Genomic DNA, 181,645 nt, shown 5'->3' with positions numbered 1-181,645 from the left:
GGTGGGTGGGGGGCGGGCGGGTGCCGGCGCGCACTGCGCGGCAGTACGCGCTGGACGTGGCCTGCGCACGGTGCTGGGCGGTGAGCGGATGGTGGTGCTCGCTTGTCCGCGCACGCTCCGGTCGGGTGCGCCGGTTGTGGTGAGCGGGGGTGCTGACGGTCGCGCGGATCGGCGCGTCGGTCGGCGCCGCAGACGCGCACCGTGCAGCAGTACGCGCAAGTCCGTGGCCTGCGCGCAGTGCTGGAAGCTGCGCGGCCAGCGGTCGCGGCGGATCCGAGCACCGTTCGGACACCCGCGCCAACATGTCTCACAACGATGCTGGCAAAGAACGTGGACCGCGCGCGGCTGACCAGAATTCGCGCGGATCGCGCATGGGAACCGCCGGGCCGCTGACCGCGTCCAAGTTCGAGTGCGATGGATTCGAGGTGGGGTGGCCGTGGCTGCGCTCGTGTTCTGCGGCGCCTGCTCCCCCGGCGTCTCGGGCGAACCCGTCGCGGAGCTGTGGGATCCGTGCACCATTCCGAGTGACGCTCTCAGGAAGGCCGGGGTCGATCCCACGATCAGAGGAAACGATTACTTAGGCGTCGTGCGGCCTGACTGGAAGTTGTGCGCATTTCGCCAAGATTGGTTCTATCTGACACTGCAAACAACCACGCAAACCGAGCAAGACGTTTCCCTCGGTGCCGGCTGGTCCCTACATGGAGACAGAACGATAGCCGGTAGGACCTTCGCTCAGTACTCGAGTGCGGATGCCGTGGCTGACGACGCCTGCAACATGGTCACCAGCTACTCCGACGGACTCCTGCTACTCACCGTTGACACGGCCGCAGATGACGAACCCGGCCGCGATACATGCGCTCGCCTTGAACAACTCACTGAAATCCTGCTACCCGCTCTCCCGAGATAGGTCTACGTCGCCGTGAACGAACTGAATGCACTCTCGATCACCCCGGATGCCGCATCACGTTGTGCGGACGCATGCACACGGTTCAGCGCAGATCTGGCCGACGTGCTTAATCTCGTCGACCGTATGCCCCAGGTGACGCGGTTCGGCACCCTCCCCTCCGGCCTGGCGCTGGCGCGCAAGTACTCCGAGCTCGCGGTGGGTGGGCCGGGGTCTTTGTCGACCTTGCTTCAGGCGCACATCGCGATCGCGTCGTCGCTCGCCGACACCTTCACCGAGATGGGTCGGAACTACGAGTCCACCGACAGCGAAGCGGCACAGAGCATCACGCCGAAGTAGCCGTCACTTCAGCGCATCGAGATCCGTCTTCAACAGCATCACGTTGTAGTCGGACCAGCGCGAGGCAGTGAAGTACAGGTCACGCCCACTCGACTTCGGGTGGATGTACGGGGCGTAGACGCCGCCGATGGTCTCCGCCCGCCCGAGCAGAGTTGTCATCGGGCTCCACGGTCCCTGCGGATCCGTGGCGGTGCGGGCGACGATGGAGCCCTGGTTCTCATCGCCGTAGAGCATCACGTACTTCTTCAGGTACGCGTTCCACGAGACGCTGAGCTCGCTGACCGGTTCGTCGACGACCTTCTTCGCATCGGCGACATCGGTCGACCACGGGCGCGCGACATCACCGGTGGAATACTCGTACTTCGTCAGATCGAGGATGTCCGCCGGTTGCACACGGGCGAGAAAGGCTGCACCGAAACGGCCGTTGGGCGTTCCGAACTGGTACAGCCAGCCGTCGGGACCCTTGGCGTATGCGTTCATCTGGAATCGGCCGTTGGCCTCGTTGACCTGAGCGACACCGGGAATCGTGACGCCCTTGTTGACGCGAATGGTCATCGGGTCCGTCGTCCAGCTCTGCCCGTTGTCCCTCGACGTCGCGATGGCCGAGAAGTTGGTGACCCACCGGCCGGGCGCTCCCCAACTCTGCACGGACATGTAGTTCAGGTACTGCACACCGTCGATGGCGATGGCAGCCGTCGGGATGGTGGTCACCTCGATCTCCGGCAACCGCAGCGTCGGGACGATCTGCTCGGCGTACCGAGGCGTCGCCGGCAGGACGACGGAGCCGGACGCGCTGTCGCCGGGAACGGCGTCGGGAACGGTGATGCCGTCGGAGAGGTTGTCGTCGCTGGACCGCAGCAGCAGGTTGTTGCGCCACTGCTGCCCGTTCACCGAGCAGTTGCCGAAGGAGTCACCGAACGCCATGAGCGTCTGGCCTGCGCCGTTGTCCCAGCTGATGCCGAGATCGGTACCCGAGATGCCGAAACGGTCGTACGTGTTGTTGGCGCTGAGAGGTCCGGTCACCCACCCCACGGACTGTGTGTTCCCACTGCGGATCGGGGCGAGCGGCTGCTGAGTCCCGCGCGGGTTGCTGCCCCCGCCGCCACTCGATCCGCTGCTACCGAAGAAGCCGCCCAGCAGAGACGAGCCGGGGCCACCGAGACCACCGCACGGTTCCGCGGACGCGACCGGTGCCGACAGCACACCCAGACCGCTGGCCACCAACGTCAGCGCGGCCCCCACCGCGATCTGCCGACTTCGTGCTCGCATACTCCGACCCCCACCGATCGACTGTGTGACTCACGTGACTCATGTGACTGATGTGGTGAGTGTTACCGAAAAGTGGGCATGCCGCAACAAATGCATGTGTCGGTACTTGACAAATGAGAATTACACGGTGGGTATTTCAGCCGCACAATGAGGGCGGCCGGTGCGCCCCCGACGGACGCACCGGCCACGAGGCCCACGTCGGTCCGCGGACTCCACTCCAGTGTGCCCCTCTGACCGGACGGTATGCCGAGTCCTGAGTCACAAGCGTTTCGCGTGCACGCTGTCGAGCACCAGAAGAGCCGCACCCTGCACGACGACGGCGGCACCGTGCCCGGAGGACTGCTGCGGCGTCACCCTCCCGCCGAAGGTGGGCCGGTGGTACAGGAGATGTGCACCCAGGGCGACATAGACGACGTCGAGTCCGGTGTTGATCCACAAGGTCTTCCGCAGCTTGTCGGCCGCAACCTCGGTGGACCGGGCCGCCCCGATCCCGGCGATGGCGACATCGATGGCACCCCAGCCCGCGGTCTGGATGCCGAAAGCACGGACCGCGGGAGAGCCGCCGCCCAACGCTGCGGCGGCACCGACCGCGACACTGCCGCCGCCCCACCAGAGAAGCCGTCGACCGAGATCCTTCGCGACACTGTGTGCTGACGTCATGGACACCAGTGTGCCCACTCGAGCGGTCAGACGATGCCGGTCTCGTGCAGGGTGCGCACCTCGTCGTCGCTGAGACCGAGCTCAGCGAGCACGGTGTCGGTGTCCGCGCCGTGCGGACGTCCGGTGTGGCGGATGCTGCCAGGGCTCTCCCCCATGCGCCACATGACGTTCTGCATGCGCACCGGCCCGAGAGCGTCGTCCTCGACCGTGGTCACCATCTCGATGGCGTTGACCTGCGGATCGTCGAGCAGCTCGCTCGGCTTGTAGACGGGGGCGACCGCCGCGCCGGCCTCCTCGAAGGCCGCGATCACCTCGTCGCGCGTGCGCTCGGCGATCCACCCACCGACGTATCCGTCGAGCAGGTCGGCGTGGGCCGCGCGCTGACGACCCGTCGCGAACCACGGCTCGTCGAGAACCTCCGGGTGACCGACGAGGCGGAGAACGCGTTCGGCGATGGAGTTGGCACTGGTGGAGATGGCCAGCCAGTGCTCGTCCTTGGTCCGATAGAGATTGCGGGGCGCGTTGTTGCTCGACCGGTTACCGGTGCGCTCCTGGTCGATGCCCAACTGGTCGGCGTAGATGATGCCGGGCCCGACCGCCGTCATGATGGGGCTCAGCAGATCGAGATCGATCTGCTGGCCTTTACCGGTCTTCGTCCGGTGCAGCAGGGCCATCGAGACCGCCGACGATCCCGCGATACCGGCCAGCGAATCCGCCAGACCGAAGGCGGGAAGCGTCGGCGGTCCGTCGGCCGAGCCGGTGAGGTGAGCGAACCCGCTCATCGACTCGACCAGAGTGCCGAACGCCGGCCTCGTCGAGTAGGGACCGGTCTGGCCGAAACCGGTGACACGCAACAGAATCAGACCCGGATTGATCTCGGACAGCACGTCGTAACCGAGGCCCCACTTCTCGAGGGTGCCCGGCCGGAAGTTCTCCACCACCACGTCGGCGTCCGCGACGAGCTTGCGGAAGACGTCGGCCCCCTCGGGCTTGCCGAGGTTCAGCGTCATGCCGCGCTTGTTGCGGCTGACCATCGTCCACCACAACGGGTGCCCGTCCTTGTCCAGGCCGTGACCGCGCATCCCGTCGGGCTTGGTGGGGTGCTCGATCTTGACGACGTCGGCACCGAAGTCGCCGAGGATCTGGGCGACCAGCGGACCGGCGAGGATCGTGGACGCGTCGAGAACGCGAATTCCCTCCAGGGGCCCGGTCACTTGTAGGGCCTGTGCAGGTAGCGGCCGGTGGGCTCCCCCGCGACAGCGCCGTTGTCGAGTACGCGGTGGCCACGCACGAACGTGTCGGTGACCTTCGCGCCGAGTTCGAAGCCCTCGAAGGGGGTGTACTCCTGCGTGGACTCCGAATCCTCGGGACGCACCGTCCACGTGTGATCGGGATCGACCAGTGCCAGGTCGGCGTCCATACCGACGGCGATCTCGCCCTTGCCCGGAAGTCCGTAGCGACGAGCGGGATTGAGCGACGTCAGCTCCGCGATGCGGCGCCAGCTGAGTCCACGCTTGCGGCCCTCGCTGACCAGTCCCGGCAGCAGGTACTCGGCGCCGCCGAATCCCGACTTGGCCGCGAAGATGTCGCCGCGGTCCTCGGCGAACTTCTTCTCGTCCTTGCAGCACGCGTGATCGCTGACCACCCAGTCGATGTCGCCGCCGAGCAGGTGCTCCCACAGGGCCTCGACGTCGTCGCGCGGGCGCAGCGGCGGGTTGACCTTGCCGCCCAGTCCGTAGGCGGTGTCGATGTCGGCGAGCAGGTGACCGATGGTCACCTCGCGACGGAAGTTGACGTGCGGGAACGCCTTCGCCATCCGCATGGCGGCAGTGAGGGCCTTGCGGGAGGAGAGGTGCAGCAGGTTGATGTTGGGCAGCTGCGTCTCGTCGGCGAGGAACGACGCGATGGTGACCGCGAGCCCCTCGGAGTGCGGCGGACGCGAGGCGCTGTACGCCGCGAGGCCGGTGAGCGTTCCCTCCTCCTCGACGAGCTTGGTGTAGGCGCTCATGATCTCGGCGGTCTCGCAGTGCAGCGAGAGCGAGATGTGATCGGCCTTGTCACCGAGCTGCTCCCGTGCGGCCTGGATGCCGCGCATGACGAACTCGAAGTGTGCGAGGTCGTAGCGCTCGCCCTCCGGCGTCATGAGGAATTCGCTCTGGTCGGTCGAGCGCCCGTGCAGCCCGTGGCTGCCGTAGAACATGAAGATCTTGAACGACGTCACACCGTGATCGGTGATGAGCGAGGGGATCTCGGCGATGTGCTCCTTCGACATCGGCGCGAGGTGGTACGCGTAGTCGACGAACGGCTTGCCCTCGGTGGCCTCGAGCACCGTCGGGAACACGTCGGCGTACGAACCACCGGTGTTCATGTAGTACTGACCGGTGCGCATGTAGGACAACGAGGTGGTGACACCGCCCTGCACGCAGGCCCTGGACTCGGTGTAGGCGTCCTCACCCAGCGGGTTGTAGATGCCCCAGTGTTGGTGCGCGTCCACCACTCCGGGGAACGCGACCTTGCCGGCGGCGTCGACGACGGTGTCGGCGCTCGACGGATCGATCCCCGCCTCGATGCGGGTGAACTTCCCGTCCTCGATCAGCAGGTCGAGGAATTCGCCGTCCTCGGGATGATCGGCGCCCGGACGTACGACTCGGGCATTGGTGATCAGAAGCTTCGTCATGACAATCCTTCTCTAGTGATGAGTACCGGCCACGACATCTGCGGCCAGATAAGCGAGTCCGAGTGCGGGCAGCAATCCGTTGCCGGCGAGGTACCCCGCGGCGCCGTGGCCCGAGATGCCCATCGCGGCGCCGCCGGAGGCGAACAGTCCCTCGATCGCGGTGCCGTCGAGTCGCAGGACCCGAGCGTTCCCGTCGACCACGAGACCGCCCTGGGTGTGGAACAGCGCGGGGACGATGCGGATCGCGGCGTACGGCCCGGTGAGCTCGTGCTCGAACGAGGTGCGCCCGTGCGGGTCCGACTCCTCACCCCGCGCGTACCTCTCGACGGCCGCGAGTTCGTCGACGACGGCATCGGCGGGGAGCCCCAGCGCGTCGGCCAGCTCGGCCGGCGTGTCCGCCCACACGACGGCGCCCGAATCGACCGTCTGACGAAAGTCGGTGAAGGACAGGCACTTGTCGTGGATGTCGCGGTCGATGACGATGACGCCCTCGGACTCCGGGCGGGCCGCGAGATGGGCGGCGTACTCGGAGTAGCCCGTCGTCTCGTCACCGAAGCGTCGTCCCGTGAGGTCGAGGACGACGCCCCCGTGCATGACGGTGGCCCACCCGACCAGAGTCGACGCCTTCTTCGACAGCGCCGCATGCCCCTGGTACGCATCGAGATACGCGGTCGCGGCGCCGAGACGGTCACCGATGGTGAGCGCGTCTCCGCGGGAATGCTCGCTGCCGTGGTAGCGAGCCTGCGCGATCTCGGGGACGTGGGTGGCGACCCGCTCGTGGTCGCCGCCGTACCCGTTGGTGGCCAACAGCACCGCGTCGGTGGGAATCGTCTCGGTCGACCCGTCCGGGAGCGTGATCACCGCGGCGGTGACGCGACCGTCGTCGACGCGGACGTCGGTCAGCCGGGCCGGTGCCAGAACGTCGATGCGCGGCTCCGCCGTCACCGCGCGCACCAGGTGCTCGAGCAACACGCTTCCGTGCCGACCCTCGACGGTGTGGCAGCGCAGTGCCGAGTGACCGGGGTAGGCGAAATCGGTGACCAGCGACAACGGCACCTCGAGGTGATCCGCCATCCATTCGACGAGTGGCGCGCTCACGCGGGCGAGGGCTCCGGCGAGCTCTGCGTCGGCCGTGCCCTTCGTCTTGCGGAGCACGTCCTCGACGAACGTCTCCGGGGAGTCCTCGATGCCCGCCTCACGCTGCCAGCGGGACCCCGCGCCGGGGATCATGGCCGTCGACATCGCGGTGTTGTTGCCGCGCTTGAAGTGGTCGCTGGCCTCGACGACCAGCACGTCGAGTCCGTGCTCGGCGGCACGCAGCGCGGCGATCAGTCCGCCGCCGGCGCCGGCGACGATCAGATCGGGTCCGTCCGCGCTCACGATGCCGGCTCCAGCTCGTCGCGCAGTGCGAGCAGGCGCAGGGCGGTGGCCGTGGGATCCACGACCAGCGGTGAGGTTCGCGGCCCGGTGAGATCGACCGCCGAGCACGCGTTGATGGCCACCGAACACGTCAGCGCACGAGCGTGGACGGTGACCGCGTCGGCCCAGGCCCGCGAATCCGCGATGTCGTCGAACGACAGGTCCATGACGACGGTCGGCTCGGCGGGGATGCCGTAACCCGCCACGCGGCGGTCGAGTTCGGCAGCGATGGCGGCATTGCGGGCGAGGGCGCCGAGGCGGTGGCCCTGCGAGGCGTAGAACGACGCGGTGAGTCGCGTCAGTCCGTACAGGGGACGCTCGAAGGAGTCCGCCTCCTCCGCACACGGATCGAGCACGCAGTCGGGCAGGTATCCGTCGAACTCGTCCGGATCGGACGCGCGGAAGGCGGCGGCCAGCGCCACTTCGGACGCTCGGACGTCGGCCTCTGTGTCCAGCGCGCGCGGAGCATCGGGACCGATGTTGCGCAGGACGACGGACACGCCCACCGGGCTCAGTGCGTCGTACCGCTCCTGACGTCGCCGGAACTCGGCGAAGTCGACATGGATGGGGGTGTATGCGAGCAATCGCACGGGGAAACTCCTGACGAGAGGTGCGGCATCAGATGCCGAGGTACGCAGCCTTGACGCGATCGTCGTGGGCGAGCTCGGCTCCCGTACCGGTGAGCACGATGGATCCGCTCTCGATGACGTAGGCGCGGTCGGAGATCGCGAGTGCCTGTGCGGCGTTCTGCTCGACGATCAGCACGGTCACCCCGGTCTCGCGGATCCGCACGATGGCCTCGAGGACTTCGGCGGCGAGCTTCGGCGCCAGGCCGACGGACGGTTCGTCGAGCGTGAGCACACGCGGCTTCGACATCATGGCGCGGCCGATGGCCAGCATCTGCTGCTGACCGCCGGACATGGTGTCCGCGCGCTGGGTCCGCCGCTCGGCGAGAATGGGGAACAGATCGAAGACGCGGTCGAGCGACTCCTTCGTGGACCCGCGCTTCTGGGTGTACGCGCCCATCTCCAGGTTCTCGGAGACCGGCAGCGAACCGAAGAGTGCGCGGTCCTGGGCGACGTGCACCAGTCCCGACCGGACGATGCGATCGGCGCGGTTGCCACTGATGTCGCTGCCGTCCAACATGATGCGGCCCTTGCTGGGCGTGACCAGACCCGACAGGGCGCGCAGCGTCGTGGTCTTGCCGGCGCCGTTGGCTCCGATGAGAGAGACGATCTCGTCCTTCTCCAGATGCATCGTGACACCGTGCAGGATCTCCAGTCGCCGGTAGCCGGCGTGCAGATCGTCGATCTCGAGCATCATGCGGTCTCCTCACCCAGATAGGCCTCGACGACGCGGTGGTCCTCGATGACGGTGCGCGGATCCCCCGCTGTGAGGACCGCGCCCTCGTGCATGACGACCAGACGCTCGGACAACGCCATGACCGCGGCCATGATGTGTTCGACGAACAGGACCGTCTGCCCGCCGCTGTGCAGGGAGCGCAGCAGCTCGATCATCGGCGCACGTTCCGCCGGAACGAGTCCGGCGAGCACCTCGTCGAGCAGGACCACCCGCGGTTCCATGGCAAGAGCGCGGGCCAGCTCCAGGCGCTTGAGTCCGGCCGTCGACATCGTCGACACCGTCCCGCCCACCTGGTCGGAGAGCTGCACCCGGTCGAGCACCTCGAGAGCGTGCCGACGCGCGTCCTTCCGCGACTTACGCTTGGACAGTGCGGCGATGGTGACGTTCTCGAGAACGGACATCGACTCGAACGGCCGCATCAACTGGAACGTACGCACCAGACCTGCGCGGGCGATGCGGTCCGCGGGCCACCCCGTGATGTCGGTACCGTCGAAGATCACGCGACCCGACGTCGGCGGCTGCTCGCCGGCCAACAGCGAGAACAGAGTGGTCTTGCCGGCGCCGTTGGGGCCGATGATGCCGAGAAACTGCTCGTCCGGGACGTCGATGCTGACGTCGCGCACCGCGTGGATGCCCGAGAACGACTTGCTGAGATTCTCGATACTGAGGACGCTCACTTGCGCCACCTCTCGCGAATCGTGCCGAAGATCCCCTTGGGCAGGAAGATCACGATCAGGATGAGAATCACCGAGTAGACCGCCACGTCGAGTCCGATGGATCCCTGGAGGAACTCGAGGAACGCAGGCGGGTTGCGCAGCAGCTCGTTGATGAGTTCCGACAGCGGCCCGATGACCGCGGCGCCGAGCACCGGCCCCCAGATGGTTCCGATGCCGCCGATGACGGCCGGGACGATGGCCTCGACGGACACCGCGGATCCGAATGCCTGCTCGGGGCCCACGAAGAAGTAGTACTGCACGTAGTACACGCCGGCCACGGCCGTGAGGGCGCAGCTCGCCGCGACCGCGATGAGCCGGTACTTCATCGTGTCGATGCCGAGAGAGGCTGCCGCGGTGGCGTCGTCGCGGATCGCCTGCACGTACTGCCCCGGCCGGGACCGGACGTAGAAGATGGTGCCCAGCACCGCGAGCGCCAGGATCACCAACGGGATCCACAGGTAGGTGGCACTGCCCTTCTCGAACTGCAGCATCCACCACGAATCACGCGGCAGGATCGGCACGTTGAAGCCCTCGGTCTTGTTGAAGACCTCGAGATTCTGCACGAGCAGCAGGAACATCTGTGCGAAGGCGAACGTCGCCAGGGCGAAGTACGACCCGGCCAGCCGGTAGCGCAAGCACAGGTAGGCGATGGTGGTGCCCACCGCGGCGGACACCACGGCGCCGACGAGCATGGAGATCCACGGCGAGATGCCGTGCTCCACCAGCAGATACGCACCGGTGTACGCGCCGATGCCGAAGAACGCCGCGTGACCGAAGCTGAACATGCCGCCGAAGCCGCTCATGAGGTTCCAGCCGACGGCCATGATCGCGAAGATCAATGTCCGGACCGCGACCGTCTGCGCCTGCTCGCCGAGCACGAGCGGGAACGCGGCGACGACCACGAATCCGATGACGAGCGTGAGCAACTGGCGTCGCAGCCAGGAGTCCTTCAGCCGCGTGTCGGACGCGGAGTCCGTCGAGACATCCGTCGTGGTGGTCATCGGCGTCCTCCGTACAGACCTTCGGGCTTGAGAAAGAGCACCATGACGAACACGGCGAAGACGAGGATCAGCGATCCGGTACCGGGGAGGTACAGGGCGCCGACCGTCTGGACCAGACCGATGACGATGCCGCCGACCATGGCTCCGACGACACTGCCGAGACCGCCCAGCACCACGATGACGAAGGCGAGAATCGTGAACTGCTCGCCCACCGACGGGGTGAGAGACGTGAACGGTGTCATCAGTCCGCCGGCGACGGCCACGCAAGCCGCGCCGATACCGAACGTCAGCGCGTAGACGCGGCCGATGTCGACTCCGACGAGCTTGGCGCCCTCCGAGTTCGACGCCACCGCGCGGATCGACAACCCGAGGCGCGTGCGTTCGAGCACCGACTTGAGCGCGATCGCCACGACCGCGGCACCGACGAACGCGAGCACCCGAGGCCAGGCCGCGACGGTGCCGAGGATCGAGATCGATCCGTCCACGGGCGCCTCCACCGACTTGGGCCGACCACCGAAGACCATGAGGAGCACGTTGATGATGAGCAACGACAACCCGAGTGTCACCAGTAGCGGACCCTCGTGGCTCCCGCCGATGGTGAGCTTGGTGAGCAGGGTGGCCTGCACGATCATGCCGAACACGAACATCACGGGGACTGCGAGAAGCGTTGCCACGTAGACGGGCAACCCCGCCGTAGACAGCGCGTACACGATGTACATCGCCAGGGTGAGCATCGCGCCCTGGGCGAAGTTCACGATGCCGAGCACACCGAAGATGAGTGTCAGGCCGACCGAGATCAGCGCGTAGACCCCGCCGAGCAGCAGACCGGACACGATGGCCTGGCCGACCAGACCCTGGTCCTTGCCGCCGACGAAGAAGATGACGGCGAGGATCACCACGAGCGCTCCCCCGACGGCGACGCCGGGATTCACGGCGCGCCGGGTCTTCTCCGTGGCCGCGCTCTCGGCGACGACCGTCACCGGCCCGCTCCCGCGGGGAACTCGATGGCCTCGGTGGCGAACTCGTCCGGGAAGACCTGGGTGACCTGGCCGTCGCGCACCTGCATCACGATGACCGTCGCGTTGGAGTTCTGACCGGTCTCGTCGAACTGGATGGGACCGGAGAAGGCGAGCAGCGGGTCGTCGATGGTGACCCCGGAGATGGCCTCGCGCAACGCTTCCGGATCTGCGTCGGCGCCGTCCTCGAGTCCGGCCGCGATGACCTCGACGGCCTGGTACGACAGCATCGCCGCCGTCTCCATCGGACGGCCGTACTTCTCCTCGAAGCGCGAGCGGATGTCGTTGACTCGATCGCTGGTGGCATCGAAGTGGTAGTTGGCGGACAGCACACCCTCACCGGCGGTGCCGGCGGCAGCCGGGAAGGAACTGTCGTCGAAGGCGCCGTTGGCGATGCCGTAGACACCCTTGACGTCGACATTCAACTGCTCGACGGCCTTCGCGATCAGCAGACCGTCCGGGTAGTAGCCCGTCGCGACGATGACGTCGGGGTTGGAGACCGCGGCCTCGCGCACCTGCGTCGTGGCGTCGGAGAAGTTGGTGGCCGGGTACGTGATCTCCTGCACCGAGGAGATGCCCTGGTTCGCGGCCTCCTTCTCGAAGGCGTCGAACACGCTGTCACCGAACGAGCCCTCGATGTGCAGGTACGACACGCGATCGATCGGCTGGCCGGTCTGCTCCTCGATGGCCGCGAGCGCCTTGGCGCCGTCGGTACCCATGCTGGAGGCATTCGGCTGGATACGGAATGCGTACTGGTACCCCTGGTCGAGGATCTTGTCGTCGACCGCGACGTCGATGACCAGCGGCACCCGCGAGCGCTCGGCGACCGACGCGACGTTCTGCGTCACGTCGCTCTGATAGGTGCCCACCAGTGCGACCGCGCCGTCGTCGATCAGACGCTGCGCCTCACTCTGGCCGACCTCCGCCTTGCCCTGGCTGTCACCGGTGACGAGTTCCAGTGGACGCCCCTCGAGCGAGGAGATGCCGCCGGCACCGTTGATGTCCTCGACGGCCAGTGCGGCACCGTCGTTCATCAGTCCACCGACACCGGCCAGCGCACCGGTGGTGGGGTGCACGGATCCGATCTTGATGGGACCCGAACCGTCCGATCCGGACGAGGATCCACACGCAGCCGTGCCCAGAAGGGCCACTGCGGCGAGCACGCCTACGACTTTTCTCATGATTGGATCTGCCTTCCGCGCCGATCGAGGCGCCGAGTCTCGGGAAACCGTGTGACCGAAGGACACGGCCTGTGTTCCGCTCAGCGCACCACTTAGTGGGTGGCTATTCCCTGCAGTACTGAGTATTACACGCATCACTGGGTCAGAACAGGCTCTTTGATGACTTTCTTGTTACGGGTATGGTTCGCTCAGCGGAACGCGCCGAAGCCGCGCACGTACTCAGCGAATGTGGAAGGTTGGCCCCATGGCCGCAACTACCAGCTCGACCGGCACCGACTCCGCGTCGACGGGAACCGAATCGGCGGATCGGGTGGCCGACGTCCTGCTGTCCTTCGCGCAGTCCGACCGGGCACTGGGTGTCACGGAGCTCGCGCGCCGCCTGGACCTGAGCAAGGCTGTGGTGCACCGGATCCTGCAGTCCCTGGCATCGCGCTCGATCGTGCAGCCGGTGGCGGGCGAGTCCACCTACTCCCTCGGCCCGGCGGCCATCGGACTCGGCACGAAGGCATGGAGCCAGCTCGACGTCCGTTCCATCGCCGCTCCCATCCTGCGCCGACTACGTGCGCAGACCCTCGAGACGGCGACGTTGTCCGTCCTGGTGGGGCATCGGCGGGTCTACCTGGACCAGTACGAGAGCCCGCAGGAGGTGAAGATGGTGGTGGAGATCGGCCCGCAGTACCCGCTGCACTCCGGCGCCTCGAGCCGCGCCATCCTCGCGTTCCTTCCGCCGCACTACGCGCACGAGGCCTTCGAGGAGCTGCGGGGCAGCACTCCGGACGCCGACGAGACGACGTTCCTGGCCCGGCTCCAGGAGATCAGGGACACCGGCTACGGGACCTCCATCAACGAGCGCAACACCGGCGCCGCCTCCATCGCCGCCCCGTTCTTCGACGCGGCCGGCCACGTGCTCGGCTCGGTCAGCTCCTCCGGACCGGCCTTCCGCTACTCCTCCACCGCCGACGACGATCACGTGGCGCACGCCGGTCAGGTGCTGGCCGCCGCGCGCGCGATCACGCAGAGCCTCGAAGCGCGGGCCGCCCGATGACCCGCCGCATGCCGCGCTCGTTCCTCTACGTGCCGGCCGTGAAGCCCGCCTTGTTCGACAAGGCCGTCTCGGGACCGGCCGACGCCGTCATCCTCGACCTCGAGGACGCGGTCCCACTCGCGCAGAAGGACACGGCGAGAACCGATGTCGCGCAGTGGCTGGACCGTCCGCGCGACGGTGGAGCGCAGGTGTGGGTTCGTGTGACACCCGAGTTCCTCGCCGAGGACCTCGCCGCGGCGGCGCGCCCCGGCGTCACCGGGATCATCGTGGCCAAGTGCGGGGCGGCCTCCCTCGCGGAGGCGGACGAGCGACTCGGAGACGCGGACATCGCGATGGTGGGTCTGGTGGAGACCGCGGCCGCCCTGCGCGGCCTGACCGATCTGGCGAGCAGTTCCCGACTGGTGACCGTCGGCATCGGCGAGGTGGACCTGCTGGCCGATCTGCGGATCACCCGCGCGGCGGACACCGAGCACGTGGTCGACGCCATCCGCGCGGACATCGTGATCGGCTGCGCAGCAGCGGGTCTGGAGGCACCGATCGCACCGACCTCCACCGAGTTCCGCGACCTCGACGCATTCGTCACCACTACCGCGCACTTCGTGCACATGGGCTTCCGCTCCCGCACCGCGGTGCATCCCGGTCAGGTGCCCGTGATCAACGATGCCCTGACACCGGCGGCGGACGACGTGCGCCGGGCCGAGCGCCTCGTCGACCTGTTCGACCGGGCGGCCGGCGGGCCCACGGTCGACGACGACGGACGCTTCGTCGACGAAGCCGTGGTCCGCGGCGCCCGGGAGATCCTGGCCCGGGTCCGACTCTAATTCCCCAGAGTACGAATCGAATCGAACAGCACGCCCGGGTCCTCGAGGTCGGCGAGGCCGGCGCACTGCGCTGCGAAGGCGTCGGCTGCCTGCACGCTCAGCAGGCCGTCGACGTTGGCCGTGAACTTCGCTCGAACGTCCTCGAACGACAACGGCCGCTCCGGTCCGCCGCGCGTGGTCAACACCTCTTCGACGACGGTGGTGCCGTCGCTGAGATGCGCCGTGAGAACGGCCGGGAACTGGTGCGGGAAGATGGCGTCGCACTGTGCGTCCGGGACGACGTCGACGCGTGCCATGATGTCGCGACGCTCCGTCGACGTGGCCTTCTCGTCGGTGTAGTCGTCCAGTACCGCACCGAGTCCACCGCCACCGAGCATGCCCACCGCCACCGCGTAGGGTCCGCTGAACTGAGCCATGTACCCGGTCTGCGGGGTGCGCTTGACCTCGATGGGTTCGCCGATGGTCCGGAGGTTGGCAGCGGGGACACCGAGGACGAACCGCTCGACGTCCGCGGGCGTGATGCCCCGATTCCGCAACGCCGCCGCCGCATCGAGAGCCGCGTGCGTGAAGTGGTTGGCCGGGTAGGGCTTCACGAAGAGACCCGGCGCGGCCCAGGTGCTGCCCAGGCCGTCGGTGATCTCGGCGGCGCGTCCGCTCTGGTGCAGCCACGCCTGAAAGAATCCGAACCTGCCCTCGAGCACCGTCGGCGGTCCGGTGATGCCGTGCCGAGCGAGACCGGCCGCGGACACGCCGGAGTGCGCCGCCCACCCGCAGTGCATGCGCTTGACCGTGCCACCGGTGCGGTTCGCCTCGATGATGCCGGCCGCCATCGACGCCGCGATACCGAGCGTGTCGACGATGCCGTCGGCCGAGGCGCCGCCGATCACCGCGGCAGCGGCCGCACCGCCCATGGCTCCACAGATGGACGTGGCGTGCTGCCCGTTCTCGAAGAACACCGAGTTCTTCGTCTTCGGATCGAAACCCGCCATGCCGAGGCGGACACACACCTCGAGGCCGATCGCAATGCCGCGCACAAGGTCCCGGCCGGAGGCACCGTGCTGCTGCGCCGCGGCGAGTGCGGCCGGTACCACCGACGCGCTGGGGTGCAGTACCGAGGGCAGGTGGGTGTCGTCGAAGTCGAGGGAGTGCGCGAGCACCCCGTTGACGAAGGCCGCGAGGGTAGGCGGGAGGTTCTCCTTCACGCCGACGGCCGAGGCGACGGCCCGGCCGCCCTGCTCCCGCGCCCACGCGGTGGCCATCGCACTGGTGTCGAGTTCCGTGGCCGCGATCGCGATCCCGAGCGTGTCGAGGACGCGGAGCCCGATGCTGTCGACCACGTCGACAGGCAGATCGTCGAACGAGTGCTCCACCGCGAACTCCGCCAGCGTGCGGGCGAGTGTGGACTCGGTCATGCCGACACCACCGCAAGGGGGCGCACCGGCGATCCCGTGGCGCCGAAGATGTTGAGCGGCACCAGGACGAAGGTGAACTCGTACGTCCGGGTGCGTGCGAGCTCCTCGAGATCGAGGGCCTCGATGATGTAGATGCCGCTCTCCACCAGCAGGACTCGGTGAGCGGGGAGCAGCGCGTGGCCACCGCCCGGCGCGAGGCGTTCGAAGGCGATGGTGTCGGCGCCCGCGGCGTGCACCTCTCGGGACGCGAGCCACTGCGCGCCGGGCTCGCCGACGCCGGGAACCCCGGACGGACCACCGACATAGGGCTGACCCTCGTCGAACAACTGCGCCCACCCACTGCGGATCAGCACGACGTCGCCGGCCGACACCTCGACACCCTGGGCGGCGCAGGCGGACTCGAGGTCGTCGACCGTGATCTCGTCGCCGCCCTCGAGTCGCTCGGTTCCGCGCACGGCCGGAATGTCGAGCAGGATGCCGCGGCGGATCATCGGCGCGATCGTGTGCACACCGAGCTCGACGTACTTGCCACCGACACCGGCCTCGGCCGCGTCGACACCGCCATGCATCTTCCCCTCGTGGGAGACGTGGGCGAGCGCGTCGATATGGGTGCCGACATGCGTTCCGGTGGTGATCATGTCGTTCGCGGCGCTGCCGCCGTCCGACCGGGTCATGTCACCGTGCCGACGCGGAAGCGTGTGCCAGAACTGCGGGTGATTCGGCGACTGCGGCATACCGACCCGCAGCTGGCGTCCGAGATCGACCGTGCGTACACCGGCCGTGACGGCCTCGAGAAGTCTGTCCGACATGGCTCGATTCTCTCCTCTGGACTGGGGTTCACGGCGAGCTGTGTTCCGCTGAGCGGATCGTCACCGAAGACACCGCGATGCCTGACTGTTGTCGATGCCGACCCTAGCAGCCCTGATCACGTCCGACAGATGTATTGACCAGCACGAGCGTCAGTCCTAGCGTTGCCGCATGACCGACTCGGCAACGTTCCTTCCAGCGGAACAGGTGCGACTACGCATCGACGATCTGGCGCGGTTCTGCGTGGACCTACCCGCAACCGGTACCGCGTACGAGAGTCGGATCCGCACCGTGCTGCTCGACCTTCTGGGTGTCACCCTGGCGGGAGCGCGGACACCGGAACTGACCGCGCTTCTCACGCGGTGGCGAACCGAACCGGGCACGACGGCCACCGTCGGTCGCGGCGCCCGCACCGGCGTGGAGACGGCGGCCTACCTGGACGCGATCGCCTCGTGCTGCCTCGAACTGGACGAGGGCAACAAGTACGCGGCGGGTCACCCTGCCGCCCATGTGCTTCCGGCCGCCGTCGCAGCGGCCCGCCTCGGCGCACAGCCGGTGTCGGGCGACCGGTTCGTCGCCGCCGTGGTGGCCGGTTACGAGGTGGCCACCCGCTTCGGTGCCGCATTGACCCGCGACCCGAAGTGGCACACCCACGGACACTGGGGAGCGACCGGCGCCGCCGCCGCCGCTGCCGTCGTGTGGGATCTCGACGCCGAGCGCACGGCGGCCGCGATCGACGCCTCGACCGCGCTCGTGCACGTCGCACCGTGGGCCGTGGTGCTCGCGGGCAACTTCGGCCGGAATCTGTGGATCGGCGGCGCCGTCCGTGCGGGACTCGACGCCGCGCGGTTGTCCTCGGCAGGACTGGTGCACAACAGCGGCGCGGCGGCGACGACTCTGGGGGACATCGTCGGCACTCTCGATGCCGACAAGCTCGCACCCGCGCCGGACGGCACGTTCGCCCTCGATCAGGGGTACGCGAAGCGCCATGCCAGCTGCTCGTACACCCACGCCGCCGTCGACATCGTGCAGGCTCTGCGCACGAACCTGGATATCGCCGACATCGCGAGCGTGCGCGTCCGCACCCACGCGCTGGCGGAACCCCTGTTCGGTCGGCACCCCTCGACGCGGCTCGGTGCGATGTTCTCGCTGCCGTTCGTCGTGTCCGCCGCGGTGGTGGCCGGAAGCATCGACGTGGAGACCCTGACGCCCGGCAGCGCGACCTTCCGTGCGGCGCAGGAGTTCAGCGCACGGGTGGACGTCGAGTCGTCGCCCGCGCTCACGGCGCTGCTGCCCGACCGACGCGCCGCGGAGGTCGACATCGTTCTCGTCTCCGGCGAGACCGTGTCGGCCGGTTCACCGGATCCGGTGGGAGACGTCGACCATTTCCCGTTGGATCACGCGCAGATAGTGGAGAAGATCGAACGGCTCGTCGGCGCGGAGGATGCCGGGCGGATCGATCGCGTGGTCACCGATGTCCTGCATTCTTCGGACGTGGTCCGAACTCTGACCGCACTGCCCTGAGCAGCGCGTTCCGACGGAAACCGACCACCCTGTAACGTGACGCGCGCCCCGCGCGACGTGTGGTGTGACCCGTTGCTGCCATTCACCTGAGGACCTGCATGACCGCGTATCCGCCGCCGTTCCAGCCGCCCCACATCGAGGCCCGCAAGAAGGGCAACAAGGGCAAGATCACGGCCGCTGTCGCCGCCTTCGTGGGCCTGTCCGTCGTCGGACTGGGGCTGATGCAGGAACCCGAACCCGTCGCCGCGAGCGCGGAGACCACCCTCACCACCACGTCGGCCGCACCGACCACCACTCCCCGCGCGACGACCACCACCCCGCGGCCGACCACCACGACGTCGACGACCACTGCCGTCACGACCACTCCCGAGACCGTCACCGTGTACGCACCGCCGCCCACCACGACGGTGCCGTACGTCGAGACCCCGTACGTCGAAGTGCCGGACGTCGACGTGCCGGACGTCGACCGCGCCTACGTCCCGGCGCCCGTGCCGTTCGTCGCGCCGGTACCCGCACCGGCTCCGTACGTCGCGCCGGCCGTCGTTCCCGAGTCGTCCGGATCGACGTACTACACGAACTGCACCGCGGCTCGGAACGCCGGCGCGGCGCCCGTCCGCGTGGGCGACCCCGGCTACGGCTCGCACCTGGACCGCGACGGAGACGGCGTCGGGTGTGAGTGAGCTCAGCGCACGCTCTTGAGAACGGTCACCGCCGGCTTGGCCACCCCGTTCGAGCGGTAGACCCCGAAGTAGTTCTCCTTGTCGGGGTTCACCGCGGTCATCGCGGCGCGGTCTGTGGTCTCGTAGAAGAAGATCGGCCCGGCCCACGAGTAGGACAGGCGGTTGTCGACGGCCTGTCGGTAGGCCGTCGCCTGTACCTGCTCGCTGACGCTCGGGTCGCCCGCAGTGGCGGCGCCGGCCTCGGTCATGACGATGAGCTTCCCGGCGTCGCCGTTCTCGGTCATGATCGTGCGCGCGCTCTTCTGGTAGATCGTGCCGTCGGGATTGGTGAAGTCGACGCTCATCTGCGACCACGCGTTCCAGTCGGCAGTGTCGTTCGGCAACGCGGGCGCGGTGTACGGGTGCCAGCCGACGGCGTCGAAGTACGGTCCGGCGCCGAGGTCGTACATCTGATCGAGGTAGGTGATCGGTGAGACGGCGTGCCCTTCCGGGCTCTGACCCGTGGTGCCGTAGGGGGACAGTCCGGCGGCCACGATGCTGATGGTGCTGGTGGTGGCGGCCTTCATCTTCGGGTAGGCCGCCTTCAGCAGATCGACGTAACCCTGCACGTTCGGCTTGCCCGTCACCGGGTCGGCCCAGAACATCCACAGGTTCGGCTCGTTCCACACCTCGAACGACCGAACCCCCTGCGGCGCATACCTGCTCACGACCTTGGCGGCGAACGTCGCGTAGTCGTCCGGGTTCGTGGGCGGTGTGCTGCCGTCGCTGGTGGTCCGAGCCCACGGCGGTGTCTTCTGGATGAGCAGCAGGACGTTGAGGGACTTCGCTTTGGCCGCCGCCACAGCACCGTCCGGACCCGACCAGTTGTAGGCGGTCGGCCCACCGTCCTGGACGTACCACCAGTCGATCTCGATGCGGACCCACTTGGCGCCCGTACCCGCGACCCGGGTCGCCTGTGCCTGCTGGGCGCTCGAGCTGCTCCGGAAGTCGATGCCGTTGAGCCCGATGCCCTGGCGTCCGACATACGGACTCGCCGCCGACGCGGTCGGCACCGACAGGGTGGCGATCACCGTCGCCACCACCAACAGAATCTGCGCAACGCGTCTACCGACCTGCATGACCGACTCCCCGACCGATTCGGCTACCGCGACACGCGGAAGCTCTCGGTGTCAGAAGTACCATCAGTCACACCAGTCACACAGGTAACACGCCGAACGCCGGTTCGATCACCTCAGCGCGCGCTTGAGCAGCTTGCCGCTCTGGTTACGCGGCAATTCGTCCATGAACCGCACCTGTTTGGGAATCTTGAACGGTGCGATGCGACCCGAGACGTGGGCGATGATCTCCTCGGCGGTCACCGCACGACCGTCCTTCACCGTCACCACCGCCGTGATCGCCTCGATCCACTTCTCGTCCGGAACGCCGATCACCGCGACCTCGGCCACCGCCGGATGGGTGTAGATCGCGTCCTCGACCTCCCGCGACGCCACCAGGATGCCGCCGGTGTTGATGACGTCCTTGATGCGGTCCACCACCGTCACGAATCCCTCCGCGTCCCGGGTCACCAGATCACCGGAGTGGAACCATCCGTCGCGGAAGGCCTCGGCCGTGGCGTCCGGGTTCTCCCAGTACCCGTCGCACAACTGCGGTGAGCGGTAGAGGATTTCGCCGGGTTCACCGTCCGCCACGTCCTCACCTTCGGCGTTCACCACCCGCGTCTCGACGAAGAAGACGGCGCGCCCGCACGAGGCGGGCCGTGCATCGTGCTCCTCCGGCTGCAACACCGTCGCCAACGGACCGATCTCCGACTGTCCGAAACAGTTGAAGAACCGAAGGTCCGGATACCGCGCCCGCAGCCGCTCCAGCACCGTGACCGGCATGATCGATGCCCCGTACTGCGCCTTGGTCAGGGACGACAGATCGCGGGTCTCGAGATCCGGGTGTCCCGCCAGAGGGACCCAGACCGTCGGCGCCAGGAACAGCGAACCGATGCGGTCGGCCTCGACGCGGCGCAGGATCTCCGCGACGTCCGGCTTCGCCATCAGGCGCACCGTCGCGCCGACCGACAGGTACGGCAGGGCGAACACGTGCATGCCGGCCGAGTGGTACAGCGGCATCGCGACGAGCGGGGCGTCGTCGGCGGTGAACGCCAGTGCCAGGACGGACGAGACGTACTCGCTCACCAGCGCACCGTGAGACATCATCGCGCCCTTGGGCTTCGACGTCGTTCCCGAGGTGTACAGCAACTGGGCGAGATCGGTGGTCAGCACCGTGGGCAGCGCGACCGACACGTCGGGAAGGTCGAGAAGCTCCTGCAGAGAGAGCACGACGTCGAGATCGAGACCCGTCCGCACGGCGTCGACCGCCGGCGCCAGAGCGTCGTCGACCAGCAGCGCGCGAGCACCGGACTGGCCGACCAGGTAGGTCAATTCGTCCTCGACGAGGGCGTAGTTGATCGGCACGTGCACCAGCCCGGCACGGCAGCAGGCGAGGAACCCGACGATGTAGGAGTCGGAGTTGGTGCCGTAGGCCGCGACCCGCTCTCCCGGTGCGAGCCCCGTCGACACCAGGTACCGAGCGACGCGGGACACCACCGCGTCCAGTTCCGCATAGGTGTGCGTTCGACCGTCGAACTCCAGGGCTGCCCGGTCCGGGTACCGACGCGCCGACCTCGTCAGGACTGCGTCGACCGTGCTCGCGCGAACATCAGCTGTCATACCTCGGACACTAGAGAAGGCCGGGGGCCTCCGGTGCCCGTTCGAGACGAGCGCGAAGGAGCGACCACTCGGAGGCGGTGACCACGGACGGATTCGACTGCTGGGGCGACCGGAGCATCTCGAGTCGGTCCAGCCCGGCCGTCCCGGCGCACTCCGCGGCCGTCACGGGCTCGCCGAGAATGGTGATCTCGGTGGGAACGTGCAGGCGCGCATCGTCGGGATCGTGCATGTCGACAGCGGGGCCGAGCACGGTCCCCACGCCCCAGAATCCCCGCGCGGGGTGCACGCCGGATCGGTTGCTCACCCACAGCAGGATGGGCTGACCGGCCGCCATGAGGCGCGAACGGTAGTTGGGCGCCACGCACCAGTCACCGCCCGCGTGCCCGTCGGCGAGCAACGAGGCGACGTCGGTCCTGCGGGGATTCACCGTGATGACCCACGCCCCGAGAGTCCGGGCCGTCACCTTCTCCATGCGCGCGTCCTCCCTGATTCCTGTGAGACTCCAGTAACATTCTGCTCGGAAATGGGTATAAGTCAGCGACTGACCCACCAACCGAGGACACGTGATGCCAGCACATCGGCGACCGACTCGCACCGGACGACGGATCGCGGTGATCGGCGCCGCGGTGACCGTGCTCGCCGGCGCAGCCACCACGACGATGGTGCTGTCCGACAGTGCCCCCGCCACGGCCAGTGCCTCGGACGCCCCCGCACCCGCCGCGCCGGTCACCGCAGTCGACGCGCCCGTCGTCCTCGACACCCCGGCGGTGCAGATCGCTCCCCTCGCCCAGCAGGCCGCCGAGGAACCGTTCGACGCCTTCGCCGAGATCATGCAGATGGCCGGCTACCCGACCGACCCGGACACCGCCGCCTTCATGGACACCTCGGTCACCTCGATCTGCCGAGACCTCGCCGTCGGACGCACCGGAGTCGACATCCTCGCCGACACCGCCGACCGGACGCGAGTGCGCGGATGGTCGGACGAGCAGTCGGACGGACTCGTCTACATCGGCGTCGCCTCCACGTGCTCCGCGTACTCGCACCTGCTCCCCTGACACTGGAGATTCACCGACCGGCCTCCGGCCTTCCCGCAGTCCACCGACCGGCCTCCGGCCTTCCCGCAGTCCACCGACCGGCCTCCGGCCTTCCCGCACGTCAGCGCCGGAGTTGCCGTGCGCCGTCCCAGCCGGGCGGCGGCGGTGCCGTCGAACTCCACGGATGCCCGCGGTCGATCCACAGCCGGCGCCAGGACTCGGGCGTCACCCCCAGGTCGTCGTCGGTGACACCGAACTCGTAGCCGCACGACGGGCAGATCTCGTACGACGGGCCCGCCTCCGACCACGGCGGGTCCGCGAGACCGGGGTAGTGGCAGACCGGGCAGAGGTGAGTGGTCATTCCGGAACTCCTGGTTGGCGGTCCCAGTACGACGCACCGGATCCGGGCTTGAAGTATGTCTTGGTGGTGCCGTCCGGCGTATAGGACGCGAACGTGTTGGTCTCCGGGTCGTACATCCGCACGGTGCCGTCCGGGCCGACCTTGACCTGATGCGAGCCCTCCGTGCGGAACCGCGCCGCGAGGTCGGCGTACTCGTCGGCCGACCGTGCACCCACGTCGGCGCCGTGGCGCGCGAAGTGGTCGTCGAGCGCACGAGTGGACGACCACCCTGCCGGCGGCGGACCGGCAGCACGCTCCGCCGCACTGACGTCGTCCAGGCCGACGGGCACACGAGTGGTCAGATCCTCCACGTCGTCGGCAGCTCGTCGCACCGTCGCCATCGACGTCTCGGTGCGCCGCATCCGAGCGAACGCGTGCAGCGCCGCGATGACCGCGCGCACTCTCGAGGCGGTACGTGCGAAACGACCGGCCGTGATCGCCGCTCCCGCCGCGGCCAACAGTCCCGCGGACACGAAGGCCAACCCGATACCGACCGCGACGGCCGCCGCCTCCTCCACTGCGAACTGCTCGATCAGGTCGCGGATGTCGCGGCGCGTCTTCTCGAGCTGCTCGGCGTAGTCGTGACACGCGGCGGCCAGCCCCGAGCACGCACCCGCCACCGCTTCCACTGCCTCGGACAGTCGACGGAGGTCCCGCACCATCGCGTCCCGCTCCGGCACGTCCACGGCACCCAGATCGGCCGCGGCACCGAGCACCTCGGACCGTGCGTCGAGCATCGCCTGCCCCAGCACGATCCACGCGTTCGACGCGTCCCGCAGTGCGTCGGTGTCGCCGTTGGGGCACGGCACGCCGACCGCGTCGGCCAGCTCCACCGCACCCTGGAGCCCCGGGCCGAGGTCACCCACCGCGCTGGGGTACTCGAGCTGCCGCGCGGCGGACGGTGCCCGTCCTGCCGGCGGCGGGGTACTCGGAACCACTGCGATCGACTCCGCCGCAACGTGATTCGCACCCGCCTGATCGACGAGCCGCGCCAGCACCGACGTCGCCGAGAACGTCGTGGCGAGTGCGCGGGAGAGATCGACGACGGATCCGTCGTACGCCCGGCCCCACTGCTCACCCGCGGCGTCGCTTCCCGCCATCGCGGCCCACGCGCGCGACGCACCGTGGTGGACGTTCACCGCACTCGCCATGATCTCGTCCGCGCGATACACCGACCGAGCCGCCTCGGCGTAGACCTCGGGTGACACGTCGAGAACGACCGGGGGCGCCATCAGTCGCGCCCGAACATGCGGCTGTTCGACTGGAGGGCTGCGGTGTACGACGAGTGTGCCCGGCGCGCAGTGTCTCTCATGGTCTCGACACCGACCGCCATCTCGCGAGCCCCAGCCGACCATGCGCTCTGCGCGGCGCGATGAGCCTCTGCCGCCGTGCCCTCCCACGGCAGGGCGGACACCCGCACCGACACGTCGTCGAGTGCGACCCGCGTGGCCTCGGCCAACCGCGTCAGCCTCACGACCACGGCATCCAGTTCGGCCAGGTCGACTCGGTAGCCCGTCACACCGCACCCGCGATCGCGGCCGCGGACGTGTCGTCTTGTCCCGCATAGGCAATGGCTGCGATCTCGAGTCGACCCGCTGAGTCCTCGAGCGCCGCGACCACCGACCGGGCGCCGTGATGAACGGTGCCCCACCCGTCGACGAACGCCGTCGCCGCCAGGCCCTGCCACGAGGCGGACACCGCGGCGACGACCGAAGCGGCCTCCGCGACCTCCCGCTCGAGATCCAGCGACACCCTGCCCAACGCCCTGGCCGCGTCCACCATGGTCGCCGCGTCGACAGCCGTGTGTTCCATGCCGTGCTCCCCCCCGCCCGGCGCCGGCGACCGGTCGTCGGCGGCGTGTGCAGGCATGGACGGGCAGGACTCACGTTCGGTTCCCGCGGAACCGGTCAGCAGTGTCCGGACACACGAATGCGGCGCCTGCCCCGTGCAGACGCCGCATTCGGATGGTGGTCACTGTGCTCCGTGGTGACGGTGCACGGTGATCAGATCAACGCTGCCCCCTCGTTCGAACGAACAGTCCGCAGCATTGACCCGGATATCTCTCGGTGATCAGCGGTCGAGCTTGTGCTTCACCGTCTCGGCCAGATCCTGACCGAAGCTCTGCGCGACCGACAATCGCTTCTGGGCGACCCGGCGCGGGGCGTTGCGCCGACGGCGCACCACGACGACAGCAACGATCGCACCGACGACGGCGGCGATGACGGGGGCGCTCACTGCGGAGGCCTTTTTCACGTCGGACGAGTTCGCGTCGAAGCTGCGTACCTGCTGGGCGACATTGTCCGCGGCGTGCTTGGCACGATCGGCGACCTCGCCGGCCTTGTCCTGCGCCTTGGCAGCCACCTCGTTCGCCTTGTCGGCTGCCTTCTCCGCGACGTCCCCGGCCTTGTCGGCCACCTCGTTCGCCTTGCCGGCAGCCTTGTCCGCGACCTCGTCGGCCTTGTCGGAAGCCTTGTTCGCCGCGTTCTCCGCCTTGTCTGCGACGTCCCCGGCCTTGTCCTTCACGGCACCCGCGGCGTCGTCGACAGCCTGACCGGCCTTGTCGGCGGCCTGCTTGCCGTCCGCCTTGGTCTGCTGGGCTGCACCCTCGGTACGCAGCGAATCGTCGCCCGTGACCTCTCCGGCCTTCTTCTTCGCGGCGCCTGCGGCCTCGTCGACCTTGTTCTGAGCCTTCTCGATGAAGTCGGCCATGATGCACTCCTTTCGACGCTGCCCCTACCGGGCGCGCTCGTGTTCGTATGAAGGTGAGTCGTACAGAGAACGGAGAAGCGCGCGCCGACGACACATGATCTGGGTCACAGCCCGCGTCGACCTGACGGGACGACCGGACCGGTGACCGCATTAAGGTCGGCGCATGGGATCCAACCGACCGGGCAACCGCGGGCAGAAGCGCGCCGCCAAGACCGCGGCGCGGAGACGCCGACAGACCTCGGGGCCGACGGCGTCCACGACAGAACGGGTGCTCGCTCGCTTCGTGACGTGGATGGCCGCTCAGGAGGGCGCGGGAGACGTCGAGCCGACGCGTCGCGTCGTCGAGTCGCTCCTGGGTGAACTCACCCGGGTCCACGAGGGATTCACCCCCACGGCCTGGACCCCGGACGACGCCCACCTCGTTCTCGACGCCGCCGAATCCGTCCTCGCGCAGAACACCGAGGCGAGCGAGGACGCCGCGCTCCACCTCGTGTTCAGCGCCCTGTCCTATCTGACGTTCCTCGACGACGAGGACATCTGGAGCGGCAGCGACGCCGACTACGAGCACTGCATGGAGGACCTCACCGATTTCGTCGACGGCGTCCCCGACACGCTGACGCCCGAGGACATCACCCTGCCCGAGGTGACTGCGGACGCGGAGTCGGCGGCACTGGCCGAGCTCGCGATCGTCCGCGACGTCGACGCCCTGCTCGCCTGGTCGAGCACCGGTCGGCCGATCGACGCGAAGGAGGTGGCCGCCGCGCTGGGGCTCACCGTGCCCGCGTCGACGTTCCAGATGCCCGCCGACGTGCCCGAACTCGCCCACGCCTGGACCACCGCCGTGTCGTCCGGCGTCGTCGAGATCTCGGACGCCGGCGCCGCTCCCGGACCACTCGCGGCGAACGTCCGGGCGCGCGAGGCGGACGCTCTGCGCACCGTCGTCGCGGCGCACGTCACGGCGCAGTTGTCCGCCGACGACGAGATCGACGTCTCCGCCTCGGTGGCCGACAGCTTCGTCGCCCAGGCGGTGCTGGCCGCCATGACGCCTGACCCGCCCGAGGGCAATCTGGACGAGAACTACGACGACCTCGAGGGCGAGGACAAGCGGACGGCGGAGTTGGTGACCGCGAAGCTCCGAGCGTTCATCGACCAGGGACTGCTCGTCGGCGGAGAGGTGTTGCTGGTGCCACCCGAGCTCCGGCACGCAGTACTCGACGGCGTGGGACGCGCGGACATCTTCGGCACCGTTGCCGCCGAGACCTCCGCCGAGGACTGACACCGCGGCGTAGCGTGCGCGGCGTGGCCCTGATTCATCGCGCGACCATCGTTCCCACCAAGATCGACCTGCTGCGGCAGTGGGTTCCGCTGCAGCCGTGGGCGGCAGGCATCGACGTCGGCACGCTCGAGGTCGTCGACGCCTACCGCTTCGACGATCCCGACGGCGAGGTGGGACTGGAGTCGCACCTGCTCCGCGCCGCCGACGGGACGATCCTGCACGTGCCTCTCACGTACCGATCGGCACCGCTACCCGGCGCCGAGACGGCGCTGATCACCACCATGGAGCACAGCGTGCTCGGGACCCGCCACGTTCACGACGCGGCGCACGATCCAGTGTATCTGGCGACGCTGCTGCGGACCGTTCTCACGGGCGGAACTCAGGCGGCGTTCGAGTACTCCGAGCCCGGGCCCGAGCGCGAAGTCACCGCACTCGTCCACGGAACCGGACAGGCCGGCGCCGACGTTCCCGACGTCCACGCGCCGTCGGTCGACTCCCGCGGCACCGACACCGTCGTCGACGTCGGCACCGCCGTGCTCACCCTGCATCGCGTCCCGCTGGACGACCCGGCTGATCGCGACGCCCTGGTCGGCACGTGGGCCGGACGGGCTCACCCTGCCGTTCTCGCGACGGCCGTCCTGCATGGAACCGCGCACGGCGGGTAGGCCACTGCCGACGAGCGGGGCCGCCCGGTCGGGAGAGGACCGCACATGCCGTACGAGGATCACGACCTGGAGCTCGACCTGCGCTGGTGGGCCGCGGCGAACTATCTGACCGTCGCGCAGATCTACCTGCAGGACAACACGTTGCTCCGGGAACCGCTACGGACGGAGCACATCAAGCCCCGGCTTCTCGGGCACTGGGGCACGAGCCCCGGCCTGTCGATGATCTACACGATTCTCAACCGGCACATCCGCCGCACCGACACCGACTGGCTCTACGTCACCGGTCCCGGCCACGGCGGTCCCGCACTCGTCGCGTCGACGTATCTGGAGGGCACGTACAGCGAGATCTATCCGAAGGTCTCCCGCGACGTCGAGGGACTGCGAGTGCTGTGCCGCCAGTTCTCCTCGCCCGGCGGCATTCCGAGCCATGTCAGCGTGCCCACACCCGGCAGCATCCACGAGGGCGGCGAACTGGGCTACGCACTCGTGCACGCCGCGGGTGCCGCCTTCGACCGCCCGGACCTCACGGTCGCCTGCGTCATCGGAGACGGTGAGGCGGAGACCGGGCCGCTGTCGGCGTCGTGGAAGCTTCCGGCCTTCCTGAACCCGCGTCGCGACGGCGCGGTGCTCCCGATCCTGCACCTCAACGGTGCGAAGATCGCGGGGCCGACGGTCCTCGGCCGGACCTCCGACGAGGATGTCGCACAGTATCTCTCGGGGCAGGGCTGGGCACCCGTCGTCGTCGAGGGCGACGATCCGCACCAGGTGTTCCGCGATCTGGAACAGGCGATCAGGAACGCACACGAGACGATCCGCGAGGCACAGCGCGCCGCCCGCTCCGGGTCCGGTGATCGCGTGCGCTGGCCGGCGATCGTGCTGCGCACACCCAAGGGATGGACCGGTCCGCACGAGGTGGACGGGGTTCTCGTGGAGGGAACGAACAGGGCGCACCAGGTTCCGCTGTCCGGAGTGCGCGACAATCCCGCGCACCTCCGACTCCTGCAGGACTGGTTGTCGTCCTATCGGCCCGAGACACTGTTCGACGAGAACGGCACCCTGGTCGAGGAGCTGGCCGACCTCGCCCCGTCGGGTGACAAGCGCATGGGATCGACGCCCTACGCCAACGGCGGACGACTCCTCACACCGTTGACCATTCCGACCCTCGACACGTACGCCCTGGACATACCCGCACCCGGCACCACGTTCCACGGGACGACGAAGGTGCTCGGCGAGCTGCTCCGAGACATTTACTCGCGCAACACCACCGAGGACGGCGGCGGATCCTTCCGGCTCTTCTGTCCCGACGAGACGGCCAGTAACCGTCTCGACGCCGTGTTCGACGTGACCGACCGCTGCTGGCAACTGCCCACCACCGAGTGGGACACGGCGCTGTCTGCGGACGGACGGGTGATGGAGGTGCTCAGCGAGCACCTGTGCCAAGGATGGCTGGAGGGGTACCTGCTCGCGGGCGGGCACGGACTGTTCGCGAGCTACGAGGCGTTCGCGATGGTCAGCGTCTCGATGATGATCCAGCACGTCAAGTGGCTCCAGCACGCCCGCGACCTGCGGTGGCGCGAACCCGTCGCGTCGCTCAACATCCTGTTGACCAGCACGTGCTGGCGCAACGACCACAACGGCTTCAGCCACCAGGGCCCCGGCATGATCGACGCCGCCATCCCGCTGTCCCCCGAGGTGGTGCGCGTGTGGCTGCCCCCGGACGCCAACACACTGCTGTCCATCTCCGACCACTGCCTGCGCAGCCGGGACCACGTGAACCTGATCGTCGTGGACAAGCAGGAGCACCTGCAGTACCTCACGCTGGACGAGGCACACGAACACTGCGCCCGGGGAGCGTCGATCTGGGAGTGGGCGGGCACCGAGGCGAGCACCGCCGGTCGGCCCGAGGTCCCGGACAGTCCCGACATCGTGCTCGCGAGCGCCGGTGACGTTCCGACACAGGAGATCCTCGCCGCAGCCGAACTGCTCCGCGAATGGGTTCCGTATCTTCGGGTGCGGGTGGTGAACGTCGTCGATCTGATGGCGTTGATGCCGGTGCGCGACCACCCGCACGGCATGCCCGAGGAGACGTTCGTGGACCTCTTCACGGCGGACACCGACGTGATCTTCGGCTTCCACGGCTACTCGCGCGCGGTGCACGAACTCCTGCACGGACGCACCGGTGCCTCCCGATTCCACGTGCACGGCTTCCGCGAGCAGGGAACGACCACCACGCCGTTCGACATGGTGGTCGTCAACGAGATGAGCCGATACCACCTCGTCCTCGACGCGCTGCGACGTGCGCGACGCGTGCCCGAACACAGTGCCGATCTGGCCGATCACTGTCGGAACCAGTTGGAGCGTCACCGGTCCTACGTCGTCGAGCATCTCGAGGACATGCCCGAGGTGAAGGACTGGACGTGGGCGTCGGCAGAGCGTCACTGACCCGCGGCGGGGGCGTGTCGACGCCCCCGCCACCGTCATCCCGCCGACCGGGTCATCCGGCCGGCTGGGTGTCCGGAATCCCGCTCTCCGGTGGGGTCGCCTCCTCACCGGTGTACTCCTCGACGGCCGAGTCGCCGATGTCCGTGACCAAGACCGGGGTCAGGTTCTCCGGCTTGCCGTTCGTGATCTTGTAGACGCTGGCACCGGAGATGCCGAGGTGACTGTCCTCGGAGTAGCGGAACGGGGCGAGCTGAGGGCCGGGCAGGTCCTTGCCCTGCGACTGCAGCGCCGACACGATCGCCTCCCTGGTCGGGTTCTCGCCCGCGGCCTGCAGCGCCTGCACGAAGGCGTAGGCGTGGCTCATGCCGTAGATGCGGTAGTTGGTCAGCTCCTCACCGGTTCCGTTGGCGGCCCACACCTTCTGCCACAACTGCGTCCACGGGTTGTCCGGCGAGTCGATGCCGGGGATGTACTCGAGGGAGATCATGTTCTCGAGCGACGAGGCGCCGTCGGTCACCGCGCCCTGGGAGAAGCGTCCGAGCAGCGACCCCACGAGGTCCACGTCGGAACCGATGGAGCTGTAGAACCATTCGGGCGTGTAGTTCAGTCGGCGGGAGACCAGTTGGCTCAGTGCCGTGTACGACGGGACGTTGAAGCCCAGGATTAGATCGGCACCCGCCGCCTGGAGGGACGCGATCTGCGGGGCGACGTCGGTGTTGCCGGACGTGTAGCGGGCGACGCCGACGATCTGATCCTCGAGGTACTGGCGCACCGCGGCCTCGCTGTCGCGGCCGAGGTCGTCGTCCTGCAGGAACAGGCCCACCTTGGCGTCCGGCCGGTTCTTCCGCACCCAGTCGCCGATGATCTTGCCCTCGACCTGGTAGTCGGGCTGCCACCCGAAGGTGTTGGGGTACTTGGCCGGATCGTTGCCCCACATGATCGCGCCCGAGGACACGAACAGATCGGGGACGCCCTCCTCGTTGAGGAAGTCGATGACCGCGCTGTGTGTCGCGGTGCCCAGACCGCCGACCATCGCGAACACCTCGTCCTGCAGGACCAGCTCGTTGACCACCTGCGTGGTGGTGGTCGGGTCGTACGCGTCGTCACGCACGAGGTACTCGATCTGCCGACCGTTCACCCCGCCGGCGGCGTTGACGTAGTCGAAGTAGGCCTTGGCGCCCGTGGGGATCTCGCTGTACCCGGGAGCGGCGACTCCCGTCAGGGGATAGTGCGCACCGATCTTCACCGAGGTGTCGGTGATCCCGACGGTCGAGCCCTCCGTGGACTCCTCCGACTCTTCACGGCCACCCGCGCCGCACGAGGCCACCAGTACGACGGCCGCAGCGAGAGCGGTGCCCCGCTGCGCCCATGTTCGGATCCTGTTCATCGAACTCCTTCTCTCTTCAGACGACGCTGTACGAGACGACCGCGGACCGTGCCGACCAGTCCGAGTGGCGCGAAGAGGATCACGACCACGGTGAAGATGCCGGTGACCAGAGGCGCGAGTTCCGCGGCCTGCAGGCTGCTCAACCCGGCGTCGAGGCCCAGGTTGGTCACCACCGGCGGGATGTAGGTGAGGAGCGCGGCACCGATGAGAGCGCCTTTCAGCGAACCGAGTCCGCCGATGACCACAGCGGAGAGCAGGGTCAGGGACAACACCAGCGTGAACCCGCTCGGCGCGGCGATGCGGGAGGCCATCGCCATGATCGCCCCGGCGGCACCGGCACACGCGGCACTGACCACGAAGGCCAGCACCCGTGCCCGCCCGAGGTCGATCCCCGCGATCTCGGCCGACACCTCGTCGTCACGCACGGCGCGCCAACGCCGTCCGACGCGACTCGACGACACGTTGGCCAGCAGGAAGAACACCAGCACGAGCAGGAACCACCCGACGTAGGCCACGAACTTCGTGGACGTCAGCTCGTTTCCGGTGACGAAGAAGGCGATGTCGTCGAGCGCGGACGGCACGTCGGGACTGGGCACGATGAGACCCTGCTCGCCCCCGAGGTACTCCGAGAAGTACAGCGCGAGACCAGGGACGGCGACGGCGAGCGCCAACGTCGCGCCGGCCAGGTAGGGCCCGTGCAATCGCGCCGCGGCGACCCCGACGACGACCCCGACCAGACCGGCCACGACAGTGGCCGCGATCAGGACCAGGGGCACCGACCAGCCGGACTCGTTCGCCCGCAACATCAGTGCCGCGGTGTACGCGCCGACCGCCATGAACGCTCCGTGCCCGAGGGAGAGCTGACCGTTGAGTCCGGTGAGCACGGTCAGCCCGGCCGCGGCGATCGCGAGATACGCCACCGATGTCAGCTGGCTCTGCCGGAACGTGCTGACGCTCTCCAGCACGAGAATCACCACGACGAGGGCCAGCAGAGCGCCGAGCAGGTGCCGCCGCACCGGAGTCGACACCACGCGGGCGACGCGCGAGCGTGCGGGTGAGGGGGTGGGCCTGTCGGTCGTCGTCACGGTCATGTCAGACCCTCCTCGCTGCCGCGGCAGCGAACAATCCGTTGGGACGCAACAACAACACCGCGATGAGGATGACCAGCGCCGCGAAGGACACGAGGTCCTGCCCGATGTAGCCACTGACCGCACTCAGCCCGACACCCATCAGCAGTCCGCCCACCACGGCGCCCACCGGGCTGTCGAGACCGCCGAGCACGGCGGCCACGAATCCGAACACCACGACGGAGTCCATGTAACCGGGGTGCACCAGCGACCCGCCGGCGATGAGCAGACCCGCGACCGACCCGACCACCGCGGCCAACGCCCATCCCAGCGTGAGCATGCGGCCCACGCGCACTCCCAGCAGGCGCGACACCTCCTGGCTGAAAGCACTGGCGCGCATCGTGAGTCCGAGATCGGTGAACCGGAACAGCGCGACCAGCGCGGCGAGCACCACCAGCACCGCGACGACCTTGTAGATGTCGTTGCCCGTCAGCGCCACGTCCACGGACCCGATGCGCCGACCGTCGAGACCGAACGGAGCGGGAAAGGACCGGAACTGGTTGCCGAACACCAGTGCCGCCACCGCGTGGATCACGATGAAGAGACCGAGAGTGAGGATCACCGGATTGATGTGCGACGCGCTGTCGACGTACCGGATGATCAGTCGCTCGATCAGCGCGCCGAGCACGAGGCCGGAGACGAGCGCGGCGGCGAAGCCGACCCAGTAGGAGTAGCCGGCATCGACCACGACGAGCGCCACGTAGGTGGTGATCATCGCCATCGGCGCCTGCGCGAAGTTCACGATGCGCGTCGAGCGCCAGATCAGCACGAGTGCCAGAGCGAATGCGGCATAGACCATCCCGTTGGTCACTCCGTTGATGACGATGGTGAGCAGTTGTTGCACTCTGTCGTCCTTTCGTGAGGGTGGTCAGAAGCCGAGGTAGGCGTGGCGGAGTTCCTCGTCGCCGACGAGGTCGGCCGCCGGACCCTCCCGCGCCACCGTCCCCAGGGACAGCACGACGGCGTGTTCGGCGATGGACAGCGCGCTGCGGGCGTTCTGCTCGACCAGCACGACGGTGAGGCCGTCCGAGTCGACCGAGTCACGCAGCGTCTGGAAGATCTGCGCCACCACGCGGGGAGCGAGCCCGAGCGACGGTTCGTCGAGCAGCAGGATCGTGGGGGTCGCCATGAGGGCGCGCCCGATCACCAGCATCTGTCGCTCACCGCCCGACAGCGTGTGCGCGGTCGACGCCCGACGCTCCGCGAGAGCCGGAAACATGGACAGCACGCGGTCGATCCCCACCGCGGCCGCGGACCTGTTGCGGCCCAACGCCCCCAGCCGCAGGTTCTCCTCCACGGTGAGTTCGACGATGACCCCGCGGCCCTCGGGCACGTGCGACAGTCCACGCCGTGACATCGACTCCGGGCTCGCTCCGACGAGGTCGACCTCGCCCATCCGGATGTGGCCGGCCACCGGCGGGTGCAGCGCCGAGATCGTCCGGAGCAGGGTCGTCTTGCCGGCACCGTTGGCCCCGAGCACCGCGGTGACCGCGCCGCGGGGCACCCGCAGCGACACCGAGTCGAGCGCGGTGACGGCGCCGTACCGCACCGTCAGATCGGACACTGTCAGGGCGTCGCGGGTCGCCTCGTCCCGCACGACGTCACGCGTCACGGTCCACCTCGTCCCCCAGGTAGGCGGCGAGCACAGCGGGATCCTCGCGCACCGTGTCGGGTGTCCCGCGCGCGATGACCTTCCCGAAGTCCAGGACCACCAACCGATCACAGACACTCATGACCAGATCCATGTGGTGCTCGACCAGGAGGATCGACATCCGCGAGGTGAGTCCGCGGACCAGCTCACCCAGCTCGTCCATCTCGGCGTTGGACAGACCCGACGCCGGCTCGTCGAGAAGCAGCAACGTCGGCTCCCCCACCAGCGCCCGCGCGAGCGCGACGCGTTTGCGCACCGCGTACGGCAGGCTGGGCGGGTACCGGTCGGCGTACTCGTCGATGCGGAGTTCGGACAACGTGGCCAGAGCCCGGTCGCGGATCGCGGCGGTGTCGGCCCCGCTCCGAGCGAGTCCGAGCAGCCCGGCGACGATCGAGGTCCGGGCGAGATGGTCCGCACCGACCATGACGTTCTCCACCACGGTCATCCGGTCGAACAGCCCGAGGCCCTGCAGTGTGCGGCTCATACCGAGCGCCGCCAGCGCGGTCGGCTTCAGCCGGCGTACCACCCGGCCGTTCCGGGTCACGGTGCCCGACTGCGGCGCGACGAGGCCGCACGCCACGTTGAACAGTGTCGTCTTGCCCGCCCCGTTGGGTCCGATGACTCCGACGACCTCGCCTCGTCGGACATCGAGTCCGACGTCCGACAGGGCGACGATGCCGCCGAACGACACGGTGACGGACGACAGCTCGAACACGGACTCGGTCATGGTCTCGATCGTTGACACAGTGGCCCACCTCACATCTCGGTGGCACTCACTATGGTCACTCCGCACAGTCGGCGATATGGTCTCCGCGCACGAAAAGGGTCATGCCGCGGGCACCAATTTCGGTCAAACCGCTCGAACCGTCGGGCGCTGTGCGCAAAAATGCGCGCATGGCGTCGCCGTCGATCGGCCGTGGATCGGGGCTGCATCCTGTCCGCGGACGGCTGTCGGCGGAGGAACGAGCCGCGATCCAACGCGCGTGGGCGACGCTGATCCCGGAGGCGGACGCCATCGCCGACTCCATCACGTTGGCCCTGTTCGAGCAGGACCCCGACTATCTCCAGGCCGGCTCCGACATCACGGCCGTGGTCCGTCGCAGCACGCGGGAACACATCCGTCTGGGGCTGCGCAAGCTCAGCGGCACGCAGCACGGTAGCGAGGACAACACCGAGGTGTGGCGGCGCACGGGTCGCGAACGCGCGCGCCAGGGCATCCCCATGGAACTCGTGCTCAAGGCGTACACCCTCGGTAGTCGAACGTTGTGGGAGGAACTCGTCAACGCTCGCGGCGCGAATCCCGGGCTGCTCGAGCCGCGACTGCTTCTCGTCGCCGGCCAACGGTTGTGGCACGCACTCGATGCGCAGAACACGATTCTCGTCGACTCGTACCGGCGTGAGACCGCACGGATGCAGCAGCGCGACGTCACGAAAATCCTCGCCGTTCTCGACGGCTTGCGCGACGGGCGCGGAGCCGATCCCGCGTTCGTCGTCGATGCGCGGAACACACTGGGGCTCACCGCACAGCATCGGATCGCGTGCGTGGTGGGCCCGCTGTCCGAGCGAGGTGACCCACCCCTGACCTCACCGGAGGACGCCGTCGACGGCGTGACATCACTGTCGCACTGGCACATTCGCGACGGGGTTCAGTTCGGCGTCGTGTGCCCGGCCAAGGCGGACCTCGGCTCGGTGGCGGAGGCTCTCGCCGCACGCGCGGTCGGACCGGTGGGCATCGCCGCGTCGACGGACGGACTCGTGACCTTCGCCGCCGCGTACCGAGCTGCCGCGCGCACGGCGGCCACCATCGGCGCCAGCGACACTCCCGCCGCGGTGGCCACGGACCGACTGCCCCACATCGTCATGTCTGCCGACGACGAGATCTCGGATCTGGTCGTGTCCCACGCACTCGGGTCGCTGAACGGACACCCGCCCGCGCAGCGGGAGGTACTGCTCCGAACTCTGGCGCACGTCCTCGCCACCGACGGTTCACCCACCAACGCCGCCAAACTGCTGTACTGCCACCGGAACACGGTGATCTATCGGCTTCATCAGGTCGAGGAACTGACCGGCCGATCCATCACCGCGCCGGACGACCGGCTCCTCCTCACCCTTGCCCTGGTCCGCTCCGGGCACTGGGCGGACGCGGTGGCCGGCGTCGGCGCCGCCACGACTGTCACACCAGAGAGCTCGACCGCAACGTCAGCACGGTGATCTCGCTCGGTGCGAAGACACGGAACGGTGGACCCCAGAACCCCGTGCCCCGGCTCGTGTAGAGCTGCGTGCGGGCGCCGTGTCTGCTGAGGCCGTGGACGACCGGTTGATCGAGTCGGACGAGCAATCCGAACGGCCAGATCTGCCCGCCGTGTGTGTGCCCGGAGACCTGCAGATCCACTCCCGCCGCCACTGCCGCGTCGATCTGCTTCGGCTGATGCGCCAGCAGGAAGATCGGCAGCGACGGTTCCGCGTCCGCCAGCGCGGCGGTCAGATCCGCGCCGTGACCCACCTCGCCCGACCCGCGCGCGGTCCTGTCGTCCACCCCGGCGACGACGAGCCTGTCACCACCGCGCATGACGGTGATGTGCCTGTTGTGCAACGAGTCCCAACCCAGTGACGTCATGTGGTCGAGCCACTCCTGGGCCTCGCCGAAGTACTCGTGGTTGCCCGTGACGTAGACGCGTGCTGACTTCGCGTGCACTCGTTCCAGGGGCGCCACCTGCTCGCGTCGACGCTCCACCGACCCGTCGGCGAGATCACCCACGTGACAGACGATGTCGGCGTCCTGGCGATTGATCTCCGCCACGACGTCGGAGGACCAGACGGACCGTTCGATCGGCCCGTAGTGCGTGTCCGTCACCAGGACGACGCGGAGCCCGTCGAGTCCGGCGCCGAGTCGATCGAGCGTCACCGTCACGTGCTTCGTGCGCGGCAGCCGCATCGCCTCGCGTCGTCCCCACACCGCCAACGCGACGATGACGGCCAGCACGGCGCCGGCGACGATGCGTGATCGCAGCGGATCGTCGACCCCGACGAGGCCGAGCCCGAGCCGTACGACGAGCCCGATGATCGACCACACGAACGCGATCCACACCAGTCCGAGCAGGGTGTCCCCGATGCGGGCCCATCGGTCGGAGTGTGCCCGGCCGTGCCCCTTCGCCATGCCGATCACGAGCGCGGCGGCAGCACCGACCGCGACCACCGTCGCGATGGTCCTCGCGGCGATCGGCCAGTCCGCGCCGGTGAACGCGAGAGTCCACAGCGGCGTCCCGAACAGGATCGCGAGAACGACTGTCACGACGGCGAGCCGGCCCACGGGCGGCCCGCCGGACGGAGTGCTCTCGCGAACCTCGCCCGGCACTGAGTGGTCCGACATGGTGCACGTTCCTTCGGTGTCGGGAGCGTCGGCGGTCTCTCGAGGAGCATCGCCGCGCGTGGGAGAGACGCGTCAACCGTACGCGGAACCGTGCGGCCGGTCCGCGCGTCGAATGTCACGGGGATCGTGGCACCGCGGTCGGGGAGGACACGAACATGGGGTTCGACATCACGGGGGTGATCGGTGCCGCGGGCGAGACGATCTCGGACGCGGCGTCGGAGATGGTCGACTTCGCGACGGGACACGACAGCGACGCGGCGGAGTCCGCGGCACGACTGACGGCGGAGTTCCACGCCGACGACGCCGTCCGGGTCGCCCGCGAGGCCGTCGACAGGTCCAGGGTGGGCGACACGGCGAGTGGCGCGAGCGTCGTGGTCCCGGAGGCGTTCGACGGCATGTCGCACCCCGAGATGTTCGCGTACACCACCGAACTCACGCCGGAGCTCCTCGATTCCGGTGCCGCGATGTGGCGCGAGGCCCACACCCGGGCGACCGCACTGGTGTGGACCCTGTGGAACGACCTCGGCGCCGTGCTCGGGACCGACTGGCAGGGCGCCGCGGCCGACTCCGCGCTCGCCGCGATCACGACGTACCGCACCGAGTCGCTGCGCACCCTCGACCTCATGGACATCGTCGCGGGCAAGCTCGAGCAGTCCCGCGACGGGTTCGCGCTCACCCGCGCCACCATGCCCGCCCCACAGTCGTTCACACCGTCGGACTGGGCGCGCACCGCGATGACGGCCGCGTTCCTCGGACCCGTCGGCGCCGCCGGGTCGATCACCGCGATGATGGCCGAGGAGGAGGAGCGGCGCGCCGAGGCCGTGGCGGTCATGAACGGCACCTACGTCCCCACCGCCGTCCGAGCCGATCACGGCGTGCCGGTGCTCACGCCGCCGGGAGATCCGGCGAGCGGGTCCGCGTCGGGTTCCTCGTCCTCGGCGGCCGGTGGCATGCGCGGAGGTGTCGACGCCGCATCGCTCGGTTCGACGGCACTCTCGTCGCTCGCGGCGACTCCCGCACCGACCACGGCGGCGTCGGTCGGCGACTCGACGCCCGTCGCAGGGCCACAGCCTGCGGCCGCCGCCCAGAACTCCGCGGGAGCAGGCACGAGCAGCACCCCGAACGGCGCAGCTCCGCCGCCGGGTGTCGCACCCGTGAGCACGGCACCGGTCGGCCCGTCGGGATCCCGGCCTGCCCTGACTTCACCCGCGGGCTTCGGGCGCGGCTCGACCCCCGCCGGGTACGGGACGGCAGGGCAGCGGTCATCGGCGGGATCCGGTGGGTCGGGCGCGCGGACACTCGGTCCGGGATCCTCGTCCGGGCGCGGCCCCTCGGGCGGTACCACCGGCCCCGTCCTGCAGAGCGCGACCTCAGCCGGCGCGGGCGGTTCCGGCGCGGGCACCCGCGCGGCGGCCTACGGACCGGGCGCGATGATGCCGGGGAGCCGCGCCGGTGGAGACCAGGACGGCGACCACACCACGGCGGGGTACCTCGTCACGGCGGACAACGGCGACCGCCTGGTCGGGGAGCTCCCACTCGTCGCTCCCCCGGTGATCGGGTGATCGTTCGAGCGGCTCCCACGGGGGTCGCCTCGTGGCACCTCACGTCACTCGAGTTCGCCGTACTCCTCGACCGGATCGGCCGCGATCGAGTGCCGTTCCCCTTCTCCTGGACCACGCGCGCCCGCACAGCCGCGGATCTGCGTGCGGAACGCGAGGCCGCCCGCCGCCGCCTCGGCGACCGATCGCTGCTGGCCGCCGCGTCCCTGCTCGGCGGACCCGGACTCCAGGTCACCGCCTGCGGGGTGGAGTCGGGCGATCGACGCGTCCGCATCCGAGCCGCAACCTCGTACTCCGCCTTCCCGCTCCATTCCGACCGGCCTCCGGCCTTCCCGCTCGCCGTCGTGGTGGTCCAGGACCCGGGACCGACCTCCGACACCGGCGGCACGGTCCACGTCCACGCCGTACCACCGGAGCGCATGACCCACACCCTCACGGCGGCGCTGCCCCACCGCCGCGCGGGACGGGTGACGCCGTCGTCCGTGTCCCGCGACGACGTGGTCCGCGCTCCGTCGTCCCACCTGCACGATTCGCGTGGCGACACCGACCGCGATCGCGTGATCCACATCCTCGACGGGCCACGGGAGGGGCTCGGTGAGATCGTCGTGGGACACGGCGGCGACGGCCCGCTCGAGGCGATCGCCGGCAGACGGTGGATCGACGCGCTCGGTGACGGGCGCTACCTGGTGCAGGCGACCGACGTGGTGGCGGTGCTGCCCGCCACGGCCCAGACCATCGCGGCGGCGCTCGACGACGAGATCCGACGGGCCGGTGCGGTACCACCGGTGACGGGTACACGCAGCTAGGGTTGGGCCATTGAACGCTGCGGCGCTGACGCGTGCGCGGCCGATCGAGAGGACTGGGCAGATGAGCGATCGCTACCCGCGCGACTCCGACAACCGCGACGTCGGCAACTACGGCTACGACGACCGCACCCGGGCCTACGGTCGGCAGGAGCCCTACGCCGAGCCCGGTGGTCAGCGCTACGCACCGCAGAAGCCCGCATCGCCCGGACTGAAGTTCGACGTCGGCCCGTTCATCGGCGGAGTCGTCGCCACCGCCATCACCACCTTCATCGCAGGATGGGTGGCCACGGCGATCGTCCAGGCCGTCTACAACCGAACCGGAACCAGCGTGTTCTGGATGTACGGACTGGAGGATCCCTGGATCGCCGGTGTGTACGGCGCCCTCGCCGCGATCCTCGCCGGAGCGTTCATGCTCCTGCTGTTCCAGGCGGTGCCGTCACCGAGCACGTTCTTCAGCTGGATCGCCGGACTGGTGGTCGTCGCGATCATCGTGCTGCCGTTCCTCGCCGCGGGAGCGATCACCGCTGCGTTCGGCTCCGCGATCGTCAACGGCCTGATGGGGTTCGTCATCGTGGCCCTGCTGTCCACCACCGCGGCGAAGACGTATCACGGTCGTCCCTGACAGCCCCCGTCGTGCGTGACGCTCAGGGAATCCAGTACCCCTGAGCTTTGACCGACCTGCGCGGAACGCGGTAGTCGGACTTCAGGATCGACGCGATCGAGCGCGTCGTGACCGTGTCGCACGCGACCCATGCGGCGTGGCGGGACGCGTCGAACGCTGCGGCCGAGACGGCCTCCACCATCGAGGCACCGCCGTCACGCCGTCGTACTCGATGGATCTGCGTGGCGCTCGTCGCCGCGAGCGGGAGCGCGTCGTCGCCGTCGTGCACGGTCTCGAGCCACAGGGTGACGGGAAGATCGTCGGGCAGCGCGGCCAGCAACGAGTTCACCGCGGGAAGTGCCGCGCTGTCTCCCGCGATGAGGTACCCGGCGGGAAGCGGGTCCGGTACCGCGTACTTCGAGCCCTGGAAGGTCGCCTCGAGGGTGTCGCCGGGGGCGGCGCGTCGCGCCCAGTGCGCGGCCGGACCGTCGTGCAGCGCGAACTCGAGGTCGAAGCGGTCGTTCTCGGGGTCCGGGTTCACGACCGTGTAGGCACGGTGGTGCAGCGAGGCACTGTCGTCATCGGTGGGAAACCACAGGCGCAACCACATCGTGGGATGCACGGGCTTACGCGTGAACAGTCCACCCGCGGAGACCGTCAACCGGCGGTAGTGCGGGGTGACGTCCTCCGCCGCGAGAACGGTGAGCAGTACGTCCGAGCCGCCCATCAGCTTGAGGACCGTGCCCTGCCAGCCCTTGGTCTGCTCGCTGGTCGCTGCGTCGGTCATGCAGCTGAGGGTAGCCTAACCCTGACCGACGCGGGGGAGCGCCAACTCCTCGAGGTACTCCGCGATGCCGTCGTCGTCGTTGCTGGCGACCACCCGATCGACGAGAGCCTGCACCTCGGGGATGGCATTGGACGGACAGATCGCGGTGCCGGCCCACGCGAGCATCTCCAGATCGTTGCGTGCGTCTCCGGCGGCCGCGACCTCGCGCCGAGCGATGCCGCGGCGCTCGCACAGCGCCGCCAGAGCGGTCGCCTTGGACACTCCGCGCGCGGCGATCTCCACGTAGGGCGCACCGGAATGGGTGACCGAGACATTGTCGACACCGCCGGCGAGCAACGCGCGGTAGAGATCCACGCTCGGCACGGTGGCGTGGCGGGCGACGATCTTCACCATGTCCTCCCGCAACCACGGGAAGGCCGGAGGCCGGTCGCTGTCGGACGGGAAATCACCACCCACGACAGTGTCCATGGTGGACGGGTCGCGGTGATGGTCGGAGAACACGCACAACGCGGCGTAGCCCGTCTCCGCGACGAACGAGGTGGGTCCGACCGCGGCGACCACGGTTCCCGGTACGAGGGCGCGCACCCGGTCGACCGCGGCCTGACCGATGGCGACGTCCATCCCCACCGTCTCGGTGATCACGGGTGTCCCGTCGGCGAGATCGATGAGGACGGCGCCGTTGGCGCACACCGCAATTCCGCGGAAACCGCTCTGCTCGGCGAACTCGTGCACGGAGTGCCGAGCACGGGCGGTGGCCCACACCACGTCGATCCCCGCGTCTCGCGCTGCCGCCATGGCGTCGGCGGTGCGCGCTGAGATGGTCCGGTCGGAGCGCAGCAGCGTCCCGTCGAGATCGGTGGCGAAGAGTCGAACGGTCACCGGGTCAGCCTCTCACCCGGTGACCGTTCCGACCGGGAGTCAACTCAGCGCGTCGGCGATGGGCGTCTCGCCCTGGTCGAACTCGATCATGCGGCCGGCGGTGGACGGGGTGTCGAGCACGGTGGCGATCACCGCGGCCACGTCGTCGCGACTGACCGAGGCGCCCGTCGCTCCCTGCTCCTTGGTGGTGATGGAGCCGGTGCCGGCATCGTCGGTGAGGCCGGACGGCGCGACGATGGTCCAGGACAGGTCGCTGTTCTTCAGGTGCTGATCGGCCTCGGCCTTCGCCTCGGCGTACGCGTAGAAGGAGTCGTCCGGGGAGATACCGTGATCCGGTCCGGCACCGAAGTACGACACCAGCACGAACCGCGGGACGCCCGACGCGGACGCCGCGTCGATGCAGCGGATGGCGGCGTCGCGGTCCACGGCGTACGTGCGGTCGGCATCGCCACCCCCGGCGCCGGCAGCGAAGACGACGGCGTCGTGGCCGGTCACGGTTCCGGCGATCTCCTGGGTGGTCTGCGCCTCGACGTCCGCGACGACGGCGGTGGCGCCGGTCTTCTCGATGTCGGCGGTCTGATCGGGATTGCGGATCAGCGAGGTGACCTGGTGCCCACTCTCGGTCAGTATCTTCGCGAGCTTCAGGGCGATCTTGCCGTGGCCGCCGACGACTGCGATGCGTGACATGAGTTCGGGGTGTCCCTTCTTCGAGCACGGGCGGCCGTACGACCGTCCACGGAGGGGGGTTCCCTGCTGTCGGCGCCCGACAAACATCGGACGCCGATCAGGGATACGGTCTGCCCGCCGCGGCGGGACCACGCACCTTTCCGACGAGCCCGGCGACCGCCAGGATGGTGACCACGTAGGGCAGCATCAACATGAACTCGCTGGGTACCGGCGAGCCGATGATGCCCAGCACGTTCTGCAGGTTGGACGCGAATCCGAACAGCAGGGCCGCCAACGTCGCACGGACGGGATCCCAGCGTCCGAAGATCACGGCGGCGAGGGCGATGTAGCCGGCACCGGCGGTCATCTCCTTGCCGAACGCACCGACCGACCCCAGGGTGAAGTACGCGCCGCCCATGCCGGCGATGGCGCCCGCGAGGCAGACGTTCCAGAAGCGGGTGCGGGCGACGTCGATACCCACGGAGTCAGCGGCGCGCGGATGCTCACCGACCGCGCGCAACCGCAGGCCCCACCGCGTGCGGAAGAGGCCGACGAACACGGCCGCCACAGCGATGTACATGACGTACTCGATGACCGTCTGCCGGAACAGCACCGGACCGATGATCGGGATCTGGGAGAGCAGCGGAATCTCGATGCGGGGGAAGCGCGGCGGCGTGTTCAGTGTCGCGGCACTGGGGACCAGCACCTTGGAGTACAGGAAGCTGGTGAGCCCGACGACGAGCACGTTGAGCACCACGCCGACGATGACCTGGTTGACGAAGTACCGGATGGAGAACACCGCGAGGACGCTGCCCACCAAGGCTCCTGCGACGAGTGCCGCGGCGAGACCGACGTACGGCGACCCGGTGAGCGTCGCGACCACCGCGCTGACGAACGCGCCGCCGAGGAGCTGGCCCTCGATGGCGATGTTGATGATGCCGACGCGCTCGGAGACGACGCCGCCGAGCGCACCGAAGATCAGCGGCGTGCTGAGGGCGACGGTTCCGAGGAGCAGCCCCGGCACGGGAATGGTCTCGCCCACCGCGGACCACGTGAGGAACAGCAGGACGAACGCGACGGCGAACACCGCGGTGACCGCCACCGGTGTGCGCTGCCCCGCCCGGGTGCGAACCGCACTGACCAACGTGAGGGCGGCGAGCAGGATCACGAGCGCGATGCACGTGGCGCGCGCGGGCAGCCCCACGTCCGGCAACCTGACGAAGTCGCTGTCACTGGCCAGGGAGAACGTGCTGGTGCCGCTGTCGCCCCGCAGCCCGAAGGCCAGCAGCGCGACGACGGTGACGACACCCAGGACGACGGGAAGCTTCCAGGAGGCGGCGGGACGGGACCCGGCGTCAGGAGGAGCCGTGGCGAGTGTGCTCATCAGCTCACCCCTTTCGCTCGAGGTTCGGGTAGTCGGAACACCGCTCGCACCAGGGGCGGCGCGGCGATGAACAGGACGATGACCGACTGGACGACGAGCACGATGTCGATGGGGATCGACTCCGCGGCCTGCATCGCGAAGCCGCCCGCCTTGAAGGCTCCGAACAGGATGCCGGCGGCGAACACACCCCACGGACGCGAGCGCCCCAGCAGTGCCACCGTGATGGCGTCGAATCCGATGCCGGCGTCGATGTCAGCGGAGAAACCCGTGGTGACGGTACCGAGTACCTGTGCGACACCGGCGAGCCCGACCAGAGCACCCGACAGGACCATCGCGTAGATGTACACGCGCTCGACCTTGATGCCGGCCACGCGGGCCGCGGAGGCGTTCTCCCCCACGACACGGAACCGGAAGCCGACGCTCGACCTCTCGAGCAACCACCACACAGCTGCGGTCACGGCGATGACGAGGACGAAGCCCCAGTGCAGCGAGTACTTCGATCCGAACAGCGACGGCAGGATCGCGTCGTCCATCATCGCGGGCGTCTTGGGGTTGTTGGAGCCGGGTGCCTGCAGCGCGCCGGGAGTGCGCAGCAGGTACGAGATCAGGTAGAACGCGACGTAGTTGAGCATGATCGTCACGATCACCTCGTGCGCGCCGGTCCGCGCTCGCAGCAGGCCGGCGATGCCGCCCCACAGCGCGCCGCCGACGACACCGGCCAGGATCGCGACGATGAGGTGCACGTAGGGCGGCAGGTCGAAGGTGAACCCGACGTAGCCGGCACACGCGGCGGCGATCAGCATCTGGCCGCGGCCGCCGATGTTGAACATGCCGACCCGGAACGCCAGCGCGACACCGAGACCCGCGGCGATCAGCGGGGTAGCGAAGGTGAGGGTCTCGGTGAGCGGACGGATACCGTCCGCGAACCGAGGCCGTCGGAAGTTGTAGACACTGCCCTGGAAGAGCGCCGAGTAGGCGCCCCAGACCGAGTCCCAGATCGCGGAGAGCATGTCCGTGGGGCGTGAGAAGAAGTAGCCCGCCGTCTCACGCACCTGCGGATCGGTGACGGCGATGAGAATCGCGCCGACGACGAACGCCATCAGGACCGACAGCAGGGACAGCAGCACACTGCCACTGGCGATCTTGCGCAGCACCGAATCGGACGTGGACGGCGGCGTCGCGGTGTCCGTCGCGGTCACGCGGCTCCCTCGGTGTTCGCGTCGGTGGAGTGGCCTCCGGCCATGAGCAGTCCCAACTCTTCTCGTGAGGCGTCGCCGGACACGATGCCGACGATGGTGCCTCGGTACATCACCGCGATGCGGTCGGCCAGCGCCGACACCTCGTCCAGCTCGGACGAGATCACGATGACGGGGGTGCCCGCGTCCCGCGTCGCGACGATGCGCTTGTGCACGAATTCGATGGATCCCACGTCGATTCCGCGCGTGGGTTGCGACGCGATGAGCAGACGCAGATCGCGCCCGAGTTCCCGTGCGAGCACGACCTTCTGCTGGTTACCGCCCGAGAGTCTGCCGACGGCCGTGTCGATGCTCGGCGTGCGGATGTCGAACTCCGACACCTTCTCCGACGCGAACGACCGGAGGAAGGACCGCACGATGCTGCCACGAGCGGAGAACGGCCCGCCGTGCGACCGGTCGAGCATGAGGTTCTCGGCGATGGTGAACTCGCCGACGAGTCCGTCCTCGGTGCGGTCCTCGGGAACGAAACCCACACCGGCGTCGAGAACGGACTTCACGTCGCGACCGACCAGCGAGGCACCGTCGAGCGTGATCTGACCGGTCATCGCCGGATGCAGACCCAGCAGTGCTTCGGCGAGCTCCGTCTGACCGTTGCCCTGCACGCCCGCGATCGCCAGGATCTCGCCGGCGCGCACCTCGAAGGACACGTCGTTCACCACCGGGCCGGCAGCACCCGGAACCGTCAGGTTCGACACGACCAGCGCGGCATCCCCCAGCTGCGCCGGGTCTTTGGCGACGCGCAACTGCACGTCGCGACCGACCATGAGGGACGCCAGTTCGCCGTCGGTGGCGGTCGGCTCGGCCTGGCCGACGACCTTCCCGAGGCGGACGACGGTGATGCGATCGGCGACCACGCGCACCTCACGCAGCTTGTGCGTGATGAAGACGATGGCCGTTCCCGCCTCGGCGAGCTGACGCATGATCGTCATCAGCTCGTCGGTCTCCTGCGGGGTGAGGACCGCCGTCGGCTCGTCGAAGACCAGGATGTCGGCCTCGCGGGAGAGCGCCTTGATGATCTCGACGCGCTGCTGCACGCCGACCGGGAGATCGCCCACTGTCGCGTCCGGATCCACGTCGAATCCGAAGCGGGCCGACACCTCCCGTACCAGCGCACGAGCCGCGTCGAGATCGAGGCGACCGCCGAACGTCGTCTTCTCGTTGCCCAGGATGATGTTCTCGGCGACGGTGAACACCGGGATCAACATGAAGTGCTGGTGCACCATGCCGATCCCGGCGGTCATCGCCTCGCCGGGGCCGGCGAAGGTGCGCCGCTCCCCGTCGATGAGGATCTCGCCCTCCTCCGCCCGGTACAGGCCGCTGAGGACGTTCATCAGCGTCGACTTCCCGGCACCGTTCTCACCGAGCAGGCAGTGGATCTCCCCCGCCTCGACGGTCAGATCGATGTGGTCGTTGGCGACCAGGGAACCGAAACGCTTGGTGATGCCCCGGAGTTCGAGCTTCGGCAGGTCGTGCCCGGGGCTGCTGTCGAGCGTGGACGCGGTGTCGTTCGACGCCATCGTCAGTTGGGCGACGAGGGCGACGTGACCGTGATCGATCCGTCGATGATGCCCGCGCGGATCGTGTCGAGTTCACCCTGCAGAGCCGGATCGACCTGCGACTCGAAATCGTGGAACGGCGCGATGCCGACACCGTCGTTCTCGAGCGTGCCGACGTACGGGGTGTTGTCGAAGGAGCCGTCGCCGACCGCCTTGACCACTTCCTCGGTACTGGTGGCGAGGCCCTTGGTCACCGACGTGAGCACCAGGTCGGAGACCGACGGGTCGGAGACGTACACGTCGGCGTCGGCGCCGATCAGCGCGATCGGACGGTTCGCGTCACGGATGGCCTGGGCAGCGGACTGGTAGATCGGACCACCGACCGGGAAGATGACGTCGGCGTTCTGGTCGATGAGGCCCTGCGCGGTGTTCTTCGCGACCTCGTTCGCCTCGAATCCACCTGTGAAGGAGCCGTTCTGGGCGTCGACGTCCCAACCGATGACGCGCACGTCGCGGTTCTTCTGCTCGTTGAAGTACTTCACACCGTCGGCGAAGCCGTCCATGAAGATGGTGACGGTGGGGAACTGCGATCCGCCGAAGGTACCGACAGTGTTGGTCTTGCTGTAGCTCGCTGCGGCGTAGCCGGCGAGGAACGCGGACTGCGCCGTGTCGTAGGTCAGCGGCTTGACGTTGTCCAGTTCGATGGACGAGTCGTCGACGATGGCGAAGTTGACGTCGGTGTTCTGCTCCGCGGCTTCCTTGGTTGCGTCCGCGAGCGCGAAACCGACCGTGACCACCAGTCCGCAGCCCTGATCGACGAGGTTGTTCAGGTTGGGCGTGTAGTCCGTCGGGGAGTTCGACTGCACCGTGATCGGCTCGGCGTTCAGTTCGCCGGCCGCGGTCTGCAGGCCCTCGTAGCTCAGCTGGTTGAAGGACTTGTCGTCGAAGCCGCCGGAGTCGGAGACCATGCACGGGGTGAAGTCACCCGAGTCGGATCCGCCGCTCGCGCTGTCTTCCGGCGCTGACCCACAGGCGGTGACCAGGGTGAACGCGCTCGCGACTGCGACGGTGGAGAGTGTTGCTCTGGAAAGGGTGTTCGGCACGGGTGTGCTCCGTTTCGCTCGTGGCTGTGATGGAACATTAACCCGAGCGTCGGACGAGCGCCGAGCGTCCGCCCGAAAACCTGTGTGCGACCCACCCCCGGACATGCCACTGGGGCCGGACACCTGTCGGTGTCCGGCCCCAGTGTGAAGTTTCGGTGGCTTACTCCGAAATCAGATCGCGCGAACGCCGCTCGCCTGAGGACCCTTGGCGCCCGAGGTGACCTCGAACTCGACGCGCTGGTTCTCTTCGAGGCTCTTGAAGCCGGTGCCCTGGATCTCGGAGAAGTGGACGAACACGTCAGGTCCATCTTCCTGAGCGATGAAGCCGAAGCCCTTTTCGGCGTTGAACCACTTGACGGTGCCCTGAGTCATGGTGTTGCTCCCTACAGCTGATACTTCGAGTTTCACACCGTGTGAAACCCGGGCCGGCACTGAACGTGACGAACTCCGAGTTTCCTCAGAAAGACGCACACGCTCGCAACTACAAGTTCCCAGCGAGCGTGCATGAACACGAACACACAAAAACTACGACCTGTCAGCTGCGATAAGGCTACAACACACCGGGGACCATGCGCCACCGGTACCGCGTGAGGTGACGCGAAGCACCGAGCGGGTATACCCGTCTCATGACCGACCCGACGACCTCCGTGGCCGACGCGCTCGTCGCGCTGCGTGACCGCGCGCCCCTCGTCCACGCCGTGACCAATTACGTCACAGCGGGTTTCACCGCGAACGTGCTCCTCGCCGCCGGTGCCAGTGCGGCCATGGTGGACAACGAGGACGAGGCGGCGCTGTTCGCCGGGGTGGCCGACGCGGTGCTGATCAACCTCGGCACGCCCCAGCCGCAGCTGCGTGAGGTGTACCTGGCCACCGCGGCGGCCGCCGCGGCTGCGGGCACCCCGTGGGTGCTGGACCCCATCGCTGCCGGTGGACTGCCGTGGCGCGGCGCACTCGCCCGCGACCTTCTCGAGCACCGACCCGCAGCCGTGCGGGGAAACGCTTCCGAGATCATCGGTCTCCACCGCCTGACCGGACTCGACACCGACGAGCGGAACGGGTCCGGACGCGGCGTGGACAGCTCGGACGATCCGGCGGACGCTGTCGACGCCGCACGTGGCCTGCTCGCCTACTCGACAGCGGTGTCCGCGAGTGGGGCGATCGACCACATCGCCCACGAGGGCGGACTCGCGACGGTGCACGGCGGCAGCGTCCTCATGACGAAGGTGACCGGAACCGGGTGTTCGCTCGGAGCTCTCGTCGCCGCGTACTGCGCCGCCGTCGACGACCACGGAGTCGCGACGATCGCGGCCCACACGCACGCGACGGTCGCCGCCGACATCGCGGCCGAGACCGCCACCGCGCCCGGCTCGTTCGCGGTCGCCTACCTGGACGCACTGCACGCCGTCACTCCCGACGACATCCTCCGGCGCGCGCACGTCGAGTGGCTGCCACGGTGACGTCACCGATCACCGACTACCTGGAGGCCGTGCTGCGCGACTGCCGGGACTCGGACGGCGGCGAGGTCCTCACGGGCAACCGCATCCTCTCGGAAGCCGACCCCGACGTGTTCTCGGTCGCCGTCGTCACCGTCGAGGGCACGGTCTACTGCGCCGGCGACGTGGACTCGTCCTTCTCGATCCAGTCCATCTCCAAGGCACTCACCTACGCCCTCGCGCTGGCCGACCGTGGGCTCGACGCCGTGCACCGCAAGATCGACGTCGAGCCGTCGGGCGACGCGTTCAACGAGATCTCGCTCGAACGCGACACCGGCCGCCCGCGCAACGCGCTCATCAATGCCGGCGCCATCGCGGCACACTCGTTGGTCGAGGGGCGTGACGTCGAGCATCGCGTCGACCGGATCCTCGCGCTGCACTCCGCGTTCGTCGGCCGCGACCTCTCGATCGACGACGACGTGTTCGACGCCGAGATGGAGTCGAGCGACCGGAACCTGGCGCTCGCCCACATGCTCGCCTCGGTGAAGGTCCTCGAGTGCGATGCACACGAGGTCGTCACCGGGTACGCCAGGCAGTGCAGCATCGACGTCACCACACCCGATCTCGCGATGCTCGCCGCGACGATGGCGAACGGCGGTGTCCATCCCGAGAGCGGCGAGCGGGTGGCGACGTCCGCCGTCGTGCGACAGGTGCTCTCGACCATGACCACGTGCGGGATGTACGACGGCACGGGCGACTGGATCGCGAACGTCGGCATTCCCGCGAAGAGCGGTGTGTCCGGCGCGATCATCGGGGTGCTGCCCGGTCAGCTCGGGATCGCCGTCCACTCCCCACGACTCGACGACCGGGGCAACAGCGTGCGCGGGGTCGAGGTGTTCGAGCGACTGTCGCGGGACATGGATCTGCACATGATGGACATCGCCCCGTCCGGTCACTCCGCGGTGCGCCGGGCCCGTGAGGAGGACGGCCGCACGGTGTACGAGCTGCAGGGCGACATCCGGTTCGCCGGCGCGGAGAACATCATGAGCCGCGTCCTGGCCGACCTTCGGGACGAGCCGACACGCATCGGCTTCGAGCTCGAGCCCGCCCGAGCGATCAACGGAGCTGCGGTGCGGCTGCTCGGTGAGCTGATCGAGCGACTGCGCGGCGACGGCAACGACGTCGAGGTGGACGACCCCAACGGGCTCATGTAGCGGGAAGGCCGGAGGCCGGCCGGGGTCGGAAAGCGGGAAGGCCGGAGGCCGGCCGGAATCAGACGAGCCGGAGTTCTCTCCGTGAGCTGAAGGTGCGGGGGTCGCCGGTGAGCGGATCGGTGAAGCTCAACCGGCGCGCGAGCAACTGCAGGGGTGTCGAGAAGTCGTCGGGCGCCACGGACGTGAACGTCGGGTAGTACGGGTCGCCGTGGATCGGGATGCCGAGCGAGGAGAGATGCAGGCGCAGCTGATGCGTCTTGCCCGTGCGAGGGAAGAGCCGGTAGCGCGCCGCGTCGCCCACCCTCTCGATGACCTCCACCCGTGTCTCGCTGTTCGGCTCACCCGGTTCCTCGTGCGCGGTCATGACGCCGTGTTCTTTGACGATCCGGCTCTCGACACTGCGCGGGAAGGTGAGGCCGGGGTCGAATCCGGCGACGGCCTCGTACTCCTTGTCCACGCTCCCGTCGACGAAGAGGTTTTGGTACGCCCGGCGGAATCGGGCTGCTCTGGTGAACATCAGGACTCCCGCGGTGGCGCGGTCGAGCCGATGGGCCGGCGTGATGTCCGGCTCGTCGAAGAGCCGCCGCAGCCGCACCGTCGCGGTCTCGGTGATGTGACGCCCGCGCGGGATGGTCGCGAGGAAGTGGGGCTTGTCGACGACGACGATCGCGTCGTCGACGTGCAGGATCTCCATCTCGAAGGGAACCGGCACCTCGGGCTCCGGGATCCGGTGGAAGTGCACGACGGCACCGGCGCGATAGGCCGTGTCCTCGCTGTACGGGCGGCCGCGCTCGTCGACCACCTCCCCCGCCGCCATCGTCGCCCGCCACGCGTCGCCGGGCAGCACGCTCTCCAGATATTCGAGCGTGGTCGCCGGATGCTCGCCGTGGGGCAACCGATGCCGCAGCGGTGCGAGGCCGTCCCGGAACGGCAACGGCACGGTCACGTGGGGACGCACTCGGTGCAGACCAGAGCCAACCCACGACCGTGGCCGTCGTCCGTGTCGAGGTACCGCGAGGTGGGAACACCGCAGCGTGAACAGGTTCCGATGACGGCCGGGTGGTCGGAGAACGCGACGGTGCCGCGCTGATCGAACACGTACAGCGACCCGGACCAGAGCCCGTCGTCCCCGTACCGCTCGCCGTACCGCACGATGCCGCCGTCCAGCTGGTAGACCTCCTCGAAGCCGCGCGAGCGCATCAAGGATGACAACACCTCACATCGCACGCCCCCGGTGCAGTAGGTGACGACGGGCTTCGACTTCAGATGGTCGAACACCCCGGAATCCAACTGCGCCAGGAACTCTCGCGTGTTCTCGACGTCCGGAACCACAGCGCCGTCGAAACGTCCGATCGCGGCCTCGAAGGCGTTGCGGCCGTCGAGGAAGACGACGTCGTCCCCCCGCTCGGCCACCAGGTCGTGCACCTCCTCGGGTGCGAGGTGCCGGCCACCTCCCACGACGCCGTCCGCGGTCACGTGGAGTTCGTCCGGTACTCCGAAGGTCACGATCTCTGGACGCACCCGGACGCTGAGCTTGGGGAAGTCGTCGCCGCGGCCGTCCGACCACTTGACGTCCGCGGCCGCGAACGGCGCGTACTCACGAGTGCCGCGGACGTACTTCTTGACCGCGCGGACGTCGCCGCCCACCGTCGCGTTGATGCCGTGCGGGGAGACGATGATCCGGCCGGTGAGCCCGTGTGCGGACGCCAGGGTGTGCTGCCACAGCCGGACCGCCTCGGGGTCCGGCAGCGGCGTGAACACGTAGAACAGCACGATCTTGGGCGTCGACACGGAGGAACAGTCTAGATTCCTCGAACCGGCCTGAAGTCACGGCAGTCAGGGAGCCAGGGGTTGGGCGGGAGCCACCGTCTGCGTGCCCGACCCGACGCGGAAACCCGCACCGAAGTAGGCCGTCGACGCGGGATCCTCCTTGGCGGTGACGTACCAGTGATCCATCTGCGCGCCCGACGGCGTCACCTCGAAGACACCGAACCCGTGGGTGTCGAGATCGACGTACTTGACGTGGTGGTTGAAGGCCTTGAACGCCTCCTCCGCGACCCGCCCGACCGTGTGCTCCGGGACCTTCAGGAAGTCGTCGATGTTCGCCGAGGTGACCGACGTGACCACCAGCTCGGTCGCCACCGTTCCCGCCGCCGGGTACGCCGCGGCGTCGACCGGGATGTCGCACGCCCACGAGGAGTGGATGTCGCCGGTGATGAACACGGTGTTGTCGACTCCCGCGGTACGGATCGCGTCGAGCAGCCTACGACGGTCGGCCGTGTACCCGTCCCACGGATCGGCGTTGTAGGACACGCCGGCGGCCGGCAGCCCCAGCAGCTGGGTCACACCTCGCGCCGCCTCGGGGTCCAGCGGCGGAATCAGAGTCGGCGTGATCATCACCGGGTTGCCGATGATGCGCCACTGCGTGGGCGACGACGTCAGACCTGCCGTCAGCCACGCCATCTGGTCGGCGCCGGTGATGGTGCGATCCGGCGAGTCCACCGCCGGGCCCTGGAACGGCAGCACCTGCTTCGAACGGTAGGTGCGGAGATCGAGCATCGACAGCTCCATCAGCGTCCCGAACCGCAGTCGGCGGTACAGGTGCCGGTTGTTCGCGGTTCCCGCAGCGCGCACGGGCATCCACTCGTAGTAGGCCTGAACCGAGTTGGCCTTGCGCGAGGCCCAGTCCCCCTCGGTGTCCGGCTGATGGTTCTCGGCGCCCGTGGCGTAGGCGTCGTTCGCCGACTCGTGGTCGTCCCACGTGCAGATCCACGGAACACCTCGGTGAGCGGCCTGGAGATCCGGATCGGACTTGTACTGGGCGTGCCGGATTCGGTAGTCGGCGAGGGAGACGATCTCGTGCACTGGATCGTGCACTCGCACGACGCCGTTCTTGCCCTCGAAGCCGCCGGTCTCGTACTCGTAGATGTAGTCGCCCAGATGGATGATCGCATCGAGATCCTGGCGGGCCGCGAGATGGCGATACGCGGAGAAGTACCCCGACTCCCAATTGGCGCACGACACGACGCCGAATCGCAGGCGCGCGACGTCGGCCTCGGCGGCAGGGGCAGTACGGGTGGTGGCCACCGTCGACGACTCGCCCGCCGCCGTGAAGCGGTAGTGATAGGTCGTCGCCGGGCTCAGACCGGTGACGTCGACCTTCACCGTGTGGTCGGTGTCTGCAGAGGTGACGACGCTGCCCGAGCGCACCACGTCGGTCAGCGCGGCGTTGCGCGCCAGCTCCCACGTGACGGTGGTGGCCGGTCCACGGCCGGACCCCGGCGTCGCGTCGGGGGTCGGCGTGACGCGGGTCCACAGCAGGATCGCATCCTCGAGTGGGTCGCCCGAGGCGACGCCGTGTCGGAAGACGGACGACGACTGCGCCGCCGCGGTCCGCGCGGTGAGGGTCGCCGCGGCGCCCACCCCTGCGGCGAGGGTGGTGGTCCGGAGGAAGCCGCGGCGGTTCAGAGAAGTCTCGTGCACGCCCGTGAGTCCATGCCATGGGGGCCGATCGGTCAAGTGAACGTTCGAGCGGCGCCCTCTCAGGAACAGGACCCCCCGGTCGAATCGTTGCCCCACACATGAAGGCAATCGTCTACACCGAGACCGGTGCACCCTCCGTCCTGACCGCAGTCGACCGCGACATCGTGGAGCCCGGCGTCGGCGAGGTGCGGGTGCGCCTCGTCGTCGCGGGGGTCAATCCCACCGACTGGAAGTCGCGGACGGGCGCGGGTCCGGGGCAGAAGCCCGCGTTCGACGAGGTGGTTCCGGGCCAGGACGGGGCCGGTGTCGTCGACGCGGTCGGCCCGGAGGTCGAGGGCATCGCCACCGGTGACCGGGTGTGGCTGCTGCTCGCCCAGCACGAGCGCCCCACCGGAACCGCCCAGGAGTTCACCGTCGTCCCGGCGGATCGCGTGGTCCGGCTGCCCGAGAACGCCGACTTCGACCTCGGCGCCTCGCTCGGCGTCCCGGCGGTGACCGCCCATCGCGCGCTCACCGTGTCCGAGGACGGACCGTCCCGTCTCCATCCGGGCGCACTGGACGGCAAGACCGTCCTGGTCGCCGGCGGTGCAGGTGCGGTCGGCCACGCCGCGATCCAACTGGCCCGCTGGGCCGGCGCCACCGTCATCACGACGGTGAGCGGCCCGGAGAAGGCAGGTCTGGCCACCGCAGCCCGTGCGCACCACATCGTCAACTACAAGTCCGGCGACGCTGTGGCTCGCATCCGCGAACTGGCTCCGCAAGGTGTGGACATCATCGTCGAAGTGGCTCCCGCCCAGAACGCGGAGCTCGATGCCGCCGTCGCCGCACCCCGCGCGTCGGTCGCGATCTACGCGAACAACGGCGGCGACGCGGTCTCCATCGACATCCGCCCGAGCATGGTCGGCAACATCCGGTACCAGTTCGTGCTGCTGTACACCGTGGGAACCGCCGCTCTCGAGGCCGCGAAGCACGACGTGACCGAGGCTGTTCGGGCCGGTGCACTTCCGGTCGGTGAGTCGCACGGGCTGCCGCTGCACCGCTTTTCTCTCGGTGCCACGGCCGACGCTCATGCCGCCGTCGAGTCCGGGGTGACCGGAAAGGTGCTCATCGACATCAGCGCCCCGTGATCCTTTCGTGTCAACGGTCGAGAGGCCATTGACAAATGGTGTGATCGCGGTCACCATTCCCGGATGATGGTGCGCCGCCTGGCCGGTCTCGCGTTCTTTCTGGCCGCGGTGGCCTTCGTCGGCTTCACCACCGCGGTGTACGCCCGGACATTCGAGTCCGTGGTGACGGTGGAACTGCGCACCGATTCGGTGGGAAACGCGCTGCCACCCGACGCCGACGTCAAGGTGCGGGGAGTCATCGTCGGCCAGGTGCGATCGTCGACCACGGAGAACGGTGTCGTGATCTCCCGCATCGCGCTCGAGGAGGACTCGGCACCGATGATTCCGGCGTCCGTGACGGCGCGTCTGTTGCCCAAGACGCTGTTCGGCGAGCGCTACGTCGCACTCCAGATTCCGCGGGGAGGGACGGGCACTCCCATCGCGGAAGGCGACGTCATCGAGCAGGACACGAGCGGCAACGCCATCGAGGTCGGCCAATTACTGGACAGCCTACTGCCCTTGCTCGACGCCATTCCCCCGGACAAGTTGGCCACCACTCTGGGCGCGCTGTCGCAGGCCCTCGACGGGCGGGGCGAGGCACTCGGTCGCACCCTCGACCGACTCGACGAGATCGTCACCGGCCTCAGCCGTGAACTGCCCGCGCTGCAGCAGGATCTCGTCGACTTCGCCGCCCTGACGGAGACCTACTCCACCGCGGCTCCGGATCTGCTCGACGCGCTCGACAACCTCACCGTCACGGGCAACACGCTCGTCGAGCGACGTCCCGCCGTCGACACGCTTCTGACGTCGGCGACCGCATCGTCCGGCAGCACCGCGGACCTGCTCGCGGCGAACGCCGAGTCGATCATCACCATCGCCGACGGCAGCAGAGAGACGTTGGAGTTGCTCGGCGAGTTCTCCCCCACGTTCGGGTGCATGCTGCCCAAGTTCGCGGGCCTGATCGGGGAGGCGAGACGCATTCTGGGAGTGGGTGATCCGTACCCCGGTGCGCGCGCCACCATCAATTTCGTCAACCCGCGCGGCGGCTACCTCCCCAACCAGGACGAACCGCGCCTCTTCGACGACAGGCCGGCCGCCTGCTATCAGGACGTCACCGCACCCGGACGGTTCTTTCCGCAGTACCCGGGCAGTGGACTCAACGACGGGTCGTACCAGGTGCCCTCACGCAATCCCGGCCCACAGGACATCGAGTACGCATCGCTCCCACAGCAGTCACCCGTTCCAGCCGACGCGTCGTACGCCGGATCGGACGCCGAGCGAGACACGCTGGCCGTCATCTACGGACAGGGCAGCGGCGTCGAGCCCACCGCGGTCCCGTCCTGGACGACGCTGATCGGCGCACCCGCACTCCGCGGCGCCGAGGTGGCGATCCGCTGACGGCAGCAGGTCAATTCCGTTCGATGACCGGCTCCGAGGACCACGGGAACTCGATCCACAGATCGGTCTCCCGCCACGAGAAGTCCGGCGTGATGATGGTGCGGGGCTTGGTGTAGACGACGGCGGACTTCACCTCTGCCGCATGCTCTTTCAGTAAGCCCACGACCAGCGCGAGAGTGCGCCCGGAGTCGGCGACGTCGTCCACGACGAGCAGCTTCTTCCCCACGAGTGCGTCGGTGTCGAGCAACGGCGCGAGCACCACCGGATCCGGCAGTGTCTCCTCGACGTCGGTGTAGAACTCGACATTGAGCGTGCCGGCGGCCTTCACACCCATCGCGTAGGCCAGAGCCCCGGCCGGGATGAGTCCGCCGCGTGCGATCGCGATGACGATGTCCGGCCGGAAGCCACTGTCCACGACGGTGCGTGTGAGCTCACGCGACGCCGTGCCGAACAGGTCCCACGTCAGTGTCTCGCGCATGGGGACTCACGTTACCCGCGCCGGTGCCTCCGGATCGGACGAGCGATCACGGCCACTCGATGGTCTCCGCGGCGGCGATGTCGTCGACGACCATGGTCACCACGGCCTCGATCGGTGATCCGATGCGGGCGAGGAGCACGTCCGTGACCGCCGCCGACGCACGGATCGCAGGCGCCGCGGCCAATCTCGCCACGACCACCTGGCCGTCGTCTCGACGGTCGTCGGGGTCCTGATTCTCGTCCTCGGCGCTCGACCCGCTCGTCCGACGCTCCGGTTCCGGATGGACCCCCAGGGTGCCGAGCACCACGGCCACGACGTCGGACGGATCCGACCCGGTGTCCTTTGCGACCGCCTCGCGGACGACGGCGCCCACGTCGTCACCGTCGAGGCCGTCGGGATGAGCAGCCTCGAGTAGCATCCGCAGGATCGCGGCGTAGACGTCCTCGACGCGAACACCGTTCTGCGAGGCCAGTTCCGACACAGCATCGTCGACCGCGTCTGCATCGGACTCTCGCAGCGCCGCGGAGAGTCGGACGATGCCGTCGGCGACATCGCGTGCGGACGCCGGCCAACGCAGCGGCCAGGTGGTGGTGGTCATCGTTCGGGTCCTCTCGTGCTGAGTGCCGTCACGATGTCACGGCCGTCCGACACGGGGCTCTCTCACCGCCGCTCGACGACTCCACGGATGAATGCCGCCTGGCCGATGTGCTGTAGATCGTCGGACACGACACTGACGAGGCGGACGGCCAGCGTGACCGGCGGATCCCAGTTCTCGTCGATCACCCGGTCGAGGTCTTCTGCCGTGAGGGTGTCGAGGTACTCGACGGTGCGCGCATGAACGGCATCGACGTACCCGGCGAGGAGCTCGGCGTCGACGTCGACCTTGCCCACGTCCTCCGTCGACTGCCCGTACCCGATGGCGTCGTCGTCGAACGGAAGTGCGAAGCGGGCGTTCCATCCGTCCGCGGTGTAGACCTGCTCGCTGCCCGCCACACCCGCGACGTGATCGTCCTGCACCCGCGCGAGATGCCACACCAGCCAGGCGATGGTGTTGGCCTCCGGATCGATGCGGTAGGTCAGCGCCTCCCGATCCAGGCCGTCGAGCGTCGTGTGCACGGTCTCCTTGATGCGGTCGTACGCGTCGATGAGCACGCCTCTGTGGTCCACCGGTGATCTCCTTCGTGTCGCTTCAAAGAAGTATGCCCGTGCCTCAGTGCCCGGAAACGGTGCCGATCGGCGGGATCCCGTCGATTCTGTCCACTTGTGGGCAGTCAGGCACGGCCGCGTCTCACAGGAGGGCAGAGATGTCAGCCGGAAGTGCCGACTCACTCACCGACGAGGACAAGAACGATCCGTTCGCCACCGCTACCTGGCGGGACCCGCCCTCACCGAGGACGTAGAGGTTGCCGTCGGACGACCAGACCACACCGGTTCCGTATCGCTCACTGATGGTGATGGGCTGCCGGTAGAGCACAGATCCCTCGGTGTCGGTGACTGTGAGTTCACCGCCCGACACGGAGGCTGTGTTGCCGCCGATCGACCTCGATGTTCCATTCGCAACGAACGCGCCGGCCGGTGGCGGTGGGGGCGTGGTTGTAGTGACCGGTGCGGTGGTGGTCGGAGCGGTGGTCGTCGGAGCGGTGGTGGTCGGAGCGGTGGTGGTCGCTGACATTGTCGGCGTGGAGTCGGTGGTCGACGTGGGTTCGGTGGTCGAACCAGGTGTCGTTGTCGGCGAGATGGTTGTGGTCGAGGTGGCAGTGGTTGTGGCCGCCTCGGTGGTCGAGGTGCTCGGCGCCTCCGTTGTCGCGGCCTCGGGGGGCGATACGAAGCGTGCAGCAGAGGCGGCGGAGGTTGTAGACCCACTGGTGACACAACTGGTGATCACGGTCGTCGACCTGACGGTGCGTGTCAACGACTGCGTCGACCTCCACTCCAAAAAGGTCGACTGCAGCGTGACTGTCCAGTTGGTCAACAGATTCAAGAGTGACAGCGGTGGGGTGGTCGAAGTAGTACTGGAGTCGAAAGTCTGCACGACCGGAGTGCCGGCTGTGGGGGTGTAGGTGAGGCGATGGCCGTAGTTGGGGTCCGATGCCACCCAACTCAGCCGCGCACTCAACCCGACCGTATTGCAGGTGAAACTGGTAGGGCGGGCAAGCGTCCCCGCTGCCACGGTGGCTCGTGCGTTGGCAGTGTCTGTCTGGGCCGCGAGGGTTCCGTCGGCACGGGAGAACCCTGGAACGACGCCACCCGCGACACACACAGCCAGTACGACGACTGCGATGCGATGGCGGCCGGAGGCCGCACTGTCACCGCCGCGGCGGGGCTCCGACGGTCGGATGATGAGGTAGAGCAGCGCCAGCGCCAGAAGACCACCGATCACCAACGCGAACGGCGTCTTCATCCACGCCACCCCGTAACCGAGGTACGGCACGCTCACGATCACCCTGGAGGCGTCGGCAACGGCATACGGCTGAACATCGGCTTCCGCGTTGGCGTCGCCTTTCAGCACGAGCGACGCAGAGTCACCGGCAATGGACTCGACCCCCTGTACGCGGTGCGTCACCCTGGCACCGTCGTCACGTACGACGCTCACCACGTCGCCGGGTCGGAGCGCTGATGCCGCAACGTCTCGGCCTACGGCAAGCGATCCGGTGGGAATGGCCGGAGCCATCGATCCCGACGTCACCACCAACGGAGTCAACGAGAGGGACATCGCGAGCACGGTGAACACCATGCACGCGACACCCAGCGCTGCACCGATACCGAGCAGGACATTCAGCGCTCGGCTGGTGTGACGGCGCGGCGGATCCAGTACGTCAGCCATTGAGTGCCGTCGCTGTCAGTACGAGATTGACCGAACCAGACAGGCCCTGATCGGTCGACGGCGATGTGGTTGGCAAGGTCACCTGCACGCAGAGAGTGTCGACAACTCCGGTGGCGACAGTCCGAGCCGAACTCAAGGTCACACCCGCACCTCCGCAGGTATTCGAGGTCGCATTGACGGTCGGCGCTCCATCGGTCACCACAGAAGTGAGTGACAACCCGGGTGTGACTGCGGAGATGACGCCGGTGTACGTGAAACCCAGAGTTCCACCGTTCTTGACTTTGACCGCGGCGGCTTTCGACTGTCCCGGCAGAAGTGTGCCCGTCGGAAGCGCAACGATGTACGGGCTGCCGGCCAAGCCCTGGTTCCCGTTGGTTGTGCCGTCGTCGAACTTGATGTCCACCGTGCCGGTGACGAAAGTTCCGGACGTGGTGCTGGCGGTTGTGGACCACGCAGCGAGAGTTCCCACCGAGCCGAGTCCCAGAACCATGCCGAGACTCAGCGCTGCCTTCAGCCGCACGCTGCCCAGCACCTGGCGAATGTTCACGTGGACTTCTTCTTGGATCGCTCTCGGGCAGCGGAGGCGAATTGCCATGCCGCGTAAGCGAAGAGCACACCCGCAGCGATACCGACGACCGCGGTGCGAGTGGATCCTGTCAGCCAATTGTTGACGTATCCGAGGTACGGGATGCTGTACCAGACCGAACCCCTGACCTGCGCGGGTTGCACCGGCGATTGGTCTGGCACGTCGTTTGCGTCACCACGGGCGATGTATCGACGTTCGCCGTCGTCGTCGAATGCGGTCCCGACCACACGATGGGTGACCACTTCGGGAAGACCTGACTGGAGCTGGTAAGTGATGACGGTTCCGATGCCGATGTCGTCGGTAGGTTTGACCACGACGAGCGTTCCCGGCGGGTAGGTAGGCACCATGGACGGTGTCAGAATCGTGTAAGGCTGCGCGCCCGCAATCTTCGGAATCAGTACCGCCACGAGCAGGATCGCCGTAGCCGCGAGTAGTGCGGTCCAGGACACGATGGTCTTGATCCACCACAGCGGACCGGTCGGCTGAGAGTCGCCGACGTCTTCAGCCTCCTCTGGTATCACGTGATGGGTCATGTCGACTGCACTTCGAACGAGAACCGATGTTGATACGTCGCCGACGGCGCACCGGTTACAGACTTGAGAACTGTGGTCACACACCACGTTGTCGTGGCGTTGACCGCCAACGCTTGCCACGGCGCGCCGAGCGCAGTGGTTGTCGCTACAGACGCCGTAAACGCCGGGAACGCGGACGGGCCCGATCCGCACGACGGGGAGACCGAGGCGGACAACGCCACCTCAACCGTCGCACCTGGAGTCGATACGGTGGGGCCTGCGGATTCGAGGCGGAAGCGAAGCGGAGAGGTACCACTGTTGGTGATGACCAACAGTGCACTGACCGATTGATCTACAGCTACAGGTGATTTCTGCAACGCCGCGAAGGTGAAGACGGAACCGGACGACCGGGTACCCGGCGAGAGGTCGAGAAATCCGGTGGTCACCGAGGAACTGGTGATCTGCTCCCGATCACTCCACAACGCTCCGGTCGCCTGCACCGACCCACCCACCAGCGCCGCGGCGGTGACAACCGCCGCGGCGCCGAGGACCACCTTCGACTTCACGAGGAGAAAGCTGCTGTCGATTACGGGCGGACCTGCTGGACGGTCACGTCGAAGTCCTCGAACGATGCCGTCGTGTTGATCCCGACCTGGTCGATCGCATCGAATGCGATGGACACGGTCACGTCGATGACCAGATTGTCGTCCGCATCGGTGATCGTCGTGACGGGAGTTGTGGTGCCCTCCCGGAAAGCATCGACGTCGACGGTGAAGTTCGCCGCGGTGGGCGCGACTCGCGTGATGTTGCGCGCTGCGAGGATGCCGGCGTCCGGGCCTTCGGTGAACACCGGCACGAAAGTGGGATCGAATTCCACGTCGGCACTCAGGTTGTCGCCGATGACAGTCACAGTCATCTCGGTGGTGTACTCGACGGTGTCGCCGGGCACCATGCGGAAGAGGCTGATGTCGGAAATGTCGACCGGCACACCCGGCACCGACACGTCCTGCCACGTCCCTGCCGCCGAACTGATGTCGAGCGTGCCGGTGTTGATAGCCCCTCCGTCGACCGACTCGGAGTCACTCCACAGAGCCAGACTGCCCGCTCCACCGAGAAGGAGAAGAGCTGCCGCACCTGCCGCCATCGCGCCCTTGGTTGCCTTGTTCATGTGACTGCTCCGTCGATCTCGTAAGTGCCCTCGGCGATGCCCGCTGTCGGGATGGTGCCCACTACCGAGATGTTCGGGCAGGCGTCGAACGGCAGTCGCAGATGCGATGCGCGCGCTCTGCCAATCATTCGCCATTTCTTGGTTCGCCGTTACGTGTTCCCCGATCACGTCGCGTTCCAGCGGTGCACTCGACGGCGAGAGGAGTTGTGAGCAGGTCGTTCGCGTAGCTTGTAAGGCACCAAGGCCGTTCGTAATAAATGGTCCCCACCTGCATCGACCGTCCACTTTGACCGATTTTCACATTGGTGCCATCGGCTCACAAGAATGGTTTTCATGCTTGATCTGCCCCGCGGCGGCCCAATTCATGCTTTAAACATACTTTGGTTTTGTTTCAGAAAACTTTCGATCGGGCACTCCACGGCCACCATCCACTCGCTCGAAGGACTCCCATGACCCATGACACGGCCACACCTCGGCAGCGTACCGAGCCCGCATCGTCGGGCCAGGTTCTCCTGGTCGTCGTCAGCGCGATCATCGCCGTCGTCGGTGGATTCCTGGGCTCGGGCGCCGTGGTCGGCACACCGATCGCCGAAGCAGCCGACGGCGCCCTCAGCGCGACCGCCACCCTGGTCGCACCGGCGGGGCCCGCATTCTCCATCTGGTCGGTCATCTACCTCGGACTGATCGCCTACGCGGTGTGGCAGGCTCTGCCCGCCCAGCGCCGGTCCGAGCGGCAACGAGCACTCCGCGTACCCATCGCCGTGACGATGCTGCTCAATGCCGCGTGGATCACCGTGGTGCAGTTCGGGCAGGTACTGCTGAGCGTCGTCGTGATCGTCGCGCTGCTCGCGAGCCTGGCGTTCGTGCTCGCGCGGCTGATCGCGGCTCCGCGGACCACCGCCGTCGACACGGTGATCACCGACGGGACGATGGGCCTCTACCTTGGATGGGTGGCTATCGCGACGGTCGCGAACGTCAGCGCCTGGCTCGCGTCGACGGGCGTCGAGTCGGCGGCCACCCTGTGGGCCGTTCTCGTTCTCGTCGTCGCGGCGCTCGTCGGACTGTTCCTGGCCACCGTCTCCGCCGGACGGATCGCGCCCGCACTGTCTCTCGTGTGGGGACTCGGGTGGGTCGCGCAGGGGCGCCTGTCCGGCGAGGTCCTGAACACTACCGTCGGGTGGACTGCCGCGACGGCGGCAGTCGTCGTTCTCGTGGGCACGGTCGCCGTGCGAGTGCGCTCCCGCTGACGTTCCGTGTTCCCGCGGCCGCTGCAACCACCACGGGAACATACAACGCCCGCGGGAACCGAGGCGTCACCCCTGTCGATACCGACAGTGCATCGCTGCAGTGCAATTTTAACTTGGACTTGTATGACACCGCGCCTTAGCGTCGTCTGTACATCCACGCACTGCGAGAAGGGCTGATGCACTGATGACTGCAACGGTGACGACGACCGCTCCTCTGACCGGGGAGCTGATCATCGCCGGGTCCACCGTCCCCGGCACCGGCACGACCGTCCACGGCATCGATCCGTCCACCGGCGCGGATCTCGAGCCCGCCTACCGGCACGGCACGATGGCCGACGTCGACGCGGCCTGCGCGGCGGCGGACGAGGCCTTCGACGCCTACCGCTCCACCACGTCCGAGGCGCGCGCCGACTTCCTCGACGCCATCGCCGACAACATCGAGGCGCTGGGCGAGACGCTCATCGAGCGCGCGGTGGCCGAGTCCGGCCTGCCCGTCGGTCGGATCACCGGTGAGGTCGGCCGCACCAGCGGACAGCTCCGCCTGTTCGCCTCGGTGCTCCGCGAGGGCAGCTGGAACGGTGCCCGCATCGACCCCGCACAGCCGGACCGCGCACCCCTTCCCCGCGCCGACATCCGCCAGCGCAAGGTCTCACTCGGACCGGTGGTCGTGTTCGGCGCCAGCAACTTCCCGCTCGCCTTCTCCGTCGGCGGCGGCGACACCGCATCGGCACTCGCCGCCGGATGCCCCGTCATCGTCAAGGCCCACGACGCCCACCCGGGTACGTCCGAGTACGTCGGCCGCGCGATCACCGAGGCCGCCGCGTCGACCGGCATGCCGGCAGGAGTGTTCTCGCTCGTCTACGGCGACGGCCGCACCATCGGCACCGCTCTGGTCACCGACCCGCGCGTCAAGGCCGTCGGCTTCACCGGATCCCGTTCCGGCGGCACCGCTCTGGTACGCGCCGCAGCCGGTCGACCGGAACCGATCCCGGTGTACGCCGAGATGAGCTCCATCAACCCGGTGTTCCTGTTCCCGCACGCCCTCGAGACGCGGGCCGCAGATCTGGGCCGCGCCTTCGTCGCCTCCCTGACGCTCGGCTCCGGACAGTTCTGCACCAATCCCGGCCTCGTCATCGCGCAGGACGGACCGGAACTCGACGCCTTCGTCGCGGCCGCTGCGGACGCCGTCGCGGCCAGCACCCCGACCACCATGCTGACGCCGAACATCGCCGACAGCTACGGCAAGGGTGTCGACGCGCTGAGCGTCGCCGCAGACGAGGTCGCCCGCGGCACCGTCACCGACGCACCCAACGCCGGCCGCGCGGCACTCTTCAGCACCGACGCCGCGACGTTCCTCGACCGAGACGTGTTGCAGGCCGAAGTGTTCGGCGCATCCGCGCTCGTCGTCCGCTGCACCTCGGCCGAGCAGGTCGCCGCCGTGGCCCGCGCTCTCGAAGGTCAGCTCACCGCGACGATCCACGCCGACGCCGCCGATCACGCCGACGCCGGACGCCTGCTCCGCGTCCTCGAGCTGAAGGCCGGACGCATCCTTTTCGACGGGTGGCCCACGGGCGTCGAGGTGGGCCACGCGATGGTCCACGGCGGCCCTTACCCGGCGACGTCCGACTCACGCTCGACATCGGTCGGCTCGCTCGCCATCGAGCGGTTCCTGCGCCCTGTCGCGTACCAGGACGTTCCCGCCGCGCTGCTCCCCAGCGCCATCGCCGACGGCAACCCCGACGGCATCTGGCGGCGTGTCGACGGCCAACTCTCCCGCGACTGATTCCACCCTCCCGCACCACACCGGCCGGCCTCCGGCCTTCCCGCACCACACCGGCCGGCCTCCGGCCTTCCCGCACCACCCCGGCCGGCCTCCGGCCTTCCCGCACCACCCCCCTCGTACACCAGGAGATCTCATGCTCGACGGCGTCCTCTTCTTCCCTGTCACCCCCTTCACCGACTCCGGCGAGGTGGACCACGCACTTCTCGCCGAGCACATCGCGAAGGGTGTCGACGCGGGCCCCGGCGGTGTCTTCATCGCCTGCGGCACCGGTGAGTTCCACGCTCTCGAGGCCGTCGAGTTCGGCGAGATCGTCGCCACCGCGGTGCGTACCGTCGCCGGCCGCGTCCCGGTCTACGCGGGCGCGGGTGGTTCGGTGGCCCAGGCGAAGATCTTCGCCCGATCCGCTCGTGACAACGGTGCCGACGGCATCCTGCTGCTCCCGCCCTACCTGGTGACCATGCCGCAGGCCGGCCTGGTCGAGTACACCCGTGAGGTCACCTCCGTCACCGACCTGCCGGTGATCGTCTACAACCGCGGCAACGCGCGCTACGACGAGGCGTCCGCCGTCGAGGTCGCCCACTTCCCCACCGTCGTCGGATTCAAGGACGGCACAGGCGATCTGGATCGCGTCTCGCGTATCGTACGCGCGGTCGAGGACTCCCTGGCGCCCACCGGCAAGGCGTTCCAGTTCTTCAACGGACTGCCCACGGCCGAGGTCTCGCAGCAGGCCTACCGCGCCATCGGCGTCACGCTCTACTCGTCGGCCACGTTCGCCTTCGCCCCGGAGCTGGCCCTGGCGTTCTACACCTCGCTCGAGAACGACGACGTCACGCTCACCGACGCCTTGCTGCGCGAGTTCTTCCACCCACTCGTGCGTCTGCGCGACTCGGTACCCGGTTACGCCGTCTCCCTGATCAAGGCGGGCGTCACCCTCGAAGGTGTTGCCGCCGGGCCCGTTCGGGCACCGCTGATCGACGCCGCCCCCGCGGACGTGGAGGCCCTCACCGCGATCATCGCAGCCGGCCGCGCCGTGCTCGCCGACTCCCTCGCAGCCGACTCGGTCACCAAGGAGGCCGTGCACTCGTGAGCGCCCGTATCACCTCCGTCACCGTCACCCCCGTCGCCTTCGCCGACCCGCCGCTGCTCAACACCGTCGGAGTCCATCAGCCGTTCGCTCTGCGCGCGATCGTGCAGATCCGGACCGACGACGGCGCCGTGGGTCTGGGCGAGACCTACGCCGACACCGCGCATCTCGTTCGCCTGAACGCTGCTGCCGAGGCCATGGTCGGGGTGGACGTCTTCGCACTCCACACGCTGCGCGCCGTCGTGGACGAGTGCCTGGGTGGCCTGACGGTGACGGGTGGTGACGGGGTGGCCGGCATGATCACGACGGCCAGCACCACCGATCGGGTGTTCTCGCCGTTCGAGGTGGCGTGCCTCGACATCCAGGGCAAGATCCTCGGGCGGCCCGTCTCCGATCTTCTCGGTGGCCTGGTGCGCACGGCCGTACCGTTCAGTGCCTATCTCTTCTACAAGTGGGCCGGGCACCCCGGCTCCGCGGACGACGAGTGGGGTGCCGCGCTCGATCCCGAGGGCATCGTCGCGCAGGCCCGACGGATGATCGACCGGTACGGCTTCGGCGCGATCAAGCTCAAGGGCGGGGTGTTCCCACCCGAGCAGGAGATCGCCGCGATGCACGCGCTGCGCGAGGCGTTTCCCGATCTCCCACTGCGGCTGGATCCCAACGCGGCGTGGACCGTCGACACGTCCCTCGAGGTCGCGTCGGCCCTGACCGGTGTCGTCGAGTATCTCGAGGACCCCACACCGGGCCTGGACGGAATGTCGGAGGTGGCCCGCAAGGCCGCCATGCCGCTGGCGACCAACATGTGTGTCGTGGCGTTCGATCATCTCGAGCCGTCGGTCCGACGCGACTCGGTCGGGGTCGTGCTGTCCGATCACCACTACTGGGGTGGACTGCAACGCTCACGGCTGCTCGCCGGCATCTGCGACACCTTCGGACTCGGCCTGTCGATGCACTCGAACTCCCATCTCGGCATCTCGCTCGCCGCGATGGTGCACCTCGCCGGCGCCACGCCGAATCTCACGTACGCCTGCGACACACACTGGCCGTGGAAGACCGAGGACGTCGTGGTCCCGGGCGTTCTGCGCATCGAGAACGGCGCCGTCGCGGTACCCACGGGACCGGGGCTGGGCGTCGAACTCGACGAGGACGCGCTGGCGAGACTGCACCAGCAGTACCTCGACTGCGGGATCAGGGACCGTGACGACACCGGCTACCGCCAGAGTCTCGAACCCGACTTCGTCAACTCCTCGCCGCGATGGTGACCGGCCGTTCACACGGTCGGCTATCTTGAGCCGATGTTCTCGCTCTCGCGCCTGACGTGCTTCATCGCCGTCGCGGAGGAGCTGCACTTCGGCCGAGCCGCAGAGCGGCTCCACATGACCCAGCCCCCGCTCAGCAGGCAGATCCAACAGCTCGAGAGTGAACTGGGCGTGCAGCTGATCGACCGGACGTCACGCTCGGTGACCCTCACGGCCGCCGGCGTGGCGTTCCTGCCCGACGCCCGCCGGATAGTCCGCTTGGCCGAGAGCGCCGCACTGACCGTCAAGCGTGTCCCCGCCGGTGATCTGGGCACCGTCGTCATCGGCTTCACCGCGGCGTCCGCGCACGCCGTCCTGCCTCGGCTGCTCTCGGACGTGCGCGCGGCTCTGCCGGACGTCGAACTGGTGCTGCGGGAGATGGTGTCGTCGATTCAGATCGACGCCCTGGCGAGCGGAGAACTTGATCTCGGTCTGGTCCGTCCCACCGTCACGCGACCGGGAATTCTGACGCGGCCCATCCACCGCGAGGCACTCGTCGCTGCGCTTCCCGAGGGGCACGAACTCCTCGACGTGGAGCGTCTGAGCGTGACGCACTTCGACGATCAACCCGTGATCATGTACTCGCCGGTGGATGCCCGCTACTTCCACGAGCTCCTCATCAGCACTTTCACCGTCGCCGGGGTCACGCCTCGATACGTGCAGTACGTGACGCAGGTGCACACCATGTTGATGCTCGTCAGCTCCGGCCTGGGCTGCGCACTGGTGCCGGCCTCGGCACGCACGATGCACACCGAGGGCGTCGTGTTCCGCGAGATCCGTTCCAGCACCGAGGAACCCGTGCGACTGAACGCCGCATGGCGTCACGACGCCGCCAACCCCGCCCTGCACCGTGTGCTGACGGACGTGAAGGCCGTGACCTCACTGCAGTGAGATCACGGCCGGCGGTTGCTGCGTCCGCGAACTAGTGCGCGACCTCGACCGGCGGCTTGACGGCCACGACCGGGCAGTGTGCGTCGAGCAGGACACGCTGAGACAGGCTGCCGAGCAACAGCTTTCCGACGGGTGAGCGGCGACGCACGCCGATGACGAGGAGCTCGACGTCCGGCTCGTAGGACATGTCGACGAGGTTGTCGGCGTGCGAGCGGCCGGGTACCGGCTCCGCCACCCGCGCCGCCACGCCGTCGGCGCCGGAGTCGGTGCGGGCAGCCATGATCAGCTCGTCGACCGCACTGCGATCACCGTCGACCACGACGGTGACGTCGGTACCGCGCATCTTGGCCTCGCGGAACGCGAACGGCAGTGCGTTGCGATCCTCGACGGTGTCCGCGTATCCCACGACGACGCTCATCGGGTCTCCTTCTGATCGGGCTGGAAGACCGGCGTCACGAGCGTGCCGTCGGCGAGGAACGAGTTCAGGTTCTCGAGGGTGAGTGCTTCCATCGCGGCGCGAGTCTGCACCGTGGCACTTCCGACGTGGGGAAGCAGCACCACGGTGTCGAGGGCGCGAAGCGCGTCCGGCACCTCGGGTTCGTGGGCGAAGACGTCGAGCCCGGCGCCGGCCAACCGTCCGCTCTGCAGCGCCTCGACGAGGGCGTCCTCGTCCACGACGCTGCCGCGAGCCACGTTGATCAGAAAGCCGTCCGGCCCCAGTGCGTCCAGCGTCTCCCTGTCGACGAGCTGCTGCGTCTCCGGTCCGCCGGCTGCGGCCACGACCAGAACGTCCACTGCCGCAGCGAGTTCCCGCGGAGACGAGTGGTACCGGTACGGACTCGACTCGACGACGTTGCGGTTGTGGTAGTCGATGGTGCAGCCGAAGGCCTCGAGGCGGTGCGCGATGGCGCCGCCGATGCGCCCGAGACCGAGGATGCCGACCCGAGATCCGCTGACCTGCCGCGCCAACGGCGGCATGGGCTTGGTGGTCCACTCGCCCGCGCGCACGTAGCGGTCGGCGGCGGAGAGGCCGCGGAGGGTGTCGATGAGCAGCCCGAGGGCGGTGTCGGCGACGGCGTCGGTGAGGACGTCCGGCGTGTTGCTGACACCGATCCCGCGGCGGCGGGCCTCCTCGGCATCGGTGCCGTCGTACCCGACTCCGAAGTGGACGATCGCGCGCAGCGCGGGCAGGCGGTCCATGAGGTCCGCCTTGACGCCGACACGGCCGGACGTCACGACGGCGACGATCTCGTCGGCGTGCCGGCCGAGCACTTCGTCGCGATCGTCGTCCGGCAGCACCAGCGCGCCGCCGGCCTCGAGTGTCTCCATGAGCGACGGCTTGAGTCCGCCGACCCGGAGAACGCGCGAAAATCGCTGCGCCTCATCGGGACTCGATGCCGATCCGTTCGAGCTCGGCGTTCCACCGTCGGTCATGCCGCCTCCTTCACCGTGCGACGGCCACCGGAAGCGACGGCCATCGTCTGCGGTGATCGTATGTCGGCCGACGAATACCGGTCCAACACGCAATTAGCATGGATCCATACTCTTCCGGTATTGATATCGTGTCTTCTCGTGACGCAGCAGGTCAGAGCCTCGGCAGTGTGATGCGGACCGCTCGACGCCGTCACGGCGAGCCCGAAATCGGCCCCGAACTGCGATTTCCCGGCCGATCGTCTGTTGACGGTCACTCCCCCCACTCCTACCGTGTGTCTACCGTCACAGGCGGTCCATCGGCTCCACTCGGCGTGCGTCGTCAGCCCCGACACCTCGCACCCGGTGAAGCCCCCTCAGCTTGGAGGAATCCATGAGATCCACCCGCGCCACATCCCTGGTGTCGGTGATCGCCGCGACCGCACTCCTCACCGGATGCACCGTCGCGAACTCGGACAGCGGAGACGCCGCGAGTCCCGACACCGTCCGGATCGTGCTGCCGCAGGAACCACCGACCCTGGAGCCGTGCGATGTCTCGCTGACGGCCATCGGCGTGGTCACGCGGTCCAACATCACCGAACCCATGATCGAGCGTGACCCCACCACGGGTGACCTCGAACCGAAGCTCGCCACGTCGTGGGAGCGCACGTCGGACACGGAGTGGACGATCCGCCTGCGCGACGACGTCACCTTCAGCGACGGCACACCGTTCGACGCCGAGGACGCCGCCGTGTCGGTCGATCGCGCCGTGAACTCCGATCTGGCCTGCAACGTCGAGGGATACGTCTTCGGCGACGACGACCTCACCGTCCGCGCCGTGGATCCGACGACGTTGACCGTCGCCTCGCCGACTCCCGATCCGATTCTGCCGCTTCGGCTCTCGTTCATCGAGATGGTCAAGAGCGAGGTCGGTAGCGCCGAGCGGACCCGCGAGCCGATCGGTACCGGCCCGTACCGCATCGACTCGTGGGACTACGGCCAGCGACTCTCCCTGGTGCGCAACGACACCTACTGGGGCGACGCACCGGAATTCACGCGGGCCGTCTACCAGTGGCGTACCGAGGGCAGCGTCCGCGCCGCCATGGTCACCAACGGCGAGGCGGACATCGCGACCGGCCTCGGCCCCGAGGACGGAGCCGGCGACCTCGGTGTCGCCTTCCCGAACAACGAGACCACCGCCTTGCGGATGCAGGCCACCACACCGCCACTCGACGATCAGCGCGTGCGCGAGGCGATCAACTACGCCATCAACCGCGCGGGCATCGTCAAGGCTCTGTTCCGCGGAATGGGAGCGCCCGCTGCGCAACTCATCGCGGACGGCGTCGTCGGCTACAACGACGAGCTCACCCCGTGGCCGTACGACATGGAGAAGGGCAAGGCCCTCATCGACGAGGCTCGCGCCGACGGTGTTCCCGTCGACACCGAGATCCGCCTCATCGGCCGCACCGGGCAGTTCCCCAAGATCAACGAGACCGTCGAGGTCATCCAGAACGCGCTGGCCGGCATCGGCCTGAACGTGAAGATCGAGATGAAGGACACGGCGGCCACCGCCGAGTTCCAGGAACGGCCGTTCCCGAACGTCGGGCCCTACCTGCTGGTGATCCAGCACGGCAATCAGGCCGGCGACGCCGCGTTCACGATGGATCAGTACATGCGCAGCGACGGCTTCCAGAGCTCCTACGGCACAACCGACTTCGACGAGGGAATCGACGAGGCCGAATCGCTGACCGACGAGGAGCGACAGACCGCGTTCGCCGATCTCTTCGCCCGTGAACCCGAGGAGATCACGCAGATGGCGTACATCGCGCACATGAACGGTGTGTTGGCCAAGGACCCGCGCATCGACTACACCCCCGATTCCGCCACCGTCGACGAGATGCGACTGGCCGAGATGACCCGGAGTTCCGATGCGACCGACTGATCACGACCCCGACCAGCAGCCCACCTCGACCGAGAGGCCGACCCGCCCCTCCTCCGGAAGGGAGTGACCGCCATGTTCGCCTTTCTGCGACGCCGCGTCTACACCAGCCTCGTCCCACTCCTGGTCGTCCTCATCGGCGTCTTCTTCCTCGCTCGTCTGACCGGTGATCCGACCAGCCTCTACCTTCCCGAGTCGGCGACACCCGCCCAGCGCGAGGCGTTCGCCGCCCAGAACGGCTTCGACCAGTCCGTGTGGACACAGATGGCCGACTACTTCGGCGGCGTGCTGCACCTCGACTTCGGTGAGTCGCTCCGGACGGGCGAAGCCGCGTCCACCATGGCGTTGCGCGCCTTTCCCGCCACCCTGCAGCTCGCGTTCGTCACGATGCTCCTCGCCGTGATCGGTTCGATCGTCATCGGCTGCTGGGCCGCGTACCGTCCCAACTCTCTCGCCGACCGGTTCTCGAGCCTGCTGTCCATGACGGCCGCGAGCATCCCCGACTTCTGGTTCGCCATCACCGGCGTCTGGATCTTCGCCGTGGTGCTCGGTGTCCTGCCGACCTCCGGCACCGGGGGCGCCGTCGCATGGGTGCTCCCCATCGCGACACTGCTCATCCGTCCGCTCGGCGTGCTCACCCAGGTGGTCCGCGGCGCGATGGTCTCCGCCCTCTCCGCCCCGTACGTCCGCCTCGCTCGCAGCAAGGGTGCCGGCGACCTGCGCGTCGTCACCCACCATGCGCTGCGCAACGCCGCGGCACCCGCGCTGACCGTCGCCGGCGACCTCACCGTCGGCCTGGTGAACGGCGCCGTCGTGGTCGAGGCCATCTTCGGGTGGCCCGGCATCGGCAAGTTGATGATCGACGCGATCCTGCAGCGCGACTTCGCCGTCCTCCAAGCAGCCGTCCTCCTGACGGCCGTGAGCATCTTCGTTCTGAACATCGTGATCGACGCGTGCTACGCGCTGCTCGACGCACGGGTTCGCGACAAGGCCAAGGTCTGAGAGGTACACCCATGACACTCGAAGCAAGCAAGGACAGCTCGGGCGTTCCGGTTCCCCCGGTGCTGCCGCCCACCCCGGACGCCGCGTCCGCGGCGCCCTCGCGCACGACCTCCATGCCGCTGTGGCGTCTGCTGCTGCGGGACCGCGTCGCCACCATCGCGGCGAGCATCCTGGTGCTCGTCTTCCTCACCGCGATCTTCGGTCCCATGCTGGTCGGCGACGCCGCCACCCGTCAGGACCTCGATCGATCCAACCTGGCGCCGTTCTCCCTCGGCACCGGCTTCATGAACATCCTCGGCACCGATCCGCTCGGCCGCAGCATGCTCGCGCGCCTGATCCTCGCCAGCCGGACCACGCTGTCGGTCGCGATCCCCGCAGTCATCCTGTCAGGCATCATCGGCTCGATCATCGGCATGTGGGCCGGTTACCACCGCGGCTGGCGCGAGACCGCCGCCATGCGCGTCGCCGACGTCATCATGAGCTTCCCGTCGTTGCTGATGGCCGTCGTCGTGCTGTACGTCTTCTCCCCCAGCGCCGCGAACATCGTGCTGATCCTGACCATCACCCGCATCCCGATCTACCTCCGCACGGCCCGCGCCGAGAGCGCGGAACTCCGATCGCGAGTCTTCGTCGACGCGGCCCGCACGTTCGGCGCCGGCAGCGGCGCGGTGATCCGTCGCCACGTGGTGCCGATCCTGCTGCCCACGTTGCTGACCGTCGCCACGCTCGACTTCTGCTTCGTCATGCTGGCCGAGTCGTCGCTCAGCTTCCTCGGCATCGGGATCCAGCCGCCCGACATCAGCTGGGGCCTCATGGTGTCCCAGGGCCGCACCTACCTGCAGAGCGCCTGGTGGCTGTCGTTCTTCCCCGGACTCGCGATCGTCATCACCACCGTGTCCGCGACCGTGCTGGCCGCGTGGGCCCGCATCGCCACCGACCCGGCGCAGCGCTGGCGCCTCACCCTCCCGCGTTCGAAGAGAAAGGCACGTCGATGAGTGCTCCCGCTCTCGCCCGCACCGCGCTCGAGGTCGACGGTCTGACCGTCGAGATCCGCACCCCGTCGGGCACCGTGCGTGCCGTCGACGGAGTGTCGTTCAGCGCGAAGCGCGGCCGCACACTCGCACTGCTGGGCGAATCCGGCTGCGGCAAGTCCATGACGGCCCAGGCCCTCGTCGGGTTGCTCGAGCCGATCGCCGACATCGTCGACGGCACCGTCATGCTCGGCGACACCGATCTGGTGACGGCGAACTCCAGGACTCGACGCCGCATCGCCGCCACCGAGCTCGCCATCGTCTTCCAGGACGCGCTGACGGCACTGAACCCCGTCTACACCGTGGGCACACAGTTGGCGGAACCGTTCCGCATCCACCGCGGCATGTCGGCGAAAGCTGCACGTGTCGAGGCGATCTCGCTGATGGAGCGGGTGGGCATCCCGGAGCCCGAGTCGCGCGCCGACTCCTACCCGCACCAGTTCTCGGGCGGTATGCGTCAGCGCCTGCTCATCGCGATGGCCGTCGCCCTGGGGCCCACCGTGCTGCTGGCGGACGAGCCCACCACCGCTCTCGACGTCACCGTGCAGGCGCAAATCATGTCGTTGCTGCGCGACCTGCGCACCGAGCACGACATGGCCGTCATCCTCATCACGCACGATCTGGCCCTCGTCGCCGAGGAAGCCGACGACGTCGCCGTGATGTACGCGGGGACCGTCGTCGAGACGGGACCCGTCGCCGAGGTGTTCGGCTCACCGCAGCATCCGTACACGAAGGGACTGCTCGACTCGGTCCCCGTCGCCACCGTGCGCGGCGAGCACCTCAAGTCCATCGGCGGCACCCCGCCGGATCTGCACTCCATCCCGCCGGGATGCGTGTACCAGGCCCGATGCCCCATCGCGCGCGCCGTCTGCGTCGCGCAGCGCCCCGAGCTCCGCAGTGTCGCCGGCACCAGCCGTGCGACCGCATGCCATTTCCCCGAGGAGGTGTCCGGTGTCCGTTACGACGACAGTGGCGAGTGAGGCCGCGGCCACGCAGGCCGCACCGTTGCTCCAGGTCCGTGGAGTCTCCAAGACGTTCGACGTCGCCGCCGGCAGCGGCGGCCACAAGAAACTGCGGGCACTCGACGGCATCGACCTCGAGCTGCGACGCGGCGAGACCCTCGGCCTCGTCGGTGAGTCCGGTTGCGGCAAGTCCACACTCGCGCGCACGCTGATGATGCTCGAACGACCCGACACGGGCACCGTGTCGTGGGACGGCGTCGACCCGTTCGGCCTCAAGGGCAAGGAACTGCTCGCGTGGCGTCGTCGGATCCAGATGGTCTTCCAGGACCCGTACGGATCGCTCAACTCGAGGATGTCGGCGGCGGAAATAATCTCGGAGCCGTGGCACACGCATCGCACGATGTACAAGACCAAGCGCGACCGCGCCGCCCGCGTCCGGGAGCTGCTGCACCTCGTCGGTCTGCGTCCCAGCGACGAGCACCGCTACCCGCAGGAGTTCTCAGGTGGTCAGCGCCAGCGTCTCGGCATCGCGCGGGCCCTGGCACTCGACCCGAGTGTCGTGGTGTGCGACGAGCCCGTCTCGGCTCTCGACCTGTCGGTCCAGGCGCAGGTGCTGAACCTGCTCTCGGATCTGCAGAAGGAGCTCGGCATCAGCTACGTCTTCATCTCGCACGACCTGTCGGTGGTGCGCCACGTCGCCGACCGGGTCGCCGTCATGTACCTCGGCCGGATCATCGAGACCGGTCCGACCGACGACGTCTTCGACCACCCCACGCACCCGTACACCGAGGCACTGATGTCGGCAGCCCCGACGCTGGATCCCTCGACCCGGCGTTCGCGCATCCTCCTGGAGGGGGAGGTACCGTCGCCTCTGAACCCGCCGTCGGGCTGCCGTTTCCGCACGCGCTGCGCGCACGCGACGGACGTCTGCGCCACGGGCATCCCCCCGTCGGTCGGGCGTCTCGGGAACCTGCACATCGCCGAGTGCCACCACCCGAGATCGGACGCCGTGGCCGTATGACCGTGCTCGCGTGACCGGCCTCGAATGGCTGGTCGTGGGCGTCGCGATCTTCACGGCGTCGTGTCTCCAGTCGTCGATCGGCTTCGGGATGGGGATGGTCGCGGCGCCCGTCCTGGCCATCATCGATCCGCGGATGGTGCCCGGCACGATCATCCTGCTCGCCACCGCGCTCACCGCGCTGGTGGTGGTGCGGGAGCGCACGAGCATCGACGTGCGCGGGGCCGGCTGGGCACTGGTGGGACGGGTGCCCGGCGTGATCGCCGGCGCCGCGCTGCTCGTCGTGCTGCCCGAGCGGGGAGTCTCCATCATGCTCGGCGCAGTGGTGCTGTTCGGCGTCGTGGCCACGGCGATCGGCTGGTCGCCGACACCGCGACGCGGATCGCTCATGACGGCGGGCGCCGCGTCCGGACTGCTCGGCACCGCCACCTCCATCGGCGGGCCACCCATGGCGCTGATCTGGAGCGGCAGCAGCGGCGCCGCGTTGCGCAGCACCATGAGCGGCTTCTTCCTGATCGGCTCCCTGATGTCGCTCGCCGCGCTGGGGGTCACCGGCTCCCTCGACGCGCACTCCCTGGCGACCGGCGCCCTGCTCCTGCCCGTCGTCGCGCTCGGGTACGTGGCCTCGCGCTGGGTGAACCGCGTACTCGACCGTCGTCGGCTGCGATGGGTGTCCATCGTCGTCTCGGCGGGTGGTGCGCTCGTGCTGCTGGTCGATGCGGTGGTGTGAGGTGTGCGGTTGCGGTGGGTGCAGCGCTGGCGCTTCCGGGAGCGCACACACCCTCTGGTGAGCGCACACCCGCTACAGCCGACTGGACGGGGTGTGCGCTTCATGGCAGATGTGCGCACTCGGCGCCGGCGCACTCGATCGATACTCACCCTGCATCGCTGCATCCACAAATGGTGTTGGACGGGAATGAATCACCCGCCCTAGGCTCGTAGACGTGAGCACCGTCACCGAGGTCCGAACCTCCCATGCCACGCCCGTCGTCACCGCGATGCGCGTCGTTCCCGTCGCCGGCCACGACAGCATGCTGCTGAATCTCAGCGGCGCCCATGCACCGTTCTTCACCCGGAACCTGGTCGTGCTGACCGACTCCGACGGGCGCACCGGTGTGGGCGAGGTGCCGGGTGGCGAGCCCATCCGCCGCTGCCTGGAGGACGCCCGCGTCCTCGTCGAGAACGCCTCGGTCGGCAACTACCACGCCGTGCTCAACGCGATGCGCCGCGCGTTCGCGGACCGCGACTCCGGCGGACGCGGCGCCCAGACCTTCGATCTGCGGATCGCCGTGCACGCCGTGACGGCCGTCGAGAGCGCACTGCTCGATCTGCTCGGCCAGCACCTGGGTGTGAGCGTCGCGGCCCTGCTCGGCGACGGCCGCCAGCGCGACCGAGTGCAGGCGCTCGGGTATCTCTTCTTCCTCGGCGACCGGAACAAGACGGATCTCGCGTACCGCGCACCCTCGGACGAGGGCAGTTCCGCCGACGCCTGGTCCCGTCTGCGCCACGAGGAGGCACTGACTCCCGACGCCGTGGTCGCACTCGCGGAAGCGGCACACGCCAGGTACGGCTTCCAGGACTTCAAGCTCAAGGGCGGTGTCCTCCCCGCAGCGCAGGAGGCCGACGCCGTGCGCGCACTCGCGGAACGCTTCCCCACGGCACGCATCACGCTGGATCCCAACGGCGGGTGGCTCCTGAAGGACGCGATCGAGACCTGCCGTGGTCTGCGCGACGTGCTCGCCTACGCGGAGGACCCGGTCGGACCCGAGGGCGGATTCTCCGGGCGCGAGGTGATGGCCGAGTTCAAGCGCGCGACCGGCCTGCCCACCGCCACCAACATGATCGCCACCGACTGGCGCGAGATGGGACACACCATTCGATCCGGCGCCGTCGACATCCCGCTCGCGGATCCCCATTTCTGGACGATGAACGGATCGGTCCGCGTCGCGCAGCTGTGCGACGCCTGGGGTCTGACGTGGGGATCGCACTCCAACAACCACTTCGACGTCTCGCTCGCCATGTTCACGCACGTCGCAGCTGCCGCTCCCGGTGAGATCACCGCCATCGACACGCACTGGATCTGGCAGGACGGGCAGCGCATCACGACGAATCCGTTCCCCATCGTGGACGGGTACCTCACCGTCCCCGACGTGCCGGGTCTCGGAGTGACCCTCGACATGGAGCGCGTCGAGGCCGCACACGAGCTGTACCAGCGCGAGGGCCTCGGGGCCCGCGACGATGCGGTCGGCATGCAGTACCTGGTGCCGAACTGGACCTTCGACAGCAAGCGCCCCTGCCTGCAGCGCGCATGAAGGTCGTCGTCGCGGACCGCAACCTACTCCCGCATCGGGACGCCGTCGAGGCGGGGATGCCGGACGGCACCGTCGTGTCGTGGCACGAACGCTTCGACGAGGACGCGCTCGTCGCCGACCTCGCCGATGCGGACGTCCATGTCGGGGGCCGGGTCACCGAGGCCATGGCGCAGGCGGGCCGGGGCCTGCGACTCGTCCAGGTCGCGGGAGCCGGCGTCGACAACGTCGCCCGTACGGCCCTTCCACCGACCACATTGCTGGCCAACACGTTCCACCACGAGGACTCCATCGCGGAGTACGTGCTCGCGTCTGCTGTGCTCTTGCGGCGTGGCTTCCTGACGCAGGATCACGCACTGCGACAGAGTGTCTGGTCGACCTCGGTGTACGACGACACGCTGCCCCAGCCGTCCGCGACGGCGGGCGCCCGCGTGGGCCTCGTCGGCTTCGGCCACATCGGGCAGCGCTCGTGGTCGCTGCTGCGCACCCTCGGCTGCCTCGGCGCCGCCGTGACCGGACGCGGAGCCGTCGACGTGGCCGCTCACGGCCTGGACTGGGCCGGCGATGCCACGGAACTTCCGCGGCTGATGGCGGAGTCGGACATCGTCGTCGTCTCGGCACCTCTCTCCGCGGCGACGACCGGCATGATCGGCGCGGACGAGCTCCGCGCGCTGGGGCCGGCGGGAGTCCTGATCAACGTCGGCCGCGGGCCGCTGGTGCAGGAGCGGCCGCTACACGACGCGCTGGCGACCGGCGAGCTCGGCGCCGCGGCCATCGACGTCTGGTACAGCTACCCCGGCCCGGACGGGCGAGGCGAGCCGAGTGCACTCCCGTTCGGAAGCCTGCCGAACGTGCTGATGACGCCGCACTCGTCCGGCATCACGCGCCGAACGTTCGAGGGCCGCTGCCGCGACATCGTCGCCAACATCCGGCATCTCGCCGACGGGACCCCGCTGATCAACCTGGTCGGCTGACCCCGAACACGACGAAGGCCGGTCACCACGCGGGCGACCGGCCTTCGTCGAGGCGGTGCTAGGAGACGCCGAGCATCTCGTGATCCTTCAGCGACGACGTGATCACCCGGAGGTGATCGTCGACCCCGCCGAGCGTGTGCTCGATGGCCGTGAGACGCGAGAAGTAATGTCCCACAGGGTATTCGTCCGTCACCCCGATTCCGCCGTGCAGCTGGATCGACTCCTGGCCGATCTGCCGGGCGGAGCGTCCGATCTGCAACTTCGCCCGCGACGCGACCGTGGGATCCGGAGATCCGTCGGCCAGCGACATCGTCGCGTAGAGCGCCATGCTGCGTGCCAGTTCGAGCTGCACGTACATGTCCGCAGCGCGGAACGTCAGTGCCTGGAACTTGGCGAGCGGCACACCGAACTGCTTGCGCTGCTTCAGGTACTCCGTGGTGAGTCGCAGCGACTCCTCCATCGCACCGAGCGCCTCGGCAGCGAGAGCCGCCTGCGCACGGACGTTGGACGCCACGATGGCGGCACTGGCGTCGCCGCCGTCACCGAGCGGTTCGCCCGCGACGTCCGACAGCTCGAGCGACGCGCCGCGCAGTCCGTCGTGGGTGCGGTAGGTCTTGCGCGTGAGTCCCTCGGCATCGGCCGCGACCAGGAACAGGCCCACGCCGCCGCCGGGCAGCGCCGCGCTGATCACGAAGTGATCGGCGCAGTCACCGTGCAGCACAGGGTTCTTCACACCCGAGAGTGCCCACGAGCCACCCGATCCGGCCGGCCTCCGGCCTTCACGCAGGTCCTCGGTGGCCGACGTCGACACCTCGGCCGCCGGCCAGCGGGTGCCCGGCTCGGAATGCGCGAACGCGAGAAGGGTCTGCCCCTCCGCGACGCCCGGCAGGATGCGCTGACGCTGATCGGTCGATCCGACCTCGGTGATGAGACCACCCGGAATCAGCACGCAGTCCAGCAGCGGCTCGGGTGCGAGGCGGCGACCGATCTCGGTCATGACCGCGAAGGTCTCGACCGGTCCGGCGTCCATGCCGCCGTCGTCCTCGGCGAAACTGAGGCCGAGCAGGCCCAGCTCGGCGAACTGCTTCCAGACCGATTCGGTCCAGCCGCGCTCGCTCTCCACCGCTGCCTTGCGCTTCTCGTTGTCGTAACTGCGGGCGAGCACGTCACGCACCGTGTCGCGCAGCAGCTTCTGTTCTTCGTCCAGTTCGAACTGCATGTCGTGCGCTCCTAGAGACCGAGAATGCCGGACGCGATGATGGTGCGCTGCACCTCGTTCGAGCCGCCGTAGATGGATGTCTTGCGGAAGTTCAGGTAGGTCGGGGTCGCACGCTGCGCCCAGACCGGTGTCGGCGAGTCCTCTCCGGCCGCGAACGGGAGCGAGTCCGGTCCCGCCACGTCGGTGAGGATCTCGGTGGCCAACTGCTGCAGCTCGCTGCCCCGGAGCTTGAGCACCGACGACGCCGGGTTCTCCTTGCCGGAGACGTAGCTGGAGACGATGCGCAGCTGGGTGAGCTCGAGTGCGAGCACCTGGTTCTCGAGCTCGGCGAACCGAGCGGCGAAGACCGGATCGTCGAGCAGCGTGCCGGTCCCGACCGTGGTCTCGGCCGCGAGCGCCTTGGCCTGCGCCAGCTTGGTCTTGGTGAAGCCGAGTCGCGTGATGCCGGTGCGCTCGTTGCTCAGCAGGAACTTGGCGTAGGTCCAGCCGGCGTTCTCCTCGCCGACGAGGTTCTCGACGGGGACGCGGACGTCCTCGAACCAGACCTCGTTGACCTCGTGGCCGCCGTCGATCAGCTTGATCGGGCGCACGGTGATGCCGGGGGTCTTCAGGTCGACCAGGATGAACGAGATACCGGCCTGCTTCTTCGGCGCGTCCGGGTTGGTGCGCGCCAGCACGAAGATCCAATCGGCGTACTGGCCGAGCGTGGTCCACGTCTTCTGACCGTTGATGACGTACTCGTCACCGTCGCGCAGAGCGACCGTGCGCAGCGACGCGAGGTCCGATCCCGCCTCGGGCTCGGAGAAGCCCTGGCACCACCAGATGTCGAGGTTCTGCGTGGGCGGGAGGAACTTCTGCTTCTGCTCCTCGCTGCCGAAGGTCGCGATGACGGGCCCCACCATCGAGATGTTGAAGGCCAGGGGCTCGGGCACCGAGGCGAGCTGCAGCTCGTCCAACCAGATGTGGTGCTGCATCGGGGTCCAGTCCTTGCCACCCCATTCGACGGGCCAGTGCGGGCTCGCCATGCCGTGCTTGTTCAGAATCTGCAGCGTCGTGATCATGTCCTCGCGCTCGAGTTCCTCGCCTGCCGCGTTGCGCTCGCGGATATCGGCAGGGATCTCGGTACGGAAGAAAGTTCGCATCTCGTCGCGGAACGCAGCTTCCTCATCGGTGAGTGCCAGGTTCATCTGTGACCTTTCGAAGTCCTTCGCTGATCTCTAGCACCGTACTCTCCGGTAACCAGGCTCGGACAGGGGTGCCGTCGACCGATATTCTGGGCCCGACCATGACCGATCACCTCGACTCCCGGGCGCGGAGCACCTCTGTCCGAGTGGCCCTCGTGCGCCACGGCGAGACCGACTGGAACGTCGAGGGGCGTCTGCAGGGCTCCTCCGACATCCCGCTCAACGACATCGGGCGCAGCCAGGCCCGGACAGCGGCCGCCGCGCTGGCCGACGACTCGTGGGACACCCTCGTCAGCTCGCCGCTCTCGCGGGCGTCGGAGACCGCCGACATCATCGGCCACGTCATCGGGCTCACCCGCTCGGCCGACCACGAGGACCTGATGGAACGTCGCTTCGGACGTGCCGAGGGCATGACCGGCTACGAGGCGTGGGCGTACTGGCCCGACGGTGACTACCCGGGCGCCGAGTCGCACGAGGCGCTCGCCGAGCGAGGGCGTCGTCGACTCGACCTGCTGGCCGACGAGAACCCCGGCAGGTCCCTCGTCGCCGTGGCCCACGGCGGCATCATCCGGGCCGTGCTGAGGTCCATCACCGGCCACCCTGCGCCGCGCATCGCGAACGCCGGCGTGAGCATCGTCGTCCGCGACGACGACGGCTGGTCGGTCCGCACCGTCAACTCGGTTCCCGTCCGCCACGGCCGACGGCTCCGCTGACGCGTCAGGAGAGGAACGTCTCCACGGGCGCGGGGCGGCCGTAGAGGTACCCCTGCGCGTACGTGCAGCCGAGTTCGGTGACGATGCGCTCCTGCTCCGTCGTCTCCACGCCCTCGGCGACGGTGCGCATGGTCAGCGCGGTGGCCATGGCCTCGATGGCCGTCACGATGGACACCGACGCGTCGTCGACCGGGACGCGGTCGATGAACGACTTGTCGATCTTGATGACGGTGATGGGCAGATCTCGTAGGCGACCGAGCGAGGAGTACCCCATCCCGAAGTCGTCGAGCACCAGCACGATGTCCTGCTCGGCGAGACGTGCGAGGACCCGATTGGCCACCACCGGATCGGCGATGAGGGCACTCTCGGTCACCTCGAGCCCGAGCACCGACCCGTCCAGACCGTGCGACGCCAGCAGGTCCGCGACGACGTCCGGGAGCCGCTCGTCACGCAGCTGCAGCACGGAGAGGTTCACCGACATCGACATGCGCGGCGCTCCCGCCGCCCGCAGTCGCACCAGATCGCCCAGAGCGGTGTCGAGTACCCAGGTCCCGATCTCGGAGATCATGTTGGTGGCCTCGGCGACCGGGATGAACTCGTCCGGCCCCACCCAGCGGCCGCGATGCTTCCACCGCACCAGGGCCTCGTAGACCAGCACGTCGTGGGTCCGCAGCGACACGATGGGTTGGTAGTGCACCGCCATCTCCCCGCGCGCGACCGCGCCGCGCAGCGCGCTGCCCAGCTCGACCGACCGGGTCGCCGCGGTGCGCAGGGACTCGTCGAAGAACGCGTAGGCCGCCGGCCCGCGGAACTTGGCGTCGTACATCGCCGTGTCGGCCTCGCGGACCAGATCGTCCGCGAGCCCGGCGGGACCGCAGGACGTCGCGATGCCGATGCTGACGCTCACGTACAGCGACGCCACACTCAACTCGAACGGTTCCGCGAACGCGGCCAGGAGCAGTTCCGCGAGTTCCTCGGCACGGGCCCGGTCACAGTGCGCCACCACCACGAACTCGTCGCCGGCGTACCGCACCACGTCCTCGTCGGCGGAGACCACGCGCCGGATGCGCTGCGCCGCCGCCTGGATGAGCTCGTCGCCCGCGCGGTGGCCGTACGAGTCGTTGACGACCTTGAAGTTGTCGAGGTCCGCGAACAGCACGGTGGTGGCCGACGCCGACGAGGACGGCCTCCGCGCAGCGCGTTCCAGGATCGACTCGAGCATGGACCGATCGGGGAGACCGGTGAGCGAATCGTGGGTGGCGTCGTGGCGGGCCTTGTCCTCGCTGCGCTGCACCCGGCTCAGCGCCCGCTCACCGCGGACGAACATTCCCACCAGGATCACGGCCAGAAAGGTCGAGCGGACCACCACGTCCGCGGTCCCCACCGCGTCGCCGACGAGCGGCAGCGCGGCGCAGGTGGCGACGAGCGCGACGGACACCGTCATCCGCTGCCGGGTGAGCGCGGCCGTCACACCTCCCGCGCGACCCACCCACGCCATCGACGGATGCAGCGACGCGGCGGCCAGCAGGACGAACGCGAGCAGATACATCGCGTCGAGGACGACCGCGGGCGGGGCGACCGAGCGGGCCGTCGCGATCGCGTAGCCGAGATCGCCGACGATGGTGACGAGCAGTGCGGCGACGAGGAGAACCAGGGACACGTTGAAGCGGCTCTTCGACAACAGCAGGAAGAACGCCATCGTGAACAGGCCGGCGTCGATCGCGGGGAACAGCCCGTTGAGCACCACGGACGGCACGTCCCGCGTGGTCGAGAGGACCGGAGCCACCAGCAGCACCCAGGAGACGAACGTCATGCCCAGCGTGACCAGGACCGCGTCGATGATGGTCGGGGTGGGCCGCGAGTTGCCCCCTCGCCGCGACCAGCCGACGATGCCGAGGACGAGCAGCAGGTAGCCGAGCAACACCAGTACCTCCGGCAGCAGCCGGATCGCCGAGGGCAGGTCCGCGCGCACGCTCCGCGCGGACAGGCCCACCAGGAAGGACGTCGCCGCGCCGAGCATGCACCGCCAGGCGTACGTGTCGGTCGGGCTGTTGCGCCGCAGGCCGACCAGGACCACGACCATGCAGCCGATGGCGCCCACCGCGAAGACGCCGGTCCGGATCGATGCGGGCACGATCAGGTAGACGGCCAGCACCACGGCGGCCACCGTGAACGACGCCGCCAGGTAGCGCCCCGGCGACCGGACAGGCCCACCGAGGCGCGATCGGTCCAGCGCCGCAGCGGTCACTCGTGGGGGAACGGGCGTCGACACCATCGACTCGTCCTCCTCGACCACCGCGCGTGAGCGTGTCCCCCGAACCACGACCTGTCCGACCACAATCTATCCGTCCACAACCTAGCTGAGCAGTGGAAAGACGAGCAGCGCCGAGGCAGCAGTCATGCCTGCGCGGACGGCGCCGACGTTGCCGGCAGTGCCCGAGATCGGATGCCGCCGCTCCCGCGCCGCGACACCGACGACGACGGTCCGTGCGAGGGCCAGGTGAGAGGTGGTTTCCGGTGCCGAACGGCCACTGTCGCGGCGGCCCGGGCGCCGTAACGACTCGATAACGAAGAGACCGATCGCCCCTCTCGATGCTGAGGTTCGGCCACTACTTCGGTAGGTCTGGGTGAGTGAGTACTTCCGAATCAGGTTCTGTCGACAACCCGACACCGGCGCTGAAGGACGCTCCGCCCGGGGTTCTCCGGCGCGCGATCGGCGCCTCGGCGATGGGCAACGCGACCGAGTGGTTCGACTACGGCGTGTACGCCTACACGGCCACGTACATCTCCCGCGCGTTCTTCCCGGACGACCTCGAGTCCGCCACCCTGCTGACGCTGGGCATCTTCGCGGTGTCCTTCCTCGTGCGGCCGCTCGGCGGCCTCGTCTGGGGACCACTGGGGGACCGTCTCGGCCGCAAGCACGTCCTCGCACTGACCATCATCCTGATGGGCACCGCGACCTTCCTCATCGGTGTCATCCCGAGTTACGCCTCGATCGGCTTCTGGGCACCGGTTCTGCTGGTGATCCTGCGCATGATCCAGGGCTTCTCCACCGGCGGTGAGTACGGCGGCGCAGCCACCTTCATGGCCGAGTACTCCCCCGACCGCAAGCGCGGCTTCTACGGCAGCTTCCTCGAGTTCGGCACACTCGGCGGCTTCTCCCTCGGCGCCCTCGTGGTGCTGGCCGTCGACCTGCTCTCCACCGACGCGTTCATGGACACGTGGGGCTGGCGCCTGCCGTTCTTCGTCGCCGGGCCGCTGGCGCTCATCGGGCTCTACATGCGGTCCAAGCTCGAGGACACCCCGGTGTTCCGTGAACTCGAGAACGAGGACGCGGTGGAGCACAAGACGTCCACCCAGTTCCGCGAACTGATCGCCACCTACTGGCGACCGATCCTCACGCTGATGGGCCTCGTCGTCGCGCTCAACGTCTGCAACTACACCCTGCTGAGCTACATGCCGACCTATCTGGAGAGCCGGATCGGCCTGTCGAGCACGTCGTCGCTGTTCCTCGTCGTCATCGGGCAGTTCGCCATGATGCTCGTCATTCCGTTCGCCGGAGCACTGTCGGACAAGGTGGGGCGCAAGCCACTGTGGCTCGTCTCGATGGTCGGACTGCTGATCTTCGCGATCCCGATGTACATGCTGATGACGGTCAACTTCGGCTGGGCCATCGTCGCGTTCACCGTGCTGGGCCTGCTCTACGTCCTGCAGCTCTCGACCATCTCGGCGACGTTCCCGGCCATGTTCCCGACGCACGTCCGGTTCGCCGGCTTCGCCATCGCCTACAACGTGTCGACCTCGTTGTTCGGCGGGACGGCGCCGGCGGCCAACGAGTGGCTCGTCGAACGGACCGGCAACGATCTCGTCCCGGCGTTCTACATGATGGGCGCCTGCGTCGTCGGCCTCATCGCGCTGTTCTTCGTCGCCGAGACGGCGGGCGCGTCGATCCGCGGCCGCGGGGTTCCGGGCGTCGACACCGACGCGCATCCCTCGGCGTTGCAGAAGAGCTGACGCATCGCACCCCCGCGAGAATCTCGCGGGGGTGCGCTGCTGTCAGTGCTTGCCGCGCGGCGGTCCGCCGTCGCGCTGCAGCTGAATGAGCACGCCGCTGATCCTGGTGCGGCGCAACGCTTCCAACGTCTCGTCCGCGAGATCCGCCGGGAGCTCGACCAGGCTGTGATCCGGCCGGATGCTGATGTGCCCGAAGTCGCTGCGCCGCAGCCCGCCCTCGTTGGCGATGGCACCGACGATGGCACCGGGCGCCACCTTGTGCCGCTTGCCGACGCTGATCCGGTACACCGCCAGATCCTGATCGCCCTTGCGAGACTTGCGCAACGGCGGTGCGTCCCGATCGTCGAACTTGCGCTCGGGGCGCTCGCGCTTCTCCCGCGGCGGGGGCGGCGGCTCGGGCGACATGAGAAACGCGTCGCCGTCCCGCGACTGCGTCGCCAGCGCCGCGGCGATGTCCGCGAGCGGCACGTCGTGCTCGCGCTCGTAGTCCTCGATGAGTCGACGGAACAGCCCGAGCGACGTCGAGGACAGCGACTGGGTGATGGAGTCGGCGAACTTGGCCACGCGCTGCGCGTTGACGTCGTCGACGCTCGGCAGCTGCATCTCGGTGATCGGCTGCCGCGTCGCCTTCTCGATGGCCTTGAGCAGATGACGCTCCCGCGGCGCGACGAACAGCAGCGCTTCGCCCGCGCGCCCGGCGCGACCGGTCCGCCCGATGCGGTGCACGTACGACTCGGTGTCGTGCGGGATGTCGTAGTTGACGACGTGCGAGATCCGCTCGACGTCGAGACCGCGGGCCGCGACATCGGTGGCGACGAGCACGTCGAGCGCACCGTTCTTGAGCTGACCGATGGTCCGCTCGCGCTGCGCCTGAACGATGTCACCGTTGATGGCGGCGGCCGAGTAGCCCCGCGCCCGCAACTTCTCGGCGAGCTCCTCCGTGGCCTGCTTGGTGCGGACGAAGATGATCATCGCCTCGAAGTCCTCGACCTCGAAGATCCGCGTCAAGGCGTCGAGCTTGCGCTGATGCGCCACCTGCACGTACCGCTGCGTGATGTTGGGGGCGGTGGACGTCTTCGTCTTCACCGTGATCTCGACCGGATCGTGCAGGTACTGCTGCGAGATCTTGCGGATCGCCGACGGCATGGTGGCCGAGAACAGCGCCACCTGCTTGTACTCGGGGGTGTCCGCGAGGATGCGCTCGACGTCCTCCTGGAATCCCATCTTCAGCATCTCGTCGGCCTCGTCGAGCACGAGATACTCGAGGTGCGACAGGTCCAGCGTGCCCTTCTCGAGGTGGTCGATGACGCGCCCGGGCGTGCCGACGACGATGTGGGCGCCGCGCCGCAGACCGGAGAGCTGGATGCCGTACGCCTGCCCGCCGTAGATGGGCAGGATGTGCAGGCCCTCGATGTGGGTGGCGTACTTGCCGAACGCCTCGGCCACCTGGATGGCCAGCTCGCGGGTGGGCGCGAGGACCAGCGCCTGCGGCACCCGGTTGGCGACGTCGAGGCGCGAGAGGATCGGCACGGCGAACGCGGCGGTCTTGCCGGTGCCGGTCTGCGCGAGGCCGACGACGTCGTTCCCGGCCATCAACGGCGGGATGGTGGCTGCCTGAATGGGCGACGGCGTCTCGTACCCGACGTCCGCGAGGGCCTTCAGCACACGCTCGTCGATACCGAGATCGACGAACGAGGGGGTGTCGGTGGACACCGTTTCCGACTCGGAAGTGCTCATGTGAACCAGAGTCTAGTCCAGCGACCACCTGCAGAACGACAACTGTTCGAACAGGACAAAGCGGATACGGCACTACGATCACCGCAGCATCGCTTCATGTGATCCAATACACAACAAACCTGCTGCTACTGGAAGGTACAGACACCGTGCACGAATACTCGGTACCCGCGTCCTACACGATCCCGGACGATGTCTCGATGGCCGACACCGTGTTCCGCTACGCGAGCGAGACCCCGGAGTGGGTGGCGTTCCAACGGCGAGTCGGCGGCTCGTGGAAGGACGTCACGGCGCGCACGTTCGCCGACGAGGTCGCGGGCGTGGCCAAGGGCCTCATGGCCTCCGGCATCGAGTTCGGTGACCGCGTCGCCATCATGGCCGGCACCCGCTACGAGTGGGTCGTGCTCGACTACGCGATCTGGACCGCCGGTGGCTGCACCGTGTCCATCTACGAGACGTCCGCAGCCGATCAGGCGCAGTGGATCCTCGAGGACTCCGCGACCAAGCTCTTCGTCGTCGAGACCTCCGAACACCTCACCCGCATGAAGGACGTCACCGACAGCGCCGCGGATCTCCGCGAGACGCTGAGCTTCGACGGCGGTGCGATCGACGAGCTCACCACCCGCGGCGCCTCCGTGTCCGACGACGATCTGCACGCCCGTCGTCAGCAGGTGTCCGCGTCGTCGGCCGCCACGCTCATCTACACCTCGGGGACCACCGGCCGCCCGAAGGGTGTCCAGCTCACGCACTCGAACTTCTACGCCGAGACGACGGCCACCCAGGTGGCGCTGCACGACCAGATGACCGAGGGCAAGCGCACCCTGCTGTTCCTCCCGATGGCGCACGTGTTCGCTCGCGCGGTGTCGTTCGGCGCCTTCGAGGCCAAGGTCACGGTGGCGCACACGTCCGACACCACGACGCTCGTCGAGCAGTTCGCCGAGTTCCAGCCCGACTTCATCCTCTCGGTCCCCCGCGTGTTCGAGAAGGTCTACAACTCGGCCAAGCAGAAGGCGCACGACGGCGGCAAGGGCAAGATCTTCGATCAGGCCGCGGACGTCGCGATCGAGTGGAGCATCGCGCAGGACAAGGGCGGCGCCGGCCTGGTGCTCAAGGCGAAGCACACCCTGTTCGACAAGCTGGTCTACTCGAAGCTCCGCGCCGCGCTCGGTGGACGGTGCACCAGTGCGCTGTCCGGCGGCGGCCCCCTCGGCGCTCGACTGGGCCACTTCTTCCGCGGCATCGGCGTTCCGGTGCGTGAAGGCTACGGACTCACCGAGACCAGCGCCGCCGTCACGGTCAACACCACCGACAAGCAGCGCATCGGTTCCGTCGGCCGCCCGCTCGCGGGACACGCCGTGAAGATCGCGGAGGACGGCGAGATCCTGGTGAAGGGTCCCGTCGTGTTCTCGGGGTACTGGCACAACGAGAAGGCCACCGAGGAATCGATCCGCGACGGCTGGTTCCACACCGGTGACCTCGGCTCGCTCGACGACGAGGGCTTCCTCTCGATCACCGGTCGCAAGAAGGAGATCATCGTGACGGCAGGTGGCAAGAACGTCGCGCCCGCCGGCCTCGAGGACTCCATCCGGTCGCACCCGCTGGTCAGCCAATGCCTCGTCGTGGGCGACGCCAAGCCGTTCATCGGGGCGCTCATCACGCTGGATCCCGAGGCTCTGCCCGGCTGGCTCGAGCGTCACGGTCTCGACAAGAGCACGTCCGCGAGTGATCTGACGACCAACGCCGACCTGATCGCCGAGATCGACAAGGCCGTCGACACGGCCAACTCGAAGGTCTCCAAGGCCGAGCAGATCAAGAAGTACACGATCCTGCCCGGTGACTTCACGATCGAGTCGGGAGAACTGACGCCGACCATGAAGCTCAAGCGCAACGTCATCCTGGAGTCGCACGCCACCGAGGTGGCCGACATCTACGGCGGCTGACACTCGTCCGACCCACCCGAGGCGCGCCCGTGAGAACTCCTCACGGGCGCGCCTCGCTCGTTGTGGCTCGTCAACACGCCCACCGGAGCAAGCCGACACTGCCATCGTGACGAATAGCAGTCATGACCACGACGACCACCGAACGCCAGACCTCGGGTGACTCCGCGCGTACGCGCGTCCACCCCTTCGCACGCATGCTCAGCGGAGTGGTCGCCGCCGGCGTCGTGCTCGGCGTGGGCGAGATCCTCTCGCTCCTCTTCAGCTCGGCGTCGTCACCGTTCTTCGCCGTCGGCTCCACCACCGTGGACCGCACGCCCGCGTTCGCCCGCGAGTTCGCGATCGACACCTTCGGCACCAACGACAAGGCCGCCCTGTTCGTCGGCATGTCCATCGGCATCGCGATCATCGCCGCCATCGCCGGCCTGCTCGAGCGCCCGTCCCGTCCCATCGGATCGGTGATCCTGCTGGTGCTCGGTGCCGTCGGCGTCTACGCGGTGCTGCAGCGGCCGACGTCCTCGCTCAGTGATGTCATCCCCACCGTGGTGGGCGTCGTCCTGGGCATCGCGGTCCTGCAAGCCCTCACGCGAGCGCTCGAGGTGCCGGCGGGCACGGTCGACGGGTTCATGCCGCGTCGCAAGTTCCTCGTCCTGTTCGGCGCTGCCGCCGCGGTGGCCGTCGCAGCCGGCACGGTCGGCCGGTACCTCGGCGATCGTGTCGCCGGCGTCGCCGAGGACATCAAGAACTTCCGCCTCCCCACGGTCGCGGCCGGCGAGAAAGCCGCCGCCATTCCGGCCGGTACCGACATCGGTGTCGAGGGCGCGACCACCTTCGTCACGCCGAACAACACCTTCTACCGCATCGACACCGCTCTGCAGGTCCCGCAGCTGACCACCGCCGAGTGGCAGCTCAAGATCCACGGCAAGGTCGACCGCGAGATGACGCTGAGCTGGGACGACCTCATGGCTCGCACTCCGATCGAGCGCGTCGTGACGCTGACGTGCGTGTCCAACGAGGTCGGCGGACCGCTCGCCGGCAACGCGACCTGGATCGGGTTCCCCATCAAGGACATCCTCGACGAGGTGGGTGTGCAGGCCGACGCGGACATGCTGCTGTCCACGAGCATCGACGGCATGACCATCGGTTCGCCGGTCGAGGCCCTCACCGACGGCCGCGACGCGATGCTCGCGGTGTCGATGAACGGCGAGCCGCTGCCCGTCGAGCACGGCTACCCGGTGCGTCAGGTCGTGCCCGGTCTGTACGGATTCGTCTCCGCCACCAAGTGGGTCGTCGACTGGGAACTCACGCGCTTCGACGAGGCGACGGCCTACTGGACCGACCGCGGCTGGGGCGACAAGGCACCGATCAAGACGGCGTCACGCATCGACGTGCCGGCCGCCTTCGCCCCCGTCGCACCCGGTCCCGTCCGTGTCGCAGGTACCGCCTGGGCGCAGCAGCGTGGCATCGAGCGCGTCGAGGTCCGTGTCGACAACGGACCGTGGCAGGAGGCGACGCTCGCCGAGCAGTACACGATCGACACCTGGCGCCAGTGGTTCTGGGACTGGGACGCCACTGCGGGCAACCACAACATCCAGGTCCGCGCGACGGATCAGGACGGGAACACGCAGGTCGAGGAGCGCACCCCGCCGATCCCCGGTGGTTCGACCGGGTGGCACACCCGCACCATCATCGTCAGCTGACGTCAGGCGTTCGCGAGGACGTGGTCCGCGGCCGCGTCGGTCACGGTGCGGTGGATCTTCTCGTGCAGCAGGTCGTGTCCGGCGTCGGCGTACTCGCGCAGGGTGATCGTCGGGATGCCGCGCACGAGGTCTCGGACGCCGTCGATCGGCACCATGCGGTCGTCCACACCGTGCAGTGCCAGGGTGGGCGACCGGGTCGCTGCCGTCAGATCCTCGCGGGAGATCGCGCGCGGCGGCATCGCCACCAGCACGACGGCGGGCGCGCCCCCGCCGGTCGCGAGCATCCGCACCGCGGTCGCGGACCCCAGCGAGTGGCCCATCACCGCAGGTCGGTGGCCGGCCTCGACCACGACGTCGAGGAGATGACGTGCGTTCTCCGCCAGCGCGTCGAGGTAGGCGGCGTCGTCGGCCGCCTCTCCTTCGGACAAGCCGTGGCCGATGTGGTCGAGGCCCCAGGTGGCGATGCCATGTGCTGACAGGGCAGCGCCGAACCGGTGGTACTGGCCGGTGTGCTGTCCCCGCCCGTGCAGGAACACGAGGGTCGCGGCAGGATCCTCGGTGGGTCCCCACTGGCGGTAGTGGGCTCGACCTCGGGGTCCTTCGAAGAACGGCATGTGGCCATTGTGGCTGATGTGACTCAATAGTCACCGGTTCGACACAGAACCGAACCCCACGGTTCCCTCCGCCGTGCGAGCATCGGACCATGAGGTTGGTTTTCGTCATCGTCGTCGCCGTCGTCGCGGCTCTTCTCGGGGCGCCCGCCGCCACCGCTGCGGAGCCTGCCCGAGTGGTCGGGGTGCGGCAGCTCTCGCCGACACACTCGGTCGTCGACGTCTACTCCCCCGCCATGAACCGCGTCGTGCCGAACGACGTGCTCCGCCCGGCTCGCGGCGGGTCGCTCCCCACGCTCTACCTTCTCAACGGCGCCCTGGGCAACGAGGACGGAGTCGGCTGGATCAACAACTCCGGCGCCCCGGCATTCTTCGCCGACAAGAACGTCACCGTCGTGCTCCCCATCGGTGGGCGTCTGAGTTTCTACACGGATTGGCTCGCCGACGATCCGATCCTCGGATCCAACAAATGGCAGACCTATCTGACGCAGGAACTGCCCGGCGTCATGGACCAGCACTTCGGCAGTACGCGCCGCAACGCGGTGGCAGGGGTGTCGATGAGCGGCGGTCCGGCACTCGATCTCGCCGTGCAGGCGCCCGGCCTCTACCGTGCCGCGGCATCCATCAGCGGGTGCCCCGCCTCGTCGAACCCGCTCGCCCAGGCCGCGATCTCGATCATGATCGGCGGCGCCCTGAACAACCCCTTCAACATGTGGGGCCCTCCCGGTGCCCCCGCATGGGCGCAGCACGACCCGTCCCTCCACGCCGACCGCCTCCGCGGAACGGCTGTCTACGCAGGATCCGCGAGCGGTGTTCCCGGCCCCGTCGACCGCATCCCGCCCGGCAGCATTCCCCCGTTCGGTGGAGCAGCCGTCGAAGCCATGGTGAACACGTGCACCGGCATCTTCGCCGACGCGGTGCGGAGGGCGGGCGTGCCTGCGACCATCTCTATGCGCGGCGAGGGCTCGCACAGCTGGGCACTGTTCGAGGACCAGCTGAAGGAAGCCTGGGGCACGACGATCGCACCTGCCCTCGGGACCCGCTGACCTGTCGGCCGGTCTCGTTAGGGTGGCGGCATGTTCGTCACCGGAGACACCCTCGTCCACAGCGCAGGCGACCTCGCGCTGGCGTCCCGGTGCGAGTACGCACTCCTGCGCACGCTCGACGCGAACCTCGGCCGCATCGAGACCGAGCAGGTCGACGACGCGATGTTCGCCCGGCTCGCGCGCCTCGGCAGTCAGCACGAGGCCCGCGAGCTGCTGAGACTGAAGCGCGAGCATCCGGACGGCGTCGTGACCATCGAACGGCCGGCCGAGAGCATCCCGTCCGCGCTGGCCGCCGCCGCACAGGCCACCCTCGCCGCGGCGCAGCAGCGCGTCCCCGTCATCTACCAGGGCACGTTCTTCGACGGCGAGTTCCTCGGCTTCAGCGACTTCCTGATCCACGACCCGTCGACCGACACCTATGCGGTGCACGACACCAAGCTGTCGCGCACCGAGCGCGTCCCGTCGGTCCTGCAGATCGCGGCGTACGCCGACGCGCTCGAGGCTGTCGGAGTTCCCACGTCCGCCACGGGCCACCTCGTCCTCGGTGACGGCACCGACCATCTCGTGCACCTGCCGGACGTCCTCCCCGTCTACCGCCGCGCACGGCGCGAGATGGTGGCCCTGCTGTCCGGCCACCTGACGCAACTGCTCCCGGCATCCTGGGCCGACCTCGACATTCGCGCCTGCTTCCGGTGCGAGCACTGCACCCCCGAGGTCGAGGCACAGCGCGACCTGTTGCTGGTCGCCGGGATGCGCGTCTCCCAGCGGTCCACGTTGCACGCCGCGGGGATCACGACCGTCGACGAGTTGGCCGCACACACCGGTTCCGTCGCGGACCTCTCGGAGCGGTCCCTCGGCACCCTGCGCGCGCAGGCCCTGGCCCAGGTTCAGCAGGAGCAGTCGGGGTCACCGGTGGTCGACGTGCACACCCCGAGTGCTCTCGGTGCACTGCCCGCTCCGGACGAGGGCGACATCTTCTTCGACTTCGAAGGCGACCCGCTGTACGCCGAACGCGGCTCCTCCGACTGGGGGCTCGAGTACCTCTTCGGCGTCATGGAGTCCGACGGCGCGTTCCGGCCGTTCTGGGCCCACGACCGGCACGAGGAGAGGGCCGCCTTCGTCGCCTTCGTCGAGTACGTGCGTGCACGCCGCGAGGCGTTCCCCGGCATGCACGTGTATCACTATGCGGCTTACGAGAAGTCGGCTCTGCTGCGTCTGGCCTCGCGGTACGGGGTGTACGAGAACGAGGTCGACGACCTTCTCCGGCAGCAGATCCTCGTCGACCTGTATCCCGTCGTGCGGTCCGCCCTGCGCATCGGCGCACCGAGCTACAGCATCAAGAAGCTCGAACCGCTGTACATGACCGATCACCGCGGCGACGTGGCAGACGCCGTCGCTTCCATCACCGAGTACGCGCGGTGGTGCGATCTGCGCGACCGTGGCGACCTCGACGAGGCGGCCGGCGTCCTCGCCGAGATCGCCGACTACAACGAGTACGACTGCCGCTCCACACTGGAACTGCGCGACTGGTTGCTCGGTCACGCCGAACGCGCGGGTGTGGTGCCCCGCGGTCCGCTCGACGCGGCCGAACCGGTCGACGAGGACCGGGACGCGGTGCCAGACGCCCTGTGGGAGTTCGCCGGTGAATCGGTCTCACGCACGACCGACCAGCAGGCGATCGCCCTGCTCGCGGCCGCTGTCGGCTACCACCAGCGCGAAGAGAAGCCCTACTGGTGGGCGCACTTCGACCGACTGTCCTCGCCGATGGACGAGTGGGCCGACACCCGCGACGTGTTCATGGTCGAGGAGGTGGAGTCCATGACCGAGTGGGCGACACCGCCCGGCAAGCGGGTCCAGCGGCGCACGAGCGTGGTGCGCGGTGAGTTCGGGCCCGGCAGTGGGCGCGTGGGGTCGAAGGTGACCGTGCTCTACGCGCCCCCTGCTCCGGACTGGATCGCGCCCGACAGACGCGCGAACCCGCAGTATCGCTGGACGATGCCCGGAACGATCGTCGAGGTGTCCGAGGACGGCGCCCACCTCACGCTCGAGGAGTCGCTGTCCAAGGGCGCCGAACCCCACGATGTCGCACCGGTCGCCACGACGCCCGATGCCTTCGTCAACACGACCACGCTGCGGGAGGCCATCGCCGCCACCGCGGCGGAGGCAGCGGATCGCCTTCCCGAGGTCCGCGCCTCGGCCGTGGTCGACCTCCTGCGTCGTGATCCTCCCCGGACCCGGTCCGGCGCACCGCTCGCCGAGGTCGTCGACGAGCAGGTCGCTGCGGCCATCACCGCGTCGCTCCTCGATCTCGACGATTCCTACATCGCGGTCCAAGGGCCGCCGGGAACGGGGAAGACCTACACCGGATCGCGAGTGATCGCCGCACTCGCACGCGATCACGGCTGGCGCATCGGGGTGGTCGGCCAGTCGCACTCGGTGATCGAGAACCTTCTCGACGGTGTCGTCGCCGCCGGGCTCGATCCCGAGAGCGTCGCCAAGAAGGGGTCGTCCGACAGCACGCACTCGTGGCTCGGCGTGGACTCGTACTCCGGGTACCTGGCCACACACACCGGCGGATGCGTCGTCGGTGCGACGGCCTGGCCGTTCACCAACCGCAAGGAGTTCACGGAGCAGGAGCTGGACCTGCTGGTCGTCGACGAGGCGGGCCAGTTCTCGCTGGCCAACACCATTGCGGTGGCGCGGGTGGCACGCAACCTCCTGCTGCTCGGCGATCCGCAGCAGCTGCCGCAGGTGAGCCAGGGCAGCCACCCCGAACCGGTGGACACCTCTGCTCTGGGCTGGCTCGCGGACGGCTCCGACACGCTCCCGGCCGACCTCGGGTACTTCCTGGCCACCACTCGCCGCATGCACCCCGAGCTGTGTTCCGTGGTGTCCGACCTGTCCTACGACGGACGGCTCCGCTCGCACGACACAGTGCTGGGACGGCACCTGGACGGCGTCGACCCGGGAGTGCACACAGTTCTCGTCGACCACGAGGGCAACGCGACGTCCTCGCGAGAGGAAGCGGTCGAGATCGTCCGACTGGCACGGTCACTGGTGGGATCGGCCTGGACGTGTGACGGGGAGACACGGCCGCTCGGCGCCTCGGACCTGCTCGTGGTGGCGGCCTACAACGCCCAGGTCGCCACCGTGCGCGCGGCGCTCGACGATGCCGGACTGCACGAGGCCTCGTGCGGCACCGTCGACAAGTTCCAGGGCCGGGAGGCCGCCGTCGTGATCGTGTCCATGGCCGCGTCGGCCCCCGAGGACGTGCCGCGCGGCATGCAGTTCCTGTTGTCGCGCAACCGCATCAACGTCGCCTTGTCGCGGGGGCAGTGGGCCGCGTACGTCGTGCGCTCACCCGCGCTGACGCACTATCTGCCCTCGACACCGGCGGAGCTGTCGTTGGTCGGCGCCTTCATGCGGGTGAGCCCCGACGAGTGATGCCGGTCAGCCGAAGGCCCGACCCTCACCGCGGTAGGTGGGCAGTGTCGTGCGGGAACCGTCCGCGGACACGAGGTGCGCCTCGGCGAAGCGCTCGCACACCTCACCGGCCTTGGTGTGCCGGAACCACAGCCGATCCCCCACCGCCGCACCGGATCCCGCCACCGGCGTCTGGACCTCCCCGGCCCCCTCGGTGCGGATCAACGCCCCGCGTCCGATCAGTGACGGCACGCGAGAGGCCCCCGTCGGTCCCGAGGCGATGTACCCACCCGAGAACGCTGTCGCGATGGTCCGCGTCGGCGTGCGGACGACGGGGAGCGCGAAGAACAGCGCCGGTCGTGCAGTGAACGCGTCGTAGCGATCGAACAGCGTCGGCGCGAACAAGCCGGATCCCGCCGTCACCTCGGTCACCGCCGGATCCGCAGCCGACACCTCGATCGACCCGGTGCCGCCACTGTTCACGATCTCGAGCACGCCCACCTCGTCCTGCACGGCATCGACCACGGCGCGTCGCCGGAAGGCCAACTCGGACGCCGACTTCCGCTTCATCCACCGCACTGCTCGTCCGGAATCGGGCAGCCCCGCGATCTGCGCCTCGTAGAACATGACGCCGACGACGGACGCGCCGCGCCGGACCGCCTCCCGCGCCAGCGCGGCTACCTCGGCCGGACGACGTAGCGGCGACCGACGAACGCCGATGTGTGCGGGTCCGATGCGGAGCGACGCGTCGACGTCGAGACACACCCGCACCGGAGCTGCCCACGGACCGGCGGCGTCGATCACGTCGAGGTGTGCTCGCGAGTCGATCATGAGAGTGATGCGGCGGCACGCGTCGGCGTCCGCGGCCAGGGTGGCGAGCGCCTGTCGATCCACGGTCGGATAGCCGACGAGGATGTCCGGTACCTCGCTCAGCCACAAGGCCTCTCGCAGCGAGTAGGCCATGACGCCCGCGAACCCCCGCGCGACCAGCGCACGCTCGAGGACACCGCGGATACGGACGGATTTCGACGCGAGACGGATGGGAGTACCGCCGGCCCGTCGCACCAGGTCCGCGAGGTTGGCCGCGAGCGACTCCTGGTCGATCGCGAGCAGCGGCGGGTCGAGCTCTGCCGTCGCGGCACCGAGCCGATCGAGCACGGTCACGACGGCACCGCCTTCGCCGCGATGCGCGCGGCCAGGTCGTCGAGTTCCGCGATGACGGCGAGAGTGTCCTGGTCGACGAGCCACCGGAGAACCACCCCGTCGATGGTCGCCAGTGCGGAACGCGTCAACGACGCCATCGGTTCCGTCCACCGCATCCGTGATGCCTCGGCCGCCGCCTCGAGGAAGCTCTCCGTCTCGGTGTCCATGACGCGGTACTGCAACGTGCCGATGCCGGGTCCGGCTCCCGCGGAGCGCACCGAGTAGGCGGTGATCTCGTAGGTGAGCAGCTGCCGGTCGGCCGTGCTCTCGATGACCGACCAGAGTGCGGCCACGCCGCGGTGCAGTATCTCGCGCAGCGCACGGGGGCCGGCGCAGTCCCGCCGACCGTCGGCGGCGGCAGCGTGCAGGGCCGTGCCGACGGCGGCGCCGAGCTCCTGGACCAACGCCTCGCCCATGGCCGTGACGAGCGCTTCCTTGTTCTCGAAGCAGTAGTGGACGACGCCGAGCGAGACCTCGGCGTGTTCGGCGACGGCGCGCACGGTGACGGCGGCGATCCCGGCCTCCGCTGCCACGGTGAGCCCGGCCTCGATCAGCTGCGAACGCCGGAGATCGGCGGGGAGGCGCACGGTCATGGTCGAAGTCTAGGGGGTTGACCTGGACGGTTGTCCAGTACTTGTATCCATCCATGACCGAATGGACGAACTGGGCGGGAAACCAGCGCGCACGGCCCGCGTCGATCGTGAGACCGCACAGCGCCGACGAGATCCGAGACGTCGTCGTGCGCGCGCAGGGCCGGGTCCACGCGGTCGGAGCAGGCCATTCGTTCACCGGCGCCGCGCTGACGGACGGCGTCCTGGTGGCGCTCGACCATCTGACGGGCATCGAGGGTGTGGCCGCGGGACCGGACGGCACCACCGACGTCACCGTGCGCGCCGGAACGCGGCTGCACACCCTGAACGATCTCCTGCATGCCCGCGGACTGGCGCTGACCAACATGGGCGACATCGACGTGCAGACACTCGCGGGTGCGATCTCGACCGGCACGCACGGCACCGGGGCGCGGTTCGCCGGGCTGTCCGCCCAAGTGGTCGGGGCGCGACTGGTGCTGGCCGACGGCACGGAGGTCACGGTGTCGGACGGGCCGCTGTTCGAGTGCGCGCGACTCGGCCTCGGGGCGTTCGGGATCCTGACCGCCGTGACGATGCGGTGCGTTCCGGCCTTCGCGCTGCACGCCGAGGAGACCCCGGGTCGCCTCGGCGAGGCACTCGAGCGTTTCCTCGACGACATGCGCGACGTCGACCATCCGGAGTTCTACTGGTTCCCGCACACGGATCGGGTGCTGACCAAGCGCAACACGCGGCTGCCCGCCGACACGCCACTGTCTCCCGTGGGCCGCGTGTCGTCCTGGATCGACGACGAACTGTTGTCCAACAGCGCCTTCGAGGTGATCAATCGCGTGACGACGCGAATCCCGTCCATCATCCCGAGGGTGAACACGGTGTCGGCGGCGGCCTGGTCGGGTCGCACGTTCACCGATCGCAGCTCGTCCGTGTTCGCGTCCTCCCGTCGGGTCCGCTTCCGCGAGATGGAGTACGCGGTGCCGCCCGAGTCCGTGCCGAGCGTGATCCGCGCGATCGAGGCCTGGATCGCGCGGACCGGTTACCGCGTGACCTTCCCGGTCGAGGTCCGCTGCGCCGCCGCCGACGACGTCTGGCTGTCCACCGCGCACGGCCGTGACACCGCCTACGTCGCCGTCCACCAGTACCACCGGCGGCCGGTGGGTGGGTACTTCGACGCGGTGGAGGCGATCGCACGTGATGTCGGTGGACGCCCGCACTGGGGCAAGATGCACTCCCTCACCGCGGGTACACTTCGTTCGCTGTACCCGCGCTTCGACGACGTCGTGGTCGAACGCGAGCGAGTGGATCCCCACGGCACCTTCGGAAACGACTATTCGGACACGGTGCTCGCACGACTAGAGTGACACAGTGAACGTGATGCGCAGGGCCCTGTCCGGAATCCTCTCGGCCGCCCTCGTGCTCGGTGTCGGTGAACTCCTCGCCGCCGTGGTCGGCCCGGACTCGTCACCGATCGTCGCTGTGGGGTCGGCCGCGGTGGACAACACCCCCGCAGGCGTCCGTGAGTGGGCCATCGACACGTTCGGCACCTCCGACAAGCTCGCCCTCTTCATCGGTATGGGTGTCGTCATCGCCCTCCTCGCCGCCGGAGCAGGCATCCTCGAACGTGCTCGGCGACCCATCGGATCGGCACTGTTCGTGGTTCTCGGCGTACTCGGGGTCCTGGCGGCGATCTCGCGCTCCGGCAGTGGATCGATCGCAGCGCTCCCCACCGTCGTCGGCGTCGCGGTCGGCATCCTCGTCCTACGGTCGCTCGTCGAGCGCGCGGACCCGGACGCGTCGGAGGGGTTCTCCCGTCGACGCTTCGTGATGCTCGCCGGGATCAGCGCTGCCGCGGCCGTCGCGACCGGCGCCGCGGGACGGGTGCTCGGCGCCTCCACGCGGGCGGTCACGCAGGACCGCAACGCCTTCACCGTCCCGGTGCCCGACAGCCCGGCGCCGCCCGTCCCCGCCGCCGCAGATCTCCGGCTGCCCGGCCTGTCCCCGTACGTCACGTCGAACGCCGAGTTCTACCGGATCGACACCGCTCTCGTGGTGCCGCGGGTGAACTCGCAGGACTGGAGTCTGCGCATCCACGGCATGGTGGACAACGAGATGACGCTGACGCTGGCCGATCTCGAACAGCGTGTGTCCATCGAACGGATGGTGACGCTCACCTGCGTGTCCAACCCCATCGGCGGCGACCTCGTCGGCAACGCCACCTGGACCGGCTACGCCCTGAAAGACATTCTGGCGGAAGCACGTCCGCAGGCATCGGCCGACATGGTGCTGTCCTCGTCGCACGACGACTTCACGGCCGGCACCCCGCTGGACGTCCTCATGGACGGGCGCGACGCCATGCTCGCCGTCGCCATGAACGGGGAGCCGCTGCCGATCGAGCACGGCTACCCGGCGCGCCTCGTCGTCCCCGGCCTGTACGGCTACGTCTCGGCGACCAAGTGGGTCACCGACCTCGAGGTGACTAAGTTCAGCCAGGCTCGCGCGTACTGGACCGACCGCGGATGGTCCGAGCGCGGACCGATCAAGACGGCCTGCCGTATCGACACCCCCGTCGGCAGCAAGGACGTCCAGGCGGGCACGGTGATGATCGCCGGCGTCGCGTGGGCCCAGCATCGAGGCATCTCCCGTGTCGAGGTCCGCGTCGACGACGGCCCCTGGACCGAGACCACCCTCTCCGACGAGTACTCGCGCGACACCTGGCGCCAGTGGTCGTACGCCTGGACGGCCACCTCCGGCCAGCACCGCATCGAGGCTCGGGCCACCGACGGCACCGGTGAGGTGCAGACGGACGTGCGCGTCGACACCGTTCCCGACGGTGCGAGCGGGTACGCGAGCATGCCCGTGACGGTGCAGTAGGTCGCATCCGCGCGGGCTTCCGCGGTACGCGCGCCCCTCCGCCGACTGCAGGGGGTGTGCACGTCGCGGAACCGGTGCGCAGTGCCCCATTGCCACTGCGCGCACAGGTTTCGGCGCCACACACCCCTTCCGGCTCGACGGAAGGGGTGCACTCGTCGTGCCCGCCGCGCGGGTACCGCCGCGTCGACGACGCCTCGATCACAAACGGACAATTGGTATGCACTGGCTCACATATGGGTTATGGTGAGTGCACTCTCAGCAACCGTGTTGCAGACAGTGCAACACAATCCCATCCTGGAGGCATGCGTGCGCATCTCACCCTCTCGTTCCTCGCACCGGGCGCTCGGCGTCGTGGCAGCAGCGACCCTGGTCGCCGGCGTCGCGGCGGGCTGCGCGGATCGATCGTCCGGCGGCGCCGAGTCCGGCGAGGACTTCCCCACCGGCAACATCACCCTGCTGACGCCGACCGCAGCGGGCGGCGCGACCGACCTCACCGCGCGCACACTGGGCCGGCAGATGGAGGAATCCCTCGGTGTCAGTGTGATCGTCGAGAACCGACCGGGCGGAGCAGGATCCATCGGCATGCAGTACCTCGCCGATCAGGATCCCGACGGATACACCATCGGTGTTCTCCCGGTCGAGGTGAGCCTGCTCGGTCATCAGGGCTACTCGATCGATCCGGCGTCCTACGACTTCCTCGGACAGGTCAACTCCCAGCCCGGCACCATCGCAGTGCCGGCGAACAGCCCGTATCAGACTCTCGACGACCTCCTCGCCGCCGCACAGGCCGATCCGGGCGGCATCACCGTGTCGAACGCCGGACCCGGAAGCATCTGGGAAGCAGGCGCCGTCGAACTCGGCAGGGTCGCCGGTGTCGAGTTCACGGGAGTCCCCTTCGACGGCGGCGCACCCGCGGTCACCGCGGCCGTGGGCTCCCAGGTCGATGCCGTCGTCGCCGGGATCGGAGAGACGGCACCCGCTCATGCCGACGGGCGACTCCGCGTTCTCGCCGTCTTCACCGAGGAGCCCGCCCCCGCGCTGCCGGGAGTCCCCACCGCCACCGAGCTCGGTCAGGACGTGGTGATCGGCAGTTGGGCCGTCATCGCGGCGCCGACCGGCCTGCCCGACGGCGTGGCCACCCGCATCGAGGACGCCATCGAAAGCGCCTCCGCGACAGACGAGTACATCGATCTGATCGAGTCCGGCGGCAACCTGCCGCTGTACCGCTCCGCGGACGAGACCACCACCTTCGTCGGATCCGAGTCGGATCGATTCGCGGATCTGGCGGCACAGGAATGACGACGCACGACCTGACGGATTCGTCCGTGACGATCCCGGGCGACTCCTCCGAGGAGGACGTGCGGCACACGAGCCGCACCTACGAAGCGGTCATCGGCGTCGTCGTGGCCCTCGTCGGCGGCGCCCTGTTCGTCGCCGCACGGGACATCGATCTCGCCCGCGAGGGGCAGGCCTTCGGTCCGCGCTGGTGGCCCACCGCGCTCGCGATCTCGATGGTGATCGCAGGACTCGTCCTCGTCGTGCAGGCCTTCACGGGACGCATCGTCTCCGACGAGGCCGCGATGACCCGATCGGGCGGTGTCGCCCTCACCGCGACGCTGCTGGTCATCGTCGTCTACGGAACCGCCTGGCAGTACCTCGACTTCCGGGTCGTCACCGTGGTGCTGCTCGCCGCGCTCGTCGCGATCTTCGGCGGCCGAGGAATCAAGGCGCTCCTCGTGTTCCCGGTGGTCACCACGGCGATCCTCTGGGTGATCTTCGGCATGCTCCTGCAGGTGCCGCTGTGAGCGCCGTCAGCGAGGGACTGAGCGCCCTCCTCGACCCCAGCATCGGGCTGTGCCTTCTCATCGGCATCCTGCTCGGCACACTCGTCGGTGCCGTGCCGGGCATCACCGCGGCGATGGCAGTCGCACTCGCGGCCGGCTTCACGCTCACTCTCGAACCACTGCAGGGCCTCTCGGTCCTCCTGTCGATCTACGTCGCCGCCCAGTTCGGCGATCGGGTGCCGTCCATCCTCATCAACACGCCCGGCACCCCGGCGTCGATCGCCACCACCTTCGACGGGTTCCCGATGGCCAAGCAGGGGCGGGCCGGGATCGCACTGACGAGCTCGGCGCTCGTGTCCGCCATCGGATCCGTGGTGGGCATCTGCATCCTCGTCTTCGCCGCACAACCCATCGCGAGTGTGGCACTCCGGTTCGGGCCGGCCGAGATGTTCGCCCTCGTGGTGTTCGGCATGACGATGATGATCGGCGTCTCGGGTGGGCGCGTCGTGAAGGGTCTGTTCGCCGGCATCCTCGGCCTCGGACTCGGGGCCATCGGCCGCGATCCCATCACCGGCGACGGCCGCTTCACCTTCGGACTGAACGAACTGAGCTCCGGCATACCTTTCATCGCGGCGATCGTCGGCTTGTTCGGCATCGCCGAGGTGTTCAACCAGATGATCTGCCGCCGCCCCGGTCTACTCCCCGCACCGATCACACAGCTCGGAAAGTGGTGGCCGACCAAGGCGGAGCGCCGTGAGCTGCTCAAGCCGGCACTCATCGGATCCGGCGTCGGGTCGGTGGTCGGTGTGGTCCCCGCGGCGGGCGGCGACATCGCCGGAATCGTCTCGTGGGACCAGGCTCGGCGGGCGTCCAAGCATCCCGAGAAGTTCGGGAAGGGCTCACTCGAGGGCCTGGCGGCCGCGGACACCGCCAGCACGGCCACCATGGGCGGATCGGTCACCACCACACTGGCACTGGGTGTTCCGGGCGACGCGGTGATGGCGGTCATGATCGGGTCGATGGTCATCTGGGGCCTGCAGCCGGGCCCGGCCCTGTTCGTCGACTCCCCCGACCTGGTCTACAGCCTCGCGGCGATCATGCTGCTCGCGACGTTCGGTGCACTCGCTCTCGCACTCGTCCGGATGCGCGGCGTGGTGAAGCTGCTCGACCTCCCGCAGCAGTACCTGTGGGCCGTCATCATCACCTTCTGCATGGTCGGGACCTACGCGGTGCAGAACAGCGCATTCGACGTCGGGCTCATGCTCGTCTTCGGGTTGCTCGGACTGGTGTTGCGACGCAACGGTTTTCCGGCGGGTCCGCTGGTGCTGGGCTTGATTCTGGGTCCGCTGGCCGAGAGCAACATCCGTCGGGCGTTCCTCATCGACGGCGCCGCGAGCATCTACACCAGCGGTATCGCCGTCGGTCTGCTCGTGCTGAGCGCGCTGGCCGTCGTCGGCCCGTACCTGCGTGCCGGCCTGAAGAAGAGTCGCACCCGCGCCCCGAAGGAGAGCGTCGATGCCTGAGTTCCTCTGCATCGGAGAGACGATGACGCTCGTCGCACCGGTCGACGCCACCCCACTCCACACGGCGGATCTGTTCACCCTGCACATGGGCGGGGCCGAATCGACCGTCGCTCTCTACCTGGCCGAACTGGGACACGAGGTGTCGTGGGCCAGCGCGGTGGGTGCCGACCCGCTCGGCCGTCGCATCGTCGACGCCATCGCGTCCCACGGCGTCGACACGTCCCACGTCACCGTCCGCGAGGACGCGCCCACCGGCGTCTACTTCAAGGACCCGGACGACGGTGTCACCACCGTCCACTACTACCGGCGGGGCTCTGCTGCGTCGCGCATGTCGCCGGCGACTCTGGACGGACTGCCGTTGCATCGGACCGACGTCGTCCACACGTCCGGTATCACCGCGGGGCTGTCGCCGACGTGTGCGGCGATGACGGATCGACTGTTCGACCTCTGCGCCGGCACGTCGACGATCCTGTCGTTCGACGTGAACTACCGGCCCGGCGTCTGGTCGCGTGAGCGGGCCGCGCCGATCCTGCTCGATCTGGCCCGACGCGCCGACATCGTCTTCGTCGGCCGCGACGAGGCTGCCGACCTGTGGGGCACCGAGGACGCCCGGTCGATCGCCTCCCTCGTCGGAACGTCGGGAACGGTGGTGATCAAGGACAGCGACGTCGGTGCCACGGAGTTCACCCCGGCGGGCGACGTCTTCGTACCGGCGCACACCGTCGAGGTGGTCGAGGTGGTCGGGGCCGGTGACGCGTTCGCGGCGGGATACCTGTCCGGACTGCGTGCAGGCAAGGACGCACACGGCAGGCTGTCCATGGGGCACGATCTCGCCTCGAGAGCGTTGTCGAGCACCACCGACTTCGTCCCCGCAGCAGCGCTCGATGCCTGACGGCACGAGCCCCACAGTCGAAGGAGCGTGAACGATGTCGCAGAGCGTGGAACGAGCGGTCGAGATCCTGGAGTTCGTCGCCGTCCAGCCGCGGACCCAGAGCGAGGTCGCGGCGCATCTCGACATCCACCGGTCGACGGCACTGCGGGTGCTGCAGACCCTCACCGACCACGGCCTGACCCGCAAGCGGGCCGACGGGAAGTACGGCGTCGGGTACCGCATCGCCGGGCTGGCTCACGCTGCGCGTGACCAGTTCGACCTCGCGAACACCGCTCGCCCGTATCTGGTCGGACTGGGTGAACAATGCTCGCACACAGTGCATCTCGCTCAGTTGGACGGCGGCCGCATCATCTACGTCGACAAGATCGAACAACCCGGCATGATCAAGCTGTTCTCCCAGATCGGCGCTCCCGTGTGCCTGCACACGGCCGGCGTCAGCAAGGCGGTACTGGCATTCCAGGACCCCGAGGTGGTCGATGCCGTGCTCGACGGCGCGGACTTCTCGCGACACACGGCCACCACCATCACCTCTCGGCAGCAGTTCGACGAGGAACTGCGAGTCGTCGCCGAGCGCGGCTGGTCGGTGGACGACGCCGAGTACGAGGACTACGTCAACTGTGTGGCGATGCCCGTGCGAGACGCGAGTGATCGCGTCGTCGCGGCGGTGTCCATCACCTCGCTGAAGGGGCGCGCGGACCTCGCCGCCCTGCAGAAACTGCTGCCCGACCTCCGGGCAGTCACCGACAACGTGTCGAAGGAGCTCGGATGGAGACCGTGAACGACTGGTTCGACGACGCGTTCTCGTCGCGACCCGTGATGGCCATTCTGCGGGGGTTCTCCCCCGCGCGGTCGGTCGCGCTCGCCCAGCGCGGCTGGGACGCCGGCATCACCTGCATCGAGGTGCCGGTGCAGTCCGCCGCCGCGGTGGACGCCCTGGCCGCGGTGGTGAGTGCGGGAGCCGAGCGCGGCATGACCGTCGGGGCGGGGACGGTGGTCACTCCCGACCTCGTGCGGACGGCACAGCAGGCGGGTGCCGCCTTCACGGTGGCTCCCGGCTTCGACCCCGCCGTCGCGCGGGCGAGCATCGACGCCGGTATGCCGCACCTTCCCGGTGTCGCCACCGGGACCGACGTCCAGGCAGCGGCCGCGTTCGGGCTCGGATGGGTCAAAGCGTTTCCCGCATCCGTCCTGGGCGCCGGCTGGTTCGCCGCGATGAAGGGCCCCTTCCCCGCGATGCGCTTCGTCGCGACGGGCGGCATGAACGCCCGCAACGCCCCCGACTATCTCGCCGCCGGCGCCGACGTCGTCGCCGTCGGGTCCGCCCTCGAGGACGACACCCAGATCGACCTTCTGAAAGACCTCTCCCTCACCCGATAGGAGCCCTCCTTCATGCCCTCCCTGCTCCGTGACGCCTACACCCCGGCGTCGACCCGCTACGACTCGATGGCCTACCGGCCCGTCGGGACCTCGGGCCTCCTGCTGCCTGCCGTGTCACTCGGTATGTGGCACAACTTCGGCGACGACACGCCACTGCAGAAACAGCGCGAGATCATCCGCAGCGCATTCGATCTGGGCATCACCCACTTCGACCTCGCGAACGGCTACGGCCCGCCGATGGGCTCCGCGGAGAAGAACGTCGGCCGCATCCTGGCCGAGGACTTCGCGACACTCCGCGACGAGATCGTCGTCTCCACGAAAGCGGGATACGACTTCTTCCCCGGACCGTACGGCCGCGGCGGTGGTGCGAAGTACCTGCTGGGCAGCCTCGACCACTCGCTGACCAGTCTGCGGCTCGACTACGTCGACATCTTCTACAGCCACCGGTTCGATCCGAACACCCCGCTCGAGGAGACGGCCCGTGCACTCGACACCGCGGTGCGCTCGGGCAAGGCACGGTACGCGGGCATCTCTTCCTACTCCGCGGAGCGGACCGTCGAGATGGCAGCTCTTCTCCGGGATCTCGGCACGCCGCTGGCCATCCATCAGCCGTCGTACTCGTTGCTCAATCGCTGGGTGGAGCAGGGAGTTCCGTCACTTCTGGACGTGCTGGACGCGGAGGGCATCGGCTGCATCGCGTTCTCTGCCCTGGCGCAGGGTCTGCTGACGACCAAGTATCTCGACGGCATTCCCGAGGGATCCCGCGCGACTCAGGGCAAGACCCTGCGTGACGGCATGCTTTCGGAGGAGAACCTCGGCAACGTCGCGGCACTGAACGGCATCGCCGAGCGGCGCGGACAGTCGCTGGCGCACATGGCGCTGGCCTGGGTGCTGCGTCGCCGACAGGTCTCCTCGGTGCTCGTCGGTGCGTCCCGGCCGTCGCAGATCGCGGACAGCGTCGCAGCCCTCGACAGCCCGCCCTTCAGCGATCAGGATCTCGCCGACATCGACGAGTACGCCGTCGACGGCGGTCTGAACATCTGGCTCGCCTCGTCCACCGCATGAGCACCCCGGAACTCGCCGCGGTGATCGCCGACGAGACCGCGGTCAGCTTCGCCTCGTTCGACCTGGACGACGCCTGGGCTCTCGGTTGCCGGATGCGCGAGGCCGCGGCGACGCGTCGGCTCCCGCTCGTCATCGGCGTCGTGCACGGCCACCAGCGGGCGTTCCACACAGCTCTGCCGGGGTCGTATCCGGAGAGCGACGACTGGTTGACCCGCAAGACCAACACCGCCACGAGGTACGGGCGGAGCTCGCTGGGCGTGCTCGAGTTCTTCACCGCCACCGGCCGCGACTTCGACGCGCAGTCGCGCCTGCCCGCCGAGACGCACGCCGCCGCGGGTGGAGTGCTGCCGCTGCGGGTGGACGGCGTCGGAGTCGTCGGGTACGCGGGCGTCTCGGGTCTACCGCACCGCGACGATCACGCGTTCGTCGTGGAGCAGCTGCGGGAGTACGCAGTGAACCGATGATCGCTGGCGCACAGGTTCCCGCGCCGCACACCCTCGTCCGCCGGACAGAAGGGGTGTGCACATCACGGAACCCGTGCACCCCACGCACGAGAGAGCGGACGCACCCGAATCGGGTGCGTCCGCTCTGTCGTCGTCGAACTAGTTGTGCGAGGCGTCGAACCGCGAGTGCACGTCCGGCACGTGGACGTCACCGAGAACGCGAGCGATCTGGTCCTCGCTGAGACCCAACCGGCGCAGTCGTTCGCACACGGCGTCGAAGCTCAGCATCTTGGAGTCGAGTTCCTGCTGGAGCTCGGCGACCTCGGCGCGCAGCACCTCGGCCTCCTCGAGTGCGTCGAGAGTCTCCGCGGGCTTGGGCAGCAGCAGCGACAGCAGCCGGTCGCGGGCATCGGTGCTCAGTCCGTCGAACGGTGCGGAGCCCTCCGCGGCCTCGTGCTTGCCGACGGGAGCAGTCACCGGTGCGATCTCCGTGGTGTCCGCGGTGTCGGTGCGAGCCTCGTCCTTCTGCATGTCCACGGCGGTCTCGCCCTGCACGTCCGAGCCCTCGACGGGCACGGCCTGCTCACCCTGAGGCTTCAGGTCGATCGTGGTGCGCAGCGGGCGGTTCGGGATGAACAGCACCGCGAGCACGGTGACCAGTGCAACGAACCCGGCGATCAGGAAGATGCGTCCGGTGGCGTCACCGTAGGCGGTACGGATGACCGCGGCGATCGGGTCGGGCAGCGATCCGATGTCCAGGGTGCCGCCGCCGTTGGAGCCGGCGGGGACACCGAGGGCGGCGAGTCCGGAGGCCGAGTTGTCGGCGACGCGGGTGGCGAGGACCGATCCCAGAACCGAGACGCCGATGGCGCCACCGAACGTCCGGAAGAACGCGACGGTGGACGATGCCGCACCGATGTTCTGCACGCTCACGGTGTTCTGCACGGCCAGCACCAGGTTCTGCATCAGCATGCCGGTACCGAGGCCGACGATGGCGATGAAGACGCCCACGAGCCACAGGTTGGTGGCGTGATCGAGCGTGCCCAGCAGACCGAAGCCGACCACGAGCAGGAAGGAACCGGTGACGATGAAGGGCTTCCACTTGCCGAAGCGGGAGATCAGCTGACCCGAGCCGACCGACGAGACGAGCATGCCGGCGACGAGCGGGATGGAGAGCAGGCCTGCCGCGGTGGGCGAGTAGCCACGAGCGGTCTGGAAGTACTGACCCAGGAAGGTGGTGGCGCCGAACAGGCCGACACCCACGGCGACGGAGGCGATGATGGCGAGTCCGGTGGTGCGCTCGGTGACGATCTTGAGCGGGATGATCGGGCTCTTGACCTTCGCCTCGACGAGGACGGTGAGGATCAGCAGAGCGACACCGCCGCCGACGTACATCGCGGTCTCACGGGAGATCCAGTCGTAGTACCCGGCCTTGCCGGCGAACGAGACCCAGATGAGCAGCACGGACACACCGGCGGTGAGGAGAAGCGCGCCGAGCCAGTCGATGGAGACGTCGTCCTTGCGCTCGGTGGTGATGTGCAGCGTGCGCTGCAGCAGCAGCAGAGCGATGACGGCGAGCGGGATGCAGACGAAGAAGCACCAGCGCCACCCGAGGGGGCTGTCGACGATGACGCCGCCGAGGATCGGGCCGCCGGACATCGAGACGGCCATGACGGCGCCCATGTAGCCGGAGTAGCGACCGCGCTCACGAGGAGACACGATGCTGCCGATGATGGCGACGACGAGTGCGGTCAGACCACCCATGCCGATGCCCTGCACCACGCGAGCGGCGAGCAGGATCGGCACGTTGTGCGCGAGGCCGGCCATGACGGAGCCGATGACGAAGATGACGAGTGAGCTCTGGACCAGCAGCTTCTTGTTGAAGAGGTCGGCGAGCTTGCCCCAGATCGGCGTCGAGGCCGCGTTGGCGAGCAGTGCCGTCGTGATGACCCAGGCGTACGCGGTCTGCGAGCCCTTCAGGTCGCCGATGATGGTGGGCAGGGCGGTCGAGACGATGGTCGTGCTGAGCAGGGCGGTGAAGAGCCCGGCGAGCAGACCGATCAGGGCCTCGAGGATCTGCCGGTGCGTCATCGGGGTCGAGTCCGCGGCGGCCTCGGCGGGAGCCGAGAGCTGATCGGTGTCACTCACCCGGGAGGGCGGAGTGTCGTGTGTGACGGTCATGTCTGTGGTTCTTCCTATTCTCAGTTATGCGAGAGGATGCGCTGGCCGGAGTGCCGGGCCTGCGCCTCGTCGGTGAAGGTGGACGTGAGTCGACGGATGGAGTCGAGGGCGGCATTCGCCTGGTCCTCGTCCCAGTCCCCCAACATGCGGGACAACCGTGCGACTCGGTGCTCCTTGATGCGGTCCAAGCAGGCGAGTCCGGCGTCGGACACCCGAACCCGGGTGGCACGTCCGTCGTCGGGATCGGGAGTACGCACGACGTGGCCCGCGTCCACCAGCTCGGCGAGCTGGCGGCTGAGCACGGACTGGCTGGTGCACATGGCGTTCGCCAGTTCGGACTGTCGGCACTCGCCGTGGGTGGCGAGCGTTCCCAGTACGCCGACCAGGGCGGCCGGCAACTCGGTGCGGTCGTCCCCCGTCGACACGGCCACGCGCAGTGCGCGGCCGAAGCGGAAGACTTCTTCCATCAGCAGCTCTGCTGTCTCGGTGTGGACGGCCACGGCGATCTCTCCTCGAACTCGTTTACTTGCTGTCTGCAACTATATAGATAGATACCTGAGGTAAACAACTATTAATGTGTCTCTCTTCCCGAGCCGTGGGGCGTGGCCCGGACCAGCAGTCGTCGCCGCCTCCTGTGAGTCCTCCAGAAGACGGCGAGCCCGACCGAACGGGCAATTCCCGCGGATAGGTTTCGTCCTGTGGGAGACGACCGGAACGAGGGGGCGGTCGTGTCCCCCGAACCGGACGGCGGCCCCGCCCGGGTTCCCCTGACGGGTGCGCAACGGCCGTTCTGGCTGGCCCAGCGCCTCGATCCCGACGCGGCTCTCACCGTCGCCCTGTACGTCGACATCTCCGCTCCGGTCGGCTCGGGTGTCGACCTCGCTCGGTTGGAACGGGCGATGTACGCCGCGGGCACCGAGTCCGGCCTGCGGCAGACCCGCCTCGCGCAGGGAGAGGACGACGAGCCGTGTCTGATCCACGTCGAGGACGCCGTCATGAACCTCGACGTGCTCGACCTGCGCGGCGACGCCGACCCCGAGGCGTCCGCTCACGCGTGGATGCGCGCCGAGTTCCGCGAGCCCGTCGATCTCCACGGAACCGTGCTGGTTCGCTGCGTGTTCCTCCGACTCGACGATCACCGCACGTTCCTGTATCTGCGGGCCCACCACGTGGTGCTCGACGGCCAGGGCGCCTTCACCCTCCTCGGACGTATCGCCGGCCACTACTCGGGAACGTCGGCTCCGGGACCGGCGCCGACGCCCGACACCGCCGCCCGCATCCACGATGCGGAGGTCGCCTACGCCGCGTCACGTCGCCACGACGCCGACCTCGCCCACTGGCGCGAGCACGTCGCCGACGTCGGCGGCCCCACGGCCCTGTCGGCGGCACCCCCGAGCGCACCCCGGCAACCCGTCGCGACGCGCCTGTCGTGGACCCAACCGAGGGGAACCGCGGCCGACCCGCTCGCCGTCGTCGCCGCTCTCGCCGTGCATCAGTCGCGGGTGCTCGACACCGACGACGTGGTCCTCGGATTCCCCGTCACCGGACGCACCACCGCCGCTCTGCGGGCGACGGCCGGGATGATGGCCAATCTGGTGCCGCTGCGGCTGACGGTCGACGCGACCACGACGGTGCGAGAACTACTCGTACAGGTACGGCGGGAGATCACCGGGGCGCTTCGGCACCAACGCTTCCGGGACTGGGATCAGCTTCTGGCACCGGAGGTGCGGCCGTTCGGCGTCTCCTTCGGCCCCGTCGTGAACATCATGCCGTTCGTCGCCCCGTTGCAGTTCGACGACATCTCGGCTCCCGTCGGGATCCTGTCGTCGGGGCCCGTCCACGACACCGCGATCAACATCTACACCGGCGACACACTGACGCTGGACATCCAGTGGAACCCGGAGCGCTACGACGCCTTCGACATCGACCGGCACGGCGTGCGGCTGACGCGACTCCTCGGCGGCATCGTCGCGGCGGACGACCACACCACCGTGGGCGATCTCGCGTTCCTGGACGACGGCGAGGCGGCCGATCTGCTCGACCGGTCGGGCGGGCCGGCACCGACGGCGACGACGCTGGGCGACCTCATGGCGGCGGTCGCGCGCAGCAATCCGGCCGCGCCGGCCGTGCGCGGCGGAACGGCCACGCTCACGTACGGCGAACTCGACGACGCCTCCGGGCGCCTCGCCCGCACTCTCCGCGATGCGGGGGCGACTCCGGGAACCGTGGTGGCGCTGGCACTTCCGCGGTCCGTCGACCAGGTGATCGCGCTCTGGGCCGTCGTGCGTACCGGTGCCGCGTTCCTCCCGGTCGACCCCGCGGACCCCGTCGAGCGGCTCGCCGCCGTGCTGGCCGAATCCGGGGTGACCCTCGTCGTCACGACGGATCGACATCCCGTCGATCTGCCGAGCGGAACGACCCGGGTGGCCGTCACGGACGTCGCACCGGAGCCGCTGACGAGGGAGCACCCCGCGATCACCGAGCTCGCCTACGTCATGTACACCTCCGGCTCCACCGGCCGTCCGAAGGGCGTCGCGATCACCCACGCCGGACTGCACGGTGTCGTGGCCGGCCACCGCGCACGCGGTCCGGAGACACGGGTTCCGGACATGGGGGGCGGTCGCGTCCTCGCCGTCGCGGCTCCGACCTTCGACGCGTCGATCTCGGAACACCTTCTCGCCCTCGCACTGTCCGGTTGCCTCGTCGTCGCCGATTCCGACGCGTACTCCGGTGCACCTCTGCAGGATCTGCTGCGACGAGAATCGATCACCCACGCGATCCTGACTCCGCGGGTGCTCGAGACACTGTCCCCGACCGGAGCTCCGTCGCTGCGACAGGTCCTCAGCGTCGGCGACGTGTGCTCTCCCGCGCTGGCGTCCCGGTGGTCGACGTCACCGGACCTCCTGCTGCACAACGACTACGGACCCACCGAGACCACGGTGTGGGCCACCGGGACCGCGCCGCTGACGGAGGCCGGAACCGTCACCATCGGGCGTCCCCTGCCCGGAGTGCGCGCCGTGGTGCTCGACTCCCGCCTGCGCCCCGTCCCGGTCGGAGTTCCGGGTGAGCTGCACCTCGCCGGAGCCGGCCTGGCCCGCGGGTACGTCGGACGGTCGGCGGAGACCGCGGCGCGCTTCGTGGCCGGGGTCGACGGAACGCGGCTGTACCGCACGGGTGACCGCGCACGGTGGACGCCGTCCGGTGACCTGGAGTATCTGGGGCGCGGAGACAGTCAGGTCAAGGTACGAGGACGCCGCGTCGAACCCGGCGAGATCGACACGGCCCTCGTCGCGGTTCCCGGTGTGACGCAGGCCGTCACAGTGGTCCGCCGTGACGGCGACAGCGAGCAGCTGGTCTCGTACGTGACCGGTGACGCCGACCCCACGGACGTTCTCGCCGCCGTCGTTCGGACGCTGCCGAGCCACCTCGTCCCGGTGCACGTGGTGCCGCTGGACGCGCTCCCGCTGAGCGCCTCCGGCAAGGTGGACGTCCGCGCACTCCCCGAGCCGGAGCGCCGGACCACGACCCGCCGTGAACCCGCCTCCGACGTCGAGCGGCGGCTGCTCGACGCGGTGTCACACGTGCTGTCCCGCAACGATGTCGGTGTCGACGACGACTTCTTCGCGCTCGGCGGTGACAGCATCCTCTCGATCCGACTGGTCACCGTCGCGGCGGCGTCGGGCGTGCGGATCAGCGCTCGTGACGTCGTGGAACAACGCAGTGCCGCCGGGCTCGCGCGCGTGGCGGACACGGTCGGCACCGTCGACGAGCCACCCGGCAGCGGCATCGGCCGCGTCGACCCGACACCCATCGTGCGCCACCTGCTGGAGCGTGGCGGAACACCGGATCGGTTCGCTCAGACCCTCACGCTCTCGCTCCCGGTCGGCATCGACCGCGCATCCCTGGTGTCCACGATCGAGGCCGTGGTCGCGCACCACGACATGCTGCGCTCCGTGCTCGTCCGCGACGCGGACGGCGTACACCTCGAGGTGCGCCCGCGGGATGTCGTCCGGGTCGACGGACTGCTGCGCCGCGGCGCCGATCTCGCGGTGGAGAACATCGTCGCGACACTCGATCCCGAGAACGGCGTGATGCTCGGGCTCGGCTGGAACGACCTCGGCGAGCACACGGCGGGACGCCTCGTGATCGCGGCGCACCACCTGGTGGTGGACGTGGTGTCGTGGGGCGTCCTCGTCGCCGATCTCGTCGCGGCGTGGGCCGCGGTGCGCGACGGGGTCGCACCGACTCTCGCCCCCGTCCGCACGTCGATGCGGCGCTGGTCGTCCGGTCTCGCAGCGCACGACGCGAGCGCGCGGCTGCCGTACTGGACCGGCGTTCTGGACGGCCCCGATCCCGTTCTCGGACAACGACTCCTCGACCCCGTCGTCGATCGGGTACGGGACACGACGGCCCGGGACGTCGCCTTTCCAGCAGAGATCGCCGACGCACTACTGGTCCGCGCGCCCACCCTGTTCCACGCCGGGCCGACCGACGCGCTCCTCGCCGCGCTCGCCCTCGCGCTGGCCGCCTGGCGACAGGACGACGCACCGACGAGGCTCGTCCAACTCGAGGGACACGGACGGGAGGACGACCTGGTTCCCGGCGCCGACACCGCGCGCACCGTCGGCTGGTTCACCACGGTGTTCCCCGTACGACTGGACCTCACGGGTCTCGACCTCGCCGAGGCGCTGCGCGGCGGACCTGCTGCGGGCGAGACGATCCGGCGGGTCAAGGACCACCTCGCACGAATTCCCGACCACGGCGCGAGCTACGGGCTGCTGCGGCACGGGGCCGACGACGACGCGCGCGACGCCCTGCGCTGGACACCGCAGATCTCGTTCGCGCACCTCGGCAGGATGACGACGACGGACACCGGTGACTGGCTCCCGGTTCCCGGCATCTCCCCGCTGTCGGGACCACGGCCCGACGACCTGGGTGCGGCCGCCGTGCTCGAGATCGACACCGTCGTCCTCGGGGACACCCTGATCGCACGACTGAGCACGCTCGACGCCGTCCTGGCGGACGCGGACGTCGAGGCCTTCGTCTCGCTGTGGGTCGAGGCGGCGACGGCCGTCGCGCGGCACGTCGACACCCCCGGCGTTGGCGGGCGGTCACCGTCGGACTTCCCGCTGGTCGATGCGACACCATTCGATGTCGACGGGTGGACCGGGCGTCATCCCACGCTGATCGACGTCCTGCCCACCGCGCCACTGCAGGCGGGCCTGCTGATGCATGCCCGCCTCGCCGCCGGGAGCGTCGATCCCTATGTGGTGCAGACGATCGTGCACCTCGGTGGAGCGCTCGATGCCGGCCGTCTGCAGCGGGCCGCGTACTCGCTGGTGGACCGTCACGACGCGCTGCGGGTCGCCTTCGACACCACCGCCGACGGGACGGACGTCCAGGTGATCGCGGCCTCCGTCACGGTGCCGTGGACGGAGGTGGACGTCCGGGCCGATCCCGACCCTGCCGCCGTGCTCGACGCCTTCCTCGCGCACGATCGCGGCGTCGCCGTCGACGTGGCCGCCGCACCGCTGCTGCGCGTCGCTCTGCTGCACACCGGGGACGAGCGGCACACCCTGGTGCTCACCCATCACCATCTGCTCCTCGACGGCTGGTCCCTGCCGATCGTCCTCGCCGACCTCCTGGCCGACTACGCCGGCGAGGACCCCCGGCCCGCGCCGCCTCCACTCCGCGGCTTCCTGCAGTGGGTGAGCGAACGCGACACCACGGCCTCGCTCGCGGCATGGTCGGAGGCCCTGACCGGGTCGACCGAGGCGACGCTGCTCGCTCCCGCGCACGGTTCCGGAACCGACGAGGCACCGGGACAGCGCATCGCGACGCTGAGCACCGAGCGCACCGCCGAACTCGTGGCGCGCGCCGGCGCCGCGGGGGTCACGGTCAACACCCTCGTGCAACTCGCGTGGGCACTCGTACTGGGCTCCGCGGTGGGCCGTACCGACGTCGTCTTCGGAGCCACCGTCTCGGGCCGACCGGCCGAGCTGGACGGTTCCGCATCCATGGTGGGGCTCCTCATCTCCACCGTTCCGGTTCGCGTGCGGCTCGATCGCACAGCGACGGTGCGGGAGTCGGCTCAGCGACTGCAGCGTGAGCAGGCCGCGCTGCTCGATCATCATCACCTCGCTCCGTCCGCCATCGAGGCGGAGGTCGGGCCGGGCGCCGGATTCGACACGTCGCTCGCCTTCGAGTCGTATCCACTGAATCGCACCGCTCTGACCGCAGCGGCGGGGGACCTCTCCGTTCTCGGCGTCGAGGCACGGGACGCGACGCACTACCCGCTGTCCCTGGCGGTCGAACCAGGAGAGAGCCTCGTCGTGCGCGCGACGCACCGCCGCGACGTCCTCGACACCGACGCCGTGGACCGACTGCTGGCCCGACTCCTGCGGGTGCTCGAGGCACTCGACCCCTCGCGTGTGCTCGCCGAGATCGACCTGCTCGGGGCGACGGAGCGCACCCTCGTCACCGAGACGTGGAACTCCACCCGGCACCCCCTCGTCCCCACCACACTCCCGGACGCCGTACCGGCTCTCGATCCGTCCCGTGTGGCCTTCACTCACGGTGATCGACACGTCACCCGAGCCGAGTTCTGCGCTCGCGTCCACCGCCTCGCCCGGTACCTGATCAGCCGCGGCGCCGGACCGGAGACGGCCGTCGCGGTGGCGCTCGAGCGGTCGATCGATCTGCTCGTCGCCGTGCACGCCGTCGTGGCCACCGGCGCGCACTACGTCCCGCTCGATCCCGGCCATCCCGCCGAGAGGCTCCGACACACGGTGACCATATCGGGAGCGCGGCTCGGTATCGGGAGTGCGGCAACGCTTCCCGAGGCGGTCGAATGGATCACGATCAGCGATCCGCCCCTCGGGTCCTTCTCCGACACACCCCTCACCGACGACGATCGCCTCGCACCCCTACGCCCGGACCATCTCGCCTACGTGCTCTTCACGTCCGGCTCCACCGGGCAGCCCAAGGGTGTCGGGGTGTCGCACGCCGCGATCGTGTACCAACTGCGCTGGCGCGCCGAGTTCGTCGGTGTCACCGCGGACGACGTCGTGCTCCACAAGACTCCCGCCACCTTCGACGTCTCGGTGTGGGAGCTGTTCCTGCCGTGGCAGATCGGTGCCCGCGTCGTCGTCGCGGATCCGGACGACCACCGCGACGCCGATCTGCTGGTGGAACTGATCGCACGGCACCGCGTCAGCGTGGTGCACGCCGTCCCGTCGATGCTGGCGCTCATGGCGGACGCACCGGGCCTCGCCGCCTGCACGTCGCTGCGCACGATCCTGTCGTCGGGCGAGGCACTGCCCGCGGGGGTCGCCGCCGCCGTCCGCGCCGTGCTCCCCGTACGAGTGGTGAACCTGTACGGGCCGACCGAAGCGGCGGTGGACGTCACCGCCCACGTCGTGACCGACGCCGACACGACGGACGTCCCCCTCGGGCGGCCGGTGTGGAACACGACGACCCTCGTGCTGGACGACGCCCTGCGTCCCGTTCCCGTCGACGTCCCCGGCGAGCTGTATCTCGGTGGTGCGCAACTGGCCCGCGGCTACGCGCATCGCACCGCGCTGACCGCGGAGCGGTTCGTCGCCGGACCGGACGGATCTCGTCTCTACCGGACCGGCGATCGTGTCCGCTGGTCCGCCGCCGGCGACCTGTACTTCCTCGGCCGGAGCGACGACCAGCTGTCCGTGCGCGGCGTGCGCGTCGAGCCGGCGGAGATCGAGGCCGTGCTGACGCGGTCGGGCCTGATCGACCGCGCGGTGGCAGCGGTCGTCGGAGATCGACTGGTCGCATACGTCGTTCCGGCACAGGGCCGTTCAGCCGTCACGGAGGCGCTGCTGCAGTCGCTGCGCTCGTCGCTTCCGCGCCATCTGGTCCCCGACGACATCGTGGAGATCGACACCGTTCCCCTCACCGCGTCGGGCAAGGTCGACAAGCGTGCGCTGCCCGCACCCGCGCGCCGCGGCCGGGTCCACCGCACTCCCTTCACACCGACCCAGCGTGTCGTCGCGGACATCGTGGAGGCCGTCCTGCAGACGTCCGCTCCGGTGGGTGCCGACGACGATTTCTTCGCGCTCGGCGCCACCTCCCTCAGCGCGGCGCGGGTCGTCGCGCGCATCCGGTCGGCGACCGGACGCGACCTGACGCTCCGCACGCTCTTCGACGTCCCGACCGTCGCGGGGCTGGCTGCCGCCGTCGATGCGGGAGACGCGTACACCGACCACGGGTTCCACGCTGCGCGTCCCGACCGCATCCCGCTCACGCACGCCCAACACCGGATGTGGTTCCTCGACCGGTACGAACCGGGGTCCTACGTCATGCCGCTGGCGTTGCGCGTCCGCGGCGACCTGGATCTCGGCGCGCTGTCGTCCGCGATCGGTCACGTCATGACTCGCCACGAGATCCTCCGTACCGTCTACGCCGATGCGGACGGTGTCGTGCACCAGGTCGTGCTGCCGCCCCCGGCGCCGACCACCCTCACGGTCACCGCCGTCACGCCCGACGCACTGGCGGAACGACTGTCGGATGCCCGGACCACGCGGTTCGACCTGGCCACCGAACCACCCCTGCGGGCCGAGGTGCTGCGCCTCGCCGACGACGAGCACGTCCTGCTGCTGACCGTGCACCACATCGCGGCGGACGGTCTGTCTCTCGCCCCTCTCACGCGAGACCTGCTGTCGGCGTACCAGTCCCATCGCTCGGGACGGGTACCGGCACAGTCGCCGCTGTCGGTGCAGTACGCCGACGTCGCTGTGCGGCAGACGGAACAGGGCATCGACTCCGACGCGGCGGCATGGTGGGAGCGCCGTCTCTCCGGACTGCCCGACGTCCTCGACATGCCGCTCGACCGACCGCGCCCGGAGCGGCGCGGCCGGGCGAGTGCCGCGGTGCGCCTCGATCTCGACGACGCGACCGTGGCCGCACTGAGCGAGCTCGCCGTCGCTCACCGGGCCACGGTGTTCATGGTCGTGCACACCGCCCTCGCCGTCGCCCTCGCGCGCTGGACCGGGTCGACGGACATCGCGGTGGGGTCACCGATCTCGGGTCGACCGGATCCTGCGCTCGACGACCTCGTCGGCCTGTTCGTCGACACCGTCGTGCTGCGCACCCGCGTGGATCCGTCGGAGTCGTTCGCCGAGTTGCTCTCCCGCACCCGAGACGAGACGGTGGACGCCTTCGCGCACGCGCACGTCCCGTTCGATCACGTGGTCGACACCCTCGGTGCGGCTCGCACGTCGGCGCATCACCCGGTCTTCCAGGTCGTGCTGGCCTTCCAGGACGTGGATCCGCTCCCGGGCAGTCCCGACATCGAGGTGCTCGACGTCGGGCCGGCACCCGCGACCTTCGACCTCACCGTCGACGTCCGCCCCGCCGGCGCCGGCCTCGCGGTCGTCCTCACCTACGCGTGCGACCTGTTCCATCACACGACCGCGGAATGCCTCTCGTCCGTCCTCGAGCACGTGCTGCGCGCGGCGGCCCCGGGTTCCGAGATCGCAGTGGGCGACATCGCGATCCGCGGAGCGGACGAGCCCGACACGTGGACGCATCCCGACGCCCGCACGACCCCGACGACGCTCCCCGCCCTGCTCGACGCCCACGCGGACGGCTCCGCGGTCGCGGTGATCGAGGGCGACACCGTTCTCACGCGGGACGAGTGGGCACGAGCGTCGAACCGGTGGGCGCGCCGTCTGATCGCGCTCGGTGCCGGTCCCGAGACCGTCGTCGCGGTCGCCGTCGCCAGGTCGGCGCGGTACCTCGTTCTCGTCGCGGCGATCAGCCGCGCGGGAGCCGCGTTCGTCCCGCTCGATCCCGAGCAGCCGCGGGCTCGGCTCGCGGACATCCTGACCGAGGCGGCGCCCACGCTGGTGCTCACCGACACGGCGGCGCCGTTCCCGACCGACGTCGTCCGGATCACGGTCGACGATCCCGCCACGCTCGCCGCGGTCGCGGCGCTGTCGGACGCACCGATCACCGATCGCGACCGTCGCTCGGCTCTGCGACCCGACCACCTCGCCTACGTCCTCTACACCTCGGGATCCACCGGACGGCCCAAGGGCGTCGCCGTCACGCACCGCGGACTCCACAACGCCGTCCAGGACCAACGGGCCCGGCACGCACCGGCATCCGATGCCCGGGTGCTCGCTGTGTCGTCGACGACGTTCGACGCGTCCGTCGGCGAACTGGTCATCGCACTCGCGCTGGACGCCGCACTCGTCGTCGCCCCTCCCGAGGTCTACGCCGGTGTCGAACTCCGCGACCTGATGCGGCGGCACCGTGTCACCCACACCCTGATGACACCCCGCGCGCTGGACGCGACACCCGATCCCGGCGGTGACCTCCGCGTCGTCATGAGCGCCGGCGAGGCATGCCCGCCGAGTCTCGTCGACACGTGGGCACCCGGCCGGACGATGACCAACGTCTACGGACCCACCGAGGCGACCATCTGGTCGACGACGGCACTCCTGGCCGCCGGGCATCCCGTGACCGTCGGGTCCCCGACTCTCGGCGTCGAGGTCTCGCTTCGCGACGTCCGCCTGCACGCGGTTCCGGACGGCGTGGTCGGTGAGCTGTACGTCGCAGGCGACCATCTCGCACGCGGGTACCTCGGTAGGCCGGGACTCACCGCGTCCCGCTTCGTCGCGGCTCCCGACGGACAGCGGACGTACCGTACCGGAGACCTGATGCGCCGCAACGCCGTCGGCGACCTGCTGTACCTCGGACGGTCCGATCACCAGATCACGGTGCGCGGCCTGCGGATCGAACTCGGGGACGTCGAGACCGCGCTCGTCGGCGCCGCGGGCGTCGGCGCCGCCGCGGCCGGGGTGATCGACGAGCGTCTCGTCGGCTACGTGGTCGCTGCCGACGGGCACAGTATCGACGCGGCAGAGGTGTCGGCCGCCGCCGCGGCGGCACTGCCGCGGTATCTGGTTCCCGCCGCGGTGGTCGTGATGGACGCACTGCCGATGACGACGTCGGGCAAACTCGACCGCGCGCGGCTGCCCCGCCCGCCCCTCGACACGGCCGAGTTCCGCGCTCCGTCCACCGCCGGGCAGGTCGCCGTCGCGGCCGTCTTCGCGACGGTCCTGGAACTCGCGGACCCCGTCGGACTCGACGACGACTTCTTCGCACTCGGTGGCCACTCCCTCAGTGCCACCAGAGTCGCTGCCCGACTGCAGGTTCCGGTCCGTAGCGTGTTCGAGGCACCGACCGTGCACGCACTCGCCGCGCAGATCGACGCCGTGCCTCGGAGCGCTCTCGCACCGCGGCGGACACGGCCGCGCCCCGACATGGTGCCTCTGTCGTTCGCCCAACAGCGCATGTGGTTCCTGAACACGGTCTCCAGCGACAGCGGCTACGTCATCCCGCTCGCACTCGGGCTGCGCGGTGTCCTCGACCACGGCGCGCTACAGGGCGCACTCGCCGACGTGGTCGACCGCCACGAGATACTGCGCACCGTCTACCCCGCCGTGAACGGTGTTCCGCAGCAACACGTTCTCGATCACGCGCGGATCGCGATCGACCGGGAGTCGGAGACACCGGAGGCCGTCCTCGACCGGATGGCGTCGGCACCGTTCGACCTGGCAGCGGATCTCCCGCTGCGCGCCTCCGTCGTGGCGGTGACCGAGAAGCATCACGTCCTGCTTCTCGTGCTGCACCACATCGCCGCGGACGGCTGGTCCCTGGCGCCGCTCACCCGCGATCTCACGGCGTCCTACGCGGCCCGCCGGTCCGGTCGAGAGTGGACTGTCGACCCCCTGCCCATGCAGTACGCGGATCACGCCGTGTGGCAACAGGATCACGCGGACGACATCCGTGGTCGAGTCGCGTTCTGGACGGACCGCCTGGCCGGTCTCCCGGACGTGCTGCCGTTGCCGACCGATCGACCGCGGCCGCCGGTGGCCTCGCACCGCGGGGCGCGTGTACGCGTGACGGTGCCGGACGCCACGACCGCGGCGCTGCGTGCGCTCGCCACCGCCCACCACGCGACGCTCGTCATGGTCCTGCAGGCGGCCTGGGCCGTCACTCTCGCCCGCGTGACGGGAAGCGAGGACATCGCCATCGGAACACCGGTGGCAGGCCGCGGTCACGAGGATCTCGACGAGCTGGTCGGCATGTTCGTCGACACGGTCGTGCACCGCGCGTTCGTCACCGGTACCGATACCGTCGCGGCTCTGGTCGATCAGGTGCGCGAGGACACCGTGGCGGCCCTCGACCACGCCGACGTGCCGTTCGAGCTGATCGTCGACGCTCTCGATCCGGTGCGCTCCACCGCGCACCATCCCGTCGTGCAGGTCATGTTCGCGTTCCAGAACCAGACTCCGCCCACTCTCGTGGCCGCCGGACTGGAGATCGACGTCCTGGACTCGGTTCCCGTGGCCGCGCCGGTGGACCTGACCCTGGATCTCACGGAGACCGGGGACGGACTGAGCGGCGCACTGACCTACGCCGTCGACCTCTTCGACCGGCGGACCGCGGCCGGAATCGTCGACGTCCTGCTCCGCGTCCTCGACGCGGTGGCGCGCAGGCCCTTCGACCGGATCGGCGCCCTCGAGATCCTGCACCCGTCGGAGCGGGCACTGTTGCTCTCCCAGCACGGCAGCGCCGGACTACCACCGCGCGTGCTGCCTCGTCTGCTGGCCGACGCGGTGGCCGGCAACCCGGACGGGCCCGCCCTGATCGGGGAGCGCACGCTCACCTACACCGAGCTGGACCGCCGCTCCAACCGCTGGGCGCGGGCACTGATCGCCCTCGGCGCCGCGCCCGACACCGTCGTCGCCGTCGCGCTGCCGCGCTCGGTGGACCAGATCACCGCGGTGTGGGCGGTAGCGAAGACCGGCGCGGCGTTCCTGCCGATCGACCCCGACGGGCCACCGGACCGACTGCGGCACATGCTCACCGAGACGGGCGCCGCCGTCGCCGTCACCGCTGTGACGGTTCCTGCCGCACTGGCACGTCTCGCCACGGTGTCACCGACGGTCCTCGACACGGGCGCGGAGTCCGAGGCCGACGTGACGCCCGCCGACCGGCTCGGTGCCATCCGTCCCGACACCCTCGCGTACGTCATCCACACCTCCGGCTCCACCGGAACCCCCAAGGGCGTGGGCGTCACACACCGCGGCCTCGTGGACGCGCTGTGGGACCAGCGACTGCGCGGCGCTGCGCTGTGGGACCAGCGACTGCGCGAGGCTGCGGAGGCACGTGTGCTCGCGGTCGCGTCCCCCACGTTCGACGCGTCCATCGCCGAGCTGCTCATCGCCGTGGCCCTGTCCGCTCCCCTCGTGGTCGCACCACCGGACGTGTTCGGCGGACCGGCACTTGGTCGCCTCGTGGCGGAGTCCGCGGTGACCCACGCTCTCCTCACGCCGCGAGTCCTCGACTCACTGACCCCCGAGGACGTTCCGTCACTCCAGTTCCTGGTCACCGCCGGTGAGGCGTGCCCACCGGCACTGGCCGCCCGATGGGCCTCCGGTCGACGCCTGTTCAACGACTACGGTCCCACCGAGACCACCGTCTGGGCCACGAGCAGCGGCCCGCTCCGGGCGGACGACGCCGTGACCATCGGGCGGCCCGTCCGCGGGGTCGGCGCGCGGGTGCTCGACACGTTCCTGCGTCCGGTGCCGACCGGGGTGGCCGGCGAGCTCTACCTCGACGGCACCCACCTCGCGCGCGGGTACGTCGGCCGCCCCACCGCAACGGCCGAGCGGTTCGTCGCCGCGGCTCAGGGCAGGCGGCTCTACCGCACCGGCGACCGCGTGCGCTGGACCAGCGGCGGAGATCTGGAGTATCTGGGCCGCACCGACGTCCAGGTCAAGCTGCGCGGATTGCGCATCGAGCCCGGCGAGATCGAGGCAGTACTCGCCTCGCACCCGGCGATCGACCGCGCCGCGGTGCTGGTGCAGGACGACCACCTCGTCGCGTACGTGGTGCCGTCCGGCACGAGTGCCGTCGACCCCGCCGACCTCCGACACGACGCCGCGCGCCGCCTGCCGCGGTACATGGTGCCCGCGCACATCGTCACCGTGGACGCGATCCCGTTGACGGCGTCGGGCAAGCTCGACCGTCGCGCACTCCCGTCGGCCCCTCGCCGACCGGCCTCCGGCCTTCCCGGGACCGTGGCGACGGTCCCGCGTCGCGAGGCGGTCGGCCCGGCCGAGCGCGCCGTCGCCGAGGCGTTCGCCACCGTGCTCGAGTTGCCGGAGCTACCGGGGCTGGACGACGACTTCTTCGCTCTCGGTGGCCATTCGCTGTCCGCAACCCGGGTGGCCGCACGGGTGTCGGCGGCGACGGAGCGCGAGGTGTCGGTGCGCGCGGTGTTCGACCACCCCACCGTGGGTGCGCTCGCCGCAGCGCTGGTCGCGGCGCCGACCGCGGCGCGCACTCCCCTGACGGCGGCGCCGCGCCCGGACAGGGTGCCGCTCTCCTTCGCTCAGCACCGGATGTGGTTCCTCGGCCGCGTCGACGCCGACCGCGGTGGACAGCTGATCCCGCTCGCGCTGAGGCTGACCGGTCCGCTGGACGTCGACGCGCTCCGGTCCGCCCTCGACGACGTGACCCTCCGGCACGAGATCCTGCGCACCGTCCATCCCGCCCTCGACGGCGTGCCGCACCAGGTGGTGTCGCCCACGGTCGACGTTCCCCTCGACCTCGTGCGCACCACTGCCACAAACGTGCCCGCGGCGGTACGCACGGCCGCGGCGGCGCGCATCGACGTCACCACCGAGACTCCGCTGCGCGCCACTCTTCTCGTCGTGTCGCCGACCGATCACGTGCTGGTGATCCTCGTGCACCACATCGCCGCGGACGGGTGGTCGATGGCGCCGCTCACGCGCGACGTCGTCACGGCGTACGCCGCTCGCGCGGAGGGACGGCCACTCGACCTACCACCGCTACCCGTGCAGTACGCCGACCATGCCCTCGCGCAACGCGCAGCGTTGGGATCGCTGAACGATCCCGGCTCGGCCTTGTCGCGCCACCTCGATCACTGGCGGGAGCGGTTGGCCGGCGTACCCCTCGATCTCGCGCTGCCGACCGATCGCGCCCGGCCGAGAACCCCGTCGCAGCAAGGCGATCGGGTGCGGACCGTTCTCGACGCGGACGCGCTGGGCGCGCTCCGATCCGTCGCGCAGGCCCACGACGTCACCCTCTTCATGGTCGCGCACACCGCGCTGTCGATCGTGCTCGCCCAGTGGGCGGGAACCCGCGATCTCCTCGTCGGGACGGCCGTCGCGGGTCGCACCGATCCGGCACTCGACGACGTGGTCGGCATGTTCGTGGACACGGTGGTCCTGCGGTCCACGATCGACGAGGACGGCACCGTCGCGGACCACCTCGCCGCGGCGCGCGAGACCACCCTGGACGCCTTCGCGCATGCCGCTCTGCCGTTCGAGACCCTGGTGACGGCCCTCGACCCGGTGCGTTCCACTGCGAGTCACCCTGTGGTGCAGGTGATGCTGACTCTGCAGAACACCGCGCCGCCGCGATTCCCCGTCACCACACCGGCCGTCGAGGTGCTCGATCTCGGCGGCGCTCCCGTGCAGTTCGATCTCGCCGTGACGCTGCGTGAGGACCAGGGGCGCCTGCTGATCGAGCTGTCCTACGCGACCGATCTGTTCGACCGGAGCACCATCGAGCGGGTCTCGCGCAGACTGGTGTGGACACTGCGGTCGATGACACGCGACACCTCGGTCAGGATCGGGGACCTCGAGACGGTGGAGCCCTCGGAGCGTGCCGCGATGCGTCCCCGCAGCGGTGCCCCCGCGCTGGCGGCCCGGACTCTCGACCACCTCGTGACCGACGCGGTAGCGGCCCGTCCCGGCACGATCGCCCTGCGGGCGAACGGCATCGACCTGAGCTACGCGGACCTGTCCGCGCGCGCGAATCGTCTCGCGCGGGAACTCATCGCATGCGGCGCAGGACCCGACGTCGTGGTCGCGCTGGCGATGCCGCGCTCGATCGACCATGTCCTGTCCGTGTGGGCCGTCGCCGCGGCCGGGGCCGCGTTCCTGTCGGTCGATCCCGCGCAACCCGCCGACCGAATTGCGCACATCCTCCAGGACTCCGGCGCCGTCGCCGTGATCACGGACTCCCGGTCCGAGCAGGCCAATTCGACCGCCGCGCCGTGGATTCCGCGCATCGTGCTCGACGATCCGGACGTCGTGTCGGCGCTCGACCGTCACCCGGCCCACACGGTGCTCGCGTCGGAGCGTCGTCCGGGGCTGCATCCGAGCTCGATCGCGTACGTCATCTACACCTCCGGCTCCACGGGCCGACCCAAGGGCGTCGCCGTGACCCACGCGGGCCTGGCGGATGCGCTGGCGGACCAACGTTCCCGGCGCGGCGACGTGCCGGACGTGCGTGTACTCGCGGTGGCCTCACCGACCTTCGACGCCTCGATCGCCGAGATGCTGATGGCACTGGCGCACTGCGGCACTCTCGTTCTCGCGCCGGCGCACGTGCACAGCGGCGACGAGGTCGGCGCGCTGATTCGCCACGAGAGGGTCACGCACACCATCATCACGCCCCGGGTGCTCGACTCCCTGGACCCCGCCGGCCTCGACTGCGTGCGCGTCCTCGTCGTGGGCGGCGAGGCCCTCCCGGATCACCTCGCGGCGACGTGGTCCGCCGGACGCGAGATGTACGACGACTACGGCCCCACCGAGACGACCGTCTGGGCCACCGCGCACGGACCGATCACGCCGGACCGCCCCGTCGGCATCGGCACACCGGTCCGCGGTGTCGACGCGGTGGTGCTCGACGGCCGACTGCGGCCGGTACCTCTCGGCGCCGTCGGTGAGTTGTACCTGTCCGGACCACATCTCGCCCGCGGGTACGTCGAGCAGACCGGGCTGACCGCGAGCCGGTTCGTCGCCGCGCCGTACGGACCGCAGGGCGCGCGCCTGTACCGCACCGGCGACCTGGTGCGGTGGAACTCGGCCGGAGAGCTGGCGTATCTGGGACGTAGCGACTTCCAGATCAAGCTCCGCGGACTGCGCATCGAGCCGGGCGAGATCGAGAACGCCGCCCTCGCCCATCCCGCGGTGACGCAGGCGGTGGTCCTCCTTCACCGCGACGCCGGAACCGGATCGGATCATCTCGTCGCGTACGTCGCCGGCGGCGGGATCGATGTCGCTTCTGTCAGAGAGGCGGTGGCGGAACGGGTTCCGCAGTACATGGTGCCGTCGCGCGTCATCGCTCTGGACGCGGTACCGCGCACCACCGCGGGCAAGGTGGATCGGGCGGCCCTTCCCGCACCGACGTTCGCACCGACGGTGTACCGCGCGCCGACGACCTCGACGGAACACATGGTCGCCGACGCCTTCGCCCTCGTGCTGGGCGTCGGCGACGTCGGACTCGACGACGACTTCTTCGCCCTCGGCGGGACCTCGCTGACCGCGACCAGGGTGGCCGCACACCTCGGTCGTGCCGCCGGGGTCGACCGCGTGCTCCGACTCCTGTTCTCGCACGGCACCGTCGGCGCCGTCGCCGAGCATCTCGACCGCGAGGACGACGACGAGTCGATCGCCTCGTCCGACGCAGTCGGTCCCGTTCTCCGACTGGGCGGCGGAGACGAGCTCGCCCCGGTGTTCTGCATCCACCCGATGATGGGGCTGGCCTGGCCGTACTTCGAGCTCGGCCGCCACCTCGAGAGCGGCCGCCCCCTGTACGGCGTGCAGACGCCGGCGGTGGCGGACCCCGACTTCGCACCACGGTCGATGGACGGCGTCGTCGAGCGCTACGTCGAGGAGATCCGTCGCGTGGATCCCGTCGGCCCGTACCACCTCGTCGGATGGTCGGTCGGCGGTGTGCTGGCCCATGCCGTCGCGGCCCGGATGCAATCGCAGGGCCACACCGTCGCGTCGCTGTCGCTGCTCGATCCGGTGCACAGCATCGTGCCGGGCAGTGCGGTCAAGAAGGCACAGGCGGACGCCATGTTCGGCGCGTACCAGCACCTGACCGACGACCTGGCGGACATGACGCCGGACGCGCTGTGGTCGGTGTGGTCGGCGATGGGCGGCGACCAGCTACCGGTCTCGGACATCCAGGCGCGACTGATCACCAAGGCGATGCTCACGCTGTTCGCCCTCGTCGACGAGCACGTGCCGCCGACCTACAGCGGCGCCGTCCTGATGATCGACTCCGACGTCACCGCCGTCGAACTCGGCCGCATGTCGGACTTCTGGTCGCAGTACTGCACCGGACCCGCCGACGTGGAGTCCGTGCCGTGGCGACACGGCGAACTGCTGTCGAGCGACGCCGTGGGGGACATCGGTCCCCTGGTGGGACGGTGGCTCGGACGCGTGGAGACCGCGTCGTTACTGTCGACGGGTGAGTGAACGCAGCACGGATGGTTCCGAACCCGGCCAGTTCCACCTGCACGGCGCGTGGAACTTCCGCGACACCGGCGGCCTGCGCACGTCCGACGGCGGACGCACCCGCAGCGGACTTCTCTTCCGCGCGTCGGCACTCACGCACCTCTCCGACGAGGGCCGGGCCACGCTGGCCGGACTCGGGGTCAGCGACGTGTTCGACCTGCGCGGCGACGCCGAGGTGACGCGGTGGGGCTCGGACCGGGCCCCGGACACGGTCACCGTGCATCGCGTCCCCTACATCGCCGCGGAACGCGACGCGCCGCACGAGCGCGCCGTGCCCGCCACCACCGCCCGGGGCTACCTCGACGGCGCCTACCGCGCCTTTCCGACGCTGCCCGGTGCGCGGGTGGCGATCAGGTCCGTGGTCGAGGCCCTGTCGTCCGGCACCTCGTCGCTGGTGCACTGCGCCGCCGGCAAGGACCGCGCGGGGTGGACCGTCGCCACCGTGCTGCGCGCCGCCGGCGTCGTCGAGGAGGACATCGTCGCGGACTACCTGCGCAGCAACGCCGCCGTCGCTCCACTTCGGCGCCACATTCTCGATCACGACGAGGTGGCCCCCGCCGACCTCGACGACGACCTGCTGGGCGTGCGCGAGGAGTACTACCGCGCCGGGCTCGAGGCGATGACCACGGCGCACGGCTCGTTCGACGGCTACCTGGACTGGCTCGGCCTCGACCACGACGCCCTCACGGGACTGCGACGTGCGCTGGTGGACCCCCTGCGCTGATCAGCGCCCGGTGTAGGTCGCCTTGCCGGGCCCCACATCGAGGAAGCTGCGCACCGCGCCCTGCAGATCCTCGGTCTCGAACAGGGCACCCGACACCGCCGATGTCACCGAATCCGCATGGCGCACACCGCCGGAGCGCCACGCACCGATGATCTCCTTCGTGGCCGCATGGGCGCGCGTCGGCCCGTCCGCGAGCCGTGCGACGAGAGCCCTGGCTGCGGAGTCCACGTCCTCGTGGATCTGGTTGACGACTCCCCATTCGCGCAGCGTCTCCGCCGTGTACAGGTCGCCCGTCATGACGAACTCACGCGCCCGGCCGCTGCCCGCACGCTCCGCCATCCGCTGCGGACCACCCATCGACGGAGTCAGACCCACCACCGTCTCCACCAGACCGAACTTCGCCTTCGGCGACGCGAGGATGATGTCGCAGGCCAGGGCGATCTCCAGCGCGGCCGTCAGCGTCAGACCGTGCGCGGCGAACACCACCGGGCAGGGCAGCGCCTCGAGCGGATGGGCGATGGCCGCGAAGAGTCCCTCCCACAACGCCGTTCCCTCGGCCTCAGACAGCCCCTCGAAGACGTGCACGTCGACACCACCCGAGACAACCTTGCCCTCCGCGCGCAGCAGCAGCGCACGCGGAGGAGCGGCCACCAGCTCGGCGACGTCGGCCGTCACGGCATCGAACATGGCCTGGTCGAACAGGTTCAGGGCGCCGTGGGCGAACGTGAGGATCGCGACCTCGGCGCCCGCGTCGGTGGTGGTGCGCTCGAGACGGGTGGGCTTCTCACTCATGGATCGGAGCATGCCAGGTGCGCACACATCCTCGTTCTCCGGCCTCCGGCCTGCCCGCCTACCCCGACCGGCCTCCGGCCTGCCCGCCTCAGCGGACGGGCGTCGTCCCGGCCGGAACACTCGCCTCGACCGACGGATCCGGAACCGCAGCCCCGTGCCCACCGAAGTTCGGGCGCGCGTAGAAGAGCGTCGCGATCGCTCCGACCAGCAGGACCGCGGCCGGGAGGTACAGCGACTGGGCGAGCGCGGTGGCGAACGGTTCCGCCACCTGTGCCGGCACCCGGCCCGTGGACAGCTCGCCCGACGCGCCGGCCGCACCGGCGAACGGCACCTCGGCGGAGATGCGGGACTGCATCAGCACGCCGATACCCGCACTGCCCAGCACGGACCCGATCATGCGGGTGGTGTTGTAGACGCCGCTGCCCGCGCCGGCCTGCGACATCGGCAGGTTGCGGGTGGCCGTGGCACCGAGCGGAGACCAGATGAGCGCGTTGGCCACACCCATCAGGGCGATGGGCATGAGGAGCCGGACGATCGCCGTGGTCGGTGTCATCTCCATCGCGAGCCAGACGAGGGCGACGGTGAGCAGAGTCAGGCCGGTGCCGGCGATGTAGCGCGGGTGCACGCGGTCCACCAGACGGCCGACGTTGGGTGCGAGCACGCCGGTGAGCACCGCCATCGGCACGAACAGCAGGGCCGAACGCGTGGGCGTCAGTCCGGTGACGCTCTGCGCGTAGAACATGATCGGCAGCATCATGCCGGTCATCGCGAAGCCCATGGCCGCGATGCCGATGTTGCTGAGCGAGAAGTTCCGATCGCGGAACAACCCGAGCGGCACCAGAGGCTCGTTGCGGTTGCGCGACTGCCACACGATGAACGCGGCGAAGACGACCACGCCGACGGCGATGGAGGTCCAGATCCACCCGTTCCAGTCGTACTTCTGACCCTCCTGCAGACCGAAGACGATGAAGAACAGGCCGGCGGCGGACAGCACGACGCCGGGGATGTCGAACTTGTGGTCGTTGGTGGGGAGCGTCGGCACGAACTTGACGGCCAGTGCGATGGCGACCACACCGACGGGGAGGTTGATGAAGAAGATCCACTCCCACCCGAACGCGTCGACCAGCACGCCACCGAGCAGCGGACCCACCAGGGTCGCGACGCCGGCGACCGCGCCCCAGGCGCCCATCGCGGCACCGCGCTTGTCCTTGGGGAAGATGCGGGTGATGACGGCCATGGTCTGCGGCGTGATCATCGCGGCGCCCAGGCCCTGCACGGCGCGCGCAGCGATGAGCATCTCGATCGACCCCGACACGCCACACCACAGCGAGGCGAGAGTGAAGACGACGAGCCCGCCGATGTAGAGGTTCTTCGGCCCGAACCGGTCGCCCAGACGGCCGGTCACGAGGAGCGGTACCGCGTACGCGAGCAGGTACGCACTGGTCACCCAGATGACGTTCGAGATGTCGGTCTGCAGACCCTCGAGGATCGCCGGCTGCGCGACGGCGACGATGGTGGTGTCCACGAGAATCATGAAGAAGCCGAGGCACAGGGTCCAGAGCGCGATCCAGGGGGACGCCTCCTTCACGGCCGGGCTGGTGGTGCTGGTCATCGGTGGTCCTGTCGTTCGGTGAGAATGCTGTCCAGCCAGGGGAGACGTCCGGAGTCGATGTCGTCGACGAAGGCCCGGAGCCAGGTGAGTTCGGCCTCGCGCAGGGCGAGGGTGTAGTCGAGGCCCACGGAGAAGAGCCGGGGAACGTGGCGATCGACGGCCATCGCATCGATGACGCGCATCTCGTCGAGATCCTTCTCCAGCAGAGCGATACGGGTACGGACGAGTGTCGCGACCTCCGGCCCGGGGAGGTTGTGCGACTCGGACAAGGCGAGGGTGAACTGCGAGTACTCGGGCGTGGGTTCCGCCAGGAGAGTACGCAGGGTGTCCGACAGAGCCGCCCGACCCGAGTCGGTCACCGAGTAGGTGGTGCGCTCGGGCCGATTACCTTCCCGTTCGGTGCCGACCGCCACGATCAGCTCACGCTCCGCCAGGCGGTCGACCGCGTGGTAGAGCGACCCCGGACGTACCTTGAGCAGTCGGTCGTCCTTGCGCTCGAGCAGGAGCTGATACATCTCGTACGGGTGCATCGGCCGCTCGAACAGGCAAGCGAGCACGGCGATGGCCAGCGGTGTCACGCGTTCCATGTCGATCCCCTCGCCCGTATATTCCGCTTGGAATATACGGCGCCGAGCATGGTCGCCACAAGCGGCGCTAGCGTGGACGGCGATGAACTCCCACCAGATCGACATCGTCCGTCTCGCCTAGGCGCGAGAACTGGGTCTTCCCGACGACGCCTCGCTCGACGACGCGGAGCGGTTGCACGTGGTCGACGACGACGCGACCCGCCTCACGTTCGTCGTCCTGGACGGCCACGCGGTCCTGGTCGGACCCGGCGACATCCTCGACCGCGCCGAGGCACTGGGCAACGACGTGCTCGCGACGCGGGACGGTCTCGCCGAGCTCGCGGGACAGCGCCGGGGTCGTTGCGGTGGACCACGGGTCCTCGCCTTCCTCGACGACAGTCGCGACGACGTGCGCGTCGAACACCCTCTGATCTCCCACGACGGGCACGATGTGGACCGCGTCCTCGCACTGGTGCCTCCCGACGACGCCACCGGGATCCGCGCGGTCGGCGTCGACTCGTGGTTCACGGTGTTCGACGACGCCGACGGTGAGGACGACGCTCTCCCCGCGGCCGCAGCCGGGTACGTCGAGTGGCGTGGCTTCCTCGCCGACACCGTCGCGGTCACCGTGCCGTCACGACGCCGGCGGGGGTACGGCTCGACCGCCGCACGGCTGGCCACGAACGAGGCCATCGACGCGGGACTCGTGCCGCAGTGGTCGGTGCCGATGGACAACGCGACCGCCCGGCTGTTCGGCCTCTCGCTCGGCTTCACCGAACTGGGAGTGCACATCGGGATGGAATTGACCGACCCCGGGTAAGTTACGACCATGAGCACCGACAGCGGTACCCCGTCCTACGTGGAGAAGGGCGGCTTCGACCGCGACACGAACTACATCGAGGACCGCATCACCGACGATCCGTCGTCGCGCTACCCGGTGGAGGCCGGTCGTTACCGCCTCGTCGTGGCCCGCGCCTGCCCGTGGGCCAACCGCGCCATCATCGTGCGTCGGCTCCTGGGTCTCGAGGACGCCATCTCGATGGGAGTGTGCGGACCGACCCACGACAAGCGGAGCTGGACCTTCGATCTCGATCCCGACGGCCTCGACCCGGTGCTGAAGATCCCACGTCTGCAGGACGCGTTTCTCGCGCGCTTCCCCGACTACCCACGCGGGATCACCGTGCCCGCCATGGTGGAGGTGTCGACGGGCGAGGTGGTCACCAACGACTACCCGCAGATGACGCTCGACTTCTCGACGGAGTGGACGCGGTACCACCGTGAGGGCGCACCCGACCTGTACCCGGAAGCGTTGCGCGGCGAGATCGACGAGGTGGCGGAACTGATTTTCCACGACGTCAACAACGGCGTCTACAAGTGCGGTTTCGCCGGCTCCCAGAGTGCGTACGAGAAGGCGTACGACGCTCTCTTCGCGAGACTGGACTGGCTGAGCGACCGCCTCGAGAACCAGCGATTCCTGGTGGGCGACACCATCACCGAAGCCGACGTCCGCCTGTTCACGACGCTGGCGCGGTTCGATCCCGTCTACCACGGCCACTTCAAGTGCAACCGGAGCAAGCTCTCCGAGATGCCGGTGCTGTGGGCCTACGCCCGAGACCTGTTCCAGACACCGGGATTCGGCGACACCACGGACTTCGTGCACATCAAGTCGCACTACTACGAGGTGCACACCGACATCAACCCGACCGGCATCGTGCCCAAGGGGCCGGACCTGTCGAGCTGGTTGAGCCCACACGGCCGGGAAGCGTTGGGCGGCAGGCCGTTCGGAGACGGCACTCCCCCGCCGCCGCCGAAGGAGTCGGAGCAGGTTCCGGCCGAGCACTGGGCCTGACGACCCGGACGGGTCGGAAGGATCTGCGTCAGGGACGCAGAGTGAGAATCCTCGGCCCGTCCTCGGTGACGGCGACCGTGTGCTCCCAGTGCGCGGATCGCGATCCGTCCGTGGTGACCACGGTCCAGTCGTCGTCCAACACGCGGGTCTCGTGGGTGCCCAGTGTCAGCATCGGCTCGATGGCGAGCGTCGAACCCACCACCAGCTCGGGGCCCTTGCCCGGCGCACCCTCGTTGGCGAGGAACGGCTCCATGTGCATCTCGCGACCGATGCCGTGGCCGCCGTAGCCGTCGACGATGCCGTACGCGCGGCCGTGCGCCGCCGAGGCGGCCAGCGTGCCCTGCTCGATGGCGTGCGAGACGTCGGTCAGGCGGTTGCCCGGGAGCATCGCGGCAATACCGGCCTCCATCGACAACCGAGTGGCCTCGCTCAGCTGCTCGTCGGCCTCGATGACGGCACCGACACCGAACGTCCAGGCGGAGTCGCCGTGCCAGCCGTCGAGAATGGCGCCACAGTCGATCGAGATGAGGTCGCCCTCGGCGAGCACGTCGGACGAGTTCGGAATGCCGTGCACGACGCGATCGTTGATCGAGCTGCAGATGCTGCCCGTGAAGCCGTGGTACCCGAGGAACGACGGGACAGCGCCCGCGTCCCGGATCACCGCCTCGGCCACCGCGTCGAGCTCGAGAGTGGACACGCCGGGCTTCGCCGCGTCGCGCACCGCGACGAGAGCGGCGCCCACGACGGCCCCGGCCGCAGCCATGGCATCGAGCTCACCGGCGCTGCGGAACGGAACCACCTTGCGCTTACGTCCGAAAGCCATGGGTCAGTCGTCGCCCTGGATCGCGTCGATGACCTTCTTGTTGACGTCCTCGACCTCGCCGACGGCGTCGACCGTCACGAGTAGTCCCGACCGGCCTCCGGCCTGCCCGCTGCGGCCATGGCTCTTGTAGTACTCGAGCAGCGGAGCCGTCTCGTCGCGGTAGACCTTCATCCGGTTCCGGATGACGCTCTCCTTGTCGTCCTCCCGCCCACGGGCGAGCATGCGCTCGACCACGACGTCCTCGTCGATGACGAAGGAGACGACGGCGTCGAGCGTCGTGCCCGCGTCCTCGAGGATGGAGGCGAGTGAATCGGCCTGATCGGTCGATCGCGGGAAGCCGTCGAGGATGAAGCCGTTGGTGGCGTCGGGCTCGGCCAGACGGTCGCGCACCATGTCCACGGTCAGCGCACTCGGGACCAGGTCGCCCGCGTCGAGGTACTTCTTGGCCTCGATGCCCAGGGGCGTCTTCTGGCCGATGTTCGCGCGGAAGAGATCGCCCGTCGAGACGTGGGGAATTCCCAGCTTCTCCGACAGCAGCGTCGCCTGCGTACCTTTGCCTGCTCCGGGAGGACCGAGGAGGACGAGTCTCACTTGAGGAACCCTTCGTAGTTGCGCTGCATCAGCTGGCTTTCGATCTGCTTCACCGTGTCGAGTCCCACGCTCACCATGATGAGCACCGCGGTTCCGCCGAAGGGCAGGTTCTGGGCGCCACCGGAGTTACCGATGTCGAGGAACAGGTTGGGAAGCACAGCGATGGTGCCGAGGTAGATGGCACCGGGCAGCGTGATGCGACTGAGAACGAAATTGAGGTAGTCGGCCGTCGGACGTCCCGGCCTGATGCCCGGGATGAATCCGCCGTACTTCTTCATCTCGTCGGCACGTTCCTCGGGGTTGAACGTGATGGCGACGTAGAAGTAGGTGAAGAAGACGATGAGGCCGAAGTAGATCGCGATGTACACCGGGTTCGCCGGGTTCACCAGATACGTGTTGATGGCGCGTTGCCACCAACTCGGATCCGCCGCCGTGCTGGCATTGGTCAGCTGGGCGATGAGATTGGGGAGGTACAGCAGCGACGACGCGAAGATCACCGGGATGACACCGGCCTGGTTGACCTTCAGCGGCAGGTAGGTGGACGAGCCGCCGTACATGCGGCGGCCGACCATGCGCTTGGCGTACTGCACCGGGATGCGGCGCTGGCCCTGCTCGACGAAGACGACGCCGATGATGATGGCGAGAGCGGCGAGGCAGACGAGCGCGAAGACGATGCCGCCGCGACTGTCGAGAATCGACTTGCCCTCGGACGGGATGCGCGAGGCGATGCCGGCGAAGATGAGCAGCGACATGCCGTTGCCGACGCCGCGCTCGGTGATGAGCTCGCCGAACCACATGACCAGGGCAGCACCCGCGGTCATGACCAGCACGATGGTGACCAGTCCGAAGATGGACGAGTCCGCGATGATGTCGAGGTTGCAGCCCTGGAGCAGCTGTCCGCGCGAGGCGAGCGCGACGAGACCCGTGGCCTGCAGGATCGCCAGAGCGATGGAGAGATAGCGCGTGTACTGCGTCATCTTCGCCTGGCCGGCCTGGCCCTCCTTGCGGAGTTCCTCGAACCGCGGGATGACCACGGTGAGGAGCTGGACGATGATGCTCGCGGTGATGAAGGGCATGATGCCGATCGCGAACACGGACAGCTGCAGCAGAGCGCCGCCCGAGAACAGGTTGATCAGCGAGTAGATGCCGGCGGAGTCGCCACCCGACACCTGGTCGATGCACTGACGGACGTTGCCGTAGTCGACACCGGGCGACGGCAGCGTCGCGCCGAAGCGGTACAGAGCGATGAGGCCGAGAGTGAAGAGGATCTTCCGTCTCAGGTCAGGTGTCCTGAGGGCCGACACAAAGGCGGAAAGCAACGATCCTCCTGGACGGGGTGACTAACGAGGGAGATGGTCGGGGCGCACTGGCACCCCGTCGAACTCTAACAGCGCCGCGGAGTGCGCAGCCCGGGCCGAGCCGGACAACCCACTCACCGTGGCACCGAACGGCCGATGGCCGCAGCACGAGAGTCGTACCACGGCCATCGGTCCGTACTGCCGGAGGCCCGCTCACTCGTCGAGTGAGCGGGCCGCCGAACTCACAACTCGGTGACGGATCCGCCGGCTGCGTTGATCTTTTCCTTGGCACTGCCGGTGAACTTGTCGGCGGTGATGGACACCTTCACCGACAGGTCGCCGTCGCCGAGGATCTTGACGAGACGGTTCTTGCGCACCGCACCCTTGGCGACCAGATCGTCCTTGGAGATCTCGCCACCCTCGGGGAACAGTCGCTCGATGTCGACCAGGTTCACGACCTGGTACTCGACCCGGTTGCGGTTGGTGAAGCCCTTGAGCTTCGGCAGCCGCATGTGGATCGGCATCTGGCCACCCTCGAAGCCGGCCGGGACGTTCTTACGAGCGCCCGTGCCCTTGGTGCCACGACCTGCGGTCTTGCCGCGCTTTCCGCCTTCACCGCGACCGACGCGGATCTTCGCGCTCTTCGAACCCGGTGCGGGGCGAAGATGATGCAATTTGATGGTCACTTGGTGACCTCCTCAACGACGACGAGGTGACGCACCACGTTGATCAGCCCGCGGGTCTGCGGGGTGTCCTCGCGAATCACCGACTGGCGGATCTTCTTGAGGCCCAGCGTGCGAATGCTGTCACGCTGGTTCTTCTTCTGACCGATGGTGCTCTTGATCTGGGTCACTCTGAGGTCAGCCATGAGCTGCTCCTGCTGCTGCCTGGGCGCGAGCGCGCAGCATGCCGGCGGGAGCGACGTCCTCGATCGGCAGACCACGACGAGCCGCGACCTCTTCCGGACGCTGCAGGCTCTTGAGAGCCGCAACGGTGGCGTGCACGACGTTGATCGCGTTGTCGCTACCCAGCGACTTCGCGAGGATGTCGTGGACACCTGCACACTCGAGCACGGCACGCACCGCGCCACCGGCGATGACACCGGTACCGGGGCTTGCCGGGCGCAGCATGACCACACCGGCCGCAGCCTCACCCTGGACGGGGTGCGTGATCGTGCTACCGATCAGCGGGACGCGGAAGAAGCTCTTGCGAGCCTCCTCGACACCCTTCTGAATGGCGGCCGGAACTTCCTTGGCCTTGCCGTAGCCGACGCCGACCAGACCGTTGCCGTCTCCGACGATCACGAGGGCGGTGAAGCTGAAGCGACGACCACCCTTCACGACCTTGGAGACGCGGTTGATCGCGACGACGCGCTCGAGGTTGTTCTTCTCGGGAGCGTTGCCGCCCCGCGAGTCGCGACGGTCGCGACCTCCACGGTTGTCTCCGCCGCGGTTGTCACCTCCGCCTGCATTGGGTCCTGCGTTGGCTCCGGCGGGTCCGCTGCCGCCGTCACGCCGTTGACGTCCCGGCATCAGGCTGTCCTTCCGTTGGTGAGCTGAATCTTCGCTGCGTTGGTCATCAGAACGTCAGCCCGCCTTCGCGAGCTGCATCGGCGAGTGCCGCGATGCGTCCGGCGTAACCGTGGCCACCGCGGTCGAAGACCACTGCCTCGATGCCGGCCGCCTTGGCACGCTCGGCGATGAGAGCGCCGACCTTCGCGCCACGGGCCTTCTTGTCGCCCTCGGTCGCGCGCACATCGGCCTCGATGCTGGACGCGGACGCGAGAGTGCGGCCGGTCAGATCGTCGATCAGCTGTGCGTGCAGGTGACGCGAGGAACGGTTGACGACCAGACGGGGACGCTCGGCGGTTCCGGAGACCTTCTTGCGAAGACGGAAGTGGCGGCGCGTCTTGGACAGGCGACGACGCGTGGAGGCGTCCTTGCCCAGCGGGATGCGCTTCGGGTTCGCGTCGGAACCCTTCGTTGCTGCGGAGTTGCTCATCACTTACCTGTCTTTCCGACCTTGCGGCGGATCTGCTCACCCTCGTACCGAACGCCCTTGCCCTTGTACGGGTCGGGACGACGGAGACGACGGATGTTGGCAGAGATCTGGCCGACCTTCTGCTTGTCGATACCCGAGACCGAGAATCGGGTGGGCGTCTCGACCGCGAAGGTGATGCCGTCGGGCGCCGTGATCGGCACCGGGTGGCTGTAGCCGAGAGCGAACTCGAGGTCGCTGCCCTTCAGTGCCACGCGGTAACCGACGCCGTGAATCTCCATCTTCGTGGTGTAACCGGTGGTCACACCCGTGATGAGGTTCGTGACGAGAGTGCGCGAGAGGCCGTGGAGCGAGCGGCTACGACGCTCGTCGTCCGGCCTGTTGACCGAGAGGGATCCGTCATCGTTCTTGGCGATGGTGATCGGCTCGGCGATGGTGAGACTCAAGGTGCCCTTGGGTCCCTTGACGGTGACATCCTGGCCGGCGATGGTGACATCGACTCCGGCGGGAACTGTCACAGGAAGCTTTCCGATACGCGACATAGTGGTGGCCTCCCTTACCAGACGTACGCGAGGACTTCGCCGCCGACGCCCTGATTGGCCGCCTGGCGATCGGTCAGCAGGCCGGTGGACGTGGAGATGATCGCCACGCCGAGGCCGCCGAGCACCTTGGGCAGATTGGTGGATTTTGCGTACACACGCAGTCCGGGCTTGGACACCCGACGCACACCGGCGAGGCTGCGCTCGCGGCTGGGGCCGTACTTGAGGTCGACGATGAGGGTCTTGCCCACCTCGGCGTCCTCGGTGCGGTACTCGGAGATGTAGCCCTCACGCTTGAGGATCTCGGCGATGTTCGCCTTGATCTTCGAGTGAGGCAGCTTCACCTGATCGTGGTACGCCGAATTGGCGTTGCGCAGACGCGTCAAGAAGTCTGCGATCGGGTCGGTCATGGTCATGACAGAGTTCATGGCCCTTTCTCGCAGCGGTTCCCATGCAGCACGTGCGAGCTGGTGCCCTGATAGCAGGGCCTGACTCGTCCCGTCGTGGGCCTACAGCGAAGTGTTCTGTCCTGACCGACTGTTGCCGGTCAGGGGTTGCGCTCCTGCCAGTGCAGACGTGAGCACTGGCGGGTGTTTCGAGCATCATGGCAAGAAACCTGAGTAGCTCGGGTCGTATGCAGGCATGACGGTACCCGGGCAACCGGTCAAGTGTAAGGGAGTGACCTGCGGGGACCAAATCGGTGCAGGTAGGGCGGGTGGTGCCGGTACTGCAGGGGTGTGCGCACCGGTTCCGGTGGGCTCGGGTGGACGGCGTGGGGTGCTGCGAGGGGTGCGCACACCGGTTCCGGTGGGCGGACACCCTCAGCAGCCTGCGGCAAGGGGTGTGCGCATCACGGAACGAGTGCGCGGCGGTGGTGTCGGCCGGGTGCGGCGTGAGGTGCCGGTATGGCACTCGCCAGTGCCGCAGGGGGTGTGCACACAGGTTGCGGTGAGCGAGCACCCCCTCCGGCCTGCCGCAACAGGTGTGAGCCTCACGGGAGGTGTGCACGGTGCCCAGCGCCGGCCCGGACTGACGCACCGGTTCACCGCGACATCGGTCGGGTTCAGCCGGGGAACCAAGTTCGGTGACCGATTGGTCCGTTTCGCCCCGCCATTCTCGTTCAGCCTTTTAGTGTCCATTCACAACGTTTATCGCGCACGACGAGTGATGGAGGACGATGTGAAGACCGGTGTACGCACATTCGGCAAGGTCGGAATGGTGGGAGCGGCAGCTGCTGCGGCGCTGTTGGCAGGGTCGGGAACGGCGTCGGCGGCGGTGCTCGCCGTCGTCGCGGTACCCACGCCCGGCGTCGAATCGATCAGCACGCTGGTGACCGTGACACCCGCTCTCGCCTTCACGGGCGCGGTGGACTGCACCGTCACCGCGACCGAAGTGGGTGACGAGACCAACACGGCGAGCGCCTCGGGCCCCGCCACGCCATTGCTGCCGATCGCTCCCGCCGTCGGCACCGTCGTCATCGACGGACTCGAGGCCGGGCTCTACAGCGTCGCGGTGACGTGTGACGACGGCGGCACATCGGTCGACACGCTCGTCGACCTCCCCGTCACGGTGCTTCCGGAGGGCAGCCTCCCGCCCGTCGTCCCGCCTGTCGGTGGCGGTGGCTCTCTGCCGTTGGACATCTTCGAGAGCTGACGCTCGACGACGCGAGCCCCGGTCCTCAGGGAGGTCCGGGGCTCGTCTCGTGTGCGGGTCGACCCCCGCCGATCAGTCCTTGCCGTCTCCCCGATCACGCACCCGGTCACCGAGGTTCGCCTTCTCGTCGCGATCGAGCGCATCCACGTCGATGAAGCGCGACTTGCCCTGCGTGGCACGGTTGACGAAGAACGTCACCACCCACAGCGCCACACCGAGGAGCAGCATCGCGCCGGCGATACGGTACTGGATCATCTGCGCATCGGTCCGCGCCCACGGTCCGACGAGGAACAGGCACAGCGTGCCGCCCGTCACCGGAACCCACAGCGGCGCACTGAAGCCCGTCGTCTCCTTCTTGCGCTTGAGCACCAGGTTGGCGACGTTGACCACCGCGAACACGCAGAGCAGCAGCAGCCCGGTCGTTCCGGACAGAGCGCTGACGACCGAGTTCCCCTGCAGCTGGTTGACCACCACGATCAGCACCAGTGCCATGACGGTGGAGAACATGATGGCCGCCCACGGCGAGCGACGCGTCGGCAGAACCGCGCTCAGCGACTTCGGCAGGATGCGCTGACGCCCGAGGCCGTAGATCAACCGACTCGCCATCAGCATGTTGATGAGCGCAGTGTTGGCGACGGCGAACACCGTCAGGTACGGGAAGATCTCGTCGATCGGCAGTCCCGGTGCGCCGAGTCGCACGACGTGGAGCAGGATGCCCTCGCTGCCGGAGTCGTAGTCCAGCGGCAGGACCGCGATCACGGCCACGACGACGAGAACGTAGATGAGGCAGGCGATGCCGAGTCCGGAGAGCATCATCTTCGGGAAGATCTTCTCGGGCTCCTTGGTCTCCTCGACCATGTTCACCGAGTCCTCGAAGCCGACCATCGCGAAGAAAGCAATGGTGGTCGCGACGGTGACGGCGAGGAACCAGCCCTTCTCGTTGGCGTCGTCGAACACGACCAGATTGGCGATGTCGCCCTCGGCGCTACCACTTCCCACCGCGACGAAGCCGATCGCGATGACGATGGCGAGCGCTGCCATCTCGATGATCGTCAGGATCACGTTGAACTTGACCGACTCGCCGACACCGCGCAGATTGATCGCCGCCAGCAGCAGCATGAAGGCCAGTGCGACCACCAATTGCGCTGTGTCGCCGGTGGGTACGTCGAACCACCCGATGCCGTCCTCGGTACTGAAGGTCTCGTGCAGGCCGGCCAACAGGTTGCCCGCCACCACGTTCGAGGACGTCGAGGCGCTGGTGATGCCGGAGCAGATGACGGCGAACGCGACGAGGAACGTCGCGAAATGGATGCCGAAGGCCTTGTGCGTGTACAGCGCGGCGCCGGCGGCCTGCGGGTACTTGCACACCAGCTCGAGATAGGAGAACGCGGTCAGCGTCGCCACGACGAAGGCGAGGATGAACGGCAGCCACGCCATTCCGCCGACATTGGCGATCATGTCGCCTGTCACGGCGTAGACGCCGGCGCCCAGGATGTCGCCGACGATGAAGAGCAACAGCAGTCCGGGTCCGAGGACCCGCTTGAGTTCCGGCGTGGCCGAGGTCTCGGTCTCCGCGGTCTGAGTCATGATTCCTCCGCTCGCTTCCCCGTCGCGCAACACTAGGCCCGGTGAGGCGCCGGCGCGAGGCATACGGCGGGAGACACGCAGAGAGGAACAGACCGTTCGGACCGCGCGACATTCCTCGACGCACTGCATCCGTGAACGCCGACAGGCCCGAGCCGTGATGGCTCGGGCCTGTCGGGGTGTGTCAGGTGATCAGATCACCAGGAGCTCTTGTGCACTCCGGGGAGCTCGCCGCGGTGCGCCATCTCGCGCACGCAGATACGGCAGAGGCCGAACTTGCGGAACACGGAGTGCGGACGGCCGCAACGCTGGCAGCGGGTGTACGCACGAACCGCGAACTTCGGCTTCTTGTTGGCCTTGTTGACCAGTGCCTTCTTAGCCATACGCTCAGTTCTCCTTGAACGGGAAGCCGAGGTGCTTGAGCAGCGCGCGGCCTTCGTCGTTGTTGGTGGCCGTCGTGACGACGGTGATGTCCATGCCGCGAGGGCGATCGATCTTGTCGACGTCGATCTCGTGGAACATCGACTGCTCGTTCAGGCCGAACGTGTAGTTGCCGTTGCCGTCGAACTGCGTGCCCGACAGGCCACGGAAGTCCCTGATGCGGGGAAGCGCGATGGACACGAGACGGTCCAGGAACTCCCACATGCGGTCGCCGCGCAGCGTGACGCGCGCGCCGATGGGCATGCCCTCGCGGAGCTTGAACTGCGCGATGGACTTGCGGGCCTTGCGGATCTCGGGCTTCTGGCCGGTGATCGCGGCAAGGTCTGCGACCGCACCGTTGATCAGCTTCGCGTCACGGGCGGCGTCGCCGACACCCATGTTGACGACGACCTTGACGATGCCGGGGATCTGCATGACGTTGGCGTACTCGAACTCGGTGTTCAGCGCGTCCTTGATCTCCTCGCGGTAGCGAGTCTTCAGGCGCGGAACGATCTTGTTCTCGGTGGTCGTCATCAGATGTCCTTCCCGTTCTTACGGGAAATCCGAACGCGCTTGCCGTTGTCGTCGGTGCGGTAGCCCACGCGGGTGGGGTTGCCGTCCGAGTCGATGACCGCGACGTTGGAAACGTGAATGGGGGCTTCCTGCGTGACGATGCCGCCCGAGGAGGCGCCGCGCTCGTTGGCCGAGACAGCGGTGTGCTTCTTGATGCGGTTGACGCCCTCGACGAGGACCTTGGAGGTCTCGGGGTAGGCCGTGATGACCTTGCCCTTTGCTCCCTTGTCCTTACCGGAGATGACGAGAACCGTGTCGCCCTTGTGCACCTTCATCTCACAACACCTCCGGAGCCAGCGACACGATGCGCATGAACTTCTTCTCACGCAGCTCGCGGCCGACCGGGCCGAAGATGCGGGTACCGCGGGGATCGTTGTCAGGCTTGATGAGAACGGCAGCGTTCTCGTCGAACTTGATGTACGAACCGTCGGCGCGGCGACGCTCCTTCGTGGTGCGGACGATGACGGCCTTGACGACCTCGCCCTTCTTGATGTTTCCACCGGGGATCGCGTCCTTGACGGTGGCGACGATGACGTCGCCGATCCCGGCGTAACGGCGTGACGAGCCACCGAGAACGCGAATGCACAAGATTTCCTTGGCACCCGTGTTGTCGGCGACGCGAAGCCGCGACTCCTGCTGAATCATGGGTCTCCTAGTGACCTGGATGTACGTACGCGGCGGATACCGACCCGACGCGCGCGGTCTGTGGCCCTGGCCGACGCATGCGTCTACCACGGGCAACCGCTCTAGTGTAGGGAACACGCGGACGGGATCCAAATCCCCACCACGCGCGACGGCACAGGTCTCTGTCAGGCGCCGGTGGCACACTGAGGTCCGTGGACAGCCTCGCACGGGGGGAGAATCGCCCCGCACCCTCGGACAGCCTCGACATCTCCGTGTCCGGCGCCGCCGTGGACGTCTCGGCACTCCTGCTGAACTCCGCGGGCCGGGTTCGATCGGACGCGGACCTGGTCTTCTTCAACAACCCGGTCGGCCCCGGCGTGACGTACGGCAGCGGCGGGATCCGCGTGGACACCCGTGCGGTGCCCCGCGACGTCGACACCGTGGCCGTCACCGCCAGCCTGGACGGATCGGGCCCCACCACGTTCGGCGGCCTGGAGCCGACCATCTCCATCGGACCGGACCTGTCGTTCCGGATGAGCGGACTCACGAGCGAGGCCGCCGTCGTGTGCGTCGAGATCTACCGACGCGGCGACGCCTGGAAGGTCCGCGCCGTGGGCCAGGGCTTCGACGACGGGCTCGCGGGCATCGCGACGAACTTCGGCATCACCGTCGACGACGAGCCCGCGCCGGCCACGACACCGGCACCGGCACCGACACCGACCGTCGTCCCCACCACAGCACCACCACCACCCGTACCGACGCAGGGAGCACTGGCCGTGAGAAGTGAACTGTTCGCCCCCACCCACGCCGAGGTCCAGGGAGTCGGCATCCAGAAGCAGGGCAGCAAGATGGCCCGCGTCGCGATGAACGGCGAGATCATGGCGCGCTCGGGATCGATGGTGGCCTACCAGGGCGACCTGAAGTTCGAGGCGCAGGGATCCGGCGGCATCGGCAACATGATCCGTCGCACGGTGACGGGCGAGGGTGTGCCGCTGATGAAGGTGTCCGGTCGCGGCGACCTCTTCCTCGCGAACGCCGCCCAGGACGTGCACATCATCGACCTCGACGGCAGCGACGGTCTCACCATCAACGGCGCCAACGTGCTCGCATTCGACTCGTCGCTGTCGTACCGCATCGGTCGGGTCCAGGGTGCGGCCGCCAGCAGCAACGCGGGCCTGTTCAACTGCATCTTCACCGGGCAGGGGCGCATCGCCATCACCACCGACGGGCAACCCGTCGTGCTGAACGTCGACCAGCCCACCTTCGCGGATCCGCAGGCTGCGGTCGCGTGGTCGTCGAGCCTGCAGACCTCGGTGAAGAGCAACGATCAACTCAACTTCGGCACCCTCATCGGCCGCAGCACCGGCGAGCGCTTCACCCTGCAGTTCTCCGGGCAGGGGTTCGTCGTCGTGCAGCCGTCGGAGCAGCCGCCCGGCGGGTTCGTCGGCGGCACGGGCGGCGGGCAGCAGGCCGGTGTCGGCGGCGCGCTGGGTGGCCTGCTCGGACGGTGACCCGCGCGACACGGGTTCCCGTCCCCGGGTACGGTTTCGGGGATGATAACCGACAGGGCAGGCCTGAAGTCGGCCGAAATCGGCCGCGGGGCGGTGGCCGGTCCGGTCTGCCTCGACACCAGGGCGGGGGTGATGACGTGACGACACGCGTCGACACCGCGACGCCCTGGTGGCACGACGCCCCGCTGGACCGGGTCGTACGACTGTCCGGCGCCGCGATGCGCGATCTCGCCGAGTCGGTGGACCCGCTGCCGTCCGATGCTCCGGCCGCACTCTTCTTCACCCTGTCGAACGGCTCCGCGTCGGAGATGGTGGACGCCGTCGTCGCCGCGATCGAGCAGGCCGCGCTCGACCTCGTCCCCTTCCTGCTGCCCGGCGATGTCGGCGACCGCTCGTCGCTGGCGCGCGACGCCGCGCGGACCCGAGCGCGGCAGTGGGCGTCGACGAGCGAACACTTCGGTCCGTACCTCGCCCATCTCGCGGGCGCGTCGACGTCGGGTCGTCCCCTGCGTGTCGACGCCTTCGCTCGCGAGACCCGAGCCGCCGGTGCCGCCCGCGTGATCGCCGACGTCCACGGGCGAGAGCGCGCCGTCCTCGTCGTGGACGTCCCCGCCGACGCCGACCCGGCAGCGGTGGCGACCGCCGCGGAATGGTGGTGCAGCACCGGGACGGGCGTGTGGTTGACCGGGGCCGGTGCACCCGCCGTGGACAGGTTCCCGGTGCTGACCGTGCGCACTCCGTCGACCCCGGACGACGTCAACACCATCGTCGACCGCTTCCGGCCGCTGAGCTACCCGCCCGTCGAGGGGCGTCCGCACGCGGCCAGCGCGGCGGAGATCCTGCTGGACCGCGTCCTCTCCACCCGCGAGTGGGCGGCGGGCCGACGCCACAACCGCTCCGTCCGGCCGACGACGTTGAGCAGACCGTTCACGCTGGACGTTTCGTGGGTCGATGAGAAGGTCGCCATCGAGATCGACGGCCACGAGCACCGTGCGCGTGCTCAGTTCGCCGACGACCGGTCCCGCGACAACCTGCTGCAGACGCACGGCTGGATCGTGCTGCGCTTCACCAACGAGGACGTGCTCGCGGACCACGAGAGCGTGATGACGATGATCGAACAGGCACTGCACCGACGACGATCGAAGGGGACTCCCACGTGAGCGCGAACGAGTTGACCGGCACCGAGGTGTCCGTGCTGATGGTGCTGATGGCCGAGGCACGCGCGGTGCGCAACCCCGAACTGTCGACGCTCGGGCCCGAGTTGAAGAAGCCCCACCGGGACCACCTCGCGTCGCTCGGCCTGATCGAGGTGGGCAAGCAGGGTCGGACGATGACCGTCGAGCTCACCGACAAGGGCTGGAAGCACTGCTCCGACCTGATGGGCACGCAGGCGCCGAAGGGTGCGGCCGGCCCCGGCAAGGCCCTGTTCACCGTCATGGCAGGCCTCGGCCGGTGGTTCCATCGCGACGACGTACGTCCCGCCGAGGTCTTCTTCCCGCGCGACACTCCGACGTCGATCACGGCGCCGCCGACGCCACCCAACGCCATCGTCGCCCCCGCGGTCCGCAGTGAACTGTCCGCCGCGGACGTCGAACAGCGGATCCGGTCGACGTACGCGGACCTCGCTCGTGAGCCCGGGGCCTGGGTGCGGCTGTCGCGGCTGCGGCCCGCCCTGTCCGACATCTCGCGCACGGATCTCGACGAGGCGCTCGCCCGGCTGCGACGCGCCCCCGACGTCTCCCTCATCCCCGAGGAGAACCAGAAGACGCTGACCGACGAGGACCGCGCCGCGGCCGTCGATGTCGGCAACCAGCAGAACCACCTCTTGGCGATCGAACAGTGATGGGCGGCTCCACGATGACGACCACGAAGTCCGAACAGATCCGCGCTCTCGAGTCGGTGCGGCTGAGCTGGGCCCCCACACCCGACGACGTGTGGCGCTCCCAGTCGGACGTCCACGTGCCCGGGATGCACGAGCGGGTGTTCACCGAGGTCATGAGTGCGTACACCGACGCCGAAAACTCGGACGACGCCAGTCCGCTCGGCGTCGTCGTGCAGGGCCCCGCGGGTTCCGGCAAGACGCACCTTCTCGGGCAGGTCCGCGAGGAGGTGCAGTCGCGCGGCGGCTACTTCTTCCTCATCCGGCTCCTCGACGCCGCGGGTTTCTGGCGCTCGACGCTGATGGGCATGCTCGACGACCTCAACCGCCCGTCGGGTCGCGGTGACGACAGTCAGCTCCGCCTGGTCCTGCGGCGGCTCTGCGACATCGCCGGCGTGAGCGAGGACCAGCGGCGACAGGTCATGGGCGAGAACATGATCGACGCCGACACGCTGAACGAGTTCGTCACCGGCGTCTACAAGGCCCACCCCCGCCATCGTCGGACCTCCCAGCACACCCTGCGTGCCCTGGTCCTCTCGATCGCACCCGACGCGGCCGTGCAGGACATCGGTGACGCCTACCTGCAGTCGATCGACGACGTGGACGCCGACGAGTTCGAGTCGTGGGGCATCCGCCGCGCGGAGCTCGGTCACCAGGGCATCGCGGAGAACATCTCCCGACTGCTCGCGATCACGGGTCCCACCATCCTCGCCATCGACCAGATCGACACCCTCGTCGCGCAGGCGCGCACCGGCGCCGACAAGGACTACGCGGACGAGCAGGAGGACAAGGTGGTCGAGCAGCTCGCCCACGGTCTGATGACTCTCCGTGAGACGTTGCCGCGCACCGCCTCCGTGTTGTCGGCGCTGTCGAGCGCGTGGGATCTGATCGCCGCTCGCGGGGTCGCACCGATGCGTGACCGGTTCCGGGTGACGCAGCGGCTCAAGCCGATTCCGTCGTCGGACGTCGGCCGCCTGCTGCTCGAGCGTCGCCTCGAGGCGTGCTTCCGCGAGGTCGGCTTCGCCACCCCGCACCCGACATGGCCGGTGGCCGTCGACGCGTTCGACAAGGCGCCGGACTTCACTCCCCGCCAGCTGCTCATCGCCGTCGACAAGCACATCCGCCACTGCCTCGAGACGGGGGTCGCGACGGAACTGACCGACTTCGCCTCCAGCGGAGGGGGATCCGACACACCATCGCTCCCCACGGCCAAGCGATCCGAACTCGAGGCGCTCGACGAGCGGTACGCGCAGTTGCGCAGCGCCGCGGACGTGTCGACACCGCTCGAGCCCGGCACCGAGGACAGCCTCGTCCCGGCACTGCTCTCCGCCGGTCTCGACGCGTGGATCCACGAACACCAGTCGTCCGACGACAGCCTCGCGCAGGATCCTCCGCCGAGCGGCCGCCCGGCACTGCACGCACGGCTCCGCCACACCGTCGACAGCGACACCGACGACGAGGAACACTGGTGCTTCCGCGCCGTCTCCTCCACCAATGCCCGTGCGGCACTGGCCCGTATCGAGCGGGCCGTCACTGCGGCGGGTCTCCACATCGACATGCCGCGCCGTCGGTTGATCCTCATCCGCAACGCACCGTGGCCCAAGGGCGCGAAGACGGAACAGACCGTGGCGGCGCTGCACCGCGCCGGTGGTGTCGAGGTGCCGCTGAGCGAGGACGATCGCCGCTCGCTGCACGCCCTGGGCGCTCTCCGGTCGGAGAACTCGCCGGCCCTCACGTCGTGGCTGCTCGCTCGCAAGCCGGCGCACGAGATCGCGTTGTTCCGCGAGGTTCTGCCCGACGCGAGCGTCGTCGACGACGATCAGGCACTCATCGAACCCGAGGTGTCGCAGGCTCCCGCGGCAACTCCGCGCCGGGAGCAGATCGAGATGGGGACGGAGCTCAGCACCAACGCCGAGGTCCGCATTCCGCTCGAGGCGCTGCGCAAGCACACGGCGATCTTCGCCGGATCGGGCAGCGGTAAGACCGTGCTCATCCGTCGGCTGGTCGAGGAGTGTGCCCTGCACGGTGTCTCGTCGATCGTGCTCGACATCAATAACGATCTCGCCCGCCTCGGGACACCGTGGCCGGAGGACGAACGCACGTGGCCGCCGGGCGACGAGGCGAAAGCTGCTGCGTATCTGCGGGACACGGACGTCGTCATCTGGACTCCGCGCAAGTCGTCGGGGCGGCCGCTCAGTTTCCAGCCGCTCCCCGACTTCGCCAGCGTCGTCAACGACAAGGACGAGTTCGACGCGTCCGTCGAGTCGGGTCTCGCGGCGCTGGCTCCCGCCGCACTGGCGACGGGCACCACGGAGAAGGCCAAGCACCGCCAGGCGGTGCTGCGCGCGGCACTCGACGGGTTCGGGCGGCGCTCGGCCGGCGACATGTCGGACTTCATCGACCTGCTGGAGAATCTCCCCGCCGACGCCAGCGATCTGCGCGACGCCGTGCGCATCGCGGCCGATCTCGCCGAGAACCTCAAGGCCGCGATGACGAACGACCCGATGTTCGCCGGGTCCGGCACTCCCGTCGATCCGGGCGTGCTGCTCACCCCGGCCGAGGGAAAGAAGGCGCGCGTGTCCGTCATCAACCTCTCGGGGCTCACCACCGAGGAGCAGAAGCAGAGCTTCGTCAATCAGCTGCAGATGGGTCTGTTCGCTTGGATCAAGAAGAACCCGGCGGGTGATCGACCGCTCGGCGGACTCTTCGTCATGGACGAGGCGCAGAACTACGCGCCCTCGGACAAGGCGACACCGGCCACGCACAGCACGCTCGCACTCGCGTCGCAGGCCCGGAAGTACGGCTTGGGCCTCGTCTTTGCGACACAGGCACCCAAGGGGCTGCACAATCGCATCGCCGGAAACGCGGCCACCCAGTTCTACGGCCTGCTGAACAGTCCCGCCCAGATCCAGGCGGCGCAGGAGATGGCGCGCGCCAAGGGCGGTTCCGTACCCGACGTCGGACGTCTCCCCGCAGGTCAGTTCTACGCGGCCGTCGAGGGTTCGGAGTTCCGGCGTACGGCCACTCCCCTGTGCCTCACCTTCCACCCGAAGAGTCCCCCCACCGAAGAGGAGGTCCTCGCGCTGGCGCGCGAGTGAGAGGAGAAGTCCTGGCGCCGGCGCGCGAGTAGCGTTGTTCGCATGGCTTACAGATTTCTGGGCAACAGCGGACTCAAGGTTTCCGAGATCACCTACGGCAACTGGCTCACCCACGGGTCGCAGGTGGAGAACGACGTCGCGACCGCCTGCGTGAAGGCGGCTCTCGACGCCGGCATCACGACGTTCGACACCGCGGACGTCTACGCCAACGGCGCGGCCGAGACCGTGCTGGGCAAGGCGGTGGCGGGCGAGCGTCGTGAAGGTCTCGAGATCTTCACCAAGGTGTATTTCCCGGTCGGCGAGAAGGGCCCGAACGACACGGGGCTCTCGCGCAAACACATCTTCGAGGGCATCGAGAACTCGCTGCGACGCCTGGGCACCGACTACGTCGACCTCTACCAGGCGCACCGATACGACCACGAGACGCCGCTCGAGGAGACCATCGCCGCCTTCGGTGACGTCGTCCAGCAGGGCAAGGCGTTGTACATCGGCGTGTCCGAGTGGACCGCGGACCAGCTCCGCGAAGCGCAGACACTGGCCCGGCAGCGCGGTTTCTCCATCGTCTCCAATCAGCCTCAGTACTCCGCACTCTGGCGCGTCATCGAGTCCGACGTGGTCCCGGCGTCCAAGGAACTCGGTATCTCGCAGGTCGTCTGGTCACCGCTGGCTCAGGGCGTCCTCACGGGCAAGTACGTTCCCGGACAGCCGCTTCCCGAGGGCTCGCGCGCGACCGACGACAAGGGCGGCGCGGACATGATCTCGCGCTACATGAACGACGAGACGCTGACGCGCGTGCAGAAGCTGAAGCCGATCGCCGACGACCTGGGCATCACGATGTCGCAGCTCGCCATCGCCTGGGTGCTGGCCAACGACAACATCGCCGCGGCACTGGTCGGCGCGTCTCGTCCCGAGCAGATCGCCGACAACGTCAAGGCGCAGGACGTCACCCTCGACGCCGACGTGCTCGCCAAGATCGACGAGGCGCTGGGCGACATCGTCGAGAAGGATCCGTCGAAGACGGTGAGTCCTGAGAAGCGTCTGGCCTGAGGTCAAGATCAGGTAAAGGATCGGTCAGATACGCCTGAAGGCGTGCAGGATCCGGGATGCCGGGGTCGAATGAGACATGACTTCCGTACCCCGGATCCTTGCGGCCGACGGTGGCACCCTCACCACCATCGAGAATGCCATCAATTCCACCTTCGAACCCGTCACCGAGGCGGTCACCACCGTCGTCTTCTTCTCCGTCGACATCGGCGGTGCATCGGTACCACTGGTCGTGCTCTGGCTCCTGGCCGCGGCGATCATCTTCACGGTCACCTTCAAGTTCCTGCAGGTACGTGGCGCCAAACACGCGGTGGAACTGGTCCGCGGGAAACACGACGACCCCACAGCACCCGGCGAGGTGAGCCACTTCCGCGCCCTGACCGCCGCCGTGTCCGGCACCGTCGGGCTCGGCAACATCGCCGGTGTCGCGGTCGCGGTCACCCTGGGCGGACCCGGTGCCACGCTGTGGATGATCCTCGCCGGCTTCCTCGGTATGGCCACCAAGTTCGTCGAGTGCACGCTGGGTGTGAAGTACCGCGACGTCCACGAGGACGGCACCGTCTCCGGTGGTCCCATGAAGTACCTCACCAAGGGGCTCGCGGAGCGCGGGATGAGCCGAGTCGGGAAGATCATGGCCACCGTCTACGCCGTGATCATCATCTTCTTCGGCATCTCCGGCGGAAACATGTTCCAGGCGAACCAGACCTACGCTCAGGTGCGCAGTGTCACCGGTGGCGACGAGGGTTTCCTCGGCTCGGACGGCGCGAAGTTCGGTTTCGGGCTCGTCGTCGCCGTGGTGATCGGGCTGGTCATCATCGGCGGGATGAAGTCCATCTCCGCCGTGACGGCCAAGCTGGTTCCCGCCATGGCCATCGTCTACGTGCTGGGATGCGCCGTGGTGATCGCCGTCAACATCGAGCAGGTCCCCGGCGCCATGAGTGCGATCGTGACGGGCGCCTTCTCCCCCACGGGCGTGGCGGGTGGCGTACTGGGCGTCATGATCATCGGCATCCAGCGCGCCGCGTTCTCGAACGAGGCGGGACTGGGTTCGGCCTCCATCGCGCACTCGGCAGTCAAGACGCGTCATCCGGTCACCGAGGGATTCGTGGCCATGCTCGAACCGTTCATCGACACGGTCGTGATCTGCACGGCCACCGCTCTGACGATCGTCATCGCGAACACGCAGTCCTGGCAGGACCAGCGCGCCATCGTCGCGGAGACCGGCGCTCTTCCTGCCGGCGGCGTCACACTCACCTCGGACGCGTTCGAGACGGTGCTCCCCTGGTTCCCGTACATTCTGACGGTCGCGGTGGCGCTCTTCGCGCTGTCCACCGCCATCACGTGGGCCTACTACGGGTCGCAGGCGTGGACGTCCCTCTTCGGCCGCAGCGCCCTCGCCAAGCACAGCTTCAACGTCATCTTCTGCCTCTTCACCGTCGTCGGCACGGTGCTGTCGCTCGGATCCGTACTGGACTTCGCGGATGCGGCGCTGTTCGCCCTGGCCTTCGTCAACATCATCGGCCTCTACCTGCTGCTTCCCGTCGTGAGGCGGGAGCTGCGCGACTACATGGCGCATCGCCGGGGCGAGACGGTGGCGGTCGACGACGTGGACGTCACGGGCTGACCGCGCCTACGCCTCCAACGCCCCCGCGATCCGCTGTTCGATCTGTGCGTACGCCGTCGTCGGCAGCGTCACCAGGCCCTCGAGCTCGGTGCGCGCCTTGCGGTACGCCGCCTGCCGCTCGGCGGGGGTCGAGGCGCCGTCCAAGGCCATGCGCAGCAGCGACTGCGCGCGAGTGAGTCGGTTCTGCTCCGCCTCGCTGAAGTTTCCGCGGCGACGACGCTTCGCCTCGGACTCGGCGGCGGTGAACGCCACGGCGTAGTCGTGCACGGCCGAGCGGTAGAGCCGCTGCGCCTCGACATCGCCGACCAGTTCGTCCGCCGCCGACGGCCGGAGGGAGTCGGCTTCGAGCTTGGCTCGGTGGAAGGCCACCGTCATCGGGTCGCGCATGTTCGTCATCATGGGGAACTCGAGCAGGTTGATGACGTCGGTCTCGTAGGCGAACCACCGAGCGTTCACGTCGTCGTGCTCGGCGAGCGCCTTCTCGACGGATCGACGTTGTGTCTCCGCGTCCTGCTTCGTGGACTTCGAGAGTTCGAGCGCTGCGACCTTGGCCTGCTGCTTGATGCGGTACCGCTCGAGGCGACGATCCGCACGTCGCTCGTTGGCGGCGCTGACCGCCTTGGCCGCACCCGCGATGGACCCGCCGAAGACGAACCACAGCCACCAGTACTGGCCGGCGAACTGCATCACACTGTCCATGCCGATCCCCTCTCGTCCGGCCATCGTAGCGAGGACCGGAGAACGCAGAACGACCCCGCACTCACGAGGAGTGCGGGGTCGTCCATGGGTGCTGCAGGTCTTACTTGGCCTTCTCGAGGACCTCGACCAGTCGCCAGTGCTTCGTGGCGGACAGGGGGCGGGTCTCCATGAGCTGAACGCGATCGCCGACGCCGGCGACTCCGTTCTCGTCATGGGCCTTGACCTTGGTGGTGCGTCGGATGATCTTGCCGTAGAGGGCGTGCTTCACACGGTCCTCCAGCTCGACGACGATCGTCTTCTGCATCTTGTCGGAGACGACGTAACCGATACGCGTCTTCCGGCTGTTGCGTGCTTCTTCAGTGGTCACTGTTTCCTCGCTCATGCTGCGTCACCTGCCGTGTCCTCGGAAGGACCTGCGGCGAGCCCGAGCTCACGCTCGCGCATCACGGTGTAGATGCGCGCGATCTCGTGGCGGACGACGCGCAGCCGACGGTTGTTGTCCAGCTGGCCGGTGGCCATCTGGAAGCGGAGGTTGAACAGCTCCTCCTTCGACTCACGAAGGCGGGTGATCAGTTCTTCGTCGCCGAGCTCGCGGAGCTCGGCAGCCGGGGTACCGGTAGCCATCAGAACTGAACCTCCCTCGTGATGATGCGTGCCTTGATCGGCAGCTTGTGAATCGCGCGCGTCAGTGCTTCACGAGCGATCTGCTCGTCCGGGTAGCTGAGCTCGAAGAGCACGCGGCCGGGCTTGACGTTGGCGACCCACCACTCCGGCGAACCCTTACCGGAACCCATGCGAGTCTCGGCAGGCTTCTTCGTGAGCGGACGGTCCGGGTAGATGTTGATCCAGACCTTGCCACCACGCTTGATGTGGCGGGTGACGGCGATACGGGCTGCCTCGATCTGACGGTTGGTGATGTAGGCGGGCTCGAGAGCCTGGATGCCGTATTCACCGAAGGTCACCTGAGTTCCGCCCTTGGCGGCACCCGAACGCTTGGGGTGGTGCTGCTTGCGGTGCTTGACCCGACGGGGGATCAACATGCGTCAGCCCTCCTTCTGCTCGGTCGTAGCGGGTGCATCAGCGGTTGCGGTCGCTGCGCGGCCGGCCTCGGTGCTGGTCGCCGTGGTGCCCGAGGCACCGCTGCGACGCGGACGAGACGGACGCTCACGACGGGGACGATCGCCTGCCGGAGCAGCGGCGGCGACAGCTTCACGCTTGCCACCGACGATGTCGCCCTTGTAGATCCAGACCTTCACGCCGATGCGACCGAAGGTGGTCTTCGCCTCGTAGAGGCCGTAGTCGATGTCCGCACGCAGCGTGTGCAGCGGAACGCGACCTTCGCGGTAGAACTCGGAACGGCTCATCTCCGCGCCGCCGAGGCGACCGGAGCACTGAACGCGGATGCCCTTGACGTTCGGCTGACGCATGGCCGACTGAATGGCCTTGCGCATCGCACGACGGAAAGCGACACGGTTCGAGAGCTGCTCGGCCACACCCTGTGCGACGAGCTGTGCCTCGGACTCGGCGTTCTTGACCTCGAGGATGTTCAGCTGGACCTGCTTGCCGGTCAGCTTCTCGAGCTCGGAACGGATGCGATCCGCCTCGGCGCCGCGGCGACCGATGACGATGCCCGGACGCGCGGTGTGGATGTCGACGCGAACCCGATCACGGGTGCGCTCGATCTCCACCTTGGCGATGCCGGCGCGCTCCATGCCCGTGGCGAGGAGCTTGCGGATCTGCACGTCTTCCTTGACGTACTCCGCGTACTGCTTGTCTGCGTACCAGCGGGACTTCCAGTCGGTCGTGATGCCGAGGCGGAAGCCGTGCGGGTTGATCTTCTGGCCCACTACTGAGCTCCCTTCCGGCGACCACGTGTCGAGCCGCCGGTCTTGGGCAGGCTCTCCACGATGACCGTGATGTGAGATGTGCGCTTACGAATGCGGAACGCACGACCCTGGGCACGAGGCTGGAAACGCTTGAGGGTCGCGCCCTCGTCGACGAATGCAGCCGAGACGATCAACGTGCTCGGATCGAGATCCAGGTTGTTCTCCGCGTTGGCCGCTGCCGAGGCAACGACCTTGGCGACGGGCTCGCTGGCAGCCTGCGGTGCGAACTTGAGGATGTTCAGGGCATCCTCGACGCTCTTTCCGCGGACCAGGTCCACGACGCGACGGGCCTTCATCGGCGTCACGCGAACGTGCTTGGCCGTGGCCCGGGCGATCGGGTTGTCGGTGGGGGTGAAGTTGGTCATCGCCGCTTCGCCTTCCGGTCGTCCTTGATGTGACCCTTGAAGGTCCTCGTCGGCGCGAATTCACCGAGCTTGTGTCCGACCATCGCATCCGAGACGAACACCGGGACGTGCTTGCGACCGTCGTGGACGGCGAAGGTGTGACCGATGAAGTCGGGGGTGATGGTCGAGCGGCGTGACCAGGTCTTGATGACCTGCTTCGTGCCCTTGTCGTTCTGAACGTCCACCTTTTTCAGGAGGTGGTCGTCGACGAACGGGCCTTTCTTCAGACTGCGTGGCATCTGCTACTCCCTCCTGATTATCGCTTGTTCTTGCCGGTGCGGCGGCGGCGGACGATGAGCTGATCGCTCGGCTTGTTCTTGCGGGTACGGCCTTCCGGCTGTCCCCACGGGCTGACCGGGTGGCGACCACCGGAGGTCTTGCCCTCGCCACCACCGTGCGGGTGGTCGACCGGGTTCATGACGACACCACGGACGGTCGGGCGCTTGCCCTTCCAGCGCATACGGCCGGCCTTGCCCCAGTTGATGTTGGACTGCTCGGCGTTGCCCACCTCGCCGACGGTGGCGCGGCAGCGCACGTCGACTCGACGGATCTCACCGGACGGCATACGCAGCGTGGCGTAGGCGCCTTCCTTACCGAGGAGCTGAGCACCGGCACCGGCGGAGCGGACCATCTTGGCGCCGCCACCCGGACGAAGCTCCACCGCGTGGATGGTGGTACCCGTCGGGATGTTGCGGAGCGGGAGGTTGTTGCCGGGCTTGATGTCGGCCGTGGCACCCGACTCGATGGGCGAACCCTGCGAGATGCCCTTCGGCGCGATGATGTAGCGCTTCTCACCGTCTGCGAAGTGCAGCAGCGCGATGTTGGCGGTGCGGTTGGGGTCGTACTCGATGTGAGCGACCTTGGCCGGCACGCCGTCCTTGTCGTTGCGGCGGAAGTCGATGAGCCGGTAGGCGCGCTTGTGACCGCCACCCTTGTGACGGGTGGTGATGCGGCCGTGTGCGTTGCGGCCACCGCGGCCGTGCAGCGGGCGGATGAGCGACTTCTCCGGTGTCGAGCGCGTGATCTCCGCGAAATCGGAGACACTCGCGCCACGACGACCGGGAGTGGTCGGCTTGTACTTACGAATTGCCATGTTTGTCTCGTCCCTTGATCCTCGAGGACCCTCTGAGCTCCGGCCGCTTACGCGACCGGGCCTCCGAAGATCTCGATGGGCTTGCTGTCGGCCGAGAGGGTCACGAGCGCGCGCTTGGTGCTCTTACGCGTGCCGTAGCCGAATCGGGTCCGCTTGCGCTTGCCCTGCCGGTTGGCGGTGTTCACGCTGGTCACAGTCACGCCGAAGACCTTCTCGACAGCGATCTTGATCTGCGTCTTGTTCGAGTCGGGGTGCACGATGAACGTGTAGGTCCCCTGCTCGATGAGCCCGTACGACTTCTCCGAGATGACCGGGGCCAGCAGGATGTCGCGGGGATCGGCAATGGTGCTCACTTGTCCTCCTCCTGTGAATCCGTTGCTGCCTTGGCCGGTCCTGCGATGAACGTGTTCAGTGCCTCGACACTGAAGATCACGTCGTCCGCCTCGAGGACGTCGTAGGTGTTGAGCTGATCGGGCGCGATGGGGTGAACGCCGTCGAGGTTCTGGACGGACTTCCATGCGGCCAGGTCTGCGCGGCCGATGACCAGCAGAACCTTCTTGCGATCGGTGAGCTCCGCGAGGAACGTGCGAGCACCCTTGGTGGAGGGCACCTGTCCCGCGACGAGCTCGGTGATCACGTGGATGCGCTCGCTGCGCGCCCGGTCGGAGAGGGCACCGCGGAGAGCTGCAGCGATCATCTTCTTGGGGGTGCGCTGGCTGTAGTCGCGCGGCTGCGGGCCGTGGACGGTGCCACCGCCGACGAACTGCGGTGCGCGGGTCGAGCCCTGACGTGCACGGCCGGTGCCCTTCTGGCGGTACGGCTTCTTGCCGCCACCGCGGACCTCGCCACGCGTCTTCGTCGAGTGCGTTCCCTGACGTGCCGCAGCGAGCTGCGCGACGACGACCTGGTGCATCAGCGCGATGTTCGCGGTGCGATCGAAGATCTCGGCGGGGAGATCGACGGTGCCGTTGGTCTTGCCACCGAGCTCCTTGACGTCGAGCGTCAGGTTGGCTTCGGTCTTCTTCTCGAGACTGGTCATGCTCGCGCACCACCCTTCACTGCGCTCTTGACGATCACGACGCCGCCCTTGCGGCCCGGGATCGCACCCTTGATCAGCAGCAGACCGTTCTCGGCATCGACCTTGTGCACCGAGAGGTTCTGCGTGGTGATGCGGTCGCTACCCATGCGGCCCGACATGCGCATGCCCTTGAAGACACGGCCGGGGGTCGCGCAGCCACCGATGGAACCGGGGCGGCGGTGGACAGCCTGCGCACCGTGGCTCGCGCCCTGGCCCTTGAAGCCGTGGCGCTTCATCGTTCCCGCGAAGCCCTTGCCCTTGCTGACTCCGGTGACGTCGACGAAAGCGCCGTCCTCGAACTCGGCTGCGGTGAGCTCCTGGCCGATCTCGTAGCCTGCGGCGTCGGCGACGCGCAGCTCCGCGAGATGGCGGCGAGGCGTGACGCCTGCCTTGGCGAACTGGCCGGTGACCGGCTTGTTCACCTTGCGGGGATCGATGGCACCGAAGGCGACCTGGACGGCGCTGTAGCCGTCGCGCTCCTCGGTACGGATCGCGGTCACGACGTTCGGGTCAGCCTTCACGACGGTGACCGGGACGACGCGGTTGTTCTCGTCGAAGACCTGGGTCATGCCGAGCTTGGTGCCCAGAATGCCCTTGGCCGGACGCTTGATGTTGTCAGTCATGGTTGTCTCCGCGCTCACTGAATGTTGACGTCGACGCTTGCCGGCAGGTCGATGCGCATGAGCGCGTCGACCGTCTTCGGCGTCGGGTCGAGAATGTCGATGAGTCGCTTGTGCGTGCGCATCTCGAAGTGCTCGCGAGAGTCCTTGTACTTGTGCGGCGAACGGATGACGCAGTACACGTTCTTCTCGGTGGGCAACGGCACAGGTCCGACCACGCGTGCCCCGGTGCGGGTCACGGTCTCGACGATCTTGCGCGCGGACGCGTCGATCGCCTCGTGGTCGTAGGCCTTGAGCCTGATGCGGATCTTTTGTCCCGCCACGCTTATGTCCTCTTCCTTGCCCTGGTTAACCGTTGGTCAGGTCTCTCGTCTCCGGATGTCGATCCGGAGAACCCGGCAGTGTGCTGACCCGACGCCGGCATGAAGCCGAGCGCGAGGCGCATCCATGAGGACGAACGTGGCGGACTCTCGCATCCACGCACACGCGTGGCCAGGAGGAATCCGTTGCCGCTGTTCATCTGTCATGGTTCTCCGGTCCACGCGGTCGGGCGTGTCGCATTCCCGCACATGATTCTCCCTCGGCCCGAACTCGACCGGAGGGAGAACGCGGACCGGATGCGCCCATCGTGCCGGCGCAATCACTGCATGTCGTTCTCGTCGCATACCTCGACCGCGAGATCACGTCGCAACACGCACGACAGAGATCACCTCGGTCAAGGCAACCCGAACAGTATGACCCACGCCGGGGGTCGAGTTCAAATCGAGGCGGTACCGCGGCCGGAACGCACGGTCGATCGCAGCGATCCGCGCAGGTGGTACCCATCGGCACGTGTCGCAACCAGCGCGGACGACCGGTCAGTGCGCGGATTTACCGCGCCCGACCAACTTACCGCCGAGTAAGGTGCAGCCATGGCAACGGTCACCAGCACGTACGCGCTCTGGCAGCGACTCCCCGGCGGGATCACCCGCTCCCTGGCGTTCTCCGCGGGAATGTGTGTCCGCGTGCCCTTCTTCGCCACGGTCCTCCCCCGCGTACGGGAGCTCGCCCCCGGGCGGTGCGTGGTCTCCGGGCCCACGTGGTTCGGAGTGCACAACCACCTGGGCACCTTCCACGCCATCGCGGCCTGCAATCTGGCCGAGGTGGCGATGGGGATGCTCGCCGAGGCGACGATCCCCACGACCCACCGGTGGATCCCCAAGGGCATGAACGTCCAGTACCTGGCCCCCGGCAGATCCGGGCTCACCGCCACCGCGCTGCTCGACGATCGGCCGGACTGGGAATCGGTGACCAGCGGCGTGGAACTCGTCATCCCGGTCAGCCTGCGCGACGCCGGCGGCACCGAGGTCGTCCACGCCGACATCATCGTGTGGGTCAGCCCGCGGTGATGTCCGACCGGCCTCCGGCCTGCCCGCGGTGACTTCCGACCGGCCTCCGGCCTGCCCGCGGTGACTTCCGACCGGCCTCCGGCCTGCCCGCGGTGACTTCCGGTGCTCTGCTGTCGGTCAGCTCCCGGGAGGTGCTTCCGACAGCGCTGCCGGCCGGAAGGTGCGCTCGGTGAGCAGACGTCTCGGCGAGAAGGACCGGCGAACAGGGTCGTAGGCGCGGTACGGGAACCAGAACACCGCATGCGAGAGCCAGGTGACCGGTGCGACGAGCCACCGCAACGACCAGTTGGAGCGACCGTGGATCTCGAAACTGGTGATGCCGGCCTTGACGAACGACGTGTACTGCAGCGGCGGTGTCAACGCGCGCCGCGGCGAGATGTCGGCCCACATCTCGGTGGGCTGGACGATGGAGTAGCCGGCCTCGATGAGACACAGCGCGAAGTCGATGTCCTCGTGCACGTCGGAACGGGACGTCAGCTTGTCCTGGACCGCGTCCCAGGCCTCCAGCCGCACCGCCATGTTGGCGCCGTGCATGTTGTCGATCTTCATGCCGTTGCCCAGAACCTTCGCCCGGACGAGCGCGTCGACGAGCCATTTCTTCGACCTGGTGAACGGTGAGTCGTAGGGCGCGCTCAATCCCGTGATACCACCGAGATTGAGATCGGAATCCGCGTCCCGGAATGTCTGCTTCACGGCGGACACCCATCCGGCGCCGATTCGGGTGTCCGCGTCGATACGCCCGATGATGTCCGATGTCGCTTCCCGGAAACCCGTATTACGGGAGAAGAACAATCCTTTTCGCGGTTCGTGCACGAGACGAATCTTCGGCTCGCGCGCCGCGTACTCCTTCACGATCTGCACCGTGTCGTCCATCGACCCGTTGTCCACGACGATGACCTCGGACAACTCGTCGATCTGCGGCAACACGTGATCGAGACACGCTGCGATGTAGTCCTCCTCGTCGAGGACAGGAATGACGAGACTGGTGACCGTTCCCTGCAATGTCATGATCGGCGACCCCCTTTCCACCGTCGACAATAAGGGGACGCGCCGCAAAGTTCGACACGCTCGCGGCCGTGGCGCACAGCCGGAGAATCAGACTCCGAGGGACGCCGCCACCATGGGCCAGGATTCGTGCAGGTCCTCCTGCCAGTAGGCCCAGGAATGCGTTCCGTTGTCTCGGAACTTCACCGTGGCCGGAATGCCGAGTTGCGCCAGTCGCTCCGCGAACGTCCGCGTGCACGTGTTGGTGATCGACTCGATGCCGCCGCCCACGACGACCCGGTTGATCAGTGCGGGGACGTCCCCTGCGATGCGGGCACTCTGGAGAGTCTCGTCGAAGCCGGGCAGCCCACTTCCCGTGGTGACGTAGAGAGGAGTGCCGCGCAGCTTGTCCGCGTTGAGCAACGCGTCGTTGGCCGCCCACTCCGGACCGTCGTCGGGTCCCCACATGTTCTCCGTGTCGCCCCCGCCGCGCGCCTCGACCACGAGCTTGACGAAGGCGCGGCCCAGGTCGTCCGACGTGCCGGCACAGCCGCTGAAGGACGCGACCGACGAGTAGAAGCCGGGTCGATCGGCGGCCAACATCAGGACCGCGCTCGCCGCCATCGAGATGCCGCCGACGGCCTGGGTACCCGTCGTTCCGAGCGAGCGGTTCATGAGAGGGGGCAGCTCGTCCAGCAGGAAGGTCTCCCACTTGTTGCGGCCGAGCTCCGGGTCGTCCGCGACCCAGTCGGTGTAATAGCTGAAGGCGCCGGCCTTGGGCACGACCACGTTGACGTTCTTGTCCGCGAAGAAGGTGGACACATCGGCCTGATCTGGCCAGTTGCTCGACGGATCCTCGCCGCCACTCGCCCCGTTGAGCAGGTAGTACGTGGGGCGCGGGGCCGAGGTGTCGGCGGGCCGGAACACCTGCAGCGGAACCGACCGATCCATCGACGGCGAGTACACGGTGACGAGGTACTGCTGACCGCCGACGAACTCCACGCTCTCCACCCGCGCACCCGAGCCGGTCTCGACCGCGGCGATCGGTGCGTCGTCGGCTCGGGCGACGGTGGGGGTGGCCGTCATGAGCGCACCGACCACCGCAGCGGCGACCAGAGCGGTGATCGGCCGTCGTGTCCACGTCATCGTCGTATCCCTCTCGCACTGCACTCCCGGCGACAGTGCACTGCCGTCACAGCAGTGTCATGCGCCCCATCGCCTCGCACTCTAGGCGACGTCACAGACGGGCGTGCGGCCATGCACGAGCAAGAAGATTCGTCATTCCGGTAACACGGGCCTGAAACAGGGCGATCATCGGGTACAGGCGGCCGAACGAGGCTGCGGCCCGGTGACAGCGTTCCGGCCCCGACCGAGACGAAGGCGGTACTTCCGATGGCGACACGACGACATACCTCCGCGGTGGGTGAGCCGATGGCACCGCGGGACGCGCTGAACTACTACTTCGAGAGCGAGCGCACGCCGGGCACCATCGTGCACGGCATCGTCGTGGACGCCGCCCGCTCGGACGGATCGCTCCGCACGCTTGCGGACGTCGAGCGCTTCGCGCGAAGCGTGCTCGACCTCCACCCTCTGTTCCGGCGTCGCCTGCGGACGACGATCGCCGACCTCGCCTTTCCCGTGTGGGTCGAGTGCGACGTCGACGTCCGCGCGCACGTGTTCGTCCACGATGCTTCCGCGGCCGACGAGCATCCGGACCACTTCCTGCGTCGACGAGTGATGGACGCCTCGAGCACGCCGTTCGACTTCGACGTCCCCGCGTGGCAAATCCACCTCGTGACAGGTCTGCGCGGAGTACCGGGCGTTCCCGAGGGCGGCAGCGTGCTCCTCCTCAAGGTGCACCACAGCGCCATCGACGGGATGGGCACCACGTCGCTCGTCCACCGAATGCTGGCCCCGCCGTCCGCCGACGTCTCGGCGCACCGCAACGACGTCTTCGACCGCGAGAGCATCGCCGTGCCGACCCCGTTCGCTGCTCTTCGTTCGCTTCCCCGCGAGTTCGCCGGTTTCGCCGGCCGCGGTGTCCGCCGATGGCGTGCGGTCCGGCAGCTCGACCCTGTACAGCGACCCACCGCCCATCACTACCCGGCCACGCGTTTCAATCGAAATCTCGCTCCGGACATGACGTTCGGGATGGCGTGGTTCGACCTCGATCGTGTTCGCGCGATCAAGTCCGCCGTGCCTGGCGCGACCGTGAACGACGTCGTCATGACAGTGGTGTCGATCGCGCTGTCGGACTACCTGGGCGGCGAGCTCCCGGCCACGAGCCTCGGGGCGTCGTTCCCCGTCAACGTGCGCACCGTCGACACGACGGGCGAGACCGCGAACCAGCTCGCGATCGCCGTGGTCGATCTGTTCACGGACGTCGCAGATCCGGTCGACCGTCTGCGCGCGGTCTCCGCGGCAGCACGCGACCGCAAGTCCGACCTCGCGACGCGGCTCCGCAGCCTCCCCTCCCATCCCATGAACTCGGCACCGGCCCCACTCCTGGCGGCGATCGCTCGACTGATGCCCCGCCGCCCCGCTGCCCCCACGACGACCGGCACGAACACGTTGATCTCCAACATCGCCTACGGCAACGACCGGATGGAGCTGGCGGGCGCGCCCGTGACGGGCGTGTTCGCACCCCTCCCCGTGGTGGAGGGGGTCCAACTCGCGCATGTCGTCGTGTCGGCCGGCGGTCGGATGTGCCTGACCGCGGTGTCCCACCGCGCCCTGATGCCGGACGTCGACCACTACACGGCACTGCTCGCCTCGGCGGTGGACACGCTCGCGGTCGCGACCGACACCAGCGAGCGCGCGTCCGTCGCCACCGTTGCTTAGCATGCCTACAGTTTTGTTACAGCGTAAAAACGGGCATAAAGCTTGTACAGAACGTTCGGTCGGAGTAGCTTTCCCCTTCATCACATCGCTGAAGGGCCGGAACATGACCATGGCACGTCGGGGCACGGCCGAACGTGGTACCGCCATGCACGCACGCGACGCCCTCAATTTCTTCTTCGAGTCGCCGCTCACGTCCGCCGCCGTGGTGCACTGCTACGTCCTGGCCGACGGCGCGTCCGTGCGCTCCGTCGCCGATGCCGCCGAGTTCGGGCGCGGCATCCTCGCGCTCGACCCGCTCTTCACCCGGCTGCTGGTGTCGGTCCCCGCGAACCTGGCGTTCCCTCACTGGGTACCGACCGAGGTCGACGTCACCGAGCACGTGTACGTGCACACGCCGCCGGCGGGACAGAGCCGCGACCTGCTCGTGTCGATGATCACCGACTTCACGACCACACGGCTGCCGCGTGAACGCCCGCCGTGGCAGTTCCACTTCGTCCTCGACGTCACCGGCATCGACGGGGTGGCCGAGGGCGCCACCGTGGTGATCTTCCGGAGCCACCACAGCGCGATCGACGGCATGGGGTCCGTCGAACTGGTGAACCGCGTCTTCGGCCCGAACCCGACACCGCGCGTGGACCCGGACACTGCGGTGGACGTCCCGGGTCCCGTCCGAGCGGCACGCGCACTTCCGCGCGACATCGTGACCCTCACGGGAGCGGCGCTGCGGCGGCGAACGGCGGCCCGCGCACTGAAGGCCTCGTCCGACTCCGGCACCGCAGCGCACGAATCCTTCCCCGCCACGCGCTTCAACCGTCGAGTACGCCCGTCGATGGTCTTCGACATGACGTTCTTCGAGATGAGCCGTGTCCGCGCACTGAAGAACAGGGCCGGAGGCGTCACTCTCAACGACGTCATGGTCACGGTCGTCTCGCTCGCGCTGTCCGCGTATCTCGCGGAGGACGGTGAGCTGCCCACCGACTCGTTGGGCACCACCATCCCGGTGAGCACGCGCGCCATGGGGGAGAGCACCAACGCCAACCGGATCGCGGTCGCGACGTTGTCGCTGCACACCGATGTGATCGACCCGGTGGTGCGCCTGCGGGCCGTGCACGCGTCGGCGTCGCGGGCCAAGGACCACGCCACCGCTGTCGCCACCCGGCTGCCGGCGCATCCGCTCACCGTGATGCCGGCGCCGCTGATGGCGTTGCTGGGCAAGACCATGAGGTCACCGGCCGCACCGGCACGGGTCGCCACCAACACGATGATCACCAACGTGCCGTACGGCGTGGGCGGAGTCACGATCGCCGGATCATCCATGGTGGGCGTCTTCGGGCCCCTCCCCACCGTCACCGGAGTGGCTCTGGCGCACGCCGTCGCCACCTTCGGCGCGTCGATGTTCGTGTCGGTCACGTCCGTGGACGACGCGATGCCGGACACCGCTCGATACATACGCCACATCCGCACCGCATTCGACCGTCTGGAGGCGGCGGTCGCTCCGAGCGACGCCGATCCTCCGGCGACGCAGGCCGCCGCCACCCCCACGACGATCACGGTCTCGCCGTGACGTCCTCTCACTCGTTCCGCAGCCCGAACCCGCACACCGAAGGACACGCCATGGCGCCCCGACACAGCCGCACTCCCGTCACCACGACGGACACCCCTCGCGCATCCGTCGGCGTCTGGACGCATGCACCCACGTCTCTCCGCCGTCACGTGTTCGTCGTCCGTCCGGGATCCGAGAGCTCCACGCCGGATCGCATGTCGAGGCACCTGACCGACCTCGCCGCAGAGGCAGGTCTGCTCGGAACCGACGAGCACGCCCGGGTGACCGTCCACGCGCCGGGCGTCGCGGCCGGAACCGTCGTCGCGCTTCTCGACGCCGCGCACCCGTCGACCGACGCACCGTGGTGCCTCGACGTCTTCACCGAGGTGTCGGGCTTCGATGCGGTGCCGAGCGGATCGGCGGTCGCCGTGTTCCGCTCCGCAGTCGGGCCCGTCGAGTCGCGCACGATCACCCGCATCGTCGAGACCGTCCTCGCTCCCGGCCGTCCCGCTCGTCCGGGTGGTCCCGTGGCACGCCACGCGTACCGACCGTTCGACGGTGCCGACGCGCCGGCGTACCCGGCACCACTGGGTGACGCCCGTTCACTCGTCGCGCAGTTCCCCACCGTCCGACTCGAGCAGATCTCCGCGGGACTCGGTCAGACCACGATCGCGGACGTGGTGTCGACGGTCGTCTCCACCGCCGTGCGGCGCGCGGTTCCGGCCGGGACGTCTCCCGTCACCGCTCTGCTCGTCGCGGACATGCCGGTCCCGCCGTCCGGGGTCGACACGCCCGACCTTCTGTCCTTCGGACCGCACATCGCGGAGGACGCGCGTTCCGTCACCGCCACCGTGTGCCGTGTCGGCGCAGCCACCGTGGTGACGCTCTCCTCCTCGGTGCCTGCACTCGACCTCGCCACCGTTCTGCACCACGTGGAGGACGAGCTGCGAGGCCTGGAGCACTCCGCCGCCGCGCAGTTCTCTCGCCTGGGGCGACTCTCTCGCCACGCACGGGAGCGCGCGAACGTCGCCTCCTGACTCACCTGCCACCACACAGTCGAAACGGGTTCGGCCGCGTCCTCGGACGTGGTCGGACTCGGTCCACCACCACGGCTCCCACGTGGAAGAAGTAACATCGGTCGGGGTTCGCGGGATGACTTCGACAGTGCCGCACGCTCGACACGTCGCTCCGCGACCGACTCGGTCGGGCATGATCGCTCTCGAGCGACGAGCACTGACGACACCGCACCCGACGACAGTGGAGACCAATGCCATCAGACGACACAGCCGTACTCGTAGAGGACGTTCACAAGTCCTTCGGAACGGTTGACGCACTGCGCGGCATCGATTTCAGCGTCCCCACCGGCTCCATCCTCGGAGTTCTCGGGCCCAACGGCGCCGGGAAGACCACCACCGTGAAGGTGCTCGCGACGCTGGTCCGACCGGATCGCGGACGTGCGGTGGTGTCCGGCCACGACGTGGCGCAGGATCCTGCGGCCGTCCGGCGTTCCATCCTCATGACGGGTCAGTACGCCGCTCTCGACGACGCCCTGACCGGCCGGGAGAACCTCGTCCTCTTCGGTCGTCTCATGGGACTGACGAAGAAGTCGGCCCGTGTGCGCGCCGAGAACCTTCTCAACGACTTCGACTTGATCGAGGCCGGGGATCGACAGGTCCGCGGCTACTCCGGCGGTATGCGTCGACGCATCGACATCGCGTGCGGTCTCGTGGTGCGTCCGAAGGTCGTGTTCCTCGACGAGCCGACCACCGGACTCGACCCGCGCAGCCGCAAGGCGGTGTGGTCACTCGTGTCGTCGCTGCGAGACCAGGGCATCACGACGCTGCTGACCACGCAGTACCTCGAGGAAGCCGACGTTCTCAGCGACAGCATCATCGTCATCGATCGCGGTCGGGTCATCGCGCAGGGCACGGCCGACGAGTTGAAGTCGATGACGGGCGGCAACTACTGCCACATCAGCCCGCTGGATCCCACCGAACTGCGCCGCGCCGCAGATGCTCTCGCCGGTCTGCTTCCGCCCACCTTCAGCGCCGCCGACCTGCAGGGCGACAGCATCATCATTCCCGCACCGGACGGCCCCGGCACGCTGGCCGAGGCGCTGAAGAGGCTCGACGCCGCGGGCATCGAACTGTCCGACATCGGTCTGCGCCGGCCGTCCCTCGACGACGTGTTCCTGAGCCTCACCGGTCAGTCGCAGGGTGATGCGGCTCCGGCCGAACCCGCCATCGGCTCGGGCGCACCCTCGTGACGGCCACCCGAGACGCAGGACGTGCCTCGCACCGAGCACCGGAACCCACGGCGTTCAAGCAGTGGGCGAGCCTGTCCGGACGGTCCCTGGGATCGATGGCCAGGTCCGGCAGCCTCGTGGTCGCCGTGGTCGCCCCGGCCGTCTACACGGTCGGCTTCTACCTGCCGCTCCGGCTCGTCATGCAGTTCCAGGGCCTGGACTACGCCCAGTTCCTCATGCCGATCATCTGCCTGCAGGCCATGGCGTTCACCGCCATCTCCGCAGCGCAGCGTGCTGCCATCGAGGGTCAGTCGGGTATGACCACCCGTCTGCAGACGATGCCGGTCACCCCGTGGGTACCGCTGCTGTCGAGAGCGACGGCCAACCTGGTGCACGCGAGTCTCTCCCTCATAGCCGCGCTGGTCTACGGCTCCCTCATCGGGTTCCGATTCCAGGCAGGACTCGACGACGCCGTCATCTTCATGCTGTTCGCACTCCTCGTCGGCGCGGCGCTGACCACGGGCGGCGACGCGATCGGATCGTTGTCCCGGTCCCCCGAGGCCACCAGCCAGGCACTGACCCTGCCCCAGCTGATCCTCGGCATGTTGTCGTCGGGCTTCGTTCCCGAGACAGGCTTCCCCGAATGGATCCGTCCGTTCGTCCGCAACCAGCCCATCTCCCTCTTCTCGAAGGCCATGCGTGACATGGCCGAAGGGGGCGTCAACTCCGCGACACTGTGGCCGGCGATCGCCTGGGCGGTGGGCCTCATCGTGGTCCTCGTACCGCTCGCGGTCTGGGCCAGCACGAGGCGATCATGACCGACACCACGTCCGAACCCCGCTTCGATCTGCGCGCGCTCCCCGAACCGGAACGCCTCGTGGGCGAACGCAGCCTCGCCGGGCTGGCGTCGCAGAGCGTGCTGCACTGCGGTCGCCTGCTCCGTCGCTGGGCTCGCGATCCGCTGACCATCATCCAGGCCGTCGTGTACCCGGTGGTCTTCCTTCTCATGCTCCGCACGGTGCTCGGCAACTCCGTGTCGGCGGCCACCGGGGAGAACAGCATCTTCGGCACCGTCCCGCTGATCGCCATGGTCGCCGCCATGTCCGGGTCGCTCGCGAGCGCGGTGGGTCTGCGCCGAGAGCGTGCGGCCGGTCTGGTGTCCCGCTTCCAGACCCTGCCGGTGCACCGCGCCGCGGGTCTGGTGGGTCGACTCCTGGCCGAGACCGCCCGCATCGTCACCACGACGTTGCTCATCGTCGTCGTCGGGTTCACGCTCGGCTTCCGGTTCGAGCAGGGGCCCGTTCCGGGCGTGCTGGCGATGCTCGTGCCGCTGGCGTTCGGCCTCGGGTTCGCGGTGTTCGTCACCTCGGCCGCGATCGTGACCACCACCTTCCCTCTGGTCGAGGCCGTCGGAATGGTGTTCACCATTCTCATGTTCTTCAATTCCGGTTTCGTCCCGACGCGGGCCTATCCGACGTGGTTGCAACCGTTCGTCGAGCACAACCCCATCTCCTGTGCGGTCGATTCGATGAAGGGCCTCACACTCGGTGGCCCGGTCACCTCCCCGCTGTTGCAGTCGCTAGCCTGGTCGTTCGGGTTGTTCCTGGTGTTCGTGGGGCCTGCGGTGCGTGGGTACCGTCGCGCCGCCGAGACGTTCTGACGCTGCCGCGACCGGCCGGTCACAATGGCCGCCCGATCGGCCCGAAAAGGGCGTAACAGAACGCTCGGTTCCGGCAATGTAGTCGCTGTAGGCGCGGCCCGCGGATGCTGGTCGGCGCAGTGGCCGAACGCGAGGACCGACGCCGTGACACGATTCCGACAGCCCTTCATCGGCGTTCGAGTATCACCCCGGGACGCGATCAACGTCCTCGCCGAGAGCGAGCGGGTGATCGCCAACCTCGTCGACGTGATGGTGTTCGACGCCGCCGGCACGATGGGAGCATCCCCGACCCACGCTACGGTGTGCGCGTGGATGCGTGGACGTCTCGACGTCTCCCCCGTGTTCCGCCGGCGGCTCCGACGGCGCGCCGGCGATCTCGGTGACCCGTTCTGGGTGACCGGCGACGTGGACCTCGACGACCACGTCGTCGTCACTCCGATCGATCGACCGGGATGGGACCCCGTCGAGCGCCACATCGCTCGGGTCATGGCCACTCCGATGACGCTGGCGTCGTCGGGGTGGGAACTGCACGTTCTGACGGGCATCCACGGCGTGCCGCACCTTCCGGAGGGCGCGACCGCGGTGGTGATCAAGGTCCATCACGCGTCGATGGACGGGTTGGGGCTGGTGGCCGTGGTCCGAGCCCTGTTCGCGTCTCCCGACCTCTCGCACGACGGACGTGTCGCGGAGCGCCGCGGAACCGCGGTTCCGGGCCCGATTCCGCCGCTGTGGAAGGACGCCGCCACGATGCCCCGCCGGACGGCGATGTTCGTCCGGACGATGGCGGCCGTGCGCCGGGCTGCCCCCGAGACACCGCGGCCACCGCGGCCCGCGACCCGCTTCAACGCCCGGATCGCACTCGACCACCGCGTCCGGATCGTCTGGCTGGACCTCGCACACGTCCGGACGATCTCGCGAGCCGTTCCCGGAATCACCGTGAACGACGTGCTGCTCACGGCGGTCTCCCTGGCACTCACCCGGTTCCTCGACGAGGCAGGGGAACACCCTGCGGCCACCTTGAGCACGACCATGCCGCTCGACATCCACGCGACCCACGACACCGCAGCGGCGAATCAGACCACGTTCGCGGACGTCGACCTGCACACCACGGTCGTCGACCCGCTCCTGCGCCTCCGCGCTGTGCACGCTTCGGCTGCCGACGCCAAGAGGCGGGTGCAGGATCTGACGTCTCGGCACGAGGTCAGCCCTTTCGACGTCGCCCCGCCCCTCCTCCTGCGGGCGATCGGCGCCCTGTCCACTCTGGCTCCTCACGACCGTCCGACAGTGCCGTCCACCACCGTGGTGTCGAACATGCCGCACGGAAGCGACGACCTGTGGTTCCTGGGCGCCCGCGCGGTGGCCGCGTTCATGCCGATGCCCACGGTCGACGGCATGGGCCTCATCCACCACATCACCTCGCTCGGCAACCGTCTGGCACTCACCGTGACGGTCGAGTCGACCATGATGGCGGAGCCGGACCGCTACTGCGCGATGATCCGGGACGCCGTGGACGCGCTCGCGGCGGCCACGCTCGACAACGTCGCCGCGCCGCGCGCAGCGGCCCCCGCGAGCGTCGACACCGACTAGCCTCGCAGCGCCGTCCCGGTGAGCACCGTGACGTCCAGCGGCGCTGCCGCGGGTGCCTGATCGGCATCGCTCACGACGATGACCTCGAGGTCGTCCAGTCCCTGCGTGTCGAGCGACGCGAGTTGGGACTCGGACAGGACGACATGGGTGACCCACTCGTCGGCGAGCGCGTCGGCGAGATCGTCGGAGGCGTCGAGACTCACGGTCGTCGCTCCGGCCGCGGCAGCGACCACCACGGCGAGCACCTCGAGGTCCAGCGGCGCCCCGGCGGCCACCGCCACCCGCGATTCGTACGTCACCTGAAGACTGTCCGCGGTGATGCACGAGGCGAGCGCTGCGTGCGTCAGCGTGGCATCGCCCAGGGCGACGAGCGGATCGCCGGGACCGGCGGACACGATGCCGTCCGCCGCGGACAGCGGTCCGACCGGGCCCTGCGTGAAACGGTCGTCGGACGTCACCCGGATCGCGGTGTCCGCGTCCGTCAGCGTCGCGCCGATCTTCGCCGCGGCCCAGGTCGCCGCGATCCTGTCCTCGGGTGCCTCGACCAGCGGGGTCACCGGTCGGCCGGGTCCACCCCCCTCGGCCAGCAGGACCCGGGCGATGCGATTGGACCGGGCGTCCATCTCGGCCCAGCTGATCTCGAACTCGCCCCGTGCGTACGCGGGAGCTCCCGGATCCGCCTCGACGGACGCGGTGATCATCGAGGCCAGGTCGACGGGCTGCGGCCGACTCGTCTGCACGGCCGCGGCCACCGGCTCGTCGGCGTCGGTCGACGGGCCCGAGGCCAGGGCGATCGAGGAGACGGCACCGCCCGGATCCGCCACCACCGCGTCGAGCGCGGACGAGAAGACGGTGGCGAAGGTGGCCGCCGTGGCCTCGTCGAACAGATCGGTGGCATAGGTGACGATGCCGGTCACCGGGTCCGAGTGCTCGCGGTGAGGCGAGTCCTCGATGGTCAGCGTGAGATCGAACTGGGCGGGATCGAACGGGTTCTGCAACTGCTCGACGTGCAGACCCGCGAGATCGATCTCCGAACGCTCGGTGTTCTGGTACGCCAGAGCCACGCGGAACAGCGACGACGACCGCGCAGGCGCCACCGTGTCGACCACGGTGTCGAACGGCACGTCCGCGTGGGCGAACGCCGAGAGGGCGACACCCCGCGCATCGTCGACGAGATCGACGACGGACGCGTCCTCGTCGACCGCCAGGCGCAGCACCAGGGTGTTCACGAGCATGCCGACCAGAGGATCGAGTTCGGCGCTGCCTCGACCCGCCACCGCGGTGCCGACGCAGATGTCGGTCGACCCGCTGATGCGCGACAGGGCGACGGACAGCGCCGCGTGCACCACCATGAACGGAGTCGCGCGCCGCTCCCGTGCCAGATCGCGGACCAGCTCGTACGTCTGCGCCGGGATCTCGAAGCGCACGGAGGCACCCACACCGGACGGTGCCGGAGGACGCGGACGGTCCTGCGGCAAGGACAGCTCACCAGGGAGCCCTGCCAGGGTCTCGCGCCAGTAGGCGAGCTGACGCGCCGAGACCGACTCGGGATCTGCCGGGTCGCCCAGCAGCGTGCGGTGCCACAGGGCGTAGTCCGCGTACTGGACCTCGAGCGGCGTCCACGCCGGCAGCACGCCCGCCGTGCGCGACGCGAATGCCGTCACGACGTCGACGGTGAGGGGCGCGATCGAGAAGCCGTCGGCCGCGATGTGGTGCACGACCACGACGAGCACGTGCTCCTCGTCGCCGAGGCGGAACAACTCGACGCGCAGCGGCACCTGCGTCGTCACGTCGAACGGCGTGGTCGCCACCGCCACCACACGCGCCGCGAGCTCGGCCTCCGTCACCGGGATCGGGGTCAGCGGCCGGCCCACCGGTGCGAGCACGGACTGACGCCCGTGACCGTCGACGTCGGGGTAGACGGTGCGCAGCGTCTCGTGTCGGGCGACGACGTCGTCGACCGCGACGCGCAGGGCATCCACATCGAGTGGTCCCGTGAGCCGCAGGCCCATCGGCAGGTTGTAGGTCGCCGCCGTCGGATCGACACGGTTGGCGAGCCAGAGCCGTTGCTGTGCCGGAGCGAGAGGAACGACCTCGGGGCGGGGAGTCGACGTCAGGTGTCGACTGGTGGTGACGACGGTGTCGAGGCTGTCCGCGAGGTCTGCCACCGTGGCCGCGTCGAAGACGGCGCGCAACGGCACCCGCACACCCAGCTCGTCTCCGATGCGGGCCGCGACGCGGGTCGCCACCAGCGAGTTCCCGCCGAGAGCGAAGAAGTTGTCGTTGAGCCCGACGCGCTCCACGCCCAGGAGTTCCCCCAGTACCTCGGCCACGACGCGTTGCTCCTGCGTACGCGGTGCGCGGTATCGCTGCACGTCCACCACCGGGTCGGGCAGCGCCGAGCGATCGAGCTTGCCGCTCGCGCTGACGGGCAGCGCGTCCAAGACGACCACGACCGGCACCATGTACGCCGGCAGGATGCGCGCCGCATCCGCTCGGAGCAGGTCGGTGTCGACCGTCGCTCCCGGCGCGGGCACGACGTAGGCGACGAGCGTGTCGTCGCGGACGATGGCGACCGAACGGGCGACGCGCGACGACGCGGAGACCGCCGCCTCCACCTCGCCGAGTTCGATGCGCAGTCCACGCAGCTTGACCTGGTGGTCGACGCGCCCCGCGAACTCGAGATGGCCGTGGTGATTCCACCGGGCCAGGTCACCGGTGCGGTACATGCGCGCACCGTCGTGGCCGGGCAGTGCGACGAACCGGTCCGCCGTCAGGTCCGGACGCCCGTGATACCCCCGCGCCGCCTGGACGCCGCACAGATACAGCTCGCCCACGACACCGTCCGGCACGGGCCGGAAGCGACCGTCGAGCACGAGCGCGGCGGTGCCGTCGACCGGGATCCCGATCGGCACGGACGGCGGTTCGCCCCGCCCGACCGGATGTGCCGTCGCGTGAACCGCGAACTCGGTGGGGCCGTACAGGTTGTGCACGTCGATGTCGCACTTCTCGCGGAACGTGTCCACCGCGGCGCGACCGAGGGCCTCACCTGCCAGGAACACCAGACGCAGTGAGCGGCAGGCGTAGTCGTCAGCGGCCTCGGTGAAGACGGCGAACATCGACGGGACGAACGACACGGCCGTCACGCCGTACCGCGAGATGGCCCGCATCAGGTACTCGGGATCACGGTGACCGTCGGCATCGGCGACGGCGAGGGTGCCCCCGACCGCCAGTGTCGCGAACATCTCCCACACCGAGACGTCGAAGGTCATCGGGGTCTTGGCGAGCACCACGTCGTTCTCGGTCAGCGCATAGGTGCGCGCGAACCAGTCCACCTGGTGCGTGACGGCACCGTGCGGGACGGACACACCCTTCGGCACACCCGTCGAGCCGGACGTGAAGATGACGTAGGCGGTGGTGCCGGCGCGCACGGCGCCCGTCCGGTCGGCGTCGGTCAGCGGAGCGGACGAGACGGACGGATCGTCGAGTGTCGCCAACGACACGGCTCTCTCGCCCGCCACCGGGAGTGCGTCGGGCTCGGCCACGACAACGCAGCGCGCCGCGGTGGCGGCGACGATCTGATCGATGCGGGCCGCAGGCTGCTCCGGATCCACGGGGACGTACGCGCCACCGGCCTCGAGCACGGCGTACACCGCGACGAGTGCGTCGACCGAGCGAGGGAGAGCGACGACGACGGCGACCTCCGGGCCGACGCCACGCTCGACCAGGGATCGGGCGACGCGATTCACGCGCGCCGCGAAGTCTCCGTACGTGTGCGAACCCGCGGCGTCGACGAGTGCCGTCGCATCGGGGTTCTCGGCTGCGCGCCGACGGAATCGCGAGGTCAGCGAGACCGCCTCCGTGGTCCCCTCCGGCAACACGGGCGCCGTGATGCGCTCGCGTTCCACTCCGCCGAGCAGGTCGATCTCGTCGAGGACGACATCGGGATCCGCGGCCACCGCGCGGGCGACGGCCACGAAACGTTCCGCGAGGGACCCGATGGTCTCCCGGTCGAACAGGTCCGTCGCGTACGCGATGGTCGCGGCGAGACCGTCCGGAGCTCCGAGCGGTGTCAGGGAGTCCACGAGGGTGAACTGCAGGTCGAACTTGGCCACACCCAGATCGAACTCGACGGTCTCGAGGCGCAGGTCGGTCAGCTCGAAGTGCGCCTGGCCGAGATTCTGGAACGACAGGAGCACCTGGAAGATGGGGTGCCGCGCACGTGAGCGCGGCGGATCGATGACCTCCACGAGCCGCTCGAACGGGACGTCGGCGTGGGCGAAGGCACCGAGGTCCTGCTCGCGGATGTGGGCGAGCAGGTCGCGGTATCCGGTGCCGACGTCGACGCGGGTACGCAGCGCGAGGGTGTTGACGAACATGCCGATCATGTCGTCGACGGCGGCGTCGCCGCGACCGGCGACCGGTGTCCCCACCGTCACGTCGTCCGTGCCCGAGTGGCGTGCGAGCACGATCGCGAGGATCGAGTGCACGACCATGAACAGCGTGGAGCTGTGGGCGCGCGCCACGTCGACGAGCGCCGCGTGAAGCTCCGGTTCGATCGAGAAGGTGTGTGACGCACCGGCATACGTCGGCTCGGTGGGCCGCGACCGGTCGACCGGGAAGGGCAGCTCGTCCGGCAGGTCGGCGAGCGCGGTGAGCCAGTACCGCTCCTGCTGCGCGATGACCGACTCGGGATCGTTCTCGTCGCCCAGGGCGTCGCGCTGCCACACCGAGAAGTCGGCGTACTGGACGGGAAGCGGCGCCCAGGTCGGTGCGAACCACGACACCCGGGCGCTGTAGGCCGCCATGAGATCGCGGGCGAGCGGAGCCATCGAGGCGCCGTCCGCGGAGATGTGGTGGACGACGACGGCGAGCACGTGCGTGTCGTACGCGGTCCGGAACAGGGTCGCCGCGACGGGGACCTCCTCCGTCACGTCGAACGCACGACCGGCGAGCGCGGCCACCGCGGACGGCAGCGCGTTCTCGTGGACGTCGACCGGGGTGAGGTCGGGAACGATCGACTCCGCCGTCAGTGCGAGCTGCACGGGGCCGTTCGGGGTGTCCGGATACATCGTGCGGAGCGATTCGTGCCGATCGATGACGTCGAGCATCGCCACCTGCAGCGCCGGGACGTCGAGATCGCCGACCAACCGGACGGCGAACGGGATGTTGTAGGCGGCCGACGTCGGATCGAATCGGTTGAGGAACCACATGCGGCGCTGCGCGTACGACAACGGCGGCGCGTCCTCGAGAGCGTCCGAGTCGGCGGCCGTGCGGCGGACCAGGGGTGGCCGCGGCGGGACTCCGGACTCGAACTGCACCCGTGCCGCCAGTGCCGCCACCGACGGCGCCTCGAACAACGTCCGCACGGTCACCGTGGTGTCCAGAGCCTTGCCGAGCCGCGCGACCGCGCGAGTGGCGATCAACGAGTTCCCGCCGAGGGCGAAGAAGTCGTCGTCGCGACCGACCCGGTCGACGCCGAGCAGCTCGCCGAACACCGACGCGACGATCTCCTCGACCGGCATGGACGGCGCCCGGAACTCGTGCACCTCGACGACCGGTTCGGGCAGACTCCGCCGGTCGATCTTGCCCTGGACGGTGATGGGGAGCGCGTCGAGCACCATCACCGACGACGGCACCATGTGCGACGGCAGACTCTGCACGGCGAAGCGGTGGATCTCGTCGCTGTCGACGGTGCGGCCGTCCTGCAGGACGACGTAGGACGCGAGCGCGAGGGAGCCGGACGACGGTCGGTGCGCGATGGTCACGGACGCGCGGACGCTCTCGTGCATCGACAGCACCGCGTCGACCTCGCCGAGTTCGACGCGCATGCCGCGGATCTTGATCTGGAAGTCGGCTCGGCCGACGTACGCGATCTCGGTGTCGGCCGACCAGCGCACCAGATCGCCTGTGCGGTACATCCGTGCGCCCGGCTCGCACGGCGACGCGACGAAGCGCCCCGACGTGACGCCGGGTGCGTGGACATAACCCCGCGCGACGGACGGTCCCGACAGATACAGCTCGCCGACGACGCCCTCGGGCACGGGCCGGAGCCATGGATCGAGAACGAGGCACGAGGCTCCGCGCACCAGGCGGCCGACGGTGATCGGCGCGGCCGGATCCAGCGGCCGCGACATGTGGCTGATCATGGTGATCTCGGTGGGTCCGTACGCGTTGTACATGCGTCGGCCGGTACCCCACCGCGCCACGAGATCGGGTGGGCAGGCCTCGCCTGCGGTGACGACGTGCTGCACGTGATCGAGCCCGTCCGGATCGACCGAGGCCAGCGCGGCGGGGGTGATGGTCACGTGGGTGACCGCCTTCTCCGACAGGTAGCGCGCGAGTTCCTCGCCGCCGAAGACGTCCGCCGGCGACACCACCAGCGTCGCCGACCGGCTCAGGGCGGAGAGCATCTCGAACAACGACGAGTCGAAGCTGGGCGAGGCCAGGGCCAGGACACGGGAGGACGACTCGACGTCCAGACGCAGAGCGATGTCCCGCGTCAGGTTCGCGACACCGCCGTTGCCGACGACGACGCCCTTCGGGAGACCGGTCGATCCGGAGGTGTAGATCATCCAGGCCGGAGTCTCGAGGTGGATCGGCGAGAGCCGATGCGCGTCGGTGACCCGCGCCGGCGAGTACTGCGACACCAGGCGGTCGGTCTCGACGGCGTCGATCGCGAGCCAGTCGAGCGCATCGGGGAGGCTGCCCGCGCGGGTGGTGTCGGTGATACCGAGGACGGCCCCGGAGTCGGAGACGAGGTGCAGGATGCGCGCGGTGGGCAGCGCCGGGTCGATCGGCAGGAACGCCGCGCCCGTTCGCGCCACGGCCCACGTGCTGAGAATCGAGTGCAGCGACCGTGGGAGGGCGATCGCCACGGTGGTCTCCGGCCCCGCGCCGCGCGAGACGAGCAGTCGAGCGATGCGGTTCGCCGAGGCGTCCATCTGCGCGTAGGTGAGGGCGCCGTGCGCCGTCTCGACCGCGATGGCGTCGGGCGACCCTGCGACGGCGTCGTCGATGACGTCGACGAACCGCCGGGGTCGAACGCTCGACGCTCCCCGCGCGGGCACCAGGGTGGCGCGCTCGTGCGGGGAGAGGACCTCGATGTCGAGGACCCGGCCGTCCGCAGCGCTGTGCGAGAAGCGCCGGAGGTAGTCGAGGAACCGCGACCGCAGGTCCTCGACGCGCTGCTGGGTGTAGAGGTTCGGGTTGGACTCGAAGTCGATCTGCAGCTCGTCGCCGTCGCCGGGAGCCGGGTACAGGTTGATCGAGAGATCCTCGACCGGGCCGGTGGTGAGCACGTGGTACGACCCACGAACGTCGCCGAGCACGATCTCGTTGTCGAACATCATCAGGTTCACGGTGGGACCGAAGAGGCCGCGCGTGTTCGTCATCTCACCCGCGTCGCGCCGGATGTCCTCGTGCCGGTACCGCTGTCGGCGCAGCGCACCGGTGAGTTCGCGCTGCACGCGGTCGATGACGTCGGACACGGTGGCGGCGGCGTCGACGCGGACGACGAGGGGAACGACGTTGGAGACCATGCCGCCCGAGCGCCGCAGGACCGCGCTCGCGCGGCCCGACACGGGGAGGGACAGCACGACGTCGGTGGTTCCGGTGGTGCGGGAGACGAACGCCGAGAACGCGGCGATGGCCAGCGTGACCGTGGTGGTGCCGAGCGAGTCGACACCCTTCGCGAGAGATTCCGCGACCTCGACGGGAGTGCGTCCCGACGCCGCCCGGCACGGCACCGAGACCGGTGCGGTGCTGTCGACGAACGAGACTCCGGTGGGGAGCGTCTCGAACTTCTCGGCCCAGTGGCGGCGATCGTTCTCGAATCGCGTCGACTCGCGGTAGGCGACGTCGTCGTCGTAGACCGTGCGGAGGTCGCCCGCCCGCGTCGGCGTCGGCTCGCGGCCCTCGACGAGCGCGGTGTAGTGCGCCGCGACCTGGCGGATCATGGTCATCGCACCGAAGCCGTCCAACACGATGTGGTGGATCCGGCAATACCAGAAGTAGCGCTCGTCCTCGACCCTGATCAGGTAGGTGACGACCAGCCGGTCGGAGGTCATGTCGAGAGGCGCGGCGCACTCGGCGCGCATCCACTCGATCGCCGTCTCGACGGGAGTCGCATCCTCGCGCAGATCGAGGAAACGCACCGTGTCGGTGATGGACAGGTCGACCACCTGGGCCGGCACTCCGTCCTCTTCGACGATGCGCACGAACCCGGACCCGAACTGCCGGCCGACCGAGATCATCGCCGCCTCGAGAGCCGCCGCGTCGACCGGTCCACGCAGGTCGACGTAGTGGGCTATCGACACCGGCACGGAGCCGGCGAGCTGCTGAGCGAACCAGATCCCGCGCTGAGCCGCGGTCAGGGGAACCGCGTCGAGCACGGGCGCGGGGCCGTCCTCACGGGCGCCGTCGTCCTCCGCGTCCGTCGCCTCGGCGATACCGACGCTTCGGTTCGCTACGCGCGCGGTGTCGAACGACTGCACCGATCTGGACCTCCGAATCCGGGGACGACCGCACTCTGCGTCGTCGATGAGGATCGCAACCCGGTCCGCGCCACCCTCGACTGCTGGTCCTCGATCCGGTTATTCAGTGTTTCACAGTCCCAAAACCCCGACAAGGCAACCGGGTCCGACCATCGAGTTCGCTGCACGGTCCGCCGACGACGTACGACCCGAGTCGGTCGGCGAAAGCGAGACGCGATCACTGATTCGTCACGATTCGGGAGAGTACACAAAGCAGACCGAACCTTGTCGGGATCAGGCACGAACCACCTGGACGGAGACACCGCTGTCTACCGTGGAAGCGGCACCACCCGACGTGACATGCACAGGAGATCCCGTGAGCCGATTCCGGCGAACCACACGACGCTCCACCCCCACCCGAGGGCGACCGATGACGTCCCGTGACGCCCTCAACCTCTATCTCGAGTCGCCGCACACGTCGGCGATCCTCATCCACGCCTTCGTGGTCGACGTCGCCGCGGGCCCCGGTACCGGACTACGCACGCACGCCGATGCGGTGGCCTACGCCCGCTCGATCGTGCACCTCGACCCGATCTTCCGGCAGCGGCTCCACCGTTACCCCGGCGACATCCACTACCCCTTCTGGGTGGACGACCCCGACGCGGACGTCGACTCGCACGTCACCGTGACGCACCAGCAGGACGGCGACGTCGAGATCGTGCGCCGCCGGACGGTCGAACTCTCCCGTGAGTTCTTCGACTTCACCACCGGGCCGGCGTGGCAACTGCACTTCCTGGTGGACCTGCACGGCGTCGACGGGGTCCCCGACGGGGGCACGGTGATGATCGCCAAGTTCCACCACAGCGCGATCGACGGTGTGAGTGCCTCCGACCTCATCTCCCGCATGTTGTCCCCCACTCCGGCAGAGCCGCGACCGGAGACCGCCGAGGTTCCGGTTCCCGGTCGAGTGCGGGCACTCTCTCGCGTTCCGGCCGACCTGGTGCGCCTCGCCGCGGTGGCGGCCCGCTGGTCGACGCGGTCTCGTGCCGGGACCCCACCGGCGTCGTCGACCGCGCCGACCGCAGTGCCCGCGACACGGTTCAACGGTGACAAGGAACCGGACATGTCGTGGGACCTGGCCTGGTTCGAC

The 181,645-nt window shown here is 68.8% G+C and carries 159 protein-coding genes and 1 pseudogene (1 of these 160 cut by a window edge); 69 read left to right on the top strand and 91 right to left on the bottom strand.

All coding sequences use genetic code 11. From position 1 onward, the window contains the following. A partial coding sequence (locus J4E04_RS04545) for a hypothetical protein (protein WP_490149971.1) occupies positions 1-304 on the bottom strand: 304 nt, incomplete at its 3' end. Between the two features lie 105 nt (positions 305-409). Here J4E04_RS04545 and J4E04_RS04540 point away from each other — a divergent pair. Further along, the gene (locus tag J4E04_RS04540) at positions 410-907 is read left to right on the top strand and encodes a DUF3558 family protein (protein WP_490149970.1); all 498 of its coding nucleotides are present in this window, start codon (positions 410-412) and stop codon (positions 905-907) included. A 123-nt stretch (positions 908-1,030) separates the two neighbouring features. Then, complete coding sequence (locus tag J4E04_RS04535; protein ID WP_490149969.1) at positions 1,031-1,243, top strand: hypothetical protein; 213 nt, start codon at positions 1,031-1,033, stop codon at positions 1,241-1,243. Positions 1,244-1,246: 3 nt separating this feature from the next. On the opposite strand, the gene J4E04_RS04530 is transcribed toward J4E04_RS04535, so the two are convergent. The 11 genes from J4E04_RS04530 to J4E04_RS04480 form a co-directional block, all read right to left on the bottom strand. Next, the gene (locus tag J4E04_RS04530; protein ID WP_490149968.1) at positions 1,247-2,512 is read right to left on the bottom strand and encodes a glycoside hydrolase family 183 protein; all 1,266 of its coding nucleotides are present in this window, start codon (positions 2,510-2,512) and stop codon (positions 1,247-1,249) included. A 258-nt stretch (positions 2,513-2,770) separates the two neighbouring features. Further along, the gene (locus J4E04_RS04525) at positions 2,771-3,172 is read right to left on the bottom strand and encodes a DUF6992 family protein (RefSeq protein WP_490149967.1); all 402 of its coding nucleotides are present in this window, start codon (positions 3,170-3,172) and stop codon (positions 2,771-2,773) included. A 26-nt stretch (positions 3,173-3,198) separates the two neighbouring features. Beyond that, the gene (locus J4E04_RS04520) at positions 3,199-4,386 is read right to left on the bottom strand and encodes a CaiB/BaiF CoA transferase family protein (protein WP_027504762.1); all 1,188 of its coding nucleotides are present in this window, start codon (positions 4,384-4,386) and stop codon (positions 3,199-3,201) included. After that, the gene (locus tag J4E04_RS04515; protein WP_222649674.1) at positions 4,383-5,849 is read right to left on the bottom strand and encodes a dihydroorotase; all 1,467 of its coding nucleotides are present in this window, start codon (positions 5,847-5,849) and stop codon (positions 4,383-4,385) included. The genes J4E04_RS04520 and J4E04_RS04515 overlap by 4 nt, the downstream gene beginning before the upstream one ends. Before the next feature lie 12 nt (positions 5,850-5,861). Next, positions 5,862-7,229, bottom strand: coding sequence for an FAD-dependent oxidoreductase (locus J4E04_RS04510; protein WP_490149966.1), 1,368 nt, complete (start codon positions 7,227-7,229; stop codon positions 5,862-5,864). After that, positions 7,226-7,858, bottom strand: coding sequence for a hypothetical protein (locus J4E04_RS04505; protein ID WP_056442076.1), 633 nt, complete (start codon positions 7,856-7,858; stop codon positions 7,226-7,228). Before J4E04_RS04505 ends, J4E04_RS04510 begins: the two co-directional genes overlap by 4 nt. Positions 7,859-7,886: 28 nt before the next feature. After that, the gene (locus J4E04_RS04500) at positions 7,887-8,591 is read right to left on the bottom strand and encodes an ABC transporter ATP-binding protein (RefSeq protein WP_056442074.1); all 705 of its coding nucleotides are present in this window, start codon (positions 8,589-8,591) and stop codon (positions 7,887-7,889) included. Next, the gene (locus tag J4E04_RS04495) at positions 8,588-9,307 is read right to left on the bottom strand and encodes an ABC transporter ATP-binding protein (RefSeq protein ID WP_197027740.1); all 720 of its coding nucleotides are present in this window, start codon (positions 9,305-9,307) and stop codon (positions 8,588-8,590) included. The genes J4E04_RS04500 and J4E04_RS04495 overlap by 4 nt, the downstream gene beginning before the upstream one ends. After that, entirely contained in the window at positions 9,304-10,347 is a 1,044-nt protein-coding gene (locus tag J4E04_RS04490) for a branched-chain amino acid ABC transporter permease (RefSeq protein ID WP_027504756.1), read from the bottom strand. The genes J4E04_RS04495 and J4E04_RS04490 overlap by 4 nt, the downstream gene beginning before the upstream one ends. Next, positions 10,344-11,327 carry a branched-chain amino acid ABC transporter permease gene (locus J4E04_RS04485; RefSeq protein WP_027504755.1) on the bottom strand — a complete coding sequence of 328 codons (984 nt, stop codon included), beginning with the start codon at positions 11,325-11,327 and terminating at the stop codon, positions 10,344-10,346. Before J4E04_RS04485 ends, J4E04_RS04490 begins: the two co-directional genes overlap by 4 nt. Then, complete coding sequence (locus J4E04_RS04480; RefSeq protein ID WP_490149965.1) at positions 11,324-12,544, bottom strand: ABC transporter substrate-binding protein; 1,221 nt, start codon at positions 12,542-12,544, stop codon at positions 11,324-11,326. Before J4E04_RS04480 ends, J4E04_RS04485 begins: the two co-directional genes overlap by 4 nt. 244 nt (positions 12,545-12,788) lie before the next feature. Between J4E04_RS04480 and J4E04_RS04475 the strand changes: the two genes are divergently transcribed. Together J4E04_RS04475 and J4E04_RS04470 are read left to right on the top strand one after the other, a co-directional pair. After that, a complete protein-coding gene (locus tag J4E04_RS04475) occupies positions 12,789-13,589 on the top strand; it encodes an IclR family transcriptional regulator (protein WP_222645593.1) in 801 nt (266 codons plus the stop codon). Positions 13,590-13,597: 8 nt separating this feature from the next. Continuing rightward, positions 13,598-14,410, top strand: coding sequence for an HpcH/HpaI aldolase/citrate lyase family protein (locus J4E04_RS04470; RefSeq protein WP_222645591.1), 813 nt, complete (start codon positions 13,598-13,600; stop codon positions 14,408-14,410). Here the strand turns inward: J4E04_RS04470 and J4E04_RS04465 are convergent. Both J4E04_RS04465 and J4E04_RS04460 read right to left on the bottom strand, forming a co-directional pair. Next, on the bottom strand, positions 14,407-15,822 hold the full coding sequence (locus J4E04_RS04465; RefSeq protein WP_490149964.1) for an MmgE/PrpD family protein: 1,416 nt from the start codon (positions 15,820-15,822) through the stop codon (positions 14,407-14,409). The genes J4E04_RS04470 and J4E04_RS04465 overlap by 4 nt on opposite strands. Continuing rightward, entirely contained in the window at positions 15,819-16,631 is an 813-nt protein-coding gene (locus J4E04_RS04460; protein ID WP_056442061.1) for a cyclase family protein, read from the bottom strand. The genes J4E04_RS04465 and J4E04_RS04460 overlap by 4 nt, the downstream gene beginning before the upstream one ends. A 169-nt stretch (positions 16,632-16,800) precedes the next feature. Here J4E04_RS04460 and J4E04_RS04455 point away from each other — a divergent pair, with 169 nt between their 5' ends. Together J4E04_RS04455 and J4E04_RS04450 are read left to right on the top strand one after the other, a co-directional pair. Beyond that, positions 16,801-18,153, top strand: coding sequence for an MmgE/PrpD family protein (locus J4E04_RS04455; protein ID WP_490149963.1), 1,353 nt, complete (start codon positions 16,801-16,803; stop codon positions 18,151-18,153). A gap of 98 nt (positions 18,154-18,251) precedes the next feature. Next, the gene (locus J4E04_RS04450; protein ID WP_051613121.1) at positions 18,252-18,833 is read left to right on the top strand and encodes an excalibur calcium-binding domain-containing protein; all 582 of its coding nucleotides are present in this window, start codon (positions 18,252-18,254) and stop codon (positions 18,831-18,833) included. A gap of 2 nt (positions 18,834-18,835) precedes the next feature. Here the strand turns inward: J4E04_RS04450 and J4E04_RS04445 are convergent, their stop codons facing one another. From J4E04_RS04445 to J4E04_RS04435, 3 genes are all read right to left on the bottom strand, one after another. Further along, positions 18,836-19,951, bottom strand: coding sequence for a cellulase family glycosylhydrolase (locus tag J4E04_RS04445; RefSeq protein ID WP_222639510.1), 1,116 nt, complete (start codon positions 19,949-19,951; stop codon positions 18,836-18,838). Between the two features lie 108 nt (positions 19,952-20,059). Beyond that, the gene (locus J4E04_RS04440) at positions 20,060-21,550 is read right to left on the bottom strand and encodes a fatty acyl-CoA synthetase (RefSeq protein ID WP_490149962.1); all 1,491 of its coding nucleotides are present in this window, start codon (positions 21,548-21,550) and stop codon (positions 20,060-20,062) included. 10 nt (positions 21,551-21,560) lie between these two features. After that, positions 21,561-22,022: a hypothetical protein gene (locus J4E04_RS04435; protein WP_051613120.1), complete on the bottom strand. Its 462-nt coding sequence runs from the start codon at positions 22,020-22,022 to the stop codon at positions 21,561-21,563. Positions 22,023-22,116: 94 nt separating this feature from the next. On the opposite strand from J4E04_RS04435, the gene J4E04_RS04430 reads away from it, so the two are divergent. Then, complete coding sequence (locus J4E04_RS04430; protein ID WP_155956948.1) at positions 22,117-22,605, top strand: hypothetical protein; 489 nt, start codon at positions 22,117-22,119, stop codon at positions 22,603-22,605. Between the two features lie 100 nt (positions 22,606-22,705). Here the strand turns inward: J4E04_RS04430 and J4E04_RS04425 are convergent, their stop codons facing one another. From J4E04_RS04425 to J4E04_RS04405, 5 genes are all read right to left on the bottom strand, one after another. Continuing rightward, the gene (locus tag J4E04_RS04425) at positions 22,706-22,945 is read right to left on the bottom strand and encodes a hypothetical protein (protein WP_027504748.1); all 240 of its coding nucleotides are present in this window, start codon (positions 22,943-22,945) and stop codon (positions 22,706-22,708) included. Further along, complete coding sequence (locus tag J4E04_RS04420; RefSeq protein ID WP_490149961.1) at positions 22,942-24,216, bottom strand: WXG100-like domain-containing protein; 1,275 nt, start codon at positions 24,214-24,216, stop codon at positions 22,942-22,944. Before J4E04_RS04420 ends, J4E04_RS04425 begins: the two co-directional genes overlap by 4 nt. Continuing rightward, positions 24,216-24,503, bottom strand: a complete 288-nt coding sequence (locus tag J4E04_RS04415) for a WXG100 family type VII secretion target (RefSeq protein ID WP_490149960.1) — start codon at positions 24,501-24,503, stop codon at positions 24,216-24,218. The genes J4E04_RS04420 and J4E04_RS04415 overlap by 1 nt, the downstream gene beginning before the upstream one ends. Further along, positions 24,500-24,796, bottom strand: coding sequence for a WXG100 family type VII secretion target (locus J4E04_RS04410; protein ID WP_490149959.1), 297 nt, complete (start codon positions 24,794-24,796; stop codon positions 24,500-24,502). Before J4E04_RS04410 ends, J4E04_RS04415 begins: the two co-directional genes overlap by 4 nt. 258 nt (positions 24,797-25,054) lie before the next feature. Further along, a complete protein-coding gene (locus J4E04_RS04405) occupies positions 25,055-25,693 on the bottom strand; it encodes a hypothetical protein (RefSeq protein ID WP_261778159.1) in 639 nt (212 codons plus the stop codon). Between the two features lie 163 nt (positions 25,694-25,856). On the opposite strand from J4E04_RS04405, the gene J4E04_RS04400 reads away from it, so the two are divergent. From J4E04_RS04400 to J4E04_RS04390, 3 genes are read left to right on the top strand one after another with little or no spacing between them, the layout of a single operon-like run. Then, entirely contained in the window at positions 25,857-26,969 is a 1,113-nt protein-coding gene (locus tag J4E04_RS04400; RefSeq protein WP_056442034.1) for a hypothetical protein, read from the top strand. A 23-nt stretch (positions 26,970-26,992) separates the two neighbouring features. After that, positions 26,993-27,634, top strand: coding sequence for a CG0192-related protein (locus J4E04_RS04395; RefSeq protein ID WP_490149958.1), 642 nt, complete (start codon positions 26,993-26,995; stop codon positions 27,632-27,634). A 45-nt stretch (positions 27,635-27,679) separates the two neighbouring features. Continuing rightward, entirely contained in the window at positions 27,680-30,076 is a 2,397-nt protein-coding gene (locus J4E04_RS04390) for a phosphoketolase family protein (protein ID WP_490149957.1), read from the top strand. Between the two features lie 52 nt (positions 30,077-30,128). Here J4E04_RS04390 and J4E04_RS04385 read toward each other — a convergent pair whose 3' ends face one another. The 5 genes from J4E04_RS04385 to J4E04_RS04365 are packed head-to-tail and all read right to left on the bottom strand — an operon-like array spanning position 30,129 to position 34,968. Beyond that, a complete protein-coding gene (locus J4E04_RS04385) occupies positions 30,129-31,463 on the bottom strand; it encodes an ABC transporter substrate-binding protein (RefSeq protein ID WP_490149956.1) in 1,335 nt (444 codons plus the stop codon). Beyond that, positions 31,460-32,554, bottom strand: coding sequence for a branched-chain amino acid ABC transporter permease (locus J4E04_RS04380; protein WP_490149955.1), 1,095 nt, complete (start codon positions 32,552-32,554; stop codon positions 31,460-31,462). Before J4E04_RS04380 ends, J4E04_RS04385 begins: the two co-directional genes overlap by 4 nt. 1 nt (position 32,555) lies before the next feature. Continuing rightward, a complete protein-coding gene (locus J4E04_RS04375) occupies positions 32,556-33,434 on the bottom strand; it encodes a branched-chain amino acid ABC transporter permease (RefSeq protein WP_027504741.1) in 879 nt (292 codons plus the stop codon). 24 nt (positions 33,435-33,458) lie between these two features. Beyond that, positions 33,459-34,202, bottom strand: coding sequence for an ABC transporter ATP-binding protein (locus J4E04_RS04370; protein ID WP_490149954.1), 744 nt, complete (start codon positions 34,200-34,202; stop codon positions 33,459-33,461). Further along, the gene (locus J4E04_RS04365) at positions 34,192-34,968 is read right to left on the bottom strand and encodes an ABC transporter ATP-binding protein (RefSeq protein WP_261775734.1); all 777 of its coding nucleotides are present in this window, start codon (positions 34,966-34,968) and stop codon (positions 34,192-34,194) included. Before J4E04_RS04365 ends, J4E04_RS04370 begins: the two co-directional genes overlap by 11 nt. A gap of 167 nt (positions 34,969-35,135) precedes the next feature. Here J4E04_RS04365 and J4E04_RS04360 point away from each other — a divergent pair, with 167 nt between their 5' ends. Then, positions 35,136-36,452, top strand: coding sequence for a PucR family transcriptional regulator (locus tag J4E04_RS04360; RefSeq protein ID WP_490149953.1), 1,317 nt, complete (start codon positions 35,136-35,138; stop codon positions 36,450-36,452). On the opposite strand, the gene J4E04_RS04355 is transcribed toward J4E04_RS04360, so the two are convergent. After that, entirely contained in the window at positions 36,415-37,611 is a 1,197-nt protein-coding gene (locus J4E04_RS04355; protein WP_328811288.1) for a metallophosphoesterase, read from the bottom strand. The two genes, J4E04_RS04360 and J4E04_RS04355, sit on opposite strands and share 38 nt — an antisense overlap. Before the next feature lie 155 nt (positions 37,612-37,766). On the opposite strand from J4E04_RS04355, the gene J4E04_RS04350 reads away from it, so the two are divergent. From J4E04_RS04350 to J4E04_RS04340, 3 genes are all read left to right on the top strand, one after another. Beyond that, the gene (locus J4E04_RS04350; RefSeq protein WP_490149952.1) at positions 37,767-39,173 is read left to right on the top strand and encodes a hypothetical protein; all 1,407 of its coding nucleotides are present in this window, start codon (positions 37,767-37,769) and stop codon (positions 39,171-39,173) included. Beyond that, the gene (locus J4E04_RS04345) at positions 39,170-39,976 is read left to right on the top strand and encodes an ESX secretion-associated protein EspG (protein ID WP_490149951.1); all 807 of its coding nucleotides are present in this window, start codon (positions 39,170-39,172) and stop codon (positions 39,974-39,976) included. Before J4E04_RS04350 ends, J4E04_RS04345 begins: the two co-directional genes overlap by 4 nt. A gap of 61 nt (positions 39,977-40,037) precedes the next feature. Next, positions 40,038-40,598 carry a hypothetical protein gene (locus tag J4E04_RS04340; protein WP_490149950.1) on the top strand — a complete coding sequence of 187 codons (561 nt, stop codon included), beginning with the start codon at positions 40,038-40,040 and terminating at the stop codon, positions 40,596-40,598. 22 nt (positions 40,599-40,620) lie between these two features. Here J4E04_RS04340 and J4E04_RS04335 read toward each other — a convergent pair whose 3' ends face one another. From J4E04_RS04335 to J4E04_RS04300, 8 genes are all read right to left on the bottom strand, one after another. Next, positions 40,621-41,364, bottom strand: coding sequence for a siderophore-interacting protein (locus tag J4E04_RS04335; RefSeq protein WP_490149949.1), 744 nt, complete (start codon positions 41,362-41,364; stop codon positions 40,621-40,623). Positions 41,365-41,379: 15 nt separating this feature from the next. Beyond that, on the bottom strand, positions 41,380-42,243 hold the full coding sequence (locus J4E04_RS04330; protein WP_490149948.1) for an HAD hydrolase family protein: 864 nt from the start codon (positions 42,241-42,243) through the stop codon (positions 41,380-41,382). A gap of 39 nt (positions 42,244-42,282) precedes the next feature. Beyond that, positions 42,283-42,930: an SDR family oxidoreductase gene (locus J4E04_RS04325; protein WP_490149947.1), complete on the bottom strand. Its 648-nt coding sequence runs from the start codon at positions 42,928-42,930 to the stop codon at positions 42,283-42,285. A 97-nt stretch (positions 42,931-43,027) separates the two neighbouring features. Beyond that, on the bottom strand, positions 43,028-44,293 hold the full coding sequence (locus J4E04_RS04320) for an ABC transporter permease (protein ID WP_027504732.1): 1,266 nt from the start codon (positions 44,291-44,293) through the stop codon (positions 43,028-43,030). Beyond that, the gene (locus J4E04_RS04315) at positions 44,293-45,492 is read right to left on the bottom strand and encodes an ABC transporter permease (protein ID WP_490149946.1); all 1,200 of its coding nucleotides are present in this window, start codon (positions 45,490-45,492) and stop codon (positions 44,293-44,295) included. Before J4E04_RS04315 ends, J4E04_RS04320 begins: the two co-directional genes overlap by 1 nt. After that, the gene (locus J4E04_RS04310) at positions 45,489-47,066 is read right to left on the bottom strand and encodes an ABC transporter ATP-binding protein (RefSeq protein WP_222649696.1); all 1,578 of its coding nucleotides are present in this window, start codon (positions 47,064-47,066) and stop codon (positions 45,489-45,491) included. The genes J4E04_RS04315 and J4E04_RS04310 overlap by 4 nt, the downstream gene beginning before the upstream one ends. 2 nt (positions 47,067-47,068) lie before the next feature. Then, positions 47,069-48,013: a BMP family lipoprotein gene (locus J4E04_RS04305; RefSeq protein WP_490149945.1), complete on the bottom strand. Its 945-nt coding sequence runs from the start codon at positions 48,011-48,013 to the stop codon at positions 47,069-47,071. A gap of 306 nt (positions 48,014-48,319) precedes the next feature. Continuing rightward, complete coding sequence (locus J4E04_RS04300) at positions 48,320-48,520, bottom strand: cold-shock protein (protein ID WP_027504730.1); 201 nt, start codon at positions 48,518-48,520, stop codon at positions 48,320-48,322. Between the two features lie 254 nt (positions 48,521-48,774). Here J4E04_RS04300 and thiM point away from each other — a divergent pair, with 254 nt between their 5' ends. Further along, on the top strand, positions 48,775-49,605 hold the full coding sequence (gene thiM / locus J4E04_RS04295; protein ID WP_222630550.1) for a hydroxyethylthiazole kinase: 831 nt from the start codon (positions 48,775-48,777) through the stop codon (positions 49,603-49,605). Beyond that, positions 49,602-50,795: a glutaminase A gene (gene glsA, locus J4E04_RS04290; RefSeq protein WP_490149944.1), complete on the top strand. Its 1,194-nt coding sequence runs from the start codon at positions 49,602-49,604 to the stop codon at positions 50,793-50,795. The genes thiM and glsA overlap by 4 nt, the downstream gene beginning before the upstream one ends. A 58-nt stretch (positions 50,796-50,853) precedes the next feature. Here glsA and J4E04_RS04285 read toward each other — a convergent pair whose 3' ends face one another. From J4E04_RS04285 to J4E04_RS04275, 3 genes are read right to left on the bottom strand one after another with little or no spacing between them, the layout of a single operon-like run. Continuing rightward, positions 50,854-51,741, bottom strand: a complete 888-nt coding sequence (locus tag J4E04_RS04285; protein ID WP_490149943.1) for a pseudouridine synthase — start codon at positions 51,739-51,741, stop codon at positions 50,854-50,856. After that, positions 51,738-52,586 (bottom strand): oxygen-dependent tRNA uridine(34) hydroxylase TrhO, encoded by an 849-nt coding sequence (gene trhO, locus J4E04_RS04280; protein WP_490149942.1) that lies wholly within the window; start codon positions 52,584-52,586, stop codon positions 51,738-51,740. Before trhO ends, J4E04_RS04285 begins: the two co-directional genes overlap by 4 nt. Positions 52,587-52,631: 45 nt before the next feature. Beyond that, the gene (locus J4E04_RS04275; RefSeq protein ID WP_490149941.1) at positions 52,632-54,278 is read right to left on the bottom strand and encodes an alkaline phosphatase D family protein; all 1,647 of its coding nucleotides are present in this window, start codon (positions 54,276-54,278) and stop codon (positions 52,632-52,634) included. Between the two features lie 98 nt (positions 54,279-54,376). On the opposite strand from J4E04_RS04275, the gene J4E04_RS04270 reads away from it, so the two are divergent. Together J4E04_RS04270 and J4E04_RS04265 are read left to right on the top strand one after the other, a co-directional pair. Further along, a complete protein-coding gene (locus J4E04_RS04270; RefSeq protein ID WP_490149940.1) occupies positions 54,377-55,405 on the top strand; it encodes an NADPH:quinone reductase in 1,029 nt (342 codons plus the stop codon). A 66-nt stretch (positions 55,406-55,471) separates the two neighbouring features. Then, the gene (locus tag J4E04_RS04265) at positions 55,472-56,782 is read left to right on the top strand and encodes an MCE family protein (RefSeq protein ID WP_490150501.1); all 1,311 of its coding nucleotides are present in this window, start codon (positions 55,472-55,474) and stop codon (positions 56,780-56,782) included. Positions 56,783-56,792: 10 nt separating this feature from the next. Here the strand turns inward: J4E04_RS04265 and J4E04_RS04260 are convergent, their stop codons facing one another. The 4 genes from J4E04_RS04260 to J4E04_RS04245 all read right to left on the bottom strand — a co-directional run bounded on the left by J4E04_RS04260 (position 56,793) and on the right by J4E04_RS04245 (position 58,734). Continuing rightward, positions 56,793-57,260, bottom strand: a complete 468-nt coding sequence (locus J4E04_RS04260) for a phosphoribosyltransferase (RefSeq protein ID WP_222632966.1) — start codon at positions 57,258-57,260, stop codon at positions 56,793-56,795. Positions 57,261-57,306: 46 nt separating this feature from the next. Then, positions 57,307-57,858 (bottom strand): hypothetical protein, encoded by a 552-nt coding sequence (locus tag J4E04_RS04255; RefSeq protein ID WP_490149939.1) that lies wholly within the window; start codon positions 57,856-57,858, stop codon positions 57,307-57,309. 62 nt (positions 57,859-57,920) lie between these two features. Further along, the gene (locus J4E04_RS04250) at positions 57,921-58,427 is read right to left on the bottom strand and encodes a mycothiol transferase (RefSeq protein WP_307108326.1); all 507 of its coding nucleotides are present in this window, start codon (positions 58,425-58,427) and stop codon (positions 57,921-57,923) included. A 121-nt stretch (positions 58,428-58,548) separates the two neighbouring features. After that, positions 58,549-58,734: a hypothetical protein gene (locus tag J4E04_RS04245; protein WP_490150607.1), complete on the bottom strand. Its 186-nt coding sequence runs from the start codon at positions 58,732-58,734 to the stop codon at positions 58,549-58,551. Positions 58,735-58,744: 10 nt separating this feature from the next. Between J4E04_RS04245 and J4E04_RS04240 the strand changes: the two genes are divergently transcribed. Further along, positions 58,745-59,320, top strand: coding sequence for a hypothetical protein (locus tag J4E04_RS04240; RefSeq protein WP_490150606.1), 576 nt, complete (start codon positions 58,745-58,747; stop codon positions 59,318-59,320). Between the two features lie 389 nt (positions 59,321-59,709). Here J4E04_RS04240 and J4E04_RS04235 read toward each other — a convergent pair. After that, positions 59,710-59,973, bottom strand: a pseudogene (locus J4E04_RS04235) (signal peptidase I); the annotation flags it as partial. Between J4E04_RS04235 and J4E04_RS04230 the strand changes: the two are divergent. Next, on the top strand, positions 59,918-60,055 hold the full coding sequence (locus J4E04_RS04230) for a hypothetical protein (protein ID WP_490150605.1): 138 nt from the start codon (positions 59,918-59,920) through the stop codon (positions 60,053-60,055). The pseudogene J4E04_RS04235 and the gene J4E04_RS04230 overlap by 56 nt on opposite strands. Positions 60,056-60,076: 21 nt before the next feature. On the opposite strand, the gene J4E04_RS04225 is transcribed toward J4E04_RS04230, so the two are convergent. From J4E04_RS04225 to J4E04_RS04210, 4 genes are read right to left on the bottom strand one after another with little or no spacing between them, the layout of a single operon-like run. Further along, complete coding sequence (locus tag J4E04_RS04225; protein WP_490149938.1) at positions 60,077-60,631, bottom strand: SipW-dependent-type signal peptide-containing protein; 555 nt, start codon at positions 60,629-60,631, stop codon at positions 60,077-60,079. Next, entirely contained in the window at positions 60,628-61,203 is a 576-nt protein-coding gene (locus tag J4E04_RS04220) for a signal peptidase I (RefSeq protein WP_490149937.1), read from the bottom strand. Before J4E04_RS04220 ends, J4E04_RS04225 begins: the two co-directional genes overlap by 4 nt. Continuing rightward, the gene (locus tag J4E04_RS04215; RefSeq protein ID WP_490149936.1) at positions 61,200-61,748 is read right to left on the bottom strand and encodes a hypothetical protein; all 549 of its coding nucleotides are present in this window, start codon (positions 61,746-61,748) and stop codon (positions 61,200-61,202) included. The genes J4E04_RS04220 and J4E04_RS04215 overlap by 4 nt, the downstream gene beginning before the upstream one ends. 20 nt (positions 61,749-61,768) lie before the next feature. Then, a complete protein-coding gene (locus J4E04_RS04210; protein WP_490149935.1) occupies positions 61,769-62,518 on the bottom strand; it encodes an alternate-type signal peptide domain-containing protein in 750 nt (249 codons plus the stop codon). 281 nt (positions 62,519-62,799) lie between these two features. Here J4E04_RS04210 and J4E04_RS04205 point away from each other — a divergent pair, with 281 nt between their 5' ends. The 5 genes from J4E04_RS04205 (at position 62,800) to J4E04_RS04185 (ending at position 68,653) form a co-directional block, all read left to right on the top strand. Continuing rightward, positions 62,800-63,597, top strand: coding sequence for a TspO/MBR family protein (locus J4E04_RS04205; protein ID WP_490149934.1), 798 nt, complete (start codon positions 62,800-62,802; stop codon positions 63,595-63,597). 184 nt (positions 63,598-63,781) lie between these two features. Then, positions 63,782-65,380: an aldehyde dehydrogenase (NADP(+)) gene (locus tag J4E04_RS04200; protein WP_490149933.1), complete on the top strand. Its 1,599-nt coding sequence runs from the start codon at positions 63,782-63,784 to the stop codon at positions 65,378-65,380. A 133-nt stretch (positions 65,381-65,513) separates the two neighbouring features. Then, positions 65,514-66,467 carry a 5-dehydro-4-deoxyglucarate dehydratase gene (locus J4E04_RS04195; protein ID WP_222631604.1) on the top strand — a complete coding sequence of 318 codons (954 nt, stop codon included), beginning with the start codon at positions 65,514-65,516 and terminating at the stop codon, positions 66,465-66,467. After that, a complete protein-coding gene (locus J4E04_RS04190; protein WP_490149932.1) occupies positions 66,464-67,726 on the top strand; it encodes a glucarate dehydratase family protein in 1,263 nt (420 codons plus the stop codon). Before J4E04_RS04195 ends, J4E04_RS04190 begins: the two co-directional genes overlap by 4 nt. A gap of 33 nt (positions 67,727-67,759) precedes the next feature. Continuing rightward, positions 67,760-68,653 carry a LysR family transcriptional regulator gene (locus J4E04_RS04185; protein WP_027504713.1) on the top strand — a complete coding sequence of 298 codons (894 nt, stop codon included), beginning with the start codon at positions 67,760-67,762 and terminating at the stop codon, positions 68,651-68,653. A 31-nt stretch (positions 68,654-68,684) separates the two neighbouring features. Here J4E04_RS04185 and J4E04_RS04180 read toward each other — a convergent pair whose 3' ends face one another. Both J4E04_RS04180 and J4E04_RS04175 read right to left on the bottom strand, forming a co-directional pair. Beyond that, on the bottom strand, positions 68,685-69,071 hold the full coding sequence (locus tag J4E04_RS04180) for a universal stress protein (RefSeq protein ID WP_027504712.1): 387 nt from the start codon (positions 69,069-69,071) through the stop codon (positions 68,685-68,687). Continuing rightward, on the bottom strand, positions 69,068-70,087 hold the full coding sequence (locus J4E04_RS04175) for a 2-hydroxyacid dehydrogenase (RefSeq protein ID WP_222649709.1): 1,020 nt from the start codon (positions 70,085-70,087) through the stop codon (positions 69,068-69,070). The genes J4E04_RS04180 and J4E04_RS04175 overlap by 4 nt, the downstream gene beginning before the upstream one ends. 370 nt (positions 70,088-70,457) lie before the next feature. On the opposite strand from J4E04_RS04175, the gene J4E04_RS04170 reads away from it, so the two are divergent. The 8 genes from J4E04_RS04170 to J4E04_RS04135 all read left to right on the top strand — a co-directional run bounded on the left by J4E04_RS04170 (position 70,458) and on the right by J4E04_RS04135 (position 79,298). After that, complete coding sequence (locus J4E04_RS04170; RefSeq protein ID WP_222639436.1) at positions 70,458-72,005, top strand: ABC transporter substrate-binding protein; 1,548 nt, start codon at positions 70,458-70,460, stop codon at positions 72,003-72,005. A gap of 72 nt (positions 72,006-72,077) precedes the next feature. Beyond that, positions 72,078-73,004 carry an ABC transporter permease gene (locus J4E04_RS04165; RefSeq protein WP_027504709.1) on the top strand — a complete coding sequence of 309 codons (927 nt, stop codon included), beginning with the start codon at positions 72,078-72,080 and terminating at the stop codon, positions 73,002-73,004. 11 nt (positions 73,005-73,015) lie between these two features. Continuing rightward, on the top strand, positions 73,016-73,999 hold the full coding sequence (locus J4E04_RS04160; protein ID WP_490149931.1) for an ABC transporter permease: 984 nt from the start codon (positions 73,016-73,018) through the stop codon (positions 73,997-73,999). Beyond that, positions 73,996-75,015 carry an ABC transporter ATP-binding protein gene (locus tag J4E04_RS04155; protein WP_027504708.1) on the top strand — a complete coding sequence of 340 codons (1,020 nt, stop codon included), beginning with the start codon at positions 73,996-73,998 and terminating at the stop codon, positions 75,013-75,015. Before J4E04_RS04160 ends, J4E04_RS04155 begins: the two co-directional genes overlap by 4 nt. Then, the gene (locus J4E04_RS04150) at positions 74,987-76,018 is read left to right on the top strand and encodes an ABC transporter ATP-binding protein (RefSeq protein ID WP_231476221.1); all 1,032 of its coding nucleotides are present in this window, start codon (positions 74,987-74,989) and stop codon (positions 76,016-76,018) included. Before J4E04_RS04155 ends, J4E04_RS04150 begins: the two co-directional genes overlap by 29 nt. A 10-nt stretch (positions 76,019-76,028) precedes the next feature. Next, positions 76,029-76,745, top strand: a complete 717-nt coding sequence (locus J4E04_RS04145; protein WP_222631617.1) for a sulfite exporter TauE/SafE family protein — start codon at positions 76,029-76,031, stop codon at positions 76,743-76,745. Positions 76,746-77,013: 268 nt separating this feature from the next. Further along, positions 77,014-78,327: an enolase C-terminal domain-like protein gene (locus J4E04_RS04140; RefSeq protein ID WP_222645945.1), complete on the top strand. Its 1,314-nt coding sequence runs from the start codon at positions 77,014-77,016 to the stop codon at positions 78,325-78,327. Beyond that, the gene (locus tag J4E04_RS04135) at positions 78,324-79,298 is read left to right on the top strand and encodes a 2-hydroxyacid dehydrogenase (protein ID WP_490149930.1); all 975 of its coding nucleotides are present in this window, start codon (positions 78,324-78,326) and stop codon (positions 79,296-79,298) included. Before J4E04_RS04140 ends, J4E04_RS04135 begins: the two co-directional genes overlap by 4 nt. A 58-nt stretch (positions 79,299-79,356) precedes the next feature. On the opposite strand, the gene J4E04_RS04130 is transcribed toward J4E04_RS04135, so the two are convergent. Together J4E04_RS04130 and J4E04_RS04125 are read right to left on the bottom strand one after the other, a co-directional pair. Beyond that, entirely contained in the window at positions 79,357-80,517 is a 1,161-nt protein-coding gene (locus J4E04_RS04130) for an acyl-CoA dehydrogenase family protein (protein WP_027504703.1), read from the bottom strand. Between the two features lie 11 nt (positions 80,518-80,528). Further along, positions 80,529-81,704: an acyl-CoA dehydrogenase family protein gene (locus J4E04_RS04125; RefSeq protein ID WP_027504702.1), complete on the bottom strand. Its 1,176-nt coding sequence runs from the start codon at positions 81,702-81,704 to the stop codon at positions 80,529-80,531. 98 nt (positions 81,705-81,802) lie between these two features. Here J4E04_RS04125 and J4E04_RS04120 point away from each other — a divergent pair, with 98 nt between their 5' ends. After that, positions 81,803-82,414, top strand: coding sequence for a histidine phosphatase family protein (locus J4E04_RS04120; protein WP_051613109.1), 612 nt, complete (start codon positions 81,803-81,805; stop codon positions 82,412-82,414). 4 nt (positions 82,415-82,418) lie between these two features. On the opposite strand, the gene J4E04_RS04115 is transcribed toward J4E04_RS04120, so the two are convergent. Continuing rightward, positions 82,419-84,710 carry a putative bifunctional diguanylate cyclase/phosphodiesterase gene (locus J4E04_RS04115; RefSeq protein ID WP_222631621.1) on the bottom strand — a complete coding sequence of 764 codons (2,292 nt, stop codon included), beginning with the start codon at positions 84,708-84,710 and terminating at the stop codon, positions 82,419-82,421. Between the two features lie 431 nt (positions 84,711-85,141). On the opposite strand from J4E04_RS04115, the gene J4E04_RS04110 reads away from it, so the two are divergent. After that, positions 85,142-86,428: an MFS transporter gene (locus J4E04_RS04110; protein ID WP_222632582.1), complete on the top strand. Its 1,287-nt coding sequence runs from the start codon at positions 85,142-85,144 to the stop codon at positions 86,426-86,428. A 42-nt stretch (positions 86,429-86,470) separates the two neighbouring features. Here the strand turns inward: J4E04_RS04110 and J4E04_RS04105 are convergent, their stop codons facing one another. Continuing rightward, positions 86,471-88,165, bottom strand: coding sequence for a DEAD/DEAH box helicase (locus tag J4E04_RS04105; protein WP_051613107.1), 1,695 nt, complete (start codon positions 88,163-88,165; stop codon positions 86,471-86,473). A gap of 146 nt (positions 88,166-88,311) precedes the next feature. Here J4E04_RS04105 and J4E04_RS04100 point away from each other — a divergent pair, with 146 nt between their 5' ends. Continuing rightward, a complete protein-coding gene (locus J4E04_RS04100; RefSeq protein WP_027504699.1) occupies positions 88,312-90,102 on the top strand; it encodes an AMP-dependent synthetase/ligase in 1,791 nt (596 codons plus the stop codon). A 122-nt stretch (positions 90,103-90,224) separates the two neighbouring features. Beyond that, the gene (locus J4E04_RS04095) at positions 90,225-91,799 is read left to right on the top strand and encodes a molybdopterin-dependent oxidoreductase (RefSeq protein WP_027504698.1); all 1,575 of its coding nucleotides are present in this window, start codon (positions 90,225-90,227) and stop codon (positions 91,797-91,799) included. A gap of 2 nt (positions 91,800-91,801) precedes the next feature. Here J4E04_RS04095 and J4E04_RS04090 read toward each other — a convergent pair whose 3' ends face one another. Continuing rightward, positions 91,802-92,413: an alpha/beta hydrolase gene (locus J4E04_RS04090; RefSeq protein WP_222631634.1), complete on the bottom strand. Its 612-nt coding sequence runs from the start codon at positions 92,411-92,413 to the stop codon at positions 91,802-91,804. A gap of 89 nt (positions 92,414-92,502) precedes the next feature. Between J4E04_RS04090 and J4E04_RS04085 the strand changes: the two genes are divergently transcribed. Both J4E04_RS04085 and J4E04_RS04080 read left to right on the top strand, forming a co-directional pair. Next, the gene (locus tag J4E04_RS04085) at positions 92,503-93,456 is read left to right on the top strand and encodes an alpha/beta hydrolase (RefSeq protein ID WP_027504696.1); all 954 of its coding nucleotides are present in this window, start codon (positions 92,503-92,505) and stop codon (positions 93,454-93,456) included. 30 nt (positions 93,457-93,486) lie between these two features. After that, complete coding sequence (locus J4E04_RS04080) at positions 93,487-96,900, top strand: TM0106 family RecB-like putative nuclease (protein ID WP_490149929.1); 3,414 nt, start codon at positions 93,487-93,489, stop codon at positions 96,898-96,900. Between the two features lie 6 nt (positions 96,901-96,906). Here the strand turns inward: J4E04_RS04080 and J4E04_RS04075 are convergent, their stop codons facing one another. Both J4E04_RS04075 and J4E04_RS04070 read right to left on the bottom strand, forming a co-directional pair. Continuing rightward, positions 96,907-98,043, bottom strand: a complete 1,137-nt coding sequence (locus J4E04_RS04075; protein WP_490149928.1) for a type III PLP-dependent enzyme domain-containing protein — start codon at positions 98,041-98,043, stop codon at positions 96,907-96,909. After that, positions 98,040-98,675: a TetR/AcrR family transcriptional regulator gene (locus J4E04_RS04070; RefSeq protein ID WP_027504693.1), complete on the bottom strand. Its 636-nt coding sequence runs from the start codon at positions 98,673-98,675 to the stop codon at positions 98,040-98,042. Before J4E04_RS04070 ends, J4E04_RS04075 begins: the two co-directional genes overlap by 4 nt. Before the next feature lie 53 nt (positions 98,676-98,728). Here J4E04_RS04070 and J4E04_RS04065 point away from each other — a divergent pair, with 53 nt between their 5' ends. The 10 genes from J4E04_RS04065 to J4E04_RS04020 all read left to right on the top strand — a co-directional run bounded on the left by J4E04_RS04065 (position 98,729) and on the right by J4E04_RS04020 (position 108,642). Then, positions 98,729-100,027: a D-arabinono-1,4-lactone oxidase gene (locus J4E04_RS04065; protein WP_490149927.1), complete on the top strand. Its 1,299-nt coding sequence runs from the start codon at positions 98,729-98,731 to the stop codon at positions 100,025-100,027. 13 nt (positions 100,028-100,040) lie between these two features. After that, positions 100,041-101,537: a molybdopterin-dependent oxidoreductase gene (locus J4E04_RS04060; RefSeq protein WP_328812158.1), complete on the top strand. Its 1,497-nt coding sequence runs from the start codon at positions 100,041-100,043 to the stop codon at positions 101,535-101,537. A gap of 264 nt (positions 101,538-101,801) precedes the next feature. After that, entirely contained in the window at positions 101,802-102,836 is a 1,035-nt protein-coding gene (locus J4E04_RS04055; protein ID WP_328811258.1) for a tripartite tricarboxylate transporter substrate binding protein, read from the top strand. Continuing rightward, complete coding sequence (locus J4E04_RS04050) at positions 102,833-103,342, top strand: tripartite tricarboxylate transporter TctB family protein (protein WP_490149926.1); 510 nt, start codon at positions 102,833-102,835, stop codon at positions 103,340-103,342. The genes J4E04_RS04055 and J4E04_RS04050 overlap by 4 nt, the downstream gene beginning before the upstream one ends. Further along, positions 103,339-104,844: a tripartite tricarboxylate transporter permease gene (locus tag J4E04_RS04045; protein WP_285184414.1), complete on the top strand. Its 1,506-nt coding sequence runs from the start codon at positions 103,339-103,341 to the stop codon at positions 104,842-104,844. The genes J4E04_RS04050 and J4E04_RS04045 overlap by 4 nt, the downstream gene beginning before the upstream one ends. After that, positions 104,837-105,736 carry a sugar kinase gene (locus tag J4E04_RS04040; protein WP_490149925.1) on the top strand — a complete coding sequence of 300 codons (900 nt, stop codon included), beginning with the start codon at positions 104,837-104,839 and terminating at the stop codon, positions 105,734-105,736. The genes J4E04_RS04045 and J4E04_RS04040 overlap by 8 nt, the downstream gene beginning before the upstream one ends. A gap of 34 nt (positions 105,737-105,770) precedes the next feature. Further along, positions 105,771-106,514 carry an IclR family transcriptional regulator gene (locus tag J4E04_RS04035; protein WP_027504686.1) on the top strand — a complete coding sequence of 248 codons (744 nt, stop codon included), beginning with the start codon at positions 105,771-105,773 and terminating at the stop codon, positions 106,512-106,514. After that, positions 106,502-107,113 carry a bifunctional 4-hydroxy-2-oxoglutarate aldolase/2-dehydro-3-deoxy-phosphogluconate aldolase gene (locus J4E04_RS04030; RefSeq protein ID WP_222639412.1) on the top strand — a complete coding sequence of 204 codons (612 nt, stop codon included), beginning with the start codon at positions 106,502-106,504 and terminating at the stop codon, positions 107,111-107,113. The genes J4E04_RS04035 and J4E04_RS04030 overlap by 13 nt, the downstream gene beginning before the upstream one ends. A gap of 12 nt (positions 107,114-107,125) precedes the next feature. Next, a complete protein-coding gene (mgrA, locus tag J4E04_RS04025; protein ID WP_027504684.1) occupies positions 107,126-108,178 on the top strand; it encodes an L-glyceraldehyde 3-phosphate reductase in 1,053 nt (350 codons plus the stop codon). Then, positions 108,175-108,642: a heme-binding protein gene (locus J4E04_RS04020; protein ID WP_490149924.1), complete on the top strand. Its 468-nt coding sequence runs from the start codon at positions 108,175-108,177 to the stop codon at positions 108,640-108,642. The genes mgrA and J4E04_RS04020 overlap by 4 nt, the downstream gene beginning before the upstream one ends. A gap of 138 nt (positions 108,643-108,780) precedes the next feature. On the opposite strand, the gene J4E04_RS04015 is transcribed toward J4E04_RS04020, so the two are convergent. Further along, positions 108,781-110,712 (bottom strand): MDR family MFS transporter, encoded by a 1,932-nt coding sequence (locus J4E04_RS04015; protein ID WP_222631082.1) that lies wholly within the window; start codon positions 110,710-110,712, stop codon positions 108,781-108,783. 110 nt (positions 110,713-110,822) lie between these two features. Continuing rightward, the gene (locus tag J4E04_RS04010; protein ID WP_027504681.1) at positions 110,823-111,302 is read right to left on the bottom strand and encodes a MarR family winged helix-turn-helix transcriptional regulator; all 480 of its coding nucleotides are present in this window, start codon (positions 111,300-111,302) and stop codon (positions 110,823-110,825) included. 228 nt (positions 111,303-111,530) lie between these two features. Between J4E04_RS04010 and J4E04_RS04005 the strand changes: the two genes are divergently transcribed. Both J4E04_RS04005 and J4E04_RS04000 read left to right on the top strand, forming a co-directional pair. Continuing rightward, complete coding sequence (locus J4E04_RS04005; RefSeq protein ID WP_490149923.1) at positions 111,531-129,152, top strand: amino acid adenylation domain-containing protein; 17,622 nt, start codon at positions 111,531-111,533, stop codon at positions 129,150-129,152. Continuing rightward, positions 129,145-129,915: a tyrosine-protein phosphatase gene (locus J4E04_RS04000; protein WP_490149922.1), complete on the top strand. Its 771-nt coding sequence runs from the start codon at positions 129,145-129,147 to the stop codon at positions 129,913-129,915. Before J4E04_RS04005 ends, J4E04_RS04000 begins: the two co-directional genes overlap by 8 nt. Here the strand turns inward: J4E04_RS04000 and J4E04_RS03995 are convergent, their stop codons facing one another. The 3 genes from J4E04_RS03995 to J4E04_RS03985 form a co-directional block, all read right to left on the bottom strand. Beyond that, on the bottom strand, positions 129,916-130,707 hold the full coding sequence (locus tag J4E04_RS03995) for an enoyl-CoA hydratase/isomerase family protein (protein ID WP_222645526.1): 792 nt from the start codon (positions 130,705-130,707) through the stop codon (positions 129,916-129,918). A gap of 88 nt (positions 130,708-130,795) precedes the next feature. After that, the gene (locus tag J4E04_RS03990; RefSeq protein WP_222639404.1) at positions 130,796-132,319 is read right to left on the bottom strand and encodes an MFS transporter; all 1,524 of its coding nucleotides are present in this window, start codon (positions 132,317-132,319) and stop codon (positions 130,796-130,798) included. Beyond that, positions 132,316-132,906: a PadR family transcriptional regulator gene (locus J4E04_RS03985; RefSeq protein ID WP_056441868.1), complete on the bottom strand. Its 591-nt coding sequence runs from the start codon at positions 132,904-132,906 to the stop codon at positions 132,316-132,318. The genes J4E04_RS03990 and J4E04_RS03985 overlap by 4 nt, the downstream gene beginning before the upstream one ends. A 178-nt stretch (positions 132,907-133,084) precedes the next feature. Here J4E04_RS03985 and J4E04_RS03980 point away from each other — a divergent pair, with 178 nt between their 5' ends. Further along, positions 133,085-133,705 carry a GNAT family N-acetyltransferase gene (locus J4E04_RS03980; protein ID WP_490149921.1) on the top strand — a complete coding sequence of 207 codons (621 nt, stop codon included), beginning with the start codon at positions 133,085-133,087 and terminating at the stop codon, positions 133,703-133,705. Between the two features lie 9 nt (positions 133,706-133,714). Then, positions 133,715-134,734, top strand: a complete 1,020-nt coding sequence (locus J4E04_RS03975; protein ID WP_222631663.1) for a glutathione S-transferase family protein — start codon at positions 133,715-133,717, stop codon at positions 134,732-134,734. Positions 134,735-134,762: 28 nt separating this feature from the next. Here the strand turns inward: J4E04_RS03975 and map are convergent, their stop codons facing one another. The 9 genes from map to rpsH form a co-directional block, all read right to left on the bottom strand. Next, on the bottom strand, positions 134,763-135,557 hold the full coding sequence (gene map, locus J4E04_RS03970) for a type I methionyl aminopeptidase (RefSeq protein WP_222639395.1): 795 nt from the start codon (positions 135,555-135,557) through the stop codon (positions 134,763-134,765). Positions 135,558-135,560: 3 nt separating this feature from the next. Continuing rightward, positions 135,561-136,148: an adenylate kinase gene (locus J4E04_RS03965; protein ID WP_222645523.1), complete on the bottom strand. Its 588-nt coding sequence runs from the start codon at positions 136,146-136,148 to the stop codon at positions 135,561-135,563. Continuing rightward, the gene (gene secY, locus J4E04_RS03960) at positions 136,145-137,467 is read right to left on the bottom strand and encodes a preprotein translocase subunit SecY (protein ID WP_027504673.1); all 1,323 of its coding nucleotides are present in this window, start codon (positions 137,465-137,467) and stop codon (positions 136,145-136,147) included. The genes J4E04_RS03965 and secY overlap by 4 nt, the downstream gene beginning before the upstream one ends. 221 nt (positions 137,468-137,688) lie before the next feature. After that, positions 137,689-138,132, bottom strand: coding sequence for a 50S ribosomal protein L15 (gene rplO, locus J4E04_RS03955; protein WP_027504672.1), 444 nt, complete (start codon positions 138,130-138,132; stop codon positions 137,689-137,691). Continuing rightward, complete coding sequence (gene rpmD / locus J4E04_RS03950; protein WP_027504671.1) at positions 138,129-138,314, bottom strand: 50S ribosomal protein L30; 186 nt, start codon at positions 138,312-138,314, stop codon at positions 138,129-138,131. The genes rplO and rpmD overlap by 4 nt, the downstream gene beginning before the upstream one ends. Beyond that, entirely contained in the window at positions 138,307-138,978 is a 672-nt protein-coding gene (gene rpsE, locus J4E04_RS03945) for a 30S ribosomal protein S5 (RefSeq protein ID WP_027504670.1), read from the bottom strand. Before rpsE ends, rpmD begins: the two co-directional genes overlap by 8 nt. Positions 138,979-139,024: 46 nt before the next feature. Beyond that, complete coding sequence (gene rplR, locus J4E04_RS03940; protein WP_037184745.1) at positions 139,025-139,447, bottom strand: 50S ribosomal protein L18; 423 nt, start codon at positions 139,445-139,447, stop codon at positions 139,025-139,027. Continuing rightward, positions 139,447-139,986, bottom strand: a complete 540-nt coding sequence (gene rplF, locus J4E04_RS03935; protein ID WP_490149920.1) for a 50S ribosomal protein L6 — start codon at positions 139,984-139,986, stop codon at positions 139,447-139,449. The genes rplR and rplF overlap by 1 nt, the downstream gene beginning before the upstream one ends. Before the next feature lie 14 nt (positions 139,987-140,000). Continuing rightward, complete coding sequence (rpsH, locus tag J4E04_RS03930) at positions 140,001-140,399, bottom strand: 30S ribosomal protein S8 (RefSeq protein WP_027504667.1); 399 nt, start codon at positions 140,397-140,399, stop codon at positions 140,001-140,003. A gap of 751 nt (positions 140,400-141,150) precedes the next feature. Between rpsH and J4E04_RS03925 the strand changes: the two genes are divergently transcribed. Continuing rightward, on the top strand, positions 141,151-141,636 hold the full coding sequence (locus tag J4E04_RS03925; protein WP_490149919.1) for a hypothetical protein: 486 nt from the start codon (positions 141,151-141,153) through the stop codon (positions 141,634-141,636). Between the two features lie 72 nt (positions 141,637-141,708). Here the strand turns inward: J4E04_RS03925 and J4E04_RS03920 are convergent, their stop codons facing one another. The 5 genes from J4E04_RS03920 to rplN all read right to left on the bottom strand — a co-directional run bounded on the left by J4E04_RS03920 (position 141,709) and on the right by rplN (position 144,858). Next, positions 141,709-143,223, bottom strand: coding sequence for an APC family permease (locus tag J4E04_RS03920; protein ID WP_051613170.1), 1,515 nt, complete (start codon positions 143,221-143,223; stop codon positions 141,709-141,711). Between the two features lie 194 nt (positions 143,224-143,417). Then, positions 143,418-143,603, bottom strand: coding sequence for a type Z 30S ribosomal protein S14 (locus J4E04_RS03915; protein WP_027504665.1), 186 nt, complete (start codon positions 143,601-143,603; stop codon positions 143,418-143,420). 4 nt (positions 143,604-143,607) lie between these two features. Next, positions 143,608-144,174 (bottom strand): 50S ribosomal protein L5, encoded by a 567-nt coding sequence (gene rplE, locus J4E04_RS03910; protein WP_027504664.1) that lies wholly within the window; start codon positions 144,172-144,174, stop codon positions 143,608-143,610. After that, positions 144,174-144,488, bottom strand: coding sequence for a 50S ribosomal protein L24 (rplX, locus tag J4E04_RS03905; RefSeq protein ID WP_027504663.1), 315 nt, complete (start codon positions 144,486-144,488; stop codon positions 144,174-144,176). The genes rplE and rplX overlap by 1 nt, the downstream gene beginning before the upstream one ends. Position 144,489: 1 nt before the next feature. Further along, positions 144,490-144,858 carry a 50S ribosomal protein L14 gene (gene rplN / locus J4E04_RS03900; RefSeq protein ID WP_027504662.1) on the bottom strand — a complete coding sequence of 123 codons (369 nt, stop codon included), beginning with the start codon at positions 144,856-144,858 and terminating at the stop codon, positions 144,490-144,492. A 182-nt stretch (positions 144,859-145,040) separates the two neighbouring features. Here rplN and J4E04_RS03895 point away from each other — a divergent pair, with 182 nt between their 5' ends. The 6 genes from J4E04_RS03895 (at position 145,041) to J4E04_RS03870 (ending at position 153,993) form a co-directional block, all read left to right on the top strand. Continuing rightward, positions 145,041-146,348: an AIM24 family protein gene (locus J4E04_RS03895; protein ID WP_490150500.1), complete on the top strand. Its 1,308-nt coding sequence runs from the start codon at positions 145,041-145,043 to the stop codon at positions 146,346-146,348. A gap of 137 nt (positions 146,349-146,485) precedes the next feature. Then, positions 146,486-147,508 carry an endonuclease domain-containing protein gene (locus tag J4E04_RS03890; RefSeq protein ID WP_490149918.1) on the top strand — a complete coding sequence of 341 codons (1,023 nt, stop codon included), beginning with the start codon at positions 146,486-146,488 and terminating at the stop codon, positions 147,506-147,508. Then, positions 147,505-148,191, top strand: a complete 687-nt coding sequence (locus tag J4E04_RS03885) for a hypothetical protein (protein ID WP_222630467.1) — start codon at positions 147,505-147,507, stop codon at positions 148,189-148,191. Before J4E04_RS03890 ends, J4E04_RS03885 begins: the two co-directional genes overlap by 4 nt. 14 nt (positions 148,192-148,205) lie before the next feature. Beyond that, positions 148,206-151,325: a helicase HerA domain-containing protein gene (locus J4E04_RS03880; RefSeq protein WP_307108304.1), complete on the top strand. Its 3,120-nt coding sequence runs from the start codon at positions 148,206-148,208 to the stop codon at positions 151,323-151,325. 42 nt (positions 151,326-151,367) lie between these two features. Continuing rightward, positions 151,368-152,372 carry an aldo/keto reductase family protein gene (locus J4E04_RS03875; RefSeq protein WP_285184402.1) on the top strand — a complete coding sequence of 335 codons (1,005 nt, stop codon included), beginning with the start codon at positions 151,368-151,370 and terminating at the stop codon, positions 152,370-152,372. Positions 152,373-152,448: 76 nt separating this feature from the next. Then, positions 152,449-153,993, top strand: a complete 1,545-nt coding sequence (locus J4E04_RS03870; protein WP_328812153.1) for an alanine/glycine:cation symporter family protein — start codon at positions 152,449-152,451, stop codon at positions 153,991-153,993. 6 nt (positions 153,994-153,999) lie between these two features. Here J4E04_RS03870 and J4E04_RS03865 read toward each other — a convergent pair whose 3' ends face one another. The 12 genes from J4E04_RS03865 to rpsJ all read right to left on the bottom strand — a co-directional run bounded on the left by J4E04_RS03865 (position 154,000) and on the right by rpsJ (position 160,096). After that, positions 154,000-154,692 (bottom strand): hypothetical protein, encoded by a 693-nt coding sequence (locus J4E04_RS03865; RefSeq protein ID WP_027504656.1) that lies wholly within the window; start codon positions 154,690-154,692, stop codon positions 154,000-154,002. Between the two features lie 100 nt (positions 154,693-154,792). Then, the gene (gene rpsQ / locus J4E04_RS03860; protein ID WP_042575434.1) at positions 154,793-155,074 is read right to left on the bottom strand and encodes a 30S ribosomal protein S17; all 282 of its coding nucleotides are present in this window, start codon (positions 155,072-155,074) and stop codon (positions 154,793-154,795) included. Beyond that, positions 155,071-155,316 (bottom strand): 50S ribosomal protein L29, encoded by a 246-nt coding sequence (gene rpmC / locus J4E04_RS03855; protein ID WP_027504654.1) that lies wholly within the window; start codon positions 155,314-155,316, stop codon positions 155,071-155,073. Before rpmC ends, rpsQ begins: the two co-directional genes overlap by 4 nt. Continuing rightward, positions 155,316-155,732: a 50S ribosomal protein L16 gene (gene rplP / locus J4E04_RS03850; RefSeq protein ID WP_027504653.1), complete on the bottom strand. Its 417-nt coding sequence runs from the start codon at positions 155,730-155,732 to the stop codon at positions 155,316-155,318. The genes rpmC and rplP overlap by 1 nt, the downstream gene beginning before the upstream one ends. A gap of 3 nt (positions 155,733-155,735) precedes the next feature. Continuing rightward, on the bottom strand, positions 155,736-156,539 hold the full coding sequence (rpsC, locus tag J4E04_RS03845) for a 30S ribosomal protein S3 (protein WP_027504652.1): 804 nt from the start codon (positions 156,537-156,539) through the stop codon (positions 155,736-155,738). Continuing rightward, positions 156,539-156,943 carry a 50S ribosomal protein L22 gene (rplV, locus tag J4E04_RS03840; RefSeq protein ID WP_027504651.1) on the bottom strand — a complete coding sequence of 135 codons (405 nt, stop codon included), beginning with the start codon at positions 156,941-156,943 and terminating at the stop codon, positions 156,539-156,541. Before rplV ends, rpsC begins: the two co-directional genes overlap by 1 nt. After that, the gene (gene rpsS / locus J4E04_RS03835; RefSeq protein ID WP_027504650.1) at positions 156,940-157,221 is read right to left on the bottom strand and encodes a 30S ribosomal protein S19; all 282 of its coding nucleotides are present in this window, start codon (positions 157,219-157,221) and stop codon (positions 156,940-156,942) included. The genes rplV and rpsS overlap by 4 nt, the downstream gene beginning before the upstream one ends. A 17-nt stretch (positions 157,222-157,238) precedes the next feature. Beyond that, positions 157,239-158,075: a 50S ribosomal protein L2 gene (rplB, locus tag J4E04_RS03830; protein ID WP_027504649.1), complete on the bottom strand. Its 837-nt coding sequence runs from the start codon at positions 158,073-158,075 to the stop codon at positions 157,239-157,241. A 47-nt stretch (positions 158,076-158,122) separates the two neighbouring features. Continuing rightward, positions 158,123-158,428 carry a 50S ribosomal protein L23 gene (gene rplW, locus J4E04_RS03825; protein ID WP_027504648.1) on the bottom strand — a complete coding sequence of 102 codons (306 nt, stop codon included), beginning with the start codon at positions 158,426-158,428 and terminating at the stop codon, positions 158,123-158,125. Beyond that, the gene (gene rplD, locus J4E04_RS03820; RefSeq protein ID WP_027504647.1) at positions 158,425-159,114 is read right to left on the bottom strand and encodes a 50S ribosomal protein L4; all 690 of its coding nucleotides are present in this window, start codon (positions 159,112-159,114) and stop codon (positions 158,425-158,427) included. Before rplD ends, rplW begins: the two co-directional genes overlap by 4 nt. Further along, positions 159,111-159,776, bottom strand: coding sequence for a 50S ribosomal protein L3 (gene rplC, locus J4E04_RS03815; RefSeq protein WP_027504646.1), 666 nt, complete (start codon positions 159,774-159,776; stop codon positions 159,111-159,113). The genes rplD and rplC overlap by 4 nt, the downstream gene beginning before the upstream one ends. A gap of 14 nt (positions 159,777-159,790) precedes the next feature. Then, positions 159,791-160,096 carry a 30S ribosomal protein S10 gene (gene rpsJ / locus J4E04_RS03810; RefSeq protein WP_003938093.1) on the bottom strand — a complete coding sequence of 102 codons (306 nt, stop codon included), beginning with the start codon at positions 160,094-160,096 and terminating at the stop codon, positions 159,791-159,793. Positions 160,097-160,684: 588 nt separating this feature from the next. On the opposite strand from rpsJ, the gene J4E04_RS03805 reads away from it, so the two are divergent. Next, positions 160,685-161,161: a hotdog fold domain-containing protein gene (locus J4E04_RS03805; protein WP_490149917.1), complete on the top strand. Its 477-nt coding sequence runs from the start codon at positions 160,685-160,687 to the stop codon at positions 161,159-161,161. A gap of 117 nt (positions 161,162-161,278) precedes the next feature. On the opposite strand, the gene J4E04_RS03800 is transcribed toward J4E04_RS03805, so the two are convergent. Together J4E04_RS03800 and J4E04_RS03795 are read right to left on the bottom strand one after the other, a co-directional pair. Further along, positions 161,279-162,169 (bottom strand): glycosyltransferase, encoded by an 891-nt coding sequence (locus J4E04_RS03800; RefSeq protein ID WP_051613102.1) that lies wholly within the window; start codon positions 162,167-162,169, stop codon positions 161,279-161,281. An 87-nt stretch (positions 162,170-162,256) separates the two neighbouring features. Further along, entirely contained in the window at positions 162,257-163,291 is a 1,035-nt protein-coding gene (locus J4E04_RS03795; RefSeq protein WP_027504644.1) for an alpha/beta hydrolase, read from the bottom strand. 285 nt (positions 163,292-163,576) lie between these two features. Here J4E04_RS03795 and J4E04_RS03790 point away from each other — a divergent pair, with 285 nt between their 5' ends. The 7 genes from J4E04_RS03790 to J4E04_RS03760 all read left to right on the top strand — a co-directional run bounded on the left by J4E04_RS03790 (position 163,577) and on the right by J4E04_RS03760 (position 172,021). After that, a complete protein-coding gene (locus tag J4E04_RS03790; protein WP_490149916.1) occupies positions 163,577-164,986 on the top strand; it encodes a wax ester/triacylglycerol synthase domain-containing protein in 1,410 nt (469 codons plus the stop codon). Between the two features lie 103 nt (positions 164,987-165,089). Continuing rightward, a complete protein-coding gene (locus tag J4E04_RS03785; RefSeq protein WP_490149915.1) occupies positions 165,090-166,550 on the top strand; it encodes a wax ester/triacylglycerol synthase domain-containing protein in 1,461 nt (486 codons plus the stop codon). A gap of 50 nt (positions 166,551-166,600) precedes the next feature. Continuing rightward, positions 166,601-167,566, top strand: a complete 966-nt coding sequence (locus J4E04_RS03780; protein WP_490149914.1) for a hypothetical protein — start codon at positions 166,601-166,603, stop codon at positions 167,564-167,566. Positions 167,567-167,796: 230 nt separating this feature from the next. Further along, positions 167,797-168,795, top strand: a complete 999-nt coding sequence (locus tag J4E04_RS03775; protein ID WP_027504640.1) for a daunorubicin resistance protein DrrA family ABC transporter ATP-binding protein — start codon at positions 167,797-167,799, stop codon at positions 168,793-168,795. Further along, the gene (locus J4E04_RS03770; protein WP_037184733.1) at positions 168,792-169,592 is read left to right on the top strand and encodes an ABC transporter permease; all 801 of its coding nucleotides are present in this window, start codon (positions 168,792-168,794) and stop codon (positions 169,590-169,592) included. The genes J4E04_RS03775 and J4E04_RS03770 overlap by 4 nt, the downstream gene beginning before the upstream one ends. Continuing rightward, on the top strand, positions 169,589-170,434 hold the full coding sequence (locus J4E04_RS03765) for an ABC transporter permease (protein ID WP_222631717.1): 846 nt from the start codon (positions 169,589-169,591) through the stop codon (positions 170,432-170,434). Before J4E04_RS03770 ends, J4E04_RS03765 begins: the two co-directional genes overlap by 4 nt. Positions 170,435-170,578: 144 nt before the next feature. Continuing rightward, the gene (locus J4E04_RS03760) at positions 170,579-172,021 is read left to right on the top strand and encodes a wax ester/triacylglycerol synthase domain-containing protein (protein ID WP_490149913.1); all 1,443 of its coding nucleotides are present in this window, start codon (positions 170,579-170,581) and stop codon (positions 172,019-172,021) included. Here the strand turns inward: J4E04_RS03760 and J4E04_RS03755 are convergent. Further along, positions 172,018-180,516, bottom strand: a complete 8,499-nt coding sequence (locus tag J4E04_RS03755; RefSeq protein WP_490149912.1) for an amino acid adenylation domain-containing protein — start codon at positions 180,514-180,516, stop codon at positions 172,018-172,020. The genes J4E04_RS03760 and J4E04_RS03755 overlap by 4 nt on opposite strands. A gap of 409 nt (positions 180,517-180,925) precedes the next feature. On the opposite strand from J4E04_RS03755, the gene J4E04_RS03750 reads away from it, so the two are divergent. Next, positions 180,926-181,645: the 5' portion of a wax ester/triacylglycerol synthase domain-containing protein gene (locus J4E04_RS03750; protein WP_490149911.1), read on the top strand. 660 nt of this gene lie beyond the right edge of the window; only the first 720 of its 1,380 coding nucleotides appear in the window; the start codon lies at positions 180,926-180,928; its stop codon lies beyond the right edge, outside the window.

This window comes from Rhodococcus sp. NFXS4 (genome assembly GCF_058139645.1).
Note: the sequence above shows the minus strand (reverse complement) of the source record. Positions and strands in the feature narration are given on the sequence as shown.

Bases quoted from the DNA above. Each gene is read 5' to 3' on its own strand.
- J4E04_RS04535 (WP_490149969.1), top strand. From the start codon at position 1,031: ATGCCCCAGGTGACGCGGTTCGGCACCCTCCCCTCCGGCCTGGCGCTG.
- J4E04_RS04530 (WP_490149968.1), bottom strand. From the start codon at position 2,512: ATGCGAGCACGAAGTCGGCAGATCGCGGTGGGGGCCGCGCTGACGTTG.
- J4E04_RS04525 (WP_490149967.1), bottom strand. From the start codon at position 3,172: ATGACGTCAGCACACAGTGTCGCGAAGGATCTCGGTCGACGGCTTCTC.
- J4E04_RS04515 (WP_222649674.1), bottom strand. From the start codon at position 5,849: ATGACGAAGCTTCTGATCACCAATGCCCGAGTCGTACGTCCGGGCGCC.
- J4E04_RS04500 (WP_056442074.1), bottom strand. From the start codon at position 8,591: ATGATGCTCGAGATCGACGATCTGCACGCCGGCTACCGGCGACTGGAG.
- J4E04_RS04490 (WP_027504756.1), bottom strand. From the start codon at position 10,347: ATGACCACCACGACGGATGTCTCGACGGACTCCGCGTCCGACACGCGG.
- J4E04_RS04480 (WP_490149965.1), bottom strand. From the start codon at position 12,544: ATGAGAAAAGTCGTAGGCGTGCTCGCCGCAGTGGCCCTTCTGGGCACG.
- J4E04_RS04475 (WP_222645593.1), top strand. From the start codon at position 12,789: ATGGCCGCAACTACCAGCTCGACCGGCACCGACTCCGCGTCGACGGGA.
- J4E04_RS04470 (WP_222645591.1), top strand. From the start codon at position 13,598: ATGCCGCGCTCGTTCCTCTACGTGCCGGCCGTGAAGCCCGCCTTGTTC.
- J4E04_RS04465 (WP_490149964.1), bottom strand. From the start codon at position 15,822: ATGACCGAGTCCACACTCGCCCGCACGCTGGCGGAGTTCGCGGTGGAG.
- J4E04_RS04460 (WP_056442061.1), bottom strand. From the start codon at position 16,631: ATGTCGGACAGACTTCTCGAGGCCGTCACGGCCGGTGTACGCACGGTC.
- J4E04_RS04455 (WP_490149963.1), top strand. From the start codon at position 16,801: ATGACCGACTCGGCAACGTTCCTTCCAGCGGAACAGGTGCGACTACGC.
- J4E04_RS04450 (WP_051613121.1), top strand. From the start codon at position 18,252: ATGACCGCGTATCCGCCGCCGTTCCAGCCGCCCCACATCGAGGCCCGC.
- J4E04_RS04445 (WP_222639510.1), bottom strand. From the start codon at position 19,951: ATGCAGGTCGGTAGACGCGTTGCGCAGATTCTGTTGGTGGTGGCGACG.
- J4E04_RS04440 (WP_490149962.1), bottom strand. From the start codon at position 21,550: ATGACAGCTGATGTTCGCGCGAGCACGGTCGACGCAGTCCTGACGAGG.
- J4E04_RS04435 (WP_051613120.1), bottom strand. From the start codon at position 22,022: ATGGAGAAGGTGACGGCCCGGACTCTCGGGGCGTGGGTCATCACGGTG.
- J4E04_RS04430 (WP_155956948.1), top strand. From the start codon at position 22,117: ATGCCAGCACATCGGCGACCGACTCGCACCGGACGACGGATCGCGGTG.
- J4E04_RS04425 (WP_027504748.1), bottom strand. From the start codon at position 22,945: ATGACCACTCACCTCTGCCCGGTCTGCCACTACCCCGGTCTCGCGGAC.
- J4E04_RS04420 (WP_490149961.1), bottom strand. From the start codon at position 24,216: ATGGCGCCCCCGGTCGTTCTCGACGTGTCACCCGAGGTCTACGCCGAG.
- J4E04_RS04410 (WP_490149959.1), bottom strand. From the start codon at position 24,796: ATGGAACACACGGCTGTCGACGCGGCGACCATGGTGGACGCGGCCAGG.
- J4E04_RS04405 (WP_261778159.1), bottom strand. From the start codon at position 25,693: ATGGCCGACTTCATCGAGAAGGCTCAGAACAAGGTCGACGAGGCCGCA.
- J4E04_RS04400 (WP_056442034.1), top strand. From the start codon at position 25,857: ATGGGATCCAACCGACCGGGCAACCGCGGGCAGAAGCGCGCCGCCAAG.
- J4E04_RS04390 (WP_490149957.1), top strand. From the start codon at position 27,680: ATGCCGTACGAGGATCACGACCTGGAGCTCGACCTGCGCTGGTGGGCC.
- J4E04_RS04385 (WP_490149956.1), bottom strand. From the start codon at position 31,463: ATGAACAGGATCCGAACATGGGCGCAGCGGGGCACCGCTCTCGCTGCG.
- J4E04_RS04380 (WP_490149955.1), bottom strand. From the start codon at position 32,554: ATGACCGTGACGACGACCGACAGGCCCACCCCCTCACCCGCACGCTCG.
- J4E04_RS04365 (WP_261775734.1), bottom strand. From the start codon at position 34,968: ATGACCGAGTCCGTGTTCGAGCTGTCGTCCGTCACCGTGTCGTTCGGC.
- J4E04_RS04360 (WP_490149953.1), top strand. From the start codon at position 35,136: ATGGCGTCGCCGTCGATCGGCCGTGGATCGGGGCTGCATCCTGTCCGC.
- J4E04_RS04355 (WP_328811288.1), bottom strand. From the start codon at position 37,611: ATGTCGGACCACTCAGTGCCGGGCGAGGTTCGCGAGAGCACTCCGTCC.
- J4E04_RS04350 (WP_490149952.1), top strand. From the start codon at position 37,767: ATGGGGTTCGACATCACGGGGGTGATCGGTGCCGCGGGCGAGACGATC.
- J4E04_RS04340 (WP_490149950.1), top strand. From the start codon at position 40,038: ATGAGCGATCGCTACCCGCGCGACTCCGACAACCGCGACGTCGGCAAC.
- J4E04_RS04335 (WP_490149949.1), bottom strand. From the start codon at position 41,364: ATGACCGACGCAGCGACCAGCGAGCAGACCAAGGGCTGGCAGGGCACG.
- J4E04_RS04325 (WP_490149947.1), bottom strand. From the start codon at position 42,930: ATGTCACGCATCGCAGTCGTCGGCGGCCACGGCAAGATCGCCCTGAAG.
- J4E04_RS04320 (WP_027504732.1), bottom strand. From the start codon at position 44,293: ATGAGCACACTCGCCACGGCTCCTCCTGACGCCGGGTCCCGTCCCGCC.
- J4E04_RS04310 (WP_222649696.1), bottom strand. From the start codon at position 47,066: ATGGCGTCGAACGACACCGCGTCCACGCTCGACAGCAGCCCCGGGCAC.
- J4E04_RS04305 (WP_490149945.1), bottom strand. From the start codon at position 48,013: ATGGTCTCCGACTCCGGCGGCTTCGACGACAAGTCCTTCAACCAGCTG.
- J4E04_RS04300 (WP_027504730.1), bottom strand. From the start codon at position 48,520: ATGACTCAGGGCACCGTCAAGTGGTTCAACGCCGAAAAGGGCTTCGGC.
- thiM (WP_222630550.1), top strand. From the start codon at position 48,775: ATGACCGACCCGACGACCTCCGTGGCCGACGCGCTCGTCGCGCTGCGT.
- J4E04_RS04270 (WP_490149940.1), top strand. From the start codon at position 54,377: ATGAAGGCAATCGTCTACACCGAGACCGGTGCACCCTCCGTCCTGACC.
- J4E04_RS04265 (WP_490150501.1), top strand. From the start codon at position 55,472: ATGGTGCGCCGCCTGGCCGGTCTCGCGTTCTTTCTGGCCGCGGTGGCC.
- J4E04_RS04260 (WP_222632966.1), bottom strand. From the start codon at position 57,260: ATGCGCGAGACACTGACGTGGGACCTGTTCGGCACGGCGTCGCGTGAG.
- J4E04_RS04255 (WP_490149939.1), bottom strand. From the start codon at position 57,858: ATGACCACCACCACCTGGCCGCTGCGTTGGCCGGCGTCCGCACGCGAT.
- J4E04_RS04230 (WP_490150605.1), top strand. From the start codon at position 59,918: ATGGCCGGAGCCATCGATCCCGACGTCACCACCAACGGAGTCAACGAG.
- J4E04_RS04220 (WP_490149937.1), bottom strand. From the start codon at position 61,203: ATGACCCATCACGTGATACCAGAGGAGGCTGAAGACGTCGGCGACTCT.
- J4E04_RS04205 (WP_490149934.1), top strand. From the start codon at position 62,800: ATGACCCATGACACGGCCACACCTCGGCAGCGTACCGAGCCCGCATCG.
- J4E04_RS04200 (WP_490149933.1), top strand. From the start codon at position 63,782: ATGACTGCAACGGTGACGACGACCGCTCCTCTGACCGGGGAGCTGATC.
- J4E04_RS04195 (WP_222631604.1), top strand. From the start codon at position 65,514: ATGCTCGACGGCGTCCTCTTCTTCCCTGTCACCCCCTTCACCGACTCC.
- J4E04_RS04185 (WP_027504713.1), top strand. From the start codon at position 67,760: ATGTTCTCGCTCTCGCGCCTGACGTGCTTCATCGCCGTCGCGGAGGAG.
- J4E04_RS04180 (WP_027504712.1), bottom strand. From the start codon at position 69,071: ATGAGCGTCGTCGTGGGATACGCGGACACCGTCGAGGATCGCAACGCA.
- J4E04_RS04175 (WP_222649709.1), bottom strand. From the start codon at position 70,087: ATGACCGACGGTGGAACGCCGAGCTCGAACGGATCGGCATCGAGTCCC.
- J4E04_RS04170 (WP_222639436.1), top strand. From the start codon at position 70,458: ATGAGATCCACCCGCGCCACATCCCTGGTGTCGGTGATCGCCGCGACC.
- J4E04_RS04165 (WP_027504709.1), top strand. From the start codon at position 72,078: ATGTTCGCCTTTCTGCGACGCCGCGTCTACACCAGCCTCGTCCCACTC.
- J4E04_RS04160 (WP_490149931.1), top strand. From the start codon at position 73,016: ATGACACTCGAAGCAAGCAAGGACAGCTCGGGCGTTCCGGTTCCCCCG.
- J4E04_RS04155 (WP_027504708.1), top strand. From the start codon at position 73,996: ATGAGTGCTCCCGCTCTCGCCCGCACCGCGCTCGAGGTCGACGGTCTG.
- J4E04_RS04140 (WP_222645945.1), top strand. From the start codon at position 77,014: ATGCGCGTCGTTCCCGTCGCCGGCCACGACAGCATGCTGCTGAATCTC.
- J4E04_RS04135 (WP_490149930.1), top strand. From the start codon at position 78,324: ATGAAGGTCGTCGTCGCGGACCGCAACCTACTCCCGCATCGGGACGCC.
- J4E04_RS04130 (WP_027504703.1), bottom strand. From the start codon at position 80,517: ATGCAGTTCGAACTGGACGAAGAACAGAAGCTGCTGCGCGACACGGTG.
- J4E04_RS04125 (WP_027504702.1), bottom strand. From the start codon at position 81,704: ATGAACCTGGCACTCACCGATGAGGAAGCTGCGTTCCGCGACGAGATG.
- J4E04_RS04120 (WP_051613109.1), top strand. From the start codon at position 81,803: ATGACCGATCACCTCGACTCCCGGGCGCGGAGCACCTCTGTCCGAGTG.
- J4E04_RS04110 (WP_222632582.1), top strand. From the start codon at position 85,142: ATGGGCAACGCGACCGAGTGGTTCGACTACGGCGTGTACGCCTACACG.
- J4E04_RS04105 (WP_051613107.1), bottom strand. From the start codon at position 88,165: ATGAGCACTTCCGAGTCGGAAACGGTGTCCACCGACACCCCCTCGTTC.
- J4E04_RS04095 (WP_027504698.1), top strand. From the start codon at position 90,225: ATGACCACGACGACCACCGAACGCCAGACCTCGGGTGACTCCGCGCGT.
- J4E04_RS04090 (WP_222631634.1), bottom strand. From the start codon at position 92,413: ATGCCGTTCTTCGAAGGACCCCGAGGTCGAGCCCACTACCGCCAGTGG.
- J4E04_RS04085 (WP_027504696.1), top strand. From the start codon at position 92,503: ATGAGGTTGGTTTTCGTCATCGTCGTCGCCGTCGTCGCGGCTCTTCTC.
- J4E04_RS04080 (WP_490149929.1), top strand. From the start codon at position 93,487: ATGTTCGTCACCGGAGACACCCTCGTCCACAGCGCAGGCGACCTCGCG.
- J4E04_RS04070 (WP_027504693.1), bottom strand. From the start codon at position 98,675: ATGACCGTGCGCCTCCCCGCCGATCTCCGGCGTTCGCAGCTGATCGAG.
- J4E04_RS04065 (WP_490149927.1), top strand. From the start codon at position 98,729: ATGACCGAATGGACGAACTGGGCGGGAAACCAGCGCGCACGGCCCGCG.
- J4E04_RS04060 (WP_328812158.1), top strand. From the start codon at position 100,041: ATGCGCAGGGCCCTGTCCGGAATCCTCTCGGCCGCCCTCGTGCTCGGT.
- J4E04_RS04050 (WP_490149926.1), top strand. From the start codon at position 102,833: ATGACGACGCACGACCTGACGGATTCGTCCGTGACGATCCCGGGCGAC.
- J4E04_RS04040 (WP_490149925.1), top strand. From the start codon at position 104,837: ATGCCTGAGTTCCTCTGCATCGGAGAGACGATGACGCTCGTCGCACCG.
- J4E04_RS04035 (WP_027504686.1), top strand. From the start codon at position 105,771: ATGTCGCAGAGCGTGGAACGAGCGGTCGAGATCCTGGAGTTCGTCGCC.
- J4E04_RS04030 (WP_222639412.1), top strand. From the start codon at position 106,502: ATGGAGACCGTGAACGACTGGTTCGACGACGCGTTCTCGTCGCGACCC.
- mgrA (WP_027504684.1), top strand. From the start codon at position 107,126: ATGCCCTCCCTGCTCCGTGACGCCTACACCCCGGCGTCGACCCGCTAC.
- J4E04_RS04020 (WP_490149924.1), top strand. From the start codon at position 108,175: ATGAGCACCCCGGAACTCGCCGCGGTGATCGCCGACGAGACCGCGGTC.
- J4E04_RS04015 (WP_222631082.1), bottom strand. From the start codon at position 110,712: ATGACGCACCGGCAGATCCTCGAGGCCCTGATCGGTCTGCTCGCCGGG.
- J4E04_RS03995 (WP_222645526.1), bottom strand. From the start codon at position 130,707: ATGAGTGAGAAGCCCACCCGTCTCGAGCGCACCACCACCGACGCGGGC.
- J4E04_RS03990 (WP_222639404.1), bottom strand. From the start codon at position 132,319: ATGACCAGCACCACCAGCCCGGCCGTGAAGGAGGCGTCCCCCTGGATC.
- J4E04_RS03985 (WP_056441868.1), bottom strand. From the start codon at position 132,906: ATGGAACGCGTGACACCGCTGGCCATCGCCGTGCTCGCTTGCCTGTTC.
- J4E04_RS03975 (WP_222631663.1), top strand. From the start codon at position 133,715: ATGAGCACCGACAGCGGTACCCCGTCCTACGTGGAGAAGGGCGGCTTC.
- map (WP_222639395.1), bottom strand. From the start codon at position 135,557: ATGGCTTTCGGACGTAAGCGCAAGGTGGTTCCGTTCCGCAGCGCCGGT.
- rpmD (WP_027504671.1), bottom strand. From the start codon at position 138,314: ATGGCTGACCTCAGAGTGACCCAGATCAAGAGCACCATCGGTCAGAAG.
- rpsE (WP_027504670.1), bottom strand. From the start codon at position 138,978: ATGCCGGGACGTCAACGGCGTGACGGCGGCAGCGGACCCGCCGGAGCC.
- rplR (WP_037184745.1), bottom strand. From the start codon at position 139,447: ATGAGCAACTCCGCAGCAACGAAGGGTTCCGACGCGAACCCGAAGCGC.
- rplF (WP_490149920.1), bottom strand. From the start codon at position 139,986: ATGTCGCGTATCGGAAAGCTTCCTGTGACAGTTCCCGCCGGAGTCGAT.
- rpsH (WP_027504667.1), bottom strand. From the start codon at position 140,399: ATGACCATGACCGACCCGATCGCAGACTTCTTGACGCGTCTGCGCAAC.
- J4E04_RS03925 (WP_490149919.1), top strand. From the start codon at position 141,151: ATGGAGGACGATGTGAAGACCGGTGTACGCACATTCGGCAAGGTCGGA.
- J4E04_RS03920 (WP_051613170.1), bottom strand. From the start codon at position 143,223: ATGACTCAGACCGCGGAGACCGAGACCTCGGCCACGCCGGAACTCAAG.
- J4E04_RS03915 (WP_027504665.1), bottom strand. From the start codon at position 143,603: ATGGCTAAGAAGGCACTGGTCAACAAGGCCAACAAGAAGCCGAAGTTC.
- rplE (WP_027504664.1), bottom strand. From the start codon at position 144,174: ATGACGACCACCGAGAACAAGATCGTTCCGCGCCTGAAGACTCGCTAC.
- rplX (WP_027504663.1), bottom strand. From the start codon at position 144,488: ATGAAGGTGCACAAGGGCGACACGGTTCTCGTCATCTCCGGTAAGGAC.
- rplN (WP_027504662.1), bottom strand. From the start codon at position 144,858: ATGATTCAGCAGGAGTCGCGGCTTCGCGTCGCCGACAACACGGGTGCC.
- J4E04_RS03880 (WP_307108304.1), top strand. From the start codon at position 148,206: ATGACGACCACGAAGTCCGAACAGATCCGCGCTCTCGAGTCGGTGCGG.
- J4E04_RS03875 (WP_285184402.1), top strand. From the start codon at position 151,368: ATGGCTTACAGATTTCTGGGCAACAGCGGACTCAAGGTTTCCGAGATC.
- J4E04_RS03870 (WP_328812153.1), top strand. From the start codon at position 152,449: ATGACTTCCGTACCCCGGATCCTTGCGGCCGACGGTGGCACCCTCACC.
- J4E04_RS03865 (WP_027504656.1), bottom strand. From the start codon at position 154,692: ATGGACAGTGTGATGCAGTTCGCCGGCCAGTACTGGTGGCTGTGGTTC.
- rpsQ (WP_042575434.1), bottom strand. From the start codon at position 155,074: ATGAGCGAGGAAACAGTGACCACTGAAGAAGCACGCAACAGCCGGAAG.
- rpmC (WP_027504654.1), bottom strand. From the start codon at position 155,316: ATGGCTACCGGTACCCCGGCTGCCGAGCTCCGCGAGCTCGGCGACGAA.
- rplP (WP_027504653.1), bottom strand. From the start codon at position 155,732: ATGTTGATCCCCCGTCGGGTCAAGCACCGCAAGCAGCACCACCCCAAG.
- rplV (WP_027504651.1), bottom strand. From the start codon at position 156,943: ATGACCAACTTCACCCCCACCGACAACCCGATCGCCCGGGCCACGGCC.
- rpsS (WP_027504650.1), bottom strand. From the start codon at position 157,221: ATGCCACGCAGTCTGAAGAAAGGCCCGTTCGTCGACGACCACCTCCTG.
- rplB (WP_027504649.1), bottom strand. From the start codon at position 158,075: ATGGCAATTCGTAAGTACAAGCCGACCACTCCCGGTCGTCGTGGCGCG.
- rplD (WP_027504647.1), bottom strand. From the start codon at position 159,114: ATGACCAGTCTCGAGAAGAAGACCGAAGCCAACCTGACGCTCGACGTC.
- rplC (WP_027504646.1), bottom strand. From the start codon at position 159,776: ATGACTGACAACATCAAGCGTCCGGCCAAGGGCATTCTGGGCACCAAG.
- J4E04_RS03805 (WP_490149917.1), top strand. From the start codon at position 160,685: ATGGCAACGGTCACCAGCACGTACGCGCTCTGGCAGCGACTCCCCGGC.
- J4E04_RS03800 (WP_051613102.1), bottom strand. From the start codon at position 162,169: ATGACATTGCAGGGAACGGTCACCAGTCTCGTCATTCCTGTCCTCGAC.
- J4E04_RS03795 (WP_027504644.1), bottom strand. From the start codon at position 163,291: ATGACGTGGACACGACGGCCGATCACCGCTCTGGTCGCCGCTGCGGTG.
- J4E04_RS03790 (WP_490149916.1), top strand. From the start codon at position 163,577: ATGGCACCGCGGGACGCGCTGAACTACTACTTCGAGAGCGAGCGCACG.
- J4E04_RS03785 (WP_490149915.1), top strand. From the start codon at position 165,090: ATGACCATGGCACGTCGGGGCACGGCCGAACGTGGTACCGCCATGCAC.
- J4E04_RS03780 (WP_490149914.1), top strand. From the start codon at position 166,601: ATGGCGCCCCGACACAGCCGCACTCCCGTCACCACGACGGACACCCCT.
- J4E04_RS03775 (WP_027504640.1), top strand. From the start codon at position 167,797: ATGCCATCAGACGACACAGCCGTACTCGTAGAGGACGTTCACAAGTCC.
- J4E04_RS03765 (WP_222631717.1), top strand. From the start codon at position 169,589: ATGACCGACACCACGTCCGAACCCCGCTTCGATCTGCGCGCGCTCCCC.